Raw genomic sequence first — 230686 nt, 5'->3', positions numbered from 1 at the left:
AGGTAGAATTAAGTGACAAGAAAAACAAAGAGATAAAAAATGGATGGGAAATTATAAATGATAAGTGGTATTATCATGAAAGTGATGGAAGTTTAGCTACTGGGTTTAAAAAAATAAATGATGAATGGTATCGTTTTGATAATAATGGAGAAATGCAAGTTGGCTGGCAATATATAAATGATATATGGTACCATTTTAGAGATAATGGACCTATGGATACTGGTTGGAGAAAGATTAATAATGATTGGTATTATTTTAATAATGATGGAGAAATGCAAACAGGATGGCAGTCTATAGGAAATAAAAGATATCATTTCAGAGATAATGGAGTAATGGACACTGGTTGGAGATCATTAGGAAGTGATTGGTATCTATTAAACTCAGATGGAGAAATGCAGACAGGTTGGCAACATATAAATAATATATGGTATCATCTTGAAGATGACGGTAAAATGAATACTGGATGGCAAGATATAAATGGAGACAAATATTATTTTAATAATAGCGGCGAAATGCAAACAGGTTGGCAATATATAAATGATATATGGTACCATTTAAGAGAAAATGGACCTGCAGATACTGGTTGGAGAAAAATAAATAATGACTGGTATTACTTTGATAATATAGGTAAAATGCAGACAAGCTGGCAAGATATTGATAACTCAACATATTATTTCAATGATAATGGAGTTATGAGTATTGGATGGAGAACTATAGAAAGTGAATGGTATTATTTTAATAATAGTGGAGAAAAAGAAAGCAACAAAGTTATAGATGATTGGTATTTAGATAAAAATGGAGTAGGAAATAAGATTGTAACTGAAGGTGTATATGGAAAGAGTGGAAAGGGTAGAGATTTAGAATATTATAGAATAGGACATGGTAAAAAGGTATTATTCTCAGTGTTTGGAGTACATGGATATGAAGATGCTTGGAGTGGTGATTCACAAGAACTTAAAATAATAGCTGAAAAGTCAGTAAATAGATTAAGAAGTGAATATAATACTAAAGGAATAGATTTAAGTGAATGGAGTGTATATATTATACCTTCAGCTAATCCAGATGGAAGAATTGATGGATGGACAAACAATGGACCAGGTAGAACTACAGTAACAACTAAGAATGATATAAATAGATCATTCCCTACAGGATTTTCTCCTTTTTATAGTGCTAGAAACTATACAGGACCAACAGCATTAGGTTCTCCAGAGGCAAAGGCTTTATATAGTTTCATAAATAAAACTATGGAAGGAGCAACTGAAAAAGTTCTTTTAGATGTACATGGATGGGAAAACAAAACAATAGGTAATCCTAGCATTGCTAGATATTTTGATAATGAATTTGGCTTTAGAAATATAAATAAATATCCAGGTGGATTTGTAATAACTTATGGAAATGCTATAGGAGCTAAATCAGTTTTAGTAGAATTTCCAGTTCCTTATTCACATCAAGATATATTAAGAAGAGATTTTTCAGGTAAATTTGCTAATGGATTAGTAAATATTCTTTTAAATAACTAAAAATAAGTATAACTAAACTATATGATAGAATTTTAAAAATAATTTTATCATATAGTTTTTTTATGTTGTTTAAATTTTAATTTATACATAATTTAGATAAATGGTTATAAGAATAATTAACAAAGCATTTATTTTATGTTAAAATTATGAATATATAATTAATTTTTCATGTTTTAATAATTATTGTAAGGGGAGTCTATAATGAAATTTACAAAAAGAAAAATAAAATTATTTAGTTTAACTTGTGCAATTACTACTTTATGTAGTGGATTTGTATTAGGAGAAAATGTACAAGCAGCTAATAATAAGGAATGGAAATTTGAAAATAATAAGTGGAGCTATGTTGATTCTAATAATCTTAGAAGTAAGGATTGGGAGAATATAAAGGGGGATTGGTTTTACTTTAATTCAAAGGGAGAAATGGAAATAGGATGGAAGTATATAAATAAAACTTGGTATCATTTGAGAGAGAATGGCGTAATGGATACTGGTTGGAGAAAAATAAATGGAGATTGGTATTATTTTAATAATAGTGGATCTATGATGACTGGTTGGCAAAATATTAATGGAAGTTGGTACCATTTAAGAGATAATGGTGTAGTGGATATTGGATGGAGAGAACTAGGGGGAGCATGGTACCATTTAAATGAAAGTGGTGCTATGGAAAATGGATGGAAATATATAAATAATGAATGGTATCACTTAAATGAAAATGGACCTATGGATATAGGTTGGAAAAAAATAAATAACGACTGGTATTATTTTAATAATAATGGAGAGATGAAAATTGGGTGGCAAAATATAAATGATACATGGTATCATCTTAAAGAAAATGGAGTTATGGATACAAAATGGAACAAAATAAATGATTATTGGTATTACTTTAATGATGATGGGAAAATGATAAATAACCAATATATTGATGGATGGAGAATAGATAATAATGGGGTAGCTCATTATGAAAAAGCCTTTAGAAATCCAAAGTTAGAAAATAGTAATCAAATAATAGTTGTAACGACAAATAATATGAGTACAAGTTATTGTAATATAGAAATTTATGAAAAGAATGATTCTGGTGAATGGAATAATATTGATAGTACAACTGGAAGAGTAGGAGCTAATGGACTTGCTTATATTGAAAATAGAGTTCAATCAACTAATACTACTCCAGCTGGTGTTATGAGCATAACAGGAGCTTTTGGAGTTAAGAATAATCCTGGAACAAAATTAGATTATATAAAGGTTAATAATAATATGTATTGGGATTTAAATAGCGAAAATTCTACATATAATAGATTGATTAATTATAATCCTGGTGGAGATTATGAGCATTTAATTTCTTATCCTAGACAATATGAATATTCTTTAATAACTGATTATAATCACAATCAGGTTCCAAATAAAGGAGGAGCAATTTTTGTACATTGTTTAGGAAGAGGGGCTACTGGAGGATGTGTTTCAATGCCTAGAGAAAAAATGATTGAAATATTAAAGTGGATAGATCCTAAGAAAAATCCTAAAATTTTAGTTATTCCTAAAGATGATTTAGATGATTATTGGTATTAATACTTAATATAAAATAATCTTAAATAAGAAGTATATATCTAGCAATAATATCAAATTTAAATAGTAATTTTAAAATTAATATTATTAAATAGTTTTAAGAAGTATTAACTTATCTAGGATAAGTTAATACTTTTTTTATTGTAATAAGGAAAATTTTGTGATATTATATTAATGTTCAAAAAATGAACGAAGGGAGAGTTGAGGATGTTATCATATGATATTGAAGTTTTAAAAATTATAAATGATGAAGACAATATAAGTCAAAGAAAATTAGCAGAAATGCTAAACATTTCTTTAGGTAAAATAAATTCTTTACTTAAGGAACTATTGACTAAAGAATACATAGTTAAAATTGATATAGATAAGAGAAATGTTAAATATGAATTAACTGAGGCAGGAATTGCATTACTAGAAAATTCATTAGATAAAGTTAAAAGCACAAAGTTATCAATACATAAGCATAAATTTCATAAAGTTAAACAAGCTGTTATTTTAGGAGCTGGTGGTAAAGGTGATTTTGGAAAGCCAGCTGGTTTTTTAGAGCTTGAAGAATTCAGAATAATTGATAGAATAATTGATATTTTGAAATCAAATGGTATAGAGAAGATTGTTATAGTAAATGGATATAAGAAAGAATACTATGAAGAATTAGCTGAAAAAGATTCAACAATTTTTTGTGTAACTAATTCAAATTATAAATGGACAGGAACTATGAGTTCTTTAGCTTTAGCTAAGGAATATATAGATGATGATTTTATATTGGTAGAAAATGATCTTGTTTTTGAAAGTAGAGCTGTAGAACAAATTATTAAAAATGATAATAGAGATTGTGTTTTAATTACTAATGAAAGTGGATCAGGGGATGAGGCCTTCGTTGAAATAAGAGATGGCTATCTTTTTAAAATGTCAAAAGATGTACACCAATTTAATAAGATTGATGGAGAAATGATTGGTATAAGCAAAATATCTTATAAATTATTTAAAATGATGTTAGAAGAATTTAAACATAATATAAATCCATATATGAATTATGAGTACACTATGTTAGATGTTGCTAGAAATTATAAGGTTGGTTATGAAAAGATAAATGACCTTGTTTGGGGAGAAATTGACAATAAAGATCAATATGAAAAAGTAAAGAAACACATTATACCTATGATAAGAAGAAAAGAAATGCAATATAAAATAGATCAAGTAAAAAGTGCTATAGTTAATGGATTAAAGGTTTCAGAAGAGGAAGTTAAAGAAATAGTACCTGTAGGAGGTATGACTAATAAAAACTATAAGGCTTTTGTAAATGACAAAGCCTATATAGTAAGAATACCAGGATTAGGTACAAGCTCTATGATTAATAGAAGAGATGAAATGATAAACTCTAAACTAGCAGCAGATGAAGGAATAGATGCTAAAATACTTTTCTTTGATGAAGAGTCTGGAGTAAAGATTGCAGAACTTATAGAGGGAGCAGAAACTCTTAATCCTGCAACGGCTAAAAAGAAAGAAAATATGGAATTAGTGGTAGGGGCATTAAGAACTTTACATAATTCAGAGATAAAAATGGAAAATAGATTTAATGTTTTTGAGAAAATTGAGGATTATGAGAGTCTTGTTAAAAAGGTTAGTGGTACTCTTTTTGAAGATTATTATGAAATAAAAACAAGAGTATTAAAGTTAGAAAAAGTTTTAGAAGATAATGGAATGGAAATAAAACCATGTCATAATGATACCGTTCCAGAAAACTTTGTTAAAGATATTAATGAAAGAATGTATCTAATAGATTGGGAGTACAGTGGATTAAATGATCCTATGTGGGATTTAGCGGCTCACTCAATTGAATGTGATTTTTCAGAGGATGATGAAGAATTATTCTTAAATCTATATTTTAACAATTTAATTGAAGATAAGCATAAGATAAGAATTCTTGTTTATAAAATATGTCAGGACTTTTTATGGAGCATATGGACTATTTTAAAAGAGGCTCAAGGCGATGATTTTGGAACTTATGGTATAGATAGATATAATAGAGGAAAGAAAAACTTAGAGTTATTAGATAAAATTTTAATGGGGCAATAAAGTATGAATTTAAAGGAGAGGCAGTATGTTTAAAAGTAATTATAAGGGATATGGTAGTGGAATTATATCTGCTATGGCTTGGGGGCTAGATACTGTTTTAGTTGGAGTTATATTATCCATGGCTCCATTTATAAATACAGAGGCAGCTATAATGTTAGCTCCTTTTGTAAGTACATTTTTACATGATTTTTTTTCAACTTTATGGATGTTTATTTATATGATTTTTACAAGACAAGTTGGAAAACTTTTTAAGTCATTAAAAACTCCAAGTACAAAATATGTTATTTTAGCATCTATATTTGGTGGGCCTATGGGTATGACTGGATATTTACTTTCTGTTAACTATATAGGACCATCATATGCAGCTACTATATCATCAATATATCCTGCAGTTGGAGCAATTTTAGCAGCAATATTCTTAAAAGAAAAAATTAGTAGAAAAGGATATATTGGATTAACAATAAGTATATTAGGAATAGCTCTTTTAGGATTTGGAAATGATGGGGGAAAAGCTAGTTTAATAGGATTTTTATTTGCTGGGTTAAGTGTTTTAGGATGGGGTTCAGAATCTGTAATATGCTCTTATGGTATGAAAGATGAAGATATAAGTCCTAAGCAAGCTTTACAAATTAGACAGTTTATATCTGCTCTTTTTTCAGGGGTAATAATTCTTCCTTTATTAAAAGCTTATCCATTAGTATTTGAAGTTTTAAAAGGAAATGTTATTTTGGTTATAATAGGCACAGCTTTAATGGGAACAATCTCTTACGTTTGTTATTATACGGCTATTCATAAATTAGGACCAACAAGAGCAATGGGACTTAATATAACTTATGTTGTATGGGCAATGATTTTTGATAAAGTACTATTAGGTCATGATATAACTATTAAAATGGTAATATGTGCTTTAATGGTTATGATAGGCTCATTTGTAGTGGCAACTCAACCAGCACATGAAGAAGAATTAACTAATGTTACTAATACAGCAGTTTAGTTCTTAATAGATATGAAATATATAATAAAAGAAATTAATTATATTTTACTAATTAAGATGGGATTGTAAATGCCTTAATATTAGATTATTTTAAAGAAAAAGAAATATAAAGTAAGTTTTGAGAGAATAATAAAGGAGATTAATAAATGAGAGCAATATTACTAGCAGCAGGAATGGGAACTAGATTAAGACCCCTAACTTTAGATACACCTAAGTCACTTATAGAAGTTAATGGAAGACCTCTTTTAGAAAGACAGATAGAATTTTTAAGAGAAAGAGGAGTAGAAGAAATAATTGTAGTTACAGGTTATCTTGCAGAGAAATTTGATTATTTAAAGGATAAATACGGAGTAAAACTAGTTAATAATGATAAATATGATATATATAACAATATATATACTATGTATTTAGTTAGAGAATATTTAGAGAATACCTATGTAGTTGATGCTGATGTTTACATATCAGAAAATTTCTTATTAGAAAAACCAGAAACATCAATGTATTTTTCTGCCAATAAACAAGGTTTTAAAGGAGAATGGAAACTTAGCTTTGATGAGGATTTAAAGGTAAATGATATAGAAGTTGGAGATGATGAAGGTTATATATTATGTGGAGTATCTTATTGGGATAAGAAAGATACAGATATAATAGTTAAGGAACTTGAAGACATGGTTGAAAATGGCGATTTTAGTGAGTTATATTGGGATGATATTGTAAAGAATAATATTTCTAAGTTAGATATTCGCATTGAAAAGATTTCAGAAAATAGTATTTATGAAATTGATAATTTAGAAGAATTAGACTATGTTAAATCAGTAGTAGAGAAATAATAAAGACAAGCTATTAGCTTAAGTTTTAGCTAATAGCTTGTCTCTTTTTTATATAAATTAAAATAGACTTTAATAATTACTAATAATTTTATAAATTAAAAATAAATTTTTATACATATTATTCTGGTAAATAGAAGAAATGAGTTGCTCTTATAGTACCGTTAACAGGGTCATCTACTGAGACTAGTCTTCTATGAAGAACAGAATCAAAATATTTTTTTTGATTATCAACTATATAAGCATAATCATCATCATACCAATTCATAAATGTAAATGAATGTTTATATCCTGAAAATACTACATCTCCAGGTCTAAGATCACTTGTGTTAGTTGATCTTATCCATCCTCTAGAAAGTAATTCTCTTTCTAATTGATATGTGTTAGCTACATATAGAGGGATTTTAACTCCAGCTCTTCTTAAGGCTTCAGAAGTGAAATAAACACAGTTATTAGTTGTTTCTCCACCGTGAAGGTCTATAGCAGCATAATGAACAGATTCTCTATTGTCTTCATTACTCATATAATTAAATAACTTGTATTGAGTATATGAATGAGATCTAGATGGAGAACCGTGTAATACAATTCCATCTTTATTTATATAAGTAGACTCAAACCATTTATCAGTTATCATTACCCCATCTGAATCAAATTTATATATGTTTCCATTAATTGTTTTTTCAGAATCTTGAGCCATTGCACCATTATCATCAAGATAATACCATTTATCATCTGAATTTTTCCAACCTATAGTCATAGGTCCATTTTCACTTAAGTGGTACCAATTGTTATCTAAGAATCTCCAGCCAGTAGCCATAGGCCCATTAGAATTTAAATAGTACCAATTGTTATCTATCTTTTGCCAACCAGTAGCCATAGGTCCATTAGGTTTTAAGTAATACCAATCATCATTTATCTTTTGCCATGAAGTAGCCATAGGCCCATTAGACTTTAGATAATACCAGTCATTATTTATAAATTGCCAACCAGTAACCATAGGTCCATTAGGTTTTAAATAGTACCAATCATCATTTATAGATTGCCAACCAGTAGCCATAGGACCGTTAGGTTTTAAATAGTACCAATCATCATTTATAAATTGCCAACCAGTAGCCATAGGACCATTAGATTTTAAATAATACCAATCACCATTTATAAATTGCCAACCAGTTTCCATGATTCCTTCACTATTGAAATGATACCAATTATCATCAATCTCTTTCCAACCGGTTATTTTTTCATTGTTTAATATATAATACCAATTATTATTTTCATGAACCCAGCCATTATTTATATCAGTCTTTTCTGAAGAAATGTTAGATACTTCTTTATTTGGCTGAGCAAAAACTGATATGCTTTGCAAGGATAAAGTAAGCGTTAGTATAAGGGTTGTAATAATTCTCCTTCTTTTCATAATAACCTCCAATTTTTATATCAATATTATAGAATTAAAAAAAGTATATTTTAATTTAAATCAATAGTATTAAGCAAAAATAATACTTCTATAAATATATAGAAGTATATAAAAAATTTTATTTTTTATCTTCAAAAATATAATCATGAATTTGCTTAACTGTAACATCTTTATCAAATGCTAAATAATAAACACCATTTATCATTTCACCTTTAGAATATTCATCCATAGGATATCTTTCTTGTTCTAAACCAGAACCACCCATGGAAGCAACTATTTTTGCAAGATTTAGAATTTCACCAGATGAAAGACTAGTAGTTACCATAGGCATAAGTTCGTTTAAGATTGTTGGGTATTTAGTTGGAGAAACTTGATTAAATTTTTCAAATAATTTGCTTAAAACTATTCTTTGTCTTTCAGTTCTCTCACCATCTCCACCAGCAGTGTATCTTATTCTACAGTAAGCTAGGGCTTGTGTACCATTTACATGTTGAACACCAGGTGAAGTTATTAAAGGACAATCAGTTTTATTAATTGCATTTAAATTTTTTATATGATCGTTTATACCAGGACTTGCATCAATTTCATCTTGTCTTATATTTAGATCCATTCCACCAACAGAATCAATTATTTTAGGTAATGATGAGAAGTTAACTGTAGCAAAATCTTTAAGATTTAAGTCAAAGTTTTCATTTAAAGTTTTTAAAGCTAATTCATGTCCACCAAAAGCATAGGCATGGTTTATTTTATCTTTTCCATGTCCTTGAATATCCACATAAGAGTCTCTCATTATTGAAGTTAATTTAAGTTTATTATGTATCTTATCAACTGTAGCTATCATTATAGCATCTGATCTACCATCAGTACCTTCAGGAGCATCAATTCCAAATAAAGCTATGTTAGCTATTCCATCGTATTTAGAAAGCTTTTCATCTACCGCTTTATCAATTCCTAAATTGTCTTCATTTAAATCAACTTTGTTCACTTTTCCAAGCATAGTTAGTCCATAAGTAGCTACCCCTCCTACTAAACCAACTATTAAAAGCCCTATAATTGAAAGTGCAATTATTAATTTACGATTTTTAGCAGGCTTTTTTGAACTCCTTTTTTTATTAGTTTTTCTTGCCAATGTAAGCATCCTCCCTTTTTAAAATTACAAAACAATTGTAGCATTCTATTGCATAAGTTGTAAAGTTATGGATAAGATTGTTAAAATTTAAAAATAATATTAATGTTATTTTTAAAATATTAAAATTAAAGAAAGGTTATTTTTGCTTAAGATAAAGCGCATAAAATTATAGCTAAAAAATAATATTTTTTTATAAAGTTTAAAGTGAAAAAAAGATTTATAAATAAAAAAGAATATTTATCAAATATAAATTTTGATAAATATTCTTATATTATAAGATATTATATTTTAAGCTGTAGCAGTTTCTCTTGTAGGAATAATGCTTGGTATTATAAATCCTACTAAAGCAGGTACTACCCAACCAAATCCCTTAGAGTATAGAGGAAGAAGAGAAACTAAGTTTTCTACTCCAGGTATAAAGTTACCTAGTGTTATTAATATACTAACTACTAAAGTAACATATACAGTAACCTTATGAGTAAGTGGGTTAGTTATTCTCTTATGGAATAGATTTAATAATATAAGAACTATTGTTACTGGGTAGATTACACCAAGTAAAGTAGCTGATAATGATATTATCTTATCTAATCCCATACTAGCAACTAATATACTAGTTACTGTCATTAATAAAACGTTAAATTTATATGGCAATTTACCATTAGAAACTCTTTCAAAGAAGCTTCCACCAGCAGAAAGTAATCCTATTGAAGTTGTTAAACAAGCTAATGCCATTGATACACCTATTAATATTGCACCTGCATGTCCTAGAATACTTTCAGCAACAAAAAGTAATAATTGAGAATTTGATAAATCTAAAGCTAAATCCCCAGTATGAGCCCCAAGGAAGATTAATCCACCATAAATTATTGCTAGTCCTCCGATTGCAATAACTGCTGCTTTAATAAGTAATTTAAAGCTAGCTTTACCAGTATATCCTTTAGCTTTTATTGAACCTAATATTATTGAAGAGAATATAACAGCTGCAATTGCATCCATTGTTTGATATCCTTCAAGTAATGATGTAGAAAGGGCATCAGGAGTATATGATTTTGTTAAAGCGTCTATTGGACTAAGAACTCCCTTAGCTATTAAGAAAAATAATATAGCTAATAATATAGGAGTTAAAAATTTACCTAAAACATCTATAACTTTTGATGGCTTTAATACAAAGATTAAATTAACTAAAAAGTAAACAACTATTACTGCAAAGTAATTTATATTTGCAAAGTTAGGAGCAAATGCTAATTCAAATGTAGTAGCTGCTGTTCTAGGAATAGCTAATAATGGTCCAATAAGTATAAATAATGCTATTGAATATATTAATGAGAATTTTTTACCTACTTTATCTCCGAATAATTCAAACTTACCGTTAACTCTCATTGAAGATAATATACCAAGTAGTGGTACTCCAACTCCAGTTATTATAAATCCTATAATCCCTAAATAGTAATCTGCACCTAAATTTCTTCCTAATAAAGGTGGGAAAATAAGGTTACCAGCCCCCAAAAACATTGAGAATAGTGCAAAGCCGATTACTAAAAAATCTGATCTTTTGTTATTCATAATATACACCCCGTCTTTCTTAAACAATCAAATTAATATTTACATTTAAAATTATTATTTAAGATATAAGAGATAAATAATTTTAAAATATATTGATTTATAATTTGATTTAAAAAATTTTTATATAGTATTTTGCTAATATTCTTTTATTAAATTTTTATTTTATTTTTAAAAGTTATAATACTATATTATCATAATGTTAAGAAAAATCAACAAAAATATTTTATATATAAAATTGTGGAAATGTAAACTTGATAATTTGATAAAAAAATAGCTGTAATATTAAATTAATGTTAAAATGGATATTAACGGGATAATTATAGAATTCATCTTAATAATAAGTAAAAGAAATAAATAATCTTGACTAAAGAGTAAAAAATGATAAAATAACATTAAAGTTTAATATAAAATATCAATGACAAGAATTAGTAAACTTAAAAACAAACTTTAAGAGAGTCATATGTTTGCTGGGAGTATGATAGTTATGCTTAAGTTGAATGGATCTTCGAGATGTTTAGAGGAATTTTAGTATTCTAAATCGTAATTCTTACGTTACAAGAAAGAGATACAAAGAATTTTCTTTGTAACATTAGGTGGTACCGCGATATATTCGTCCTATAAGTCTTATGGCTTATAGGGCTTTTTTATTTTAAAAGAAAATAGCTATTTAAGAAATAAAAAGGTTAATTAAATTTTTATAAAGGAGGTGTATCTGATACTTCATTTGATTTTTAGAAGCATCAGAAAAACTAATGGAAGATAAGAAAAAAATTATTTTTAGTGGAATAAAGCCATCAGGTGATTTAACATTAGGAAATTACTTAGGCGCTATAAAAAACTGGACTAAATTACAAGAAGAATATGATTGTTATTTCTGCGTTGTTGATTTACATGCCATAACAGTAAAACAATTACCAGCAGATTTAAGAAGAAGAACTTTAGAAGTTTTAGCTATATATATAGCATCAGGAATAAATCCAGAGAAAAATACATTATTTATACAATCACATGTACCAGCTCATTCAGAAGCTTCATGGCTTTTAACATGTAATTCATATATGGGTGAATTAAGCAGAATGACTCAGTATAAAGATAAATCAAAGAAAATGGGCGATTCAATAGGAGCAGGATTATTTAATTATCCAGTTCTTATGGCAGCTGACATACTTTTATATAATGCAGATCTTGTTCCAGTGGGAAAAGACCAAATGCAACATTTAGAGCTTGCTAGAGATATTGGTACTAGATTTAACAATTCTTATAGCAAAACATTCACTATACCAGAGGGATATGTTCCAAAAGAGGGCGCAAAAATAATGGATTTACAAGATCCAAGCAAAAAGATGTCTAAATCAGATGCTAATCCAAATGGTTTCATATTAATAATGGATGAGCCTAATGTTATAAGAAAGAAAATTTCAAGAGCTGTAACAGATAGTATTGGTGTAGTAAATTATACTGATGAACAGCCAGGCGTTAAGAATTTAATAAATATTCTTTGTGCAATAAAAGGATATACTCCTGAGGAAGTTGTAAAAATGTATGATGGCAAAGGATATGCTGAATTTAAAAATGATGTAGCTGAAGCTATAGTTGAAGAGTTAGCTCCAGTTCAAGAAAAGGTTAAAGCTTTATTAGGAGATAAAAAAGCTTTAGAGGAAATATACAAAAAGGGTGCAGAAAAAGCAAATTATGCTGCAATGAAAACTCTTAGAAAAATGCAAAAGAAAATAGGATTAATCCCAAGATAGGAATTAAGAACTCTATTAAGTAAAGTTCACTAGATATAGCTTAGTAATTATTGAATTTCGTGAAGAATTTCTATTAATTCTTCCATAAATATAATTAAGGCTTCGAAACTCCCGTTGGTCAAACAGTCTCAGCCTTTTAACATTATATTTATTACAGAATAAATGAAATTCTAATCACTTATTCAAATATTACTTCGCTTATATCTAGTGAACTTTTTTATAGAGCTTTTTATTACTTAGTAAGAAAATAAATATTAAGATTATCTAAAAGAGAAAAACTCATTTCATTTCAAACAGTTTCAGATTTTTAAGGATAAATTCATTCCAAAAACAATTAAATTCTAATCATTCATTCAAATACATTTCGCTTATATATGATGAATTTTTTTTATAGGGTTTATAGGGAAAATAATAGATTCTAATCACTTATTCAAATATTACTTCGCTTATATCTAGTGAACTTTTTTATACAATAAAGTTGTTATTTCCTTTAATTTGTAAAAATGATACAATAAAGAAAATTAATAATTTGTTAAGTGATTTTTATGAAGAATTTGCTTTTAGCAGAGGGAACAAAGGAGGAGTTATGGTTATTAGATTGATTGTATGTATTTTGATATTAGGTGGTTTAATTATTTATAGGAATAATAAATTAAAAACTATTAAGTTAGAAAAGAAAAAAACAGATTCAAAAGTTATTAGTTTATTATATGATAAGCTATCAAACGTATTATTAATATTTTCCGCTTTTGATATGGTAATTGGAGTTATGGCAAGAGAAGCTAATAATATTACATCAACTATATGGAGAGTATTAACTATTATTTTTTGTTTTGGAATGTTTATATATGCTACAAAGGAAAGTATTAAAAGTACTTTTATTATAAGAAAAAATGATTTTATTCTTTTTATAAATGGAGAGGAAAATATTAATTTTCATGATGTTAAAGAAATTAATATAATTAATACAGCTAATAAATATGTTTACTTAATTACTATATTCTTAAAAGATGGTAGAGAATATAGTATTAAAGGAAGAGATCAATATGAAATGAATAAGGTAGTAAGATTAATTAATGAAAAGATTGGTTATAAAGCTTTGAAAGAAGAGTTAGCAAAAGTTTAATACTATTAAGGATAGTTATTATATATTAATAAATTTTATTAGAAGTGATAAATATTTTTTATTATAATTGTGAAAAGTAAGAGGGGGAATTGGGATGCCACCATTAAGTTTGCTTATTAAGCCAGCTTCTAGTGGATGTAATTTAAAATGCACTTATTGTTTTTATCATTCTTTAAGTGACAATAGGAATGTTAAGAGCTATGGTATTATGAAAGATGAAGTTTTAGAAAGCATGGTCAAAGGGGTTTTGAATGAAGCTGATGGCCATTGTAGTTTTGCTTTTCAGGGAGGAGAACCTACCTTAGCAGGATTAGAATTTTTTGAAAAGTTAATTGAGATTCAGAGAAAACATAATTATAAAAATTTAAAAATATGTAATAGTTTGCAAACCAATGGGACTTTAATAGATGAAAGTTGGGCAAAGTTTTTAAGTGAAAATAAATTTCTTGTGGGACTATCTATGGATGGACCTAAGGAAATACACAATTTAAATAGAAAAGATTGTTATGGTTTAGATACCTTTAGTAAGGTAGAAAGGGCAACGGATTTATTTAAAAAGTATAATGTTGAATTTAATATATTATGCGTTGTGACCTCTAATACAGTTAGGCATGTAAATAAAATATATAGATATTTTAAGGAAAAAGATTTTAAATTTCTTCAATTTATAAATTGTCTTGACCCATTGTACGAGGAAAAGGGTAAATATAATTATTCTTTAAAGCCAAAGGATTATACTAAGTTTTTAAAGAATTTATTCGATTTTTGGTATGAAGATTTTCTAAATGGAAATAGAGTAAGCATTAGATATTTTGATGGTTTATTAGAAACAATTTTATTAGGAAAGTCATCATCTTGTGGAATGAATGGGACATGTACCTGTCAGTTTGTTGTGGAAAGTGATGGGAGTGTTTATCCTTGTGATTTTTATGTTTTAGATAAATGGAGACTAGGCAACATACAGGATATGACAATGAAAGAATTATTTGAAACAAATAAAAATCATGAGTTTATAAAATCATCCTTTAAAGTTCATGAAGAATGCCAAAGGTGTAAGTGGTTTAGACTTTGTAAAGGTGGATGTAGAAGGTGCAGAGATTCAAAGGAAGACTCAGACTTAGAGTTAAACTACTATTGTCAAAGCTACAAGGAATTCTTTGAATATGCCTTTCCAAGGCTAATAAATGTTGTCAAGACTATTAAATAATAATTAAGGTAGTGTTTTACCACTTAATTCATAACTTTTATTATAAGTGTTAATGATTATAAAAGGACTTGTATAAAAATAACTTTTTATAAAGTCTTTTTATTTTTTTTATTAACATGGACTTAACCTTAGCATAATTTCCTTTTAACATTGAGAAGATAATATAAGAGTGTACTCAATATTAACTGAGATTTTGGAGGGAATTTAAATATGTTTAAAAAGAGATTAATAGCAATTATAGGTACTATATTTATAGGTGCAACAGCCATGGTTGGATGTAATTCTGGAGGAAGCGAAGCAAAATCTACAAATTCAGTTAGTATATCTGGATCAACTTCTGTAGGGCCAGTTATGGAAGCAGAGGCGGAGGCTTTTAAGACTAAGAAACCAGATGTATCTATAGAAATAAATCAAATAGGATCATCAGCAGGTATTAAAAATGCTATGGAGGGAGTTTCAGAAATAGGAATGGCTTCTCGTGACCTTAAGGGAGAAGAAAAACAAGCAGGACTTAAAGAAGTAGAAATAGCTTATGATGGAATAGCTTTAATAACACATAAAAATAATCCAGTGAAGGATTTAACATTAGCTCAAATAAAAGACATATATACAGGAAAAATAACAAATTGGAAAGAACTTGGAGGGAATGATGCTCCAATAGTGGTTGTTTCTAGAGAGGATGGATCTGGAACAAGAGATGCTTTCCAAGAAATAGTGGGATTTAAGGCTGAAGAGTTAACTGTTAATTCTCAGATATCAGATGGATCAGGAAATATCAAGTCCTTAGTTCAAGGTAATGAAAATGCAATAGGATATATATCTTTTAGTTATGTTGATGATAGTGTAAGTGCAGTAAAGGTTGATGGAGTTGAAGCAACACCAGAAAATGTTTTAAATAAATCTTATAAAGTTTCAAGACCTTTCTTAGCAGTCTATAAGGAAGAGAATTTAACAGAATCAGGTAAGAGTTTTATAGATTTCATATTAAGTGAGGAAGGGCAAGACATAGTAGCTAAAGAACACTTAATAAAAGTAAAATAGTTCGCTTATATATTTAATATACATTTAATCCTAAGAATAGATTATTTATATTCTTAGGATTTTTTTATTAGATTTTTTTACATAGATTTAACATAGAAATAATATTAACTTAACCTAAGAGAAATAAGATTAATCTTGTAAGCGAAACAAAAATATAAAATTAAATAAAAATAAATTATTAGATTTTAAAATGTATATTAAATTTATATAAGCGGAGGAAAAAATGAATAGGAGAAGAGTAGTAATTGCATTAAGCAGTATTTTAGCAATGGGCTTTTTATTAACAGGATGTGGTGGAGGATCAAGAGCTAATATAATAAAAATTTCAGGCTCAAGTTCAGTAGGACCATTAGTAGAGGCTGAAGCAGAAGTTTTTAAAAAGGAGATGCCAGATATTACTGTTGAGGTAAATCAATTAGGATCATCAGCAGGAATAAAAGATGCTATAAATGGAACTGTAGAGATAGGAATTTCTTCAAGAGATTTAAAGGAAAAGGAATTAGAATCTGGAATTAAAGAAAAACCTATTGCCTATGATGGTATGTCAGTAATAATTAACAATGAAAATCCAGTGCAAAATCTTACAATGGAGCAGATTAGGGATATATATACAGGTAAAATAACAAACTGGAAAGAGGTTGGTGGAGAAGATACTCCAATAGTATTAGTTTCAAGGGAAGATGGATCAGGAACAAGAGATGCCTTCCAAGAAATTGTTGGATTCAATTCAGAAGAAATAAGTCCACAGGCTCAGATTTCAGATGGTTCTGGAAGTATTAAAACAATGGTAGCAGGAAATAAGAATGCAATAGGATATATATCCTTTAGTTATGTAGATGATTCAGTGCACGCTGTTAGTATTGATGGAGTAAAGCCTACAGCTGAAAATGTACAAAATAAAAAGTACAAGCTATCAAGACCATTTTTATTAGTATATAAAGAGGAAAATTTAAATGAAAATTCAAAGAAATTTATAGATTTCATAATGAGTAAAGAAGGACAAGAAATAGTTGAAGAAGATGGATTAATAAGTGTAACTTAATACTTATTTATTAAAGAGAATTAATTTAAGAAAAATGTCAAAGATATATTTATTGGAGATTAATTTAAGGTGGAGGTAAATATGGAAGCTAAAAGTCAGAATAATAAGAGTAAATATTTCATAGAAAGCTTAACTGAAAAGATATTTTTAATTAGTGCCTCAGTAGCTGTAATAAGTTTACTTTTAATAATAGGATTTGTTTTTTATAAGGGATTAAGACCCTTCATAATAGAAGGATATTCTTTCTGGGATTTCATATTTGGTACACAATGGATACCAAGTGCAAATAAATATGGAATATTACCTATGATTGTGGCTTCTTTAGGTGCTACAATAGGAGCTTTATTAATAGGTGTTCCTGTGGGAATATTAACATCAATATTCATAGCAGAGATAGCACCAAAGAAAATAGCAAAAATTATGTCAGGAGCAGTAGAACTTTTAGCTGGAATCCCTTCTGTTTTATATGGAGTATTTGGATTAGCAATAATAGTTCCTACAATACAAGAGGTATTTAATTTACCTAAAGGACAAAGTTTGCTAGCTGTAATAATAGTATTAGCAATAATGATGTTACCGACGGTAATAACAGTATCAGAGACTGCTATAAGAGCTGTACCTAATGCATATAAAGAAGGATCATTAGCCTTAGGAGCATCAAAAACTGAAACAATATTTAAAGTTATTGTACCAGCGGCTAAATCAGGAATAATGACAGGGGTAGTATTAGGAATAGGTAGAGCAATTGGAGAAACAATGGCAGTTATATTAGTAGCGGGAAATACACCTGTTATTCCAAGTTCTATAATGGATAGTGTAAGACCTCTTACAACTAATATAGCCTTAGAAATGGGGTATGCATTTGGAACTCACCAAGAAATGCTATTTGCAACAGGGGTAGTATTATTTACATTCATATTAATACTAAACTTAGTACTTAGTAAACTTTCTAACAAGGGCGGTAAATAAATATGAGAAAAGTTAAAGATAATATATTAAATGGGTTAGTTTGGTTATCAGCCATCTTTACAATAGGAATTCTTGTAATTATTTTAGGATTCATATTTATAAAGGGCATAGGAAAAATAAATTTAACATTCTTAACAAGTAATTATTCAGCTGGTGGCGGTGGTGGAATATTGCCAATGATAGTAACAACCTTATGGACTGTTTTACTTTCCTTAGCAGTGGCTACTCCCATAGGAGTTTTGGGAGCTGTATATTTACAAGAATATGCTAAACAAGGAAAGATGGTTAAGTTTATAAGATTTGCTACTGAAAGTTTAGCAGGTATTCCTTCAATTGTTTATGGATTATTTGGAGGTATATTCTTTGTAGTAGCTTTAAAAATGGGGTATTCAATTTTAGCAGGTTCATTAACAGTATCAATAATAATTTTACCTGTAATAATTAGAACTACAGAAGAAGCTTTAAAAACTGTGCCGGAATCATATAGAGAAGCATCCTTAGGATTAGGTGCTACAAAGTTTCAAACTTTATATAAAGTAATATTACCAAGTGCAATGCCTGGAATACTTTCAGGAGTAATATTATCAATAGGACGTATAATAGGGGAATCAGCAGCTATATTACTTACTGCTGGAACTGTTGCACAAATGCCAAAAGGAATTTTTTCAAGTGCAAGAACACTTACAGTTCAAGCTTACCTTGTAACAAAGGAAAAAGGAGATATAGAAACAGCAGCGGCAGTTGGAATAGTTCTTATAGTTATAATACTAGCATTAAATATTTCAGCTAAGTTAATAGCTAAAAAATTTAATAAGGCAAACTATTAATTTAAGGTGGTATTAAGATGAGTGATAAGAAAACAAAAATTCAAGTAAGAGATTTAGATTTATTTTATGCAAGTAATCATGCGTTAAAGAAAATTAATATAGATATAAAAGAAAATGAAGTTACAGCACTAATTGGTCCTTCAGGATGTGGTAAATCAACTTTCCTTCGTACTTTAAATAGAATGAATGATTTGATTCCTATAGTTAGAATTGAAGGAGAAATACAGGTCGATGGAAAAGATATATACAAAGACGATGATGTTATAGCACTTCGTACTAAAGTAGGGATGGTATTTCAAAAGCCTAATCTTTTCCCAATGAGTATATATGACAATGTTGCTTATGGACCAAGAGTACATGGAATAAAAGATAAAAAGGTTTTAGATAAGATTGTAGAAGAGAGTTTAAGAGATGCTGCTATTTGGGATGAGGTTAAGAATAGATTAAAATCTTCTGCCTTAGGTCTTTCAGGAGGGCAGCAACAAAGAATATGTATTGCTAGGGCTATAGCTATGAATCCAGAAATAATTCTTATGGATGAGCCAACATCAGCTTTAGACCCAATATCAACATTAAAAGTAGAAGAGCTTATAAGAAAGCTTGAGGATAAATATACTATAGTAATAGTAACACATAATATGCAGCAGGCGGCGCGTATATCAGATAAAACAGCATTCTTCTTAAATGGAGAGCTTGTAGAGTTTAGTGATACTAATACAATCTTTACAAATCCAAGAGATAAGAGAACAGAAGATTATATAACAGGAAGATTTGGCTAAAATTATAAGGGGTGATTAGAGTAAATGAGTATAGATGATTTAAGAATAAGTATAAAAGAATTAAAATCTGAAACTAAAGAAATGATGGAATTATGTGAAGTAGCCATAGAAAAATCAGTGGATTCAATAGTTAATAAGGATTTAGATCTAGCTAGAGAAGTTATAAAAATGGATGATGATATAGATAACTTAAGAAATAAAATAATTGAAAAATCTATTGAACTTACTGCTTTAAAGCAGCCTATGGCTAAAGACTTAAGAAATGTATATGCTTTATCAACTATAGCTATGGAACTTGAGAGAGTAGGAGATTATTCAGTAAATATAGCTATGGAAACAATAAAAATAGATAATGAAGAGCATATTACAGGAATGGTAGGCATACCTAAAATGAAATCAGTTTGTTTAAATATGCTAAATGCTGCAAAAAATGCATTAGATAGTAATGAAACAAAGTTAGCTTATGATGCCGCCTTAGAGGATAATATAGTTGATGATTTATATAATGATGTTTATGTAAATTTATTAGCTGCAATGCATAAAGACTCTAATAATATAAATCAAGGGGTTAAATTAATATTTGTTGCTAGATATTTAGAGAGAATAGGTGATCATATAACTAATGTTTGTGAGAATATAGTCTATGCCATAAAAGGTGATATGACTGAACTAGGATAATAACATAAAATATAAATAAGATAAAATTTAGCTTATTAGGTCTGACTTAATTAGTATAATAATTTAAAGATATATCTATAAGTGGTATATCTTTTTTTGTTTTCAATATTGTGATAAGCTATAAAATAGGGTAGTGTTTTGGGTAAAGGAGGGACAAGAATGACAAATAAAAAAGTCCTAATAGTAGATGATGAGGAACATATTAGAGAACTTATAAAATTTAATTTAAAAAAAGAGGGATATGATACAGAAGTTGCTGTTAATGGAACTGAAGCTCTAAAGCTTATAAGAGAAATTAAGTTTGATTTAATACTTTTAGATTTAATGCTTCCAGAAATAGATGGCTTAGAAGTATGTAAAGAAATTAGAAGAAATGAAGAAACTTCAGATATTCCAGTAATGATGATTACAGCAAAGGGGGAAGAGTTTGATAAAGTATTAGGCTTAGAACTTGGAGCAGATGATTATATAACAAAGCCATTTTCAATAAGAGAACTTATGGCTAGAGTAAAAGCTTTACTTAGAAGAAGTAATGTTAAAAAAGAAGAAAATATAATTAAATTTGGTGATGTAGTAGTTAATTTTAAAACAAGAGAAGTAACAAAAGGAACTCAAAATGTAGAATTAACATTAAAGGAGTTTGAATTATTAAAGCTTCTTATAAAGAATAAGGGCAATATATTAACTAGAGAACTTTTGCTTGATAAAATTTGGGGATATGAATACATAGGTGAAACAAGAACAGTAGATGTTCATATTAGACATTTACGCAAAAAGATTGAAAGTGATGATAAAAATCCTCAATATATTCAAACTATAAGAGGAGTTGGATATAAGTTTACAAGCAATGAATAATTACAATGTAAAGGATAAACTTATAATTACTTATTAAAGTAGTATATTAAAAAATAAATTGCATATATGAAGAGCAACTTATAGGTGTAGTAAATTTAGAGCAAAAATAAGAAAAAAATAAAACCACTCAGATAATGGCAGAAATCTGAGTGGTTTATTAGCAATGAGAGTCAAATAGTAAATTTATATACATTATTTGTCAAGTTATAAACTTCCTTTAAATCCTTACCAGAAAGCAAGTGATTCATTATTATTTCTTTTGAACTATCATAAAGTTCAAAGATTTCTTGGGCTTTTTTCTCTTCTTCATATACCTTCCAATATCCACAAAGGAGGCATTTGCTCTTAGTACATTCCATAAAGCATTCTACATCCTTAACCGGAATTCCTAGAAAAATACCTAATTCATGAGGACAATGGAATGAATCATATCTATTAACTAAATGAGTTAATATTTCATCAATGCTCATAGTTAATCTATAGTCTAGTTTTTCTAAAAAATCCATGGAAGATTTTTTATATACAGTATTCATTAAATTTATTTCATCATAAATTAATACTACCTTAGAATTTACAGTTTCTCTAAGCAATATGTGCTTTAAATTAAGATCTTTTAAGAAATCTTCACCATACATATCCCAAAGCTTATATAAATTATGACCTTGCTTTGAAAGAGTAATGGTGGAAGAAGGCTTAATCCCTGTTATTACAGGAGAAATTAAATATGATATAAAGGATCTCATATATTTTTCGTTGTTAAGAGTTTCTAAGAGATTAAGGAAATCATTATTCATTTCAGCTTCTTCCACCTTTCTTTCAAATAAATTTTAAAGTGCTTTACCAGCAGCTTTACAATTTTCTATGTCTTCTCCTTCTGGAGTATTATTAACTATTAATGTATTTACTACATTTGCACCGTAGCCTTCCATTCTATCTTTCCAAGTATCCATCCATTCACCAGTTCCCCAGTCATATGAACCGAATAATAAAGTTGGTTTTCCAGATACAAGTCCTGAAATTTCTTCAACAAATGGATCCATTTCGCCTTCTTCAATAGTTTCACATCCCATAGCCGGAGAACCTAAAGCTAATACATCACATCCTTCTACATCTAGAGTAGATGCATCAGAAACATTTAAAAGTTTTACTTCTAATCCGTTTTCTTTAGCTCCTTCAGCTATTAAGTTAGCCATAGCTTCTGTATTACCAGAACCTGACCAAAAAATAATATTTAATTTTTTCATATATATCACCTCGTAAATTTAATTCTTATTATTAATGAAAATCAATTTCAATTAGTTTATGTCATTATAATACAATAGTAAGATAATAATGTCAATAGTAAATGATAATAATTTTCAATAAGTGGTGAAAATTTTTTTATGAAAAAGAATAAAGAGAAATAAAGTGTATATATTTCTTTGAAAATTAAAGGTATGGGAAATTTATAATAGATTTTTGAGGGGATTAAGGAACATAGAAAATATTTAACTTAAATTAGAGAAAATAAATACAAGTAAAATTTATTAATAGATTTAAATAAGAAAAAGAGCAGTATCAAATATTAATGATAAAACTTATAAACAGTATAAATAGAATAGAGTTATAAGTTTTATTAAAAAATATTTTGACACATGCCCTTAAATATTATTTTTTATTATTTTAATTTAAATGAACTCTTTAATGAAACTATTCTGTTGAATACTAAATTATCATCACTTGTGAAATTAGGATCAACATTGAAGTATCCATGTCTAAATAATTGATATTTATCTTGAGGTTTAGCATCTTTAGCACTTGGCTCAATGAATCCCTTACATATAGTTAATGAGTTAGGATTTATTTGCTCAAGGAAGTGCTTTCCTTCATTTTCTTCACAATCATCTAAGATTAATGGTTCATATAATCTAAATTCAGCAGGAATACAGTTATTAGCATCAACCCAGTGGATTGTTCCTTTAACTTTTCTTCCAGTAAATCCAGTTCCACTCTTAGTTTCTGGGTCATAAGTACAGTGAATTTCTGTAACTTCACCATTTTCATCTTTTATTACTTCGTTACATTTTACAAAATAAGCACCTTTTAATCTTACTTCGTTTCCTGGGAATAATCTGAAATATTTCTTTGGAGGATTTTCCATGAAATCTTCTCTTTCAATATAAACTTCTCTTGAGAATGTAACAGCTCTTTTACCAGCTGATTCATCCTTTGGATTATTTTCTATTTCAAGAATTTCTGATTCTCCCTCAGGATAGTTTGTTATAACTAATTTAAGTGGATTTATAACAGCCATAGCTCTTGGAGCAGTTTCTTGAAGGTCTTCTCTTATGAAATGCTCAAGCATTTGAGAATCAACAGTAGAATCTGCCTTAGCAACTCCTATAGCTTTACAGAAGTTTCTTATTGACTTAGGAGTATAACCTCTTCTTCTAAGTCCAGCAACAGTAGGCATTCTTGGGTCATCCCAACCATCAACTATGCCTTCATCAACTAATTGCTTTAACTTTCTTTTACTCATAACAGTGTTTGTGATATTAAGTCTTGCAAACTCAATTTGTCTTGGAACACTTTCCATTTCACATTCTTTAACGAACCAATCATATAATGGTCTGTGATCAGCAAATTCTAAAGTACAAATAGAGTGAGTTATTCCTTCAATAGCATCTTCTAATGGATGAGCAAAGTCATACATAGGGTAGATACACCATTTATCACCTGTATTATGGTGACTAGCATGAGCAATTCTATAAATTATAGGATCTCTAAAGTTTATGTTAGGTGAGCTCATATCTATTTTAGCTCTTAAAACTTTTGAACCGTCCTCAAATTCACCTTTTCTCATTCTTTCAAATAGATCTAAGTTTTCTTCAATTGATCTATTTCTATATGGACTTTCCTTACCAGGCTCAGTAAGAGTACCTCTATATTCTTTTATTTCTTCTGGAGTTAAATCACAAACATAAGCTTTACCTTTTTTAATTAAAAGTAGAGCTCTTTTATACATTTCATCAAAGTAGTTTGATGCAAAATGTAATTCGCTCCAGTTATAACCTAACCAATGAACATCTTCTTTAATAGATTCAACGTATTCAGTATCCTCTTTAGTTGGATTTGTATCATCAAATCTTAGGTTAGTTCTTCCGTTAAACTCTTTTCCTAATTCAAAGTTTAAAACTATAGACTTTGCATGACCTATATGTAAATATCCATTAGGTTCAGGTGGAAAACGAGTTATTATTGTATCATGTTTTTTGCTATCTAAATCATCTATTATTATATTTCTTATAAAGTTTGATGAGTGCTCAGCATTTGACATTGTTTATCATCCCTTTTCTCTCATTTTTATATACTCATAAATATATCATAAAAAGCAAAATCTATCCATAATATATTAAAAAAATGAGTATATAGTTTTTAATAAAATTATATTTAATTATGTATAAAAATCATAAGTTAGATTGCTCTATATAATATTTCCAAATAAGATTATTTTTATGAAATAGAAATGAAAAAAGTTCTGCAAAGTGCAGAACTTTTAATTTATGAATAAACTTGCGTTAATTATCAATTATCTATTCATTTTTTGAGCTTTTCTTGCTTTTCTGCAAGCTGGGCATCTAACTGGATCGTTTTCAAATCCTTTTTCTTTGAAGAATTCTTGTTCTCCTACAGTGAATATGAATTCTTTTCCACAGTCTTTACAAACTAAATTTTTATCTTCCATTTCTTTTACCTCCTGTAAAATTTACTAGGTACGTTTGAGATCTATACTATAAAACTAATAAAATAAATTTTACAGGACAGAAATAAAGTACATATCTACTAAATTTTATTTTATATATTGATTATATCATATAGAAAAAAGAATACAATACTTTTTACTTCAAATATTTAAATTTCTGACGCTTAAAATAAGCTAGTGTATATATGATTATAGGGCATATAAACAGCACTATTAGAAGTATGTATTGATAGTATCTTAATAGTATAAAAAGGGTATAGGCATTCTTAGCAGCTAAGTAAGAAAAGGCATATACTATTACTGAAATTAATGCTATAAAATTACGTTTATATTTTACCCTATCTTTCCAAATTGTATACAATGAAAAAATAGTTATTAAATATTTTACAACCCAAGAAAGAGTAGAAGAAATCATTACAAAAACATTTCCATTCTCTACAAAACCACCAAAATAAATTCTTTGAGTTTGAACAAATTGAGGATAAAAAACATTTGCAGACCTCAAAGAACCTAGGGTTGATATTAGTATAACAACACACAAAGCACAAAATATAGATGTTAAAAGTATTGTGTTTATTGAGATTTTTTTTAAGTTTTTCTTATCATCTATTCTTGGAAGAATAGGTAAAACTATAGCTAAGCTTGATAAGGAGCCTAATTGAGTTAAAGCACAAAGAATATATTCTGAAATTCTTCTATCCTTAAATATAGGAAGAAGAAGTGTGTAATCTATATATCTAATGTTTAATAATGCTAATAATAAATTAATTGCAAGTACAATGCTTACGCAAACTATACATATTATAAGTATGCTATTAAATCTATTTTTACCTATTAAAAATACAGTTATTATGAAAAACAATAAACAATACCATATTGGACTTTGAGCAAAAATATTAACGTTTATAGAAGATGAGATTACAGAAGCTGATTCTATGCACATTAAGACTAAAGTAAGTGAAAATATTAATATATAAATATTTCCTAAGGGTTTACCAAGAACTATATAGCAAGTTTCTTTAAAGTCATAATATTCTATCTTTGAGATTACACTAAAAATAAAGGAAGTTACAAAGAAAAATATAATTCCAGAGATTATAGTGAAAATCCAAGTATCTCTTCCACCTATTTTTATAAATAAGGATGTATAGTTAACCAAAGATGTACTTATGGCAGCAATGATAAAAAATATAAAATGTCTTGCAGTTAGCTTTCCCAAAGACATCACCTCATTTCTTTTATAATTTCAAATTTTAGTATTCTCAAAAAAATGAATATTAAACATAATACTAGCGGATAATATTTTTGGGTGATAAATGAATGCAAAAACAATTAGATTTCTTAAAAGACAAATTAAAAGATAGTTTTGATGTTAAGTATAGGGAGGTGGATACAGCTTTAGGACCGGCCACAATTGTTTTTATGGATGTTTTATGTTCTACTCAGTTCATAAGTGAGTACATAGTAAAACCATTAACCTTAGTTAAGGATGGAATAAAAGATGAAAATGATATTATGACTAAGGTTATAGATATAAACATAACAAATTGGTCAAAGGATAAAAATGATACATTACTTCATGTATTATCAGGGGATGTAGTAATAATCTTTGATAAGTTTGATAAGGTAATTTATTGCGAAACAAAGGGTTATACAAGAAGAGGTGTTGGAATTCCAATAACAGAAGCAGTAATAAAGGGACCTAGAGAAGGTTTTAATGAGGCCTTTGTGGATAATGTTACATTATTAAGAAGAAGGATAAAAAATCATAATTTAAAATTTGAGCCTTTATATGTAGGGGAAGATACTCAAACTGTAGTATGCATATCTTATATAAAAAATAAAGCTCCAAAGGAATTAATTGATGAAATCAGAGAAAAAATAAAAAATTTAGATTATAAGTTTATATTAGATACTAATTATATTGAGGCTAAACTTAGAGAAGATAGAACTTTATTTGATACTATTGGATATACAGAAAAAGCAGATGAGGTAGCAGCAAAACTATTAGAAGGAAGGGTTGCAATAATAGTAGATGGAACTCCTTTTGTTCTTACAGTACCTTTCTTTTTTATAGAAAATTTTCAAACACCAGATGATTATTATTTAAATAGGTATTTTACTAGTTTTACTAGAATTTTAAGATGGATAGCATTTTTTATTGCTATGTTTTTACCAGGAATATATGTTGCATTAGTTACTCATCATTTTTCGGTTTTACCTAGTTTATTTGTCTTTAGACTAGCAGTTGCTAGGGCTGGGGTTCCATTTCCTATAGTAGCAGAGGTAATAATAATGATGTTATTATTCCAAATAATAAAAGAAGCAGGTTTAAGATTGCCTCAACCTATAGGAACATCTATGAGTTTAGTATCAGGACTTATTTTAGGAGAGGCTGCTGTGGGAGCTGGTATTGCTTCAAGAATAACTATTGTAGTAGTTGCCTTAAGTGCCGTTTGTTATTTCTTAATTCCTAAGCTTTATGGTGCAGTATCGATTTGGAGTATAGGAATAGTAATTACAGCTGCCTTTTTTGGAATTCCTGGTGTGATTTTAATAAGCGTTGTATTATTATCTCACTTAGCACATTTAAGAAGTTGTGAATATCAATACTTATTCCCACTAGGAACTTTAAATAGATATAAATTTAAAGACATTATTATGAGAGGAAGATTAGACGAAATATCAAAAGATATAGTCGGTAAGGATGGTAAAAATGAACCTAAAGAAAGTTATAGCTAGTTTACTAAGCATAATAATTATGTCAACCATGCTTATTGGTTGCTATAATTATAAGGATATAAATAGAGTTACATTTGTAACAAGCTTAATATTTGATGAAAATGAAGTGGGAAATATAGATATATATTTAGATTGTGTAAAACCTTATAGAAGTTCAAATGAAAGTTCTGATAAAGGAAGAAGAGTATTATATAAAGGTACTGGAAAAACAGTTTTAGAAGCTATTAAGGATATAAATATGTATTCTAGTAGTAAGTTAGACTTTACTCAATGCAAGGGATATATATTTACAGAGAAGGCCGCTAAAAATGGTATAAGAAAGTACATAGATATTATAAATAAAAATCAAGAATTCATGATTAGACCTTATATGTTTGTTTTATTTGGTTCTCCAGAAGAACTTTTAAATGATGTAACTGTTGATGAAGAATATTTAGGTGTTTTTATTGATGATTTAGTTCAAAGGATGAATAAAAGTCCTAGAGTTATAGCTATTGATGCTAATGATTATTTAGAGCTTAGAACTAATTATGGAAACCTACTAGTTTTAGGAGCATTAAGTATAAGAGATGATATGGAAGAAAAAAGATTAGAGTTAAGCGGAGGAGCCTTGCTAAAAAATGAGGTCTTAGTGAGAAGAATAACTGCAGAGGAAGGTATGAGCTATAATCTTTTAATGGGAGATTTAAAAAGAGGAACTCTAGAAGTTATGAACCCTCAAGACCCTAATACTTTTATAACATTAGATATATCTAATGCAAAAACAAAGACATCAATAAGTTATGATGGAGAAAATATAACTCTTTATAAGGATATAAAAGTTAAATGTTTAATTGGGGAATCACAATCAAGACTCATTGTGGATGAAAAACTTTTAAATCTTTTAGAGTTAGAAGAAGAGGCAGTAATAAAACAATACTTAGAACTTTTCTTTGAAAGCTTTAAAGAGAGTGATATAGACATTGTTAATGTTGGTAATCTTTTTTATAGAAAATATCCAGATGAGGTATTAGAAAAGGATCCTATAAGTATTACAAATTTAAAGATTAATGTTGATGTTGAAATTGATGGCACAACAATTACAGGAAATACACTTTAAATAAGTCTATATTTTAAGTATAAATTGCTTTTAATATGCAGATTAAGAGCTGATTTAATAAATAGTTTCTTAAATTATAAATACAATCAATTTAAAAAAGCCTATGGAATATAATGTTCTATGGGCTTTAATTTTATGCTATATTTTATTTAAGGTATAAGGGCAATAATATTTATTAAAGAAGAGGGTTATTATGAATGAGAATAAACTGAGAAGATTAATAAAGAAAAATGAATATGAAAAATTAGATTTTAAATTAAAGATAGAGCTTTTTACAGAAAGTGTGAAAAAAGAACTTGCAAAGGATATATGTGCTATAGCTAATTCTAGAGGGGGAAGAGGTTATATAATAATAGGAGTTGAGGATAAAACAAAGAAAATAGTTGGTGTGGATGCTGATTATATTACTGAAGAAAGAGTTCAACAAATAGTTGCCTCAAGGATTGAACCGCCTGTTCCAATAAGTTTAGAGGAATGTTTTTTAGATGGAAAAAGATTATTGGTAATAGTAATATTTAATAGCTATCAAAAGCCTTATCAAATCAGGGAAAATGGAGCCTTTTATATAAGAAGAGGGTCAACTACAGATATTATGAGAAAACAAGAGCTTTTATCAGAATTTCAAAAAGGTATAAGCTTTAATTTGGAGACATGCCCCATAGTAAATAGTAATATAGACTTTTTAAATGAGGAATTAGTAAGAAGATATTTTTATCTAAAGGGTATTAAAATATCTAAGGAAAATAGAGAGTTTTTACTTAGTAGTAGCAATATAATTCATAAAAATAATATCTCTGGGAAATCAATGTGTACACTAGGTGGATTATTAGTTTTTTCAGATGTAAATAGTATTTATATACCACATAATATGATAAAAATAAGAAATTTATTAGGTGGAGAACAAACTTTTATAATAAGAGGAAATATTTTAGACATGATGAAAAGCATGGAGAAAAAATTAAGAGAAATAGTACCTAATGAATATCCTGTAGCCTTAATAATTGATACTATAAGAAATATTTTGATATACAGAGATTACTCTCAATATAATAAGATTGTTGAGGTGGTCTTAGGAAAGAAAGAATTAACAGTATATTGTCCAGGAGAAATTGTAAAAAGATATAGAGATGGACGTATAGGATATATAAAGAGAAATATGTGGATATATGAAAAAATAATAAGCTTAGACAGTAGAGATGGGGAAATGAATTACAATTTAGGGGGAAAAGAAGTAAAGGAGAGCTTTACTAATAAGGTGAAAGTTATAACAGTTAATGAAGAAAATATAACTAAATTTATATTTAATAAATATAGAACAATAGGTTAATATTTTGAGGGTATTAGGAATATTATATATAAAGTAAGTTTTTACCTGATAAAATATTATTAAGGGGTGGTAAAGATGATTCAATTATTCTTTAACCAAAGAGGCGCTGGAAAGAGCAAAAATTTAGTTAAACTAGCTAATGAAGAAATTGAAAAGTCTAAAGGAAGTATTATTTTTATTGATAATGATAATAAAAGAATGCTTCAGTTAAATAAAAAGGTTAGACTTATACCTATGGACAATTATTGTGTAAAGAGTTATGATCAATTTTATGGATTTTTACAAGGGATAATTTCTAGAGATTATGATGTAGAAAGTATATATATTGATAGCATAGCAAATATTTTGGATGATATAAAATTAGAGGATTTAGAAAATTATTTGAAAAAAATAGAACTTATGAGCAGAGAACTTAATGTAAACGTATTTGTAACTATTCATGGAGATGTGAGAGTAATGCCTGAAAATATCAAGAAATATGTGGCTTAAGCTTTAGCTAGTTTAGAAAATAAATTGTTTTATATAGATTTATGTAGTATTTATGATATTTAATACTATGGGTATAATAAGAACTATAATTAAAAGTTATGGTTCTTATTTTTTTATATATTTTTAGTGAGCCTTGGTTTGGGCTAGTTATTTAGATTTGTATAATTAAAAAAATAGCTTTTTTTTAAAATCAATTGAGAATTAATATAATAAAGGATATACTATATACTATATGATTGCTAAATATAGCACCAGCAAGTAAGCTGGATTAGAATTTTTTTGGAGGGATAAACAAATGGCTAATGTATTAGATACGTTAATGGAACGTGGGTACATAAAACAGTTTACTCATGAAGCTGAAACAAGAGAACTTTTAGAGAAGGAAAAAGTTACTTTTTATATAGGATTTGACCCAACAGCTGATAGTTTACATGTAGGACACTTCATTGCAATGATGTTTATGGCTCATATGCAAAAGGCTGGACATAGACCAATAGCTTTAATTGGTGGAGGTACAGCTACAATTGGAGATCCAAGTGGTAAGACTGATATGAGAAAGATGATGACAAATGAGACTATAGCTCATAATGTTGCTTGTATCAAAAAGCAAATGGAGAAATTCATAGATTTTTCAGATGATAAAGCTATACTTGTTAACAATGCTGATTGGTTATTAAACCAAAACTATGTTGAATTCTTAAGAGAGGTTGGAGTTCACTTCTCAGTTAACAGAATGCTTTCAGCAGAATGTTTTAAACAAAGACTTGAAAGAGGTCTTTCATTCTTAGAATTTAACTACATGTTAATGCAAGGATATGACTTCTATGTTTTAAATAAAAAATACAACTGTAAAATGGAGCTAGGTGGAGATGACCAATGGTCAAACATGATAGCTGGTGTTGAACTTGTAAGAAAGAAATCACAAGAGAGTGCATATGCTATGACTTGTACATTATTAACTAACTCAGAAGGACAAAAAATGGGTAAAACAGTTAATGGTGCATTATGGTTAGATCCAGAGAAAACTTCTCCATACGAGTTCTACCAATACTGGAGAAATGTTAATGATGCAGATGTTGAAAAATGCTTAAAACTATTAACATTTATTCCAATGGATGAAGTTAGAAGACTTTCAAGTTTAGAAGGTTCTCAAATAAATGAAGCTAAAAAAGTTTTAGCATTTGAGGTAACTAAACTTGTACATGGTGAAGAGGAAGCTACAAAAGCTCAACAAGCTGCTGAAGCTTTATTTGGAAAAGGTGGAGACATGAGTAATGTTCCAACTTATGAAATGGGAAAAGATAAGTTAGGTGCTGAACTTTTAGATATTTTAGTTGAAGCTGAAATAGTTCCATCAAAAGCTGAAGGAAAAAGACTTGTTAAGCAAGGTGGATTATCATTAAATGGAGAAAAAGTTGCTGATTTTAAAAAGACATTAGAAGAAGCTGACTTTGAAAATGGTGAAGTTTTAATTAAAAGAGGTAAGAAAAACTACAATAAAATAGTTTTAGCATAATTCTTTTTTAGAAGAGTGTATTAGAATATATTAGCTAATTATTATTAGTGGTAATATATTCTATTTACACTCTTTTATTTATATGTGATTTTAATTAGATATTTACACTTAATTTAATCTAGTTATTTATCAAATAATAATATATAAATCCAGAGGGTTACAATTAATTAAGAAGTAAATTTAAAAACTTTGAGTATTGAAATTACAAAGTTGAATTTAATGAAAATGTGTTTTTTATAAATTGTATTTTAAAAGTATTTCTACCACTTTGAAACTTGTATATATAATTAATAAAAGTGTATAATAAATTACTGACAAAATGTAGATTAGTTTAGATGATTTATTTTATTTACTAAAGAAAATATTTTCTCTAATAATTACATGTAAGATTAAATAGATATATGAAAGGTGATGAAATATGGCGTTATATGCTATCTCTGATTTGCATTTAGCACTTAATACAGATAAACCAATGGATATCTTTGGTGAGAAGTGGCGTAATCATCATGAGAAGATAAAAGAAAATTGGAATAATAAAATTACAGAGGAAGATACTGTTTTAATAGCAGGGGATATTTCTTGGTCAATGAAATCAGATGAAAGTAAAGATGATTTAGATTGGATAGACGCACTTCCAGGTAAAAAGATAATAATTAAAGGGAATCATGATTATTGGTGGGGAAGTATTTCTAAATTGAATAAAATGTATGAAAATACAAAGTTCATACAAAATAATTTTTTTACATATAAAGATTGGGCTATATGTGGAAGCAGAGGGTGGATTTGTGAAGGTTCTGATAAATTCACACAAAAGGATAAAAAGATTTTTGATAGGGAACAGATAAGATTAAGATTATCTTTAGAAGAAGCTAAAAAGGCAGGATATGAAAAGATAATATGCATGGTACATTATCCACCTACAAATGAGAAATTTGAGGATTCAGCCTTTATCAATATATTTAAAGAGTTTGGTGTTGATAAGGTTATTTATGGTCATCTTCATGGTATGGCACTTAAGGGCAAAGTATTAAATGAAGAGAGAGATGGAATAGAGTATAAGCTTACAAGCTGTGATTTTATAAATTTTGATCCAATAAAAATCTTAGATTAAGACACTGTTTCATGTAAAATTAAGATTTTGAAATATTTAGTTTTAATACTTTTTTTGGTATAATGAGCGAGGAGAGTTAAATAAATCTCTCTAAGAGAGTTAGGAAATAGGTGGTTCTATGGCTATACAAAATTGGAAAGACTTTTTAACTCCTTATGATCAAGCAGTAAGTGAATTAAAGGTAAAGTTAAGAAGTATTAGAAAAGAATTTAGAAGAAAAAATGAATATTCTCCAATCGAGTTTGTAACTGGAAGGGTGAAAGAGGTATCTAGTATATTAGAAAAGGCAAATAAATATAGTATTCCTGTAGATAGAATCCAATATGAGATGGAGGATATTGCAGGTATAAGAATAATGTGCCAATTTGTTGATGATATAGATACTGTTGTCAATATTATAAGGAATAGAAAAGATATGCAAGTTCTTTATGAAAAGGACTATGTTAGCAATGTAAAACCAAGTGGCTATAGAAGCTATCATGTGGTTATAAGATATCCTATAAATATGGCAGATGGACAAAAAGATATACTTGCTGAATTTCAAATAAGAACTTTAGCAATGAATTTCTGGGCTACAATAGAACATTCTTTAAATTATAAGTATAAAAAGAATCTGCCAAAGGACATACAATTTAAATTAAAACGTGCAGCTGATGCAGCATTTACTTTAGATGAAGAAATGCTTGAAATAAAAGATGAAATAAAGGATGCTCAAACTTTATTTGAGGTTAAATCAGATATTATAAGTACTATAATGAATAGTATATTAAATCTTATTTCAATAGGAAAAGTGGCTGAGGCTTCTAGATATCAAATAAGTTTAAATAAACTTATTGAAGAGGGAGAAGTTTGGGAACTTAATAATTTATTAAGAGCTGTCCAAAGAGACATAGATAAGTATAATATATAATATTTAAATAAAAGTAGTTTTTAATGCCACCTTATTTAAAGGTGGTATTTTTATTTTTAAACTTTATTTTAAGTGAAAGTTGATTTTTATATAAATATTTAGAGGGAAATTAATTTGGTAAAGAATTTTTATTGTTTATTTTAAAATTTTGTTTTATGTCTTTATATTTAATAATAATTGTTATATAATAATAAATGTAATTTAGAAAGTTGATAGAATTACTCAACTTTAACGGAGCAACACATTATTTGAGTTTTAAAATGATTGAGCATTTATTGAGAGAAAAATAAAATTGAGGATGTGTAATTTATGAATGCTATGGATAATTTAGAATTAAAAAAGATTAAGGAAAATCCTTTATATATAAGAGAAATAGAAAATCCATCAGAGGAGATGCAGCTAGAGGCTATTAAGAAAAATCCATTTACAATTCAATATGTTGAAAACCAATGTGAAAAATGTAAAGAGGAAGCTGTAAGAAGAAATCCAACCACTATAGAGTATGTTAAAAATCCATCAGAGGAAATATGCATATTAGCAGTAAAATCTCTATGGAATGCCTTAAAGCTTATTAAGGAACCTTCAGAAAAGGTGGTTGAAGAGGCTGTTAAAACTAAGGGGTGGGCTATACAATTTGTGAAAAATCCTTCAGAAAAGTTAAAACAAATAGCTGTTTCTAAGGATTATGATGCAATAAAATATATAGAAGATCCATCACCAGAAGTTCAGCTTATAGCTGTTAAAAATCATTGGTCAGCAATTAAATTTATAAAAAATCCTACTTTAGAAGCAATGAGAACTTCAGTTAAGGAAGATGCTGAGGCAATAAACTTCTTACCAAACTATACTTATGAAGATTTAGAAACTTTTATAGGAGACAATATAAATGTTGTTAAATATCTTTATGAAAGTATAGATGTTGATATGGTTGTTGATATACTTACAAAAAAAGTTGCAGAAGAGAATGTAGATGAAAGCTATCTTTTAGATTTTATCGATTTAGAAGTCTTAGAGATGAACAAAGTAGAATTTATCAAAGAATATGGAAGTAAAAGAGCAAAGATAATATTAGTTGATAGTATGTTATCAATATAAAAATAGAGATTTAAAAATATAAAATATAGATTAGTTGAGAAAATATTTTAGATTTTTCACAAGAGAGTTTATAAGGTAAGTTTCACGGAGAGATTTATAGAAAGAAGGGACACTAAAGTGGATTTTAAAGAAGCGTTAAGTACAGTTAATTTAGTTCTTATGACAGGAGAAGTACCTCTTTTAATAGGAGAAAGTGGTATAGGAAAAACTTCTTTAGCAAAGGAACTTAGTAGAATAAATAATTATCATTTGGTTACTATAGATGGAAATCTTCTTAAGGAAGGAGAAATAGGTGGTCTTCCAATGGTAGAGAAGAAAGAAATCCTATTTAAAGGAGATTTAGTAAAAAAAAGCGTAACAAAATATGCTACACATGTAAAACTTATGGAAATTGATGATCATATTGAAAAGGGAGAAAAAGTTCTTTTATTTATTGATGAATTAAATAGATGTGAGCATGCAGTGCAACAAGAACTTATGAACCTTATATTAAATAGAGAGATAAATGGATATAAGTTAAATGAGGATGTATATATATTAGCAGCTATGAATCCATCAAATAAATATGATAACTATGAAGATAGTGATTATCAGGTTATTGAAATGGATCCAGCCCAAGAAGATAGATTTGTTTGGATAGATATTAGTTCAAATCTTAAAGAGTGGATGAGTTGGGCAATGGGAGATGGAAATATCCATGAACATATAATAGAATTTTTATCAACATTCCCTGAATATTTCCATACTCCTAATTCACTAGAAACAATAAAAGCTACTCCAAGAAGTTGGGAGAGGGTTTCTAAGGCTTATAGAGTGTATTTATCAAATAAGAAGAACTTTTCTAAGGAAATATTATATAATGCTTTAAAGGGAAATGTAGGCTCAACAATAGCACAAGAATTTATAGCATATATAAGTAATCTTAATAAACCTATTATTTCTAATGAAGAAATTTTCGAAAGTGATGTTTTAGGATTTAATATTAGAGAGAGAATAATGAGTGAAAATCATTCAAGAATGTATATAATAGCTAAGAGTGCTTTATATTATCTTGAGGGATTAAAGGATTATAATAAAGAATTAGAAGTGTTCTCAGATTTATTATCTTGTTATCCTAAGGATTTAAGACTAGGAATAATGAAGGAAATAAAAAGCGATCACTCAGAAGAATTATATAGAAATTTATTAAATGAGGATAAGTTCTTAGAAGCATTCTTTGAGATATATAGCTAGGTGGTGAAATCTTATGGATTTTGAAAGAACTAGGAGGAAACTTCTTAATATAGCAATGGAAGCTGAAGAGGAGAATAAGCCTTTAACAGATGATTTTAAGAGAGAATTTTGGAGTTTAATAGAGAAGGTAATAATCTCCCTTTATGATAAAGAAAATTCATTTTTTGGTCAGTTTTTAATTCATGTAAAGAGAGAAATAAGAACTGATATTAAATGGCCTATAGCCACTAAACCAGAAATGGGATATTTCACAATGGTATTTAACCCAAGAATAATATTAGAATGTGATTTAAAAGAGGTTCAGGCTCTTTTAAAGCATGAAGTATATCATATAATGATGTCTCATTATGCTAGAGAAAAGGCTTTAAGTAGAAAATATTCAAAACTTGCTGTTAGTATAGCTATGGATATAGCCATAAATCAGTATATAAAGAATTTACCTCCATATAGTAAAAGACTAGATTATGTGAATTTAGAATATAATCTAGAATTAAAACCAGATATGCCTATGGAAAAATATGCAGAAGAAATTCAAAAGGCAATTGAAAGAAGAAAAAAATATGGTATTACTGGTGATGATAAAAATGCTGGTGATTTAGTAAGCCAAGAAAAATCCCATGAAGTATGGGAAGAGGTTTCTATAAGCTTAGATAGTTTAGAGGGAACAACTAAGAAAACAGCCATAAATGCGTATAAGGGCAAGGCTCCTAAGGATTTAGAAAAAATAATCTTACTAATGAAAGAAAAACCAGAGATAAAGTGGAGTGAATTTTTAAAGGATATAATTCCTACAACAAGAGGAAGTTATAGAAAAACTATAACAAGAAAAGATAGACGTCTTCCAGAAAGATTAGACCTTAGAGGTAAATTGCCAAATTCTATTCCAAAAATATTAATAGCAATAGATGTTTCAGCATCCATCTCTGATAAAGAGTTTGAAAATATAATAATAGAAGTTTTAGGTATAGTAAGAAATAAAAATGCTGAAATAAAAGTTATTGAATGTGATGATGAAATAAGAAGAGTGTATGATTTAAAAGGAATAAAAGACATAAAGCCAAGAAGTAAGAAAAATGGTTCAACAAGATTTTCTCCAGTATTTAGATATATAAAAGAAAATAATATGAGAAATCATATTCTTGTATATTTTACAGATGGGGTTGGAGAAAAAGATTTAGAAGTTAAGCCTATAAATTATAGAACTCTTTGGGTTTTAACAGGCAAGGAACAATTAAGTTTAAATAAATCTTTTGGAACTGTTAAACATTTAGAAAAAGAAAAAGGGGATGGATATACCCTTATGGATGGCTTACAAGATATGAAGGATAATCTTCATGATTGGGCCAGATAAAGTAATAATATAGCACATGTTGATTTAATTGAAAATCAATATGTGCTATATTGTTTTTATATGGTTTATTAATTATAAAAAAATATAACTTAATTAAATAGTAAATCCTTAATTAAATTCATAAGGTATATTTTAAAAATCATAAAGGGGGAATTCGGTGAAGAAAAATATTAAGAACATAGCTTTAGTATTGTTAATAATTTTTGTGGTGGCTTTAATTGTTATAACATTTAAAATAATTAAATTTAGAAAAAATACAGTGACAGATATAAAAGCTTGTGGCAATAAAATAACTTTTAATTCTAATGTTAAAAGAGAAGAAATAGAGTATTTAAAAGTTGATGGAGAGAAGGATAGACCAGTAAATAAGGTTGAAGGGTTAAATTTATTTATAAATAATAGTAAAGTTAATTTAAGTGATAAAATTTATGAAAAGAATTTAAGGTATTATATTTCTTTAGAAGATTTAGAGAAAAATGGACAAGTATCAATTGATGGAAATAAGATTTTAAGTAAGATAAATAAAAATTACATAGATTTAGAGAAAAAAGAGATTTTAAAAGAAAAGGATAAATTAGATTTAAGAGGAGAAGTTTTAGATTTAGATCATAAAAAATACATTTCTATAAATGATTTTAAAGAGCTTATTGAAGCTAGGGATGATTGGTACGAAAATAAAAACTCAATTTATATGTTTCAGGGTAAAACTAATAATATAAACTGCAATTATAAAGTTAATGAAGGAAAAGCTGCTTTAATAAGAATAGAGGATGTTAGTGCTGGGGGAGTTTTTTCTGAAGATAATAATATGGAAAAAATGAAATATTTAAGTGATTATTTTAAAGCTAATAATATAGTATTTCACATAGCTTGGATACCTAGATACATAAACCCTGAAAAAAACATAGATAATGATTTGCTTAAAAATAATAATTTTGAAAATGTGCATTTTATAAATATGCTAGATCATTTAATAAATAGAGGGGCTGTAATTGGTCTTCATGGATATACTCACCAACATAATAATCAAATAAGTGGACTTGGGGTAGAGTTAAAATGGAATGTTAATAGCAATAAAAATAAAGTTTTAAAGGTTGTTGAATCCTCATTAAAGACAGCTAAGACTTTAAATATACCTATAGGTTTCTTTGAAAGTCCACATTATAAAGCAGATAGAAATCAGCAAAAAATAATAGAACAATACTTTCCAGTTATGTTTGAACCCTATGCTGGATATTGGAACTTAAATCCATTAATAAGTTTTAGTAACAAGTCTACATTATATGTACCTGCTCCTTTAGGATATGTTAAGGACAATGGAGAGACTGTAGCTAGAAGAATTAGAAATTATAGCAATGAAATTTTAACGGCATTTTTCATACATCCATATATTTTTTTAGGAAGTATAGAGAATAAAAATAATAGCCTAAATAATGAGGAAATATATGAGTTAAATGAAAATTCACCTATATTAAAGATAATATCAGCTTTAAAAGAGAGAGGATGCAAAACCATAACTGTTAATGAATTAAACAATCAAATTACGTAGTAAAAGTTTTATTATGTATTTAAGTGAAGCAGATAAATATGGATATAATGAAAATGGATCTGTATATTATCCATAACTTGGGAAAAACGCTGATTGGATACATTATCCTATGAATTAAGTAAAATTAATATATTTACATTAAATTTATAGTATAATTTATATAAATGATTGTCTTGAAAATACTGTTAATATTTTAAAACTGAATTTTTAAGACAATCTTTTAAATATTAATATTATTTACAGGAGGAGCTGTGGATATAAAGATAAAAATATTTTGGATAGTATCTATTTTAACTGGAATAATATTTATATATATGTTATCTAATATAATATTTAAGCTTAAGTTAAGAAAAAAGATAGGAAGAAAATCAATATTAAAGATTATAAGCATTATAATTGGGGGATATTTAATATTTTTGTTTTTTACAATTTTTAATGTTTATAATTATTATAATTTAAAAAATATAGTTGAACATTCAAGTATGAGTAAGTATATCAAAGATTATAAATTATCAGGTACTGATTATTGTGTAGTAACAATTAATGGAGATGAAGTGTTTGAAAAATTAGATAATAAAACTAAATTAGAAGATATGTTTGAATTAAAAATAAGGTGTAACAGTGCAATAGCAAATACACTTTTTGATGGACGTATACCATATAATATTTATCATGAAACTAAAATTATAATTAGTATTGATGATAATAATTATGTTCTTTATAACACAGAAAAAGGTGGCATAAATAAATTATTTCTTAATGATGAGTTGGTTTATGAAGAAAATTTGAAGGAAATATTTAGCGATTTAAGTTTTGATAATAAATAGCAATGAGAAAATAAAAATACAATTAATATTATAAGGAGTTTATTACTAAAAGTACAATAGCATTTGAAAATGGTGATATAGAATTATCTTATGATATTTCAAAACTTAACTTAGAAATTAAATATAGTTCATATATAAAAGGCAATTCAGAAAGTGATTTAGGAGCTAAGGTATATTTTAAAATAGGTTTTTCATTAAGTGATAATATTAAAACCAAATAATAGATGATGTAAAAAGGTATATTAATAAAGTTATAGATGATATAAAAAGATGTATTGAAAATGTTATAGAAAAAATTGATAATACATCAATTAGAGATGAGATAATATCCTTTCTCTTATAACTATGTTTGTCATGCTATATAATAAGAGCAAAAATTTTATTAATGGTAATTTAAAATTAGAAGCTCTAGTTGCTAGTTTTTTAGTCTTTATTTCATCTACAAATGTAGTAGAATTAGATAAAAAAGTAAATGAATTTTTTGGAGTTTAATTGAAAAAAGTAGACTTTGCATAATTAACAAAGTCTACTTTTTTATTTTTTAGTTAGAATATATTAAATATTCAGTACCAGTCTGCTTGTTTACTAAATAAAGGTTAAATTGCTTGATAGTATTAATATCATAATTAACATTGCAACTTAAAAATTCTGTATATTTAGATTTAGGATTGAAATTTTTATTTCTAGATAAATTTTTTAAATAATCATTTTTTAATGCAAATAATGATTTTATATCATAGTTATTTGTAAAATTAGGTGAAGTTAATTTAATTTCAAAAGTTTTATCTATATTATAAGAGTTTAAATCGTTAATATTTTCGGTATAAAAATCTAAAATACATCCATATTCAAAATAATATAAACTTACTAAGTTTATATCAATATTGTCTATTTTAATTTTTTTATTTAAAGAAACATAATTATCATTATTTAATGATAAAGGAGTATTAAGATTAAAAGTTTTAGTAGGTAAAGTATTTTGAGAAATTGAATATTGAATATTTATTGAATTCGATGGAACATTTTCAGGCAATATAAAACGATCAATAACTTCAAGTTTATTTGATGATATTTTTTTTGATAACACCGTAAAAGTTCCAAGCCCAAAACCATCATATTTATTAGGAGAAGTAGATAAGTAAACTAAGTTATTATTGTCAATAGAAATATTTTCAGGGTATTTAACATAATATTTTGTAATTAAGAAGTTAGGAAGATATTTAGTGTATTCAACATTTACATTAGCTTTATTGTAATCTGTATTAAATGGAAGATTAACTGTAACAGTATCTTGATTTGAACATGAAATTAATAACAAACTAAACATAAATGCAGTAATTATAATTTTTAAAATTTTAAATTTTTTAAACAAAAGAACCTCCAAATAAAAGTTTTGAATTAATGTTAATAATAATTTAAATTATATATAAGTAATAAAAATATATACATGATAAAAACCAAATGTAAAAATACAAGAAAGAACATATATTAATAAGCTTAGAATATAACATTGTGAGATATGAAAATTAATTTTACTAAAAATAAGTCCTATTAAAGCAGCTAATATAAAAATTGATTTATTTATTTGTTTAGAATTTCTATATTTATTTTTGAGTTTATTTTTAATTGCTATCAAAAAGAAACTCAAAAATAAAATATAGATAATAAAGAATATAATAAAAATTAATATAAATTCAAAAGTATTTAACTTTTGATAAAATATATTTAGTGATATAATTAAATTTTGTAAAGAAGATAATGAAAATAAAATTCCTAAAAATAAGTTTAATAAATTAGGAATTGCTATTAATTTTTTTGAAAATATTAAATAAATTAATGATATTAGTATAAAAATTAGATTTAATAATAATATAATAATAAAAATTGAGTGATCAATTTCTGCAATCTTATTGTATGAAAAAAATACTATTATGTTTAAACTCAGTACAACAAAAAGGATTATTAAAATTGAAAATATTAAATCTTTAAGTTCTTTATCATTAATCATAGTTTGTAGCCTCCTTTTTAATATGAATATGATGATTAAAAATTTTATTATGAATAAACTTTAATATTTATTTTTAGCTTTGAGTTTATTTACAATTATATCATGGATTTTGTTTTATCATAATTTTGCATAATTTCAATATAGAAAAGTTAATAAAAATAATAAATGAAAATATAAAAAATAGAGTAAGTTTAAGTTTGAAACTTACTCTATTTTTTTATAAAGAATTTAATAATAGTTAACAGTATTGAAAGTATGATATAATTTTCTTAGTTTTACAAAGGGGGAGTTGAATAAGTGAGAAACGCATTAAAGCTGAATAAAAAGAACTATATAGATAATATTCATAGTAGAAGGAAAGGGTGCATAACTATGAGTGTATAGATAAAAATGGATATAGTAAATAGCACTATAAATACGCTGAATTAAAAGATTTAGATATTAGTGATTGGAAAAAATATCTATATAACTTTAAATATGTTCTATAAACTTTGTAGACGGTTAGAAAATATAAAAGAGTTAAACACATTGTTTATATACTTAGATTATTATGTATCAAATTTAAATGAATCTGATAAAAATAGAAACCTTACAGAATAGATTTTTAAAATAGAATATATTATAATTAGGATAAAGACTTTCTAAACATTAAAGAAAGTCTTTATTTTTTAATTAGATTGAGGTGATTTATGAAAAAAAGAAGTGTGGTAGTTATTTTGGTAATATTATGTATATTTGGTGTAATAAAATGTTCACTTATTTTAGATGGATATATGCAAGTAAAAAAAGAAAGTGAGATAAATAGTGGAAAAGTAGAATTAAATGATAAAAATATAAATAAATCTATTAAAGAAATGTTAACTAATCTTTTTGAAATTGGAGATATTAAATTAGAACAACAAGAATTTATAGGTAAATATAGTCAAAAAATTGATGATTATTTCTTAATTGATTATAATAGTGAAAATAGAGAGTATGTATTTCGTTTGATTTTTTGTAATTTTTTTTTATAATCTAGAAGAAAATAAGAACAAAGAAAATATAAAAACAAATATAAAAATAGAAAATATTTACAAGGTAAGTGATGATAATTATGATGTAAGGTTTATTGTTGAAAAAGAATTTAATTATAAGGATAATCCCAATATAATTAAATTAGAAGAAGAGTATAATGCTTTGATTATAAATGAAAATAATAAATACTTAATAAAAGAAATATATAATATAAAGGACTTTAATAATTATATAAATAAAGAACATAAAATATCAAAATATTATACTAAAAGAAGTAAACTTTATTCAGAATATTTAATATTTAAGAAGGGACAATACTCTAACTTAAATGAAGGTTTAGATAGAGAAGAAATATTAAATGATGGTTATGTTATTTAAAATTAAATAGTAATATTTTAAATAATTAAGAGTAACTTTATAGTAATTTTTAATAAAGCAACTTGAAAACTTATACTAGAAGTTCTTAATATTATAAGATGTATTTTAAAAGAAATGAGATTTAAATGAATAATTGATGTTAATGTTCTAATATCTTTTACTGATGTTAGTAATTTAAAAGTTAACATACCTTAATAACTGTATTAAAATTAATACTTAAATTTACATTATAAAATATTTTAATTTGGGGAAATCGTTATGAAAATAAAATATAAAAATAGTATAGATGATTTAGTAAAATTGAATATGGATATATTTAAAAAAGATCCAATTATTCAAAAAAGAATAAAAATAAAACATGTTATACTTCCAATTTTTATTATACTTGATTTTTTAGTAGTTAGTTGGTTTAATAATTTTATTATGAACAAACTTTCATATTTATTTTTAGCTTTTTGTTTATTTATAATTATACCATGGATTTTGTTTTATCCTAAGTTGGCAGAATTTCAATATAGAAAAATGTTAATAAAAAGACTTAAAAATAATATAAAAAATGATTTTGATTTAATATTTACTATAGACAAAAGTGGAATTAGAGAAGAAAGTCAAAATGGAAATGTAACATATTGTTGGGATAAAGTAGAAGAAGTAAAAGATATAGGTACGCACATATTTATATATATTTCTAATTTAAATGCAATTGTTATTCCTAGTAATTCATTTAGAGATGAAAGAGAAAAAAATGAGTTAATAAAAATAATAAATGAAAATATAAAAAAAACTATATAGATAATATTCATAGTAGAAGTAAAGGGTGGATAACCAGGAGCGTTATAGATAAAAAAGGATATAGCCAATGGCACTATAAATACGCTGAATTAAAAGATTTAGATATGAGTGATGAAAATATCTATATAACTCTAAATACCTTTTATAAACCTTGTAGGCGGTTAGAAAACATAAAAGAGTTAAATACATTATTTATAGACTTAGATTATTATAAAACTTATAAAACTAAAGATCAGGTATTAATGGACTTAGAAAAGAACTATTTTAATCAAAGTATTCCTATTCCTAATTATGTAATAGATAGTGGGAGAGGAATGTATTTAATTTGGTTAATAAATGCAGTACCTAGTCAAGCATTACCATTATGGAAAGCAGTACAAGATTATTTATATAAGCAATTAAAGTGTTTTGGAGCAGATAGACAAGCATTAGATGCAACTAGGATATTAAGAGTACCAGGAAGTATAAATTCTAAATCAAAAACAGTAGTAAATATATTAGATGAGTACGAATATGTTTATGATTTAAGAGAAATACAAAATGGATTTTTACCTGAATTAAAGCCATATGAAAAGAAAAAGGGTAGACCAAGTAAAATAAATTATATTTATAGAGAAAGAAGTTTATATTATGGAAGGATACAAGACATAATAAAACTTTGTGAACTAAGAGAATATGATTTAAAAGGGCATAGGGAGCTTATATTATTTTTATATAGATATTACCTTTGTAGCTTTACAGAAGACATTGAGAAGGCGTTAAATGATGCTTTAGAACTTAATAGTATGTTTAGACAAGCTTTAAGTGAAAGAGAAGTTATAAGAGCAACTAGGAGTGCTGAAAGATGTTATTTAGATAAAAATAAGCAATATAAGTATAAGAATGAAACTCTTATAGAGCTATTAGAAATTACTGAAGAAGAGCAAAAAGATATGACAATAATAATTTCTAAAAAAGAATAGAAGAGAAGAGAAAATATTAGAGGTAAAAAAATTACCAAGAGCAATTAAAAGCTCAAGGAAAAGTAACAAAAAAAGAAATTATCAGAAATAGAAGAATTATATAGAATTGAAATGTCTCCATCAACTATTTCTTACATAACGGATAAAGTTTTCGGAACTGCTACTGAATGGCAAAACCGAATGCTTAATAATGTATATTAATTCTAGCTTAGTATTTTTGTAGAATTTTATTATGTAAGAATAATAAAATTAAGAAGTTTTTAGTATGTCAAGAAATTTCTAAATGGTTATTTTGAGTTTATTTTAGTGTACATTGTGTGTACACGGTTACATAAAAGATATATAATTAATTTATATTCAAATCTATTAAATTATAATAAGTTTGATTTTCTTACAATTTATTTAAAAATACTAAATTAATATACTTGTATGTTTTAAGGGGGATGAAAAGTATGAATAGAGTATTAGAGATACTAAAGGATAAATCATTAACATATCATCAGCAAATTAAAGATTTAGCTGCTTATGCAGAAAGCACAATTGAAGTGTTAAATATTGATGATGAAACAAAAAAACTAATAGATGAAGGGTGTATATGTACTCTTTTTGAGGGGAATGCACCATTTAGGCCTAGATACATAATTCCAGATTATTCTTTACTTATGGAAAAGGGATGTGAATTTTTAAATCTTTCAGTTCCAGAGGATATATGGGAAGCAACTAATAACCTATTAATTTTCTATAAGCATGTGCCTTCAATAACTACATTTCCAGTTTACCTTGGAAATATAGATGAGCTTTTAGAGCCATTTATAGAAGATGAAAGGGAAGCGAAAAGAGCAATTAAATTATTTTTAAAGCACATAGATAGAACATTAACTGATTCTTTTGTACATGCTAATATAGGGCCAAGAGAGACTGTAGCAGGAAGATTAATATTAGAGTCTATGGATGAACTTCAATGTGCAGTTCCAAATTTAAGTATGAAGTATGATTTAGAAAATACTCCAGAGAGTTTTATAAATTTATGTGCAAAGGTTGCTTTAAGTACAGCTAAACCTAGTTTTGCAAATCATAAAATGGATGTGAAAAGCTTTGGAACAGATAGATATGCTATAGCAAGTTGTTATAATGGATTTCATATTGGTGGGGGTGGATATACCCTTGTAAGAATAAAATTAAATGAGGTAGCTAAGAAGGCTACTTCAGTAGAGGACTTTTTAGAGAATGTATTACCTTATGTAAGCACTAAAATGATTCAGTATATTGATGAAAGAATAAGATTTTTAGTTGAGGAAACTCAGTTCTTTACTTCTAATTTCTTAGTAAAAGAAGTATTTATTCAGAAAAAATTATTTACAGGAATGTTTGGAGTAGTAGGTCTAGCAGAGGCTGTAAATACTTTATTAGGAGCAGAGAAACAAGGTGATAGATTTGGGTATTCAGAAAAAGCTAATAAACTTGGATTAAGGATAATAGAGAAATTAAATAAAATAGTATCAGAGCATGAAGCTAAACATGTAAATTGCTTTGGAGGACACTATGTTCTTCATGCACAAGTAGGAATTGATTTAGACCAAAATGTATCACCAGGATGTAGAATACCAGTTGGAGAAGAACCAGAATTATTTAACCATATAATTCAATCAGCACCATTCCATAAATATTTTTATAATGGAATAGGAGATATATTTGTATTTGAATATACATATAATGATCATCCAGAAGCCTTAGTTGATATTATAAAGGGTGCCTTTAATTCAGGAATAAGATATATGTCTGTCTATGGAAGTGGAGCAGATGTAGTAAGGGTAACTGGATATTTAGCTAAGCGTTCAGAGGTAGAAAAGCTTGAAAGGGGAGAGGCTGTTCTTAATAATACAGACCTATTTGCCATGGGAGCAAAGAATAATTGTCATGCCTTTGAAAGAAAAATTAGAAAGTAAGTGATATTATGGCTTTAATAAATAAGATAATTCCATTTTCTTGTGTTGATGGACCAGGAAATAGAATGGTTATATTTTTTCAAGGATGTAATTTTAAGTGTTTGTATTGCCACAATCCTGAAACTATAAATAAATGTATATCTTGTGGAAAATGCGTTGAAAATTGTGAAGTAGGTGCCTTATCAATTAGTGATGGAAAAGTTATTTGGGATGAGGAAGAATGTATTTCTTGTGATAAATGTATAAAGCTATGCGAGCATATGTCTTCTCCTAAACTTAAGGAATATTCAGTAGAAGAGCTTGTAAAAAAGATAGAAAAAGACAGCTTTTTTATAAGAGGAATAACTGTTAGTGGTGGAGAATGTACTTTAAACTCTGAATTTTTAATAAAGCTTTTTAGAGAAGTTAAAAAACTTGGATTGACTTGCTTTGTTGATACTAATGGTAATACTAAATTAGATGATGAGCTTATAAATCTTACAGATAAGTTTATGCTTGATGTTAAGTCAATTGATGAAAAAGAAAATATTTGGCTAACTAAATCATCAAACAAATTAGTTTTAGAAAATTTAAAAAGAATATTAGAGTTAGACAAGATGTATGAAGTTAGAACTGTTATAGCTAAAGGAATAAATAGCGAAAAAACAGTGGATGAAGTTTCTAAAATCATTGGCGATAAATGTAGATATAAACTTATAAAATATAGACCCTTTGGAGTTAGAGAAGAGGGTATAAAGGTTCATGGAACTATAAGTCCAGAAGATAGTTATATGAATGAATTGAAAGAAAGATCTATAGCTAATGGATGTATTGATACAATAATAACTTAATATTTATTAGAATTAGAGTATAATTTAGTACAAAGAAATTAAATATTAGAGAATAGAAAAGAATATGAAAGCTTTAAAAAATATATAGCTATATAAGTAAAAAGATAAAAGCAACTATGTTGCTTTTATCTTTTTTAGTTAAGCTTTATAAATTTTAATAAAAAAATATTTAAATAGTATTTTATGAGAATATTATTTTTACTCCTTTTTCTCTTAATTTTTCAAGTTCAGACTTATCATCTTCAATTTCATTTGTAATTACATAATTAACTTTAGAAATATCTCCACTAGAAAAATTATGATGTATTCCTATTTTGGAGTTATCTGCTAAGACAAAAGTTGGCCCATTACAATTTTCAAGCATCTTCATATTTACTGTGGTTTCCTGGAGAACAGATGTACTGATTCCTGTATTAGCATTTATACCACTAACTCCTATAAAACATTTAGTTGCAGTTATTTTAGAAATTATCTGAGTGGCTATATCACCAACCATAGATTGTTTTCTTCCATATACTTCACCGCCTGTAAGTATTATTTCTACATTAGGTGATAAATTCATACCTAATATTTTGCCATTGTTTGTAATTACCATAACTCTTTTATCTTCTATATATTCTAAGAGTTTTATTGCAGTTGAACTAGAGTTTATAAATATACTATCTCCATCTTCTATAAATTCAGCAGCTTTTTTAGCTATAGAATCTTTAATTTTTTCTCTCTCAATGTTGGTATGATTAAAATATGGGTCTTCACTCAAAGCTCCTTCAATAAGTTCAGCACCACCGTATTTTCTTCTTATAACTCCTTCTTTTTCTAGATTTTGAAAATCTCTTCTTATTGTTATATTAGATGTTTTTAATAAAGTAGCTAATTCTTCTGTTTTAGCAAATTTATTTTCTTTTAAATATTTCAATATTGCCTGTTGTCTTTTAAAAACAAAGCCTTTTGCGTTTTTCATTATAAATGCCTCCTAACCGATATTGTTTGGTATTATTTTCTATAAATATCTCTCCGAATATTATAAATCTAAAATTAAGTTATATATAGATAATTTGAAAAAGTTACTAAAACTTGTATATAGTAATTTTAAAAAATATGAAGTTGTATTTAACTTTAATAATTAAAAACAGAAGCTTATTATAGATAACATTAAATTTCTTATTACTATTTATAATAATTTTACATAAAAGAACAGTATAAATCAACGCAAATAGAACAAAAATAATCAAAAAGAACATAAAAACAGAAAATAATTTGATTAATAGCACAAAAAATAAAGAATAAACAAAAAACAATCAAAAAAGACTTGCGAAGAAAACAATTACAGTATATAATTTAATCATAAAATGATTGAACGAACTTAATAATGTTCAAAACAATCAAAAAGGGTGGAGGTATAATTATGAGTAAAGTAAATGAAATAACAAGAGAATCATGGATTTTAAATACATTTCCAGAATGGGGAACTTGGTTAAATGAAGAGATAGAAAATGAAGTGGTTAAACCAGGAACATTTTCTATGTGGTGGCTTGGATGTACAGGTATATGGCTTAAAACTCAAGGAAATACAAACATATGTATAGATTTTTGGTGCGGAAGCGGAAAAAGAACAAAGAAGAATCCTTACATAAATCCAGAGCATCAAATGGCAAGAATGTGTGGAGGTAAGAAACTACAACCTAATTTAAGAGTTGCACCTTTTGTATTAGATCCATTTGCAATAAAGAATGTTGATGCAATAATATCAACACATGATCATAACGATCATATAGATATAAATGTTGCAGCTGCAGTTTTAAAAAATTGTTCAGAAGATGTTCCATTTATAGGACCACAAGCATGTGTTGATAAATGGATAGGATGGGGAGTACCAAAGGAAAGATGTATAGTTGTTAAACCAGGAGATGTAATAAAAATAAAAGATATTCAATTACATGCTTTAGAATCTTTTGATAGAACAGCTTTAATAACAGCTCCTCCAGAAGGAGATTTAAGAGGAAAAATGCCAGTAGATATGGATTATAAGGCTGTTAACTATTTAATAGAAACTCCAGGAGGAAATCTTTATCATAGTGGAGATTCACATTATTCAAATTATTATGCTAAGCATGGAAATGATTATAAAATAGATGTTGCTCTTGGATCATATGGAGAAAACCCAAGAGGTATTACAGATAAAATGACATCAGTAGATATTTTAAGAATGGCTGAAGCGTTAAATACTCAAGTAGTAATACCATTCCATCATGATATATGGTCAAACTTCCAAGCTGATACAAATGAAATATTAGCATTATACGACATGAAAAAATATAGATTACAATATAAATTTACACCATTTATATGGCAAGTAGGTGGAAAGTTTACATTCCCAGAAGATAAGGATAAGAGAGAATATCATTATCCAAGAGGATTCGATGACTGTTTCTCTGTAGATATAAACTTACCATATAACTCATTCCTATAAGATTTAAGAGTGGAGGAAATTATCATGTTAAAAGAATTAATAGAAAAAGGTAGATATTCTTTTCATGATGGCTTTGATAATTGGGAGGATGCAGTTAAGGCTGCATGTGCTCCCTTAGAAAAAGAAAAAGTTATCGAAAAAGAGTATGCAGATTTAATAATAAATAGTATTAAAAAACATGGACCATATATAGTAATTGCGCCAAAGATTGCTATACCACATGCACAAGAAGGACATGGAGTTAATGAAACAGCTATATGCTTTATGAAAACGAATACTCCAGTGAGTTTTGGTGAAGGGGAAGAGTATGATGCTCAATTATTCTTTGTTTTAGCTTCAGTAGATAATGAAGTACATTTAAAGAATTTAACTAAAATGGTTGAGTTAATTTCAGATGAAGAAACTGTAGAAAAGCTTTTAGAAGCTCAATCAGTTGAGGATCTTAAAAAATTAGTATAAGAGATTTTGAAAAAATAAGTTTTAAAGTTTCTACAGTGCTTTAGATAGGTTTTAAACTAAAGTACTGTAGAAATTATAGTAAATATTTAAGTCTAATCTTATTTAGTTTTCAGTTAAGTTATAAATTAAAACAGTTTACATAATATTGGAACAAGTTAAGAAAAGGGATATGGGAGGAGAAGTATTATGGATTTTATAATCTACATTTGGGAGTTTTTCCAAAATAACATTCTGACAAAACCTGCATTTTTCATTGGATTTATAGTTCTTATTGGTTACTTGTTACTTAAGAGACCTTTTTATGATGCTTTGGCAGGATTTATAAAGGCAACAGTCGGTTATTTAATTTTAAATGTTGCAGCAGGTGGACTTGTTAGTAACTTCCGTCCAATTCTTGCAGGCCTTAAAGATAGATTTAATTTACAGGCGGCAGTTATAGATCCTTATTTTGGACAAACGGCGGCTCAAGAGGCTATAGGGAATATAGGAAAATCTTTTTCTATGATGATGGTAGTTTTACTTATAGCATTCTTATTTAACTTAGTGCTTGTATTACTTAGAAAATTTACAAAGGTTCGTACAGTATTTATTACAGGACATGTAATGGTACAACAATCAGCTACAGCTTTATGGTTAGTATTTTTCTGTTTCCCAAACTTAAGTAATATGGGAGTAGTAGTAATGTTAGGATTACTTCTTGGAACATACTGGGCAGTATTTTCTAATCTTACAGTTGAACCATGCCAAGACCTTACTGAAGGTGGTGGATTTGCAATAGGTCACCAACAAATGTTAGGAGTTTGGATAACTGATAAAATAGCTGGAAAAATAGGAAATAGTAAAAAGAGTATTGAGGATTTAGAACTTCCAGGATTCTTATCTATATTTAGTGATAACGTTGTAGCAACTGGTATATTAATGACTGTTTTCTTCGGAATAATTATGGGAATACTAGGACCAGATTTAATGCATACAATCGATAAGGGATTTGATCAAAATACAAATTTCTTATTTTACATACTAGAAAAATCACTTAACTTTGCAGTTTATTTAAGTATATTACAAATGGGTGTTAGAATGTTCGTTTCAGAACTTACTGAATCATTCCAAGGTATTTCAAATAAAATACTTCCAGGATCAGTACCAGCTGTAGACTGTGCAGCAACTTATGGATTTGGACATCCAAATGCAGTTACTATTGGATTCTTATTTGGAGCAGTAGGTCAATTTATAGCAATAATAGGACTTGTAGTTTTCCAAAGTCCAGTACTTATAATAAGTGGATTCGTACCATTATTCTTTGATAATGCTACATTTGCAGTGTTCGCTAACAGAAAAGGTGGATTGAAGGCTGCCATGATAATTCCATTCGTTTCAGGAGTTATACAAGTTTTAGGTGGAGCATTTGCCGCTTACTATTTTGGATTAGCTCAATTTGGAGGATGGCATGGAAACTTTGACTGGGATACATTATGGCCAGTAGTTGGAGTTCTTATGGACAAGTTTGCTTATGTAGGGGTTGGAATAGCAGTAGTAGGAATGCTTTTAATACCACAAATTCAATATTTTAAAAATAAAAAGGGTTACTTCAAGTTAGTTGAAGATTATGAAGGATATTTAGAAGACAAAGAAAAGGAAAGAGTACAAAATTAGATTTAAATCAATTGATAGTTAGTACCACTTTGTTAAGTACTAACTATCAAAATAAAATAGATAAAAATAATTGGTGTTAATTAGGAGGAGATATTTATGTTAAAAGTAATAGCAGCATGTGGAAATGGAATGGGATCAAGTCAAATTATAAAAATGAAAATAGAGAAGATATTTAAAAAGTTAAATATTCCTGTATCAATTCATCATACAAGTATAGGAGCAGCAAAAACAGAAGCTTCAAGTTATGATGTAGTATTCTGTTCAGATGCATTAAAAGGAAATTTCGATAAAGCAAAGGCTTCAGGAACTATCGTTATAGGACTTAAAAACCTTTTATCAGAAAAAGAAATTGAAGAAAAGATTGTAGAAAATATAGTAAACAAATAAATATAAAAGTTATGATATAGTACTTATTTCTTAGAGTGTTAAGAGATAGGTACTATGTTATAAATAAGACTTTATTTTAATTATTTATAATCTAGGAGGAATATAAGATGAAAATAGAAAAGAAGTTTTTAACTGACTTACATAGATGTTATGCAACAAGTAGTACTGTTATTGATGGAGATAGAAAAATACTTATAGCAACTGAAGGAGAAGGTCCTTGCTTCATGTATGAGGGAGATGATTTTAAACAATCAACTGTTTGGGATGGCCCAGGAGGAACAATGTCTATAATTCCTATCCCAGGAAAAAATGGAGATTTTCTAGCAGTTCAAAGATTTTTCCCTACATTTCAATCAGAAGATGCTGAGATAGTATGGGGAAGATATGAAAATGGAAAGTGGGAAATAAAAACATTATTTAAGCTACCATATTTACATCGTTTCGATATTTTAGAAGCTAATGGAAAGTTATATTTTTTAGGAGCAGTTTTATGTAATAGTAAGCAATTTAAAGATGATTGGAGCGATCCAGGTAAGATATATGTAGGAGAAATTCCAGAAGATTTAAATAAACCTATTGAGCTTAAGGTTATAAAAGAAGGATTAACTAAAAATCATGGATATTGTAGAGCATATCATAATGGAAAAATGGTTGGTTTAGTAACATCTCAAGAAGGAGTATTTAGAGTAACACCACCTCAAAGTGATGATGAGGAATGGAATGTTGAAAAAATAATGGATAGACCTACAAGTGATGTAGCTGTTGTAGATATAGATGAAGATGGTGAAGATGAATTAGTTACTATTGAAGAATTCCATGGTAAACATTTTAGAATAAATAAAAAGTATGGAGATGAATATAAAATTATTTATGAGTATCCAAAAGAAATGGATTTTGGACATGTTGTTTGGGGTGGCAAGCTAAGAGGAGTTCCAACTATAATAGGTGGTTATAGAAGATGCGATAAGGATTTATTTTATATTCAATGTACTGATAAAGAAAAATTAGAGTTTGAAACTGTAGTTATTGAGTCTGGGGTTGGACCAAGTAATGTTGCCGTTTTAAATGAAGATGATAGAGATATAATAATATCTGCAAATAGAGAGTTAGGACAAGCTGCCTTATATATTGTTACTGATTAATAGAAGATAATAAGTTTGTCTTACTTTGTTAACTAATAAGAGAGCTTTATTTTAAAGTTTATTAAGTGAATTAATATTAAATACTTAAGAATAAATTTTGTTATAAGGGTTATTAAGAGTCTAAGGAGGATCTTTTATATGTTAGAGAACTTAAAAAAAGAAGTTTACGAAGCTAATATGCTTCTTCCAAAATATAATTTAGTAACTTTTACATGGGGGAATGTTTCTGCCATAGATAGAGAAAAAGGACTTGTTGTAATTAAACCATCAGGAGTTGAGTATGACACAATGAAACCAGAAGATATGGTTGTGGTTGATTTAGAGGGAAATATTGTTGAAGGGAAATATAAACCTTCATCAGATACAGATACTCACTTGAAACTTTACAAGGAGTTTAAGAATATAGGAGGAATAGTTCATACACATTCTAGATGGGCAACAATATTTGCTCAAGCAGGAAGAGGAATAAAGCCATATGGAACAACTCAGGCAGATTATTTTGCAGATGAAATCCCTTGTACAAGAGATATGACTAGAGAAGAGATTGAAGGAAATTATGAATATAATACAGGGGTTGTAATTGTTGAAAGATTCAAAGACATGAATCCAGAGAATATTCCAGCAGTACTTGTTAAAAATCATGGTCCATTTACTTGGGGAAAGGATGCTAAAGATGCTGTTCATAATGCTGTTGTTCTAGAAGAAGTGGCAATGATGGCATATAACACAGAAATATTAGCAAATAAAAATGTAGATAGTATGTCTGATGACTTATTAAATAAACACTTTTCAAGAAAGCATGGTCCAAATGCTTACTATGGACAAACAGGAGCTTAAGAAAAGGAGCGGATTAAAATGAAGGAATATTTTATTGGATTATATGAGAAAGCTATGCCTAATACACTTACTTGGAGAGAAAAGCTTCAATGTGCAAAAGAGAATAATTTTGATTTTTTAGAGGTTAGCATAGATGAAACTGATGAAAAATTAAAAAGACTTGATATGACAAAAGAAGAAAGACAGGTTTTAGTAGACCTTATGTATGAAGTTGGTCTTCCAATAAGAACCATGTGTCTTAGTGGACATAGAAAATATCCTATAGGAAGTGCAGATGAAACAACTAGAAATCGTGGTATGAGAATAATGGAGAAGGCCATAGAGCTAGCTGATGATTTAGGAATTAGGATAATTCAATTAGCAGGGTATGATGTTTACTATGAAGAGGGTAGTGAAGAAACAAGAAAATTATTTTATGAAAATCTAAAAAAATCTGTTGAAATGGCTGCTAGATCAGGAATAATTTTAGCTTTTGAAACTATGGAGACTGAGTTTATGAACACAGTTGAAAAAGCCATGAATTATGTTAAAAAGATTGATTCACCATATTTAGGGGTTTATCCTGACTGTGGAAATATAACTAATGCCGCTACTAAATATAATAAAAATGTTATTGAAGATTTAAGAAGTGGTAAAGGTCATATAATGGCTGTTCATCTTAAGGAAACAAAACCAGGTAAGTTTAGAGAAATTCCATTTGGAACTGGACATGTTGATTTTGAAAGTATAATAAAAGAATCATATAATATGGGAGTAAGAAGATTTGTTACTGAGTTCTGGTACACAGGTACTGGTGACTACAGAGTTGAGATAAAGAATTCAAGAAAATTTATAGAGGAAAAATTTAATAAAGCCTTAGAAAAGTAAAATTAAAGGGGCTTTTATAAAAATAACTTTTTATAAAACTTACAAACAGTATTAAGGGAAATTAGTAATTCTCAGAATATGTTTGTAAGTTTTATTATTATATTTTTATATAGCCCGCTTTTACTATATGTTTAATTCTTGTATAGCAGCTCTAATTTTATCCTTATTAAGGGCTGAAAGATAAGACTCTCTTTTAGTTAAGGCTTTATCGAAAGATTCTAAAGCTCCTTTAGTGTCTCCTTCATCTCTTAGGATTAAGCCATAATAATAATATGGCTCTGGTATTCCAGGATCTTCGTCTAAAAGTTTAGTATATACTTCCTTAGCCTTTTCTATATTTCCAGTGAAGTAATAAGATTGAGCTAAGTTATCCATTATAACTTTGTTATCTTGATCATATTCATAAGCTAAAAGGTTATATTCTAAGGCTTCTTCATATCTTTTATCTAATATTAAGAAATAACCTAAAGTCTCATAAACAGTTGTGTGTTCATATTGTGTATGAAGATTTTTTAAGTTTTCAATAGCCTTTTTTAAATCACCATTTTTCCAAGTTATAAGAGAATCTGTCATTGTATAAGAAGCTCTTAATCTCTCTGGTAGTTTATCATAATCAATAGCACTTAGAAGCTTAGTGGCTTCTTCTAAATTTCCTAAGTAAAGAGTAAGGTATGCATATTGAAGTCTTATGCTATCACTAGCATTTTTATATGTACAAGCTTTTTTATAAAGTTCTAGAGCTTTTTCTCTTTCACCATTTCTAAAGGAAACATTACCTTTGTAAGCTAAAATATAAGGCTTTTTCTTATTATATTTGTATAAAGCATAGATTACTACAACAATTAGTGCAAAAACATATTGCTTCATCATTACTAATACAAATGCTAATATTAAAGCAATTATAAAGTCATAAGCTATATTCATTTTTTACGCCTCCAGTAAATATAAAATATTGCAATTATATTATAAGAATAATTTTAATGGAATTTTATTCTTAATACAACTTTACTTAATTATATTTACAAAAAAATTATTTTAATTTAACAGTAAAATAAAAGAGGGTTGTACCAAAACAAAAATCAATAAAACTTATGAAAAATATAAAGAAAATATATTTATAAGTTTTAAATATAAGTTTTGATACAACCTTTTTTCTTTAAAAAGCAAAAAACTCTATTAAGGATAGTTTTTTGCTTTAACTTTCTATATTTATTTTTGTATTTTATAAAACATTATTTATTAAAATTATCCTAAATATGCACCAATATGATTAATCATAGGTGGGTTTTTATATTTAGTAAATGAAATTTTAATTTTATCAGTTTTGATATTATTAAGTTTTGCTATATGTCTATATCCAATAGAAGTACCATTATAAAGTTCAAACCAACCATTGTTATATGCATAAACTTTAAATTCTTCTACATTTTGACCTTCAGCAATCCACTCTCTAATTTCTAAAATATTAAATTCAGTGATAGTTTTAAAATCTATCTCTATATAAGGGTTAACAGCATTTTCATTAGCTATCCAATAAGATTTTTTGTAGTCATCAATTAAATTATAGCTATCGCTAGAAGATGAATTTGTAGCTAATATAGAAGAACCCTTAATAAGGTTATTAGAAAAAGTTTCTTTTATATATTTAGAAAAATCAGAAAGTAAGCTTAATTCCTTATGATTTAATAATCCATCTGTATTAGGAGATAAAACTAATACCAAGTTTGTATTTCTTCCTAATGAATTATTATACACATGTTTTAAATTTGATAATGAATCTTTATTATGGTTTAAGCAGTCAGATAGGGAGTAAATACTTTCTCCAACAATCCAAGTGTCTCCATAAATATTTCCTTTTCTAATTTCTTCATTGTTAAAATCTTCTTTTAAAAGATTTAAATTTATAGAAGAGTAGAAATAGTTTTTAGATGACTCTATATCAGAATAATATGTCCAACGTACATCTGGTCCAATAGGGCTAGATATGATACATTTAGGATTTATTTCTTTAACTACTTTAAAGTATCTTTCAAAATCAAGGGAGTCATAATATTCATCTAAAGAGGTCATATCCATAATAACTTCACTTATTTGTGAATAATTAGTCATAAGTTCTTTTAATTGAGACGCGTAGTAATTATCATATTCTTCAGGAGTTAAGTTTAAAGTGAGATAATCTTTTAAAGTAAGATGAATACCAAATTTAAGTCCAAACTTTTTACAAGATTTACTAACTTTTTTTACTAAATCATCATAATTATTCTCTAAAGAAAAAGTATTTATATTAACTTTTGAACAATTGCTTTGCCATAAACAAACACCATTATTAAGCTTAGCAGTTAAAATAACTTTCTTAAATCCAAATTTAAATAAATTTTCTATCCATATATCTGTGTTAAATGAAGTCTCTTGTTTTAATAAAGAAGGAGCTTCATCATTATTTTCAGAATTAGCTGTAAATGTATTCAATTGAAGGTCTAAAAAAGCTATTAGTTCATCTTCTTGGTATTTTCTTTGTTCTTTAGTTGGAGTTAGGTTTGCTAGAGTTGTATTCATTATCTCTCCTCCTTAAAAATAAAGCGTTTATTAAATTATAATACTAAAATTAAACATAAACAACCATATTAGTAAAAATATTGAAATTTAATTTAGTTTAAAAATTTTTAAAGAATAAAGTGAAGAAGAGTGAATTAAATTTCCTTAGTATTTTAAGTAGTATAAATTAATTTTAAAATACTTAAATAAAATTTATATTTATATAAGTTAAATTTATTTTTTATTAGAAGGTTAATTTAAGAGAAGATAAAAAAATAGAGATGGAATAAAATCCATCTCTATATGTAAAAATTAATGACAGCTTGAGCAAGAAGAGCATCCGCCTTCGCTTTCTTTAACTGGTTTTAATGATAATCCTCTACCACCATTTTCATCTGAAGAAAGCAGAGTGAATCCTTCAAAATCTTTAACAAGTTCTTTATCAACGAAGAATGTTATATCTTCAATTTTAACAACTTCATCATTATCTGATTGTTCATCCAGAACAATATTAAATACTGGGCCGCCTCAGCCAACTCCTGCTAGATTTATTCTTATGTCAAATTTTTCTACGCCGTTTTCTTGTAGAAAAGATTTGAACTCAGTATAAGCTTCATTGCTCATTTTAACAACTGACATATCTATTTCCTCCTAAATTTTAATTTAAAGCAAAATTGCCTTATATAGTTTATTATTAATATATTTTAAAATAATATCACACTAAAATAGAAATATTATAATTAGTGACAGCTACCACAGCTACCACAGTTTCCACTACAACCGCCACCTTCATAGTCGCTCATTAATGGATCAAGAGTTAATCCTTCTCCAAAGTTTTCTTCATCAGAAAGTATTGAGAAACCTAAAAATACATCGATTAAAGAAGAATCAATAACAAAAGTTAAGTCTTTTATTACTTCAACCTCATCACCTTCATTTTTTTCTCCTGCAGTTACATAAAACATAGGGCCCATAGGTCCGTTCCCACCAAAGTTTATTCTAATAACATCACTATCTATATCATTTGATTTTAGGAACTCTTTAAATTCAATATAAGCATCATCGCTCATTGCTACCTTTTTCATTTGATCACCTACTTAATTTCAATTAATTAATAATTAATATTAATTGATTAAATTATATAATTTTAAACAAAATAAATCAAGACTATTTTAGTAGGAATTTAAAATGGAAATTTCTATTTTATATATAAATAGTAAAAAGTAGAAAATAATTATGATATTTTTGTAATAATATAAAATTTTTTATAAAAAATTTGTTGAGAAGTTTCTTACATCAAATTAAAATAAAAGAGTTAAATTTGTTTTATATTATTAATGATTTAAATCATAAAACTATATTTATATATATAAAGTGATATTGTGTTAAAATATATATTAATAAAATAAATTGTTTTCTGAGAAGGTTAGAAAGGAAAAAGTATGATACCATATAACATAGATTATTGTGAGGAAAAAATAAAAGAATATAAAGAAAAAATAAAAGAGAGCAAAAAGGGTAACTTTACTATTAAGTATAGTGAAGGAAAAGAATTTGATGGCTATTTATATGAGCATAAGCAGATATTAAAAGAAAGTCCTATAGAACTATATGAAGGAGAAAAGCTTTGGATGAGAATTTCACCACAGGAGATTCAAGGAGCTTTTGAAAGTATAAAGAGAGCAAAGGGTAAGGTAGGGGTTCTAGGCTTAGGATTAGGATACTTTGTTCAGGAAATAGTAAAAAGGGATCAAGTAAGAGAAATAGTTGTCTATGAAATGAGTGAAGAAATAATTGACTTATACTTAGAAAACTTTGGAGAAAATCCTAAGATAAGAATAGTAAAAGGAGATGGGTTTAAAGCTAAGAGAGAAAACTTTGACTTTTTCTATGTGGATATATATGAATATAAATTAACTACTAAAGTTGTTGAAGATTATGTTAAATTAACAAAACTTCATGATATTGTAGAGTATAGCTTTTTTGGAGTGGAATCATTTATATTAAGTTGTCCAACTAGTGAAATAATATGGGTTTATATATTAGAAGAGTGGATGGATATGTCAAAGGACTTATTTACAAGATTTAATCACAGTGAGTATATTGAATATTTTTCACCTATGGAGGAGAATAAGGTGTTAGAGGTACTTAAAGAATTTGGGAAAGTTCTTTAAACTTTATTACTAATTCGTAAAAATAGATATTTTAAATTTATTTTATTTATTAATTGATTTACTAATTAGGTAGAAATTTTAAATTCTTAACTTTAAACTTAGGTTATAATATGATTTATTATTAAATTATTATCTTATATTAATTGTAATAAGGATTTTAATTTATGAAACATGTTATAACCTTTTTGTATTTAAATTTTAACTTTCTCAATTATAATAGAATATATAATTTAGACTAATATAGAAATTTTAGCTTATAGTAGTTATTTTATTTAATTAAGGAAAGAATAATGCTTTGTTTTCCATGATTTGGCAAGGCGTCCTTAAAGGTATAGGGTTTTAAAAACATATAATATACATTAATAAATTATAAGATTTTAGTAGAGTTAAAAAAAATCTATGATATGTCAAAAAAATCTATAATTTATTTTTTGAAAACCTATACAAAAAATGATATAATTAGTTCATAATAGAAATATAAGAAAAATAATAAGAAGAGGTGAGTTTAGTATGGCACATAAAAAGGTGGCAAAAATAATAGCAACTGCTATAGTAGTAAATAACCTCTCCAGTAGCGTAGTTTTAGGCAAAGAAGTAAATTTAATAGAGAAAAACAAAGATAATTCAGTTATAAATCAAAGTATAAGTCATAGTAAAAGATATAATAATATTTTTAGAATAGAAAAAACAGTAGGGGATACAGAAGAATTCTTAAAAATAATAAATGATGGGAACTTAGAAGAGATAAAATTATCAAGGGACATTGACCTTAGCAATTTAATTTCTAGTGGAGTAGATATTAAGAGTTCAAATGTTGTAATAGATGGTCAAGGATATAGTATCTATGTTCCTAAATTAGCTGAAAATCTTAATAGAGATTTTTTTACACTACAGGGAGATGGAATTGTGCTAAAAAATTTAAATATAGTATGTAAGGATGATGATGAAACTTTAAATAATAAGAATAACCTTATTACTATATCAGGAGATGACATAACTTTAGAAAATGTTTTCATAGAGTCTAACTTTAATAGAGCAGTAAACATTTTAGAGGGAAATAATATTCATATTAATGATTGTAAAATAGTAAATAATCAAGAAAAGGGTAATGGATTAAAGGTTGAAAATGGAGTAGTAACCTTAAATAATCTTGATTTACAAAATAAATCTGGAGTTGGACTTGACATTTTAGGAAAAGATTCAAAGGTTTATTTAAAAGGAGATATAAAAATAAATTCTCCAATTGAAATAAGGGGGCAATTTAGAGATGGTGGAATTTTAAATTGTGATAATAATCAGTTAATCCACGAAAAAAGAGTCTTTGGATATACTTATTATAATGTTGCAAAGGAAACAGAGTTAGTTAGAAATAAAGATGAGTTTTTAGAAGCAATAGATAATAATATAGTTAAAAATATAAAATTAATGGACAATATTGATTTAAGAGGACATGAATCAGAATATTATAAAGTTTTTGAAAAAGAAATAAAGGTTGATAAAAATAATTATCATATAACAATGTAAAGTTTAAAGGTATCTAAACGGAGTCAAATCTCAGCGTTTAGATACCTTTTATAGTATAATATATAATTTGTTATTTAAAAGTGTTAATTATTAAGATTAGTATTAACTTTTAATCAATTAAAAAATTTGCAACGTTAATATTATATTACTTAACAACTATATTTACAAGTCTACCTTTTATAACTATTACTTTTACAACTGTTTTTCCTTCTGTTGAAGCTATGATTTTCTCATCAGCTAAAGCAGCGGCTTTTATTCCTTCTTCATCTAAATCAGAAGAAACCATTATTTTGTTTTTGATTTTTCCGTTAACTTGTATAGCTATTTCAACTTCGTCTTTAACTAAAGCTTTAGGGTCAAATTTTGGCCATGCTTCATTGAAGATTGAGTATGAATTTCCAAGTAAGCTCCATTGTTCTTCACTGAAGTGAGGTGCAAATGGTGCTAATAATCTTAAATAATCAGAAACTACATCTTTTAAGAAATCAAGATTCATTTCTTTCTCTTGAGTATATTTAGATAAAGCATTTATGAATTCCATCATTCTAGCTATTGCTGTATTAAATTGAAGTTTATCTGTATCATCTGTAACAGATTTTATAGTATTGTGTCTCCAATAGTTAAGCTCTTTTTCAGCCTTATCCATTGTAGTTTTATTATTTTCACCTTTTGAGATTGCTTCTCTAGCAGTATCTATAATTCTTTCAATTCTTTCAACGAATCTATTTACAGATTTGATTCCATCATCACTCCAAGCTCCACCTTCAGTGTAAGCAAAACCAAACATTAGGTACATTCTAAATACATCTGCACCATATTCTTTTATATAATCATCAGGAGATATTGTATTTCCTTTTGATTTACTCATTTTTAATCCGTCTGGTCCTAAGATTAATCCTTGGTGAGTTAATGAAGTAAATGGTTCATCAAAGTTTAGGTATCCCATATCTCTTAGGGCTTTAGTTATGAATCTTGCGTAAAGAAGATGCATACAAGCATGTTCAGGTCCACCAACGTATTTATCAACTGGTAACATTTTGTTGATTAATTCAGGATTAAATGGAGCCTCAGTATTTTTATTATCAGGATATCTTAAGTAATACCATGATGAACATACGAAAGTATCTAAAGTATCAGTTTCTCTCTTAGCTGGTTTTCCACAGTGAGGGCAAGTTGTATTAACAAATGCTTCGCTCTTAGCTAGTGGAGATTTTCCATCTGGAGCAAATTCAACATCATATGGTAATTCAACTGGTAATTGACTTTCAGGTACAGGAACTATACCACATTCTTCACAGTAAACTACAGGAATTGGAGCTCCCCAGTATCTTTGTCTTGAAACTAACCAGTCTCTTAATCTAAAGTTAACTTTCTTTTCTCCAAGACCCATTGAAGCTAGTTTTTCAACTATTTTTTCTTTAGCTTCATCTGTAGTTAATCCATCAAATTCACCTGAGTTAACTAATATACCGTGCTCGCAGAATGGAAGGTTAGTTTCACTACCATCTTTAGCTTCTATAACTCTATTTATTGGAAGGTTGAATTTTTCAGCAAAAGCAAAATCTCTTTCATCATGAGCAGGAACAGCCATAACAGCTCCAGTTCCGTAAGTTGCTAGAACGTAGTCTCCAACCCATATAGGAACTTCTTTACCTGTTAATGGATGAATAGCATATGCACCAGTGAATACACCCGTTTTTTCTCTTGAAATAGATTGTCTTTCTATATCAGATTGTTTTTTAGCTTCTTCTTTATAATTTTCAACAGCTTCTTTTTGTTCAGCTGAAACTATTTCGTCTACTAATGGATTTTCAGGAGCTAAAACAACATAGCTAACTCCGCATAAAGTATCAACTCTTGTTGTGAATACATCAAAGTTTAAATCGCTATCTTTAACTTTAAAGTTAACTTGAGAACCAGTTGATCTTCCTATCCAGTGTTTTTGCATAGAAACTGTTTTTTCTGGCCAATCTAAATCATCTAATTTATCTAATAATTCATCAGCATAATCAGTTATTTTAAAGAACCATTGAGTAAGATCTTTTTTAGTAACTTCTGTTGAACATCTTTCACAAGCTCCATCAACTACTTGCTCATTAGCAAGAACTGTTTGACATGATGGACACCAGTTTACAGGAGCTTTTTTTCTATAAGCTAATCCTTTTTCGTATAATTTTAGGAATAGCCATTGAGTCCATTTATAATATTCAGGTGAGCAAGTTACAACTTCGTTTTCCCAGTTAAACATAGCTCCCATAGCTTTTAATTGTTCTTCCATTTTAGCTATATTTTTTATTGTAGAATCTTGAGGATGTATTCCTGTTTTTATAGCAAAGTTTTCAGCAGGTAAACCGAAAGCATCAAATCCCATTGGTTGGAATACATTATATCCTTGCATTCTTTTAAATCTAGCCCATGAATCAACTGGTCCATAGTTAAACCAGTGACCTGCATGTAATTGGCTACCTGAAGGGTATGAAAACATTTCTAAAACGTAAAGTTTCTCTCCTTCTTTATTTGGATCAAATTTATAAAGGCCTGATTCAGCCCATTTTTCTTGCCATTTCTTATCTATGGCAGTACTATAGTTACCCATTAACTAATCCTCCTCTAAGTCTATATAATTAATATTATTTGCTAGAATCAAATAAAAACAAATAAAAAAACCTTCCATCTCTTAAAATTTAAGAGACGAAAGGATATTCGCGGTACCACTCTTATTAGGAAAATTTCTTTTCCTCACTCGATTTTATAACGGGTTTTTCCCGTATGTGCTTTTTTTCACACATATGCTCATAGGCAAGTTCATATTTTCATACCATTGTGTCACAGCAAACCACAACTCTCTTTAGGCTATGAGGTAATATTACTACTCCTAATCAAAGCTTTTAATGATTCAGTTTTTATATATTATATATCAAAAGTTTAAAATAAGTCAATTAAAGTTTCTAATAAATACCTAGGATGAAAAAAATATAATTACAAAAAATAAGGTTGAACAAGTTTCAATAAAAAATAGAAAGAGGTAATTATTCATGGGAAAAAAATTAAAATCAGCAACAAATAATCAATGGGTATCAACAACTGTAGATCCTAACATGGTTCCTGCAAAGGATAGACAGCCTAAAACTGCAGGAGATAATCAATGGACATCAACTTCTAAAAATCCAATGAAATAGTAAAAATATGGGCTTAGTTTAGAAAATTATTTTTTCTAAATTAAGTCCATATTTTATTAATACAATGATTAAAAATTAACTTTTAATAAGTAATTAAAATTTAAAAGGAAAAATTAAATTAGGATTTTTACAGGGGGAGGGGATGCTAAGTAGATTATTAGGAGGACTATTTGTTGCATGAATTTTGAGTTTATTTAACTTTGACAAGATGGTTATAAATTCTATATATGAAGTTTGTGATATAGAAACATCAAAAGATTTTTATTATGTTATTTTTGCTTTAATAGGATTAATAAGTTATCTTTTAAAATATTGATATTTTTACATTGGTGAGATATGGGAGGGATTAAGTGTTAGGTGGATTATTATGGGGTCTATTAATTGCTTGGATATTAAGTATATTTAATTTTAATTATATGTTTATAAATGCGGTATATGAACTTTTGAGATTAAAAATATCAACTGATGTGTATTATGTGGTATTTGCATTATTGGGATTAATATATGGTATTATAAATAAGGATACTTAAATATTACAAAACAAAGGATTAGTTAAGGAGAAACTTTAGGAATGAAAAAATATTTTAGTTTAGGAATTTTAATTCTTTATGGAATAGTTCTAGGTGGGATAGTAGGAGCTGTTAGTTGGCTCTTTTTGTATGTTGTTAGTTCAGGAATACATTTTATGTGGAATGAACTACCAGGAAAGTTTAATTTACCATACTGGACAATATTAGTATGTAGTATTGGTGGAATTTTAGTAGGATTATGTCAAAAATATTTAGGGGAATATCCAAAACTTATGCCAGAAATTATGGCAGAATTTAAAGAAACTAAGAGAGTAGATTACAAAAATGTTCCAAAGGCTTGTGTATCTGCTTTAATTACACTATTTTTTGGAGCTAGTTTAGGACCTGAAGCTGCTCTTGTTAATATTATAGGCGGACTTTCTACTTTAGTTGGAGATTTTTTAAAGTGGATTGTTAAGGATAAAGAGTTAGAAAAGTATGATAGTTTAGTAACAGAATTTAGTATGGAAGCTACGATAGGACTTATATTTCATGCACCATTAATAGGATTAACTCCATTGATAGAAGATGATGATTCAAGTGTAAGAAAGAATATTAAAACAATAGTTTATTCAATGACAACGGCTGCTGGATTTGGTGTTTTAATATTATTATCACAAATTGACAATAGACCATCTTTTATAGTTCATTTTGGAAGTTTTAATCTCGGAATGAGTGAAATAATATCAATAATTCCACTAATAATTTGTGGAATTTTAATGGCATTACTATATGGTGGGTATGGGAAAATTCTACATAAGATTTTTTTACCTTTAAAAAATTATAAAATAATAAGGGCATTAATTGGAGGCATAATTTTGGGAATAGTGGGAACATGGTTACCATATACACTATTTTCAGGAGAGCATGAAGTAAAAGTGTTAGTTAAAGAATGGAGTAGTTTATCAATAGGAATTCTTATATTAATTAGTTTGGTGAAATTATTCTTAACAGAGGTGTGCCTATCTACTGGATGGAGAGGTGGACATATATTCCCAGTAGTATTTTCAGGAGTTTCAATGGGATATGCTCTTTCAGCAATATTCTCAATTGATCCAGTTGTCACAGTTACTATAGTTACAACCGCATTTACAAGTTCAGTTTTAAGGAATGCTGTAGTTACTTTACTTTTATTAGTTTTATTTTTCCCAAGCTCCTTAATATGGATTATGTTAATAGCTGCATTTTTATCAGCTTATGTCTTAAAAAGATGGGATTCAAGAGGAAATAAAGAAGAGAGTGTTAAAAAAGTTATCTAAATTTTATAATAAATATTAAATTTAAAGGCTATGTTTTAATTAAAACATAGCTTAAATTTTTTTATTTCTTTAAAATTTACTTTGAGTTTTTAGCTTATTTATTAGCTTTTCATATATTGGAATCATATGAGGTTCACTGCAATATTTACTTATTTCATTAAAAGGAATCCACATAACACCACTATTTTCATCCTCTTTAAGCATAAGAGTTTCATCTTCTGAGCATTCTATTAAATAAGTAAGATTTAAATGAAGATGGGATGAAACATATTTTCCTCTTTTTATGTGGCCATTTACTGTTAACACATCTAATGCAAAAGCTTTATCTAAAAGAGGAGTAGGATTTTTAACTCCAGTTTCTTCTTTTAATTCTTTTATTGCAACTTTTAGTTGATCTTTTTCATTATCTGAATGACCACCAGTCCATGCCCAAGAATTATATATGTTATGATGAATCATTAAAAATTTATTTCTTTCTTTATTTACAGCAAAGGCTGAGCTAGTTAAATGAGCAATTGTATTATCTCTTGTTAAAATATCATGAAAATCATTTAAGCATCTTAAAAATAGTTCTTTATCCCTTTCTTCCTGTTCGTTAAAAGGAATATAATTTTTTATATCTTCAATATAATTCACCTTAAACACCACCTAAGTTTTTTTATTTAAATTATACATGAAAATAAAAAAATAAGCTTAAATAATAAAGAGTAAATTTCTTATTGTTAAGAAAAATTTAAATGAAAATTGGAAAATTATTTTCTTTTTTCTTTTTGTAGGATATAATCATATTACTGAGAATAAATATTTATTATTTTTAGTACTTTATCAATTAGAATCCAAAATTTTTTATATAAATAAAAAAACCACACAAACACTATAATTAATTATCTTTAAAGAACTAATGAAAGAGTTAAGGAGATGATTTAAATGGAAAAAGACATAAAAATTAATGAGGGTTTAATTTCAACTTGTAATGATGATTATTTAAATGCTGTGTCTTTAGTAAAAGAAAAATTAAATATATACTTAGAGGAACCTAAAGTGTTTTCAAATGAATATGTTTTAGGAACACCAGGGTTTAAAGACAATTTAAGAGATAATTTAAAGAGAGCATTGGCAATAATTTTTGATTTTGTTGCAGTTTATAAAAAATACGAAGTAAATGAAAACATAAAAAACATCTTAGAAAAGGCTAGAAATATTTATGCTATCTTAGAAGAAGCACAAGGAAATATTAATGAGGATGTTTTAAAATCATTAAAAGAAATTAGAGCAATAGAATTTAAATAATTTTTATGGAAAGGTTAGTAACATTAAAAGTTGCTAGCCTTTTTTTATATAGAAAATTATTTTGAGATTTATATTGTAGACTTAAATATTAAAAAAGGTTGTCAATAATAGGCATAAAAAATATAATCAAGGAGAGTATTAATTAAAGAAAAGTAATTTTAATATGAATAATAGAAATAAATTAGGGGGCTAGTTAAATGTCGGTTAAAGAGTCAGTACTTAAGATTCTAGAAGAAAATAGGGAGAGAAGTATATCAGGAGAAGAATTGGCTAAACATTTATCAGTTTCTAGGGCAGCTATATGGAAGGCTATAAAATCCTTAAGGGGAGAGGGCTACAATATTTCTGCTGTTACCAATAGAGGATATCAATTAACAAAGGATAATGACTTAATATCAGCAGAGGGAATAAAAATATTTTTAAATCCTAAATACCGTGAAAACTATATAAGGGTGTATAAAACTATAGATTCAACTAATCAAGAAGCTAAGAAGCTTTTAATGGATAATGATATACCACATGGAACCATATTAATTGCAGAGGAACAAACAGCAGGTAGGGGGAGATTTCAAAGAAAGTTCTTTTCACCTTCTAACAAAGGGATATATATGAGTGTTATTTTAAGACCTAACATAGAACTTTCAAAGGCCATACATATAACAACCTCAGCAGCCATATCTGTTTGTAGGGCAATAGAAACATTAACTAAAAAAAGACCTAAAATAAAGTGGGTTAATGATATATTTTTAGATGATAAAAAAATTTGCGGCATATTAACAGAGGCAACAGGAAACTTTGAGAGTGGAAGAGTTGAGAATGTTGTTGTTGGAATTGGGGTAAATTTTAAAACTGATTCAAAGGATTTCCCTGAAGATATAAAAAATATTGCAGGATCAATATTTGGAGGAGAAAAGCCAACTATTACTAGAAATCAGTTAGTTGCTGAGATTTTAAATGAACTTTTTGAATTATGTGAAAATCTAGAGGATAAAAGCATAATGACAGAGTATAGAATTTTATCTTTAGTATTAGGAAAAGAAGTAAGTTTTTTAAAGAACAATAAGCTGAATAAAGGATTGGCTATTGATATTACTGATGAGGGAGCTTTAGTTGTTAAGTATGAAAATGGTGAAATAGAATACTTAAATTCAGGTGAAGTATCAGTAAAAACATTAAATAAGTAATTTTTAATAATTAAGGAAGAGTGTTAGAAGCAATTATTTTTAAATGTTTCTAACACTTTTTAATTTTATGATTTTAGCTTAAAAATACAGTGTTAACAAAAAGTTACAAAATATGCTACAATATGAATGAAATGTTAATAGGAGGTAGTATATAAATGTTAAAAGAAATTATTTTCGGAATTTCTTCTATAAAGGGCCCTACATGGCTTAAAGAATTCAATGAGAATAATAAACAATTAGAAGATTTAAAAATTCTTAGTGGAAAAGTTTATAGTGAGAAAAAGAAATTAATAGATAGAGATATTATGTACTTAACTTATGGTATTGAGGGAGAAAAAAATGTTAGTTATGAAATAAAAAATTCCTATATACCAATGTTAGCTTTACATGATATTAGGATAGAGGATGGGGAATCAGTTGCCCAAATGGATTATATTCTAATAACTAAAAGTTTTATTTTAGTCTTAGAAACTAAGGCCTTAAGTGGAGATATAACTGTAAATGAGTCAGGAGAATTTATAAGATATTTTAAAAATAAAGAAGGAAAAGTTTATAGAAAAGAAGGAATATATAGTCCAGTAGCTCAAAATGAAAGACATGTTAGAGTATTAACTGATTATTTAAAGAAAAATAAAATGATAAAAAAATACCCTATATATTCTTGTGTAGTAATTGCAAACTCTAAAAGTGTAATAAATAAGTATAAAGCACCAAAGGAAATAAAATCACAAATTATAAAATATGATCAATTAACATCTTTTATAAAAGAGAAATTAAACTATCATAAGATAAAGCAAGATTTTAAGGTTTTAGATAAAGTAGAATATTCAATAGGTAAATTTTTATTAGAAAATAATAAACCTATAGAGTTTGATTATTATAAAAAATACTCCTTAAGTGAAGAGGATTTTATAAAAAAAGAGTCAGAAGTGTACAGTGAAGAAAAATCAAACAATGATAATTTTAATGATGAGGTTTTATTTAATAGAGATAATAAATCTTATGAAGGTAAAATATTAAGTAATAAAAATAAAGAAGAACTGAGGAGAAAACTTAAACAATTAAGAATAAATTTTGCAATAAAAGAAAAACTTCCTCCTTATTGCATTTTTAATGATGAGACTCTAAATGATCTTTTAGATAAAATGCCAAAGAATAAAGAAGAGCTTATGAAAGTTAAGGGATTGGCTAAGGTGAAGGTCAATAAATATGGGGAAGAAATATTAGGAGTTTTAAATTAAAATGGAATTTTTAAAGAAGCATGAGTTATGGTTATTAATAATTAATGTTATTTTGTTTCTTGCAATAACTTCAGTACAGTCTCAAATAAATAAAATAATATTTTTTATAATATTTCTTTTGAATAATATTCTTATTTATTTAGTACAAAAAAATAATTCAAATAAATAGGTTTCATGTTAATGGGTTAAAAGAAAAATTTTAGTCGTTTTTACTTAGTCTTTTATATGTTATAATTGGATAATATTCAATATAATAAGGGGGAGTAAGTATGCCTTTTACCCTAGCGCATCCAGCAGCTGTGGTTTTTTTAAAGAATAAAAAGTTTAATTTTACAGCTTTAATTTTAGGGAGTATGGCTCCAGATTTTATATATTTTCTTAATTTTAGACCTTATGGAAATTTAGGACACCAAATATTAGGCTTTTTTATATTAAATTTGCCTTTATGTATTTTATTAGCGTATATTTTTCATAACTTTATAAAATCTCCACTTATAAGTCATTTGCCGAGACCTTTAGATAACTGGTATGGTTACTTAAGAACAGAACAATTTGGCTTGCATTCATGGAAAGAAGTAATTGTTTTCATATATTCGGCTTTATTAGGAATGATTACCCATGTTTTGTGGGATGGATTTACTCATAAAACTGGATTCTTTGTGCGTCATATCACTTGGCTTAGACAAAAAATTATACTATTTGGTGGAGAAGAAATTTATATATATAAGTTAGTTCAACATACAAGTACTGTTATTGGAATAATTATAGTGTTATTTTTCTTATATAAACTTAGGGATAGTAATACTAGAATTTTGTGGGGACATAAAAGTTTTAAGGATAAGTTTATATATGATTTAATAGTTATAATAACTGCAATAATAGTTTTAGTTTTAAGTTACATAATATTTAAATACTTAAGTATTCCTTATGGGATTGGAAATTTTGTAGTTTCAAGTATAAATGGAATTTTTATTGGAATTTTAATTGCTTCCTTTAAAAAATAATTTGTAAAAAGATATATTTTTATTAGTTTATTCTTTAGGTTTAGACTAAAAATAAGGAATAGTATTATCTCCATAGATTAGGTGGATTTAAAGTCTAAATGATATATTAATTTTAATTGTAAAGTTCACTTACTATTCTTTAAAATGGTATAATATAGCTATTAAGGATGAATTGAAAGGGAAGAAACTATGGATAGAATGCTTTTATTACAAAATATATTGGAAGCATTAGTGTTTGTTATATCAACAATTCTATTTGCTGTTTTATATGGATTAATTGATAAAAAAATAAGGTTAACTGATAAAATGTTTGGAGCTTTTAAAATAGAGCCTAAGTGGGAATGGATTATCCACATAGTTATAGCTTTAATTTTAATTGTGTTAGTTCATTATTTTGGAGTTTATATATTTAAGATATGGAACTTAGCAACTGTATTTATAACAGGTGCTATTGCTGGAATTTGTATATATAACATGAATAGAAATAATTTTTAAAAATAATTTTAAATAAGTAAAAAGTAACAGGTTAGAGAGATTAAACCTGTTATTTTTTTATAGAAAATTAAGTTTTTCTATAAAAAAATTCTTAATAAAAGTAATAAGTTGTAAATGTAAGAATAAAGAAAATATATTAACAAAATGTTAATAATACAACTTTCAATTAAGAATATGGATGATTTACACATTTGTTAATAGGGGGATTTTAAAATATAATTTTTACTAAAGATGGAGGTGAATTTTATGGCGGGAGAACAAAGAGTGAGAGATGTATATATTCAATATGATAAAAATGGAGAAACACCTAAATATGAAACACCATTAGCCGCAGGAGCAGACCTTTTTGCAGCAGAGGATATGGTTATAAGACCTTTTGAAAAGGTTGCAATTCCACTAGGGTTAAAGTTTGCAATTCCTGATAATATGGAGCTTCAAATTAGGGCTAGAAGTGGACTTTCTTTAAGAACAAACTTAAAAATTTCAAACTCAATAGGAACTATTGATGCTGATTCAGTTAGTGATATATCAGTAATTTTAGAAAATAATTATAATATAGCCAATCTTCCTTATGAGATAGCTAATGATATAAGTATATTAGATGATTTAAAAAATAATTATACTGAAGTAAGATTAAGCGACTATTTAGAATCTAAAGGACATGATATAAGTTCTTATGAGGATGAAGGAAAAAAAGCTTATAAAAAGTTATTAAAAACATATATTTATTTAGATAAGAACGGAAATCCATATGGAACTATATACATAAAAAAAGGAAATAGAATTGCTCAGATGGTTTTAGCAAAATATTATAAAGCTAATTTTATAAAAACAGATGATGTTTCTAAACTTAAAAGTGTAAATAGAGGCGGTGGATTTTGTCATACAGGCTTTTAAAATTCCATTGTTTTGTAGAGAAAACTTAAATTATAATATATAAATCGGAATAGTTAGGAAAGTTTTAGAATGAGATAGGAACTTATTCTAAAGCTTTTTTAATTTCTACTTATATTTTACTTGGTTTTAATTTAGTATATTTTTTATATTTAGCTTAAATAATTATTAAGTATATTATTACTTATTTTTATAAATTTACTTGAAATTGAAAAAAATTGATAGTATAATTTAAAAAAAGTGAATATTTAATCGTAAGTGCTAGGGGTGCATTTTATATGCTGAGAGGATAATATCTATCTAACCCTTAAAACCTGATGTAGTTAGTACTACCGTAGGGAAGCATAAACTGTTGTTTATTTATATTTATACTTTAAAAAGTTATAAATGTATCTATATAAGTGTTTATTAAGCTTGCCTTATGGCAAGCTTTTATTTTTTATAAAAAAATAGGATCCTATATTAATTTAACTGCGCAGTTAAAAAATTAAAATAAGGAGAACTAATATGAATTATACAACTCAAATGGATGCTGCTAAAAAAGGAATAATAACAAAGGAAATGCAAGTAGTTTCAGAAAAAGAAGGAATTAATATTGAAACTTTAATGAATTTAATGGCTGAAGGAAAAATTGTAATACCAGCTAATAAAAATCATAAAAGTATAAGTGCAGAAGGTGTTGGACAAGGGTTAAGAACTAAAATAAATGTTAACCTAGGAATTTCAAAGGACTGTGCCAATATAGAATTAGAGTTAGAAAAAGTTAAAAAAGCAATAGATATGAATGCAGAATCTATAATGGATTTAAGTAATTATGGTAAAACTTATGATTTTAGAAAAAGACTTGTAGAAGTTTCTACGGCTATGATAGGAACTGTACCAATGTATGATGTAGTAGGTTTCTATGATAAAGAGCTTAAAGATATAACTGTTGATGAATTTTTTGAAGTTGTAGAAAAACATGCAAAGGATGGAGTTGACTTTGTTACTATACATGCTGGATTAAATAGAGAAACAATTGAAACTTTTAGAAGAAATAAAAGACTTACTAATATAGTTTCTAGAGGAGGATCTCTTCTTTTTGCATGGATGGAATTAAATAATAGAGAAAATCCTTTCTATGAATATTTTGATAGATTATTAGATATATGTGAAAAGTATGATTTAACTTTAAGTTTAGGGGATGCTTGTAGACCAGGTTCAATAGCTGATGCAACTGATGCTGTACAAATCAAAGAATTAATTACTCTTGGAGAGCTAACAAAAAGAGCTTGGGAAAGAAATGTACAAGTAATAATAGAGGGTCCAGGGCATATGGCAATGAATGAAATAGAAGCTAATGTTTTATTAGAGAAAAAATTATGCCATGGAGCACCATTTTATGTTTTAGGACCAATAGTAACTGATATTGCACCAGGATATGATCATATAACAAGTGCTATAGGAGGGGCTATGGCAGCTTCTTATGGAGCAGATTTTCTTTGTTATGTAACACCAGCAGAACATTTAAGACTTCCTAATTTAGAGGATGTAAGGGAAGGAATAGTTGCCACAAAGATAGCGGCTCATGCAGCTGACATAGCAAAAGGAATTTCTGGGGCAAGGGACATAGATAATAAAATGAGTGATGCTAGGAAAAGACTAGATTGGGACGAGATGTTTTCTTTAGCTATAGATAGTGAAAAAGCCATTAGATATAGAAAAGAATCTACTCCTGAACATAAAGATAGTTGTACAATGTGTGGAAAAATGTGCTCTATAAGAAATATGAATAAGATTCTAGAAGGAAAGGATATAAATCTTTTAAGAGAAGACTAAAAATATTAGAGATATATTAAAAAATATTATTCGAGACTTTTAATATATCTCTATTTTTATTCTTAAATACGAACTTTAATTAATAAAAACAATATAAATACGTCTAAAATCATCTAAAAAACGAATTTTTAAATAATTTTAAATATTGACAATACGTATTTAAGGTGGTAATGTTTAATTAACGAATGATTAATTTTTAATCATTAATAATGTTCGTGTTTTGAATGGGGGATTAAAATGTCTGGTATTAGAATGGTATTTGTAGAAAAAAAAGCTGGTTTTAATGTAGAAAGTCAGATATTACTTAAGGATTTTAAAGATAATTTAGGGATTGAAGCTTTGGAGGATGTAAGAGTTTTAAATAAATACATATTAGGAGATATGGAAGAAGAACAGTATGTAAGAACTGTAAATACTATTTTGTCAGAAGCTCCAGTAGATAGAGTATATGAGGAAAATTTTGAAATAGGACAAGATGAAATAGCTTTTGGTGTTGAATATTTACCAGGACAGTATGATCAAAGAGCTGATTCAGCTTCAGAGTGTATAATGCTTCTTACTGAGGAGGAAAAAGTTCCTGTTAAATCATCAAAAGTACTTATTTTAAAAGGGAATTTAAATCAGGAAGAGATAAATAAAATAAAATCTTATTACATTAATCCTGTTGATTCAAGGGAAGTTAGTCCACTTTCAAAAGTCTTAGAAGAAAACTTAGAGGAACCTAATGAGGTTGAGATTTTAAATGGCTTTTTAGGTTTAAATGAAGAGGGACTTAAAAATTTCCATAGAGAAAAATCTTTAGCTATGAGTTTAGAAGATTTAAAACTAATAAGAGATTATTTTAAATCAGAGGATAGAAATCCAACAATAACTGAGATTAAGGTTATTGATACTTATTGGTCAGATCATTGTAGACACACAACTTTTGAAACAATAATAAAAGATGTTTATATAGAAGAGGGCAAGTATTCTGAACCTATTAAAAAGGCTTATGAAGATTATAAAAATTCAAGAGCCTATGTTTATGGGGAGAACTTAAATAATAAAGAAGTTAAGTTAATGGATTTAGCCACAATAGCCATGAAGGAGCTAAGAAAAAGAGGAAAACTTGATGATTTAGATGTTTCAGAAGAAATAAATGCTTGTTCTATAAATATAGAAATAGAAACAGATAAGGGAACTGAAGAATATCTTTTAATGTTTAAAAATGAGACACACAATCACCCAACAGAAATAGAGCCTTTTGGAGGAGCAGCCACTTGTTTAGGGGGAGCTATTAGGGATCCCCTTTCAGGAAGAAGTTATGTTTATCAAGCTATGAGGGTTACAGGATCAGCAGATCCAACAGTTGAAATTTGTGAAACTTTAAAGGGCAAATTACCTCAAAGAAAAATAACTTTAGGAGCTGCTCATGGATATAGCTCATATGGAAATCAAATAGGCCTTGCAACTGGACAAGTATCAGAAATTTATCATCCAAATTATGCGGCTAAGAGAATGGAAGTAGGTGCAGTTATAGCTGCCACGCCAAAGGAAAATGTAATAAGACTTGAACCTTCAAAGGGAGATATTGTAATACTTCTTGGAGGAAGAACTGGAAGAGATGGTATTGGTGGGGCTACAGGTTCTTCAAAGGAACACACAGAAGAATCAATAAATCAATGTGGAGCAGAAGTTCAAAAAGGAAATGCTCCAACAGAGAGAAAAATTCAGAGACTTTTTAGAAATAAAGAAGTAGCTCAAATGATAAAAAGATGTAATGACTTTGGAGCTGGTGGAGTATCAGTAGCAATTGGAGAATTATGCAGAGGAATTGATATAGATTTAAATAAAGTTCCTAAAAAATATGAGGGATTAGATGGAACTGAACTTGCCATATCAGAATCTCAAGAAAGAATGGCTGTTGTTATTTCCTCTGAAAATGCAGATAGATTTATAAAACTTTCAGAAGAAGAGAATTTAGAAGCTACAATTGTGGCTGAAGTTACAGATACTGATAGGTTAAGAATGAATTGGAAGGATAAAACTATAGTTGATATAAAGAGAAGTTTCTTAGATACAAATGGGGCAAAACAAGAAATTTCTTTAAAAGTAAAATCACCAAGTGTTTATCCATATGAAGTTAAAAACTTTGACGTTAAAGAGGAATGGCTAAAATCTTTAAGAAATTTAAATGTTTGTAGTCAAAAAGGATTAATTGAGAGATTTGATTCAACTATAGGTGGAGGAACAGTTCTTATGCCTTTAGGAGGGAAGTATCAATTAACACCAGCAGAGGGTATGGCTGCTAAAATTCCTGTCTTAGGAGGAGAAAGTAAAGATGCTTCTTTAATGACATATGGATTTAATCCTTATTTAGGAGTATGGAGTCCATTCCACATGGCATTTTATTCAGTTATTGAATCAGTAACTAAAATAGCTGCTATGGGAGGAGATTATAAAAAAGTTAGATTAACTTTCCAAGAATATTTTGAAAAATTATTAAGAGATGAAGAAAAATGGGGCAAGCCTTTTGCAGCATTACTAGGAGCTTATAAGGCACAAATGGATTTAGGATTACCTGCAATAGGTGGAAAAGATTCAATGTCAGGAAGTTTTGGAGAGTTAAATGTTCCACCAACTTTAGTTTCCTTTGCAGTAGGTCTTGAAAAGGCTTCAAGAATTATTTCACCTGAGTTTAAAAATATAGGATCAACTTTAGTTCTTATGAAAGGTGAGAAATTAGAAGATGGAACTTTAGAAATGGAAGGATTTAAAAATAACTTAGAAAAACTTTATGAGTTAATAGGAGAAGAAAAGGTGGTTTCAGCATACTCTCTTAAGTTTGGTGGGGTATCAGAGGGAATTACTAAGATGTCACTAGGAAATAGAATTGGGGCAATATTAAATAATATTTCTAAAGAAGAACTTTTTGGATTTAATTATGGAAGTTTAATATTAGAGGTTAAAGAAGGGGTTAACCTTGAGGATGAGTTTAAGGGAACTAATTATAAGGTTATAGGAAGCACAATAAAAGATGGGGTTATAAAATGTGAAGAATATGATTTTGAGGTTTCTTTAGAGGAATTAGAAAAAGCTTATGAAGAAAAGCTTGAGTATGTATTTAAATCTAAAACTGAAGATAAAGAAGAGTGCGTTTCAGACTTAATAAATAATGATAAAGACGGGGCTAATATTTTAGATAATGGACAAATGCATATAGAAGAAAAACTTAAATCAAAGATAACAAGGGTAGAAAAACCAAGAGTAGTTATACCAGTATTCCCAGGAACTAACTGTGAGTATGATTGTAGAAGGGCCTTTGAAAAAGAAGGTGCTGAGGTAAGTGAAGTTATAATTAGAAATTTAAATAAGGAAGCCTTAATTGATTCAATAAATATGCTTAAAAAAGAAATTGACAAATCTCAAATAATTATGTTGCCAGGGGGGTTCTCAGCAGGAGATGAGCCAGATGGATCAGCTAAATTTATAGCAACAATATTTAGAAATCCTAAGATAAAAGATTCAGTTATGAAGCTTTTAAATGAGAGAGATGGATTAATACTTGGAATTTGTAATGGCTTCCAAGCCTTAATTAAGTTAGGACTTCTTCCATACGGAAAAATAATTGATATTGAAGAAGATATGGCAACCTTAACTTATAACAATATAAATAGACATATGTCATCCATAGTTAGAACTAAAATTACATCTAAGAAATCTCCTTGGTTTAATGAGGTTTCTCTTGGAGAGGTACACAGTATTCCAATATCACATGGAGAAGGAAGATTTGTTGCACCAGAAGCTTTAATAAAAGAGTTAGTAGAAAATGATCAAATAGCTACTCAGTATGTAGACTTAGAAGGAAATATGGCTATGAATATGCCATATAATCCTAATGGTTCATCTTTAGCAATAGAAGGAATAATAAGTAGAGATGGAAGAATCCTAGGTAAGATGGGTCATTCAGAGAGAATTGGAGACAATCTTTATAAAAACATACCAGGAGAATTTGATCAAAAACTATTTAAATCAGGTGTAGATTATTTTAGAAAATAAGTTTATAAGTTTTAAATTATTTCTTAGATAGAACTAAAGGACTAGCTTAATTAAGAGATTACGGTTTTATATTATATATTATCTCTAACTTTTTAAGAAGATTATAAATTTCTATCTTAAAAATTTCATAAAGCATATATTTCATAATACAGGTATAACCAGTTAAGAAATTAAATTTTCACTTGAGTTTTAAGCTTTATATTCATATGTGATGATATAGCTGTATAGCTTTAAAAAATTAAGTTAGGTCTTTAGGGTTATCTAGAAAATAAGTATTATTAAAACTTTAAAATATAGGGAGGAAATTTTAATGAAGGTAGCAATATTTTTTGGAAGTAAATCAGATATAGATGTTATGAAGGGAGCAGGAAATGCTCTTAAAGAGTTTGGAATTCCTTATAATGCTTATATTTTATCAGCTCATAGGGTTCCAGAAAAACTTATTGAAACTTTAGAAAAAATTGAGAAAGAAGGCTGTGAAGTAATTATAGCAGGAGCAGGATTAGCTGCTCATCTTCCTGGAGTTATAGCTTCTCATACTATACTTCCTGTAATAGGAGTTCCAGTGAGAGCAGCAGTAGAGGGAATGGATGCATTACTATCAATAGTTCAGATGCCAAAATCAATTCCTGTAGCCACTGTTGGAATAAATAATAGTTATAATGCAGGAATGTTAGCAGTCCAAATGCTTTCATTAAAATATCCAGAACTAAGAGAAAAATTAATTCAATTTAGAATCGACATGAAACATAAATTTATAGCAGAAAATGGAGAAGGAGTGGAATTATAATGGTAAATCAACTAGAAATGTTATATGAGGGAAAAGCTAAAAAAATATATGCAACAGATAAAGAGGATATGGTAATTGTTCATTATAAGGATGATGCTACAGCTTTCAATGGAGAAAAAAAAGCTCAAATAGAAAGCAAGGGAGTATTAAACAACGAAATTACTAGTCTTATTTTTGAGATGTTAAATAAAGAAGGAATAAAAACTCACTTTGTAGAGAAGTTAAATGATAGAGATCAATTATGTAAGAAAGTTGAAATAGTTCCTTTAGAAGTAATAGTTAGAAATGTGGCAGCAGGAAGTATGGCTAAGAGATTAGGTCTTGAAGAAGGATATGAATTAAAAACTACAGTTTTTGAATTATCATACAAGGATGATTCTTTAGGAGATCCGCTTATAAATGACTATCATGCTGTAGGAATTGGAGCTACAACTTTTGAAGAATTAAATAAAATTTATGAAATAACTGCTAAAGTAAATGAAATTTTAAAAGAAGCTTTCAAAAAACAAAATATCAACTTAATAGATTTTAAATTAGAGTTTGGAAGATATAATGGAGAGATATTATTAGCTGATGAAATTTCACCAGATACTTGTAGATTTTGGGATGCTACAACAGGAGAAAAAATGGACAAAGACAGATTTAGAAGAGATATGGGTAATGTAATCAATGGCTATAGAGAGGTTTTAAATAGACTAAGAAATTAGGTAGTAAGAGGAGTAGAAAATATGGTGAAGCCAAATTTTGATATTATGGATCCACAAAATGATAAATTCAAAGATGAATGCGGAGTTTTTGGAGTTTTCGCAAATAAACCAATAGATGTTGCTTCTATAAATTATTATGGACTTTATGCTCTTCAACATAGAGGACAAGAAAGTGCTGGCATTGCAGTAGCAAATGGAGAAGATATAAAAGTTCATAAGGGGTTAGGTGTTTTAACAGAAGCCTTTGAAGCTGAAGATTTAAAGAGACTTAGAGAATTTAATGGTTATATATCAATAGGACATGTTAGATATTCTACAGCAGGAGCTAAAACTGTTGAAAATGCACAACCTTTAGTTAGTAATACTAAACTTGGTCCTATATCTACTGCTCATAATGGTAATTTAGTTAATGCAGATGTAATAAGAAGTCTTTTAGAGGATGGGGGACAAGTTTTCCATACTAGTGTTGATTCTGAAGTAATTACAAGCTTAGTTGCTAGAGGAGCTAAAAAAGGGATTGAGAGGGCTGTAATTGATGCTATATCAGCAGTTAAAGGTTCTTTCGCTATGGTAATAATGACTAAGGATAAGCTAATAGGTATAAGAGATCCGCATGGAATTAGACCTTTATGCTTAGGAAAATTTGAAGAAGGATATATATTAACTTCAGAAAGTTGTGCTTTAGACACAATTGGAGCAGAGTTTGTGAGAGATATAAAACCAGGAGAAATCGTGGTTATAGATAATGATGGGATTAAAAGTTATAGATATTCAGAAAATACTGTTTGTCAAACCTGTGCCTTTGAATATATATACTTTGCAAGACCAGATTCAGTAATTGATGGTTTAGATGTTCAAACGACAAGAGTTAAGCAAGGAGAAATATTATTTAAAGAATATCCAATAGATGCTGATATTGTGGTAGCTGTACCAGATTCAGGAATACCAGCTGCTATGGGATATGCTAAGGCTTCAGGAATTCCTTATGAGGTTGGATTTGTGAAAAATAGATATATAGGAAGAACATTTATATCACCATCACAAGAAATTAGGGAGAGAGCTGTAGCTGTAAAGCTTAATCCTTTAAAAGTTAATGTAAATGGAAAGAGAGTTATTTTAATAGACGATTCTATTGTTAGAGGAACAACTTCCAAACATTTAATTGAATCTTTAAGAAGAGCTGGTGCTAAGGAAGTTCATTTTCTAGTTGCATCACCAATGGTTAAATATCCATGTTATTTTGGCATTGATACACCATACAGAAGTCAGTTAATTGGAGCAAGTAGAAGTGTAGAAGAGATTAGAGAAATGATAGGTTGTGATTCTCTAGGATATTTAAGTTTAGAAGGAATGTACGAAAGTTTTGAAGGTAGAAGAAATTTCTGCGTAGGATGCTTTAGTGGGGTTTATCCAGTTGCAGCGCCTATGGAAGCTTTAGAGGATAATCTTGAAAGGGTGGAGAATTAAATGCTAACTTACAAAGAAGCAGGAGTAAATATTGAAGAAGGATATAGATCAGTAAAATTAATAAAAGAATATGCAAAAAAAACAATGAGTGAATATGTATTAAACGGATTAGGATCTTTTGCTGGCATGGTTGAACTTCCAGAGGGATATAAAAAACCAGTTTTAGTTTCTGGAACAGATGGAGTGGGAACAAAACTTGATATTGCTTGTAAAAAAAGAAAGTTTGATACTGTTGGAATTGACTGCGTTGCAATGTGTGTTAATGATATTTTATGTCATGGTGCTAAACCATTATTCTTCTTAGATTATATAGCTTGTGGAAAACTTGAAGCTGAGGTTTCTTCTGATTTAGTAAAGGGAGTGGCTGAAGGATGTATTGAGTCTCAGTGCTCTTTAATTGGAGGAGAAACTGCTGAAATGCCAGGTATGTATAAAGAAGGAGATTATGATATTGCTGGTTTTGCAGTAGGAATAGTAGACAAGGATAAAATAATAAATGGTAAAGATATAAAGAGTGGTGACAAGCTTATAGGAATTGCTTCTTCAGGAGTTCATTCAAATGGATATTCTCTTATAAGAAAGGTGTTTAAAAACTTAGATGAAGATTTTAATGGAAAAGCTATTTGGGAAGAATTATTAACTCCTACAAAGATTTATGTTAAACCTGTATTAAGTCTTTTAGAAAAATTTAATATTAAGGGTATGGCTCATGTAACTGGGGGAGGATTTTATGAAAATCTTCCAAGAATGTTAAGTAAAGAAGGACTTAGTATAGTAATAAATAAAAATAGCTATGAGATTCCAGAAATATTTAAAAAGCTTATGGAACTTGGAGTTAAAGAAGAGGAAATGTATAATACTTTCAACATGGGTATAGGGTTTGTTTTATGTGTTGAGGAAGATGAGGTTGAGGAAGTTTTAAAAGAACTTTCAAAGCAAGGAGAAAAAGCTTTTGAGATTGGGTATATAAATGCTGGAGGTGAAGGAGTTTGTATAAAATAGCTGTATTAGCTTCTGGCAGTGGATCTAACCTTCAATCAATTTTAGATAATATAGACAATGGAAATATAAATGGAGAAGTTTCCTTAGTTATTGGAAGTAAGGAGGGTATTTTTGCCTTAGAAAGGGCTGAAAAACAGGGTATAAAAACATCAGTTGTTTCTAAAAAAGAGTTTGAAGATAAAACTTCAGATGAAATCTTAAGACTTGCTAAGGAAAATAATATTGATTTAATTGTACTAGCAGGCTATCTTTCAATATTAAAAGGAAAACTTTTAGAAGAGTATGGAAATAGGATAATTAATATCCATCCATCTCTTATTCCTTCTTTCTGTGGAAATAAAATGTATGGAATAAATGTACATAAGGCAGCTATAGAAAAGGGTGTGAAATTTTCTGGGTGTACAGTTCACTTTGTTAATGATGAGGTTGATGGAGGAGCTATTATTGCACAAGAAATAGTTGAAGTTAATTTTGAAGATACTCCAGAAAGTCTTCAAAAAAAGGTTTTAGAGAAGGAGCATATATTGCTACCTAGAATTGTTAAGTACTTATGCGAAGAAAAAATAGAAATTCATAATGGAAAAGTGAAAATATTAAACTAGGGAGGTCTTTTAATGAAAAAGAGAGCTTTAATAAGTGTTTTTGATAAAGATGGAGTTTTAGAACTTGCAAAATTTTTAAGAGATAGAGATGTAGAAATAATATCAAGTGGTGGAACTTATAAATATTTAAAAGAAAATAACATAGAGGTTAAAGAGATAAGTGAAATAACTGACTTCCCAGAAATGTTAGATGGAAGAGTAAAAACTCTACATCCTTTAGTTCATGCTGGAATATTAGCAATAAGAGATAATAAAGAGCATATGAAAACTTTAGAAGAGAGAGAAATAAATACTATAGATTATGTAGTTGTAAATTTATATCCTTTCTTTGAAAAAGTTAGAGAGAATTTAAGCTTTGAAGAAAAGGTTGAATTTATTGATATAGGTGGACCAACAATGTTAAGAGCAGCAGCTAAGAATTTTAAAGATGTGGTAGTTCTTTCAGATAAAAAAGATTATGAAAAAGTAATGAATGAAATTAAAGAAAATAATTGTGTTTCATTTAAATTAAGAAAAACTCTTGCAGGAAAAGTATTTAACTTAATGAGTGCTTATGATGCTGCAATTTCTAACTTCTTACTAGAGGGAGAAGAGGAATATCCAGAATATCTATCAGTTTCATATAAGAAAATTCAAGATCTTAGATATGGAGAAAATCCACATCAAGGAGCTGCTTATTATAGTTCAACAGAATTTGATGGAGCTATGAATAGCTTTGAAATTTTAAATGGAAAAGCTTTATCTTACAATAATATAAAGGATTTAGATATAGCATGGAAGGTTGCTTGTGAATTTGAAGAAACAGCTTGTTGTGCATTAAAACATAATACACCTTGTGGGGTAGCTGTAGGAGAAAATTCTAAAGAGGTTTATTTAAAGGCTTATGATGCTGATCCAGTTTCAATATTTGGTGGAATAGTTGCTATAAATAGAAAGATAGATAAGGCTACAGCAGAAGAAATGGTTAAAATTTTCTTAGAGGTGGTAGCAGCACCGGATTTTGATGAAGATGCTTTAGAAGTATTAAGAACTAAAAAGAATTTAAGAGTTATAAAATGTAAGAATACTCCTCAGGCTAAAAATTACATGGTAACAGTAGATGGTGGAATATTAGTTCAAGGAGAAGATAATAAACTTGCTAATGAGTATAAAGTTGTAACTGAAAAAGAGCCAACAGAAATGGAATTAAGAGATATGATCTTTGGAATGAAGGTTGTGAAATATGTAAAATCTAATGCTATAGTAGTTGTAAAAGATGGAGTTGCCACTGGTATTGGTGGAGGACAAGTTAATAGAATTTGGGCTACTAAAGAAGCTTTAGAAAGAGGAAAAGGTGGAGCAGTATTAGCATCAGATGCTTTCTTCCCATTTAGAGACTGTGTTGACGAAGCGGCTAAAAATGGAATAAAAGCAATAATTCAACCAGGTGGATCTATTAGAGATGAGGAGTCTATAGAGGCTTGTAATGAACATGGAATAAGCATGGTATTTACAGGAGTTAGACATTTTAAACATTAGAAATAAATAGATTTTAGGAGGTGAATTAGGTCATATAGTTAATTTGAATTTTAAATAGTTAATTATATAAGTTAAAACTATTTAAACTAAGTTTAATTTATATGACCTTTTATATATGAAGATACTTTTAGTTGGATCTGGTGGAAGAGAGCATGCTTTAGCATGGAAATTAGGAAAAAGTTCTAAAGTAGAAAAAATTTATGTGGCTCCAGGAAATGGAGGAACAGCTAATGAAAATAAATGTGAAAATATAGAGCTTACTAAGATTTGTGATTTATTAAAATTTGCTAAAAATAATAATATTGATTTAACTATTGTAGGACCAGAAGAGCCACTTATTAATGGTATAGTTGATGCTTTTAAAGGGGAAGGATTAAAAATATTTGGGCCTGATAAAGCTGGAGCTATGCTTGAAGGTAGTAAAAGTTTTTCTAAGGATTTTATGAAAAAGTATGGTGTTAAGACAGCTGATTACGAAGTTTTCTATGATTATGAAGAAGCTAAAATTTATTTAGAAAATTGCAAATATCCAAGGGTCATAAAGGCTGATGGATTGGCTGCTGGTAAAGGTGTTGTAATATGTGAAAATAAAAATCAAGCAATAGAAACACTAGATTTATTTATGATAGATGATGTATTTAATGGAGCAGGAAAGAAAATAGTAGTAGAAGAATTTTTGCAAGGGATTGAGGCATCAATACTTTCAGTTACAGATGGAAAAGTAATATTACCATTTTTATCTGCTAAGGATCACAAACAAATATTTGATGGAAATAAGGGTAAGAATACAGGAGGAATGGGAGTTATTTCTCCTAATAAATATGTTACTGAAGAGGTTTTAGCTGATTTTTATGAAAATATATTAGAGAAAACTTTAATAGGTATAAGAGAAGAAGGTTTTGACTTTAAAGGAGTTATTTTCTTTGGAATAATGATAACAGAAGAAGGGGCTAAACTTTTAGAATATAATGTTAGGATGGGAGATCCAGAAACACAAAGTGTTTTATCTTTAATGGAAAGTGATTTAGTAGACATAATACTAAATGCACTAGATGAAAAATTAAATGAAACAACTATTAAATGGAATGAAGGATATTGCGTTAATGTTGTTTTATCATCAAAGGGATATCCAGAGGCTTATGAAAAAGGTTATGAAATAAGTATAGATGAAAGTCTTAAGGGAGAATACTTTATAGCTGGAGCAAAAAAAGAAGGAGATACCTTAGTAACCAGTGGAGGAAGAGTACTTTCTGTAGTAGGTAAAGGAAAAACTTTAGAAGAAGCTAAAGAAAATGCATATAAAAATATAGAAAAAGTTAATTTTGAGGGAATGTATTTTAGAAAAGACATAGGTACTGCTAAATAGCCATTAGAAATTAGCAAATTTGAATATATTTATAATCATAAGTTATATATTTAGTATTTAATATTTTTAGATAGAATTTAAACAATACAGTTTAATTTATAACTATAATTACAATAAAAATTAAGTATTTAAATATAAACTATCTAAAGTTTAGATGGTTCAATATTTTTTTAATAAGTATAAAGGAGCTTTAGACAGAGTTACTTTAAAATGTGTTTAGAAGGTTTAATATTTCCTTAATAAGAAAAAGTATTTGATAGAAACTAAAAGGCTTTATTAGAAAAAAATATTAGATATAGGTAAACAATCTAACAGCAGTGAAATTAGTTTGTTTTATCTATATCTAATAAAAATACTCTAATAGAGCTTTTGTGTTTGGACTTTTTTAGTTTTGTCAAAAATAAAAAAACTCTTAAACTAAGTTTAAGAGTTTTGGTGCCGAAGACCGGAATCGAACCGGTACGGTGTGTTAGCACCGCAGGATTTTAAGTCCTGTGCGTCTGCCAGTTCCGCCACTTCGGCATGTCCTGTTGACAATAACTATTATATATACATAAAAGAAAAATGTCAACAAAAAAATTAAAAAATTTAGTATATAAATTTAAAAAGATTATAAATCATTAAAAAATATATAAAAATTAGTTGAATTCTAAAGAAAAAGATGATATTTTATTTAAAATACTTTTTGATTTTATTATATAAAATTTAAATATAAATAAAATGGAGTTTAAAATCAAAAGGGTATTTGGAGGTAGGTTAATTTTAAATAATTACTATATTAAGATGATTTTTTTATTTTATATAAAATTAGTTTGTTTAAAAAGATTAAGAAAGAATAGAACATTTTTTTTATATAATCAAAGTAAATATTATTATAAAAATTAAATATTTATTATACAAGGAGGAAAAATAGTGAGTTGTTTAGGAAATCTTATTTGGATGATATTTGGTGGATTTTTTAATGCTTTAGGATGGTTATTTTGGGGATGTATATGGTGCATAACAATAGTAGGAATACCTGTTGGATTACAATGTTTTAAATTAGCAGGGTTACAATTAGCTCCTTTTGGTAAAGAAGTAGTAACTGTTGACGATGGAGCAGGAAATCTTATTCTTAATATATTATGGATAGTTTTTGGTGGATTTACATTAGCTCTAGGAAATTTAATAAGTGCAGCTATGTTTGCTATTACAATAATAGGAATACCTTTTGCAATACAGTCACTAAAGTTGGCTAAATTATCTCTTATGCCTTTTGGTAAAGTGGTAAGATAATATGCCTTTTAACGAAATATATTATAAAATATTTCCTTAAAATGATTAATATAGTGAAGGACTTTGAAGTTGTTAATTTATTAGAAAATTTATTCTTAAGACTAATCATTATTTTGTTAAGAGAAGGGCTTATATCAAAATAAATTTTTATAAAACTTACAAACATTATGAAGCAAAATCTATTAATTTTCTAAATATGTTTGTAAGTTTTCTTATTATATTTTTATAAAAATCCCTTCTTTTTGTATGAAAAATTGAAATGATAAAATATGAATAGTTTTATTACAATAAATAATAGTTTGAACTTAAATTTTAATATAAAAAAACTGATAAAGGATTATTTTTTATTAAAAGTATAAATTATTTAAAATATGTTGATAATGGAAAATTATTATTATATAATATTAATAAAGGTTAAGAAAAAATTAACAGATTAAATCTATAGATTATAAAGAAAGAGATTTAGTAGGATAATTTTCTTAATAACCTATGGATTAAAAATATGGAGACATAATATTAGGAGGATTTTATTATGAAAAAATTTGTTTGTACAATTTGTGGATATGTTTATGAAGGAGAAAAAGCACCAGAAAAATGTCCAATCTGTGGAGCAGGTGCTGATAAATTCGTAGAACAAAGTGGAGATTTAGCTTTCGCTGATGAACATAGAATCGGAGTTGCTAAAGGTGTAGATGAAAGAATAATCGAAGGATTACAAGCTAACTTTACTGGTGAATGTACAGAAGTAGGAATGTACTTAGCTATGTCAAGACAAGCTGATAGAGAAGGATTCCCAGAAGTTGCTGAAGCTTATAAAAGAATAGCTTTTGAAGAAGCAGAACATGCTGCTAAATTTGCAGAAATGTTAGGAGAAGTTGTAGAAGCTGATACTAAAGCTAACTTAATGGCAAGAGTAAATGCTGAACACGGAGCTTGTCAAGGTAAAAAAGATTTAGCTACTTTAGCTAAACAATTAAACTTAGATGCAATCCATGACACAGTTCATGAAATGTGTAAAGATGAAGCTAGACATGGAAGAGCTTTCGAAGGATTATTAAAAAGATATTTTGAATAATTAAAATAAAAGATGATTTCTACAAATGTAGAAATCATCTTTTTTACTTTGATCTAATTAGTATTACTTGTTAAATTTATCTTATAATTTATAAAAATTAATTATTATATTTTAGTACTATTTTAAAAGATTAAGTTTTTCATTACTTTCTTGTATAAAATTATTTAAATGTTCAATTTGAATGTTTATAGATGAAATACTTGGTCCACCTATTACTTTTCTTTCTTCTATACAAGTTAAAAGATTAATAGCTTTATATATATCATTTTCAAACTTATTTGAGAAAGTTTGAAATTCAGATAGAGACAAGTTATCAATAGATTTCCCTTCATCTATACAATAAAGAATTAAATTTCCTACAATCTCATGAGCATCTCTAAAAGCTACCCCTTTTTTTACTAGATAATCAGCTACATCAGTTGCATTAGTAAATCCAGAAGAAGCTGAAGTTTTCATAAGACTCTTATTAATTTTCATTGTTTTTATCATTCCATTAAAAGTTTTTATTGAAAGTAGAGTAGTATCTAATCCATCAAATAAAGCTTCTTTATCTTCTTGCATATCCTTATTATAAGCTAAAGGAAGTCCCTTCATAACAGTTAATAGTGTCATTAAATCTCCATAAACACGTCCAGTTTTTCCTCTTACTAATTCTGCAACATCAGGATTCTTTTTTTGTGGCATAATACTGCTTCCAGTACTATAACTATCATCTAATTCAATAAATTTAAATTCATCAGTAGACCAGATGATTATTTCCTCTGAGAATCTAGAAAGATGCATCATAAGTAAAGAGAGACAAGAAAGTGTTTCAATAGCATAGTCCCTATCAGAAACAGAATCTAAACTATTTAATGTAACTTTTGAAAAGCCTAATAATTCTGCAACTTTTTCACGGTTTATAGGGTAAGTAGTTGTTGCTAAAGCCCCACTGCCTAAAGGCATTTCATCAAGTCTTTTATAACAATCTAGTAATCTAGAGATATCTCTTTTAAACATTTCGCTATATGCTAAAATATGATGAGCAAAGGTAATAGGTTGAGCCTTTTGCATATGGGTATATCCTGGCATAATAGTTTCTTTATTTTCTGAAGAAAGATTTAATAGAGTTTTTTCAAGGTTTAAAATTTCGGATATTAAAATTTTAATATATCCTTTTAAATATAATTTAGTGTCTAAGGTTACTTGATCATTTCTACTTCTACCAGTATGTAGTTTTTTTCCTTCTTCACCAATGTAATCTGTAAGAGTACTTTCTATAAAACTGTGTATATCTTCTGAAGAGTTATCTATTTTTAATACTCCTTGATTTAATTTATCTAATATTTCATATAAACCAGAAGCAATTTTTTTGCTATCTTCCTTTGGAATAATTTTTTCTTCACCAAGCATAGTAACATGAGCTATACTTCCAATTATATCTTCTTTATACATTCTTGAATCAAAAGAAATAGAGGAATTAAAAGTGTTAACTAGATCATCAACTTGGTGAGTGAATCTTCCACCCCATAATTTCATAATAAATTCACCTCATTTATATAGTATGTTAGAGCGTAAAAATATTTAGCTCTAATTTAATATTAGCTATGTATTAAGTACATAGTTATCTCTTTAATTTAACTTTTGAGCCATTTTAGCTTGTACGATAGATGGTAAGCTAAAAAGATTAATAAAGCCTTCAGCATCCTTTTGATCATATATTCCATCTTCACCAAAAGTAGCATATTCTTCGCTGTATAAAGAATATGGAGATGTCATTCCAGCATTTATTATATTTCCTTTATATAGTTTTAATTTAATTTCTCCAGTTACAGTTTCTTGAGTTTTTGATATAAAGGCAGATAAGGCTTCTCTTAATGGGGTAAACCATTGACCATTATAAACTAAATCAGCGAATTTTAAGGAAACTATTTCTTTGTAATGGGACGTTTCCTTATCTAAACATAATTCTTCTAAATCTTTATGAGCTTTATATAAAATAGATCCTCCTGGAGTTTCATATACTCCTCTTGATTTCATACCAACTAATCTATTTTCAACCATATCTATAATTCCAATACCATGTTTTCCACCAATTTCATTAAGTTTCTGCAAAAGAGTGACTCCATCTAGTTTTTCACCATTTAATGAGGTTGCAATTCCTTTTTCAAAACCTAAAGTAATATATTCAGCTTCATTAGGAGCCTTTTCTAAGGTATTACATAATTCAAGAATTTTATCATATTTAGGTTCATTTTCAGGAAACTCTAAATCTAAACCTTCATGGCTTAAATGCCATAGATTTTTATCTTTACTATAATTTGTTTCATAAGTAATATTTATAGGAACTTCATTGTCTATAGCATATTGTATTTCTTCTTCTCTAGATTTAATTTCCCAAGTTCTCCATGGAGCAATAATTTGCATTTCTGGATTAAAAGTTTTAATTGCTAATTCAAAACGAACTTGGTCATTTCCTTTTCCAGTACATCCATGACAAATAGCATCTGCATCTTCAAGTTTTGCAATTTCTACTAATCTTTTTGCTATTATAGGTCTAGCAAAAGAAGTACCTAGTAGATACTTTCCTTCATATTTTGCCCCAGCTTGTATGGTAGGAAAGATGTAATCTTCTACAAATTCTTTAGTTAGATCCTCAATATATATTTTAGACGCCCCAGTTTTTATAGCTTTTTCTTTTAATCCAACTAATTCATCAGATTGTCCAACATTTCCTACCACTGCAATAACTTCACATCCATAATTTTCTTTTAACCAAGGGATTATTATTGAAGTATCTAATCCTCCTGAATAGGCTAAAATTACTTTATTAAATTTTTTCATATACATTCCACCTTTAATATTTATTGTTTATTGCTTGTTAATAATTATATATATTAAAGTATATTTATGCAATATTTATTTAAAAAATAAATAAAAACATGTATTTTATGCAGTTTATAATGAATATTATGCAAAAAGGAGCTGGTGTATGAGAGTGGTAAATAGAATTTGTTAGTTTAAAGTGGACATTTAAAATATATTTTTAGATAAATATTAAAACATTATATAAGATATTATTTTTAAGATGTTATTTTGAAAATAGGTTTAAGAATGGGGATTTTTAATTGAAGATTAATTTAGCTTATATTAAATAGTATTTATGATTTTTACACAGAATAAAGAGTGGAAGATTAATTGTATTATTTGTATATACTTTAAATGATAAAGGTTACATAAGGGATACTCTAATCACTGAATATGATACATTAAATTTCTAAAATATTATATTATAGCATAATATATAGAAAAAATAAATTAACAAAATGTAAACTTTAAATAAAAACATTGAATAATTCTTTTTGTAATGTTAATATCTATCTGTGGAAACGATTAATAGAAAAGTATGGAATTCAAATTAATATTTTTAAAGTAATGAAAAGGAGATTATGAAATGAAAATATTTATCGATACTGCCAATGTAGAAGAAATAAGAAAAGCTAGTAAATTAGGAGTTTTAGCTGGAGTAACAACTAATCCTTCATTAATAGCAAAAGAAGGCAGAGATATTAAAGAAGTAATTGAAGAAATATGTAGCATAGTAGATGGACCAATAAGTGCTGAAGTTATGGCTTTAGAGTGCGACGAAATGGTTAGAGAAGGAAGAGAATTAGCTAAAATACATAAAAACATAGTTATAAAAATACCTATGTGTGAAGAAGGTTTAAAAGCTGTAAAAGTATTAGATAGTGAAGGAATAAGAACAAATGTTACTTTAATCTTCTCACCATTACAAGCTTTATTAGCAGCTAGAGCTGGTGCATCATTCGTAAGTCCATTCTTAGGAAGACTTGATGATATAGGAAATCCAGGAATTGAAATTGTAACTCAAATCGCTGAAATGTTTGCTTTACATGGAATAGACACTGAAATAATATCTGCAAGTGTTAGAAACCCAATGCATGTTTTAGATTCAGCTATGGCAGGATCACACATTGCAACAATTCCTTATAATGTTATACTTCAAATGGTAAAACATCCTTTAACTGATGCTGGTATGAAAAAATTCATTGAAGATTATAACAAAGCTTTCAATAAATAATATAATCTGCATTTACAATATAAATTAATACATTAAATTATATTTATAAAAGAATATATTTTACTTATAGTCAACAATTAACCCTTAAAAGAACTATCTAATTTAGATAGTTCTTTTATTTTGGTAGATTATCTAGTATCTATTATATTAAGGTTATTTTTATTATTAATTTTCATAAGTTCATAGTTTATATTATGGATTTTAAGAAGAATAGTATTATATGAAAAAGAGTTATCTAAAGAATAGATAACTCTTTTTATTTATAAAAATAATTTAATCTTAAATAAAGTATCTGTAAATAAAATACATATTAAAGTAGAAAATATACATGTTATTTATTGGTATTAAAGGATAAAATTATAAATGTAAACATTTAACATGGAATTAGGGGGGAGAAAAATGGGTAGAAAATGCATGAATAAGAAGATTGCCGCAATAATAGCAGCTGCCGTTATTGTAGGACAATTACCAATTTCAGTACTTGCTACACCTGTTAATGAAGCTGGAGATGAGATTAATAGTGAATCAGCTGAAATTTTAACTAATAGTGATGAAGAAGCTGAGGCTTATATTCAAAACTATGATAGACCAGAGGGGATTACTTGGACAAAATTAGCAGGCTCAGGAAGTGTTGAGGTAACTGATGGATTTTTATCAGTTACCAATAATGGAGATTATAGAATTATGGAAGATCAATCGCCTAATATAAAAAATGGTGAGTTAGAAAGTAAATTTACAGTTGGAGGTTCTCAAACTGGAATAATATTCAGAGCAACTGAGTCAAACTATGGAATGATCAACTATAACTCAGGTACTGGCTGGGTTATAGAAAATAAAAATAGTTGGGAGGATATTACAGGACCAAGACTAAATAATGGAGATGTTGTAACAGTTAAGGCTACTTTTGTTGAAAAGCATTTAACTGTTAATGTTTCTGTAAATGATGGAGAATTTGAAACTATATATGATAAAGAATCAGATTTAATTCCATTACAAGCTGGTAAAGTTGGATATAGAGGATGGGGTAATGCTAAAACTACCAAATTTGATTATATTAAGTATGCTCCTATGACTATAGATAAGGGATCTATAGTATCAATAAATGAAGTAAATGTAGAAACTTATCCAAGAGTTAAGCCTATTTTACCATCAAGTGTTACAGTAAATCATGAAAATGGTATGTCTAGTATTAAGGATGTTTCTTGGAATTATATACCTAAGGAAAGTTATTCAAAGCCAGGTACATTCAAAATTGAAGGTACAGTTGAAGGTACAGATGTAAAAGCAATAGCTAATGTAACTGTAAGTTCAGATTTAGCATATTATGAAACTAATTTTGAAACAGAAGAAACAAGAGGAGATTGGCAAGTTGTACAAGGAGGAGGATCTCCAAGTTATGAAGAGGGTAAAGTAAAAATACCTATGAATGGAGTATCAATAGCTGTTGATATGAATTCTCCAGAGGTTAAGAACTTTACTTATGAAACTGATTTTTCTGTTGATAATAATGGAGGAAGAATAGGTCTATTATTTAGATATGTATCAGAAACTGAGTGGGGAGCTGTTTGTTATGATAATGGTTCTTGGGTATGGAAAACTGGAGATGGCAAATATGGTAATTTCCCAGGAACATTTACACCAGATCCAGGAAAAACTTACAGAATAAAGATTAAAGTAGAAGATACAAATATTACTATGTGGGTTGATGGAGAGAAGATAGGGCAAGTTGCAGTATCTAATTTACCAGATGTAAGAGGAAAAGTTGGCTTAACTGGATGGTTTGGAAATAAAAATGTTACTTTAGATAATCTTGTTGTTGAGGAATTAGGTGGAATAATGGCACCAGAAGTAGGTCCATTACAAGAACAAAGTATAGAATCAGATTCTATGAAAGTTGTTTTAGATAATAGATTCCCAACTGTTATTAGATATGAGTGGAAAGGAACTGAAGATGTTTTATCAGGAGCATCTGTAGATGATTTAGAAGCTCAATATATGGTTGAAATTAATGGTGAAAAGAGAATTCCAAAAGTAACTAGTGAATTTGCAAATAATGAAGGTATATATACATTAAACTTTGAAGATATAGGAATGACTATTACTTTAAAGATGACTGTTAATGAAAATAAATTAAGAATGGAAGTTACTGATATTCAAGAAGGAGATGTTAAACTTCAAACATTAAATTTCCCAAATCATAGTTTAGCTTCAGTAAGCAGTTTAAATAATGGTAAAACAGCCTCTGTTCTAACAACTGGTGACTGGAATAACATAAATGAAGAGTTTACAGATGTTGCTAAGGCAAAACCAGGGGTTAAGGGTAAAACTTATGCATTTATAAATGATGATAAGTTTGCTGTTACTATAAATAATAATACTATTGAAGGTGGAAATAGGGTTGTATTAACAACAGAAAATGATACTCTTCCTGATAATACAAACTATAAGAAAGTTGGAATATCAAACGGTACTTGGACTTATAAAGAAATTCTTCAAGATACAACAGAGCAAGGAAGTAAGCTATATCAAGGTGAAAAGCCATGGTCAGAAGTAATTATAGCAAGAGATGAGAATGAAGATGGTCAAGTAGATTGGCAAGATGGTGCTATTCAATATAGAAAAAATATGAAAATTCCAGTAGGTGGAGAAGAAATAAAAAATCAAATGTCATATATTGATTTTAATATTGGATACACTCAAAATCCATTCCTAAGATCATTAGATACAATTAAAAAGCTTTCAAATTACACAGATGGATTTGGACAATTAGTTCTTCATAAAGGATATCAAGGAGAAGGACATGATGACTCTCATCCAGACTATGGTGGACATATTGGTATGAGACAAGGTGGTAAGGAAGACTTCAATACCTTAATAGAACAAGGTAAGGAATATAATGCTAAAATAGGTGTTCATATAAATGCAACTGAATATACTATGGATGCGTTTGAATATCCAACTGAATTAGTTAACGAAAATGCTCCAGGATGGGGATGGTTAGACCAAGCTTATTATGTAAATCAAAGAGGAGATATAACTAGTGGTGAATTATTCAGAAGACTTGATATGTTAATGGAAGATGCACCAGAGTTAGGATGGATTTACGTTGACGTTTATACAGGTAATGGATGGAATGCTCATCAATTAGGAGAAAAGATAAATGATTATGGAATTATGATTGCAACAGAAATGAATGGACCATTAGAGCAACATGTTCCATGGACTCACTGGGGTGGAGATCCTGCATATCCAAACAAGGGAAATGCAAGTAAAATAATGAGATTTATGAAAAATGATACTCAAGATTCATTCTTAGCAGATCCATTAGTAAAAGGTAATAAGCATTTATTATCAGGTGGATGGGGAACTAGACATGATATAGAAGGTGCTTATGGTACAGAAGTATTCTATAATCAAGTATTACCTACTAAGTATTTACAACATTTCCAAATAACTAAGATGAGCGAAAATGAAGTATTATTTGAAAATGGAGTTAAGGCTGTTAGAGAAAACTCTAATATAAATTACTATAGAAATGATAGATTAGTTGCCACTACTCCAGAAAATTCAATTGGAAATACTGGTATAGGGGATACTCAATTATTCTTACCATGGAATCCTGTTGATGAGGCAAATAGTGAAAAGATATATCACTGGAATCCATTAGGAACTACTTCAGAATGGACTTTACCAGAAGGATGGACTTCTAATGACAAAGTTTATTTATATGAATTATCAGATCTAGGAAGAACTTTAGTTAAGGAAGTACCAGTTGTAGATGGAAAGGTTAATTTAGAAGTAAAACAAGATACTCCTTATATAGTTACTAAGGAAAAGGTTGAAGAGAAGAGAATAGAGGATTGGGGATATGGCTCAGAAATAGCTGATCCAGGATTTGATTCTCAAACTTTTGATAAGTGGAATAAAGAATCTACTGCTGAAAATACAGATCATATAACTATTGAAAATGAAAGTGTTCAAAAGAGATTAGGTAATGATGTTCTTAAAATAAGTGGAAATGAAGGCGCTGATGCTAAAATTTCTCAAAGCATAAGTGGATTAGAAGAAGGAGTAACTTATTCAGTATCTGCATGGGTTAAAAATGATAATAATAGAGAAGTTACACTAGGAGTTAATGTTGGTGGAAAAGATTTCACTAATGTAATAACAAGTGGTGGTAAAGTAAGACAAGGAGAAGGTGTTAAGTATATTGACGATACTTTCGTGAGAATGGAAGTAGAATTTACTGTACCTAAAGGAGTAAATTCAGCTGATGTTTACTTAAAGGCTTCAGAAGGAGATGCTGACTCAGTTGTACTAGTTGATGACTTTAGAATATGGGATCATCCAGGACACACTAATAGAGATGGATATGTATTCTACGAAGATTTTGAAAATGTAGATGAAGGTATATCACCATTTTATTTATCTCCAGGAAGAGGACATTCAAATAGATCTCACTTAGCTGAGAAGGATATATCTATAGATGCTAATCAAAGAATGAACTGGGTACTTGATGGAAGATTCTCATTAAAATCTAACCAACAACCAAAGGAAATAGGTGAAATGTTAACTACAGATGTTTCATCATTCAAATTAGAACCAAATAAAACTTATGAATTTGGATTCTTATATTCATTAGAAAATGCTGCTCCAGGATATTCTGTAAATATTAAGAATAGAGATGGTGAAAAGATTGTAAATATTCCTTTAGAGGCTACTGGTTCAAATTATGCACAAGATATTTTCACTAAAACTAAATCTGTAACTCACGAGTTTACAACTGGAGATTTCGCTGGAGATTACTATATCACTTTAGAAAAAGGTGATGGATTTAAAGAAGTAATATTAGATAATATTTATGTTAAAGAAATAGATAAGTCAATTGAATCACCAGAATTAGCTCATGTAAACTTAAATACAGTAGAACATGACTTAGAAGTTGGACAAAGCGTTCCATTTGCTATAAATGCATTAATGAATAATGGTGCAAATGTTAACTTAGAAGAAGCTGAAGTTGAATATAAAGTTTCAAAACCAGAAGTTTTAACTATTGAAAATGGAATGATGACTGGAGCTTCTGAAGGCTTTACTGATGTCCAAGTAAATATTACTGTTAATGGAAATAAAGTTTCTTCAAATACAGTAAGAGTTAAGGTTGGAAATCCAGAAGTTGAGGAGGAAGAAGTTATAGTAAACCCAGTAAGAAACTTTAAGGTTACTGATAAGACTAAGAAAAATGTAACTGTAAGCTGGGAAGAGCCAGAAAAAACTTATGGATTAGAAGGTTATGTTCTTTATAAAGATGGTAAGAAAGTTAAAGAAATAGGTGCTGATAAAACTGAATTTACATTTAAGGGATTAAACAGACACACTATTTATAACTTTAAGATTGCTGCTAAATATTCTAATGGTGAACTTTCAACTAAGGAATCAATAACTGTTAGAACTGCTAGATAATAAGTTTTAATTATTTTAATTAGATTGAAGTAAATTTTAAGCAAGTAGTATAAGATTTTATATAGAGTCTTATACTACTTTTGTTTTAAATTTTATTGACTTTGAAATTACAAAGTGTATAATAAATTTAAAAAAGTTTAGAAATAACTGTTTAAAAATTTTTTGGAGGATGTTATGCTAAATTTATTAGTAAAGGGATTAGTAGCACAATTTTATAGCTTTTACTCTAGCTGGGGCTTTCATTTTAGCGCTGGATCTTTTATGTGCAACAAAAACTATGCTCTTTTAACTAATGGGTTTGTATAATTAGCGTGATAGATATTAATATTATAGTAATATTGTATTATAATTTATTTGATAGAACTCATTAAAGTGGGTTCTATTTTTTTGCAATAGTATAATTTAAACAGTTTAATTTTACATTTAGACTATTTTAGATAAAAAGGTTAAAATAAAAAAGGAGGGCGAATTATGATAGTTATATTAAAACCAGGAACAAAGGAAGAGGAGATTTTAAAATTGATAAAAAAGATAGAATCACTTGGAGTTGAGACTCAAAGAATTTCTGGAAGTGAAATGTGTGTAATTGGTTTAGTTGGAGATACAAGTAAAATAGATCCTGCTAAAGTAGAAGCAAACAAAAATGTAGAGAGAATAATGCCTGTTCAAGAGCCCTTTAAAAAGGCAAATAGATTATTCCATCCAGAGAACTCTATAATTGATGTCTTAGGAAATAAAATTGGTGATAAGAAAATAGCATTAATAGCTGGCCCTTGTTCCGTAGAGAGTGAGGAACAAATAACTGAAATAGCCAAAGAAGTTAAGGCATTAGGGGCAAGTTTCTTAAGAGGTGGTGCATTTAAACCAAGAACTTCACCATACAGTTTCCAAGGGTTAGAACTTGAAGGATTGGAGCTTCTAAAAAAGGCTAAGGAAAAAACAGGTCTTCCTATAGTTACGGAAATAATGTCAACTAGTATGATAGAAAAGTTTATTGAAGATGTTGATGTTATTCAAGTTGGAGCAAGAAATATGCAAAACTTTGATCTTTTAAAAGAGCTTGGAAAGACAAAAAAACCTATTCTTTTAAAAAGAGGATTGTCAGCTACAATAGAGGAACTTATAATGTCAGCAGAGTACATAATGGCCGGTGGAAATGAAAATGTAATTCTTTGTGAAAGAGGAATTAGAACCTTTGAAACTTATACAAGAAATACCTTAGACTTAAGTGCAATACCTGCTATAAAAAAACTAAGTCATTTACCAGTAATTGTTGATCCAAGCCATGCAGCAGGAAAGTCATGGATGGTAGACCCTTTATCAAAGGCAGCCATAGCTGTAGGTGCAGATGGATTAATAATAGAAGTACATAATGACCCTGCTAATGCCTTATGTGATGGTCAACAGTCAATTAAACCAGAAGAGTACGGCAAGCTTTTAGAAGATTTAAGAGCTATCGCAAAGGCTGTTGGTAGAGAGTTATAGAATATTATTTAATTTAGTGGGAGTGTTTAAACTCCCATTAAATTTATACTTAAATAGAAATAACATAATAAAATTAATATTTTTATGAAACATAAAATTAAAGGGTTTGGAGTGATAAAAATGAAAGTTTTAAGAGTAAATTTAGATGAAAAAAGTTATGATATAGTAATTCAAAAGGATTTAAAGGATTATTTTGGAGAATACATAAAAACTGTATTTGATGGGAAAAAAGTAGCTATTATAATTGATGATAATTTAAATGATATATATGGAGAGGCTATAAAGAAAAATATAGAAAGTGAAGGTTTTGAAGTTGAAGTTATTTCTGTTACACCAGGAGAAAAGAGTAAATCTTTTAGCGTATTACCAGGAATATATAATAAACTTTTAGATTTTAAACTAACTAGAAGTGATTTAATCATAGCTCTAGGTGGCGGTGTTGTTGGAGATCTTGCAGGTTTTGTTGCCTCAACTTTTTTAAGAGGAATTAGCTTTATACAAATACCTACATCATTATTAGCTCAAGTTGATTCTAGTGTTGGTGGTAAGGTAGCTGTTGACTTAGAAAGGGGTAAGAATTTAGTAGGAAGCTTTTATCATCCAGAATTAGTATTAATAGATCCAAATATGCTTGGAACACTTCCAGAAAAATATTTTAATGATGGCCTTGGAGAGGTAATAAAATATGGATGTATTAAGAGTAAAGAGTTATTTGAAAAGTTAGAGGGCTTTGAAAATAAAGAGGATCTAAAAGAGAATATTGGAGAAATTATTTATGAATGCTGCAATATAAAAAGAGAAGTGGTTGAAAATGATGAAAAAGATTTAGGAGAAAGAATGATTCTAAACTTTGGTCATACTTTAGGTCATGCCATAGAGCAAATTTATAATTATGAAACTTATTCTCATGGGGAAGCTGTTGCCATAGGAATGAATATGATAAGCAAGATTGCAGAAGAAAAGGATCTTACTAAAAAAGGAACAGCAGAAAGAATTGAAAGTTTATTAAAGAAGTATGGATTAAATACTGATGTTAATATTGAAGATAATGGATTAGCTAGAGAAGCTATAAAATTAGATAAGAAGAATTTAAATGGAAATTTAAATGTTATCCTTTTAAAAGATATTGGGGAAGGGTATATATATAATACAACTGTAGAATTTTTTGAATAAAGGCATAGGGAGTTAAGTGAATATTAATTTAAAGTTATTACTTTATAAATAACTTAACAACTTGGCTTCATAAAGGAATTTAGAGCTAATTTAATTATTTCTCTAGTTTTTAAATTTAGAATTAATATTGGTTTAAAACAGAGGATAAAATTTATAGTGTAATTTGAAAATAAGTATAGGGAGTGGGTAAAAGTGAAAAAGGTAATTATAACTCCTAGTAAGTTAAAGGGAAGTGTAAAAATACCACCTTCTAAAAGTATGGCTCATAGAGCTATTATTTGTGCTTCTTTAAGCAAAGGAGAAAGTGTTATTTCTAACATAGATTTTTCAGAAGATATTATTGCAACTATGGAAGGTATGAAATCTTTAGGAGCAAATATAAAAGTAGAAAAAGATAAACTAATTATAAATGGAGAAAATATTTTAAAGGATTCTAATTATAAAGTTATTGATTGTAATGAATCAGGTTCCACTTTAAGATTTTTAGTTCCGATTTCCTTAATAAAAGATAATAGAGTTAATTTTATCGGTAGAGGAAATTTAGGGAAAAGACCATTAAAAACTTATTATGAGATTTTTGAGGAGCAAGAAGTTAAGTATTCCTATGAGGAAGAAAATCTTGATTTGAATATAGAAGGAAGCTTAAAAGGTGGAGAATTCAAAGTTAAGGGAAATATAAGTTCTCAATTTATAAGTGGTTTATTATTTACTCTTCCTTTATTAAAAGAGGATTCTAAAATAATAATAACTACAGAACTTGAATCTAAAGGATATATAGATTTAACTTTAGACATGATAGAAAAGTTTGGAGTTACAATAAAAAATAATAATTATAGAGAATTTTTAATAAAGGGTAATCAAAGTTATAAGCCTATGAATTATAAGGTTGAAGGTGATTACTCACAGGCTGCTTTTTATTTTTCAGCAGGGGCTTTAGGCTCAGAAATAAATTGTCTTGATTTAGATTTAAGTTCTTATCAAGGAGATAAGGAATGCATTGAAATATTAGAGGGTATGGGTGCTAGGCTTATAGAAAATCAAGAAGAGTCTTTAAGTATAATTCATGGGGATTTAAATGGAACAATTATAGATGCTTCACAATGCCCAGATATAATTCCTGTTTTGACAGTGGTTGCTGCTTTAAGTAAGGGAGAGACTAGGATTATAAACGGAGAAAGACTTAGAATAAAAGAATGTGATAGATTAAATGCTATATGTACAGAGCTTAATAAACTAGGTGCAGATATAAAGGAATTAAAAGATGGCCTTATAATAAATGGAGTTAAAGAATTAATAGGAGGAGAAGTATATAGTCATAAAGATCATAGAATAGCTATGAGTTTGGCTATTGCTTCTACAAGATGCAAGGAAGAGGTTATTATAAGTGAACCAGACTGTGTTAAAAAATCTTATCCAGGATTTTGGGAAGATTTTAAGAGCTTAGGTGGAATTTTAAGAGAAGAATAATATATAGAATATTTAACGAAAGGAGGAAGCTTTTAGAGATAATATGCTTTAAAAGCAAAGAAATGGGCGGAGTTTGGGGTAATAAAATAAAATTATCTATATTTGGAGAGTCCCACGGAGAAGGAATAGGAATAGTAATAGATGGAATAGAACCTGGAATAAAAATAAATATGGATAACATAGAAAAAGATATGGAAAGAAGAGCACCAGGAAGAAATAGTTTATCAACTCAAAGAAAAGAAGGGGATAAACCAGAAATTTTAAGTGGAATATTTAATGGAATCACCACAGGGGCTCCTATTTCAATGATAATAAGAAATACAGATAAAAGATCTAGGGATTATTCAAAAATAAAAGATGTAATGAGACCAGGCCATGCAGATTTCCCAGGATACATAAGATATAATGGCTTTAATGATTATAGAGGGGGAGGACATTTCTCAGGAAGAATAACAGCTCCATTAGTTTTTGCTGGAGCCTTAGCTAAGGAAATACTTAAGGAAAAAGGTATAACTATTGCTTCTCATATTAAGCAAGTTGGAAAAGTTAAGGATTCTTCCTTTGATGCATTAAATTTAAAGAAAGAAGATTTAGAAGAACTTTTAACTAAAGAACTTCCAGTAATAGATACAAATAAAATAGAAGAAATTAAGGAAGAGATTACTTCATATAGAATGGAAGGAGATTCTATTGGAGGAATTGTTGAGTGCGCCATAGTAGGATTAGAGGCTGGTATAGGAAATCCATTCTTTGATTCTTTAGAAAGTACCATAGCTCATTTAGCTTTTTCAGTGCCTGCTGTAAAGGGAATTGAATTTGGAGCAGGTTTTGACTTTGCAAATATGAAAGGTTCAGAAGCAAATGACGAATATTTCATAGAAGATGAAAAAGTTAAGACATACTCTAATAATAATGGAGGAATAACTGGTGGAATATCAAATGGAATGCCAGTTATATTCAGAGTTGTTATAAAACCTACACCATCTATTTCTAAAGAACAAAGAACTATAAATATAAAAAATATGACAGAGGAAGTTCTAAGTGTAAATGGGAGACACGATCCTTGTATAGTTCAAAGAGTCTTAGTTGTTATAGAAGCCATTGCAGCTATTTCTATATTAGAGTTAATAAAATAAAAAGTTTAAAGTATAGTAGACTTTTATGATAATAGGATATTAATTAAAATTAATCTTTGTCTACTATATTTAAAAATATTTCAAAGTGATTCACTTTATTAAAGTTCTAGATTAAATTAATATTTACTTAAAAAAGATTAAAGAAGTTAAAAGAAAAGAGGTGAAATTTTGAGTGACAAGTTAGCTCAATGTAGGAAAGAAATTGATAGAATAGATGGGGAACTTATGAAACTTTTTGAAGAAAGAATGAATGTTGTTTTGGATGTTGCAAGATACAAAAAAGAAAATAATATGGAAATTTTTCATAAAGATAGAGAAAATCAAGTTATAGAGAAAAATCTAAGTCGAGTAAAAAATAAAGAACTTTTACCTTATGCAGAGGAGATGCTTCATGCATTAATGGATATAAGTAAAGAATATCAACAATATAAAATAGGGATGAGAGAAAATTTCATTAAGTAAAATGAAATAAAATTGTATTTTAAGTGGGAAAAAGGATTATTTAGAGAAGAGGACTTAATTAAATAATAGAGCATAATTTAATTGGAATTAGAGGGAAAATATATTTTAGAGGGGTTAAGAGATTCAATAGTCAATTATAGGATTTTAGTATGTTATAAAAAAGCGTAATTTTAAAATGTTAATAATAATGGGTGTCAAATTAACAGGACATCCATTTATTTTAATAAAGCATAAACTTTTTTTGAAATACCCTATAGAAAATGGATAAGAGAGTAGAATAATGATTGTCAACAAATAATTACTATAGAAAAAGAGGGTATCAAATTTGGAAATTAAAGCTTTGATTAAATTTTTAAAATTGGTAATGGTAATAACTCTTATATATACGTTAATTACTACTAATTTTGCCATAAGGGCATTTTTAATTGTTGTAGAAGTGATTTTTATTATTATATTTTATAAGGTAAAAAATATATAAATAATTTGCTTAGTAAATATTCTATGATTAAAAAGCTAGAGCTTTTTATAAAATACTATTTAAAATGTAAAAGACACCTAGTAGGGTAACTAAGTGTCTTACATGAACTTGTGTATTTGGTTTTGGATATTTAAACAAAAACTTAAAATTATTATTAATCTTTCAACAGGGGATGTAAAAAGATTATTATAAGTTTTGTATGGTAATTTAATCATAGAATTATGAATTAATTATGGAGTTTTATTATTAAAGTTTAAATCTTAATTATTGTATAGTGTAAGAGTTTTATCTTTATTCAATGTTTTTGTTAGAATTAAATTGTAAAGATTAAGGAGGTGGAGTTTTGAAGTTATTTGGATTAATAGGTGAGAAGTTAGGACATAGTTTATCTCCAGAGATACATAATAAAGTTTTTAAAGATAATAATATAGATGGATTATATAATCTTTTTTCTGTAAAAAAAGATTTTGAAAATAATATTGTAGAAAGTCTAAAATGCTTAGGAGTAAAGGGAGCCAATGTTACAATACCATATAAAGAGAAGGTTATGGATCAGCTAGATATTATTTCACATGAGGCCAAAGCTATAGGAGCAGTAAATACTATTTTAATAAAAGATGGAAAATCCTATGGTTATAACACTGATTATTATGGATTTGGTAAGATGCTAGAAAGAGCAAAGGTTAATATTGAAGGAAATAGCTTTTTTGTTTTAGGAGCAGGAGGGGCTGCTAGAAGTATTTTAAAATATTTAGAGGACAGCAAAGCTAAAAAAATAGTTTTGGTTTCTAGGGACAAAGATAAAGCTTTTAAAAAATTTGAAGATTTCAATATTAATTTTATGAGTTATGGTGATCTTGAAGAAATTAATGAAGAGTTTGCTTTAATCAATACAACTCCCTGTGGAATGTATCCTAATATAAATTCAGTAGCTGTTTCAGAAAAGGTAATTAAAAAGTTTAAGGTTGCTGTGGATATAGTCTATAATCCTTTGGAAACTAAGTTTTTAAAAATGGCTAAGGATAATGGTCTTAAAACAGTGGATGGATTATTTATGTTAGTTGGACAAGGGGTTAAAGCTGAAGAGATTTGGAATGGAATAAAAGTAGATAAGTCTACAGAAGAAGATATATATGAAGAATTGAAATGTAGATTTTAAAGTTAATTTTGTAATAAGAAAATGTTAATTCGAATACTAAATTTAGCCAAATATGATATAAAATAAGTATAGATTACATTTTTAAATTGTACTTAATTTTATAATTAATAGAATTAAGAGTTTCTTTTTAAAACAGTAATTATTTCTAGGTATTATTATAAATAATTACTGTTTTAAAATAGGAATAAAAACTAAAATGAATTTTAAAAGTTGTAATAATATTATTGGGTAAAATACAAAAAAGGGGATTAGGATATGAAAAAAAGAGGAGTACTTTTAATTGGAATGCCTGGAGCAGGAAAAACAACCATAGGAAGAGAGCTTTCAACGGTATTAAAGATGAATTTTTTAGACATGGATGAATTCATAGAAAGAAGTACAGGAAAAGAAATAAAAGAACTTTTTGCTCAGGGAGAAGAGGTTTTTAGAGATTTAGAAAGTAAAAGTTGTGAACTTTTATCAACCTTAAAAAATGTGGTTATATCTTCTGGTGGTGGAATAGTTACAAGAGAAGAAAATATGGGGAATTTTAAGGAGTTTATAACTGTTTTTATAAACAGGCCTTTAGATTTAATTATGGAAGATATAGACACAGAAGGAAGACCTCTTTTGTGGGATGGTAAAGAAAGACTTACTAATTTATATAGAGATAGAATTGATTTATATAAAAAGCATAGTGATATAGAAATTATAAATGATGGTACTACTAAAGAGGCTATTAGAGAAATAGTTAAAGCTATTTCTGATTTTGGTTTACAAGAGAAAGAATAGTTTTTTTATAGATAAGAATTTTTTCAGTGATTTAAGATTATAAATTGTAATCTTTCAAGAAGTTATTATTAAATAAACTTGTGAAATTTTCTATGAAAAAGTTTGTTTTTAATAGTATTATTCTATTAAAAATCCTAAATGGAAAGTAGGTGGATTTTAACCAAAGAAAAAATTAATAATTTGGTTAGAGATATTATGAAAATAATGGTTATAAATGGACCTAATTTAAATCTTTTGGGGATTAGAGAAAAAGAAATCTATGGTGCTAAAGATTTTAATCAGGTCATTGATTATATAAAAGAAGAAGGAAAAGAATTAGGGTTAGAGGTAAATTGCTTCCATAGCAATATAGAGGGAGAAATAATTAATTTTATTCATAATGCATACTTTGAAAAGTATGATGGGATAATTATAAATCCTGGAGCATACACACATTATAGCATAGCTATTTATGATGCTTTAAAAGGAGTTGAAATACCAACTGTTGAGGTGCATTTAAGCAATATTCACAAAAGAGAAGAGTTTAGACATAAATCAGTTACAGCCCCAGCTTGTATTGGGCAGATAAGTGGATTTGGTGAATATGGGTATATTATGGCAATGAATGCATTAAAAAATAAGATTAAATAAAAAGAAACTCCTTCAAAGTTTTACTTTGAAGGAGTTTCTAAGTTTCCAAAGTATTTTCTAGACCAATCTTCCAAACATTCTAAGACGGGTGCAAGCTCTTTTCCTTTTTCACTTAGATAATATTCAACTCTTGGAGGATTCTCATCGTAAACTATCTTTTTAACAAGTTCATCTTCCTCTAATTCCTTAAGTTTTTCAGTTAATACTTTATGACTTATTCCACATGTAATTCTCTGAAGTTCAAGAAACCTTTTTTTCCCTTTATTTAAGTGACACAAAATAACTGCCTTCCATTTTCCGCGTATAAGTTCCATTGCTAAATCTAATAGGCAAACATAGTTTTTATCTTTATATTTCAACAAAGTTTATCATCTCCAAAATTTGTTTCTATTTTAAAATCCATGATAACATTATATATTAATGATTTTTATAACTCAAATAATTATAAGAGGTCACTTACTAAAAAGTGCGTACTTACATAAATAATATTAATTTTATATACTATGTTCATATAATGAGAAAAAATTTATAAGCTTATAAACTATTATTCCAATAAAAGAAAAACTGAGTTTATTAATATAAAAAATAAAATTTAGTATTATTTTTAGGAGGAAAATATGAAAACATTATTTGATAAAACTAACTTAGGAACAATTAACATGAAAAATAGATTTTTAAGAGGAGCATTATGGACAGCTTTAGCTGATGAGAAAGGTCATATGACAAATGAATTATCAGACGTATATGAAGAATTGGCTAGAGGTGGAGTAGGGACAATAGTAACAGGATATGCTTTTGTAACCGAGAATGAACAGCCAAATCCAAGAATGATGGGAATATATGATGATTCTTTTATACCAGAATATAAGGAATTTACAGATAAAATTCATAGACTTGGATCTAATATAATAATGCAAATAGTATACGGTGGATTTATGACTGAATTTAATGTAGGAGAAAGAGTTATATGGGGACCTTCTACTACTAAAAATGAAGTTACAGGAACTTTATCAAGAGAAATGACTAAGGAAGATATAAAGTATTTAGTTAATGCATATGCAGAAGCAGCTTTAAGAGTTAAAAAATCAGGATTTGATGGAGTTGAGATACATGGAGGACATGGATATTTAGTAAGTCAATTCTTATCTCCTTATTATAATAAAAGAACAGATGAGTATGGAGGAAGTATAGAAAATAGGGGAAGATTTGTTTTTGAAATATTTAAAGCAATAAGAGAAAAAGTTGGAGAAAAATTCCCAATATTAATAAAATTAAATTCTTCAGACTATGTAAAAGAAGGTGGATTAACTATAGAGGATAGTCTATATGTAGCTGAAAGATTAGCTGAATTAGGAATTGATGCTATTGAGGTTACTGGAGGAAATGAATCCATAGAAGAAGTTATGAAAAATAACTTAGGACCATCAAGAACTAAAGTTGCTATTTCAAAGGATAGAGAATCTTATTTTAAAGAATATGCTATAAAGCTAGCTGAAAGAATAAACAAACCTGTAATTTTATCAGGTGGTAATAGACACTTTGATGTTATGGAAGAGTTATTAAATGATACAAATATAGAATATTTTTCACTTTCAAGACCTTTAACAGCAGAGCCAGACTTAATAAATAAATGGTATTCAGGAGATTTAAAGAAACCTAAGTGTAAGTCATGTAATCAATGCTATAAAACTTATGGAAAGAGATGTATTTTCAATATTAAATAAATTAATTAAAAAATAAAGAAGTATTACTTATTAAAAGGTACAATCCTTATTATAGGATGTACCTTTTTTTAGGTAAAAAAGTTTAGTTAGAATATGAATTTTAAGGTTAATTATAGTACTAAAAACTTAGTTATAGCTAGATTTAGAATAAGTTTACAGTAAGTTAAAATAATTAGGAGGAATATTTAAGGTGAAAGAGGTATCATTATATTATAAAGTTGTGGATTTTAATATAGCTTATATGAGAAAATTTAGGTTTTGCATGCTGTTAGGTATAAAATAACTAATTAGGTTTTACAAGTATTTATATACTCTAAGTAACTATATAAAATCCATAAATTTTATAAACTTTTATTTAAATAGCATTTTAAATAATAATATTATTATTACTTAGTTTTATGTATTAGCAAGATATATATAAGGATAACAATAGTTGGACTTTGATTGGAGGTTCATATGCTAAGGCGTCTTATTTAAATCTGAGGAATAGAAAATAGTGAGAAATATTGACTTACTTGTTATTTGTATTTATTTAAGAAGATATTATAAAATTTATAGGTATTTATAAAATGAATTTAAAAAGGGTTTAGTTAATAGTTAAAATTTAGCTGTGTATATAGTAAAGTTTGTAGGGGATAGATATAGGAAGTTGGTTAAAATAGCAAATGAGAATAGAGAAGTTAGAATAGTTTAAAGTTGAATATAAATTTTATTATAAGGATAAAAGGGGATTTTTATGAAGGAGAGAATTGAGAATTTACAGAGAATAATAAAAAATATTTTGTCATCTACAGATGATCAAATTCAGGGTGATTTAAGAGATTCCTTAAGATTAAGAATGTCTGTATCAGAAAATTTACATGGGGAAGTAAGATATTTAAAATGTTTAAGAGCTTTAGTAGAAGAAAAATTTCAAGAATTTTTTAAGAAAAAAAACTTTCCAAAAGATTATAATGATTTTGTAGGAATATGGTCAAGCTTATCAGAAGAAGCGAAGTCTTTATGTAATGATCCAAAATATGATTATGATGAAGAAAAATATAAATATGAATTTATATATTTTGAGGTTTATTGTAATGTTTATTTAAGATATTCTTTAGGACTACTTTTTAATGGTAATAATAAAGATACAATTGATGACTTAAGCCAATATAATAGTTTAGAAATAATTCAAATGTATAGATATTATCTTCATCAAATAACTCTTAAAAAGTTAGAGAAAAGTTTAAAGTCAGATAAAGTTAATAGTTAATATAAAAAGAAGTTGTATTCTTATTTGGAATACAGCTTTTTTTTATTATGTTTTTGTAAATTATACCATAGAGTATTCTATACTATAGAGTACTTTATGGTATAATTATACTTGGGAGGGATAATATTGGAACTTAATAAAGAGATTATAAAAGGACATGTGGAAAGTATAATATTATCACTTTTACAAGGAAAAGATTTATATGGGTATGAGATTTCAAAATTAATTAGAGAAAACAGTAAAGAAGCCTTTGAGGTCAAGGATGGAACCTTATATGTTGTTTTAAAAAGGTTAGAAAAATTAGGACTTGTAATATCATACTGGGGTGATTGTAAAAGTGGTGGTGGAAGAAGGAAATATTTTAAAATTACAGAGGATGGAGTTAATTATCTAAAAGAAAAAAAGAGTGAATGGGAATTTCTAAAGAGTATTATGAATATTTTTTTGGGGGGAGAATAAAATGAGAGAGATAGATAATTATATTGACTCTTTATATAAGAATATTGATGGAATTTCAAAAGAAAATAAAGAGATAAAGGAAACTATGAGAACTCATTTAATAGAATCTGTAGAAGAATTAAAATTAGAAGGATTTAGTGAAAAAGAGAGTATTAAGATTGCTTTAGAACGATTTGGAGAAATAAATGAAATTAGAGGAGAACTAAAAACTGTAGTGGAAAGAGGGGTAAAACCACTACTATATACAGTGGGAATTTCATTAATAATACTTATAGCCTTTTTTACTCATTTAATATTTATGAGATTTGATTATATAAAATTGATAGCTTTAATAATTATTGCTGTTCCAATGTATATAATAATTAGAGGTGGAGTTTTAATATATTATAAAGTAAAGGGTATAAAATATAATATAGATTGGAAAAAGGAATTATATAAATTTTTATTTGCTAATTATTTTATATTTCTAGTTGGGTGGTATATATTCCCTATAGAAGTTGGAGGAAGCTCAAATGTTAATCTTCAAGTAGACTTAATTCCTTTTAAAAGTTATATTGAATTAATGAATAGGGGAATAACTATAGGATATCTTATGAAATGGATAATTATTAGATTGATTTTATTTATACCTTTAGGATTTTATCCAGCATTTCTAAAAGGAAAATTTAATAATATAGCTGGTTGTGTACTAATAGCTTCTATAGTTTATTTTATAGTTCCTATATTAGAATTAATATTAAGTTTTGGATTAATTTCTGTACCAATAATTTATATTGGAATAGATTATTGGGTGATAAGTATAATTGGAGTTTTACTTGGTTATTTTTTATATAATTCAATAGCTAAAAAACATATTTAAATTTTTAATAGAGCGTATTTAAATAAAAAGTAAGACTAAATATGTATTAGTAATTTTAGATATAAATTAAAATAGATTAGAGAAAATTAAAAAGTTGAAAATAAAAGTATAAGTTAATACTTTATTCTTGATTTGAATAAAGTATTAACTTTTTTTATTTGGTATTTATGGGTTTTATTAGGATGCTAAAATAGAAAAAAGGAGGTTAAAAATGGTTAAAATTAATAAAAAAGTAATTTGGATATTTGTGATTATTGGAATTATATTTGTGGGAATTAGTTCTACTGATTTAGTTGAAGAAAATGAAACTATAAGTTTTCCTTATGAGTTTGAGGTTGATAATTACAACATTGAAATTGAGTATTCTAAGCTTTATGATAATTATTTGTTGACTAAATATAAGATAAGGAGAAAAGATGGGTCTTATATAGGGGAAAATGAAGCAAATTTATCTACATTCATAATTAAATATGATAGTGCGTTTAGTTTTGGACCACATATTATTTCATCAAAAGTAATTGATAATAAAATTAAAGAAGAAATAAGTATAGATTTTGTTGCTGCAATAGAAAAGCCCTTAGAAAAAGTGAAAATTAGACATGCCTTAGCTGGAAAGTATATTGATGGAACTAAGGAGATTAAAAAAGAAGGAGTTGTTAATTTAAGTAATGAAAATTATATACGTTTAAAAAAAAAATTAAAATAGATGATATAAATTTAACTGTTAGTAATTTAGGAAATTTTGAATTTGGATCTATTTTAAATTTATTTACTGAAAACTTAGAAGATGAAGAGATAGAAAATTTTCATGAAAATTATAGTGTTAAATTAAAATCAAATGATTTTAATAAAACATATGAAATAAGAAAGATTATGGGGCTTGATGGGAAGGCTGTAGAAGCTGTTATTGAATGGAATAAAATAAATAAGGATACTAAGCTTGTAGAATTTTTTGTAGTTGACTTATTATATGATGTAGATTCAATTGATTTTAATAATTTTGAGCTTTTTGTTGTTAATAAAAATACCAATGAAGAAACAAAAATTTATTAAGTAGTTAAAAAGTAATACTTTAGTCCTATATTATTTAATATGTTTAAAAATAGTGTGAAAAATGGTAATATTTTATGTAACAGTAAATTTTAACATGTTTATCAAAATGAAAAGGGGGATTTTTAGTGAGAGTTGAGGCTCAAAATATAAGCAAAACCTTTGGAGAGGTACAAGCTTTAAAAGATTTAAGCTTTGTCATTGAAAAAGGAAAGGCTTTAGGGTTATTAGGAAGAAATGGAGCAGGAAAAACCACTGCAATAAGAATATTACTTGGAATATTACCAAGTGATACGGGAAAGGTTTTAGTGGATAATAAGAAGCTAAGCTTTGATGAAAATGCTTTTGGATATTTACCAGAGGAGAGAGGATTATATCTTAAATACACAGTTAAGAGTCAACTTATGCATTTTGCTTCTCTTTATGGAATGAAGAAAAAAGAGGCATTAAATAGCATAGAGTATTGGCTTGAAAAGTTTGAAATAAGTGAGTATCTAAATAAAAAGGTTGAAACTCTATCAAAAGGTAATAAACAAAAAATACAGTTAATAGTTGCAGTAATGCATGATCCAGAAGTTATAATTTTAGATGAGCCATTTAGTGGACTAGACCCTGTAAATGTGGAATTATTTAAAACTGTAATAAGAGAACTATTAGCTAAAGGCAAAACATTAATTTTTAGTAGTCACAGAATGGCTGATGTGGAAGAATTTTGTGATGATATAATAATGCTTAAAAAAGGAGAAACCATGCTTCAAGGAAATCTTGATAAGATTAAAGAAGATTATGGAATTAAAGGTCTTGTAGTTGAAGGAGAAGAAAAAGTACAAGATTTCTTAAAAGAATTAGGTTTTGAAGCTTTAGAATTTAAAAAGGGAAGTTATAGAGTAAATCTTAAAGATTTAGAAAAAGGAAAAGAACTTTTAAGAAAAATCACTAACACAGATTTAGATATAAGGGGATTTTATTTTGAAAGACCATCCTTAAATGATATTTTCATAGAAAGGTTAGGTGATTAGTATGAAAAAGTTTTGGAGTATTTTTACTTTTACCTATAAAGAGACTATTAGAAATAAAGCTCTTATAATATCAACAATAATTACTTTAATTGTAATGCTAGGATTCTTTAATATGGATAAAATAGTAGGGCTCTTTAATAGGGAAGGCTCTAAAGATTTAATAATGGTAAGCACAGAAGCTAATAATAAATTTTTTGACTCTAATACTTTAGAAAGTTTAAATGATGATGATTTTAAAGTTGTTTTAAGCAAAGATTCAGAAGAAACTAATAAGGTTAAAAAGGAAATAGAAAATGGAAAGTCAGATTATAAAGCTTTGCTTGAAGTTTCAACAGGTAAAGAGGTGTCAGGAAAATTATATGTTAATGAACTACCTGGAGATTCTTTAATGAAGAAAGTAAATACAATTTTAAATGACACTAAATTTGTATTTTCAATGGAGAAGTTTAATATAACACCAGAAGAGTATGCTAATATAATGACTCCAGCTCAGCTTGATGTGGTTCAAACAGGAAATGCTTCACATGAAAGAATGGCTTTAGTTTATGCTCTTGTTTTTGGAATTTATATAATAACTCTTACTTTTGGTTCTATGGTTGCTAATTCAGTTATAGAAGAAAAGAGTAATAGAATAATGGAAACCTTAATAACTATGGCTAAACCAATGGAACTTTTCTTTGGTAAGGTATTAGGAATTTGTGCTGTAGGGCTTACACAGATAGCAGTAATCCTAGGCTCTGGCTTAATAATGCTTAAAACTTCAGGTACAAGTTTAGAAGTTTTAAGTTCATTAAATTTAAATGCTAGTATAATATTTGCGTTTGTTGCCTATTTCCTTTTAGGATATTTAACATTCTCAATGCTTTATGCAGCAGTGGCTTCCTTAGCTACAAGTTCTCAAGATGTCAATTCATCAATGGGAGCAATTACCTTAGTCTTTGTTGGAGTCTTCTTACTTGCAATGAACTGTATGTTTAATATTGAATCAACCTTAGCTAAAGTATTTAGTTATATACCATTTGCTTCTCCTTTAATAATGTTTGAGAGAATAGTTTTATCAAAAGTTACTTTTATGGAAATTTTAATAACTACTATTATTAATGTTGGATTCATAATTTTAGTTGGATTCTTTAGTAGTAAATTATATAAAAAAGGAACTTTACATTATGGTAAAAAGGCTTCATTAATAAAAATTATAAGAGGTAAAGAATAAAATTTTTAATAAAAAACATAAATTCTTGGAAATATAATAATTGAGTATAATGTAAATTTGAAAATAAATATAGTATTATTTACTTATATAAAATCTAATGAGGAGTGAGTTTTTATGTGTACAGGATTAGCCTTAGAAACAAAAGATGGATTGCATTTGTTTGGAAGAAATATGGATATTGAATATTCATTTAATCAATCTATTATATTTATTCCTAGGAATTTTAAATGTGTAAACAAATCAAACAAAAAAGAATTAATAACAAAATATGCTGTTCTTGGAATGGGAACTATTTTTGATGATTATCCTACCTTTGCAGATGGTATGAATGAAAAGGGATTAGGATGTGCTGGCTTAAATTTCCCTGTTTATGTTAGCTATTCTAAAGAAGATATAGAAGGTAAAACTAATATTCCAGTATATAATTTCTTATTATGGGTTTTAGCTAATTTTAGCTCAGTGGAAGAGGTAAAGGAAGCATTAAAAAATGCTAATATAGTGGATATACCTATTAGCGAAAATATTCCTAATACAACTCTTCATTGGATGATAAGCGATATAAAAGGAAAGTCTATTGTAGTTGAACAAACAAAGGAAAAATTAAATGTCTTTGATAATAATATTGGAGTATTAACTAATTCACCTACTTTTGATTGGCATGTAGCAAACTTAAATCAATATGTAGGTTTGAGATATAATCAAGTTCCAGAATTTAAGTTAGGAGATCAATCTTTAACTGCTTTAGGTCAAGGAACTGGTTTAGTAGGATTACCAGGGGACTTTACACCTGCATCTAGATTTATAAGAGTAGCATTTTTAAGAGATGCAATGATAAAAAATGATAAAGATTCAATAGACTTAATTGAATTTTTCCATATATTGAATAATGTTGCTATGGTAAGAGGATCAACTAGAACTGTAGAAGAAAAAAGTGATCTTACTCAATATACAAGTTGCATGTGCTTAGAAAAAGGAATTTATTATTATAATACCTATGAAAATAATCAAATTAATGCAATAGACATGAATAAAGAAAACTTAGATGGAAATGAAATTAAAACATATAAATACAACAAAACTTTAAGTATTAATCATGTAAATTAATTTTTTGTATGGGCGTGTATCAAAACTTAATAATAAAGCTTACAAACATATTCCGAGAATTACTAGATTTCACTAAGAATTTATAATTATTACTTCGAAGATATCACTAAAGCTTCGAAACTTGCTACGCTTCGAACAGTCTCAGCTTTTTTACGTGATATCTTCTACGTAATAATTTAAATTCTAAAGTTCATCTAGATATTCTCTTCATACTGTTTGTAAGCTTTATTAAAAGTTGTTTTGATAAAGCCCTATTTTTATATGAAAAAACAAATTTGCATTAATTTTTATAAAAAAATATTGAATTTATTAAAATTTGTGTATATAATTATAAAAAACGAAAAAATCATGAAAAACAGTGAAGAGAAAGAGTAAATTAGGTGGACTTTTCAGAGAGCTAAAGTTTGGTGAGATTTAGTAAGAAAGCTTAATTGAAGCAGTCTCGGAGTTTCTTGTTGAGAACTAAAGGTTAAATAGAGTATTTTAGTAAGTATGTTTTAAAATTAAGATGTACATAACTTTTAATTAGATTAAGACGATTTCCTCCCGTTAAAGAGGATAGAAATTGAGTAATAAGTAAGGAATAAATTTATTAAATTTCAGCCATACTATTAAAGATTTCTAACTGAGGTGAGTAAAAGTAATTTTACTTATTAGGGTGGTACCGCGAAGTAGTTCCTTCGTCCCTTTTTAGGGATGAAGGAACTTTTTTTATTAATTATGCTAAACACAATCAAACAATTTAAATAGAAAATAAGCAATAACAAAGGGGGCCAATGTGTCATGGAAGAAATTTTAGAAGTTTTAGAAAAAAACAGTAGGTATACAGATCAAGAAATTGCAGTTATGACAGGGAAAACTGTGGAAGAGGTTAGAGAAGCCATAAGAGATTATGAAGAAAGAAGCATAATCGCTGGTTACACTACTCTTATAAATTGGGAGAATACAGGAAGAGAGACAGTTACAGCCTTAATAGAAGTACAAATAACTCCTCAAAGAGGTGTTGGTTTTGATAAGGTTGCAGAGAGAATATATAAGTTTCCACAGGTTAAAGCTTGTTATTTAATGTCTTCAGGTGGATTTGATTTAACTGTTATTGTAGAAGGAAAAACAATGAAAGAAGTGGCAATGTTTGTTTCAGATAAACTTTCAATTCAAGAATATGTAACAGGAACAGCAACTCACTTTGTACTTAAAAAATACAAAGATCATGGAACAATATTTAGAGAAAAGAAAACAGATGATAGGGAGATGTTATTTATATGATACTAGAGAATATGATATTAGATAATGTTAAAAATATGCCACCTTCAGGCATTAGAAAATATTTTGATTTAATAAATGAAATGGAGGATGTTATTTCTTTAGGGGTTGGGGAGCCTGATTTTGTAACTCCATGGAATGTTAGAGAGGCTGGGATTTATTCTCTAGAGCAAGGACATACTCACTATTCATCAAATGCAGGATTTATAGAGTTAAGAGAAGAGATATCAAAGTATTTAAACAGAAGATTTTCTCTTAGATATAATCCAAAAGATGAAATACTTGTTACTGTTGGGGGAAGTGAAGGGATAGATTTAGCCCTTAGGGCTTTAGTAGGTCCTGGAGATGAGGTTATAATACCTGAGCCAAGCTTTGTAGCTTATAAGGGATGTACAGCATTTACAGGAGCAACTGCCAAGACAATAGATTTAAGAGCTTGTGATGATTTTAAATTAACTCCAGAACTTTTAGAAGAGGCTATAACTGAGAAAACAAAGGTGGTAATAATTCCATTCCCTAATAATCCTACTGGAGCAATAATGAATAGAGAAGAGCTTCAAAAGATTGTGGATGTTTTAAAGGATAGGGATGTAATAATTATTTCTGATGAAATATATGCAGAATTATCCTATGATGAGGACCATGTTTCAATAGCTAGTTTCCCCGAGGTAAAGGAAAAAACTATAGTAATAAATGGATTCTCTAAAGCTTATGCTATGACTGGATGGAGATTAGGATATGTATGTGCTCATAAAGTTTTAATAGATGCTATGAAAAAGATACATCAGTATGCAATAATGTGTTCACCAACAACGGCTCAGTATGCTGCTATTGAGGCTCTTAAAAATGGTGATGAGAGCGTTTTTGAAATGGCAAGGGAATATAATAGAAGAAGAAGAGTATTAGTTGATGGATTTAGAAGTATGGGATTAGATTGCTTTGAACCATTAGGAGCTTTATATGTATTCCCATGTATTAAGTCAACTGGTATGAGTTCAGATGAATTTTGTGAAAAACTTCTTCTTGAAGAGAAGGTACTAGCTGTTCCAGGAAATGCTTTTGGAGAGTGTGGAGAAGGTTTTATAAGAGCTTGTTACGCAGCTTCAATGGAAGATATAATGGAGGCTATAAAGAGAATAAGAAGATTTGTTGAAAGAAATAATATGCAAGGGAAATAGATAAATCTTTTTAATAGGTAGTAGAGGCTTAAATTTAGCTTTTACTGCCTTTTTTAAGGTTAAATATTTTTTATGGCTGGTGCTATAATTGTATTTAGGTGGGAGGCGACGGTCATGGATAACATGAAAAAGATATTAAAGAAAATGCCAAAGGTTATGAAAAAATCTTTTAAAAAATCTAATACCCATGATGTATTATTAGAACAAGCAAATAGAATGGTGATTAATGATAATAATTTGTATTTAAATAATAAGTGGTTTTCTAAATCCCTTAAATGGTGTATGGATATACTTGAACTTAATTACAATGTTAGTAAGAGCTTAGGATGGATTAGGCCCTCATATTCTAGAAAGCCAGATATAATGCTTAGGTCAGTAGTAACCTTATTTTCTTTTCATTTTTATCATGGTGAAGATAAGGATAATTACTTTGGAAGAATTGGAAAAGGTAAAACAGCAATGTGTAAATTTATTTTTTTCGGACGAAAAGCCTTAAAGTATAGGGATAAAGGTAAGAGAAGAAAATGCATGAAGTATTTAAGTTATTCTTGTCACTATTTAGCTGATATGAGTGAACCACATCATGTTACTCATCACATTGCTAGCCCAAATGAAAAAATAATGAATGTATTAAAAAGATTTGATATAAATAAAATAGGAAAAGGAAATTTTTCTAATCATCGTAGGTTTGAAAACTTAGCACAAGCTTGGATAAAGGGAGATGAAGATATAACTCTTTTATTAGATAAAAATAAGGATAAAGATGAAAATATTCTTTTAAAAGGAGTACCTACTAAAGGCGAAATCTTTTCTTATATTCTAAAGGATGAAGGCATTAATGTTTTCAATGAAGATGATAAGAAAAAGGTTTTAGATATATATTATAAAAATAGTAATCTTGATTTTGATGATTATTGTAGATATTTAGGTAATGAAAGTTCAGAATATGCAAAAGAATTAATTCATGATGCCTTTAAGGATGATACTAGAGAACAAGCTTTAGCAGCTATTAGGGCACTTAATATGGCAGAGATTCAGTTAGCTAGATTTTTATATTATTTCTGCAATTATAATCTTAAGGAAGAAAGATTTGTTGAGCCTAAATTAAAATTATATAATTTAAGTTTAGGAGTAAGTTAATAAGAAAGACTATCTAAACACATTAATATTTTTAGTGTGTTTAGATAGTCTTTTGTTTATAAATTTATACACAGAACCTTACCGTGAAGAGCATTTAAAAGCTTTTTCTTCTTTAGATAATCTAGCTTAAAATATAATGTATTTGCTCCCTTTATGTATATTGTTATAGTAAATTTATTTTTAACCTTTTCAATTTCTATTTTTTGTATATCTTTAAAGTTGTAGCAGTTATATCCATAGATTATAGTATCTTCAGTTATATAAAAACATGATAATTTATAGGATATAAAAATTAAAACAAATAAGTAAATAATTGATATTATTAAATTTAGCATGTTTTTATGATGTAAATAAGACATACAACCAAATAAAAGTATTAGCAATGACAATATAAACATAATTATAGAAATAAGGCTCATTATTTTTATAGTTACGGTCTTTTTGCCTTTTCTAGCTTTTTTTGTTCCATGAAGTAAAACTATATTTATTAAAATATATATTCCTAAAATAATAAATGCCAATAGAATCACCTGTATTCTTAGATTTTATTTATAAGTTTACAATAATTTTTTCAAGGAGTCAAAGACTATTATTGTCACTGTTGTATTGAATTTCATGGTATTTTGTTATTAAAAATTTACATATATCCTCTGCGGCATTTATATTAGAATTAAGTTTTTGAGATGATACGATTTTCTCATAGAAATTTTTATCAGAAATAAGTTTTTCGCAAATTTTTAAAGTTTCATGAATTGAGTTAGACTTAACACCTAAGTTGTGCTTCATAAAAAAGTTACAATTTGCGCTTTCAACTCCTGGAATAGGATTAATCATTACTATTGGAAGTGACTTATTCATAGCCTCTGTAGAGGTTAAGCCACCTGGTTTAGTTACTAATATATCTGCAGAATCCATAAGTTCATTCATCTCATGAGTAAATTGAAGTGCGTGAATTCTAGGATTTAACTTTTCTATTTCAGAGATTTCTTTAAATAATTCTTTGTTGTTTCCACATATAGTAGTTATATTACATTCTTTAAGATGCTTACTTATATAAAGTGTAGTATCTTTAACTGAGCCAGCTCCCATACTTCCACCCATTATTAAAATATGAGGTTTATTTTTTTCAATACCTAAGCTAACTTTAGCTTTTTCCTTAGGAGTCTTTACTTTAAATTTAGAATCAATAGGTAAGCCAAAAGCTATTAGTTTTGAAGAGTCTAAGCCCTTATCTTCAAATTCTTTTATTAAATCTTTATGTGGTAAGAAATAATAATCTAAATCAGTTTCTTCCCAAAATGGTGCACAAGTATAATCAGTTACTATTGATGCTGTTAAAGCTTTTATTTTGTTTTTCTGCTTTAAATAACTAATACTTTGAGTAGCAAAGATATGAGTTGAGATTATTATATCAGGTTGTTCCTCCTCTAAGACTGTTAATATATTGTCGGCATAAAAAGAATTTAATTTATAAATTATAGATTTTTTATTATGATCACTAATTTTTTCGCCGGCATTATAAAGAGCACCAAAAAGTTCAGGAACAGATTTAACTATATAAGTATAAGCAGAACATATTTCTTTAGATACAAGATGACCTGCAAATTCTAGAGAGTCTAAAGTTACTACAGGTATATTCAGTGAATTTAGACTTTCCTCTAATGATTTACAAGCAGATAAATGTCCACCACCAGTTTTTGCATAAAAAATTATAACCTTCATAATGAACCCTCCTTTTTAAGTATCTTTTGATAAATTTTAACAGAAAAATCTCCTTAGGAGATTAAGAAAATATTAAAAATGTAAATAAATTTTGAATAAATAATAAAGCAATTCAGTTAAATTTAAAGCTTAAATATTATAAAGATTTTTATGGTTATAGCTTTAAATAAATAAATTATTATCTTTGATAAGATGTGTTAATGAATTTGGCATGAATACTCAATTTGTAGCATGAAACTATTAGTTTCATAATGTTTACAATAAAGAGAAAAGGTGTATAATAAATTTTATCATAAGAGAGAAGTTCGTAAATTTATCTAAAAGTAATAAATTTACATTAAATTGGGTATTAATAGAGAGTTTTCTTAACTTTAAAAACAATTTGAAATTAAAATAAATCTAAAAGACGTATAATTTTAAAATAAGTTAAAAAACTCAATTAATATATTTTAGGGTAATTATTAATTTAGGAAGTCAGGTGAATTGTTTAATGGAGGATTTAAAAATACGAAGATTTGAAGAAAATGAAGGGGGAGAAGTTTCTAAACTTATTGAAAAAAATTTTTTAGATACAAATATAAAAGGTTATTCAAAAGAAGATATGAGAAATTTAGCTTCTAACTATACTGAAAATAAAATTTTGAATATGGCTAAAAACTCACATATGTATGTAGCTGTTTTAAAAAATAAAATAGTTGGTTGTGGAGCTATAGCTAGTTTTTTAGGGGAAGAAGATGAAAGTATATTATTACCTATATTTGTTTTACCAGAATTTCAAGGTAAGGGAATAGGCAAAAAAATTATGGAGACCCTAGAAAGGGATGAATATTATATAAGAGCAAGAAGAGTTGAAGTTAAATCATCAACTATAGCCTGTGATTTTTATAAGAAAATGGGATTTAATCATAAATATAATCTTAAAGAACTAGATAAGAATGGAAACTATAAATTAGAAAAGTTTAGATATAGACTTCAGTACGATCAAAATTACTAGAATATATAAAATAATATAAAAAATATAATATAAAGATAAAACTTATAATTCTTAGTAGATTTCATTAATTCTAAGAATATATTTATAAGTTTTATCTTTTTTTATTTAGTTAAGTTTCTTAAATTATAAAAAAATTATTTTTTTAGGGAGCATTTTTATTAATTAAACCATCTAATAAGTATAAAGCTTAGCTAAGTTATTAAAATTTAGGAGGAAAGTTGTGGAGTTATTATCATTTTTAGAGCATAGAAAAACTTCAATGGTTTCTCAAGCAAAGAAAGGAGATAAGGATGCCTTTTTAAGTCTTATAGATGAGAATAGATTAAGTATCTATAGGGTTGCTAGGGGAATTTTAAATAACAAGGAAGACATAGAAGATGCACTTCAGAATACAATAATAAAATCTTATGAGAAGATAGGAACTTTAAAAAAGGATGAATTCTTTAAAACTTGGATAATAAGGATTTTAATAAATGAGTGTAATTTGATATTAAGAAGAAATAAAAAGACCATATTTTTAGATAAGTTAGAAAATGAAAAGTCCTATAGTGATGACTATGGGAATATTGAGTTAACATCTGTAGTTAATTCATTAAGCGAGGATTTAAGAATAACTACAGTATTATATTATTTTGAAGATATGTCTACTAAAGAGATATCAGAAATGTTAAATATAGCTGAAGGAACAGTAAGATCAAGACTGGCTAGGGCAAGAGAAAAGCTTAGAGATTTTATATAACATAATTGTATTTAAAAATAGCTATTTAATAGATTAGACTAAATTTTAATCAACTTATTTTATGGAGGGTTAATTAATGAAAAATAATGATGATTTATTTGATAAAGATATTAGAAATAGATTAAAAATGGAAAATATGAAAGTACCAGAGGAAATTAATAAAAAGATAGATGACACCATAAATAATTTAGGAAAGAGAAAAAGAAATTATAAAAAAGCTTCAGGTATATGTGCAGCTTGTATAGCAGGAACTATTATTTTTGGAGTAACAATGCCCACATATGCACAAAACATCCCGATTTTAGGGAAAATATTTGAGAGATTTGACAGCAGAATATATGAAAATTATGATAAATATGCTTCGGATTTAAATATTACAAAAGAAAGTAATGGGTATAGAGTTACAATAAATAAAATTGTTTATGATACCTTAGATTTAGAGGTTTTTTATACTATTCAATCAGATAAACCTTTAGAAGATGGACTAGATTTATTAGATATTAAGTTAGGAATAAATAATAATTTTATAAGTTCAGGGTTTGGTGGTAGAGGAGAAAAGGTAGATGACTTTACCTATGTTGGTGTTAAAGATTACTCTATAGCTAGTGAAGAGTTTGCCCAAGGAGAGCTTAAGAAAAATATATTAGGAGAAGATATAAAAATTCCTAATAATTTTGATTTGAACATAAACATAAGTAGTTTAGGAAATATTAAAGAGGATGTTAAGATAGAGGGAGATTGGAATTTTAATATACCTATAAGTGATGAGTTAGTTAGAGAAAATATAAAAGAACAAAATCTTAACATAAATTTAGGAGATGAATTAAATGGTGTAGAATTAAATAAATTAATACAAACACCTATAAATACAGTTCTGCAAGTTACAGGAACAAGGGATTTACATGATTATAGCACCTTAAGTTTTTTTATTTTTGATGATAAAGGAAGATACTTATATTCAAAAAGTGGTACTGGAATTGGAGATGCTAGTAAAAATGAAAATTCTAAGCTATTCACAAGTTATAATTTTAAAGAGGTCTATGATGATAGTAAGAGTTTAACTATAATTCCATATATTCAAAGAGAGGATATGAATAAGAAAGGTGATTCTAATGAAGTTACTTTCCCTAAGGAATTTAAAGAAAAATTAAATTTAAATGGAGAAACAGAGATTAGATTAGATAATGGAGAAATTTATTCTAAAATTAAAAAAATAGAAAGTGTTGAAAAGGGAACAAGATTATATTATGAATCTAAGTATTCAATATATGGAGCACCTAGTTATATTATAAATAATGAAACTGGAGAGAAAATTGAACCTATAGGAAATAAAGAAGGGGGATATACAGATAATATTAAGTACGTAAGTGGAAATGAGTTCTATATAGATTTCAAAGAAGAATTAGTAGGAAATAATTATACCGTTGTATTTTCAGACAGAAGCAATTATGAGCCATATGGTGAGAGTATTAAAATAGATTTAAAATAATTTTATTAAATAGCCAGAGAGTTTTTTAAAATTCTCTGGCTTTTCATAATTTTATGAATTAATATAATCATTAATTTTTTAGTTTGGATGTTTGAATTTAGTAAATATTTATAAGTTTTAATTTAATAAATAAATGATATAATTTATTTTAGAGCTAATTTTTATAAAAGTTAAGTTTAAGCTCTTATTATTAAGAAGACAATTGAGGTGTTGATATAAAATGACAAAACTTTATTATGAAGATCAATATATAAAGGAGTTTAAAGGAGAAATAATTGAGGTTAAAGAAATTGATGGAAAATTCCATGTTCTTTTAGACCAAACTGCCTTTTTCCCAGGAGGGGGAGGACAGATGGGAGATTTAGGACTTATTGATGGAATTAAAGTCCTTGATGTTTATGAAGAAGAAGGAAAAGTATATCATGTTCTTGAAAAAGAACCTAAAAAATTGAAAAATCTACAATGTGAATTAGATTGGGAAAGAAGATTTGATGGAATGCAACAGCATTTAGGACAGCATTTACTTTCTGGATGTTTTTATGATTTATTTGGTGCAAATACTTGTGGTTTTCATTTAGGAAAAGAAATAAGTACAGTTGATATTGTAGGTTTTTTAGATGAAAAAACTATAAGAGAAGCTGAAAAAGAGGCAAATAGATTAATCTTTGAGAACTTAGAAGTAAAAAGTTATGCTCCAAGCAAAAAAGAATTAAAGAAAGTAAAAACTAGAAGAGCATTGCCTAAAACTGATGAAGAAATAAGAATTGTTGAAATTGTAGGATTAGATTTAAATGCTTGTTGTGGAGTTCATCCAAGAAATACTAGAGATCTTCAAGTTATAAAGATAAGAAGATGGGAAAAACATAAAAATGCTACAAGAATAGAATATGTAGCTGGAAATAGAGCAGTATCTGACTTTTTCACTAAGGATGAAATTTTAGGAGAAATATGCAAGCTTTTAAAATCAGGAGAAGGTGATACTTTAAACGCTGTTAAGAATCTTTTAGAAAATAATAAAAATCTTGTAGATGAAAACAGAAAAGTTAAAGCTGAAATAGGCGATTATAAGATAAAAGAGATGTTAAATAAATCAGAAAGAATAGGAAGTATAACTTTAGTTAATGAAATTTTTGATGGTGAGGATACAAAACATATAGGAAAGTTAGCTAATAAAATAACTGAGGAATATGAAGCAATAGTTTTATTTGCAGTGAAAAATGGAGATAGAGTAAATTTAATTTTTAATAGTTCTAAAGATATGAAAAAAGTTAATATGAGTGATATATTAAAAGATACCATAACTTTAATTGATGGAAGAGGTGGCGGAAATCAGTTTGCAGCTCAAGGTGGAGGAAAAAATAATGGAAATACAGAAGTTGCAATTGATTATGCTACTAATAAAATAAGAAATATTTTACTTTAAATTTTAAAACTATTTATAAGCTTAATTTAAAAACTATAATGGAGTTGAAGTGAGATGGCATTAATGAGTGATAAGTTTTTAAGTATAGTAATTCCTGCATATAATTCAGAAAAGTATATTGAAAAAAATCTTATGTTTTTATCAAGACAAACATCAAATAATTTTGAAGTGATAGTTGTTGATGATGGTTCAACAGATAATACCTGTGAAGTAAGTGAAGCTTGTTTAGAAAACTTTAAAATAAATCATAGAGTGATTAGATGTGAAGAAAATAGGGGACAGAGTGTTGCTAGAAATATTGGGATTAATTATTCAAGAGGAAAATATATCTTATTTTTAGATTCAGATGATTTTGCAGAGAATAATTTAGTTCAGATTTTAGAAAGAAATATGTTTAATGAACCTGATATAGTATTTTTTGATTATAAAAGAATCAAAGAGGGTGACAGTGTAAATGTGAATATAGCTCAAAACTTTGAGTTTGGAAAAATAAAATCAGGGGAAGAAGTCTTTAATGCTTATAAGGATAATAAAATAAGACTTTGGACTGGAAGTCTTGTCTATAATAAGGAGTTCTTAAATAAAAATAAGCTTAGATTTTTAGAAGGAGCTCATGGGGCAGAGGATTTAAATTTTATATTTAAAGCACTTTTAAGTTCAAAGAAGGTTAGAGGAATAGAAGACAGTTTAGTATTTTATTGTCAAAGGGGAGATTCTTTAACTAATAATCCAGACATATATAAGAATATAACTGTAGTAGAATCAATGGAGGATGTAGCTAAATTTATTGATGAAAATAAATTAGATAAAAAGCTTAAAGAAGCTATAGAAAAAGAATTTACTTGTGAGCATATTATGTATCAAATATTAGGATATTTAAATAGTGAAACAAAGAAAGATACTTTAAGTGTTCTTAAAAATAAAAATGTTAAAAAGTACTTAAAAAAAGCAACTATTAAAACAAATAGATATGGAAGAAGTATGTACACTTATATGAAGATGGCTGCATATTTTCCAAATTTATTTATAAAAACATATTTAAAAAATACAGGAAAATAGAGAAGTACATATTCTATTAAGGATAAAAGAAAATGTTATTAACAAAAAATTAACAATATGGTATATTTAAGTAGATATAAGTTATTTTCATTAATAATAAAATTATTTTTTTGAAAAGATGAAAAATATCTTAAAATAAGGAAGTGAAAATATGTTTTTTAATGATAAAAAGTTAAAAGGAGCCCTAATAGTTGTTACTTATGCTATTATTTTACACTTTGTGTTTATGAAATACTCTACAGTATTTGGGGGATTAGGTTATATTACAAGTCTTGTTAAACCATTAATTTTAGGTATAGCAATAGCCTTTGTATTAAATATACCTATGAAGTTTTTTGAGAGAAAGTTATTTAGAAATTTAGAAAATAGCAAAAAATCATGGGTTAGAAGTGCAAAAAGACCTTTAGCTATTACAGTAACAATAATAGTTTTAGTTGGAGCCATAAGTGCCATAATCTTATTTGTTGTTCCTCAACTAACTTCAAGTGTAGTTAAACTTACAGAAAGTATTCCTACTTATTTAAAATCCTTTGAAGTTAATATGAATAATTATGCTGATTCCACAGTACTTTTAAGTAAAGTTTGGGATCAGGTTATGAATACTTGGCAAGAAATATTAAAAACAGTTACTCATTTATTTGGTGGAATTGCATCTTACCTTGTTGGTTTAACAGTTGATGTAACAACAGCTATCATTGATTTTTGTTTAGCTTTTGTATTAGCTATATACATGCTTTCAAGTAAGGAAAAATTAATATGTCAAATAAAGAAAGTTATGTATGCATATCTTAGAGGAGATATAGCAGATAAAATATTAGAAGTTGGACAAACTACTAATAGAGTATTTTCAGGCTTTATTATTGGCCAATGTACTGAAGCACTGATAATAGGTACTTTATGCTTTTTAGGTATGTTAGTATTAAGAATGCCATATGCTTTCTTAATAAGTGTTCTTGTTGGTACAACAAGTTTAATTCCTATTTTAGGAGCCTTTATAGGAACAATACCTTCATTTTTCTTAATATTTATAATAAATCCTATTAAGGCATTTTGGTTTATTGTATTTATATTCTGTCTTCAAAGAGTTGAAGGAGATTTAATTTATCCAAGAGTTGTAGGAGGATCTGTAGGATTATCATCCTTATGGGTAATGCTTGCAATTATGATTGGTGGTAGTGCCTTTGGATTTATTGGAATGTTAGTAGGAGTTCCAACAGCAGCTGTTATATACTGCGTATTTGGAAGTGTTACTAATAAGAGATTAAGCAAAAAAGGTATAAAAATAGATGAAGAAGAAATAGAAGACAGTGGAAAAATTCACGTATAAATAATAAAAGAAGGAATTTTATCAAAACTTTATTATAAAGTAGATATAATTCCTTCTTTTTATTTTTTTGCATATAGTATCTTAAATAAGGTTTTATGGGAGAGAGCAATTAAATAAGTGGACAAATGCAGAGTTATAGTTTATAATTGAAAATAATTATCAATTGATTACGGAATAATTATGAAAGGAGGAGATAATATGAATAATGTACTTATGGCTTTTCTATTAACTTTGTTGGCGGGATTAGCTACAGGAATAGGCAGTTGCATAGCTTTTTTTGCAAAGAAGACTAATAAAAAGTTTTTGTGTGTAAGTTTAGGTTTTTCTGCTGGAGTTATGATTTATGTTTCAATGATAGAAATGTTTCAAACAGCTAAGGAATCCCTTGTTGGGGCTATGGGTATTAAGGAGGGAAATTGGATTACTGTTATTTCATTTTTTGCTGGTATAGCAATAATTGCTTTAATAGATAAATTTGTACCTGAAGAAGAAAATCCTCATGAGGTTAGAAGTGTTGAAGAAGTGGAAAATGAAATTGAGGAATATAATGGTGAAAATAAAGAGGGAAAAGTAGATATTAAAGATAAAACTCTTATGAGAACAGGAATAGTTACGGCTTTAGCTATAGCCATACACAATTTTCCGGAAGGATTAGCTACCTTTGTTTCTGCACTAGAAGGAGCAAGCTTAGCAATTCCAATAACTATTGCAATAGCAATTCACAACATACCAGAAGGAATATCAGTATCAATCCCTATTTTTTATGCTACTGGAGATAAAAAGAAAGCTTTTTTATATTCTTTCTTATCAGGTATGTCAGAACCAATAGGAGCAATAATAGGATATACTTTACTAAGAAATATTTTTAATGATATAACTTTAGGAATATTATTATCAGCAGTGGCTGGAATAATGGTTTTTATATCTTTAGATGAATTATTGCCAACAGCAAGAAAGTACGGGGAGCATCATTTGGCTATATATGGTCTAATTGCAGGAATGGTTGTTATGGCAGTTAGTTTATTATTATTTATATAGATTAATTTAAACCTTCGTTGATTTAAAGAGTTATTTCAACGGAGGTTTTTATTCATTATTGCTTTTTTGAAAATAAAAGAATATAATAATAAATAAGAATAAATGATAATAAAAGATATTAAATAATAAAAGATTGTTCTTATTAATAAGGGGTTACTTAAGTGTAAAGGAGTAGCGGTATACTATAATGTTTATGGAAGAAAGATTAGAAGAAATTTTAAGAATATTAAAAAAGGATGGAAAAGTTTTAGTTAAAGATTTAAGTGTTAGATTTAATGTTACTGAAGGAATGATCAGAAAAGATCTACAAAAACTTGAGCAAGAAGGATTATTAAAAAGAACTTATGGTGGAGCTATATTAGAAAGACAAACTATTCATGATGATAATATAAGGCCTAGATTAATGAAAAACTTAGGTGAAAAGGACATTATAGCAAAATTAGCATTAAATGAAATTAAAGATGGAGATTTTATATTTTTAGATGCATCAACAACAAACTATTCAATTGCTAGTATGCTTTTAAATACAAAAAAGCAGGTAACTGTAGTAACAAATATGAATAGGATAGCAATACTTTTTGATTCACATCCATCTATAGATGTAATTTGTATTGGTGGGATTTATAATAAAAACTTAGGGGGAACTATAGGAAGTAAAGCTATAGAGGATGTTAAAAGCTATAGATTTCATAAGGCATTTGTAGGGGTTGGAGGAATAAATTTAGTAGAGGACTTCATAAGTAACTTTAACTTAGAAGAAGCTAGTATGAAAAATGCTATAATTAAATCTAGTTTAAAAACTTATTTAGTTGCTGAAAATGAAAAGTTTTATACTGATGGTCTTTGTGAATTTGCTAAATGTGAGGATATTGACTTTATAATAAGTGATAAAAAGCCTAATGAAGAAATTTTAAAGCTTTTAAAAGAAAGAAATATTTCTATAATATACTAGGACTTAATACTTTACATCTAAATTTATACTTTGATTATTTTAAATAAATTATTTTAGAATTTATATTAAATATATAGAATTGAACAGGAAATTAACCTTAATTTATACTTTTACTTAGGAGGATGTATATATATGATAAAATTTATAGCAACAGATATGGATGGAACTTTATTAAATAGTAAGAAAGAGTTAAGTCCAGAATTCTATGATGTATTTGAGGAACTAAAGAAAAGAGATATACTTTTTGCAGCTGCAAGTGGAAGACAATATTATACTTTAGCTAAAGAGTTTAATGATATAAAAGATGACATGTTATTTATTGCTGAAAATGGAACTTTCGTTGTTTATAAAGGAAAAGAGCTTGTTGTTAATGGATTAGATAGGGAATTAGCTAATGAACTTATAAGAATAGGAAGAACTATAGAAAATGCAGATGTAGTTTTATGTGGAAAAAATTCAGCCTATGTTGAAAGTAGTGATGAAAGATTCTTAGGAGAAGTTAGAAAATACTATGAAAGATGCGAAATAGTAGATGATTTAGAAAAGGTAGATGATACAGTTTTAAAAGTTACTATGTGCGATTTTAATGGTTCAGAAGAAAATAGCAATAAATATTTTGATAAGTATAGAGATGAACTTCAAGTAACTGTTTCAGGGGATATATGGTTAGATATAACTGCTGGAGGAGTTAATAAAGGAGTGGCCATAAAAGAAATTCAAGATCTTTTAGGAATAGACTTTAAAGAAACTATGGTATTTGGAGATTATTTAAATGATTTAGAAATGATGGAAAGTGCTTATCATAGTTATGCAATGGAAAATGCTCATGAAGATTTAAAGAAGGTTTCAAGATTTATAACTCATAAAAATAATGATGAAGATGGAGTTATGCATCAAATAAAAGAAGTTATAGGATTATAGAATTAATTAAAGAGTTGTGTTAAAGCAACTCTTTTTTATTTTAATACCATTAATAGTATTTACTCTATAGTTGAAATTTTCTATATGTCATTTAAAATATAATACATTTTATATCTTAAAATTAAGAATAATAGTAGTGTTTACTACTATTATTTTTTTATTTATATTTAGTAAATTAAAAAGTATTATGAATGGAGATAATGTTTATGTTTAAGCCAAAAAGAATTTTATTTGAGAAAAACTCATTAAATTATGAAATGGGAAGAAATATCTATAATTATTTTAAGGAATATAAAGATATAGAGATTATTGAGCTTAAAAATAACAGAATAAAGCAAAATATACCTGGAGATGATATAAAGGAATTTTACAAAGAAGGAAAGAGTACAATTGTTGTTGGAGTTAAGAGAGTAGGAAAATTTCAGTCTTGTAAACCATCAGCACATTGGCAATTACCATTACTAAGTGGTTGTGTTGGCAATTGTCAATATTGTTATTTAAATACTAATTTAGGGGATAAACCTTATGTAAAAATAAATGTTAATGTAGAGGATATATTAAATCAGGCTCAGAAATATATTGATGAAAGAAAACCTAATATCACCATATTTGAAGGTTCAGCCACATCTGATCCTATACCAGTTGAGCCATATACAAATTCCTTAAAGAGAGCAATAGAATTTTTTGCAAATAATGATTTTGCAAGATTTAGGTTCGTAACAAAATATACAGATGTTGATTCATTATTAGGTTTAAATCATAATGGCAAAACAGAAGTAAGATTTACTATAAATACTGATTTTGTAATAAATAATTATGAGAGAAGAACAGCATCTCTTTGTGAAAGAATAAATGCCAGTGTGAAAATAGCTAAGGCTAATTATCCATTAGGATTTATAATTGCTCCAGTATTCATATATGAGGGATGGAAAGAGGATTATGAGAACTTATTAAAGGATTTAAAAGAAAAATTACCAAGTGATTTAAAACATAAATTAACCTTTGAGGTTATTTCCCATAGGTATACTACAAGAGCTAAAAATATAATAATGGATATATTTCCAGATAATAAATTGCCTATGGATGATGAAAAGAGAACTTTTAAATATGGTCAATTTGGTTATGGAAAATATGTTTATAAAAAAGAAGATATACATGAAATAAAAGAGTTTTTTATGGAAATAATAGATAAATATTTTCCCATGAGTGAAATAAAATATATTATTTAAAAAATTAGTACACTTAGAGTTTTTAAAATAAGTTTGTTTAGTATAATTTTTTAAAGTATCTAAAAATAAAAGAAATTAAAAAAACACCTTTAAGTTTTAAGAAAATTATTTTCAATAAATTTTATTTGCGAAAATAATTTTCTTTTTATTTAGAGTTAAGAAATATTTTCTTTCTGTAACTCCAAGAGTAATTGTTTGTATAGCAGTAAAGGTTAGATAATAAGTATTTTGAAATAAGGTTTATGTATCAATAATTAAAGAATAGTAAGAAAGAATAAGAAAATTTTATAGAAAAACTTACCATAAAAATCTCTTTATTATATTGAAATTTCTTTAGAAAAGGATTACAATGTTGAATATAAGAAAAATATTTTCAAATTATTCTTATTTTGAAAATACTTTTCATAAAAATGAAATATTTTAGTATTCAAATTTTAATCGTTGCATTTCAAGAAGTATATTCATAAAAGATTTAAGGAGAGCTAAGAGTAAAAAATCTTTTTTCAAATTAAGGCAAAATTCTACTAAAAGAAGCATTTAAAATATTCTATATTATAAATCCAAAGTTACAAATACAATAATAAAAATTTTACTTCGTATGTCATAGTATTTTAAATTAATACTATTTCAAAATAATAAAAAATTATTTATGGGAGGATGTAAAATGAATTACAAAGGGATAACTTTAATTTTAACAGCTGCTATGGTTATAAGTGGTGGTAATTATGTATTGGTTAAAGGAAGTACTTTAGACTCAGGGAAAAATAATAGTGGGTATGAGATTAAAGTAAATAATAGTGAAAGTTTAAGTTCACTAGGAGAATATAAGGATATAAATTTAGAAAGTTCAAATGCTTCTAATATTACTTATGATTTAGAAAAATATAAAAATTTAGATGAAGGTACTATTGTTGTAAGATTTAATTCCAAGGACTCTAAAATACAAAGCTTATTAGGAATAAGTAATAGCAAGACTAAAAATGGATATTTTAATTTTTATGTTACTAATTTAAGAGTTGGGTTTGAGCTTAGAAATCAAAAAAATGAGGGGAATACACAAAATGGAACTGAGAATCTAGTACATATGTATAAAGATGTTGCTTTAAATGAGGGGGATAATACTGTTGCCTTAAAGATTGAAAAAAATAAAGGTTATAAGCTTTTCCTTAATGGAAAAATGATTAAAGAAGTTAAAGATACAAATACAAAGTTTTTAAATAATATAGAAAATTTAGATAGTGCTTTTATTGGAAAAACTAATAGATATGGACAATCTAATGAATATAATTTTAAGGGCAATATAGGTTTTATGAATATATATAATGAACCTTTAGGCGATGATTATTTACTTAGTAAGACTGGAGAGACAAAAGCTAAAGAAGAAGTTCTTGTAGAGGGAGCTGTAAAGACAGAGCCAGTGGATTTATTTCATCCAGGATTTTTAAATTCTAGTAATTACAGAATACCAGCCTTATTTAAAACAAAAGAAGGAACTTTAATAGCTTCAATAGATGCAAGAAGACATGGTGGAGCTGATGCTCCTAATAATGATATAGATACAGCAGTTAGAAGAAGTGAAGATGGAGGGAAAACTTGGGATGAAGGACAAATAATAATGGACTATCCTGATAAATCCTCTGTTATAGATACAACTTTAATTGAAGATGATGAAACAGGAAGAATATTCTTGTTAGTAACTCATTTCCCTTCAAAATATGGTTTTTGGAATGCTGGATTAGGAAGTGGATTTAAAAATATTGATGGAAAAGAATATTTATGTCTTTACGATTCATCAGGTAAAGAATTTACTGTAAGAGAAAATGTAGTATATGACAAAGATAGTAATAAAACAGAATATACAACAAATGCTTTAGGAGATTTATTTAGAAATGGAACTAAGATAGATAATATAAATTCTAGTACAGCACCTTTAAAAGCAAAAGGGACAAGCTATATAAATCTTGTATATAGTGATGATGATGGAAAGACTTGGAGTGAGCCACAAAATATTAATTTCCAAGTTAAAAAGGATTGGATGAAGTTCTTAGGAATAGCTCCAGGTAGAGGAATACAAATAAAAAATGGAGAACATAAAGGAAGAATAGTAGTTCCTGTTTACTATACAAATGAAAAAGGTAAACAATCTAGTGCTGTAATATATAGTGATGATAGTGGTAAGAATTGGACAATAGGAGAATCTCCAAATGATAATAGAAAATTAGAAAATGGAAAAATAATAAATTCTAAAACCTTATCAGATGATGCACCTCAATTAACTGAATGTCAAGTAGTAGAAATGCCAAACGGTCAACTAAAATTATTTATGAGAAATTTAAGTGGATATTTAAATATTGCTACAAGTTTTGATGGGGGAGCTACTTGGGATGAAACAGTAGAGAAAGATACTAATGTTTTAGAGCCATATTGCCAACTAAGTGTTATAAATTATAGTCAAAAGGTAGATGGAAAGGATGCTGTTATTTTCTCAAATCCAAATGCAAGAAGTAGATCAAATGGTACTGTGAGAATTGGATTGATTAATCAAGTTGGAACATACGAAAATGGTGAACCTAAATATGAATTTGATTGGAAATATAATAAATTAGTTAAACCAGGTTATTATGCTTATTCTTGCTTAACAGAATTAAGCAATGGAAATATTGGATTATTATATGAGGGAACACCAAGTGAAGAAATGTCTTATATTGAAATGAATTTAAAATATTTAGAGAGTGGAGCTAATAAATAAGAAATTATTAAAAATATTATTTTATGGTTTGAAAGGGGTAAAAGATTATGAAAAAGATATGGAAGTATGGGGTATTACTTGCACTACCATTAGTTTTAGCGGGATGTGGAAATAAGCCTTCAGAGGGTAGTAATAAAAATAAAGAAATTACTTCGATTAAGTGGACTGTTGATGGAGCGTTAGAGGCTCAAAAAGGTCAAAGCAAAAATATAGGAACAGCAGGGTTACTTTATGGTAAAACAAAAGATTATATAGTTGTTGGAGGTGGAGCTAACTTTCCAGAGGAGCCAGTAGCAAAAGGAGGAGCTAAAAAGCTTTATCCTGATATATATGTATTAAAAAATGAAAATGGAGATTTAAAGCAAGTAGATCATACAACATTAGATTATGAAATAGGTTATGGAAGTTCCATAACTACTGAGGAAGGAATTTATTATGTAGGTGGAAGTCCTAATAAAGAAGAAGGAAATAACGTTTCTCTTATTACAACTGATGAAAAAGGTAAAATTGGTTTAAAGCATATTGGAGATTTACCTTTTACATTTAGTGATGGCTTTGCAGTTAAAAAAGATAAAGATATTTATTTAGGACTTGGAAAACAAGATGGAAAAGCTAGTAATAAGGTTTATAAATTTAATGTTGAAACAGGAAAAACAGAAGAATTAAAGGAAATACCAGGAGAACCTACTAGAAATCAAGCCGTTGCTCAATTATTAGGTGATGATATATATGTATTTAGTGGTGGAGATAAAATTGCTTACACAGATGGTTATAAATATAGCATTAAAGATAATTCATGGACTCAAGTAGCTGATGTTAAAATAGGAAATGAAGAAATTTCACTTTTAGGTGCTAATTCAGTTAAATTAAATGAAGATGAAATGCTTGTTATAGGTGGATTTAATAAAGCAGTTTATGATGATGCTGTAAAAAATTTAAATACATTAAAAGATGAAAGTTTAGCTGAATTCAAGAAAGAGTATTTTGGAAGAGACCCTCAAGATTTTGCTTGGAATACAAAAGTTCTAATTTATAACTCAAAGAATAACCAGTGGAAGTCAATTGGAGATGTACCATTTAATGCTCCATGTGGAGAAGCATTAATATTAGATGGAGATAATATCTTCTCAATAAATGGAGAAATCAAACCAGGAATTAGAACAAATAAAATTTACTCAGGTGAATTAATCTATAAAAAGTAAATAAAATGAGATTGAGAAAGTAAAAAAAATAGGCGTGTATCAAAATATAATTTGATACATGCCTTTTTAGTCGTTCAATTATAATGTTTAATATTTTAATGGATAACTTAAGAGAAAATAATATTTTGATTTAGGGAAAATTTTTATAAATAAAATTAAATTTTTTGTTGGGTATATTAAGATAGCTTTATTAAATTCATTTATTGTTTTTTAGTTTAAAGGTATAGAATTTGTTGTTATAGGAAAAATAATTTCATTATATAAAGTAAGTAATATGGTTATTAAAGGTTATTTTTAGTGAGGTTTTAAATTTATATATTTAATATTTTTAGTAGGAGGATAAAATGAATAAGAAAGTTATTTTAATTACTGGAGCTAGTTCGGGGATAGGTTATTCAACTGCTAAGTTATTATTAAAAGAGGGACATATAGTATATTGTACTGCAAGAAGAGTAGAAAACATGAGAGAGCTTCAAAGGTTAGGTGGAAAGATAATATTTTTAGATGTTAAGGATGAAAGGGCAGTACAAAAAGTTGTAAATACTATAATTAGAATGGAATCTAGAATAGATGTGGTTTTTGCTAACTCTGGATATGCCTGTGCTGGGGCATTAGAAACTGTAAATATAGATGATGCAAAGGAAGAATTTGATGTTAATTTGTTTGGAGTAGCAAGAGTGATTAAGGCTGTAATGCCTCAAATGAGGAAACAAAAATATGGATATATTATTGTTACGTCTTCTTTAGCTGGAATAGTTTCAACACCTATGATGTCATTTTATCCAGCTTCCAAACATGCTTTAGAGGGAATGATAGATGGGTTTAGAATGGAAAATAAGGAAAGAGGAATTAAAATAGTGAAAATACAACCTTCATTTATTAATACAGAATTTATTAACCCTTTTATGAATTCACTCAATAAAGCATCAAAAACTAAAAATGCTAAGGCTTATAAAAAAGAGTTTGAATTTTTTAGAAAGAGTTCTACTAAATTAATTCTTAGTTCACCACCTCCAGAAAAGGTAGCTAAAGTTGTATCAAAAATAATTTCTAAGAAAAACCCTAAAAAACAGTATTCTATAAACATTGATTGTAAGTTGTGTAAATTAATAAAAAGATTTTTAGGGAATTCAGCAATAGATAAATTAATGATTAAAACATTTTTAAGATAAGATGTTGAATAAGTTAATAAATTTTTTATAAAATGAAGATACAAAGTATAAAGAAGATATTTTTTATAAAAGACTTAATAATTTAAAGATGTTATAGGAATAGTATGGGGGAAAGAGTTTTGGAAATTAGAGAACCTAAAAATTGTGAAATAGATGATATTATGAAAATTTGGTTGGAGAGTACAGTAGAAGCTCATTATTTTATTGAAGAAGAATATTGGAAGAAAAATTATGAAGTTGTAAGAGATATTTATATTCCAATGGCTAAAACTTTTGTTTACTGTGATGAAGGAAAAATAAATGGATTTATAAGTATAATAGATAGTAACTTTATAGGTGCTTTATTTGTTCACACTAAAAGTCAAGGAAGTGGAATAGGAAAAAGCTTACTTGAATATGTTAAAAATAAATATGAAAATATAGAATTAGCTGTTTATAAAGATAATAAAAAGGCAGTTGAATTTTATAAGAAACAGGGTTTTAAAATAATAAAAGAGCAAGAAAACGAAGATTCAGGTCATTTAGAATATTTAATGTCATATTCTAAAAATAGTAGTAAGAACCAATAAAAATTATTAACACTTAAGTTTATTGTAAATGAGCTTAGGTGTTTTTTATTAGTATTTATAATGAAGAAATTAGATTTAGAAAGAGGTTAAACTTTGTAGAAATTAAAAATTTATAAATCTAATTAATTAAGGGGTTTAATTGATAACTTTTTATATGAATATAGAAATATGTAGTGTAATTGTGCAATAATTTACATATAGGAAAGATTATATATAATGCATAAAAATAAATCTTATTATTATATTTTTATAAAGCATTTATGCATAAATTAAGTAAAATACAGACTTAGGTTATGAAATGCATGATATATAAATAGGCTATGAAATACATGAGATATAAAAAGGAGAGAGAAAAATGAAAAAATGTTTATATTGTGGAAAAGATTTAGAGAAAGAACCAAAAGAAAGTTATATAGAAAATAAAGTAGGATATTTTTGTAGTGAAGATCATTTTGATAAATACATACTTTCTTTAACTCCTGAAGAGTATATAGAAGTTCAAAACTCTTTCTGCGTATGTAGTGATGATTAATAAAGATAGGTTTTATATTTAAAGGAATTTTGAGTTTAGAGGAAATTTAAATTAAAAAAACTATTTTTTTATAAGGAAGGAGAAGCTACTTATATAGATAATATATTTTTTTAGTAGCATTAGTAAAGTATGAAAAAATGGAGTAATGGTGCAAAGAATAAAAAGTTTGTAGCATCATATAGTGGGGGTAAAGATAGTACTTTAGCTTTATATAAAGCTATGCAAGAAGGAAAGGCTTTAGGGATAATTGTAATGATGGAGGAAGATGGAGAGAGATCAAGAGCACATAGTCTATTTCCATCTGTATTGAAAGCACAAGCAGAGGCTATTGGATTACCTTTGTTTACAGCAGCTACAAATTGGGAGGACTATGAAAAAAATTTTGTTAAGAAATTAAAAGAAGCAAAAGATTTAGGGGCAGAAGTGCTTGTTACAGGGGATATTGATGTTCCAGAAGAGGAATGTTGGCACGAAAGGGTTACTAGTAGTATTGGACTTGGACTAGGTATGCCACTTTGGAGAAAGAATCATAAAGAAGTAGTAGAAGAATTTATAAATTTAGGCTTTGTAACAAAAATTGTTACTGTTAACCTAAATAAAGGAATGAAAAAAGAAGACCTTGGAAGGGTTCTTACTTTTGCTTATATTAAAGAGTTAGAAGAAAGAGGAATTGATCCTTGTGGTGAAGCAGGTGAATTTCATACAACAGTTATAGGTGGTCCACTTTTTAAAAAAGAATTAAGAGTTAAACATGGAGAAATTATATCAGAGGGAAACTATATGTATTTATCTTTAGAGTTAGATGATTTTAAGTTATCAGATGAATAAGGAATCAAATAAAAGTCAAGGTAAGCTAAATTAAACTTGCCTTGACTTTTTATAATTAAATAATAAAAAATATGATTTTAAATATATCTTTTTACATAGTTTACACAATTTTATGATAAATATATTTTAATAATTAAGAATTATTCTTAATTATACTATAAGTTCTTTTAAATAATGGCGTAACTTTTTTTATTTATCTGAAAAGATGTTTTTATTTAATAGCAAAAGCATCTTTTTTTTGAGGTTAGAAAATCTACAAATTTTTGTTCATAATAATCTAATTTATAGTTTTTTCTAAGTGCAATATAGTATTGGAAAGGAAGTGTTAAATCATTTATATCGATTTTCTTTAATTCACCACTTCTCAATTCATGGTTTAAAGAAATTGCAGGTAAAAATGAATATCCTTGTCCAAAAGATACAGAAGATTTTATTGATTGAGGAGAATTAAGTGATAAAACAAAATTAAGATTATCTATATTAATTTTATTTTTCTTTAAGCTTGATTCTACTAATAATTTATTAGCTGATCCATCTTCTCTTGTTATTAAAGGAAGTTTATAAAGTTCTTCAACATTTACTGATTTAAATGAAGTATTTCTACCACCAACTAAAACTAGATTATCAGCCATCAATGGAATAAGTTCTAAGTTTTTACAATCACTAGGTTTACCTTGAATAATGCCTATATTTGTTTCATGATTAGTTAATTTTTTTAATATATCTGAGGTATTATCTATTTCCATAGAGATATCAGTCTTATAATGAATTTCTTTAAATGTATATATACTGCAAGGCATTACATGCTCACCTAAACTTTTACAACAAGAAATAATAAGTTTTGAATTAATATTTTTTAATTCATCTAATTTTTTTTGTAAGTTATCTTCTATGGATAACATTGATTCAGCAAATTCAAAGATTATTTCACCAGCACTTGTTAAACTTACTCCTGTATTACTTCTATTTAAAAGTTTAAAATTTATATCATTTTCAAGTTTTTGAATTTGCATACTAACTCCTGGCTGAGTTAAATGCAATTGTTTCGCAGCTTTAGAAATACTATTACACTTAACTGTTGTATAGAAAGATCTAAGATAAGTTAAATTCATGAGTTCACCTCCTAAATATTGTTTTACTATTTATATTAAAGGTAGTCTTTTTATTATTTCATACTTTTATATAAAAATAATGAAGTTTTTTAGATAATTTTAAAAGTTTAGTTTGTTAAAATAATTAACATTAAAAAATAAATAGTATTATATAAATCAATTTTAAAGTAAATTCTTTGTTTAAAGCAAGGTGTATAACAAAGTGTTATTAAGTATAACATACTTTTATTATGGTATAAACCTAGTTATATGATACTATCAAGTAGAGGTAATTAAATTATGCACATGTTAGATAAAAATTTAACAAAGAAAATTTGTTTAGATATTCACTAAGAAAGGTGGAAATATAATGAGTAAAAAGATAGTTATTGTTGGAGGAGTAGCAGGTGGAGCTTCAACAGCAGCAAGACTTAGAAGATTAGATGAAAACAATCAAATAATAATGTTTGAAAGAGGGCCTCACGTATCCTTTTCAAACTGTTGTCTACCATACTATTTAAGTGGAAAAGTTGAAAATCATGAAGATTTAGTTCTTATGACTCCTGAAAAATTTTATAGCCAATATAGAATTGATGCGAGAGTTTATACAGAAGTAGTATCAATTAATAGAAAAGCTAAAGAAGTAACAGTAAGAAATGTAGTAAGTGGACAAGAATATACTGAAAGCTATGATAAGCTAGTTCTTTCACCAGGAGCAAAGGCTATAGTACCACCAATAAAAGGAATTGAAGATGTTAATGTGTTTACAGTGAGAAATGTTGTGGATATAGCAAAATTAGATTCTTTTATAAAGGATAATAATAGTAAGAACATATCAGTAATAGGTGGAGGATTTATAGGAGTTGAAGTTGCAGAGAATTTACATGAAGCTGGATATAACGTAACTTTAATAGAAGCAATGGATCAAATAATGAAGCCATTTGATTATGATATGGTTCAAGTTTTACATAAAGAAATGTATGATAAGGGCGTAAATTTAATAGTTGGAGATAAAGTAAGCTCTTTTGAAAGTGGAAAAGTAGTATTAGAATCAGGAAAGAAAATAAATTCAGATGCAGTTGTTATGGCTATAGGAGTTGCACCTGAAACAGATTTAGCTAGGGAAGCTGGTTTAGAAATTGGACAAACTGGAGCAATAAAAGTTAACCAAAATTATTTAACTAATGATAAGGATATCTATGCAGTTGGAGATGCTGTGGAAGTTTATAATTCATTAACAAACTCAATATCTAGATTACCATTAGCGGGACCCGCACAAAAACAAGCGAGAGCAGTAGCAGATCATATACATGGAAGACCATCAAGAAATAGTGGATATATAGGTTCATCCTGTGTTCAAATATTTGATTATAATGGAGCTTCAACAGGCTTAACAGAAGGTCAAATAAAAGCTATGAATTTAAGCTTAAACTATGATGTTGTAAGGGTTATACCTCAAGACAAGGTAGGATTAATGCCAGGAAGTGAGCCATTACATTTTAAATTAATATTTGAAGTTCCAACAGGAAGAATTTTAGGAGCACAAGCAATTGGTAAAGGAAATGCAGATAAGAGAGTTGATATAATAGCTACCTTAATAAAAATGGGTGGAACTGTAGAAGATTTAAAAGATTTAGAGCTTTGTTATGCCCCTCCTTTCGGAACAGCTAAGGATGTAGTAAATCATGCTGCATTAGTTGCATCAAATCTTTTAGAAGGAACATTTAAACAAGTTTATGTACATGAGGTAAGGGATTTAGTTGAAAGTGGAGCATGTATAATAGACGTTAGAGAAGTAAGTGAATATGAAGCAGGACATATAAAAGGAGCCAAAAATCTTCCTTTAAGTGAAATAAGAGATAGATTAGATGAAATACCAACTGATAGACCAGTTTATTTACATTGTAGAAGTGCTCAAAGAAGTTATAATGCATGTTTAGCATTACAACATTTAGGATTTGATAACATTTATAATGTATCAGGTGGATTCATGGGAATAAGCTTCTATGAATACTATAATGATAAAGTTCAAGATAGAGAGCCTATAGTTACAGAATATAATTTTAATTAGAGTAAATACATGGTGTTTTAATTAATTTTAAAACACCATGATAAAAAATAATATTATTAAAAATAAAATAGTTTGTTAATTAACAAATTAATAGGGGGAATTAAGTTGAAGAAATATACGGAATATATTATTGGATTCATATTACTAGCAGCAATAATAATAATAGGTAAAATTAATCTTGGTAGTTCAATGCTATTTTTTAGATTACTTGCAGGTTTAGGATTAGGATATGCCCTTACAAGATCATTCTTTGGATTTGCTGGTGGAGTAAACAGAAGTTATAAGACAGGATCTACAAAATTAATGAGAATGTTAATGATATTATTCGTAGGAACAGCAATAGTAAGTGTTTGTTTCTTTATAGGACAAGACCCTACAGAGTATGACTTATGGGTTAATCCAATTAACTTAGGACTTATATTAGGTGGATTATTGTTCGGATTTGGTATGGCATTCTCTAGTTGTTGTGCATCAGGGGTTCTTACTGACGTAGTAACAGGATTACCACGTGCTTTCATAACATTAATATTCTTTGGAATGGGAGTATATTTAGGATTCCCAGTTCAAAACTCAGCATCTTGGGTAAAAGATACAATGATATCTACAGGAACATTTGAAAATGGTGTATTCTTACCAGACTTATTTAAATGGGATGGTTTAGAAGGATATTTAGGAGCAATAATAGTAACTATTATCTTAGCTTGCTTAACAATTTGGGTAGCAAAGTTATATGAAGAAAAGAGAAAAGCAAATAATACTTATACTGGAGTTGACACAGAAATTCTTCAAGAAAAGAAACATGAAGAAAAAGGTGAATTTAAATTATTTAGTGAAGCTACATATGAAAAGTTATTTGTAAGACCATGGACACTTGCTACTGGAGCTTTAGTAATAGGTGGTATATTCATACTATTAATGGGAGTAACTAAAGCCGGATGGGGAGCATCAACACCTTATGGATTCTGGTTTGGTAGAGCACTTGTAGCTGTTGGAGTTTCACCAGAGAGTGTAGCAACTTTTGCAGGAAAACCAGTAGAAATGTTTACAGCTCCATTTTTCTCAAATGGAATGAATGTACAAAACTTTGGTATAATATTAGGAACATTAGTTGCATTACTTTTAGCTGGAAGTTTCAAGAAAACTTTCAAAGCTGGTTTACAAATAAGCTTTAAAGAAGCTTTATTATACATAGTTGGTGGTTTTGCCATGGGATTTGGAACAAGATTATCAAATGGATGTAACGTAGGAGCACTTTATACACCAATAGCTAACCTTTCATTATCAGGTTGGATATTCCTTGTATTCCTAGTAGCAGGAGGAGTTTTAGGAAATATAGTTTATAAAAAGATTATGGGAAATAAGTGCTGCAAAGTAGAAGTTAATAATAAATAGAGATAAAAAATAGTTTAAAAAGCTATAATTGGTTAATATAAAATAAAACTAATTATAGCTTTATTTTCTTAAATGAATGGAGATAATGATGAAAGAAATTAAACTAAGTAGAATAGATATATTTTCTATAGTTTTGGGAGCCATAATTGGATGGGGATCATTTATGCTACCTGGAACTAAATTTTTAAAGGAGTCTGGGGTAATAAATACTTTCTTAGGTCTCTTTTTAGGGGTAATATGTATAATTATTATTGAAAAAAACTATTTAATAATGATGCAAACTCACGATGAAGAGGGAGGAGAGTTCTCTTTTACTTATAATAATTTAGGAAAAAAACATGGATTTATTGTTGGATGGTTTTTAACTTTGGCTTATTTTACAATGATTCCATTAAATGCAACTGCATTTCCACTTGTAATCAAGAAGATATTTGGTGGGATTTTAGAATTTGGTTATTTATATAATGTAGCTGGATATAATATTTATCTAGGAGAAATATTAACATCAAGTATAATAATAATTGCTTTTGCAGCATTAAATTTAAATGGAATAAAGAAAACAAGTAAAGTTCAGAACTTAATAATTTTTAGCTTAATATCAATGACTTTTATTGTTTTAGTTGGCATGATAATTAAGGGAAACAGGATAGATTTTATTAATACATATATTAATAAATATTCTTTTGATTTAAGTCAAATAATAAAAGTATTTGCCATAACACCTTTTGCTTTTATAGGCTTTGATGCTATTCCACAATTAAGTAAAGAGTTAAACTTTTCTAAGAAAAAGGCATCAAGGGTAGCAGTGATTTCCTTAGTTATGGGTGCATTAATTTATAATATATTAAATATTATAACTGCCTTAGCGTATTCACCAGAACAAGCAAGTTCTTTAGAATGGGCAGCAGGAAGTGCTGTATTGAGTACTTTAGGCAAAGGGGCCTTCTTTTTACTTATAATAGCTTTAACTGCCGCTGTATGGAGTGGAATAAATGGATTTATGATTTGTAGTTCTAAATTATTAGGGTCTATAGCAAATTATAAAATGCTTCCTTCTAAGATGGGAAAGATAAATAAAAATGGCGTCTTTAGCAATGCTATAATTTTCATAACTATAGTAAGTTTAATAGCCCCTTGGTTTGGGAGACAAGCAATAATTTGGATTGTAGATATGTCCTCTTTAGGAGCATCAGTTGCATATTTTTATGTTTCCTTTATAGTTTTAAAAGAATCTAAAAACACTAAAGATAAAATTTTAGCAGGAATAGGAGTGGTAATAAGTATAATTTTTATGCTTTTATTAATTTTACCTATTTCACCAGCAGCCTTGTCTAAAGAATCTTTAATAGCTTTAATAGTATGGTGTATAATAGGTTTTATTGCATACTATAAAATTCAAAAGGATAATATAGAAGCATAACCTTTATTTTATGATAAATAAAACATATAAAGTTATTTAATTAATATTTAAAATAGAAAATATCATCTTGAAACAAACATGAAAACAACCTAAGGTAAGTATTATAAGCCTTAGGTTATTTTTTGATATTATCAATATTACACTTTGTAAGATTTCAATTATTTCTTAATATTATTAACATCTTTCAAAAGTTTTTCAAGCTTATCAGTTGAAGTAATTCTTTCATTACATTTTTCACTGTCTAGACAAATATCAAAACCTATTGATCTATAAGTTCCTTGCTCTGGATTAGAAGTTTTGCAGAGTGCTGAAACAAATGCTACTTCAGTATCATTTCCAATATGGTTACAAAGAGTACAAATGTGATTATTGCTTGAATTATAGCTTGGTATTTTACATGCCATACCAGTAAGCTTACCATTTAAGTTATATGCTATAAATAATTTTCTACTTCCCTCATCAATCCATCCTAAGTAAACTTTTTTTGAGCTTTCAAAGTCTAAATTAGGAATTTTTAATTTTTTTTCTTTTCTAAATAATTTAGTAATTGTATTGCTTTTAATAGCAGTCATTCCATAGACATATTCATTTAAATCCTCTAAATATTTATCAATATGTAGTGGATCAGTTATTTTATTAATATCAATTAATTCTTTTTCTTCATTAGATAATTCTGAAAATCTACTTAATATTTTTTCATTTATATATGCTTTATTTGTTTCTATAATATTAGGGTCAGTACAGTTTCTTAGAGTACCATGTAAATCAGTGATGCATTTTTTTATAAAATTAAAATCTTCTTTTTTTATAAAAGGTTTCATTAAAATATACCTCCTTTTAGAAATTTGATTTTTTATATTATATATTAACTATTAAATTCATAGATAAAATTAAATAATAACTAAAATAAAAAATGATTATTATTACTCAAAGTAGAGAAATAATAATCATCTATATTTAAAATGTAATATATTCATAATCATATTATTTAATAGCTTGTTTTAAATTTAGATGTTATTACTTTAAGTACTGCTTTAATGAGATAATAACATCTTTTAAAATAAGTATTCAATCTAATAATTAATTCTGTAATGATTATGAGCATAGTTTCTTTTTATCACTTATAATTCTTCTTATACTTTTCTCAGAAAGAAAGTACTCTTTTGCAAGAGTATTTATGGAGGTTCCGTCTTTATATTTTTTGAATATTTCAGTGTTTCTAGCATTAAGGCTTTTTCTTATTCCACTGTTTTCACCCCAAGCCTTTTGATTTTCATTCTTTCTTGGAATATAAAGATATTTTCCATCCACATATTTTTGTAATATTTCAATGATTTCCTCTGGTAACACATCTTGTGCTTTTACATATTTCATTTCCTTGCTCCTTTAATTTACGTAATATTATTAAAGCAAAGAATACTAAAAGCTATGTGTCACAGAACCTAATTTATATTCAGCTAACTCAATACATTAGGCTCCAAACAAAGCATAGCTTACTTTTAGTAATCTTTGCAAGGAGCAAGATGATTTATAACTGAATGTATTATTTACCTTCAAGAAAAACACCTCCTTTATTTAATGTGTATTATATCACATTAAATTTAAGTGGTAACTAAAAAGTGCCTAATTGTTAAAAAATTATATGTTGATAGAATTAAGTTAGAGATTAAAGAGATTCTGTTTTAGAAATGAAATATGAATTTAAAAATGGAGGCATGAAAATGGTAAAACATATAAATCAAGATGAATTTGAAAAGGAAGTAATAAATGAAGAAGGAGTAGTCGTTGTTGATTTCTTTGCAACTTGGTGTGGCCCTTGTAAAATGCTAGCACCAGTTTTGGATGAAGTACAAGATGAAATGAAGAATGTAAAAATAGTTAAAATAGATATAGATGAAAATTCGGATAAGGCTTCTGAATATGGAGTTAAAAATATACCAACAATAAAAATATTTAAAAATGGAGAAGAGATTACTACAAATGTAGGATTTGTACCTAAAAATTTATTAAAAGAGATGATAGAAAAAACATTATAATTACTTATTAAGTTATATAAATATTTATTTTGGATAGTCTTTTAGGGAATTAAGATATTTTTTAATCTACTTAGTCGAAACTACTTTGAAATATATTATATAATTAAATTTAATAAAGATATTGATTTAATTAGTAAATATGGCTTTGTTTTAGGAAGAAGTTAATTTATCAAATTTAACTAATAGCTAATACAAGGCCATAAGTAATATATGGACTTATTTAAAATAAATTCATAATATTTACATATACTTTTAGTAATTTAAGGTTAAATTTTAATTATGTTTTATAAGGAATTGAGGAGGATAAAAATGTATAAAGTAGAGAATGATACTTATGAGTGTCCAGTTGAAGCCTTATCAAATATTTTAGGAAGAAAGTGGGTTGCTGAGATAATATGGGGAATTAAAGATAATAAGGTTAGGTTTGGAGAATTACAAAGATTATTAAAGGGATGTAGCAAAAAAATGCTAAGTCAACAATTAGAATTATTAATGGAAAATAACATAATAATTAATGATAAAAAAACTATAAATAATATAGTTGAATCAACTTATTATTTAAGTGAATCTGGGATGTTGTTATTACCTATTTTAGAGAAGATGATATCTTGGGGAAACATAAATTTATCCTGTGAGGGATAAGTAGAAATAAAGGGGGAAAGGTTTAGTGGAAAATATTAATTTCTTTATTGTTTTTATAGAGGGAATCTTATCAATTTTCTCGCCGTGTATATTGCCAATACTACCAATATACTTAAGTATGTTATCTAATAGTAGTGTAGAGGATATAAGGGATTCTAATTTCAAAAGTGGTGTTTTAATAAGAAACACATTATTCTTTACTTTAGGAATATCAACTACATTTTTTATATTAGGTTCATCAATAAGTGCTTTAAGCTCATTCTTTAATACTAATAAGAATATTATAATGATTTTAGGTGGAGTTATTATATTATTTATGGGCTTATTTTATTTAGGTGTAATAAACTTAAATATATTAAACAGAGAAAAAAGATTGAATTTTAAATATAAGAATATGTCACCATTATCAGCCTTTGTGTTAGGATTTACATTTAGTTTTGGATGGACACCATGTATAGGGCCTATATTAGCATCAGTGCTTGTAATGGCATCAAGTTCAAAAAATTTATTAATGTCTAACTTATTAATACTAGTTTATACAATTGGTTTTATATTACCATTTATAATAGCATCATTATTCTATGGTAAATTATTCAAAAAGTTCGATGGAATAAAGAAGCATATGGACTTAATTAAGAAGATTAGTGGAATTTTCATTATAATAGCTGGTTTAATAATGCTTGTAGGTGGAATAAGAAATATGAATAATGAGATAAAGATTAATAATAATCCTCAGATAAATAAGAGCGAAAGTGTAAATAAAGATAGTAAAAATGAAAGTAACAATAAGAAGCAAGAAGAGGAAAATAAAATTCTTCCAATAGATTTTACTTTATATGATCAATATGGAAATAAACATACTCTTAGTGAATATAAAGGAAAAACTATATTCTTAAATTTTTGGGCAACTTGGTGCCCTCCATGTAGAGGAGAAATGCCTTATATAGATGAGCTTTACAAAGAATACAATGAAAATAAAGATGATGTTGTAATCCTTGGAGTAGCTTCACCTAATTTAGGAAGAGAAGGTTCAGAGGAACATATAAAGAATTTCTTGAAAGAAGAAAATCATGTATTCCCAGTTGTACTTGATGAAAATGGATCTATGGTTTATCAATATGGAATAAATGCTTTTCCATCAACTTTCATTATAAATAAGGAAGGATATATAACTAAATATATTCCAGGTGCAATGACAAAGGAAACTATGAAAACTTTGATTGAAAGTGAAAGATAATAAGAGTATTATTAAGTTTCAAGTTTAATTTATTGAACTTAGAATCTTATTTAGATATCTCAATTAATTTATTGTTATTAAATTTTAAGATAATTATATAAAAGAGATTAAAAAATTATATAGAAATAGAGTTTATAAGATTTTAAGTAGTTTCTTATATCTTAAATAGTTATATTTAGATAGTGGGTTAAAACTATTAAGAATTTATAGTTATACAAATTTAAAATTTTCATATCAATATTTCATTTAAAAGTACTGTATCAAAACAATTTAATAAAACCTATATATTATGATAATAAAAATTTTTATAAGTATAATTTATAGGTTTTATAATTGAGTTTTGGTACAGTTTTTTATTATACTTAAATAAAGATTAGTTATAATAAATTAATCGTAAGACTTAAGTATAGTGCTAAAAAATCATCTTTAACTAAACGGGTATAATAAAATAGTTTTAAGGTGGTTAAATAATTTAAAAGGTTATTAGTTTTATTTATAAAGAGAGGATATGAGGTTAGATGGACAAAAATTTAAAGAATTTTAATGGGATTAAAGGAACAGAGGAAAACTTAACTGGAATAGCTAAAGTAAATTTTAATACTGAACAAGGAGTTAGAAACCTAGTACTTTGGGGAAAAGAAGTAGATGAAAATTCTTATTTATCTCTAAGAATTTTAAAAAGATTGCATAAATATTATGGCACTGATAATTCAGAAATAAAATTTGAAAAAGTATTATCTGATAGATTTGATGAAGAGGTTTTCAATAAGAATAATGCTAATTTAATTTTAGTTGTAAATAGTATTAATGACTTAATTAGGTTAGAGAGCAATAAATTAAAAGAAGATTATGAAATTTTAAATCTAATTATAAAAAGATTTGTAAGAGTAATAGAGATTGCTCATAAAAATAGGGCTAGAATTATATTTACAACAATACCTCCATTTAGTGGTGAAAATAAAAGTTTAGAGTATGTAAGAAATGAGATAAACTCTTGGATTAGAAATAGTACATTTTTAGATGGATATTTAGATTTAGACAAAATTGTTGAAAAGAGACTAGATGTTTCTAAAGATAAGAAAGAGATTAATTATGATAAAGAATTAGAAGAATATATGGTAGAAAATATTTTTTTAGATTATATTGTAGAAAGACTTAAACCTTTTGAGCTTGACCACATGAGCCAAAGTGATTTAATAAAAGCCATGAATGAGAATTCAAGGTTTATTAATGAAGATGGTATTGATATTTTAGTTAAGCCAATACCAGATCCAGTTGAAGAGACAAGAATAGATAGAAGAATTAAATATTTTTATGAGTACAAAAGACCTAAAAGATCAGGAAATCCTTATGTATTTGCAGGGGAAGCAGTTGGAGATATGAGAGATAATATGGGATTATTAAATTTAAATCTCTGCAAAAGTAATATATTGATGAGTAAAGAAAATATAAATGGAGTTAATTGCAGAGTTTATAAGAAAGAAGGATTAAAAGAAAATTTACCATGTATAGTTTATATACATGGAGGTGCTTTTATTGGGGGAAGCTTAGATGTTTCTGAAAATCCCTGTAAACTTATAGCTGAGGGGATTAATGGAGTTGTAATAAGTGTTGATTATTCTTTAGCACCAGAAAATCCATATCCTCTAGGATTAAATGATTGTAGAAAAGTTGTTGAATATATTGAAGAAAATAATTTTTTATATGGAATAGATAAAAATAAAATAGGAATAGTAGGGGAGAGTGCAGGGGCTAATTTAGCAACAATTGTGGCTAATGAAAATTCAAATATAAAGTTTCAAGGGCTTGTATATCCTGTAGTTACTTTTGTAGAGAAAAATCCATTTTTTAATTGGGATATAGATTTATATGAGAATCCATATAAGGAAGAAAAAATATATAATTTTATTAATTCTTTGAGAAATTGTGAGGATTTAGTGCAAAAGCTTTACATACAAAGAGAGTTAGATCCTAGAAGAGAAGACTTATCACCAATATTTAATAAAAACCTTTCAAAGGCTAAAAAAACATTAATTGTAGTTTCTGAATACGATTATTTAAGAGTACAGGGAGAAGCTTATGGTAAGCTTATTCATAAAGCAGGAGTAGAAACAAAAATAATAAGATATGAAGGGGTAAACCATGCATTTTTAGATAACCTTGGCATATATCCTCAAGCAGAAGATACAATAAATGAAATTATAAAAGAGTTTTTAGATGCTGTAGGCAATAAAAACTCTTTTAAGTTGTAATTGTGAGATTGTAGAAATTGAGGAAGTAGAAGAGGTGATTAAAAATAAATAAGAAAGCAAATAGTTAATAATAATAAAACTAAGAGGGGATTATGAAAAAACTCATAATTCCCTCTATTATTTTAAATTTATATTAGAATTATATAAATAAATATAGTATTATAAGGGAAATGAAATTAAATTAATGGAGTAAAGATTATGTCATTAGAAAAGAATTTTGAAAAAGAGCTTATTAAGAAATGTGAAATAGCAGAGAAAGAGTATGGTTGTCCTCAAAAAAGACTTTTATTAACAATAGAGAAGTTTGGTGGAGTGAGAACAGTTCAAGAAATTTTACGTAAAGGTAGAGTTTCAGATGGTTTTGATAAATTACAAAAGGCAAATCGTTTAGATCTTACTATGGAAGCTACTATTGTTGAAAGTAAATACAACGAACTTTTCACTGATGAGGAAGTAAATAGTTGCCATGAGCTTCTTTGTGAGTATGGATATTACAGATAAATAAAGAAGATATAGAAATTAGTTGAGACTATAGAAAGTTTTGTTTTATGGAAAGCTTACTATAGTCTCAATTATTTTGAATATATTTTAGCTACTCATTTGATTTATACCATTAATTATTTGGACAAGTTCCTCTGGAGATTCAGGAAGATCATTTTCTAACCAGGTTTCAATGATTGAAATACACCCTCCAACAGAATATCTCATATAGTAATTAGCAATGGTTTTATTTATTAAATTATGATTATTAAATAGCTTCATTACATCTATTTGATCTGCAATATTTAAAATACGATTTAATATACTACTATCTCTCTGATTGCAAAATAGAACTTTACACAAATCTTTATTTTCCTTAATTAATTTAAGTACCTTAAGAAGTAGTAAACTATTATATTCTTCTATGGGAATTTCTTTTATATATTTTAAAATTTGATGGAATAACTCGTCTTCCATAGATTGAAACAAGTCAAAGGCATCTTTATAGTGAGTATAAAATGTTCCCCTATTAATATCAGCTTTTTTACAAATATCAGTAACAGTAACTTGATGAATTTCTCTAGTTTTAAGAAGTTCTATTAAGCTTTCCTTAATAACTTTCTTAGTATATAAAGTTCTACGATTTCCGCTAACACCAGCCATATATACATCTCCTTTTAATATCTCATTTATATAATACCAATATATTTCCTTTAGTTTATATATTTTAAAAAGTTATTGATTTTAAAGAAATTTTTAGACTTACGTAATTTTTAAAGAAAGTGTTTACTATGTATTAAAACTTGTCTTTAAGATAAATTTGAAAATAAATTTTACCTTAAAACATAATTTAGATAATTTATTGTTAAATGTTATTAAATCAACAAATTGATTTTAAATGTGTATTTAATAACGTTAAGAAATTATGTGATTATTGTTTAGCATATTTTCTTAACTTATACTATTTATTATAAAATTAAACGAACAAAGTGTCTATTTAATAACTTTGAGTATATAGTAAATTTTTTATGATGTAATTGTTAGTTTAGGGAGGAATAAGATGGCATATATAGATGTAATAGATGTTCACAAGAGATATAAAATTGGGGAAAACATAGTTGTTGCTAATAATGGAATTAATTTTTCTATTGATAAGGGAGAATTTGTTGTTATTTTAGGACCTAGTGGAGCAGGAAAATCAACTACACTTAATATTTTAGGGGGAATGGATAGCTGTGATGAAGGTAAAATAATCATTGATGAAACTGATATATCTAAATTTAGTAATAGAGAGCTTACTAAGTATAGAAGATATGATGTTGGATTTGTATTTCAGTTTTATAATTTAGTACAAAACTTAACTGCAAAGGAAAATGTGGAACTTGCCACTCAAATTTCAAATAATGCCTTAGATGTTGAGAAAACTTTAGAGTTAGTTGGGCTTGGACATAGAAAAGATAACTTCCCAGCACAATTATCTGGTGGAGAGCAACAAAGGGTCTCTATAGCTAGAGCTATTGCAAAAAATCCAAAACTTTTACTTTGTGATGAGCCAACAGGAGCTTTAGATTATAGTACAGGTAAGCAAATTTTAAAAATACTTCAAGATACATGTAGAAAGATAGGAACTACGGTAATAATAATAACTCATAACTCAGCAATAGCACCTATGGCTGACAAGGTTATTAAGATTAATGATGCAAAAGTTAGAAGTATTGAGATTAATTCTAATCCAATCTCAGTTGAAGAAATAGAGTGGTAGGAGTGAATAGTTTTACATGAAGGCATATAAAAAGTCTATAGTAAGAGAAATTCTATCATCAAAAGCCAGATTCTTTTCTATAATGGTAATTATATTTTTAGGGGTTGCATTTTACTCTGGAATAAAATCAGCAGGCCCAGATATGAATAAAACCATAAATAAGTTTTATAATAATGAAAATCTTATGGATAGCAAGGTTATTTCAACTTTAGGATTAAGTGATAAAGATTTGGATTTACTTAAGAATGATCCTAAGATTTTAGATTATTATGGTACTCATAGTATAGATGCAAACTTAACTAATATGAGCAATGTGGTTAAGTTTATGGAGTATGATGGAAAAAATAATATAAATAATTTAGTTGTATTAGAAGGTAAGTTACCAGAAAAAAGTGGTGAAATAGCTTTAGATGAAAGAGCTTTTAAGCTTAATAAAAACTTAAAAATTGGTGATGATTTTATAATTGAGACTGATGAAAATACAATGAAGAACTTTAAAGAAAGTAAGTTTAAAATCGTTGGGATTGTAAAAAGTCCAATGTATATTGAAAAAGAGTCAAGAGGATCAACTACTGTTGGAAAAGGAACTATTGATTACTTTGGCATATTAAATAGCAATGATATAAATATGGATGCTTACACTGAAATATATGTAAGATTTAAGAATATACAAGGTCTTGATGCTTATGGAGATGAGTACAAGGAATTAATGGAAGAGAATAATAAATATCTTGAAGATTTATATTCTAATAGAGAAGTAGAAAGAGTTGAAGAGATAAAAGAGGAAGCCAAAAAAGAGTTTAATAAGGCTTATGAAGAGTTAAATGAAAATGAAAAGTTACTTTTAGATAAGGAAAAAGAATTACAAGAGGGGAAAGCACAATTAGCAGAAGGAAAAAAACAATATAGTGATAAAAAGTTAGAGTTTGAAAAGGTAATTAAAGAGGGAGAAGCCAATATTCTAAAGAGTGAAAAGGAATTAGAAGAAGGGCAGGCTGAAATTAAGAATCAAAAGTCTAATATGGAAGAGGGAGAAGCAAAGTTAAATGATGTAAAAACTACCCTTCATAATAGTAGACAAGAATTTTTAAATCAGGGAATTAATCCAGATGAAAGTACAAATGGATTAAAGGAGAAAATAGAAAATCTAAAAAGTTTATCTAAAACAATGATTTCTCTATCTAATGATATAAAAACTACAGTTACTAATCTTTCAGGAAATGAAAAAATACCAGCTGAAAAGATTCAGTACTGGAAAGGTATAGTAGCTAACTTAGGATTAAATGAGTTAAATGGAGCGATAGAGGGCTTAGAAAAAAATCCAGAAAACAAAAATATTGCTTTAGGACTTTCAGATTCTTTAGATAAAAGTGTTAAATCTATTAATGATAATACTTCAAAATTACAAGTATTGTTAGATGGAATAACTAAATATCAAGAGGGAAAAAATCAGTATGAAACTCAAGTGGCTGTATTTAATGAAGGTAAAAGTAAACTTTATGAAGCTGAAAAACAATTAGAAAAGGGTAAGGCAGAATTAGCTGAGGGAAAAAAATCTCTTGAGGAAGGAAAAGCTAAAGGAGAAAGAGAACTTCAAAAGGCAAAGAAGAAGTTAGATGAATCAGAAGAAAAGTTAAAAGAGGGCCAAAAAGCAATAGAAGAAAATAAGGAAAAACTAGCAGAAGGAAGAAAAGAAGTTGAAGAAAAAGAAAAATCAACTTTAAATGATTTGGATGAATGTAATTACTACGTATTTGATAGAACTGATAATCCAGGATATTCAGGATACAAGGATTCTATTAATAGTTTAGATAGCATTGCATCAGTATTACCTGTGTTTTTCTTTATAGTGGCAGTCTTAATTTGTTTAACAACAATGACAAGAATGGTAGAGGAGAAGAGAATAGAAATAGGTACTATGAAGGCTTTAGGATATGAAGATTTTGAAATTTCCTTAAAGTTTGTAATATATGCAGCCTTAGCAAGTATTTTAGGATGTCTACTTGGAATATTAGTTGGAAGCAACATTCTTCCTAAAATAATAAGCAATGCTTATACAAGTGTATATGCTCTTCCTAGTATAGATACTTATTACTATCCATCTTATACAATTCAAGCTTTAGTAATATCAATATTATGTACAGTGGGAGCAGCCTTATTTGTTGTAAGAGTTGAGCTTAAAAATAAGCCATCAAATCTTATGAGACCAAAGGCTCCAAAACTAGGTAAAAAGATATTATTAGAAAGAATTACACCAATTTGGAAAAGATTAAACTTCAATCAAAAGGTAACATTTAGAAATATATTTAGATATAAACAGCGTATGCTTATGACTATCTTTGGTATTGCAGGATGTATGGCACTTCTTGTTACTGGTTTTGGACTTAAGGATTCAAATACTGGAATGGTTGAAAAGCAATTTGATAAGTTATGGAAATATGAAGCTATGGTAGTCTTTGGAGATAATCCTACAGAAGCAGAGATTGAAAAATATAATGAAACTTTAAAAGAATTACCTGGATATGAAAATAATTTAAGAATGCACCAAGAATCAGTAACCTTTAGCAAAGAAGGAATGAATAAGCAAACAGTTAGTCTATATGTACCTGAAAATAAAGGTGAGCTAGATGAGTTTATACTTTTAAATGATAGAACTTCAGGAGAAAAATATGAGATTCCAGATGAGGGTGTTATTATTAATGAAAAGTTAGGAAAACTTTTAGGGGTATCCATTGGAGATACAATAACCTTTAAGGATGAAAATAATAATCCTCATGAGGTGAAAGTAGAGGAGATAGCTGAAAATTATCTTATGCATTCAATGTATATGTCACCAGAATATTATGAAAAAGTCTTTGGGAAGAAAGCTATCTACAACACAGATCTTATAAACTTTGATAAGAGTAAGATCAATGAAGATGAAATATCCTCAAAACTTATGGAATGCAAGGACGTTGTGAATGTAACAATGACATCACAAATAGAAAAGACAACTAAAGAGTCAGCGGCTAACATGAATGTAGTAATGCTAGTAATAATATTATCAGCAGGATCATTAGCTTTTATAGTTTTATACAATCTAAACAATATAAATGTCTCTGAGCGTATAAGAGAACTATCAACCATAAAAGTTCTTGGATTTTTTGATGATGAAGTTACAATGTATATATTAAGAGAAAATATAATCTTAACCTTATTAGGAATATTGGCAGGATCAGTTTTAGGAAAGATTCTACATGCCTTCATAATAAGGACATCAGAAACAGATACTATGATGATGTATCCTAAGATACATATATCAAGTTATATATTCTCAGCTTTAATAACTATACTTTTCACAGTAATAGTTATGATACTTATGCATGTTAAGTTAAGAAAAGTTAATATGATTGATGCATTGAAATCAAATGAATAAAAAAGAAAATAGGATGTATTAAGGTATAAAAATAAAACTTACAAACATATTCCGAGAATTACTAGATTTTAAGTTCAAGTTTCCAAATTTTAATTTGGAAACTTGAACTTATCCAATGGAACTTTTGTTACATTGGAGTCATTTTAATAATTATTATTCCGAAGATATTACTAAAACTTCGAAACTTAAGTGAAAGCCCAAATTTTTAATTTGGAATCTTGAACTTATGCAATAGAACTTTGTGAGATTGTATTCCTAAGAAATTAACAGTCTCAGTTTTTAACGTAATATCTTCTCCATAATAATTTAAATTCTAAAGCTCATCTAGATATTCTCTTCATACTGTTTGTAAGTTTTTTTATTAATGTTTATTTTTATACTACCTTTTGCTTTAATTGCTTATAACTAAGAAAATATATATGAATATTTTAGTTAATTGGAAACCTATAAAATTCAATAAATGTAATTAAATGTTTAAGTGGTGATATAATAAATACTGGGAGGGATTTATTATGCGATTTGAACAGGATTATATTAAACGAGTTATAGATTCTATAGGGAAAATGTGTGTTGCTATTGTGGCTGGGAAGAATGTTATTGAAAGTAATATAGAAGATAACAATTATGATATGAAAATTTCAGAAGATGATTTATTAGAGATTATGGTTAAAAAATATGTTGATCAAGGAAATATAAATGAAGCTGAAAATATAATTTTTGAAGCTATAAAAATTCACAAAACTAAAAAGAGTTATGAAATTACTTTAGATTTTTATAAGCATATAAATGACTATAGTGATGAGAAGTTACAAGAACTTAATTTTTCAAGAGAAGAAATAGTAGATGGGTTAAATGAAATTAAAAATACATTTAGATAAGTTTTGATTAATGATAAATATAAGATCTTAATCCTTAATTGGGTTAAGATTTTTTTAGTATTATGTGACTTATAAATGATGTTAATAAATAAAAAAATAATAAATAAATTATTGTTAATCAAAAAGGAAGAATGAATCTTATAAAGAATATTATGTAGAAATGGAGATTAATATAAAATAAATTTTAATGACAAATAGGAGAAGATATGAGGAATTTAATTTTAGAAGTAAATAAAAATATTGAACTAATGAATATAATTTTACTTACAAGTAGATATAGTGAGATTTTAAGTGAGAGATTTGGATTTAAGGTAGATTTTGTAGATTATTCTAATGAAAAGTATATTAGAGATATAAATGACTACTTTCAAAAATACTCTGATCATGAAATATATATAAAGTTAGAAGAAATGATTAAAGATGGGTTTTTCTTAGGTAGACCTATGGTTTTTGCTTTAGCTTTAGATAATGAAGAGGGGGCAGACTTTAAGTATGAAATTAGTGAGTTTAATATAAAATTAAGTGGAGGAATTAAGAAGCTAGAAGAATTTAGAGTTTTATTTAATTCGTTTAAGGAAGAAACAAAGTTTGATGATTTTTTCTCTAAAGTTGAAGTATATTATAAAGATGATTTAGAATACTTCAATAGAATTTTAGAAAAATATAATTTCATTAATAACTTAGAAGAATTTTCAGGCAATAAAAATACTAACTATAATTTTGTTATGAGTAATTTATCTAAATATAATTTTGGTTTTGATTTAAATAAGGATAAAGAAAAGTATATAAATATTGTATTTAATTTAAGTATTTTTTTAGGTGATGCTATTTTTATTGATAATGATTATGACATATGCAATTTAATTTTTCATGAGTTAAGTCATCCTGTGATAAATCCATTAACTGAGAGTAATTTAGCTTTAGTTAATGAATATAAAGAAATACATGAAGAACTTGAAAAATATAAATCTGAATTCTCTGGTTATGGTGATTGGGAAGAATGTGTTAATGAGCATATAGTAAGAGCCTTATCAATACATTTAAGTAAAAAATACTTTGATATTGATTTTACTAATAGAAGAATTGAATTTGATTATAACTTAGGTTATAGATATATTAAGGAGATAGTCAGTAAGTTAGAGGAATACGAGAAAAATAGAAACAGATATAAATCCATAGAGGAATTTTATCCAGAACTTATAAAAGTATTTGTAATATAATAAATACTAAAGGTAATAAGTTTGAGTAGATTATAACTTTTTAGTTAAATTATTTATTTGGGACTGTGATATTATTGGGATGAAATATGAAGAATTTAGTTTTTAAAGAAGATATTATTTTAAATGTTAAAGATATACTATATTTGTATAATGATGTTGGTTGGAGTTCATATACTAAAGATATAGATTCTTTAATTAAATCAATTAAAAATTCATTGAAAGTAATAAGTGTTTGGGACAAGGATTTATTGGTGGGTTTGATAAGAGTTGTAGGAGATGGACATTCTATAATTTATATTCAAGATATTTTAATATTACAAAAGTACCAAAACAGAGGAATAGGAAAAAGACTTATAGAAATTATTTTAGATAAATATAAAAATGTTATGCAAAAAGTACTTTTAACAGATAAAGAGGAGAAAAATATTTTATTCTATAAAAAAGTTGGATTTTCTATGGCTGAAGAATTTGGCTGTGTATCATTTGTAAAGTTTTAATATTAGTTATTGCTGAATGTTAAGATAGAATATATTTTTATTTATTTTAAATTCACTCTATAATTAATTTTATTTTTCTTTTGATAAAAGATATATATTAAAAATAGTACCTAAAATACACAGAGAGATAGATATAATGGATAGCCAATCAATTCTTTTTTTCCATATGAATAATGAAAAAAATATTATTAGGATTAATATGACTAATAATATCATAATGCTTATATTAACAATGGTATTATTTAAGGGGTTTTTATTGGTACTCATAATAATCTCCTTTATAGATTTTATTTTTAGTATGAATTAAAATTTGTAAAAATACAAGACTTCTAAAAATATGAAATTAATGTTAAAATTATACTATTAAGTGTTTTGATTTTATTAACAAATAAAAGAAAGATTGATAAATAAATATAAAAAAATAATCAGCAATTATGATAAATATGCTGATTATTTTTATAAGATCTTGATTTTATGAGTATAAAAAACTATTTCAAGGAGATTGCATTATGGATGCGATATCCTAAGGAGTTTTAGGAGGTGTTTTTATGGAAAATTCAGAGAAATTAACCAGAAAAGAAAAAAGAGAATTAGTGGAAAATAATTTATTAGCACGAGTTTATGATTTAATTCTAAATGAACAAACTTCTGAAGAAGAACGTAGTATCTTAGTTGAATTTAAAAATGCAGTTGAAAGTGGAAAAGATTTTCAATTAGAAACAATGAAATTAGCAGAAACTTTAAGACAATTAGCACTTAGTAAGTTTAAACATAAAGAAAAACTTAGTGATGAAGTTAGTAAGTTTTATATGGACATTTCTACTACAGGACTATTCGAGAAAAATTTAGCTATTGGTTTATGTGCAACTAAACTTTGGTTTCAATAAAATTGAAAATTACTCTAGTTACTTTAAAAAGAAATTTGGAGGATATCTATTATGATATTAATAGAAATAGTATGTGTTTTAATAAATTTAATAAACTTGATATTAGCTTTAAAGTTAAAAAATATAGTTGTTGAAGGAGAATATATAATAGAAAGTCAAGAAATTAGAAAGGTATTAGTAGGACCTATAGTAATTTTTATTTTTTTAATAACTTTAATTTTAGTCAAGCAAACAATGATCATACCACTTTTATTAGTTTTTGAGAATTTCTATTTAATTAGTTTAAGATGTAAACTTTACGACTTAGAGTTTTTATCAAAAGATAGAAGAAAGTACATAGATATAAATAAATTAATTTTTAAAGATATGGATAGTAACGAAAATTCTGATATTAGTATGACAAAGGAATTTATAAATATAATAAATTCCAATGATATGGTAGAAAATTTAGATGAATACAAATATAAATACAAACTAACAGATATCCAGATGAATTATTTATTAGAATCCTTAATTTGTGAACCTAATAGTATATATACTAAATATAATGCTTACATTTATGTTAATTATGATTTGAGATTACTAGAAATAAATAGTAGTTTTAAAAAAAGTAATATAAGGGAATTTGAATTTAGAAATATATTAATGGTAAATGAATATGAGATTCTTGAAAAAATTAGAAATATAAATGAAATTTCTGAAGAGAGTAAATTAGAAAGTAGTGTATATTTTTTATTAATGAATTATTTTAAATTAAAAGAATATACTACAAAATTAGATGAGAATAACTATATTGAATATAGTAATAATAATTCAAAGTTATTTGATATATATTTTAATCATTTAGATGAATGTATAAATAAATTAAGTGATCAATCTATAAAAATTTCTTTAAAGGCTATAGAAGCAGGAATACCTATAGAGACTATTAGTGATATAACAGGAGTATCATTATTAAAATTAAAGAAGTTTGTTGATGATAAAATAGATACATAATATTTTATTGAACTTATTAATATGAAAAAAAATTATTATAATTAACCTTGGAATTAAAAAATAATTTTATAGGATTCTTTTGAATAATTAAAAGAATCCTATAAAGATAGATACTTTTATTAAGCTTTATTTTAGATTAAAGTAAAGCTGAGAAGAGCTTTGAAAATGATTCTTTAATTTTAACAGAAGTTCCTCTCTTAAGATAGTCTTTCCTAGTCAATTCTTTTGAAATAAGCATGTCCTTTTCAAACTGTTTACGTTGTATTTTTGCTATTTCATCTGAGTATAGCATAGCAATTACTTCAAAGTTTAGTTCAAAGCTTCTTGTATCCATATTGGCAGTTCCTATTGAACATACTTCATCATCTATAACTAAGGTTTTAGAGTGAAGGAAAGCATTTTTGTCATAATGATATATTTTTACTCCAAAGTTTAGTAAATCTCCAGCGTATTTTAGATTTGCCCAATAAACAAAGGGGTGATCACCTTTACCAGGTATCATTATTCTTACATCAACTCCAGAAATAGATGCAAGTTTTAAACTATCAGATATGCTGTTATCTAAAATTAAGTATGGTGATTGTATATAAATATATTTTTTAGCTTTTTGAATCATTTCTAAATATGATAATTTGATTTCATAAAAGTTATCAGGGTTAGGGCCACTAGATATTATTTGCATACCACACTTTGAATAATTAGCCATTGTAGAAGGGGCTTGTTCATTTTTATAATCTATTAAGTGGCTTAAATCAATATCTTCCTTAGTAGCATATCTCCAATCAGCCCAAAATCTTAAATCTAAGTCTCTTACTGAGTCACCCATGAATTTTATATGAGTATCTCTCCAGTAACCAAACTTAGGATCTTTACCTAAATATTCATCTCCTACATTAAAGCCACCAACATAGCCTACTTTATTATCTATAACTATTATTTTACGATGGTTTCTAAAGTTCATGTTTATGTTTATTAATCTAAGTAGGGAAGGGAAGAATTCACCAACTTTTACACTAGCATCAATTGCAGACTGAAGTTTTTTTCTATTGGTAGTTCTACTTCCTACAGAGTCATATAATAATCTTACTTCAACGCCAGATTTAGCTTTTTCTTTAAGAATATCTAAGACTTTTGAACCAATATCATCATTTTTAAATATGTAAAATTCTATATTTATGCTTTTTTGTGCTTTCTTTAAGCTTTCTAAAATATCATCAAATAATTCCTTACCATCAAAAAATACTTTAGTTTCCACATCTTTTCTATAAGGTGAGTACTCCATACTTTCAATAGCTTTAATCATATCAGAATGCTTGGCTCTTTTTAAATCATCATTTGAATTATCAGCACTTTTTAATTTTTTTATATATTTATCAAAGAGAGTAAGTTCAGATTTTTTCATTATAAAAATATCTTTAGTATTAACTTTTCTTCCTAAGATTAAAAATAGAATAAAACCTATGTATGGTAATATAATTAATACTAATGTCCAAGAAATTATACTCTTAGAAGAACGATTCTCTTTAAAAATCATATAAAAAATAGTTAATAAATTTACAATATGAACTAAATTAGAGAAAAAAGTAAAAATCATAATTAAGAAGTCCTTTCTATATTTTTTGTACTTGTAAGTTAATAATATTATATACTATTTTAACAAAATATTTATTATAAATAGGTACTTTCTTTGCTATTGAAATCATTATTTTTGACTAAGCTAAAGAAAAGAAATATAATAAAAGGTAAATTCTCACTGTAGTGGAGAAATAAGAGGCTAAAGATAAATAAACTAGTATAATTTATATACTAGATATAAGGAGTAAAGAATATGAATTATTGCTTTCAGTGTGGCACTAAATTAATAAATAAACAATGTAATAATGAGGGGGAGGTTCCATATTGTAATAAGTGTGAAATGTTTCGTTTCCCAACATTTAGTTCAGCTATAAGTGCAATTGTTTTAAATCCTGATAAAAATAAAGTGTTGCTTATGCAACAGTATGGAAGAAAAGATAATATACTTGTAGCAGGATACATTAGTAAAGGTGAAAATGCAGAACAGACTTTAGTAAGAGAAATAAAAGAAGAAACAGGTCTTAATGTTAAAGATTATCAATATATGAAGAGTAGTTATTATGAAAAGACTAATACATTAATGTGTAATTTTATTTGTGTGGTAGATAGTGAAGATTTAAGTCAAATTAATGAGGAAGTTGATAAAGCAGAATGGTTTTCTTTTAAAGATGCATTAAAAAATATTAAAAGCAAAAGTTTAGCTGAGGAATTTTTAATATATGCCTTCAAAAAGATGAATTACATATAATATTTAAATACCCTTATAGAAAAAGCTAGTGGAATATAAAGAAATAAAATTAAGGATATACTTTTAAAGTATATCCTTAATTTATATGGTGACTATTTTAATAGAGTTATTTTTGTATCTATTATTTCTGGTTCTCTCTTAAATAGGAATTCTCCTCTTCTTACAGAGCAGTTAACTCCAACTCTTTCAAGGATTGCATCAAATTCATTTTTAGCATTTAAAACTATGAAGTTAGCATCTTTTCCTACTTCTATACCATATTTGTCTTGGATATGAAGAGTTTTAGCACCATTTGTTGTGATTAAATCTAAGGCATTATTAACTTCATCAACAGACATCATATGACATATGTGAATACCAGCATCTAATATATTCATTAGGTTACCATTTCCTAATGGGTACCATGGGTCTGAGATTGAATCTTGAGCAAAACAAACATTAATTCCTGCATCATTTAATTCTTTAACTCTTGTAAGACCTCTTCTCTTTGGATAAGTGTCATATCTTCCTTGTAAGTGAATATTTTCTGTTGGACATGATATGAAGTTCATTTTTGATAATTTTAAAAGTTTGAATAATTTAAATGCATAAGCATTATTATATGAACCCATAGCACAAGCATGGCTTGCAGTTGTAAGTTCTCCAATTCCATTTAAATAAGATTCTGCTGCTAATAATTCAACAAATCTTGATTGATCATCATCAGTTTCATCACAGTGAACATCTATTAATTTGTTATATTTCATTGCAAGTTCTATAGTTTTCTTAACTGATTTTTCTCCCATTTCTCTTGTGAATTCAAAATGAGGAATAGCACCAACTACATCAGCACCCATTTTTAAAGCTTCTTCTACTAATTCATCTCCACCTTTATAAGAATACATTCCTTCTTGTGGGAAAGCTATGATTTGAATATCTATAATATCTTTATATTCTTCTTTTAATTCCATAATAGCTTTTAATCCTGTAAACTTAGGATCTGTTACATCAACATGTGTTCTCATATATTGAGTACCATATAAAATCTCTTTTTTAAGAGCTATTCTTGCACGTTCTTTAATTTCATCTATTGTCATGTTTCCTTTTGTTTCAGACCATCTTTGAATTCCTTCAAAAAGAGTTCCTGTTCCATTATTTGCACCAGGCATACGAGCTGTATATACATAGTCTAAATGAATATGTGGATCAACATAAGGTGGTACAACAAGATCTCCTTTTAAATCATAAGTTTCTACATCTTTATATTTTTCAGAAAGATTTGGACCTATTTCCTTATAAACTCCATTTTCAACAAGTAAATCAACTAGTGTTTCATTTCCTTTTAATCTAGCATTTTTAAATAAAATAGCTTTCATTTAAATAATCTCCCTTCAGTTTTTGGTATTTTACTAAAAAAATTTACTTATATCATTATTAATAAATTGAAATTTCTATTATTTTTAGTAATGACTTGTCAATAAGGAAAGTTTAGCATGAAAGATTTATCTAGTCATTGTATCAAATATACAAGAAAAGTTTAAGATTACTGTGCACATAAAGAACATATTTTGGTAAATAGATTTGTATTTTTAGTACATTGTCACCAAAAAATACTCATTGTATACTGAGAGCATAGCAAAATTCACATAAAGAATTTTCAATTAAAGCTACATTTAATGAAGTTTTGATTTTTAGCTAGATCTTTAGGTGTGTTTAATTTTGCAAAGGATTACTTTTGTAGAAATTCTTCTTATAGTTCTAGCTAAAAATCAATCTTTAATAAAGATAAGCTGAATAATAAGACAAGAAAAGGGGACTTTATTATGTATGAAAATGTAAAAATGGAAAACATGACATGGAGAGAATTTGCGAAGAAAAAAGATGATGTAATTATATTACCAATAGGATCTACAGAACAACATGGACCTCATCTTCCAACTTGTGTAGATACTGTAATAGCAAATGGATTTGCTTATAGAATTGCTGAAAAAATAAATGGGGTAGTTGCTCCTGCTTTATCATATGGATACAAATCAAAACCATTAAGTGGTGGTGGCCCATTATTCCCAGGAACTATAGATTTAAATGGAGCTACATTACAAGCTTTAGTAATGGATATAATAGACGAATTTGTTCGTGATGGATTTACAAAAATATTTATATTAAGTGCTCATTTTGAAAATGAAGCATTCATAGTAGAAGCTATGGATTTATGTTCTGCAAAATATGGAGATAAAGTACAATTACTTCTTACTAACTGGTGGGATCCAATGTCACCTGACGTAATTGATAAGGTATTTGATGAAGTACCATTCCCAGGTTGGGCTTTAGAACATGCTGCAGTTACAGAAACATCATTAATGATGTATTTTGCACCAGAACTTGTTAGAGAAGATAAGATCATGGATACAGAAAATGCTAGCCCTGCAACTTATTATAGATACCCAATAGAAAAAGATATTGTTCCTGAAACTGGAATACTTGCATCAGCTAAATCTTCATCAGCTGAAAGAGGAAAAATAATAGTTGATGATGTTATTCCAAACATTATCAAGATTATTGACAAAGCTTTTAAATAATATTAAATTAGTATTTGATAAATTTAAGCAGAAAAAGTAGGGGATACTATGAAATTAAAAGGAATTATTTTAACTATGCTATCTTCAATTACCTTTGGTTTTGCCTTTACACTTGGACCAATGACCTATGGTCTTGAAGGAAGCAACCCTGTGACATTAACTTTTTTAAGAAACTTTTTAAGTTTGCCATTTTTATTAGTAATTATTTTACTTTTAAAAATAGATTTAAGAGTAACAAAGAAACAACTTAGAGATCTAATAATACTTGGTTTCGTTGGGAATGCAATAACAACTTTAATGTTAAATATGGCATTTGCTTATATAGATGTTGGAATAGTTACACCTATACATTTTACTTATCCAATATTCGTAACATTAGGCTGTGTAATATTCTTCCACGAAAAATTAAGTAAACAAAAAGTCTTTGCATTAATTATTGCTATGTCAGGGATAGGATGTTTCTTTATTACAGCATTAAATTCAGCATCTTTTGGAAAAAGTACATTGTTAGGATTAATTTTAGCCATAGCATCTGGAATGTTTTATGCATTCTATATTATATTTATGGATAAAAGTGGTTTGAAAAGTGAGCCACCTTTTAAAATAACATTCTATGTAGCAATAGCCTCAACAATAGGTATGCTTATATATGGAATGCTTACAAAGGAACTTGCATTATCTTCATTAACACCTAAAGCTTGGGGATTATCAGCAATATTTGCTTTCTTATGTACAGTGGTAGCATTATCATTATTACAAGTTGGTATAAAATATATTGGTGCTAGTGAAGCTGCGGTTATAAGTACATTTGAACCTATAACAAGTGTTATCTTTGGAGCAATACTTTTAGGGGAAGAAATAACAGTGATGAAAATAATTGCATGTTCATTAATATTTGCGGGAGTATTAATATTATCCTTTGCAAAAGAAAAGACAAAATCTAATATTAAAATAAAAGAATCAGTTACCAATTAATATAATTTGCTAATTAATTGTAATAAAATATGGACTATATAAAAATTGTTTGTAGAATTTTTATATAGTCCATTTTAATATTTTAAATATATAGTAATTAATCTTTATTTAAAGGGTAGTCCACATTATAGCTTATTTTGTAAATTAAGAAATTCAAAAATTAATATGCTATTAAAAAGTTCTAAGTCAGTCATAGCATCATCTAAATCTCTTTGCAAAAGATTTTTTATTGTTGATAATCTGTAAAGTAAAGTATTTCTATGAATAAAAAGTTCCTGGGAAGTTTTTAATAAATGTCTATTATTTTTAAAATAGCACTTTAAAGTCTCCAATAAATTCATTCCATGACTTTTATCATATTCTAAAATAGGACCTATATTTTCATAACAATATTGTTCAACGTCTTTAATTTCAGCTAATTCAATAAACAATCTTATAATACCTAGTTCGTTATATTTAATAATTTTTGAATCGTTATCATACATATCAATCATGGATAAAGCTTTAAAGGCCTCTTTATAACTTGCTTTGATATTAGAATTAGTTTCTCTTATACGGCTAAAGCTTAAGTTCATTTCAATATTTTCTGAATATCTAGAACACATAAGGTTAAAACCAGATTCAATATATTCTAAGGATTTTTTTGCTTCTTCATAATTATTAGCAAATACCAAACTCAATAAATGATTTGCATATTCCATATGTATTAAAGTATAATTTTTTTCTTTTAAACCATCATCCAAAGAATTTGCTATATGCTTACTAATATTCTCTGTATCATAAGGTGTATTTGAGGCTTTTTTCATTTTAAGTATGCAAATATAATGAAATGGTCTTAACCTTATATTATAAAATTCAGCTAAGGCATTTATGTCCTCATGTAATTGATCTTGTGAAAAAAGAAGTGATTCAAGAAAATGCTTACCATTTTTTGCTTCCTCTCTTTTTTGTTCTATTTTTAGAAAAATTTCCTGTATAATATCAATTAGTTTTATATTCCAAGGCATTATAAATAGGGGAAGAGCCTCATTATTTGCTCTATCAATCATGGTATCTGTTATTTTATCTATATGTTTATCATCAATTAAAATAACAATACCTGCAAGTTTCTTTTGAATACATTCTTCAAGTAAAAGTGAGAGATTTTCATCATTATCTTTATAAATAACAAAGAGTAACTCTCCTCCATAAAGCCAATTTGAAATAGATTCTGTTGTCCTTACATAGGGCAAAGAAATTTGGTTATTTAGTCCACTTTCTCCAGCTAACAATTTTGCTTTTGAAAAATACTTAAGTTGAAATAAATCTTTGCAACAAAAACTCATAAAGTCACTCCTTTTAATCCCATTTCATTCCATCTTATTTATTTTACCATTTTTTATAAATATATTAAATATTAATTAATATATTTACATATTTGTTTATTACATTTATATTTTAAGTATGATTTTTTAAAAAGATTGTTAATTTTAGACCTTATTAAGGTCAATAAATTAGAAAGGTTGGAATAAATATGATAAGACCAATTGTTAAGGATGTATTATTTTTAGGACAAAAATCAGAACTTGCAACTAAAGAAGATATAGGAATTATTGATGATTTAGTTGATACCCTAAGAGCAAATTTAGAGAGTTGTGTTGGTATGGCTGCTAATATGATAGGAGTTAAAAAGCGTATACTTGTATTTAGTATAGGAAATATTATAGTTCCTATGGTTAATCCAGTTATACTAAAAAAAGAAAAAAGTTATGAAACTGAAGAGAGTTGCTTATCTTTAACTGGCTTCAGAAAAACAACAAGATATGAAATAATTGAGGTGGAATATCTTGATAGAAATTTCAAGAAGCACAAAGAAACATTTTCAGGATTTACTGCTCAGATTATTCAACATGAAGTTGATCATTTTGAGGGCATAATAATCTAAGCCATGATTCAGATTAGTGAAGGAGAAAGAAAGCAATTTTATATTCATTATATAACAAATTACCTTTAGAAATGATATAAAGAGCTGTAATCATAAATAATAGATATTTTTTATACCAAGAATAAATTTTGATTTGAAAGATATACTTATTAATTTAAGTATATCTTTTATTAATATAGTATTTAATATTAAAAATTTACAGAAAGGTAAGCCCTTGTCTTCCATAGGGATAACCGTATTATAAAGAAATATTAAAATAGTCTTAGATATTGATATAACTTGTCTAAGACTATTTTTATAATTAAATAAAATCATAATTTAGTAAATTAGAATTATGCTATTTCACTAACTGATTTAATATATTTTTGTCCTTCTTCAGCATTAAATTCCTTTTCCCATTTAGATATAACAACAACAGCTAATGAGTTTCCAAGTACATTAACAAGAGTTCTCGCCATATCAACGATACGATCTATACCAGCAATAAAGGCAACTCCTGCTACTGGAATTCCTAAAGAACCAACAGTTGCTAAAAGTACTACAAAAGATGCACCAGGAACTCCAGCCATACCTTTTGAAGTAAGCATTAATACAAGCACTAAATTAATTTGAGCAGAAAGTGGTAAGTGAATTCCATATATTTGAGCAATAAAAAGTGCTGCAATAGATTGATATAAAGTAGATCCATCTAAGTTAAATGAATATCCTGTTGGAATAACAAAAGATGTAATTGCCTTAGGACAGCCAAACCTCTCCATCTTTTCCATAAGCTTTGGTAAAACGGCTTCAGAACTTGCTGTAGTATAAGCTAAAATAAGTTCATCCTTTAAAAGCTTTATAAGTGATATAATGCTTGTTCCAGATATTTTTGCAATAAAGCCAAGAACAAAAAATACAAAGAAGAACATGGCGCCATAAACAGTAATTATTAACTTTCCTAAAGGAATTAATGAAGCTAATCCAAATTTAGAAACAGTTACACCTATTAATCCAAATACGCCAAGTGGCGCAAGCTTCATAATTTGATTAGTAATCCAAAACATTGAATCAGCTATACCTTGACATATTGCAAGGACAGGTTTTCCTTTTTCTCCAATTGCAGCTACACCTAATCCAAACATAACTGAAAAGAAAATAATAGGAAGTAAATCTCCTTTTGCAAGAGATTCAAAAATATTAGTTGGAACAATATTTATAAATGTATCCATAAATCCATGGTTAGATGCAGCTTCTGCTGTACTCATATATTTATCAATATTAGTAGTTGCAAGAGTACTAATGTTTACTCCGCTTCCTGGATGAAATAAATTAGCTACAACTAAACCTATTATAATAGCGAATGTAGTTACAATCTCAAAGTAAAGTATTGTTTTTCCGCCGATTTTCCCTAATTTTTTAACATCTCCAACTCCAGCAACACCAACAACAAGTGATGAAAAGACAATAGGTATGACAATCATTTTAATTAATCTTATAAAAATATCTCCAAATGGTTGTAAATATGAAGTAACAACTGGATTACCATAAAAAACAGCTCCTACTATAATACCTAGTATAAGTCCAAGTACAATTTGAAATGCTAGTCCTAATTTTTTCATTTGTTTAATAGCCTCCTTGAGTAGTTTATAACTTGAAAATCATTTATTTGAAATTTTGATAAATTAAATATATGCAAGAAATGAATAATTGAAATTTCATTTTATAGCATATAGTATATCACAAAAAAATAAACTTAGCTTTATATTTTTTAAAAAAAATTAATTTAATATATGTATTTGTTAATTAAAATTTAAAAAAATTAAATTGATATAAAAATAATTGATGGAAATCCTTCGCTGACTTAAAAAAATGCAAGTTTTGCATTAATAAATAGAATATAATAACGAATATTATGTAAAAATATAAATATTTTATACGTTTTAACATTAAATTTTGATTGGATGTACTTATGAAGTTTTTATATAATATTTAATACGAAATTGCAGTTTTATTATATAGAAAATTGCAATTATATTAATGATTTATTTTAGGGTGAGAAGTTTATGAAAGAAGTATTACACTTAGGAGTTGATATAGGATCAACTACTATTAACCATATAATAAATGAATAAGTCTTTTACAAATATTTAAAAGGTATAGAATTAGATCTAATTCTATACCTTTTTGTTATTATTTATGAATTAATTAGTAAAGATTTTAGTTCATCAAAGCTAGAAATTTCATAAGTAGGTTTTATTGATGTTTCGTTTTTTATCTTGTTAGGGTTGTACCAACAAGTATCTATACCAAAGTTTATACCACCTTGTATATCAGAAGTTAAGCTATCTCCAACCATTAATACTTTACTCTTATCAGAAAAATTCATATGTTTTAGAGTATGCTCAAAGATTTTTGGATCAGGTTTTGAGATTAGTATTTCTTCAGAAATTACTATAGGGTCAAAATATTTTGCTATAGTAGATTGTCTTATTCTTTTATCTTGAACAGAAATAAGACCATTAGTTATTATAGAAAGTTTATAAGATTTATTAAGATTTTCTACAAGGTCAGTACTATCTTCATATAGAAAAGAAGCATCAGCTAAATGATTCATATATGATTTAGCAAAGTTAGCTGCATCAAAATTTATATTTAATTTATCTGATAATCTTTTAAATCTTTCTATTTTTAATTTCTTTTGTGTAATAAGTCCTTGCTCAAACTCTTTCCATATAGCAGTATTTATTTCTTTATATACTTTTAAATGGTAGTTTTCGTCATATGCTATATTAAAGTCAAGCATAGCATTTTTAAAGGCTTCCTTTTCAGATTTTTTAAAATCAAATAGGGTTTCATCTGCATCAAATAGTATAACTTCATATTTCATAATATATCCTCCAGCTTTTGTATTTTTATATAAATAGTTTCATTATTAATTGAATAAGAGATTGTTTATTTATCTTTTTATGATATTTTACATTAAAAGGAATGATTATTAAAGTAGTTTTTTATTTATATCTATTTACAAATTTATATAAATAAAATAATATATTTGTAAAATATAACACTTAAGCTATATTAAGTTATTTATATTTTTAGGGGGAGGAGTTACATGAAGGGGAAGAAATTAAGTGTTTCAGGAGTTATTTTAATAATAAGTTTTTTAATTTATATTGTTTATTTGGTTTCAAGCAATATTTTATTAAACTATGGTATGGAGTTTAGAGAAAGTGTTATAGAATTTATTGCGTGGGATAAGTTTGTATTTGTAATAATGTTGAATATATTAATTATTAGAATAATTATGAAGAGAAAAAAGATAGGAAAAGAAATGAAGTTGTTTTTTACTCTTATATCTTTTTTTATAAGTGCTATTATAACGTTTATTTTTGTTTTAGCACCATATATTTTAATTTCAAGAGTGGAAGCTTTAGCATATAAAGAAGGAAGATTAGTAGTAGCTGCTTCTAGTGATGGATTACATGATTCAAGGATAAGTTTTTATGAACCTATAAATTCTATTGTTATGAAGAATAGTGATATTGAGGATGTACATCATAATGCACCTAACAATTGTTATTATTATGGAAAATCCAACTTTTTAGAAAATCCTGATTTTGATATAAGGGAAGAATCTGATTTTAGGGATTTAAAACCATGGAGTGCAAAGGAAAAATTTAGCCATGAAGTATTTAATTATTTAGGCAACCAAACTTATGATTTCGGGGGTATAGTGATTAAATTTGATAAAAAAGAAACCTGGGTGAAAGAAGCTTCTATAGAAAGAAATATAGTTAAGTATGATGGTGTAAATATAATAGGTGAAAATATTGATACTATTAAAGAAAATATAAGTAAAGCGGAGAAAGATCATGATGACAGTACTATATATGAAGAATTTTTAGATGAAAAAGGTAATAGGAATGTTAGAATTGGTAGAAAATACAGATTTAATACTGAAGATGAGTATAGCATATATTATTATGACACTACTTTAATTCTTGATGATAATGGAATAGTTACTTCAGTTAAATATTTAAATAGGAATTTTGAAGATGTAGATTAAGGTTTATAATCAGTAAATAAAAACTGATTAATTTATTAAAATATAATTTATATAAAAACATAAATACAAATGAGGTTTTTTAGTAAGTTTTGATTTAATAAAATTTTTTATTTCACCTTAGTTTTAAGGAGCTTTTATAAGTCATCACTAAATTTTAAGGTGGATTTATTTGACTTTAAATTAGAGACTTAATTGATAAAACCTCATTTGTATTTTTTTATTTTTAAGAGAACTTTTAATAGGAATAGGTATATAAAAATGTTTTTAAATTTGAGTCTACAGTTTTTAAATAAACATCTACTTCATCTAAACAATTAAAACCTTGGCTCTTATAAAATCCATAATTACATCTATCATCTGTAAATAAGTAAAGAGAAGAGGATTTCATAGAGTGCATATATTTTAAAGAATAATTAAGAAGAGTTTTTCCAATTCCAAGACCTCTAGCTTCTTCAGATACAATAAATAAATTAATGCAACTATCAAAAAGATTTTCCTTTCCATTTAATAATTCTGAGTAAGCTTCTTTTATTTTAATGAATTCAGTTATTTCATTTTGATCTTTAATATTTTCTATAGGAAGAGTAGTTGGATATTTTTCTTCATTTAAAGGGGTGAAAAGATGGTTATAATTAGCCTTATCTCTATCAGCTTTACACAATATAAATCCTAAAACTTTATCACCCTTAGATGCCACTTTAATAAATGAACTTTCACAAATACTTTCCTTAAGGTAAGAGCTTGTTATTACTTTTAAAAGCTCTTTATTATGGATAAACTTATCAAAGTTAAAGGCATCCTTGATTAAGTTTTCAAACTCACATAAATCCTCTTTTTTTACATCTCTATATATTACATCTTTCATAAATATATCATCCTTTCTAAATAAATTTTATCTACAATAAGAAAGTATAAAGAGTGGAGTAACTCCAATGTCAATGCTTATTTTGAAAATATATTCATATAGATAATTTAATGAGATATAATTGAATATATAGTGAGTATAAGAGGTGGGAATATGAAGTTATCTATAGGTGAGGTAGCTAGGTTATTTAATATAAGTAAAGATACATTAAGATACTATGATAAGATAGGAATTTTGAAACCAGAGGTTAATAAAGAAAATGGTTATAGATTTTATGATATAAGACATTTAGAGCAATTAGGATTAATATTAGGAATAAAATATTTAGGAATTTCATTAAGTGAAATTAAAGAGATTACAGAAAATGGGGACATAGAGGATTATTATAATTTGATGCAAAAGCAAAAAAATATAATAAAAGAGAGGATTCTAGAACTTAAAAAATTAGAGGAATCCTTAGATAATAGTGGACAAGTAATAAATAGAATAATGAATTTTAAAAATCAGTATGATTTTTCTAAAGTCAATGTAGAAAATTTAGATTTAAAACTCTATGAAGTGAAGGTAAGAAGTGCTTTAGACTTAGAGAATGAATCTAAAGTAGAGAAAAAATTAATAGAATTAAAAGATGAAGCATATTTTTATTTCTATGAAATAAAGGATAATAAACACATTATAGAAGAAGAAAACTTACTTTTTATAAAATCTAATGAGAATATAGAAAAATTTTTAAAAAAATCAAAGAACAAAGATAAAATTACCTTTAAAAGCATACAGGGAAAGTTTGCTTTAGTAGATTTTTATGGAACTGTAGAAGAAATTCATAATTATATACTTAGCATGAATAAATATTTTAGAGTGGATAAAGATAATTATGCCTTTATAGAATATGAATTTTACTTGCCTAAAAAAAGAGAGGAAGTAAAGTACTTTGTAAGAATATACTTAAGTTTATAGGATAGTGAATTATGGGCTATTTCAAAATAACTTTTGATATATGATATTATTTAGAGTGAAAAATAATAGTTGAAGAAAAGGATAAAAATATAACTGGAAATAAAATTCCAGTTATATAACCAGGGTATTAAATTCATATTACCTTATTTTCAACTAATCTAAATTAAATCATCTAATCCATTAACTGTAGTTTGTTCATCCTCATTAATAGGAATAACTATGCATTTTTGACCATCAATTATTTGAGATTTTATTTCAGGTATTTTTTCAGGTTTTACTTGAAGTACAATATCATATTCACTATTAATATCAGTATTATCTTCAGATTCTTCTAAATTACTTTCTAAGATTTCTTCTGAGTTACTTTCTAAAGTTTCATCAGAAACTAAATCATCATTTTCTGTAACAGAATCTTCTTCCTTGTCCATGGCAGCTTCTTTTTTCACTTCTTCAAGTCTAGTTTTTAGTATTGCCACTTGCTTTTCAAGATGTTCTTCTTTTTTTCTCTGTTCATTTGCTTTTAGAGTTTTATTATCAATTAAGTTTTCAGCTAAAGGAAGATCTTCTCCAAAGCTTTCCACATAAGATTTTTCAATCTGGCTAGTAATATCTTCAGGAATTCCACTTTCTATTAATATATTTTGAACATCCTTATCTGTTAAAGCTATAGGTTCACAGTCAGGAGTATCTTCATACATAGAGTTATGTTCTTCTATCATATTATTTAAATTTTCTTGTACTTCCATAAATACTTTTTCTGCTTTTTCTTCATCTAAGAAAGAATCCTTAATAATTGATTGGAAGGTTTGCTTTTGAATAGTAGCAGTTTGTTTTGAAGTACAACCTAATACATTTTCCATTAATTCTGGATGAGTATCCTTAGCATTTTTAGTATAATACATAACAGAATTCACATCTGAGCTACGATCTATAAAAGCTGGGAATACAAATCCATTGGCAGGGGCTTCAACTACCCAATCTCTAATACGTGCTTTTATTTGATTTTCTTCTTCAAAATATCTAAGACCAGGACCAGAAAGAGAAACTGGACATACTGCACATAAAATATATTCATATACTTCTTCAGATTCATCTACCTTAAGGTTATCCTTAGTTTTAGTGATAACATCATAAGCATCATGGAAAAGAAGTATTAAAAAGTTACCTGTGTAATCATAATTATCTATTACTAATTTATAAAAATCATTAAGAAGTTCATCATCCTTTAATTGACTATTTTTTAATTGCATAAGAGAAACTTGTCTCTCATTAACAAGATAATCATTTAGTGGAAAGTTAAGTTCTAAAATATTGTTTCCAATAGTTCCAGACATTACTTTTTTAGCAATTTCTAAATACTTAAAGTATTCATCTTCATCTAAGTTAAGAAAAGTTTCCCTAAAGTTTAAAATAATATTTTTTTCTCCATTGACATAGCATCCACACATTTTAGTAAAAGTGCAATGGTCTTTTTTTAGACGTTTTTTTAATTCAAGTATATCTTTTTTTCGCATATATAAACTGCTACTCAAAATATGGTCAAGCATATCCATATTGAGAAAATTCCTTCTTCATAGAACCTCGCTTTGCCTAAGCTACTATGATTTTGTATGGTTCTCCAAAGGCTTAAATTCCGAAGTTAGCCCTCCGTACATATATAAGTGCTTTTCATTTTAAGCTATCTTATATTCTTTAGCATTTCTAAGATTAATACTTGCGTTTAAATCCCTATCTATTACAAGTCCACAAGAACACTTATAAACTCTATCTGACAGTTTTAAATCCTTCTTAATCTCACCGCATTGACTACAAGTCTTTGATGATGGATAAAATCTATCAACTATTCTAAGTTCCACATCATTTTGCTTACACTTAGACATTAGTTTAGTTTTAAATTCAAAGAACTTCTGACTTGCAATAGCTTTAGATAAATGCTTATTCTTCATCATTCCTTTAACATTTAAATCTTCAATTGTTATATAGCTTGGTTTTTGCTTTATAATCGAAGATACTATTTTATTTATATAATCAGTTCGTATATTTGTTAATCTCTGATGAAGTTTTTGTACTTTGACTATTTGTTTTTGAATATTTTGACGAGTAACATTTCCTCCTTTTTCTTTTTTATTTCTTATTTTTAAACTTTCATATTTCCTTGAAAGTTTTCTTTGCTCTCTTTTTAAATTCTTTTCTACTTTTTTAATAGTAGATGTTTTATTTATATTTTTAAATTTATTGCCATTTGAACATATTGCAAAATCTTTTATACCTAAATCAATCCCTATCCCTTCATTATTATGATTAAATATTTTTATACCTATATTACTATTAGATATTTTTATATCTGTTTCTTCAACCAATATAGATACATAATATCTATCAGCTTTTTGACTTACTGTACCACTTTTAACTATTGAATTAGTTGGTATATATCCAAATTCTTTTAGTCTAACCCATCCTAAAGTTGGTATTTTGACTCTATGTCTTTCAATAGTCCAATCAGTCTTATTATTCTTAGGAAAATAAGCTTTTACATCTTGATTTTTCTTTTTCTTAAATCTTGGAAAGCCTTTAGCTTTTTTAAAGAAATCTCTAAAAGATTTATCTCCATTCATAATAGCTTGTTTAGTAGCTTTTGAAGATACTTCTTTAATCCACTTCATTTCTTGATTATTAGGAATATATTCATTATTTAACCATTTTGAAAAATCCATTCCACTAACAAACTTTCCTTCTTTCTCGTAAATTTCTTTATTACGAGCAATATAAAAGTTATAGATAAATCTTGATACACCAATAGTTTGGTGTATTTTAGACTTTTGTTCATCAGTAGGATTAATCTCCATCTTGTAAGCCCTTTTCAACTTCTTCATCCTCTCTAACCTTTTTCTTAAAGCTTTAATAACTTCATCTAATATTATTCCTTTATCATTATAATATTATCTAAGAAATTAAATTTAATTTTTCAAATCACCTTTTGGGTCAGAAGTTGAAACTCGTATATAAATAATAATTCTGAAAACTCTTTTGGTCTATAGTGTTTACTAATATAATCCTATACTCTTGTCACTATATTGTACAATATTAGAATATATTTGATTACATTTTTAGTAACTAAAGAGCATCTCCTCAATCTAAACTAATTAATATATTGTCATTATTAAGTATAGTATTTTTTATACATTAATTAAAGATTTTATTAAATGAATTCAGTGTAGATTACATAATATTAGATAAATATAAAATGGCAAAAAACTTTTTATTAATAATTATTTTTAAAAAACAATTGCATTAAAGTAAATAGTGTGTTACTATAAGAGAGTAGCAAAGATGCTAACAAAAAAAGTTTCATTTAGGTAAATAGTTTCTCGTAAATTAGAGATTATTATATCGATTTAGAATCTTTAATTTCAGGAGGAATATTTATGACAGATAAAATAATGACATGTAGAGATTGCGGAAGTGAATTCGTATTTTCAGTAGGAGAGCAAGAATTCTACAAAGAAAAAGGATTCGATAACGAGCCAACAAGATGTATGTCTTGTAGAAGAGCTAAGAAACAACAACAAAATAGAAGATAATTTTGAAGTGTTATAGGCTGTAGTTTTAAACTACAGCCTTTTTTATATTTCCATAAGTTAAGCTTCATTAACAATACACTTATCATTATTTAATTGATTTTTAAATACATTTCTAAAAACAAATCTTACAAAAGGTTGTATTAAAAATAATTGTGTGAAAAATGCAAAGGGGAAATTAATTACAATGTTTTGTAGCCAATTCGCAATAAGTTCTGAATTAAATCCTTTAAAAAGTAAAGCTGAAACAAAGGACATCATAGGGCACATTAAGCAAATTGTTGAACATGTGATTGCTATATTTACTATATAAGGTTTGTCCTCCTTAGGATTTACAATGCTAAAAGCTAATTTAAATGCAAGTGGGCCTGCAATAAAAATATCAAGTAAAAATGCAAATAAAAATTCAATTGAGACTATATTTATAGAGTCTATAAACACTTGATTACACATACCCCCCATCTCTATAGCAAGATTATAAAATACGAATAAGTGAACAGTTATTAGCACTGTTAAAAAAGCAAAAAATAACTGTTGAAATTTTGTCTTTGGCATATAATACCTTCCTCCATTTTCTAAAAATAACTATTTTTGTATTGTTGAACGACAAAAAAACACATGTATGCCTTTGTACCGTAATCAGATTTACGTGCAAAGCACTACATGTGTCGTTTCATTAAGGATTATACTACATATTTTCTTTAAAAGTCAATTTAAAATTAAATTTTTTGATTTATCTAGCATTTAATTAGGAAATATAAATCAATATTTTAGAAACTTAATTCTATTTGATTAATAGAAAAATTTTGCAATAATATAAACGAAGATTAAGAAATCGATTTCTTTTTTGAAGGTTTAATTAAACGGGTATTTATAAGATTTTATTATTTAAATATAGAGGTGATGGTTTGGATACATTAATAAATAAAAAAGTAGAAAAAAAAGAAGATGTTTCTATAAAAACTTTAATTACTTATAGTATGGGAAGTTTAGGAAATAATATGATATACGCATTGATTAGTTCCTACCTTTTAATCTTTTTAACAGATAGTTTTAAAGTAGGGGCAGCTGCCATAGGAACCTTATTTTTGGTGGCAAGAATTATAGATGCAATAACAGACCCTATAATGGGGGTTATAGTTGATAATACTAATACTAAAATCGGAAAGAGTAGACCCTATTTATTTATCGTTCCTATTTTCATGGGAATAGCAACAATTATGTGTTTTTCAGCACCAGATTTAAGTTATAGTGGTAAAATAATATGGATATACATAGCATATATTTTCTGGGGAATATCCTTTACTGCAATGGATATACCATATTGGTCATTATCTGCCAATATTACAAGATCTTCATCAGGAAAAACTAAGATTGTTACATCAGCAAGAACAGTGGCCTATGTAGGTAATTTTATAATTTTAACTTCAACAATTCCGCTTGTATCAATAATTGGAAACTGGCAAACTGTGGCCATAATATATGTTTGCTTTGCTACTATATTTACTTGGGTTACAGCCTTTGGAATTAGAGAAATTAAGGATAATGTGGCAAAGAAAAAGGAAAAGCAAGGGTTTAAACAATTTATAAATCTATTAAAGACAAATAAGCCTTTAAGAATAGTTTTATTATCAATGTTAGTTTTAGAATTAAGTGGAGCAATAAAAAATACAATATCTATATATTATGTAAAGTATAATTTTAATGCAGAAATGATGATTCCAGTAGTTAGTTCAGTTGGTATGGGAGCTAGTATACTAGGTGGAATAATGTCACCATTTTTAACAAAAAAATTAGGAAAAAGAAATACAGCTCTTTTAGGATTATTAGCTGGTGCAGCTGGATCATTTTTAGTATTTTTATTATCCTATTCTTCATTACCTTTAATGATAGTTATAAACTTCATAAGTGGAATTTTTGATGGAGCAGGTTATATTACCTTAACATCAATGGTTGCAGATTGTGTTGAGTATGGTGAATGGAAAACTGGAAAGAGATCAGAAGGAATGATCTTCTCTTTAAATATATTTAAAAGTAAGATTGCCAGTGCTATTGGGGGATCCTTATGTGGATATATCTTAGCGTATATTGGTTATACAGCAAATGAAAGTCAATCTACTTTTACATTAAACGGAATTCATTTAATACAGACTTTAGTTCCATGTGCCATTGTAATAATAAGCTTTATGCTACTAAGAAGATATAATTTATCTGAGGCAGAATATGAAGCTATAGTTGATGATTTAAAAAATGGTGTTACAAGAATAGGTTAACATTAATATGAAAAGTATAAGAGCTAATTTAGATATTAATACTAAATTAAGTGAAATTAATATAGTAATTATATTAAAAGTCTAATTGAGATTTTAGAAAATAAATTTCATATAATTTTAATTCTTATAAAAGATTTAAAAAGTATAACAGAGGTTTTAATTTACGCCTCTGTTATACTTTTTATTTTTGAAATTTTTTTGTTTTAAAGCTGTATTTTAAATTTATATACTTGTTTTATTTACTTGATTATTTCTGTAATTTAGTGGAGACATTGAAAAATGTTTTGAAAAAGTTTTTGAAAATAATAGTGAATCACTATAGCCTACACTACTTGCAACTTCACCTATGGGAAGTTTAGTGCCTTTTAGTAAAAGAGTGGCTTTGTACATTCTAAGATTTATTAAATATCTTTGAGGAGAAATTCCAAGATTTTTTATGAACATTTTATATAAATAACTTCTGCTTAAGTTTACATAATCAGCAATTTCTTGAACGGTTATGCTATGCATATAATTAGAATTAATGAAATTAAGGGCATCTTGAATATATGTGTGTAATTCCTTATCTTTGTATTCAAAGGGTTTTGGGAATTCTTCTATAAGTGCGTACAATAATGAGTAAAGTTCCTTTAGTAATAGTATGTCATCAGATCTTGAAGGATTATAAGTTTTTGATATTTCGCACATATTTAATATTATTTGTGGAATTTTTGAGTTTTCTTCACAATTAGCAACACAAGAGTTAGTAATAGAAGTTCTATTTAAATATTCATTAGCATTTGAACCACTAAAGCCTATCCAGTAGTATTCCCAAGGATCATCAATAGAAGCCACATACTCAACTTGCATACCTTTTAGTAGTATAAAGATATCACCTTGTTTTAAGTTAAATACCTTACCATTAAATTTAAAAGTCCCATATCCCTTAGTTACGTAATGAATAACGGCATTTTTCAATACTTCATAGTTATATCCTAATCCTGGTATACCTTGTTCTATACCACATTCATCTACATTCATTTCAAAGTTTTCTTTAACATACTTTTTCCACAATATTTGCATTTCTACCTCCTAACCTATAAAATTAATTAATTTTATAGTAGTCTTATATTAAACATTTACATGAGAGCTTTGCAAAGCAGTTTATCAACATAAAAGCTTTTTATTTTAAAATAAATTCTTCTAAATATAAGAATATTTTAAAGAAATATCTTTATATATTAGTTATTAAAATTTATAAGATTATAAGAAACATTATAACATATTTTAGAACTTTTTAACTATTTTAAAAGATTAATTTACATATTAACATTTAATTATGGGTAAAAACTATTTTGAAAAATGATTTATATGGAATTATGTTTCTTAAATATATAATCATGTTTCATGAATACATAATTATTTTAAATGTATTGGGAGGGTAAAATGATATTAAAAAATGAATACCATGAAGATATTTCTAAACTGCATGTAAATATGATGCCAAGAAGAAGTTATTATGTTCCCTTTGTGGATACTGATGAAGCTTTAAATATTAAAGATAGAAGTAAGCAAGTTAACTTCTTTTCACTTAATGGTAAATGGGAATTTAATTACTTTGATAGCTTACAAAAAGTTAAAGAGTTTGATAATATAAATCAAATTAATTTTTCAGATAATATTGATGTGCCATCTCTTTGGCAATTAAAGGGATATGATTATAATCAATACACTAATGTAAAATATCCAATTCCTTTTGATCCACCTTTTGTTCCTACAAACAATCCGTGTGGAATTTATAAGAGAGATTTTGAAATTGAAATACTTCCTGAAAATTATGATTACAATATAAACTTTGAAGGCGTTGATTCCTGCTTTTATTTTTGGATAAATGATAACTTTGTTGGGTATAGCCAAATATCCCATAGCATATCTGAATTTGATATTACAGAATTTTTAGTAAAGGGTAAAAATACAATTACAGTCTTAGTTTTAAAATGGTGTGATGGAACTTACTTTGAAGATCAAGACAAGTTTAGAATGTCTGGAATTTTTAGAGATGTATATATACTAAGAAGAGCAAAGGAAAGAATAGTTGACTATAAAATAACTCAAAGTATAGATTTTTCAGCTAAAGAAGGAAAGTTAGATCTTGAAATTTTATCTAATATAGGAAATCCAAAAGGGAAATATTATTTATTAAATCCTAATAATCACATGATAGCATCTGGAGATATAGATAATAATAAAGTCCAAATCAATATTAAAAATGTAGAACTTTGGAGTGCTGAAATACCTAATTTATATACCTTATTAATTGAAACAGAGCATGAAGTTATAAAAGAAAGAATAGGTATGAGAGAAATTAAAATAGAGAATTCTATTTTAAAAATTAATAATAAAAAAGTAAAGTTAAGAGGAGTTAATCATCATGATAGTAATCCAACTAAGGGATATGTTATGACATATGATGATATGATTCTAGATTTAAAAATAATGAAAGAGTGTAATTTTAACTCTATAAGAACAGCTCATTATCCTAAATCTCCGATTTTTTATGAGTTATGCGATGAATATGGTTTTTATGTTATGAGTGAGGCTGATATTGAAATTCATGGGGTTGTTGAGCTATATGGACTAGGATATTTAGATAATTATAATATGATAGCTGATGATAAAGTTTATGAAAAGGTTATTATTGATAGAGTTGATTCATCTATAGTTCCTTTTAAAAATAAATCTTGTATTTTCATGTGGTCTCTTGGAAATGAGTCAGGATTCGGATGTAACTTTGAAAGAGGATTAGAATATGCTAGAAATTTAGATCCTACACGTCCACTTCATTATGAAGGTGCTCATTATGCTAGCAAAGAAAGAGAAAATGACTTTACAAATATTGATGTTATTAGTCGTATGTATATAAGTATAGAGGAAATCAAGGATTATTTTGAAAAAGGAATAGACAAGCCATTAATCTTATGTGAGTATGCACATGCTATGGGAAATGGACCAGGTGGATTACAAGATTATGATGAAATGATACAAAAGTATGACCAGTTTGCAGGGGCATATGTTTGGGAGTGGTGTGACCATGCAATACTTATTAATGAAAATATTAACGATAAAAAAGCATATGGATATGGTGGCGATTTTGAAGAGGAAAATCATGATGGGAACTTCTGTGTAGATGGTTTAGTTTACCCAGATAGAACTCCTCACACTGGGTTATTAGAATATAAAAATATCAATAGACCTATAAGAGCCATAGAATTTGATGAAGTTAAGAAAAGAGTTAAGCTTAAAAATATGCTTGATTTTAGGGATGTTGGTGAATTCTTAGATGTTACCTATAAAGTATTTTTAGATGGAGAAACAATTTTCGGAGGTAATATAGATTTAGAAAGTTTAAAAGCAAAAGAAGAAAAATGGTATGATTTAAGCATATCAGAATTACCAAAGGGAATTATAACTATATTATTCCAGTATAGAGTGAAAAATAATAATCACCTTTATGAAAAAGGTGAAGTTCTAGGCTTTGACAATTTTATCATAAAAAATGGAGTAGATAATATCTCATCTGTTGATAAAATCTTAAAAAGTACTATTAATGAACAAAAATTTTATGTAGAAGAAACAGTTAATAAGATTAAAGTTAAAAATAATGAGTTTATTTATAATTATAATAAAAATACAGGTTCCTTTGATTTTATTCAGGCATTAGGAGAAACATTTATAGATGATCCAATGAAATTTATTATTTGGAGAGCACCTACAGATAATGATAGAAAGATTAAAAATCTGTGGATTGAAGCTGGCTTTAATCAAATTACTACAAGAGTGTATAATAGTAAAATTAAGGAGTTTTCAAATAGGGTGGAGATAACTAGCGATTTAAGCTTGATACCACCATATAGAGAAAGAGTTCTTGATCTTAAGGTAACATGGAGTATATACTCAGAGGGATTAATTAAGTGCCATGTTAAAGGGAATAAAAATATGAAAACACCTTATTTACCAAGGTTTGGTGTAGAGCTTAAGCCTAATAAATCCTATGAAGAGGTAAGTTACTTTGGATTTGGACCATATGAAAATTACGTGGACAAAAATTCATCTTGTTATTTAGGAAGATTTAATTCTAAGGTTTCTGAAATGCATGAAGATTATATAAGACCTCAAGAAAATGGAAGTCATCATTATTGTAGAGAAGTAGCTATTAATAATGAAAAAGGAAAGGTTTGTGTTTTATCAGAAAATGATTTTGCATTCAATGTTTCACACTTTTCTTTAAATCAATTAACTAATGCAAATCATAATTTTGATTTGAATGAAGAAGAGGCAACTTATTTAATTGTAGATTATAAACAAAGTGGTATAGGATCAAATAGTTGTGGCCCTGATTTAGATGAAGAATATAGACTAAATGAAAAAGAATTTTCTTATGATTTTTACTTGAAATTTGTAAAAGATAATATAAAGTATAATTAAATATAATAATTTTTAAAAATAATTGCTGTCTTATATAGTGCTTGAAAACACTATATAAGATAGCATTTTTTATAGAATAAAAACCGTAAAAGAGTTATATCAAAATATAAAAATAATATTTAAAATTTTAGTATTAAATAGCAAATTTCATAGAAACTAATAAGACTATTAAAGCTGTTGTAAATATAGGAATAAGGACAGATGTTACAAACATATCCTTATAGGCTTCTTTATGAGTTAAACTACAAATTGCTAAAGTAGTAATAACTGCTCCATTATGAGGAAGAGTGTCTAACCCTCCAGAAGATAGAGAAGCTATTCTATGAAGTATTTCTGGTGAAATATTCATAGCCTGACTCATTTGTAAGTATGTTGGAGCAAGAGCATCTAAAGATATTCCAAGTCCTCCAGAGGCCGAGGCTGTAAGTCCACATATTAAGTTAACCGATAAAGCTTCAGAGATTATTGGGTTTGATGAAACGCCAAATATAACTGATTGTATAAGAGTGAACACAGCTAGTGATTTTATTACACTTCCATATCCAACTATGGCACTAGAATTTAATAGTGGTTTAAATGAGTTAGTAACTCCTTTATCTAATACTGATTTTAAGTTTTTTATTTTTTTAAAGTTAGTTATTATTAAAAATAAGTCTGCTAAAACTATAGCAATTATTACACTCCAAGTTCCAGAAACATTACTTAAAGTGGTATTAAATTCTTTAAGGTAACTTCCATCTATATTTTCATAATAAACTTTTGAAAAGAATAAGTTAACTATAAAAATTATTATTATAGGAATTATTGCTTTAAATATACTAGGTAAGTTTTCATAGTTTTCATTAACCATTGAATCATTATGATTTCCATATCCCTCACCCTTAGATTTAGCTGATTTTGCACGGCGTGTAAGCCATATCATACCAAGAGTTAGCATCATAATGCTTGCTAATAGTCCTATAAGTGGTGCTGCAAAAGTATCTGTACCAAAATATTTCATTGGTATAACATTTTGAATTTCTGGTGAACCTGGCATAGCAGTCATTGTAAAAGTAAATGCTCCAAGAGCAATTGTTCCAGGTATAAGTCTTTTAGGAATATCAGCTTCTCTAAATAATGTAGTGGCAATTGGATAAAGAATAAATGCTACTACAAATAAGGAAACACCACCGTAAGTAAGCAATGCTCCAGAAAGAACAACGGCTAATATTGATTTTTCTTTTCCAAGTTTTTTAGTTATAAAGTGAGCTATAGATTTAGCATAACCTACCTCTTCCATTAACTTTGCAAAAATTGCTCCTGTCATAAAAAGAGGAAAATAATTTTTTATAAAACTTGCAAAGCCAGACATATATATTTCAGTGTAACTAGCCATTAAATGTGCATCTAACCCAGTAGTAATAAGTATAGTTACTAATGCTACAATGGGAGCTGTTATTATTGTTGAGTACCCTTTATAAGCAAGATACATTATAAGTATTAAGGATAATATTAAACCTAAGATATTTGTCATTATGCTTAAATAGCTGCATCTAAAAAATAAATTATTATAAAACTAATAAATATATTAAGATAATTACTAGAATTTACTAAAGATTTAAATTCTAAAGTTAATCTAGATATTCTCTTCATACTATTTTTGAGTTTTATTTTTATATTTTGATACAGCACTATCTCCTTTCTTTAGTTAAATTCATTTATTATTTTTTCTATTTTATATTTATAAATTCATAAAATTAAATTAATAATTTTGATTTGATAAAATATTATATCATATAATAATTTATATTAAATAAAATTAAGAGGTGAATAATGGCAAATAGCTTCTTTGTTAATCGTTTACTGATGAATATCTCATTAAAAAATATATGGAATTGGAAATATTATATATTTACATAGTTTTTTATTTAATTTTTTCAATGTGACCCCAGTCATATTTAAGATAAGCACTTTGAAATTATAATAGTATCATAAGAGAGAGGCGATAAGTCAAATAAATAATAAGAAATCTTTATTTATAGGAGGAAGTAGTTAGTATAAATTTATTATGCTATTGAAATTTATATATGGAAAATAAAAAAGTAGTATTAAAAGATGGACAAGCAAAGGTTATTGATTCTGAAAGAATAAACATGTTAACTGACTTTTTAAGAAGAATAAATAAAGAAGGTATAACTAAAGAATTAAGAGAAGAAGGATTAGATATAGTAAAGTCAATTGATCCATTAGAATTATCAATTGCAGAACAAAACTTAATAGATGATGGAATGGAACCTAGTGAGTTAAGACATTTATGCGATATACATATGGAAATACTTAAGGATGAACTTGAAAAGTTAAAGAGCAATATATCAAGGGGACATGTCTTAGATACTTTAGTTGAAGAGCATACAAAAATATTAGGATTATTAGAAGAACTTGAAATAGTTACTAGTAAAATAGTAAAAATGGATAAATATAATAAAGAAAATGCAGAATTTTCAAAGGCTTTAGAAATAGTACAAGGTATTTTAGATGCAGAGCTTCATCATAAAAGAGAAGAAGATGTATTATTTCCAGAGTTAGAAAAGAGAGAGATTACTGGTCCAACAAGAATAATGAGATTAGAACATGATCAATTAAGAGAGAAAAAGAGAAGATTAAAAGAATTAATAAAAGTAGTTGAATATCTTGATTTTGAAGACTTTAAAGATAATCTTCAATCTTTATCTAAAGAAATTTGTTTTGAACTTAAGGATCATATATTTAAAGAAAATTATATTTTATATCCAACAGCTTTAGAGGCTATAAAAGATGAAAAACTTTGGGAGAGTATGAGAGAAAAATGTGATGACATAGGATATTGTCCATTTACTCCAAAAGAATGTATAAAAAAATAGTTTAAGATTATATTTCGGTTGAATGTTGATTTTAGCTGGTTCTTTAGATGAAATTTAGTTTATTAAAGTATTTTTATTACTTTATTATTAAGATTAACTTAAAGTTCTATGTAAAAATCAACACTAGCAAAAATAGTTTGTTATAAATGTGTGATTAAAAATTAGGAGGAAATCACTATGGAAAAATTAATTAGAAAAGACTATAGTTTAGGAGAAGTTGTTACTGTTTACCCAGCAGTTGTTAAGAAATTTAATGATATGGAATTAGATTATTGTTGTGGTGGAAATAAGAGCTTAGAATTAGCACTTAAAGAAAAAGGTGTTGATGTTGATAAATTTGTTGAAGATTTAAATAAAGAATTCAAAGAGTTTAAATTTGAAAATTCTCAATATGTAGATTGGAGAGAAAAATCTTCAGAAGAGTTAATAAGTCATATAGTTGAAACTCATCATGGAGAGACTTTTAGATTATTAAAAGAAATAGATCCATTGATGGTTAAGGTATTTAGAGTGCATTTTTCACATGATCCAGAACTTTTAATGAAAGTTCATAGCCTTTTTGGAAAGCTAAAATGTGAATTAGAAGAACATTTACTTAAAGAAGAAAATATTTTATTCCCACTAATGATTAAGTATGATAAAGCAAAGAATGAAAAAGAAAAGAAAGAAATAGAAGAAGATATAAGAATCATAGTTAATGAACATGAAGCTGCTGGTGACATATTAAAAGAATTAGCAGAAGTAACTGATGATTATAAAGTTCCAGAGTGGGGATGCATAAGTTTTAAACTACTATATGATTATTTACACGACTTAGAAAAAGATTTATTCATACATATTCATAAAGAAAATAATATATTATTCCCAAGATATTAATAGTTATAAACATTAGTATAATTTTATAAATTTTAAGTTTAAAAGAAGCATAGAAACTATTTTATGTTTCTTTTTTTATTAAATGTTAAGTTTTATAGTAGAATATTAAATAAAGAAAAAGGATAAATAAAATAGTAAGGAGGAAGATAGAAATGGAAAAAACATGTACATGTGGACCATGTAAAGAACCTTGTGCTAAAAATATATCTATTTTTTCAACATTATCCACTGAGGAGTTGTTGAAAATAGTTAATATGACTGAACATAAAAGTTTTAAAGAAAATGATGTTTTATGTAGAGAAGGGGAAAAATCAGATAAGCTTTTCTTAATTAGAGAAGGCAGGGTAAAGATATGCAAAATAACTAAAGAGGGAAAAGAACAGATAGTTTACGTATTATCTAAAGGTGATTTCTTTGGAGAAAATAATCTTTTTACTAGTAATAATATTAGCAACTTTTCAGCTTATGCAATAACAGATGCAAAGTTATGTATTTTAAAAAAGGAGAATTTAGAAAAAATACTCATAAAAAATCCAGAGATATCATTAAAAATAATACAAGAGATGGCAGATAGAATAAATTCTGCTGAAAATTTAGCACAAACATTAGCTACTAGAGATGTGGAAGCAAGATTAGCCACTGTATTAATAGAATTTATGAATAAGTATGGTCAAAAAAAGGAAGAAGGAATATACATAAATTTACCTCTTAATAGAGAACAAATAGCAAATTACTGTGGTATAACAAGAGAAACTGTAAGTAGAAGACTTTCAAAATTTGATAAATTAGGAATAATAAAATTACAGGGAAATAAAGGGCTTATTATTAAGGATAAAGAAGCTTTATTTAGTTTAGCTGAATAGTTAAAAGGGGATTATATATTAATAGGTTGAAAATTTTTAACAAGGCTATATTTTTAAGTCAGATTTGATTTTATACTCACTTAATGATTTAGTTATTAATAAGTGGTTTATAGATTCAATCAAATTTACTTTAAAATATAGCCTTTAAATAAATAATAATCTTTATAAAACTTTTGATTTTTAATAAAACTAATTAGATATACTGTCTTAGTTTAGGAGTGTATTATAAGGTTTTATATACACTTCTAAATTATTCAACTTTAGAAAAATGAGTTTTATCTAGTTTACAAAGTGGACATACCCAAGTATCTGGAATATCTTTAAATTTGGTACCAGGAGCCACACCATTATCAGGATCTCCTACAACTGGATCATAAATATATCCGCAAACATCACATACAAATTTTTCCATTATTAAAACCTCCTTAGAATTAATAGATATGTTATTTTATTATGTTTAATTATTAAATAAATTATGTCTAAAAATATTAATTAGTATTAGATTTATTAGAAATTATAATATATGTAATTTTAAAAATCCCAATAAGTATAGAAGAATTAGTATTTTTATATTTGGATAGTATATTATTAAAGTCAAAGACTTGTTTTGGGTAAATATAATTTTTAAATGTGATGCCAGTCATATTTCGTAGCAATTATTGTAGATATAATAAATCTATAATAGAGAAGTAAAGACTAAGATGTTAATATTAATAGCATATAAACACATATTAATAGCTTTATATATATAATATTTAAATAAACTTATAATTTTCGTTTTTATTTTTATAAAACCCTAAAGTAATATATAAAACCTATAAATTAAGAATTTCGATGTACAAATATAAATTAGTTTCTACTTACTCTATTAAATTTATATAAAAATATAAATTTAAAATTATAGGTTTAACTGTAAGTAACAATATATGAAGTTTCATTAAGTATTAATTTAAGTCATATATTGTTACTTATTTAATAATTATAAACTTATGATAAGTGTAATGAGGTGATAATATGGAAAATGTTTGGAATGGATTTAGACAATTAGAAATATTTAAAATAGAAGAAGAGGCAAAGGATATAAAATCATTTTACCTAAGAGCTACTGATGGTAAACCATTAAAAGAATATAAATGTGGTCAATTTTTACCTCTTAAAATAGAAACTGATGATGAAGTTATAAAAAAAGAAATGAGAAGATATAGTTTATCAGGTGATCCCAAAAAGAATTATTATAGATTAACAATAAAAAGGGTGCCTAATGGAAAGGTAAGTGGATATTTTCATGAATCTATTAATGTAGGTGATACAATATTAGCAATGCCTCCATTTGGGAATTTTACATTAACAGAAGATAGTAATAAGCCTTTAGTTTTACTATCAGGAGGTATAGGAATAACACCTATTTTATCAATGCTATATGGAGCTAAGGAACAAAGCAGAGATGTATACTTTGTGGAAGCTGTATTAAACTCAGATAATCTAGCTTTAAATTCAGATGTTCAAGGAATTAAAAAAGTAAAGAATTTTAAGGAAATAAAGATATTTAGTGAGCCATTAGAAAGTGATATAAAAGGTAAAGATTTTGATGAAGAGGGATTTATAACAAAAGAATGGATAAAAAATAACTTGCCTTTAAATGGAGAATTTTTCTTTTGTGGTCCAACTTTATTTATGAAAAGTATAAGAAATAGTTTAAAAGATTTAGGCGTTAAAGAAGATAATATTAATTTTGAATTCTTTGGAAAAGAAGAGTTTTAATAATTATTTTTTAGATTTTAATATAATAACACTTAGTATATTAAAAATTTGGATTTAAAATGTTATAAAAAGTAGTTAATTCTTAAGAATTAACTACTTTTGTTTTTAATAATATTATATGCTTATATTTTTAAAAACTTATGATATATTGATAGTTATTAATAGCATTTGTTAAAATTGATATGAAATACCAAAAGATAAAAGGAGCGTATAAATTTGTGATTAGATTATGTAATTGTGCATCAGATAAAGGACCATGTGCTAGGAATATAGCTATTTTCTCATCATTATCAGATGAGGAACTATTCAAAATAGTCCATATGACAGAACATAAGGAATTTGATGAAAATGATACATTATGTAGGGAAGGTGAAATATCAGACAAGCTTTTTTTAATTAGAGAGGGAGAAGTGAAAATATGTAAAATTACTAAAGAAGGAAAAGAACAAATAGTATATCTATTATCCAAAGGAGATTTCTTTGGAGAAAATAATCTTTTTGTTAATAGTAATATTAGTAATTTTTCAGCTTATGCAATAACTTCAGGTAAGATGTGTGTATTAAATAAAAAAAGTTTAGATAAAATACTTTTAGAAAATCCAGAAATATCAATAAAAATAATAGAAGAGATGGCTAATAGAATAAACTTAGCAGAGAATTTAGCACAAAATTTAGCAACTAAGGATGTAGAAGTGAGAATAGCATCAGTGTTGGTAGAATTTATGAATAGATATGGAATTGAAAAGGAAGAAGGAATATATGTAAAGTTACCACTTAATAGAGAACAAATGGCAAACTACTGTGGTGTTACTAGAGAAACTGTAAGTAGGAAACTATCTAAATTTGATAAAACAGGAATAATAAATTTACATGGAAATAAGGCAATTATAATTAAGGATATAGAAGCTTTATTAGATTTAGCAGAGTAAAGTAAAAAGCCTAATAAATCTATATGATTTATTAGGCTTTTTACTAATATAATATTATTCAGTTTCAGAGAATTGAGATTTATCTACTCCACAAAGAGGGCAAACCCAATCATCAGGTATATCCTTAAATTCAGTTCCAGGTTCCACACCATTATCAGGATCTCCTACAGCTGGATCATAAATGTATCCACAAACATCACATATAAATTTTTTCATAATTAATTCCTCCTAAAATTTAACGATTATATTATTGAACTGATATAATCAGCAGATCTTACAACTTCTTTTTCTGATTCTTCATTTAGTGAGAATCTAATTCTTACTGGGAAATGAACATCAATCATACCAGTAGATTTTATTATTGATGAAGTATTTAAAACATTACCATTTGTAGAGTTTAAGTAATCCTGAATTATTTCTATAGGTTCACCACTCCATCCAAATGAACCAAAAGCACCTAAAAGTTTATTGCTTAAATCTAATTTAGGTAATTCTTTTAATATATCTTCAATAGAACCTATTAAATCTCCATATTTAGTTGAAGTACCAAATAGTATTGAATCTGATTCTTTTATTGAAGCTAATATATCTTCTTTAGTACTTTTATCTGCATTAAATATATAAACTTCAATATCCTCATTTTCTAATTCAGATTTGAATTTTTCAGCTATTTTTTTTGTTGCATTTCTCATTGTAGTGTAAACTATAGTAGCTTTTTTCCCTTTTTTAGTTTCTTTACTATATTTATCATATATATCAATATATGATTGAATATTTTCATCTAGTATATAACCATGTGATGGAGCAATAACTTCTATATCTAAATCTTTTAATATATCAATCAGTGGTCTAATGTATTTTCTATGTGGTTCCATTATAAGTTTATAGTAAGTTAAAAAGTCCTCTGTAATATCTTCATTTGATTTACTTGAGAAATGTTCCTTGGCAGTAAGATGAGTACTAAAAATATCACAAGGAAATAATATTTTATCTTCCACATCATATGTAATCATTGTTTCCTCAGTGTGAAGATAAGGAGTCATTTTAAATAATAATGTTTTTCCTCCTATATCAAGGGTATCCCCATCATTTACTACTATAAAATCTCTATCATGTAATTTATATAATTCTTTTAGATGATATACGGCTTTTTCACTGCAAACTATTTTAGCATTAATAGCTTGTCTAGCTAGTCCACCTAATGCACCTGAATGATCTGGTTCTGTATGATTAATAACTATGTAACTTATATCTTTTAAATCAATAATCTCTTTTAAATTATTTAAAAAATCTTTTGTATATATTAAATCTACAGTATCAATAACTGTTGGCTTTCTAGTTTTTAATAAATAACTATTGTATGTAGTTCCTTTTTCTAATATTAATCTGTGAAATGGAACAGGTCTATTGTCAATTACTCCTACTGAGTAAATATCATTTCTTAGTTTAATTTCTTTATTCATAAGTACCCTCCTTATTAAATTTCTTTTGTGAAAATCTACAACCTTAGTTTAAAACATAATAAAATATCTGAATGTGATTGCACACACATGATAAAAATAATATAAAAATTTTTCTAAAAAGTATTGACTTTTTATTAAATAATAATTATTATTGATTATAAGAAATAAATGATAAATAGAATCAATTGAAAATAAATATCAAGGAGGAAGTGCAAATGTCATTAATAAACAAAAAAGTTTCAGATTTTAAAGTGCAATCATATCAAAATGGAGAATTTAAAGAAGTTACATCAGAGGATTTAAAAGGACACTGGTCAGTATTCGTATTCTATCCAGCAGACTTTACTTTTGTTTGTCCAACTGAGTTAGGAGAGTTAGCAGACAATTATGAAAGCTTTAAAGAAATAGGATGTGAAGTTTACTCAATATCAACAGATACTCACTTTGTTCATAAAGCATGGGCAGATGCTTCAGATACTATAGGAAAGATTAAATATCCAATGTTAGCAGATCCAACAGGAAAATTAGCAAGAGATTTTGAAGTTATGATAGAAGAAGAAGGATTAGCTTTAAGAGGATCTTTCGTAATTAACCCAGAAGGAGAGATAAAAGCATATGAAATCCATGATAACGGAATTGGAAGAAATGCTGAAGAATTATTAAGAAAGGTTCAAGCAGCTCAGTTTGTTGCAGAACATGGAGATCAAGTTTGTCCAGCTAAATGGAAACCAGGTGAAGAAACATTAGCACCAAGTTTAGATTTAATAGGAAAACTTTAATAAAAATAAATAAAAGAGTGGCTTAATTACCACTCTTTTATTAAATTAATATATAGTTTGTATAAAAATTATTTTATATTTAGGTGTTTTATAAAATTTATTAAAGATTAAATGCTTAGGTAATAAGAATTTATTTTATATAGTTTTTTAGTTAATTAATTGAAATTAAAACATTTTTAAGTTATTTCAAAGTAGATAGTTTAAAAATATTTTGAATAGTAAGGACTAAGGAGGAGACGTAAATTTATGAGTAAAATATATGATTTGGTTATTATTGGGGGAGGGCCTGCAGGACTTTCAGCAGGTATATATGCCGGAAGAGCTAAGATGAATACCTTGATAATAGAAAAGGGAGAATTAGGAGGACAAGTCAATAAAACCTTCGACATATCTAATTATCCTGGATCTAGAAATACAAATGGTCCTAAACTTATGAGTGAAATGAGAGCTCAGGCAGAGGATTTTAAAGTTAAGTTTATGAATGGAGAAGTCCTTGAAGTAAGTTTAGAGGGAGATATTAAGGAAATAAAAACTGACAAAGGTTTAGTTCAGGGAAGATCTGTAATAATTGCTACTGGGGCAGCACCTAGACAACTTGGATTTAAAGGGGAAGAAGAATTTACAGGAAGAGGAGTTGCATATTGTGCAACTTGTGATGGTCAGTTTTTTGAAGGATTAGAGGTATTTGTAATAGGAGCTGGTTTTGCAGCGGCTGAGGAAGCAATATTCTTAACTAGATTTGCATCAAAGGTAACTGTAATAGCTAGAGAACCAGAATTTACTTGTGCAAAATCTATAGCAGATAAGGTTCTTTCTAACCCTAAAATTGAGGTGAAATTTAATACTGAAATAATTGAAGCTAAGGGCAAAGACATGGTAAACTATGCTAAGTTCAAGAATAATGTAACAGGAGAAATTTTTGAATACAGAGCAAAAAAAGAGGATGGAGCCTTTGGAATATTTGTATTCGTTGGTTATGCCCCTAAAAGTGAATTGTTTAAAGATATTTTAGAGTTAGACAAGCAAGGATATATTATAACTAATGAAGATATGGAAACTAATATTAATGGGGTTTATGTTGCTGGAGATTTACGTCCAAAATCTTTAAGACAAATAGTTACAGCTGTATCAGATGGAGCTATTGCTGCCACTACAGCAGAGAGATACGTTAAAGAGCTAAAAGAAAAGCTTGGTATAGAAGATGAATATTTAGAAGAAGAGGAAAATATCCAAGAAGAAAAAAATAGTGATGAAAATAATGATTTGGGAAATATATCAAGAAAAAGTTCCCTATTAAATGATGGATTAAGAGCTCAGCTAAAAGGAATTTTAAGCAAAATAGAAAATGAAGTAACTTTAGTCTCTATAGTTGATAGAAATAATACAAAATCTATAGAACTTAGAGACTTAGTACTAGATATATCAGATTTAGGAGAAAAAATTAATGCTAAGATATTTAATAGAGGTGAAAATAAAGATGTTGAAGAGAAGATAAATGCTGACAAATATCCAATAGTTGCACTTTTAGACGAAAATGAAAATTATAGTGGAATTAAGTTTCATGGTGTTCCAGGAGGACATGAGTTAAATTCATTTATTTTAGCTATATATAACTTAGGTGGTCCAGGTCAAGGTATTGATAAAGAAGTGCTTGATGAAATAAAGAAATTAGATAAAAAGACTAATATTAAGGTTTGTGTATCACTATCATGTCATTTATGCCCTGATGTTGTAGCTAGTGCACAAAGAATAGCAAAAGAAAATAAAAATATAGAAGCTGAAATGATTGATTTAGCTAATTTTAAAGATATAAAAGATGAATTTAAAATAATGAGCGTACCAGCTCTAATAGTAAACAATAAAGATGTTTACTTTGGAAGCAAAAAAATAGAAGAAATTTTAGAGATAATAAAATAATTTTATTATAAAACACCACAAAATAACCTTAACAATTTAATTTTGTTAAGGTTATTTTTATAGATTTAAGTTAATAGTTCTGCTTTAAGTGAATATTTGTTTCTACAGAGTTTTCTAGATTTAACTTAATCTTTTTCTTAAGTTTTTTAATTCTTTAAGTAAATTATAATATTCATTTTCTAATAAACTTTTTTTATTGTTGTCAGGTTCTATTGAAAGGAGCGCTATTACATTAGAAAGTCTGTTTTCTAAGATAAGAAGACTATCTTTATTAGCTCTTTCTTTATGATCTAACTTAGGTTTTTTCTTAAATTTTATATATTCATCATAGGTTCCAGAAAATTCATGAATTAAATTGTTATCTATCTCTAAAATATAATCGCATACATTAGAAATAAAGTTTCTATCATGAGAAACTACAATTAATGTTTTATTACAATTAATCAATGCAGTCTCTAGAGATTCCATAGATTTTATGTCAAGATAGTTTGTAGGTTCGTCCAATATTATTAAGTTATTATCAGATAATAATATTTTACAAAGTGCTATTTTTACTTTTTCACCACCACTTAAGGAAGAGACTTTCTTAAATACATCATCTCCTTTAAAACCAAAACCATCTAGATTTATTCTCACAAAATTTTCATCATAAGAACAATCTTTAAGAATATTTTTTAGTATTGATTCATCATCTTTTAATATCTTTTGAGATTGATCAAAGTAGCCTATAACAACATTATCTAAAACTTTTATATTGTCTTCTTTTGAAATAATATTTTTTAGCAATGTACTTTTACCACAACCATTATCACCAATAAGTGCTACTTTCTTACCATTCTTTATTTTAAATTTAATATCTTTAAGTAGAAGCTTATTACCTGCAAATAATGTGAAATCTTTAGCTTCTATAAGATTTTTAGAAGATATTTTTAAATTATCTTGAACTCTAATTTTAATCTCTTTTATTGTTTTAGGCTTTTCCTTAATGTCAAGATGATCAATTCTACTTCTTAAGGCCTTTATATTATTATCTAGATTTTTCTTTGCTCTTTGAGGCTCCATTTTGTGTAATCTAGCTTCAGAATTACCCATTCTTTTAGGTGTTTTTCGAAGACTATCTTTTAAGTTTCGCTTATTAAGGATAGCATTTTCAAGATGCTTTTTTTCATTTATATAAGAATTATACTCAATTTCAGCTCTTTGCCTCTCTAAAGTTTTTAGCTCTAGATATTTAGAGAAATTTCCTTTATAAGTTTTTATTTTTCCATCTTCAATTTCAATAATAGTGTTACATAATGAATCTAGAAATCTTCTATCATGTGATACTAGAAGTAATGCACCATTATAGTTTTTTAGCATGTTTTCAAGAGTTTCAATGCTGTTTTCATCTAAATTAGCAGTAGGCTCATCAGCAATAATTAAATGTTTATTTTCACCTAGAGCTTTAGCTATTTTAAATTTAACCTTTTCTCCACCTGATAAAAACTCATGGTATTCAAAAGGAGCATTGAATACATTCTTAAAATTATTATTTAAAGTTTCTTCATTAGAATTTTCACTTTGACTTATATAAGCAAAGCTTTTAGTTAGAGATACATTTCCTTCATCAATAGGAATTTGACCTAATAAAGATTTAATAAGTGTAGTTTTACCAGCACCATTAACTCCAACTAATCCGATTCTATCTTCATCTAAAATTTCTAGTTTATCTATATCTAGAATTAATTTATCTCCATAATATTTTTTTACTTTATTTAATCTTGCTAAAGACATAAAAAAATCCCTCCTATAAATTACAGGAGAGTATATATAGTCATAAAAAGTCAAAAATATACCTATCTCACTATAATCTACTCTCCATAAAGTTAAATACAACAAAAAAAGCTTAAAATAAATCATTTTTAAAGCTAAAATTAAATACTTTTTGTTGTAATTAAAATTTGAAAAATAGATTATATTTCCATTGTTGAAACTACCTTCGCCTTTCTTAAAGTCTTAGTTTATAGATATTATTATATCACTATTTACTATAATTATCCAATGGGTAGTGAGATCTATTAATAAATCATATTCTTTTCATAAAATATATTAGATTTAAATAGGTAGTGTGGATTATTAAAAATTTTATATAATTATATTTTTATTTTAAATTTAGTGATTTGTTTATTATATTATATAAAGTTCAGAAAATATTTTTAAAATGTGAATTTTGTAAAATAATTTGTTATATTTTTAACTTTTATGTCTTAAATATATTGCAATTTATATTTATATTATGATATATTTATAGCAGAAAAAATTAGTTGTACATACAAATGAACTTAAATTTGTATGTATTTATACATTAAAACAATTAATTTTAAAAAAATTACTAGTAATTTATAAAAAAGTGGAGTTTGACATGAGAATCTATAAAAATATAAATGACAAAAAATAAACAAAGACTTTGAATAATAAATATTTTTAGAGAAATAATATTTAATGAATTTTGTATTGTTATAGATTTTAACTAACAAAAAATTTTATAATAGGAAGAAGAGAGAGATGACACAAAAGAATGTTTCAAAGAAAGATAAGTTAACACCAAAAGATTATTTAAATAAAGTTTTGGCAGGAACTGCAACAGGGATAGTTGTAGGGTTAATTCCTAATGCAATATTAGGATCAATTTTTAAAGGGCTAATAGGGGTTTCACCTATATTTTCTACTTTTTATAATGCCGTGAATATTATGCAGTTTATAGTACCTGTGCTTGTGGGAGTCTTAGTTGGATTACAGTTTGAATTAAATGCTATGCAATCAGTTATAGTTGGAGCAGCAGTATTCTTAGGTTCAGGGGCATTTAAGGTTACTGAAGCAGGAGTACAAATGGTTGGTATTGGAGACTTAATAAATATAATGTTAGTTTCTTGTATAGCTGTATTTGTTATTAGATTAATAGGAAATAAATTAGGAGCTTTAACTATATTATTACTACCTATTATAGCTGGCGCTGGAGTTGGTATAATAGGAATGTTTATGTTACCTTATGTAAGACAAATTACCATAGTAATTGGAGATATAATGAATAACTTTACTACTTTACAGCCATTATTAATGTGTATTTTAATAAGTGTTTCATTCTCAATATTAATTATTTCACCAATTTCAACTGTGGCAATAGGTATAGCTATTGGAATAACTGGCTTAGGAGCTGGGGCAGCTGCCATAGGAGTTACTGCTTGTACAGCAGTTTTAGTTGCAGGATCAAGAAGAGTAAATCAAAGTGGAGTTACTTTATCAGTATTATTAGGAGCTATGAAAATGATGATGCCAAACCTAGTAAAATACCCAATAATAGCAGTTCCAATAATAGCAAATGGAATACTAAGTGGAATAGGAGCTTATTTATTTAATATATTAGGTACACCTAATAGTGCAGGATTTGGTATAGTTGGATTAGTTGGACCTTTAGCGGCTATAAATACTCCAGGGGCTACAAATGCTATATTTGGAGTAATAATGGCATTCTTTGTAATACCTTTTGTAGGAGCATTTATTATTGAATGGTTCTGTAGAAAAGTTATACATTTATATGATGAAAATATTTTTAAATATATTTAATTTACAAAAAAGATAATAGAGGAGAGTTGATTTAAATGAAAATCGCAATTGTTGGAGCAGGAGCAATGGGCTCACGTTATGGATATATGTTACATGAAGCTGGAAATGAAGTTATGCTAATAGATGGGTGGAAGGATCATGTAGATACTATAAACAAAGAGGGATTAACTGTTGAGGAAAATGGAGAAATTAAAAAAGTAAAGATACCAGCAATGCTACCTCAAGATGCTAAAGAAATTCCAGAGTTAATAATATTATTTACTAAATCTATGGGATTAGAACCAATGTTAGAATCTATAAAAGGTATATTAGGAAAAAATACAAAGGTATTATGCCTATTAAATGGATTAGGACATAATGAAACTGTAGCAAAATATGTTGATAGCAAAAACATACTTATGGGAGTAACTTTATGGACAGCTGGGTTAAAAGGACCAGGACATGTTGTATTAACAGGAAGCGGAAGCCTAGAAGTTCAAAATATTGATCCAAGTATGGAAAAAGAAGCAAAAGAAATTTGTGATATATTAAGTAATGCTGGATTAAAAGCTCACTATAGTGAAAATGTATTATTTTCAATATGGCGTAAAGCATGTGTAAATGGAACTTTAAATAGTGGATGTACAATTTTAGATTGTAATATTAAAGAATTTGGTGAATTAAAAGAAGCTCCAGAGCTTATACGTAATATTATAAAAGAATTTGCTGATATTGCATCTAAATATGGAGTAAAGTTAGATGTTGAAGAGGTTGCAAGGGGAATAGAGGCAATATATGATCCAAGCCAAGCTGGCGCTCACTATCCATCAATGCATCAAGATTTAATACAAAATCATCGTCTTACAGAAATAGATTATATAAATGGTTATGTATCAAGAAAAGGTAAAGAGTTTAATATAAATACACCATATAATGACTTACTTACTACTCTTGTTCATGCAAAAGAGCAATTACTTATTAAATAAGAATATACAATAAATATAGTTTTTTTAAAGTTGATTTTTATGTTTTATAGAAATCAACTTTTTATATTTTATAATTTAACTTGGTATAAATACTTATTTTAATATAGAAAATAATCTTTTATATTTTATAGATACATTATTAAATATTAGGGTAGTAAAACCTTATTTATTTGAAAATAATGGAATGAACTCAGTTGCAAATTTTAAAATTTATATTTAATATAATATATAGACAAAATTTTAAGAGGTTAGGACTGATATAATGCTTGAAGAAAATTTTTGCCAGTGCTTGTTTTTTACTGTAACCAGATTAAAAAAAATAGCAGCTAAAATAGCTGAAGATGAATTAAAACCATTAGGAATGTCTCCAACATATGTATATATACTTCTTGGGGTAAAATTTAAACCAGGAATAACTCAAAAAGAATTATGTGAGGAACTTCATTTGAAACCTTCTACAATAACTAGACTTATAGATAAACTTGTTATAAATGGATTGGTGGAAAGAAGATCAGAGGGAAAATTATCTCATATATATCTAACTGAGAGTGGAGAAAAGATACAAGAGGATATTAAAAAATACAGATTAAAGTTACATAATCGTTATAAAGAGATACTTGGAGAAGAGGAATATAATTTTTTAACTAAACTAACAAATGATTCTGCAAGAATATTAGAGTCTGAATAAAAGATATGCTTAATAGTTAAATTTTAAAGGTTTAAACTTATTTGAAAACAAGTAGTAATGCACAACTTCTTACATTTTTAATTATAAGAAGCTGTGCATTATTATATATATAAGTACTTATTTTAGATTAATAATGATATAATAAACTTATTATTTTTAATAAGAGATTAGAATATTTATTTAATGATTTAAAATATTCAAAAAGGAGATATACATATATGAAAGAATTAAGAATAAAGAAATTTACTGTAGAAGAATTTAAAAATAAGTTTAACTTAGATAATATAGAAAATATTTCAGCTTATGAAGTAAGTGAATTAGGAAATCTTTTTGAGAATTCATCTGAAGAGGTTTATTTCTTAATTGAAGATAAATTATATGCTGAGCCAAAGGAAGCTATAGGGGAAGGAGAACTTTCTAGAGAGGATATTGAAACTATAGAAAAATTAAATGAAGAATTTAGAGATTCTTTAATAAGCTTAAGAGAGTTTTTATATCATGGAAATGGAAAATTAGATTCAGAAGAGGCTAGAGATATTCAAGTTTCAATGAATAATAATATAAAATCAGCTAAAGAAATTTTAAATAGACATAATATAGTTGATAAAGACCAATTAAAGAAAATGAGTAAAAAATACTTTATGCCAGACTTCTTAAATGGTGTATTTGGTAATGAAGAATATAATTTTGAAAATGAAGTAGAAATAGACTGCGGATTATAAGAGAAAGCTATATCAAATCTTTACTTGGTTTGATATAGCTTTTTTATTTAAATAATTATATTTAATGTTGACAATATCACTAATTAGTGATAAATTAAAAGCATGGATAATATAAAAGATTTAATTAAAGAAAATGAATTAGAATTATCAACATTAGTTGTCTTTACAAGAGCAGAGCATACTATTCATAAAAAAGAATTTCAGACAATCAAGGAAAGTGGATTAACCATAGCTCAATTTGGAGTTTTGGAAGTTCTATACAATAAAGGTGACTTAAGAATATGTGAAATAATTGAAAAAATCTTAACAACATCAGGAAATATAACAGTTGTTATAAAAAATCTAGAAAAGGATGGACTAGTGAAAAAAAATGCAGATCCAGAAGATAAAAGATCTTGTATAATATCATTAACAGATGAAGGTAGAAAGGTTATAGAAAATATTTTACCTAGTCATATTAATAATATTAAAAATATTTTTGAAGTTTTAACCGATGAAGAGAAAATCACATTGAAGAATATATTAAAAAAATTTAAAAATGTATAGTCATCAATAAAAAATAAAAATTTTTAGGTATTTATCACTAATTAGTGATAAAAGTTGTTTTAGATAAAAAGGGGGCAAAGCAATGAAAAAATTCAGAACTATAGAGAATATATTTAAAGGACCAGAACCACATATGGTTGGGGATGGATTTAGAGTATCTCAGTATATACCAACAGGAATAAAAAGTATGGAGCGTTTATCACCATTTTTATTATTAGATTATAATGAACCATATTATTTTAAGCCATCAGAGACTAGATTAGGCGTTGGAGCTCATCCTCATCGTGGATTTGAAACAGTAACAATTGCTTATGATGGAAAGGTTGAGCATCATGATAATAAAGGAAATCATGGGATTATAGGACCAGGGGATGTTCAGTGGATGACTGCAGCATCAGGTATTATGCATAAAGAATATCATGAAGCTGAATTTAGTAAGAATGGTGGTATCTTTCATATGGTTCAACTTTGGGTGAATCTACCTAAAGATAAAAAAATGATAGAACCTAAATATCAACCTTTATTAAAAGAAGAAATGGGAGTTTTAAAACTTGATAATGATAAAGGAGAAATAAGTATAATTGCAGGGGAAGTTAATGGGGTAAAGGGGCCAGCTAATACCTTTACTCATATAAATCTTTATAATATAAATTTAAAGAATTATGGTAATACTACATTAAGTGAACCAAAAAATTTTAATACTGCAATTCTTATATTAAAAGGTGAAGCTAAAGTAAATGAAGATAAAATATGTAAAGAAGGAGATTTTATCATATTTGATAATGTTGAGGGAGAGATTTTACTAGAGTCTTTGACTGAAGAGTCACTATTTTTAGTTCTTAGTGGAGAACCAATAAATGAGCCTGTTGTTTCACATGGACCATTTGTTATGAATACACTAGGAGAAATACTTGATGCATATGAAGATTTTAGAAACAATAAGTTTGGAACAGAGAATTTTTAATAATTTATATATAAATTAGAAGGAGTGAATACAATGAGTAAAGTATTATATGTTAAAGCAAATATAAAAAATGAGGGAGAATCAAGAACTTTTAAAGTATCTGATAGTTTTGTAGAAGAGTATAAGAAAAATAATCCAGAGGATGAAATAATAACATTAGATTTATATAAAGAGAATATAGATTTTTTAAGAGTTGATGATTTAGGAAAATTATTTGGACCTAAAGATGAAGAAAGCAAGAATAATTCAATATTAAAATATGCATATCAATTTGCTGATGCTGATAAATATATAATTGCAGCACCTATGTGGAATTTAAGCTTTCCAGCTATACTAAAAGCTTATATTGATTATGTAAGTGTTTCTGGAATTACGTTTAAATATACTGCTGAAGGACCAGTTGGTTTATTAAATAACAAAAAGGCAGTACATATAGTATCTAGAGGTGGTGGTTATGATAATTCACCATATGAAATGGGAGATAGATATTTAAGAACTATATTAGGTTTCTTTGGAATTAAGGATATAGAAACTATTGCCATAGATAATTTAGATGTTATGGGCGTAAATGTTAAGGAAAAGGTAGAAGAAGGTATAGAAAAGGCTATTTCACTTGCAAAGAAATTTTAAATTAAAATAATAGATCTTTAAGTTAATATTTTATTAAAATAAATTTTGGTAATTTAAAAAGTGATATTGAATAAAAAATAATACTGAAAATGAAAAATTTCATTTTCAGTATTATTAATATTTAGGGATAAATTTGTTTGAAATTATCTAAGATTTTATTACTGAAAGGTATAAATTATAATTTTCCTTCATTTAGCATATTAGTTAAATCGTCGAGCATTAAGTTAGCTGATTTTATTCCACCAGCAGTATTCCAAATAAAGTCATTTACTTTATAGACTTTATTATTTTGTACAGCATTTAATGAGTTAAATAGAGGGTCTTGCATCCATTCTTGCTCTCTTGCAGTAGCTTTACCATCACCAGTTTCATAAGTAAAGTAGAATAGAACATCTCCATCAGCTTCTTTTAATCTTTCTTTACCAATTTCAAGGGCAAATTCATCACTTTGTTGAGATGCTGGTCTCTTAAATCCTATTTCTTTTAATATAGTACCAGCAAAAGTATTTCCAAGATATATTCTAGTTTTTCCAGACATAAATCTAATAAGTGAAATTTCTGTATCTAGCTTATATTTATAATTATTTTGAATATAAGCAATTTTATCATCATATTCTTTTAAAGCTTTTTCAGATTCAGATTCTTTATTTAAAACTTTTGCATAAAATTTAAAGTTATCTTTCCATGCTCCTCTTATAGTATCAGAGTAAACAGTTGGAGCTATGGCACTTAGTTGAGAATAAATTTTTTCATGTCTCATTTTATTTCCTATTATTAAATCAGGTTTTAAAGCAGCAATTGCTTCTATATTAGGCTCTCTTTCCATACCGACTTGTTTTACACCTTCAAGTTCGTCTTTAGTATGATCATACCAATCACCAGTAACTCCAGTTACAGCACCTACTGGTTTAACGCCAAGAGCAAGTAGAGCTTCTGTACCTTCACTAGTAAGAATTACAACTTTTTGAGGATTAGTAGGTATTTCTGTAGTACCCATTGCATGTTCAACTGATACCATATTTGTTGGTACAGTTGTATTTTCGTTAATTTTTTTATTAGAACAACCTATAAATAGGCTTACAACTACTAAGCTTGATAAAGCTATAGATAGTAATTTTTTTTTCATACTTAAAACCTCCAAATAATTATTTTTTTGTCGAATGATGTAGAAAAACTAATGAGTTTATGATATCATAAATGATAAAGATTATCAATATTAAATAAAAGTATTTATCTTTTAAGATGGAGGAAGTATATGGAAAAAATTATAAATAACAATAAGACAAAATTTTTCTTACTTTTATTTTTAATAATATTAACAGGAATTCTATGCTATTTAAGCATTACTAAAGGATTTATAAAAACTAATTATGAAACTGTTATAGATGCTTATAAAAATTTTAATGGCTCTCAAGAGCACATAATTATAAAAACATCTAGAGTTCCTAGAACTTTAAATGCTCTTTTAGTTGGAGGAGCACTTGGTGTTTCTGGGCTTTTGATACAAGCATTAACTAAAAACAAACTTGCTTCTCCTAGTATATTAGGTATAAATTCGGGAGCAGTATTTATTTTGGTTATTGCTATAACATATATTCCACAAATTTCTAACATGGGACTTGCATGCTTATCTTTTATAGGGGCATTAGGAGCTACTATATTGGTATATATATTGTCAGGTGGACTTTCTGGTGAAGTTCGAACTATGGACTTAACATTAGGTGGAGCAGCTTTAAGTGCCTTGCTTTTCTCTTTAACTCAAGGAATATTATATAAAAATGATATTGCTTTAGAAGAAATTATATATTGGATGACTGGTTCCGTAGAAGGTAAAAAAATAGATATGATACTTAAATTTTCACCAGTAATAATAGTTACTATAATCTTAACATTCTTTATTTGGAAAAAGCTCAATGTATTTTCTTTAGGTGAAGAAATGGCAAGGTCATTAGGAATAAAAACTTTGTATTTAAAAATATTAATAATAGCTATAGTATCAGTTTTATCAGGAGTATCTGTAGCACTTGCTGGACCCATAGCATTTGTTGGATTAGTAACTCCAAGTATGGTGCATAAATTTATTGGTTCAGATTATAAATGGCTTATTCCTTTCTCTGTGTTTACTGGGTCCTCTATATTATTATCAGCGGATATATTATCAAGATTTATAATTTATCCTAAAGAAGTACCAGTAGGAGCATTAACTGCTCTTATAGGAGGACCATTCTTTATATATATTGCTAAAAGGAGGGGGAAGTAATGATAAATATAAGTAAAAAGACTATAAAAATAAGTATATTATTGTTATTAATTACTCTTTTAATATTTGGGATAAGTTTAAGTTTAGGAGAGGTTATGATAAGTCCCATAGATGTATTAAAAAGTATATTTGGAATAGATACAGGTTTCTCTTCTATATTAGTAATGAATATAAGACTACCAAGAGTTATTATTGCTTTTTTAATTGGAGGATCTTTAGGATTAGCGGGGGCTATACTTCAGGGAGTTGTAAAAAACCCATTAGCATCTCCTGAGATATTAGGTATATCAAATGGTGGAGCTGTTGGAGCATTAGTATTTTTAACAATTTTCACTAATCCTAATAATAATTCTTTAACAACATCAATATTATATATGCCTATATTCACCTTTATATTTTCTTTTTTAGCTGTAGTTATTATTTTCTTTATTTGTGGAAAATCTACATCAACAAAAAAGTTAATTATAATAGGTGTTGGTGTTTCTGCAATATTTAAAGCATTAACTAATATTTTAATAATAAATGGACCAATAGTTTTCATGAAAGAAGCTACAACATGGTTAACAGGTAGTATTTATGGTGCGAATTGGACTCATGCAGCTATAATAGCAGTAATATTTTTTGTTTTTACAATAATAACAGTAATATTTATAAAAGATTTAAATCTTCATCAATTAGATGATGAGATTATAACCGTTCTTGGTAATAAGGTTTATAAAAGTAGAATAATATTATTAAGTATATCAGCAGCCTTAACAGCGGGAGCTGTAACTATTGGAGGAGGAATACCTTTTGTTGGATTGATAGCTCCTCACATTTCAAGAAAACTTGTGAATTCGAAATTTGAGAATCTTATTCCATTATCAATACTTATAGGAGGAATAATCACATTATTAGCTGATTTTGTTTCTAAGTGGTTATTTTATCCACAAGAGTTGCCAATAGGGATATTTACAGCATCTATAGGAGCTCCGTATTTTATATATCTTTTAATAAAAAATAGAAAGTCTACAAATAGGTGATGAAAATGATAAAAACAAATAATTTAAAATTGTGTTATGATGAAAAGATAATATTAGATGATATAAATATAGAAATAGAAAAAGGGAAAATTACAGCATTAATTGGACCTAATGGTTGTGGTAAATCTACTTTAATAAAGTCTATATCTAAGATACTTACTCCTAAAAGTGGTGAAGTCTTAATGGGGGATAAAAATCTTCTTAAAATGCCACCAAAAGAATTAGCAAAGGAATTAGCTATGTTACCACAAAGCAGCAGTGCTCCAGAGGATTTAACTATTTATGATTTAGTTAAGCAGGGGAGATATCCTTATCATAACTTATTATCATTTTGGAGCAAAAAAGATGAGGAAATAGTAATGGAATCTATTAGAAAAATGGGACTAATAGAAGAAAAAGATAGGACTTTAGAAAATCTTTCTGGTGGACAAAGACAAAGAGCATGGATTGCCTTATCTTTATGTCAAGATACAGAAGTTATACTTTTAGATGAACCTACAAATCATTTAGATATAAAGTATCAGCTAGAGATTTTAAATATTTTGAAAGAGCTTAATAGAAAAGAAAATAGAACTATAGTAATGGTAATTCATGATATAAATCATGCTTTGAGATATGCTGATAATATAATAGCTTTAAAGGATGGAAATATATTTGCTCAAGGTAGCAAAGATAAAATTATAAATGAAGATCTTATTAAAAATGTTTTTGATATTAAATGTAGAATTATAGATTCACCAATTGATAATAGTAAGATGTGCGTAACTTATATATAAAATATAGCTTTAATTGCATTAAGATTTAAATAATAAGATTTTTAACTAGAAATATACTATGCTTTTATATTTTGTTCAATAATATTATGTTTAGTAGGGTATATTATAAATAGGTTAAAGAATATTATATTAGTAAAGGTAATACATTAAAAATAGCTTCTTAATAATTATATAATTTATTTTTGTATATTATTGGCTTTTAGATTATTCAAAATGGATTTACATATAAAGTATTTAGATGTAAAATAAAATTATAATATTAAAATGCAGATGATTATTAGGGGAGTTTAGGGAATAAACTCCCTTCTTTTTTGTATTTATGGATATATTAATTTCATTAAAGGGGTGAAGATATGTATTTTAATAAAGTTCTAGGGATGAAAGAGTTTGGAAAAGATGAAAAGGTGTTTTATAGAGTTGCCATAAGGGCAATTATTTTACAGGGTGATAAAATACTTATGGTAAAATCTAATACAGGAGATTATAAGTTCCCAGGTGGCGGAGTTGAAAAAGGGGAGACTCCAGAGGAAACCTTAAGAAGAGAAGTTCAAGAAGAAACAGGATACATATTAAATGAAGTTAAAGAAAAATTTGGAGTTTTAATTGAAAGAGATAGAAGAAGGAGAATGGGTTGTACAATTTTTGAAATGACCTCTCATTATTATCTTTGCAGTGTTATTGAAGAAAGAGGAGAACAACATTTAGATAAGTATGAGGAAGAGCTAGGTTTTACTCCTATATGGATTTCTTTAGATGAGGTAATTAGAGAGAATGAAAATATACTTAATCAAAGAGAAAAAATTAATCCATGGGTGAAAAGAGAAACTTTTGTACTTAAAAAGATTAAAGAATATTTAAATAAAAATTAGTTTTAAATATAAAAATACTTTATCAAAAATTTAATATATTTTTGATAAAGTATTTTTCTTTGTATAGATTTTTAACTTAAAGATTATATATTATAGAAATTAAAATTCACTTAAAAATTAGCTTTTTATTTAAATTTTAGAGCTTTAGATTATTTAACTAATTTATTTAAAATTGGTATATGTTTTTCAATTGAAAAATAAATTTTTTGAACACTTTTGCTTAAGAATTTTATGTAAAGTACGTTTAGTATAATTACAATTAAGAATGAAGCAACAACGTGTTGAGGATAATGGTGTCCAACATATACTCTAGAAATTCCCATTAATATAGATAAAATTACGCAAATTGTTCCAAGCGCTTTATTATATCTATTTAATCCTAAAGCTATACTCATGCTACCAACTGAATGACCACTTGGAAAAGATGAATCTGGCTTGTGTGGATATAATAGCTTTGCATTAGGATCATTTACAAAAGGTCTTGGAGCATAAAAAAAGTGACCTACAATAACGGCTAGAATTAAATTAATTCCAGTAAACACAATGGTGTCTACAGCTATTCCTCTAGCTTTTTTATTTTTACTTATAATTCCTATTAAATAAACAACAATTACTGTAGCAAAAAGAATATAGGGAAGTCTTTTTGAACTAAAAAGCATAATTGAATCTAATAAGTGATTTTTTCCTGCTAACCCATTAATAGAGTTAAAAATGTCATTCCAAAAATTCATATATGGTTCTCCTTAATAATTTCTTCTTAAGTTATATTTATAAAATTTTATGATGCTTGTACATAAAATTTAAAATTAATTATACATAGTTTATTTTAAAAAGAAACTACACAAAAGTTACAAAAAATGAATTTTTATATAAAAATAAACAATAATATATGTTGAATTAAGATTATATTATGACTATATTTATTTTATAAGAATATTATTTGGAGATGTTAATATGAAAAAGACTTTATATGATTATGAAGAAGCAATTAAAAAACTACCTTTAAAAGATAAATATACAAAAGAAGAACTTTTAACAGATGATTTTCTTGTTGATAAAGAGGGGAATATTGAAATTTATTATGCTCCACATAATGAATATATAAATCCTAAGGCTAAAGTGTTTATAATTGGTATAACTCCAGGTTTTAATCAAATGAGTACAGCTATAGCTACAGCAAGAAAAGAATTAGAACTTGGTAATAATATTAAAGATATTCAATATAAATGCAAGGTGGCAGGACGTTTTAGTGGAACCTTAAGAAAAAATATAATTAGTATGTTAAATGAGATAGAGCTTAATAAGGCTTTAAAAATAAATGATTGTGGAGAGCTTTTTGGAGAAAAGGATTATTTATTACATACGGTATCTTTAATTCCTTACTCTGTTTTTCTTAAGAAAGCAAATTATACAGGACATACTCCTAAACTTATAAAGAGTGATTTTTTAATGAAGTATGTTTATGAGAACTTTATTGAGGAAATTAAGAGTTTAGATGATTTTGAAAATATATTATTAATACCTTTAGGAAAAGCAGTTGAGGAAGTACTATTTAAGCTTAAGGAAGAGGGCTTTATAAGTGAGAGACAAATACTTAAGGGATTTCCACATCCATCAGGTGCAAATGTAAATAGAATACCTCAATTAAAGGAAAATAAAGAAAGTATGATTAAAAAAATTAAAGAATTTTATTAACTTACACTAATTAAATTCCTATAGAAATTTCACTTTTATATTTGATTTTGAAAATTTACTTATAATAGTCTTTAATATAAAAAGCTTTAATTTAAATTTTCAATGGGATAATATGGTGTGATAAAATAATTAAGTGAATTAAATTATTTTATCTAAGAGGGAAGTATATAATGAAGAATATTAAAATGAGATATCCAATATATCTTAAAGAGTTTAAGTGTATTGGGGGAGAATGTGAAGATAGCTGTTGCATAGGCTGGGATGTTGATATTGATAAGTTTACTTTTCAGCAATATGAAAGTGTAAGTGATAGTGATATGAAGAATATACTTAAAAGCAATCTTATTAAAAATAAGAGGTGTCAATGTGATGAAATTGATTTTGCTAAAGTGAAGCTAGGGGAAAATAAAAGATGTCCATTTTTAAAGTGTGATAACTACTGTGTTATCCATTCTAATCTTGGAGAAGAGTATCTTTCAAATGTTTGTACATCATTTCCTAGGGTAACTAATAAGATTGATGGAATTTATGAAATGTCTCTTGCTGTAGCATGTCCAGAGGCAGCTAGAATACTTTTACTTAAGAAGGATGGTATTGAGTTTTCAGAAAGTGATGAAGACTTAGGGAAACATATAGTATCAAGTGAGGTTAATACTAAACTAAGTGAAGAGGCCTATCTTCCAGTAGAGTTTCTTAAGGAAATTAGAGAGACTAGTATAAAGATAATGAAAAATAGAAAGTTTTCATTAGATAAAAGGCTTTACATATTAGGTGAATTTATAAATGCTTTAGAGGATGAGTATGAATATAATTGTCATAATACTTTAAGTTTTATAAAAGAATATGATATAGATACTGTTAAAGATTCATACGAAGAAAATTCTATGAATTACGTTATTCAGGTTGATTTTTTTAAGAAATTACTTACTATGCTTAGGGTAGAAAAAGATATAGATAGTGATAGATTTAAGGAATACTCAAAGGAAGTTAGAATAGGGCTTAATTTAGATGAAGAAAATTATTTAGCTAAAAATGCTCAAATGTATATAAAGGCTTTTGAAGAATATGAAAAAGAATTTATAGAAGAAAATAGTTATATATTTGAAAATTACATAGTTAATTTTATTTATAGCAATTTATTCCCATTCTGTGAGAGAGAATCAATATTTGATAGCTATATTATGTTGCTTATAAGATATACATTTATAAGATTTTATTTAGTTGGTATGTATATATATCATAAGAAAAATAAAGAGGCCTTAAATAAAGCTCTTTCAAAAGAAGAAGTAGTAAGATTTATTCAGTGTTTCTCAAAGGTTGTAGAACATCATAAAACTTATTTAATTGACTTATTAAATTATATAAAAGAGCATGATTTTAATAATTTAGAATTTGTGAAAACTTTACTACCTGCATTAAAAAATTAAAGAGATAGGTAGAAATGAGGAATTTTAACTTCGTCCTATGTATATTTAGGATGGAGTTTTTTATTACATTGGGATTAAAAATATAGGTAAAGCTTAAAGCAATATTTTATTTCCTATTTTAATAATTTATAATACAAACTAATATGCAAAGATATGGGTATCTTGTCTATCTTTTAAGTAGGCTTTTAAATTTAAGTATGTTTCAGCTGAAACTTTTGATTTTATGGTTACATTTTGAGTAAAGTTTACTTCTATAATTAAATCATTACTACTTTCAATTAAGCTTTTTATTGCTTCATATGAACTATAAGATGTTTCTATGAAGATAGAAAGTTTTTCTTCTTCATCTTCTGAAATACTTTCATCTCTATAGTTTGCTCTACAAGTACTTTGATCTTTTGTTTCTAAAACATATATCCTAAGTTTATTGCTTCTAGGAAATTCAATTTTTTCTATGGTTCTTAAAAGCTTTTTTAATTCTTCTTTTGAAATATTAAGGAATTCTCTTTTTTCATATCCATCTTCATATACATTAAAAGTATTTTCAAGTTTTTCTATAATCACTTTTCTATTTTTCTTATAGGATCTTATATCTAAACAGTTATATAATTTTAATTCATCTAATTTTTTTATAGAATCAAAAGCGAAATTATTAATTGTAAACATAAATATTCACCTCACTTTAAGAATCTTTCCTAAAGTATATCATTTTTTAGTTTAGACTAAAATAAATTCACTTATTTGATTTATTTATAGTTATTATAGGTTTTTATAATTTTATAAAGTTTAATATTAATATGATTTTATTTATATAAATTTATTTTTATATCATGATACAGTTAATAGGATTATGCAATAACAAAGAATCACTGAGCAAAATACTAATAAATCCATAGTAATAGTCACTTCCTTAAATAATTTGAAAAATTTTAAAATGGGAGTTTTAAAAAGGTTTGTTATGATTAAGTTAATAGTATATTGTAAAATAAGAGAGTTATATTATTAACTTTAAATTGCATATTATTTTATTTTATGAAAGAAAGTTTTAATTTAGAACTTTATGATTTAGTTAAAAAGGATAAATTAAAGTATATATAGCTAACAGTTTAAAACTTATTTACAAAGAAACTTTAAATTGATAATATTTATATAGGATTTAAAAGATTTGGAGGGGAGCATGAAGAGTTACGAGAGAAAACTAAAGATTGAGATTATTACTATTTTGGTGATGATTGATTATATACTTATGATAAGAAGGGCAAGTAGTGAGATAGAAGAATCAGTACTTGCAGGAATTGCTCTTTTATGGACAATTTTTGCTTTAGGATACCATATATGGGATTTAAAAAAGCGTGGATTAACTTTAACAGATGGTATTAAAAGTTTTACTGATAGAATTAAAGGACTTAAGTATTTTAGTAGAATCTACACAAAAATGTTTAAATACGGTACAAGTATAATAATTATATTAGGTATGGTATTAGTTGCTTTAAATGTAATTAATACAGAGGTTTTAAATACTTCATTTATAAAGTATATTATAAACATAGGAATGTCTTTAGCTTTTTCATTAGGAATGACAGAAGCTATAGTATTTTGTATGGCTGGTATAGTAAGAATTATGGAAGAGAATAAAGAAATATAAAAAAATGCTTCACAATTTTGTGAAGCATTTTTTATTTATATGATTTTTTATACAGAAATAAAATTAAAATAGCATTATTTGGTATAATTAATTTTGTTAAAATGTGAAAAATTACAGAGAGGTTTTTATGATATTAAAATTTCAATATGAAAATAAAATTATAGATTTTGAATTAATATTAAGTAAAAGAAAAACTATGAGCATAGAGATTTCCGCTGAGGGAGAAGTAAAAGTAAGAGCCCCTATGGGAATTTCAGAGGATGTAATTATTAGTCAGGTTAGGAAAAAAGGAAAGTGGATTCTTAAAAAAAGAGAAGAAGCTTACAAGCGTAATTCTAAAAAGGTTGAAAAAAACTATAAAGATGGAGATTTATTTATGTATTTAGGAAATGAATATTCATTAAAAATAAAGTTTAGTCCATTTTTAAAGAGGATTTCTGTTAGGATAATAGGAAAAGAATTAGTGGTTTGTATGAGAGAATATAATAAGGAAAGATTAAGAAAAGCAATTGAATTATGGTACAGGGAGGAAGGGTTAAGAATAATTAAAGAAAGAGTTGAGCATTATTTGAAGTTTTATCCTGTAAAGCCTAGAAGCATAAAGGTTAAAGAGCAAAAAAGAAGATGGGGTAGCTGTACATATTATAATGATTTACTTTTTAATTGGAGATGCATCATGGCACCTTTAAAAGTAGTTGATTATATAGTTGTTCATGAAATGACACATATGGTTCATAAGGATCATTCAAAAAATTATTGGAATTTTGTTTCAAAAATTATTCCAAATTATAAAGAACAAAAAATGTGGTTAAAAGAAAATGGAATTATAATGGATATATGATAGGAATAAATAGTATTAAAATTAATATAAAGGATAATTTTAGTATTTTTATAATTAATAAGATAGAAATTATTTAATTAATATTATATACTGTATATGTATAAAATGTTAATTTTTTATCGAAACATTAAAATTTATTTAATATTATTGTTAAATAACATACTTCACAAGTGAGGGTAAGATATGAAAAACTACTATTTAGAAGAGGTTGTGGATGAAATTTACTATAAAGAAGGCAAAGAAAATAGAGAATTAAAAATGGATATCTTAAGTATTAAGATAGAAAATGAATTGAAGATTATAGAAAATTTATGTGGCAATTGTAAAAGAAAAAATACCCTATATGAGGCTATAAAGAATATAAAAAGCTTATTAAAACAATATTATATAGTTTTTAATGGAACTCAAGATGCATTATTTTTAGTTGAAATGCTTAAAGATGGAAATTTTAAATATGTAAGAAATAACAATGCATATCTTCAGGAATTTGGACTTAAAGGAGAAGAGATTATAAATAAAACTCCAAAGGATGTGTTTGGGGAAGAGCTTGGGAAAAGATTCTGTAATTATTATAAAAATTGTATAGAAGGTAAAAGAGTAGTTGTATTTGAAGATGATTTGTTTTTAAATGGGAAGAAAAGAGTGTTCTTAACGAAACTACTTCCTATTGTTGATGAGGATGATGGAGTTTTCATAGTAGGTTCAAGAGAAGATATTACAAAGAGAAAAGAAATGGAAATAGAGTTAGACAGAATGGCTAATTATGATGAATTAACTAATATTCCTAATATGAGATTATTTTTTAAATCTTTCAGAAATACTATAAATGAAAGCAAAAAGATGGACAAGAAGTTTGCAGTTCTTTTTATAGATTTAGATTGGTTTAAGGAAATAAATGATAATTATGGACATGATGTAGGGGATGAAGTTCTAGTTTGTGCAGTTAAAAGAATATACAAATGTTTAAGAAAGGGCGATATTCTAGGAAGAATAGGTGGAGATGAATTTGCAGCTATATTAAAGGATATAAGTGATAGAGAAGAAATTGAAAAAATAGTTAAAGATATTCAAAACTCCTTAAGAAAAAGAATAAAAATAGGAGATGTTACATGTAATATTGACTCATCCATAGGTATAACAATATTTCCAGAGGATGGAGAAAAAATAGAAGTACTTATGAGAAATTCTGATAAGGCTATGTATAAAGTAAAAAATAGAGAAAAGGGAGGATATAGATTTTTTAATAATATGATTAGAGAATATAACTTTAAAAATAAAGATGGTCATGTCCATACAAAATATTGCCCTCATGGTAGTGATGATAATATTGAAGATTATATTGAAGAAGCTATAAAATATAAGTTAGATGAAATAAGTTTTACTGAGCACCTTCCTCTTCCTGAAAATTTTATTGATCCTTCGCCTTTGAAAGATAGTGCTATGAAATTAGAAGAAATGGAATCCTATTTAAAAGAGGGACATGAGTTACAGGAAAAATATAAGGATAAGATAAAAGTAAATATTGGAGTAGAAGTAGACTATATAGAAGGTTACGAGATTGAAACAGAATTGCTTTTAAATAAATATGGCAAATACTTAAATGATGGGATTTTATCCGTTCATATGATAAAAGGAAATAAAAGATATTATTGTATAGATTTTAGCGAAAAGGAATTTAAAAAAATCATAAATGATTTAGGTTCTTTAGAGGAATTATATAATAAATATTACGATACATTAATTATGGCTTTAAAAAGTGATTTAGGACCATACAAACCAAAAAGAATAGGACACTTAAATCTAGTAAGAAGGTTTAATAAGGAATTTCCATATAACTACGAAAAACATATTTCAAAGATAGAGGAAATACTAGATCTTATAAAAGAAAAAGGATATGAACTTGATTTTAACATTGCAGGTTTAAGAAAAAAAGAGTGTAATGAATTCTATATAGAAGGAAAAGTTCTAGAAATGGCAATTGAGAAAGGCATACCTATGGTTTTAGGAAGTGATTCTCATTCTGCTAAATATATAAAATGTATAAAAGAATTCTTATAAATAAGATATGATTTAAAGTAGTGTTTGGTTTAGATAGTAATTATATATCTAAACTAAACACTTACCTAAAACAAAATCTTATAGTAATTTTTAATTTCATTTAAATATAAAATTTAAACCTTTCTAGGAAATTATATAATAAAAATGTTAAAAAATATTGAACGTTTTCATAAAGGGGATTATAATTACATACAGAGAAGATACACATATTAATATTTTTTTGATTTGTTTTGGTACCGTTACCAAAATTGTTTGTAATAATTTATGATTATAATATTATGGAGGGTTAAATTTATGGGTAAAATTACAAGAGAGGCAATACATCATATAGCTCAAAGCAATTATTCTTATGGATATGATAATGAAACTTTGCATTTAAGAGTTAAGACTAAAAAAGGTGAAGTTAATAAAGTGGAAATAAGAATTGGAGATCCTTACATATGGGATGAAGGTGGTTGTGATGGAGGAAATATGAATGCCACTGGAGGACGATGGACAGGTGGAAAAAGTTATCCTATGAGAAAGGAATGCGAAACAAAATACTTTGATCACTGGATAGTAGGGTATAAACCATTAACCAAACGTTCAAGATATGGATTTATATTATATGGAGATGAGGAAACTCTTTTATGCACAGAAAAAAGAATAGAGGAGTTAGATGGAAAGTATGATGAAGAAAAATTAAGTGCTATAGGAAATTTTTATTGTTTTCCATATTTAAATGCCATAGATGTTGCTAAAACACCACAATGGGTAAAGGATACTGTTTGGTATCAAATATTCCCAGATAGATTTTGCAATGGAGATAAATCAATAGATCCAGAAAATGTTGAGCCATGGGGGACAGAGCCTACTAGGGATAATTTTATGGGAGGAGATTTACAGGGAGTTTTAGATAAATTAGATTACTTATGCGATCTTGGAATTAATGGACTATATTTTTGTCCAGTATTTGAAGCTACTGAGAATCATAGGTATGAAACTATAGATTATTTTAAAGTAGATCCAGCACTTGGTGGGAATGAAGTCTTTAAAAAACTTGTAAGTGAAGCTCACAAAAGAGGCATGAAAATAATGTTAGATGCAGTATTTAATCATATAGGTTATTTTTCACCAAAATGGCAAGATGTATTAAAGAATAATGAAAAATCAAGATATAAGGATTGGTTTTGTATAAAGAAGTTCCCAGTGCTTGAAAATGGCTTAGAAAATGTTGATGGAAATAATTTGAATTATGAAACCTTTGGAAGAATAGCCACAATGCCTAAACTAAATACTGAAAACCCAGAGGTTGTAGAATATTTATTAAAAGTCGCTAAGTTCTGGGTTGAAGAAATGGATATAGATGGTTGGAGACTTGATGTATGTAATGAAGTAGACCATGTATTTTGGAGAAAATTTAGGGAAGTAGTAAAGGGAACTAATAAAGAAGTTTATATATTAGGAGAAGTTTGGCATGATGGACTTCCATGGCTTATGGGAGATCAGTTTGATTCAGTTATGAATTACCCTGTTACAGATGCAGTAAAAGAATATTTTTGTTTAAATCAATCTAATCCAGAAGATTTTAAATATATGATAGAAGCTAATAAGGTTAGCTATTTAAGACAAATAGGAGAAACAATATTTAACTTGTTAGATAGTCATGATACTCCAAGAATATTAACTGTAGCTGGAGGAAATAAGGATAAGATGAAACTAGCTTATCTGTTTATGTTTACTCAAGCTGGCTCTCCATGTATATATTATGGAGATGAAGTTGGTATGGAAGGAAATCAAGGAATGGGTATGGAATTCCATAGAAGATGTATGATTTGGGATGAAAATAAACAAGACAAAGATATGCTTAAGTTTATGAAACAAATAATAAAAATAAGAAAAGAAAATAAGGAATTAAATTTATTAGATAATAATTGGATAAGAGCTAATAAGGATGAAAATATACTTATTTATTCAAAGGAAAATATATTTATAATTATGAACAATTCAGAGAATGAAGAAAAGATATATTTACCTAAGGAGCTTAAAAATAATAAGATTAATGATTTATTTGAAGAAAAAATTGAACTCTTAAAAGAAGATATAGACTTAAAGCCCTTTGCATTTAAAGTTTATAAAAAGCTTTAATATTTAATAAATTAAAAAAAGAGTAAGAATTTTAGAATGTATTATATTTTATAATTTTTACTCTTTTTATTTATACTTAGAAAGGATAAAATCACTATAGTTTTAAGGTGTTTTGTGAGTAATAATTAAAAATATAATTAAAACATTATAATAAATAAAATTTAAAAGTTTTTCTTGTAAATGATTACACGAGGTGGGATATGGTGTTATAATAAAAATATAAAGGAATTTATAAGAAGGTGAGAAGATGAGAGAGTTATATTTAAGAACATTAAAAAAGGAAGTAGTACCATCAGAAGGCTGTACAGAGCCAATAGCAATAGCTTATGCAGCATCTATAGCAGCAGAACATTTAAAGGGAGAAATAAAAGAAGTAAATATTTATTTAAGTAAAAACGTAATAAAAAATGCCTTAGGAGTTGGAATACCTGGGACTGGTGGAGTTGGAATAGAAATAGCAGCAGCTTTAGGAATCTCAATTCAAAAATCCTATAAAAAGTTAACCATATTATCTAATTTCACAGAGGATGAACTTAAAAAAGCTAAGGAAATTGTAGATAAAAATATAATAAATATAAAGCAAAAAAATACCAATAAAGCTCTTTATATAGAGGTAGAACTTTTATCTGAAACTTCAAAATCTAAAGTTATTATAGAGGATACTCATACTAATGTAACTTTAATTGAATGTGATGATGAAATAATAATGGACAACAATAGTGAGGTAAGTGAAGATTTAGAGGAAGACTATAAATTATTTAAGATAGCAGATATATATAACTTTGCTAAAGAGGCAGATTTTGATGACATAAAATTTATTTTAGAAAGTGCAAAAATGAATGAAAAGGTATCAGAAGAAGGGTTAAAAGGAGATTATGGACTTCAAGTTGGAAGTAAAATAATTGAAAAGGGTAATTTTAATTTATTTTCTAATGATGCATCTAATAAGATAATTGCAGCTTCAGCAGCAGCCTCAGATGCAAGAATGGATGGGTGTGCAATGCCTATAATGACCACTGCAGGAAGTGGAAATCAGGGAATAGCTTGTTCAATACCAGTAGCTCAAACTGCTAGACTTTTAGATAAGTCTGAAGAGGAATTAGCAAGAGCTTTAGTTTTAAGTAATTTAGTTACAATAAGAATAAAAAAACACATGGGAAGACTTTCGCCTCTATGTGGTGCAGGAATAGCAGGGGCCACAGGGGCCTCCTGTGGAATAACTTATCTTCTTGGAGGAGATTTAGAAAATATAAATTATTGTATAAATAATATGATTTCAGATCTTTCAGGTATGATATGTGATGGAGCAAAGGAAACCTGTGCTTTAAAGATTGCCACAGGAACTAATGCTGCAATACAATGTGCAAACTTGGCTATAAATGGCATATCAGCAACAGCCAATGATGGAATAGTGGCAAAGGATGTAGAAGAAACAATTGAAAGTATAGAAACATTAATACAAAATGGCTTTAAAAATGTTGATGATACTATACTTAACATAATGCTTGAAAAGAAAAAGAATAATAAGTAATAAAGATAAAAGGTTAATATTAATAATTAAAAAGTGCTTAAGAGCCTAGCTAAAGTTAATATATTACTTAGAATCTGTAAAAAGAAAGAATAAATAAAAATATAAATGAAAAAAGATTGTATTAATTTACTCTATAAAACTTTTAAATATATTTTTATAAATTATAAGTTTTATTATTCAAAGTTTTTAATGCAATCTTTTTATATACTTTAATAAAATAATAACTATATATTTTTTTAGATAAGTTTAGATACTTAAAATAAGTTTTAAAAATTTTTATCTAGAACCTTATAAATTTTTAAATAAGTTTTTCTTAGAAGCTATTTTTACTAATAAAGTTGTTATTAATAAGGAGAGTACTAATATGACTAAGGGACTTAGTCCTGTTACTTCTATTAATTCATCTAGTTCAGTATGTAATCCAAGATCAGTAAATAATGATACCAATGGATAGAAAATTAAGCATACTGAAATACTTAATACTGAGCACATAAAAAATATAAGGGTAAATTTATGATATAAGCCATTTCTTAATGAATTATTAAATATAAGTACTAGTGCAAATAAAAATAATACTGGTATTGATATTCCTAGTATAAGATTAAGGGCATAAGAAAAATTGCCATAATTAGCATTTACTATTGTTATGCCATGATTAAATTCTATTTTTCCTCCACATAATAATCCAACCACAGCTTTTGAAATATCATGCAATAAGTAGATTATTAAAAATGATAAAGCAATCATAATTAATGTTGAGATATTATTTCTAAGTTTGTTTGTTGTATTCAATTTTTTCAACTCCTTAATATAAGTAAATAGTGAATGTGAAATAGCTTATCATTAAATTTAAATTACTACAAAAATGAACAAAATGTTAACTAACTCTATATTAATATAAACTTTTTGTAAACATAAGTAAAGGATTAAATAGAAATTTTTATATTTAATTTTATATAAGAATAAAAAAGCAACTTTAGTGAATTTAAAATAATATCAAATATTAGTTGGGTATATAAATATTTCTTTATATACAAACGTTTTCATAGATGTTATAATGAAGATGAATAAAATGTAAATGTATTTTGTAGCTTTAAAGGTGGAGATTTGCATGAAAAAATTTATTACAATTTTATCAGTTATTATATGTCTAGGATTAGGAGGCTTATTAATAGCTAATCATTATACAAGTTTAAAAGAAGAAAGGTTTAATAATATTATAGAAAATGCTAATAAAGCTATTGAAAATAAAGAATATAAGACAGCAGAGGTATTATTAGAAAAAGCTAAACTTATGAACAATAAGACCAATGTAATATGTAAAAAGATACAGAATTTAGAGTTTCATAAAGAACAGCAGGAACTTTATGATCAAGGATTAAGATTGGAAAAGATGAAAAGGTATTCAGAAGCTATAAATGTTTTTAGTGAAATTCAGGATGATTCAAATGATTTAAAAATAAATAGTCATAAAGAAATAGAAGTTTGTAAAAAATGTATAATAGATGATTTTTCAAATAAAGCAGATAAGGCTATAAAAAGAGGAGATATAGAAAGAGCAAAGTATATTATAGCTAAAATTGAAAAAGTAGATAGTGAAAGTACAGAAATAAATATATTAAATATGAAAATAGAGAATTTTAAATCAGCCAAATAAATATCAAGAGTACTCTTGATATTTATTTGGCTGATTTTTTTAAACAATATCTTTTGTATCTAGAAAAGCTTCTTGCATAAGTAATTTAATCATAGCAGGAAACTCTCTAATCATATATTGAACTCTTAAAGATATAGGAGTTTTTGAAGGAAGTCCTTCATTTTTAATATTAAGGTAATCTGCGATTTCCTTAGCTCTAAATAAATGAAAATCACTTGTTACTATTAACACTTCATCTTTATCAGCATGTCTTTCTTCAAGAATTTTTTTACTGAATTCTAAATTTTGAAAGGTTGATTTAGATTTATCTTCTTCTATAATTCTATTAGGATTAATTCCTTTATTAACAAGAAAATTTTTCATAGCCTCAGATTCTGGTATTGGCTCGTTACTTCCTTGTCCACCTGAAACTATTACTTTAGTATTAGGGTGTAATTCTAAGTATTTCAAGCCTTCCTCTAATCTTTCTTGTAAAATTGGGCTTGGCTTGTCTCCATATAATCCTGCACCTAAAATTATTTCATATTCTACATCCTTAAGTTGCTTTATATCTTTAAAATTCATCATTTTATATGTCAAAAAAACTTCAAAAATAAGGAAGACTAGGATAAGTAGCCCTATTAAAATAGATATTCCAACTAAAATTTTCTTCTTTAGCAAATAATCACTTCCTATGTTTATTCTTTGAATTAATATAAATTTTATCCTTAAGCTTATTATCTCATATATAACTTACATAATTATGATTTAAATGTTAAGGAACTATTACAATAATATGTAGGTAAAAATTGGAGTTGTGAAATTTTTGATAATTATATTGACTAGGCAGAATCTGATGATATAATAAATCGTGTTCATATGAAAATGATTATCATTGATGGGGAGACGAGGGTAATCTAATAAGGAAATTAGGAGGACTAAAGATGAAAGGACTTAAAAAATTAGCGATTTTAGGGATCGCAACACTTACGGTTGGAATGTTTGTAGGATGTTCTAGTAGTAAAACTAGTGAAGAGGGCAACACTAGTAATGAAAAAAGGATTGTTCAATCTGTAAAAGGAGAAGTTGAGATACCAGCTAATCCTAAAAAGATAGTAGACATTTCAGGAAGTTCAGAAGAGTTAGTTTTATTAGGACATACTCCTGTAGCTACGGCAAATGTAGACTCATATAAAACTGATCAAGTACCAGAATATATGGCTGAGACGTTAAAAGATACAAAAATAGTTGGTCATTCTATGATGGATACTGCTGATATAGAAGGGATATTATCAGTAGAGCCAGACTTAATAATAATGTCACCTAGACAAGAGAAAATATATGATCAATTAGCAGAAATAGCTCCAACAGTTATAATTAATGATAATGCAAATGATTGGGAAGCTAAGTTTAAAGAGGTAGCAAAATTATTTGATCAAGAAGAGGAAGCACAAAATTGGTTAGATAATTATTATAAAAAAGCAAAAGAAGTTGGAGAGGAAATAAAGAAAGCAAATGGTGATGGAACTTATTTATCTGTTTTAGCTTCTTCAGGTCAATTCATGGTATTTACTGAAGGTGGAATAGGAACAGTTTTAAAGAGTGATATGGGATTACCTCAACCAAGTAAAATGCCAGAACAAGATAGCATAACATTACCTACAGTTACACTTGAAGGACTTACTGAAATAGATGCAGATCATATTATAGTTTTAGGAACAGAATCAGATAAGGCTGATTTAGAGTCAAATAGTGTTTGGAATGAAATGAGAGCTGTTAAGAATGGAAATGTAACAATACTTGATGTAAGTCCATATTTTAGCCAAGCTTATAACCCAATGGGAAGAGAACTTTTATTAGAGTCAATAAAAAATGAACTTGTAAAATAATTAAAATTTTTAGTAGGGGCTGTATCAAAATATAAAGATACAGCCCCACTATTTAAGTTAAAATAGAAATTTTGGTGATACTTTAAGGAGGACAACTTATGAAAATAGGAAGGAAAAGGACCTTGGCTTATGGATTAATGTTTATAGGTTTATTACTTTTGCTTAGTGGAATCATTCTATCTATATCTATAGGGGCAAAAGAAATTGATTTTTCTATGATAATAAATGCTATTTTTACAAATGATGCAGATATAAATACTAATATAATTAGGGATGTAAGAATACCTAGAGCACTTGCAGCAGCTTTAGTAGGAGGATTTTTAGCCGTAGCTGGTGCCATCATGCAAGGAATAACTAGAAATCCAATTGCAGAACCTTCTGTAATGGGTATAACTCAAGGAGCTACATTTATGATAGCTGTAGCATTTGTTTTACAAAGAATATATCCTAATTTAGTCATAAATAGCTTTGCTCTTATGATTTTTGCATTTTTAGGAGCAAGTATAAGTGGTCTTTTAGTATATTTTATAAGCTCTAGAGCATCTAGAAAAGTTGATCCTGTTAAGTTAGCCCTTGCAGGGACAGCCTTAGGAACTTTACTTATATCCTTAGCAATGGGAATATCAATGTATTTTAATTTATCTCAACAGTTAAGTTTCTGGGTATCAGGTGGATTAGTAAGTGCTAAATGGGAAGGTGTAATTTTATTATCTTTAATTGGAGGAATAGCATTTATTGGGGCCATGATTATGTCACCTAGAATAACAATTTTGAGTTTAGGAGAAGAAGTAGCCATAGGACTTGGAGAAAAAACCAATCTTGTAAGATTTATATCCATAATGATAGTTATATGTCTAACAGGTGCTTCTGTTTCGGTAGCTGGTAATATTGTCTTTGTAGGATTAATAATTCCTCAAATATGCAAAGGAATAGTAGGATCTGATTATAGATATATAATACCTAGTTCAATGATATTAGGTGCTGTTTTATTAGTGTATAGTGATATATTAGCAAGGATTATAAACCCTCCTTATGAAACACCAATAGGATCTTTAACTGCCTTATTAGGAGTTCCAGTGTTTATATACTTAGTTAGAAAGGGAGGTAAGTAATTTATGAATATAAAAAAGAACCATAAATTTATATGGGTAACGGGAATTTTAATAGGTTTAATTTTTATTACCTTCTTAATAAGTTTAAATATGGGTTCACTTTCAATTGAGCCAGGAGAAGTTATTAAAACTTTAATTGGACAAGGTACAAAAAGTAATGAAATAGCTATATTTAAGCTTAGACTTCCTAGAATAGTCATAGGAATATTAGTAGGAACAGCTTTAGCAACTGCAGGTACAATCCTGCAAGGGGTTACTAAAAATGATTTAGCTGATTCAGGAATACTTGGAATAAATTCAGGAGCTGCCTTATTTGTTGTAGTTTATATATATATAATGAATGGAAATGTATATGATGGTGTAAGTAATTTAACTATTTTTACTATGCCTATAGTAGCTTTAAGTGGAGCTATATTTGGAGCATTTTTAATATACATATTAGCATGGAAGAATGGAATAAATTCATCAAGACTATTATTAATAGGTATAGGTATAAATATAGCTTTTACATCCTTATTAACAATATTTCAGTTAAGATTTACTACTCAAGAATTTAATAGAGTTATGGCTTTGATATCAGGAAGCATATGGGGAGCAAGTTGGAAATATGTATTAGCAATATTACCATTTATAATTATATTTATGGCTTTAACTATATATAAATCAAGATATTTAGATGGATTAAATTTAGGAGACGAAGTTGCCACAGGTATAGGGATTGAAGTAGAAAAAGAAAGAAGAAAACTAATTATATATGCAGTTATATTAGCAGGGGTAGCTACATCAGTTGCAGGTAGCATAGGTTTCCTAGGTTTAGTATCTCCTCATATAGCAAGAAAATTAATAGGGCCAAAGCATAAGAAATTAATTCCTGTAGCAGCCCTTATTGGAAGTTTAATATTATTAGTGTCAGATACTATAGCAAGAAATTTAATTGCACCAATGGAAATGCCAGTAGGTATAATCGTATCTATAATAGGAGTTCCATATTTTATTTATTTAATGTTATCAAAATAGATATTTATATACCTAGACATAAATTAATATTTATAAATAAAAGGCAATTAAATTTCATCTTAGATAAATTGATTTTAAATAAGATATAAGAATTAAAGTAACAAGTATTTTAAAATCTTATAATTAAAAGTTTTCACGAAAGTAGAAGGAGATAATTATGAATTGTATAACTACTGATAATTTAAATATTTCATATGGAAGTTTAGATATAGTTAAAAATTTAAACTTAAATATACCAAAGGGGAAAATAACTACAATAATAGGTGCAAATGGATGTGGAAAATCTACAGTGCTAAAAACAATAGCTAGAATTTTAACTCCTAAAAGTGGGGAAATATATATAAATGAAAAAAACATAAAAGAGCAGGGAGCTAAGGAGTTAGCAAAGGTTATGGCAGTTTTACCTCAAAGTCCTCAAGCACCTAATGGGCTTACTGTTGAAGAGTTAATAGCCTATGGAAGATTCCCTCATCAAAAAGGATTCGGTAAATTAAAAAAAGAGGACAAAAATATAATTCAATGGGCTTTAGAGGTTACAGGATTAATTGAATTTAGGGAAAGAGACATAGAAGATTTATCTGGAGGGCAAAGACAAAGAGCTTGGATTGCTATGGCCTTAGCACAGCAAACAGATATATTAATACTTGATGAGCCAACAACTTATTTAGATTTAGCCCATCAATTAGAGATTTTAAATTTACTTAAGGAATTGAATGAGAAGCATGGGACAACTATAGTTATGGTTATTCATGAACTTAATAATGCTGCTAGATTTGCCGATTATATGATAGGTATGAAAGCAGGAAAAATAGCTTGTGAAGGTACAGCATATGAAGTTATGACAAAAGAAAATCTTAAAGAGTTGTTTAATATAGATGCAGAAATTATAGAGGATCCAATAAATAAAAGACCAGTCTGTGTGACTTATGATATGTTATAAAATTAAGATGATAATATCTCAAATATAAATATAATTCTAATAATATTATAGTTTAATAAAAATAAATCTTAGGGAATATTTTATTTTCTAAGATTTATTTTATTTATTCAAGCTTTTATAATTAATGAAATCTTTAATATGGTATAATAAAACTTAACTGATATAAATTGGAATTTAAATAAGGTGTAATATCTATAAATATATATTAAAAAGGATTTTTATACAAAAGTATTATTTATTAATTATTATGAAATAAAGGTATAAATATATTAAATAATTTTTAAGTTGATTTAGTATAAAAAGTAGAGAGGGTAATTTATGAGTTTAAAGATTAGAGATATTAAGATAGAAGATTATAAAGAAATTAGTAAAATTAGAAAAATGCCTGGAGTTATGGAGAATATATTGTCCAATAAAGATGAAGAAGATGAATTAATTAAGGAAAAGATTATAAATAGAGGAAATAATCAGTATTGGTATGTTGCTGAAGAAGATGGAAAAGTTTTAGGGTTAGGAATATTAATGAATCATGGAAATTTAAGAAAAAAACATGTTGGAGTAATAACATTAATGGTCAATAGTGATTATCAAAACAAAGGCATAGGAAGTTTATTAATGGATAAGTTAATAAATTTAAGCGAAAGTCTTAATATTATAAGGTTGGAATTATGTGTATTTAGGGATAATTATAAAGCAATAAACTTATATAAGAAGTTTGGATTTAAAGAAGAGGGAATAAAGATAAAGTCAGCTTTGAAAAATGGAGAATATGCTGATGAAATTATTATGGCAAGGATAAGCTTGTAGAGTTAATTTAGGGATAATATATATTTATAGTATAAATAGGTTTAGAGAATAAAGGGGGAGAGGTTATATGTATGAATATAAATTTATAAATGTGCCTGTTGATAAATCATTTAAGTGCAAAAGGGAAGACTCCTTTGAAAAATGTAAAGACATTATAAAAGAAGAAGCTAAAAATGGATGGAGGTTAAAGCAGATTGTTACTCCAATTAATGAAAAGTCAGGTGTTAATATTATTTATGCTTATGAAATAATCTTTGAAAGAAAAGTAGAAAATTATGCTTAATAAAGAACTTTTTAATAAGAGAAATTTAAGAACTATAATTTTAGCTGTAGTTCTTTTTATTATTTTTATATGGGGAACCAATTTAACTGCAATATGGTTTAGTGATATGGGAAAAGAAAAAATATCTATTATTAAGAAAATAGGAATTTCATTTTTAATATTAGGACCTTATTGGGTAGTGGCTATAAGTGGATTTTATAAAAGATTAAGAAGAATATTAAATTACAAATTATTTAATTTTATGTTCTTTATTATATATTTTTATTATTTCTTTCTTATAGATAGTATTGTAAATAATTTAAGTAAGTAGATTGTAATTAAAAATATAGATAGTTATATATTAATAAAGTTATTGGCGAAGTTTCTTAAATAAAACATTTAAAGATTGTATTACTATATTCTTTGTAGGTAATTACATTATAGAAACGTATTTGATATTAATATAAATTATATGAAATCTAGATTGATAACAAAAATAGTTGCTAAATAAAAGCAACTATTTTTGCTTATTTAAATATTACTTAACTGATTTTTTTATTGATTTCAAACATTTCTGATACATAGTATATAAAGCAACCTACAAGAGGTATTAATAAATAAGCATCTTCAAATTTAAAAACAAAAAATACACACTCTGTTAAAACTAAAATGGTACCAATAATTATAAATGTTATACCTATTAAGTCTGCAATATGATCTTTATTTTTTATTTGGTTCACATCATAGTAGTTTTCAATTCTTTTGAAGTAGAAAAGATAATATCCAAGTTTAAATTTCTTATTTTTAAATACATAAAGACCTACAAATAAAAATATTAATCCAACTATAAGAATAAGAATTAAAACCATAATATTTTCTCCTTTCACACTTACTTTTTATTACTAAACTTTTATTATAGAAAACTTTAGCAATAAAAAATAAGCGTATATGAAATATTATTTTTTAGTTAATAAAGATTAAATATAACAATATTGCTTTGTTATAAATCTACATATTAAATAAAAACTTAAATTTAATTTTAGGAATATTAAATAACAAGTAATATTTAAACAATAATATATTTATAATTATATTACTATTTTGAACCAATTTAAACATATTAGAACAATATTTTCCAATAAAGAGGGAATGAATTTGAAAAAATAAAATTTTTCTAAAAAAAGTTTTATTTTTTTGTCATATTATATGATTTTACCGAATATAAATATAAAGTCATAAAATTAACACTAGATTTTAGGGGGAAAAGGGAAATGAGAAAAAGAGGCATTATGAGTAAACGTTTGCTAGCAGTTTTGTGCATGGCATCAGTAATAACAT

General features: G+C 27.0%; 205 protein-coding genes, 1 tRNA gene, 1 pseudogene, 1 riboswitch and 3 other annotated features (2 of these 211 only partly in view). Of the genes and pseudogenes, 160 read left to right on the top strand and 47 right to left on the bottom strand.

Going from position 1 to position 230686, the window contains the following annotated elements:
- The 5 genes from I6G60_RS13345 to I6G60_RS13325 all read left to right on the top strand — a co-directional run.
- Window positions 1-1520, top strand: partial view of a cell wall-binding protein gene (locus I6G60_RS13345; RefSeq protein WP_003460499.1) — the 3' portion only. The gene continues 133 nt to the left of window position 1, outside the view; the window shows 1520 of its 1653 coding nt (coding positions 134-1653); its start codon lies off the left edge, out of view; the stop codon is at window positions 1518-1520.
- Window positions 1521-1721: 201 nt separating this feature from the next.
- Window positions 1722-3086 carry a L,D-transpeptidase family protein gene (locus I6G60_RS13340; protein WP_049039483.1) on the top strand — a complete coding sequence of 455 codons (1365 nt, stop codon included), beginning with the start codon at window positions 1722-1724 and terminating at the stop codon, window positions 3084-3086.
- 204 nt (window positions 3087-3290) lie between these two features.
- A complete protein-coding gene (locus tag I6G60_RS13335) occupies window positions 3291-5159 on the top strand; it encodes a phosphocholine cytidylyltransferase/choline kinase family protein (protein ID WP_057230824.1) in 1869 nt (622 codons plus the stop codon).
- 25 nt (window positions 5160-5184) lie between these two features.
- Window positions 5185-6153 (top strand): DMT family transporter, encoded by a 969-nt coding sequence (locus tag I6G60_RS13330; protein WP_011009939.1) that lies wholly within the window; start codon window positions 5185-5187, stop codon window positions 6151-6153.
- 146 nt (window positions 6154-6299) lie between these two features.
- Window positions 6300-6983 carry an NTP transferase domain-containing protein gene (locus I6G60_RS13325; protein WP_011009940.1) on the top strand — a complete coding sequence of 228 codons (684 nt, stop codon included), beginning with the start codon at window positions 6300-6302 and terminating at the stop codon, window positions 6981-6983.
- A gap of 118 nt (window positions 6984-7101) precedes the next feature.
- Here I6G60_RS13325 and I6G60_RS13320 read toward each other — a convergent pair whose 3' ends face one another.
- From I6G60_RS13320 to brnQ, 3 genes are all read right to left on the bottom strand, one after another.
- Window positions 7102-8394: an N-acetylmuramoyl-L-alanine amidase family protein gene (locus I6G60_RS13320; protein WP_003460565.1), complete on the bottom strand. Its 1293-nt coding sequence runs from the start codon at window positions 8392-8394 to the stop codon at window positions 7102-7104.
- 118 nt (window positions 8395-8512) lie between these two features.
- The gene (locus tag I6G60_RS13315) at window positions 8513-9523 is read right to left on the bottom strand and encodes an LCP family protein (RefSeq protein ID WP_003460577.1); all 1011 of its coding nucleotides are present in this window, start codon (window positions 9521-9523) and stop codon (window positions 8513-8515) included.
- 288 nt (window positions 9524-9811) lie between these two features.
- Window positions 9812-11086, bottom strand: coding sequence for a branched-chain amino acid transport system II carrier protein (brnQ, locus tag I6G60_RS13310; protein ID WP_003453506.1), 1275 nt, complete (start codon window positions 11084-11086; stop codon window positions 9812-9814).
- Window positions 11087-11492: 406 nt separating this feature from the next.
- Window positions 11493-11707, top strand: a binding site (T-box leader).
- Between the two features lie 131 nt (window positions 11708-11838).
- On the opposite strand from brnQ, the gene trpS reads away from it, so the two are divergent.
- The 10 genes from trpS to I6G60_RS13260 all read left to right on the top strand — a co-directional run bounded on the left by trpS (window position 11839) and on the right by I6G60_RS13260 (window position 21361).
- Complete coding sequence (trpS, locus tag I6G60_RS13305) at window positions 11839-12837, top strand: tryptophan--tRNA ligase (RefSeq protein ID WP_003464429.1); 999 nt, start codon at window positions 11839-11841, stop codon at window positions 12835-12837.
- A 586-nt stretch (window positions 12838-13423) separates the two neighbouring features.
- Window positions 13424-13963: a hypothetical protein gene (locus I6G60_RS13300; protein WP_003476923.1), complete on the top strand. Its 540-nt coding sequence runs from the start codon at window positions 13424-13426 to the stop codon at window positions 13961-13963.
- Between the two features lie 94 nt (window positions 13964-14057).
- Window positions 14058-15170 carry an anaerobic sulfatase maturase gene (locus tag I6G60_RS13295; protein ID WP_111744057.1) on the top strand — a complete coding sequence of 371 codons (1113 nt, stop codon included), beginning with the start codon at window positions 14058-14060 and terminating at the stop codon, window positions 15168-15170.
- Window positions 15171-15380: 210 nt separating this feature from the next.
- Window positions 15381-16211, top strand: a complete 831-nt coding sequence (locus I6G60_RS13290; protein WP_003460571.1) for a phosphate ABC transporter substrate-binding protein — start codon at window positions 15381-15383, stop codon at window positions 16209-16211.
- Window positions 16212-16434: 223 nt separating this feature from the next.
- Complete coding sequence (locus tag I6G60_RS13285; RefSeq protein ID WP_011590282.1) at window positions 16435-17253, top strand: phosphate ABC transporter substrate-binding protein; 819 nt, start codon at window positions 16435-16437, stop codon at window positions 17251-17253.
- An 81-nt stretch (window positions 17254-17334) separates the two neighbouring features.
- The gene (pstC, locus tag I6G60_RS13280) at window positions 17335-18222 is read left to right on the top strand and encodes a phosphate ABC transporter permease subunit PstC (protein ID WP_003453504.1); all 888 of its coding nucleotides are present in this window, start codon (window positions 17335-17337) and stop codon (window positions 18220-18222) included.
- Window positions 18223-18224: 2 nt separating this feature from the next.
- Window positions 18225-19049: a phosphate ABC transporter permease PstA gene (pstA, locus tag I6G60_RS13275; protein ID WP_003460575.1), complete on the top strand. Its 825-nt coding sequence runs from the start codon at window positions 18225-18227 to the stop codon at window positions 19047-19049.
- Window positions 19050-19066: 17 nt separating this feature from the next.
- On the top strand, window positions 19067-19828 hold the full coding sequence (pstB, locus tag I6G60_RS13270; protein WP_003453508.1) for a phosphate ABC transporter ATP-binding protein PstB: 762 nt from the start codon (window positions 19067-19069) through the stop codon (window positions 19826-19828).
- Window positions 19829-19852: 24 nt separating this feature from the next.
- Entirely contained in the window at window positions 19853-20506 is a 654-nt protein-coding gene (gene phoU, locus I6G60_RS13265) for a phosphate signaling complex protein PhoU (protein ID WP_078233388.1), read from the top strand.
- A gap of 159 nt (window positions 20507-20665) precedes the next feature.
- Window positions 20666-21361, top strand: a complete 696-nt coding sequence (locus I6G60_RS13260; RefSeq protein WP_011590283.1) for a response regulator transcription factor — start codon at window positions 20666-20668, stop codon at window positions 21359-21361.
- A 170-nt stretch (window positions 21362-21531) separates the two neighbouring features.
- On the opposite strand, the gene I6G60_RS13255 is transcribed toward I6G60_RS13260, so the two are convergent.
- From I6G60_RS13255 to I6G60_RS13235, 5 genes are all read right to left on the bottom strand, one after another.
- A complete protein-coding gene (locus tag I6G60_RS13255) occupies window positions 21532-22155 on the bottom strand; it encodes a DUF3793 family protein (RefSeq protein WP_003464415.1) in 624 nt (207 codons plus the stop codon).
- 33 nt (window positions 22156-22188) lie between these two features.
- A complete protein-coding gene (locus I6G60_RS13250) occupies window positions 22189-22605 on the bottom strand; it encodes a flavodoxin (RefSeq protein ID WP_003480361.1) in 417 nt (138 codons plus the stop codon).
- A gap of 413 nt (window positions 22606-23018) precedes the next feature.
- Window positions 23019-24677, bottom strand: a complete 1659-nt coding sequence (locus tag I6G60_RS13245; RefSeq protein WP_003476932.1) for a glutamine--tRNA ligase/YqeY domain fusion protein — start codon at window positions 24675-24677, stop codon at window positions 23019-23021.
- 252 nt (window positions 24678-24929) lie between these two features.
- Complete coding sequence (locus I6G60_RS13240; RefSeq protein ID WP_111744058.1) at window positions 24930-25085, bottom strand: zinc-ribbon domain-containing protein; 156 nt, start codon at window positions 25083-25085, stop codon at window positions 24930-24932.
- Between the two features lie 154 nt (window positions 25086-25239).
- Window positions 25240-26328: a GerAB/ArcD/ProY family transporter gene (locus I6G60_RS13235; RefSeq protein WP_223932425.1), complete on the bottom strand. Its 1089-nt coding sequence runs from the start codon at window positions 26326-26328 to the stop codon at window positions 25240-25242.
- Window positions 26329-26423: 95 nt separating this feature from the next.
- Here I6G60_RS13235 and I6G60_RS13230 point away from each other — a divergent pair, with 95 nt between their 5' ends.
- The 12 genes from I6G60_RS13230 (at window position 26424) to I6G60_RS13175 (ending at window position 40352) form a co-directional block, all read left to right on the top strand.
- Entirely contained in the window at window positions 26424-27845 is a 1422-nt protein-coding gene (locus tag I6G60_RS13230) for a spore germination protein (protein ID WP_078233390.1), read from the top strand.
- Complete coding sequence (locus I6G60_RS13225; protein WP_003460753.1) at window positions 27820-28944, top strand: Ger(x)C family spore germination protein; 1125 nt, start codon at window positions 27820-27822, stop codon at window positions 28942-28944. The genes I6G60_RS13230 and I6G60_RS13225 overlap by 26 nt, the downstream gene beginning before the upstream one ends.
- A 193-nt stretch (window positions 28945-29137) precedes the next feature.
- Entirely contained in the window at window positions 29138-30271 is a 1134-nt protein-coding gene (locus I6G60_RS13220; RefSeq protein ID WP_011009948.1) for an AlbA family DNA-binding domain-containing protein, read from the top strand.
- Between the two features lie 75 nt (window positions 30272-30346).
- The gene (locus I6G60_RS13215) at window positions 30347-30760 is read left to right on the top strand and encodes an ATP-binding protein (protein ID WP_003468443.1); all 414 of its coding nucleotides are present in this window, start codon (window positions 30347-30349) and stop codon (window positions 30758-30760) included.
- Window positions 30761-31055: 295 nt separating this feature from the next.
- Complete coding sequence (gene tyrS, locus I6G60_RS13210) at window positions 31056-32276, top strand: tyrosine--tRNA ligase (RefSeq protein ID WP_003460750.1); 1221 nt, start codon at window positions 31056-31058, stop codon at window positions 32274-32276.
- A 418-nt stretch (window positions 32277-32694) separates the two neighbouring features.
- Window positions 32695-33387, top strand: coding sequence for a metallophosphoesterase (locus I6G60_RS13205; protein ID WP_003452988.1), 693 nt, complete (start codon window positions 32695-32697; stop codon window positions 33385-33387).
- 118 nt (window positions 33388-33505) lie between these two features.
- Window positions 33506-34297 (top strand): GTP pyrophosphokinase, encoded by a 792-nt coding sequence (locus tag I6G60_RS13200; RefSeq protein ID WP_003460748.1) that lies wholly within the window; start codon window positions 33506-33508, stop codon window positions 34295-34297.
- Window positions 34298-34606: 309 nt separating this feature from the next.
- Window positions 34607-35392, top strand: a complete 786-nt coding sequence (locus I6G60_RS13195) for a hypothetical protein (RefSeq protein ID WP_003461483.1) — start codon at window positions 34607-34609, stop codon at window positions 35390-35392.
- Window positions 35393-35509: 117 nt separating this feature from the next.
- Entirely contained in the window at window positions 35510-36625 is a 1116-nt protein-coding gene (locus tag I6G60_RS13190; protein WP_003457055.1) for an AAA family ATPase, read from the top strand.
- Between the two features lie 13 nt (window positions 36626-36638).
- Window positions 36639-37976, top strand: a complete 1338-nt coding sequence (locus I6G60_RS13185; protein WP_060669738.1) for a vWA domain-containing protein — start codon at window positions 36639-36641, stop codon at window positions 37974-37976.
- Window positions 37977-38133: 157 nt separating this feature from the next.
- Window positions 38134-39525: a polysaccharide deacetylase family protein gene (locus I6G60_RS13180; protein ID WP_110071042.1), complete on the top strand. Its 1392-nt coding sequence runs from the start codon at window positions 38134-38136 to the stop codon at window positions 39523-39525.
- Between the two features lie 251 nt (window positions 39526-39776).
- A complete protein-coding gene (locus I6G60_RS13175; RefSeq protein WP_110071043.1) occupies window positions 39777-40352 on the top strand; it encodes a hypothetical protein in 576 nt (191 codons plus the stop codon).
- 541 nt (window positions 40353-40893) lie between these two features.
- On the opposite strand, the gene I6G60_RS13170 is transcribed toward I6G60_RS13175, so the two are convergent.
- Window positions 40894-41724 (bottom strand): hypothetical protein, encoded by an 831-nt coding sequence (locus I6G60_RS13170; RefSeq protein ID WP_110016326.1) that lies wholly within the window; start codon window positions 41722-41724, stop codon window positions 40894-40896.
- 1325 nt (window positions 41725-43049) lie between these two features.
- Here I6G60_RS13170 and I6G60_RS15350 point away from each other — a divergent pair.
- The 7 genes and pseudogenes from I6G60_RS15350 (at window position 43050) to I6G60_RS13140 (ending at window position 48282) form a co-directional block, all read left to right on the top strand.
- Entirely contained in the window at window positions 43050-43373 is a 324-nt protein-coding gene (locus tag I6G60_RS15350) for a hypothetical protein (RefSeq protein WP_223932426.1), read from the top strand.
- A 163-nt stretch (window positions 43374-43536) separates the two neighbouring features.
- A complete protein-coding gene (locus I6G60_RS15345; RefSeq protein WP_223932427.1) occupies window positions 43537-43752 on the top strand; it encodes a hypothetical protein in 216 nt (71 codons plus the stop codon).
- 258 nt (window positions 43753-44010) lie between these two features.
- Window positions 44011-44544 carry a YcxB family protein gene (locus I6G60_RS13160; protein WP_138329550.1) on the top strand — a complete coding sequence of 178 codons (534 nt, stop codon included), beginning with the start codon at window positions 44011-44013 and terminating at the stop codon, window positions 44542-44544.
- Window positions 44545-44648: 104 nt separating this feature from the next.
- Window positions 44649-45506 carry a DNA-binding response regulator gene (locus I6G60_RS13155; protein ID WP_223932428.1) on the top strand — a complete coding sequence of 286 codons (858 nt, stop codon included), beginning with the start codon at window positions 44649-44651 and terminating at the stop codon, window positions 45504-45506.
- 81 nt (window positions 45507-45587) lie between these two features.
- A pseudogene (locus I6G60_RS13150) lies at window positions 45588-45704 on the top strand (transposase); the annotation flags it as partial.
- A 254-nt stretch (window positions 45705-45958) separates the two neighbouring features.
- A complete protein-coding gene (locus I6G60_RS13145; protein WP_138329552.1) occupies window positions 45959-47452 on the top strand; it encodes a YjjI family glycine radical enzyme in 1494 nt (497 codons plus the stop codon).
- An 8-nt stretch (window positions 47453-47460) separates the two neighbouring features.
- Window positions 47461-48282, top strand: a complete 822-nt coding sequence (locus I6G60_RS13140) for a YjjW family glycine radical enzyme activase (RefSeq protein ID WP_111744062.1) — start codon at window positions 47461-47463, stop codon at window positions 48280-48282.
- 181 nt (window positions 48283-48463) lie between these two features.
- Here I6G60_RS13140 and I6G60_RS13135 read toward each other — a convergent pair whose 3' ends face one another.
- A complete protein-coding gene (locus tag I6G60_RS13135; RefSeq protein WP_003471910.1) occupies window positions 48464-49243 on the bottom strand; it encodes a DeoR/GlpR family DNA-binding transcription regulator in 780 nt (259 codons plus the stop codon).
- A 444-nt stretch (window positions 49244-49687) separates the two neighbouring features.
- Between I6G60_RS13135 and ulaG the strand changes: the two genes are divergently transcribed.
- The 7 genes from ulaG to I6G60_RS13100 all read left to right on the top strand — a co-directional run bounded on the left by ulaG (window position 49688) and on the right by I6G60_RS13100 (window position 56097).
- A complete protein-coding gene (gene ulaG / locus I6G60_RS13130) occupies window positions 49688-50752 on the top strand; it encodes an L-ascorbate 6-phosphate lactonase (protein WP_003457064.1) in 1065 nt (354 codons plus the stop codon).
- Window positions 50753-50776: 24 nt separating this feature from the next.
- The gene (locus tag I6G60_RS13125) at window positions 50777-51211 is read left to right on the top strand and encodes a PTS sugar transporter subunit IIA (protein WP_003457079.1); all 435 of its coding nucleotides are present in this window, start codon (window positions 50777-50779) and stop codon (window positions 51209-51211) included.
- Window positions 51212-51397: 186 nt separating this feature from the next.
- Complete coding sequence (locus I6G60_RS13120) at window positions 51398-52864, top strand: PTS ascorbate transporter subunit IIC (RefSeq protein WP_003456976.1); 1467 nt, start codon at window positions 51398-51400, stop codon at window positions 52862-52864.
- Between the two features lie 96 nt (window positions 52865-52960).
- Window positions 52961-53251, top strand: a complete 291-nt coding sequence (locus I6G60_RS13115; protein ID WP_003457096.1) for a PTS sugar transporter subunit IIB — start codon at window positions 52961-52963, stop codon at window positions 53249-53251.
- Between the two features lie 107 nt (window positions 53252-53358).
- On the top strand, window positions 53359-54393 hold the full coding sequence (locus I6G60_RS13110; protein WP_003457100.1) for a hypothetical protein: 1035 nt from the start codon (window positions 53359-53361) through the stop codon (window positions 54391-54393).
- 138 nt (window positions 54394-54531) lie between these two features.
- On the top strand, window positions 54532-55230 hold the full coding sequence (araD, locus tag I6G60_RS13105; protein ID WP_003456978.1) for an L-ribulose-5-phosphate 4-epimerase: 699 nt from the start codon (window positions 54532-54534) through the stop codon (window positions 55228-55230).
- An 18-nt stretch (window positions 55231-55248) separates the two neighbouring features.
- Window positions 55249-56097, top strand: a complete 849-nt coding sequence (locus I6G60_RS13100) for an L-ribulose-5-phosphate 3-epimerase (protein ID WP_003456954.1) — start codon at window positions 55249-55251, stop codon at window positions 56095-56097.
- Between the two features lie 123 nt (window positions 56098-56220).
- Here the strand turns inward: I6G60_RS13100 and I6G60_RS13095 are convergent, their stop codons facing one another.
- The 4 genes from I6G60_RS13095 to I6G60_RS13080 form a co-directional block, all read right to left on the bottom strand.
- Complete coding sequence (locus I6G60_RS13095) at window positions 56221-57021, bottom strand: tetratricopeptide repeat protein (protein ID WP_003457085.1); 801 nt, start codon at window positions 57019-57021, stop codon at window positions 56221-56223.
- 321 nt (window positions 57022-57342) lie between these two features.
- Window positions 57343-58653 (bottom strand): alpha-L-fucosidase, encoded by a 1311-nt coding sequence (locus I6G60_RS13090; protein WP_096071634.1) that lies wholly within the window; start codon window positions 58651-58653, stop codon window positions 57343-57345.
- A gap of 291 nt (window positions 58654-58944) precedes the next feature.
- A complete protein-coding gene (locus tag I6G60_RS13085) occupies window positions 58945-59271 on the bottom strand; it encodes a HesB-like protein (protein WP_011590297.1) in 327 nt (108 codons plus the stop codon).
- 101 nt (window positions 59272-59372) lie between these two features.
- The gene (locus I6G60_RS13080) at window positions 59373-59717 is read right to left on the bottom strand and encodes a HesB-like protein (protein ID WP_003453095.1); all 345 of its coding nucleotides are present in this window, start codon (window positions 59715-59717) and stop codon (window positions 59373-59375) included.
- Window positions 59718-60074: 357 nt separating this feature from the next.
- Between I6G60_RS13080 and I6G60_RS13075 the strand changes: the two genes are divergently transcribed.
- Window positions 60075-60806 (top strand): hypothetical protein, encoded by a 732-nt coding sequence (locus I6G60_RS13075; RefSeq protein WP_078233402.1) that lies wholly within the window; start codon window positions 60075-60077, stop codon window positions 60804-60806.
- A 510-nt stretch (window positions 60807-61316) separates the two neighbouring features.
- On the top strand, window positions 61317-62330 hold the full coding sequence (locus I6G60_RS13070; RefSeq protein ID WP_003457081.1) for a pectate lyase-like adhesive domain-containing protein: 1014 nt from the start codon (window positions 61317-61319) through the stop codon (window positions 62328-62330).
- 145 nt (window positions 62331-62475) lie between these two features.
- Here the strand turns inward: I6G60_RS13070 and leuS are convergent, their stop codons facing one another.
- Window positions 62476-64926 carry a leucine--tRNA ligase gene (gene leuS / locus I6G60_RS13065; RefSeq protein WP_003457020.1) on the bottom strand — a complete coding sequence of 817 codons (2451 nt, stop codon included), beginning with the start codon at window positions 64924-64926 and terminating at the stop codon, window positions 62476-62478.
- Between the two features lie 88 nt (window positions 64927-65014).
- Window positions 65015-65222, bottom strand: a binding site (T-box leader).
- Between the two features lie 143 nt (window positions 65223-65365).
- On the opposite strand from leuS, the gene I6G60_RS13060 reads away from it, so the two are divergent.
- The 3 genes from I6G60_RS13060 to I6G60_RS13050 all read left to right on the top strand — a co-directional run bounded on the left by I6G60_RS13060 (window position 65366) and on the right by I6G60_RS13050 (window position 67337).
- Window positions 65366-65509, top strand: a complete 144-nt coding sequence (locus tag I6G60_RS13060) for a hypothetical protein (RefSeq protein ID WP_003453032.1) — start codon at window positions 65366-65368, stop codon at window positions 65507-65509.
- A gap of 350 nt (window positions 65510-65859) precedes the next feature.
- On the top strand, window positions 65860-66039 hold the full coding sequence (locus tag I6G60_RS13055) for a hypothetical protein (protein WP_003480376.1): 180 nt from the start codon (window positions 65860-65862) through the stop codon (window positions 66037-66039).
- 41 nt (window positions 66040-66080) lie between these two features.
- Window positions 66081-67337, top strand: a complete 1257-nt coding sequence (locus I6G60_RS13050; protein WP_111744064.1) for a chloride channel protein — start codon at window positions 66081-66083, stop codon at window positions 67335-67337.
- A gap of 69 nt (window positions 67338-67406) precedes the next feature.
- Here I6G60_RS13050 and I6G60_RS13045 read toward each other — a convergent pair whose 3' ends face one another.
- Window positions 67407-67973, bottom strand: a complete 567-nt coding sequence (locus tag I6G60_RS13045; RefSeq protein ID WP_003456967.1) for an NUDIX hydrolase — start codon at window positions 67971-67973, stop codon at window positions 67407-67409.
- A gap of 291 nt (window positions 67974-68264) precedes the next feature.
- Between I6G60_RS13045 and I6G60_RS13040 the strand changes: the two genes are divergently transcribed.
- The 15 genes from I6G60_RS13040 (at window position 68265) to purD (ending at window position 86753) form a co-directional block, all read left to right on the top strand.
- Complete coding sequence (locus I6G60_RS13040; RefSeq protein ID WP_003456924.1) at window positions 68265-68627, top strand: hypothetical protein; 363 nt, start codon at window positions 68265-68267, stop codon at window positions 68625-68627.
- Between the two features lie 197 nt (window positions 68628-68824).
- Complete coding sequence (locus tag I6G60_RS13035; RefSeq protein WP_003468427.1) at window positions 68825-69811, top strand: biotin--[acetyl-CoA-carboxylase] ligase; 987 nt, start codon at window positions 68825-68827, stop codon at window positions 69809-69811.
- A gap of 155 nt (window positions 69812-69966) precedes the next feature.
- Window positions 69967-71052 carry an NERD domain-containing protein gene (locus I6G60_RS13030; RefSeq protein ID WP_078233405.1) on the top strand — a complete coding sequence of 362 codons (1086 nt, stop codon included), beginning with the start codon at window positions 69967-69969 and terminating at the stop codon, window positions 71050-71052.
- A 269-nt stretch (window positions 71053-71321) separates the two neighbouring features.
- Entirely contained in the window at window positions 71322-72056 is a 735-nt protein-coding gene (locus tag I6G60_RS13025; protein ID WP_003456936.1) for a DUF4184 family protein, read from the top strand.
- Between the two features lie 189 nt (window positions 72057-72245).
- On the top strand, window positions 72246-72551 hold the full coding sequence (locus I6G60_RS13020; RefSeq protein WP_003457108.1) for a hypothetical protein: 306 nt from the start codon (window positions 72246-72248) through the stop codon (window positions 72549-72551).
- 246 nt (window positions 72552-72797) lie between these two features.
- Window positions 72798-73448: a dUTP diphosphatase gene (locus tag I6G60_RS13015; protein ID WP_197925418.1), complete on the top strand. Its 651-nt coding sequence runs from the start codon at window positions 72798-72800 to the stop codon at window positions 73446-73448.
- A 250-nt stretch (window positions 73449-73698) separates the two neighbouring features.
- Window positions 73699-73803, top strand: a riboswitch (TPP riboswitch).
- A gap of 149 nt (window positions 73804-73952) precedes the next feature.
- Window positions 73953-75263, top strand: coding sequence for a phosphomethylpyrimidine synthase ThiC (thiC, locus tag I6G60_RS13010; RefSeq protein ID WP_003456962.1), 1311 nt, complete (start codon window positions 73953-73955; stop codon window positions 75261-75263).
- A 237-nt stretch (window positions 75264-75500) separates the two neighbouring features.
- Window positions 75501-79301, top strand: a complete 3801-nt coding sequence (locus tag I6G60_RS13005) for a phosphoribosylformylglycinamidine synthase (RefSeq protein WP_003457110.1) — start codon at window positions 75501-75503, stop codon at window positions 79299-79301.
- Between the two features lie 310 nt (window positions 79302-79611).
- Window positions 79612-80091: a 5-(carboxyamino)imidazole ribonucleotide mutase gene (gene purE, locus I6G60_RS13000; protein WP_003453078.1), complete on the top strand. Its 480-nt coding sequence runs from the start codon at window positions 79612-79614 to the stop codon at window positions 80089-80091.
- Window positions 80091-80798 carry a phosphoribosylaminoimidazolesuccinocarboxamide synthase gene (gene purC, locus I6G60_RS12995; RefSeq protein WP_003456948.1) on the top strand — a complete coding sequence of 236 codons (708 nt, stop codon included), beginning with the start codon at window positions 80091-80093 and terminating at the stop codon, window positions 80796-80798. The genes purE and purC overlap by 1 nt, the downstream gene beginning before the upstream one ends.
- A gap of 21 nt (window positions 80799-80819) precedes the next feature.
- Window positions 80820-82265: an amidophosphoribosyltransferase gene (gene purF, locus I6G60_RS12990; protein WP_011009969.1), complete on the top strand. Its 1446-nt coding sequence runs from the start codon at window positions 80820-80822 to the stop codon at window positions 82263-82265.
- On the top strand, window positions 82266-83267 hold the full coding sequence (purM, locus tag I6G60_RS12985; protein WP_003468449.1) for a phosphoribosylformylglycinamidine cyclo-ligase: 1002 nt from the start codon (window positions 82266-82268) through the stop codon (window positions 83265-83267).
- Entirely contained in the window at window positions 83255-83869 is a 615-nt protein-coding gene (gene purN, locus I6G60_RS12980) for a phosphoribosylglycinamide formyltransferase (protein WP_003468450.1), read from the top strand. Before purM ends, purN begins: the two co-directional genes overlap by 13 nt.
- A 12-nt stretch (window positions 83870-83881) precedes the next feature.
- Complete coding sequence (gene purH, locus I6G60_RS12975) at window positions 83882-85387, top strand: bifunctional phosphoribosylaminoimidazolecarboxamide formyltransferase/IMP cyclohydrolase (RefSeq protein ID WP_011590302.1); 1506 nt, start codon at window positions 83882-83884, stop codon at window positions 85385-85387.
- 115 nt (window positions 85388-85502) lie between these two features.
- The gene (gene purD, locus I6G60_RS12970) at window positions 85503-86753 is read left to right on the top strand and encodes a phosphoribosylamine--glycine ligase (RefSeq protein WP_011590303.1); all 1251 of its coding nucleotides are present in this window, start codon (window positions 85503-85505) and stop codon (window positions 86751-86753) included.
- A gap of 433 nt (window positions 86754-87186) precedes the next feature.
- Here the strand turns inward: purD and I6G60_RS12965 are convergent.
- A tRNA-Leu gene (locus I6G60_RS12965) sits at window positions 87187-87275 on the bottom strand.
- Window positions 87276-87665: 390 nt separating this feature from the next.
- Here I6G60_RS12965 and I6G60_RS12960 point away from each other — a divergent pair.
- Together I6G60_RS12960 and I6G60_RS12955 are read left to right on the top strand one after the other, a co-directional pair.
- Window positions 87666-88028 carry a YccF domain-containing protein gene (locus I6G60_RS12960; protein WP_003476972.1) on the top strand — a complete coding sequence of 121 codons (363 nt, stop codon included), beginning with the start codon at window positions 87666-87668 and terminating at the stop codon, window positions 88026-88028.
- 532 nt (window positions 88029-88560) lie between these two features.
- Entirely contained in the window at window positions 88561-89103 is a 543-nt protein-coding gene (locus tag I6G60_RS12955; RefSeq protein ID WP_003453016.1) for an NADH peroxidase, read from the top strand.
- A 117-nt stretch (window positions 89104-89220) separates the two neighbouring features.
- Here I6G60_RS12955 and argH read toward each other — a convergent pair whose 3' ends face one another.
- On the bottom strand, window positions 89221-90621 hold the full coding sequence (gene argH / locus I6G60_RS12950) for an argininosuccinate lyase (RefSeq protein WP_003468455.1): 1401 nt from the start codon (window positions 90619-90621) through the stop codon (window positions 89221-89223).
- 93 nt (window positions 90622-90714) lie between these two features.
- The gene (locus I6G60_RS12945; RefSeq protein ID WP_003468433.1) at window positions 90715-91926 is read right to left on the bottom strand and encodes an argininosuccinate synthase; all 1212 of its coding nucleotides are present in this window, start codon (window positions 91924-91926) and stop codon (window positions 90715-90717) included.
- Between the two features lie 610 nt (window positions 91927-92536).
- Here I6G60_RS12945 and fsa point away from each other — a divergent pair.
- The 11 genes from fsa to aroQ all read left to right on the top strand — a co-directional run bounded on the left by fsa (window position 92537) and on the right by aroQ (window position 107405).
- The gene (gene fsa / locus I6G60_RS12940; RefSeq protein WP_003468475.1) at window positions 92537-93184 is read left to right on the top strand and encodes a fructose-6-phosphate aldolase; all 648 of its coding nucleotides are present in this window, start codon (window positions 92537-92539) and stop codon (window positions 93182-93184) included.
- Between the two features lie 399 nt (window positions 93185-93583).
- Window positions 93584-98644 (top strand): endo-alpha-N-acetylgalactosaminidase family protein, encoded by a 5061-nt coding sequence (locus I6G60_RS12935; RefSeq protein WP_138329554.1) that lies wholly within the window; start codon window positions 93584-93586, stop codon window positions 98642-98644.
- 174 nt (window positions 98645-98818) lie between these two features.
- Window positions 98819-98950, top strand: a complete 132-nt coding sequence (locus tag I6G60_RS15415; protein ID WP_003452864.1) for a hypothetical protein — start codon at window positions 98819-98821, stop codon at window positions 98948-98950.
- Between the two features lie 165 nt (window positions 98951-99115).
- Complete coding sequence (aroF, locus tag I6G60_RS12930) at window positions 99116-100129, top strand: 3-deoxy-7-phosphoheptulonate synthase (protein WP_003461558.1); 1014 nt, start codon at window positions 99116-99118, stop codon at window positions 100127-100129.
- Between the two features lie 120 nt (window positions 100130-100249).
- The gene (gene aroB, locus I6G60_RS12925; protein WP_057230857.1) at window positions 100250-101302 is read left to right on the top strand and encodes a 3-dehydroquinate synthase; all 1053 of its coding nucleotides are present in this window, start codon (window positions 100250-100252) and stop codon (window positions 101300-101302) included.
- A 192-nt stretch (window positions 101303-101494) separates the two neighbouring features.
- Window positions 101495-102769 carry a 3-phosphoshikimate 1-carboxyvinyltransferase gene (gene aroA / locus I6G60_RS12920; protein WP_197925416.1) on the top strand — a complete coding sequence of 425 codons (1275 nt, stop codon included), beginning with the start codon at window positions 101495-101497 and terminating at the stop codon, window positions 102767-102769.
- A 62-nt stretch (window positions 102770-102831) separates the two neighbouring features.
- Window positions 102832-103905, top strand: a complete 1074-nt coding sequence (gene aroC / locus I6G60_RS12915; protein WP_049039998.1) for a chorismate synthase — start codon at window positions 102832-102834, stop codon at window positions 103903-103905.
- A gap of 168 nt (window positions 103906-104073) precedes the next feature.
- Window positions 104074-104367 (top strand): chorismate mutase, encoded by a 294-nt coding sequence (locus tag I6G60_RS12910; protein ID WP_003457089.1) that lies wholly within the window; start codon window positions 104074-104076, stop codon window positions 104365-104367.
- 821 nt (window positions 104368-105188) lie between these two features.
- Window positions 105189-106004, top strand: coding sequence for a shikimate dehydrogenase (gene aroE / locus I6G60_RS12905; RefSeq protein WP_078233409.1), 816 nt, complete (start codon window positions 105189-105191; stop codon window positions 106002-106004).
- A gap of 255 nt (window positions 106005-106259) precedes the next feature.
- The gene (locus I6G60_RS12900) at window positions 106260-106775 is read left to right on the top strand and encodes a shikimate kinase (RefSeq protein WP_078233410.1); all 516 of its coding nucleotides are present in this window, start codon (window positions 106260-106262) and stop codon (window positions 106773-106775) included.
- Between the two features lie 195 nt (window positions 106776-106970).
- Window positions 106971-107405, top strand: coding sequence for a type II 3-dehydroquinate dehydratase (gene aroQ / locus I6G60_RS12895; protein ID WP_003457042.1), 435 nt, complete (start codon window positions 106971-106973; stop codon window positions 107403-107405).
- A 20-nt stretch (window positions 107406-107425) separates the two neighbouring features.
- Here aroQ and I6G60_RS12890 read toward each other — a convergent pair whose 3' ends face one another.
- Window positions 107426-107767 (bottom strand): winged helix-turn-helix transcriptional regulator, encoded by a 342-nt coding sequence (locus I6G60_RS12890; protein WP_003457038.1) that lies wholly within the window; start codon window positions 107765-107767, stop codon window positions 107426-107428.
- A gap of 255 nt (window positions 107768-108022) precedes the next feature.
- On the opposite strand from I6G60_RS12890, the gene I6G60_RS12885 reads away from it, so the two are divergent.
- From I6G60_RS12885 to I6G60_RS12830, 12 genes are all read left to right on the top strand, one after another.
- Complete coding sequence (locus tag I6G60_RS12885; RefSeq protein ID WP_004459980.1) at window positions 108023-109129, top strand: NADH:flavin oxidoreductase; 1107 nt, start codon at window positions 108023-108025, stop codon at window positions 109127-109129.
- A gap of 736 nt (window positions 109130-109865) precedes the next feature.
- Window positions 109866-110381, top strand: coding sequence for a hypothetical protein (locus I6G60_RS12880; RefSeq protein WP_011590315.1), 516 nt, complete (start codon window positions 109866-109868; stop codon window positions 110379-110381).
- A gap of 126 nt (window positions 110382-110507) precedes the next feature.
- Window positions 110508-110840 carry a PadR family transcriptional regulator gene (locus I6G60_RS12875; protein ID WP_011590316.1) on the top strand — a complete coding sequence of 111 codons (333 nt, stop codon included), beginning with the start codon at window positions 110508-110510 and terminating at the stop codon, window positions 110838-110840.
- Window position 110841: 1 nt separating this feature from the next.
- Window positions 110842-111699 carry a permease prefix domain 1-containing protein gene (locus I6G60_RS12870; protein ID WP_011590317.1) on the top strand — a complete coding sequence of 286 codons (858 nt, stop codon included), beginning with the start codon at window positions 110842-110844 and terminating at the stop codon, window positions 111697-111699.
- Between the two features lie 211 nt (window positions 111700-111910).
- Window positions 111911-112405 (top strand): hypothetical protein, encoded by a 495-nt coding sequence (locus I6G60_RS12865; protein ID WP_011590318.1) that lies wholly within the window; start codon window positions 111911-111913, stop codon window positions 112403-112405.
- Between the two features lie 167 nt (window positions 112406-112572).
- Window positions 112573-112752: a hypothetical protein gene (locus tag I6G60_RS12860; RefSeq protein ID WP_011590319.1), complete on the top strand. Its 180-nt coding sequence runs from the start codon at window positions 112573-112575 to the stop codon at window positions 112750-112752.
- Window positions 112753-112877: 125 nt separating this feature from the next.
- On the top strand, window positions 112878-113768 hold the full coding sequence (locus tag I6G60_RS12855) for an ABC transporter ATP-binding protein (protein ID WP_011590320.1): 891 nt from the start codon (window positions 112878-112880) through the stop codon (window positions 113766-113768).
- A gap of 1 nt (window position 113769) precedes the next feature.
- Window positions 113770-114981 (top strand): ABC transporter permease, encoded by a 1212-nt coding sequence (locus I6G60_RS12850; RefSeq protein ID WP_011590321.1) that lies wholly within the window; start codon window positions 113770-113772, stop codon window positions 114979-114981.
- A 114-nt stretch (window positions 114982-115095) separates the two neighbouring features.
- A complete protein-coding gene (gene bsh / locus I6G60_RS12845; protein WP_025648958.1) occupies window positions 115096-116085 on the top strand; it encodes a choloylglycine hydrolase in 990 nt (329 codons plus the stop codon).
- Window positions 116086-116434: 349 nt separating this feature from the next.
- Window positions 116435-116776 (top strand) — a binding site (T-box leader).
- Between the two features lie 92 nt (window positions 116777-116868).
- On the top strand, window positions 116869-117351 hold the full coding sequence (locus tag I6G60_RS12840) for an Lrp/AsnC family transcriptional regulator (protein ID WP_003453052.1): 483 nt from the start codon (window positions 116869-116871) through the stop codon (window positions 117349-117351).
- A complete protein-coding gene (locus I6G60_RS12835) occupies window positions 117348-118526 on the top strand; it encodes an aminotransferase class I/II-fold pyridoxal phosphate-dependent enzyme (RefSeq protein WP_003471875.1) in 1179 nt (392 codons plus the stop codon). The genes I6G60_RS12840 and I6G60_RS12835 overlap by 4 nt, the downstream gene beginning before the upstream one ends.
- A 114-nt stretch (window positions 118527-118640) precedes the next feature.
- Window positions 118641-119666 carry a phospholipase C gene (locus I6G60_RS12830; RefSeq protein WP_003453025.1) on the top strand — a complete coding sequence of 342 codons (1026 nt, stop codon included), beginning with the start codon at window positions 118641-118643 and terminating at the stop codon, window positions 119664-119666.
- 56 nt (window positions 119667-119722) lie between these two features.
- Here I6G60_RS12830 and I6G60_RS12825 read toward each other — a convergent pair whose 3' ends face one another.
- On the bottom strand, window positions 119723-120196 hold the full coding sequence (locus tag I6G60_RS12825; protein WP_223932429.1) for a hypothetical protein: 474 nt from the start codon (window positions 120194-120196) through the stop codon (window positions 119723-119725).
- Between the two features lie 49 nt (window positions 120197-120245).
- On the bottom strand, window positions 120246-121388 hold the full coding sequence (locus I6G60_RS12820) for an MGDG synthase family glycosyltransferase (protein ID WP_197925414.1): 1143 nt from the start codon (window positions 121386-121388) through the stop codon (window positions 120246-120248).
- 490 nt (window positions 121389-121878) lie between these two features.
- Here I6G60_RS12820 and I6G60_RS12815 point away from each other — a divergent pair, with 490 nt between their 5' ends.
- The 16 genes from I6G60_RS12815 (at window position 121879) to I6G60_RS12740 (ending at window position 139611) form a co-directional block, all read left to right on the top strand.
- Window positions 121879-122382, top strand: coding sequence for a GNAT family N-acetyltransferase (locus I6G60_RS12815; protein WP_003461707.1), 504 nt, complete (start codon window positions 121879-121881; stop codon window positions 122380-122382).
- A gap of 220 nt (window positions 122383-122602) precedes the next feature.
- Window positions 122603-123121: an RNA polymerase sigma factor gene (locus I6G60_RS12810; RefSeq protein ID WP_003452919.1), complete on the top strand. Its 519-nt coding sequence runs from the start codon at window positions 122603-122605 to the stop codon at window positions 123119-123121.
- Window positions 123122-123197: 76 nt separating this feature from the next.
- Window positions 123198-124610, top strand: a complete 1413-nt coding sequence (locus tag I6G60_RS12805; RefSeq protein WP_057230868.1) for a DUF4179 domain-containing protein — start codon at window positions 123198-123200, stop codon at window positions 124608-124610.
- Window positions 124611-124830: 220 nt separating this feature from the next.
- Entirely contained in the window at window positions 124831-126033 is a 1203-nt protein-coding gene (locus tag I6G60_RS12800) for an alanyl-tRNA editing protein (protein WP_004458224.1), read from the top strand.
- 54 nt (window positions 126034-126087) lie between these two features.
- Window positions 126088-127092 (top strand): glycosyltransferase family 2 protein, encoded by a 1005-nt coding sequence (locus I6G60_RS12795; protein ID WP_011009990.1) that lies wholly within the window; start codon window positions 126088-126090, stop codon window positions 127090-127092.
- A 151-nt stretch (window positions 127093-127243) separates the two neighbouring features.
- Window positions 127244-128419 (top strand): AI-2E family transporter, encoded by a 1176-nt coding sequence (locus I6G60_RS12790; RefSeq protein WP_003457125.1) that lies wholly within the window; start codon window positions 127244-127246, stop codon window positions 128417-128419.
- A gap of 198 nt (window positions 128420-128617) precedes the next feature.
- On the top strand, window positions 128618-129457 hold the full coding sequence (zupT, locus tag I6G60_RS12785; protein WP_061415073.1) for a zinc transporter ZupT: 840 nt from the start codon (window positions 128618-128620) through the stop codon (window positions 129455-129457).
- Window positions 129458-129644: 187 nt separating this feature from the next.
- Entirely contained in the window at window positions 129645-130409 is a 765-nt protein-coding gene (locus I6G60_RS12780; protein ID WP_004458207.1) for a DeoR/GlpR family DNA-binding transcription regulator, read from the top strand.
- A 132-nt stretch (window positions 130410-130541) separates the two neighbouring features.
- A complete protein-coding gene (locus tag I6G60_RS12775) occupies window positions 130542-131330 on the top strand; it encodes a Cof-type HAD-IIB family hydrolase (protein ID WP_025648066.1) in 789 nt (262 codons plus the stop codon).
- 206 nt (window positions 131331-131536) lie between these two features.
- Entirely contained in the window at window positions 131537-132559 is a 1023-nt protein-coding gene (gene splB / locus I6G60_RS12770) for a spore photoproduct lyase (protein ID WP_138329557.1), read from the top strand.
- Between the two features lie 664 nt (window positions 132560-133223).
- Entirely contained in the window at window positions 133224-135308 is a 2085-nt protein-coding gene (gene nanI, locus I6G60_RS12765; RefSeq protein ID WP_197925413.1) for an exo-alpha-sialidase NanI, read from the top strand.
- 47 nt (window positions 135309-135355) lie between these two features.
- Window positions 135356-136510: a cyclically-permuted mutarotase family protein gene (locus I6G60_RS12760; protein WP_025648070.1), complete on the top strand. Its 1155-nt coding sequence runs from the start codon at window positions 135356-135358 to the stop codon at window positions 136508-136510.
- A 344-nt stretch (window positions 136511-136854) separates the two neighbouring features.
- On the top strand, window positions 136855-137682 hold the full coding sequence (locus I6G60_RS12755; protein WP_060669783.1) for an SDR family oxidoreductase: 828 nt from the start codon (window positions 136855-136857) through the stop codon (window positions 137680-137682).
- A gap of 104 nt (window positions 137683-137786) precedes the next feature.
- The gene (locus I6G60_RS12750; RefSeq protein WP_110016318.1) at window positions 137787-138251 is read left to right on the top strand and encodes an N-acetyltransferase; all 465 of its coding nucleotides are present in this window, start codon (window positions 137787-137789) and stop codon (window positions 138249-138251) included.
- Between the two features lie 355 nt (window positions 138252-138606).
- Window positions 138607-138783 (top strand): hypothetical protein, encoded by a 177-nt coding sequence (locus I6G60_RS12745; protein WP_003472183.1) that lies wholly within the window; start codon window positions 138607-138609, stop codon window positions 138781-138783.
- A gap of 129 nt (window positions 138784-138912) precedes the next feature.
- Window positions 138913-139611: a Dph6-related ATP pyrophosphatase gene (locus I6G60_RS12740; RefSeq protein ID WP_003461624.1), complete on the top strand. Its 699-nt coding sequence runs from the start codon at window positions 138913-138915 to the stop codon at window positions 139609-139611.
- Window positions 139612-139826: 215 nt separating this feature from the next.
- Here I6G60_RS12740 and I6G60_RS12735 read toward each other — a convergent pair whose 3' ends face one another.
- On the bottom strand, window positions 139827-140723 hold the full coding sequence (locus tag I6G60_RS12735) for a LysR family transcriptional regulator (RefSeq protein WP_110016317.1): 897 nt from the start codon (window positions 140721-140723) through the stop codon (window positions 139827-139829).
- A 349-nt stretch (window positions 140724-141072) separates the two neighbouring features.
- Here I6G60_RS12735 and I6G60_RS12730 point away from each other — a divergent pair, with 349 nt between their 5' ends.
- From I6G60_RS12730 to I6G60_RS12720, 3 genes are all read left to right on the top strand, one after another.
- Window positions 141073-142773 carry an FAD-dependent oxidoreductase gene (locus I6G60_RS12730; RefSeq protein ID WP_003472186.1) on the top strand — a complete coding sequence of 567 codons (1701 nt, stop codon included), beginning with the start codon at window positions 141073-141075 and terminating at the stop codon, window positions 142771-142773.
- Window positions 142774-142878: 105 nt separating this feature from the next.
- Entirely contained in the window at window positions 142879-144165 is a 1287-nt protein-coding gene (locus I6G60_RS12725; RefSeq protein WP_003453134.1) for a YeeE/YedE family protein, read from the top strand.
- A gap of 88 nt (window positions 144166-144253) precedes the next feature.
- Window positions 144254-145585 carry an APC family permease gene (locus I6G60_RS12720; RefSeq protein ID WP_003468932.1) on the top strand — a complete coding sequence of 444 codons (1332 nt, stop codon included), beginning with the start codon at window positions 144254-144256 and terminating at the stop codon, window positions 145583-145585.
- Window positions 145586-145743: 158 nt separating this feature from the next.
- On the opposite strand, the gene I6G60_RS12715 is transcribed toward I6G60_RS12720, so the two are convergent.
- The gene (locus tag I6G60_RS12715; RefSeq protein ID WP_057230875.1) at window positions 145744-146406 is read right to left on the bottom strand and encodes a FusB/FusC family EF-G-binding protein; all 663 of its coding nucleotides are present in this window, start codon (window positions 146404-146406) and stop codon (window positions 145744-145746) included.
- Window positions 146407-146680: 274 nt separating this feature from the next.
- Window positions 146681-146959: a CD3324 family protein gene (locus I6G60_RS12710; RefSeq protein ID WP_003461479.1), complete on the bottom strand. Its 279-nt coding sequence runs from the start codon at window positions 146957-146959 to the stop codon at window positions 146681-146683.
- Between the two features lie 347 nt (window positions 146960-147306).
- Between I6G60_RS12710 and trxA the strand changes: the two genes are divergently transcribed.
- The 5 genes from trxA to I6G60_RS12685 all read left to right on the top strand — a co-directional run bounded on the left by trxA (window position 147307) and on the right by I6G60_RS12685 (window position 152253).
- Complete coding sequence (gene trxA / locus I6G60_RS12705) at window positions 147307-147621, top strand: thioredoxin (protein WP_111744069.1); 315 nt, start codon at window positions 147307-147309, stop codon at window positions 147619-147621.
- A gap of 309 nt (window positions 147622-147930) precedes the next feature.
- The gene (locus tag I6G60_RS12700; protein ID WP_003457093.1) at window positions 147931-148263 is read left to right on the top strand and encodes a winged helix-turn-helix transcriptional regulator; all 333 of its coding nucleotides are present in this window, start codon (window positions 147931-147933) and stop codon (window positions 148261-148263) included.
- A gap of 25 nt (window positions 148264-148288) precedes the next feature.
- On the top strand, window positions 148289-149500 hold the full coding sequence (locus I6G60_RS12695; protein ID WP_057230878.1) for a cytochrome c biogenesis protein/redoxin: 1212 nt from the start codon (window positions 148289-148291) through the stop codon (window positions 149498-149500).
- Between the two features lie 518 nt (window positions 149501-150018).
- Window positions 150019-151752, top strand: a complete 1734-nt coding sequence (locus I6G60_RS12690; RefSeq protein WP_111744070.1) for an alpha/beta hydrolase fold domain-containing protein — start codon at window positions 150019-150021, stop codon at window positions 151750-151752.
- Between the two features lie 198 nt (window positions 151753-151950).
- Window positions 151951-152253 carry a hypothetical protein gene (locus I6G60_RS12685; protein ID WP_003477055.1) on the top strand — a complete coding sequence of 101 codons (303 nt, stop codon included), beginning with the start codon at window positions 151951-151953 and terminating at the stop codon, window positions 152251-152253.
- Between the two features lie 87 nt (window positions 152254-152340).
- Here the strand turns inward: I6G60_RS12685 and I6G60_RS12680 are convergent, their stop codons facing one another.
- Window positions 152341-152895, bottom strand: coding sequence for a TetR/AcrR family transcriptional regulator (locus tag I6G60_RS12680; RefSeq protein WP_111744071.1), 555 nt, complete (start codon window positions 152893-152895; stop codon window positions 152341-152343).
- A 397-nt stretch (window positions 152896-153292) separates the two neighbouring features.
- Between I6G60_RS12680 and I6G60_RS12675 the strand changes: the two genes are divergently transcribed.
- The 7 genes from I6G60_RS12675 to I6G60_RS12645 all read left to right on the top strand — a co-directional run bounded on the left by I6G60_RS12675 (window position 153293) and on the right by I6G60_RS12645 (window position 161887).
- Window positions 153293-153994: an ABC transporter ATP-binding protein gene (locus I6G60_RS12675; RefSeq protein ID WP_003457044.1), complete on the top strand. Its 702-nt coding sequence runs from the start codon at window positions 153293-153295 to the stop codon at window positions 153992-153994.
- Between the two features lie 16 nt (window positions 153995-154010).
- Window positions 154011-157409 (top strand): FtsX-like permease family protein, encoded by a 3399-nt coding sequence (locus tag I6G60_RS12670; protein ID WP_004458222.1) that lies wholly within the window; start codon window positions 154011-154013, stop codon window positions 157407-157409.
- A 512-nt stretch (window positions 157410-157921) separates the two neighbouring features.
- On the top strand, window positions 157922-158287 hold the full coding sequence (locus I6G60_RS12665) for a DUF6483 family protein (RefSeq protein ID WP_110016315.1): 366 nt from the start codon (window positions 157922-157924) through the stop codon (window positions 158285-158287).
- 206 nt (window positions 158288-158493) lie between these two features.
- Entirely contained in the window at window positions 158494-159507 is a 1014-nt protein-coding gene (locus I6G60_RS12660; protein WP_004458203.1) for a DUF4932 domain-containing protein, read from the top strand.
- A gap of 86 nt (window positions 159508-159593) precedes the next feature.
- Complete coding sequence (locus I6G60_RS12655; RefSeq protein ID WP_003468952.1) at window positions 159594-160004, top strand: GNAT family N-acetyltransferase; 411 nt, start codon at window positions 159594-159596, stop codon at window positions 160002-160004.
- Between the two features lie 548 nt (window positions 160005-160552).
- Complete coding sequence (locus I6G60_RS12650; RefSeq protein ID WP_004458219.1) at window positions 160553-160891, top strand: bacteriocin immunity protein; 339 nt, start codon at window positions 160553-160555, stop codon at window positions 160889-160891.
- Window positions 160892-160942: 51 nt separating this feature from the next.
- Entirely contained in the window at window positions 160943-161887 is a 945-nt protein-coding gene (locus I6G60_RS12645) for a hypothetical protein (RefSeq protein ID WP_111744072.1), read from the top strand.
- Between the two features lie 136 nt (window positions 161888-162023).
- Here I6G60_RS12645 and cls read toward each other — a convergent pair whose 3' ends face one another.
- On the bottom strand, window positions 162024-163481 hold the full coding sequence (gene cls / locus I6G60_RS12640) for a cardiolipin synthase (RefSeq protein ID WP_003468949.1): 1458 nt from the start codon (window positions 163479-163481) through the stop codon (window positions 162024-162026).
- A 234-nt stretch (window positions 163482-163715) separates the two neighbouring features.
- Between cls and I6G60_RS12635 the strand changes: the two genes are divergently transcribed.
- Window positions 163716-164210 carry an NAD(+) diphosphatase gene (locus I6G60_RS12635; protein ID WP_011010013.1) on the top strand — a complete coding sequence of 165 codons (495 nt, stop codon included), beginning with the start codon at window positions 163716-163718 and terminating at the stop codon, window positions 164208-164210.
- Window positions 164211-164302: 92 nt separating this feature from the next.
- Here I6G60_RS12635 and codA read toward each other — a convergent pair whose 3' ends face one another.
- Window positions 164303-165565 (bottom strand): cytosine deaminase, encoded by a 1263-nt coding sequence (gene codA / locus I6G60_RS12630; RefSeq protein ID WP_011010014.1) that lies wholly within the window; start codon window positions 165563-165565, stop codon window positions 164303-164305.
- 447 nt (window positions 165566-166012) lie between these two features.
- On the opposite strand from codA, the gene I6G60_RS12625 reads away from it, so the two are divergent.
- Both I6G60_RS12625 and I6G60_RS12620 read left to right on the top strand, forming a co-directional pair.
- The gene (locus I6G60_RS12625; RefSeq protein WP_003457004.1) at window positions 166013-166768 is read left to right on the top strand and encodes a creatininase; all 756 of its coding nucleotides are present in this window, start codon (window positions 166013-166015) and stop codon (window positions 166766-166768) included.
- A gap of 48 nt (window positions 166769-166816) precedes the next feature.
- Window positions 166817-167743: a DMT family transporter gene (locus I6G60_RS12620; protein WP_011010015.1), complete on the top strand. Its 927-nt coding sequence runs from the start codon at window positions 166817-166819 to the stop codon at window positions 167741-167743.
- Window positions 167744-167868: 125 nt separating this feature from the next.
- On the opposite strand, the gene I6G60_RS12615 is transcribed toward I6G60_RS12620, so the two are convergent.
- The gene (locus I6G60_RS12615; protein ID WP_110016311.1) at window positions 167869-169068 is read right to left on the bottom strand and encodes a PucR family transcriptional regulator; all 1200 of its coding nucleotides are present in this window, start codon (window positions 169066-169068) and stop codon (window positions 167869-167871) included.
- 188 nt (window positions 169069-169256) lie between these two features.
- On the opposite strand from I6G60_RS12615, the gene I6G60_RS12610 reads away from it, so the two are divergent.
- On the top strand, window positions 169257-169667 hold the full coding sequence (locus I6G60_RS12610; RefSeq protein ID WP_003452893.1) for a peptide deformylase: 411 nt from the start codon (window positions 169257-169259) through the stop codon (window positions 169665-169667).
- 332 nt (window positions 169668-169999) lie between these two features.
- Here the strand turns inward: I6G60_RS12610 and I6G60_RS12605 are convergent, their stop codons facing one another.
- The gene (locus I6G60_RS12605; RefSeq protein ID WP_003461701.1) at window positions 170000-171265 is read right to left on the bottom strand and encodes a cation:dicarboxylate symporter family transporter; all 1266 of its coding nucleotides are present in this window, start codon (window positions 171263-171265) and stop codon (window positions 170000-170002) included.
- A 575-nt stretch (window positions 171266-171840) separates the two neighbouring features.
- Window positions 171841-172533 carry a YjjG family noncanonical pyrimidine nucleotidase gene (locus I6G60_RS12600; protein ID WP_003456922.1) on the bottom strand — a complete coding sequence of 231 codons (693 nt, stop codon included), beginning with the start codon at window positions 172531-172533 and terminating at the stop codon, window positions 171841-171843.
- A 225-nt stretch (window positions 172534-172758) separates the two neighbouring features.
- Between I6G60_RS12600 and I6G60_RS12595 the strand changes: the two genes are divergently transcribed.
- A complete protein-coding gene (locus I6G60_RS12595) occupies window positions 172759-173712 on the top strand; it encodes a cation-translocating P-type ATPase (RefSeq protein WP_025648892.1) in 954 nt (317 codons plus the stop codon).
- Window positions 173713-173947: 235 nt separating this feature from the next.
- On the opposite strand, the gene I6G60_RS12590 is transcribed toward I6G60_RS12595, so the two are convergent.
- Window positions 173948-174577, bottom strand: coding sequence for a GNAT family N-acetyltransferase (locus tag I6G60_RS12590; RefSeq protein ID WP_025648891.1), 630 nt, complete (start codon window positions 174575-174577; stop codon window positions 173948-173950).
- Between the two features lie 153 nt (window positions 174578-174730).
- Between I6G60_RS12590 and I6G60_RS12585 the strand changes: the two genes are divergently transcribed.
- Complete coding sequence (locus I6G60_RS12585) at window positions 174731-175534, top strand: MerR family transcriptional regulator (RefSeq protein WP_110016310.1); 804 nt, start codon at window positions 174731-174733, stop codon at window positions 175532-175534.
- A 158-nt stretch (window positions 175535-175692) separates the two neighbouring features.
- Here the strand turns inward: I6G60_RS12585 and I6G60_RS12580 are convergent, their stop codons facing one another.
- The gene (locus I6G60_RS12580; RefSeq protein ID WP_110016312.1) at window positions 175693-177048 is read right to left on the bottom strand and encodes a DUF4317 domain-containing protein; all 1356 of its coding nucleotides are present in this window, start codon (window positions 177046-177048) and stop codon (window positions 175693-175695) included.
- Window positions 177049-177207: 159 nt separating this feature from the next.
- Window positions 177208-178398 (bottom strand): RNA-guided endonuclease InsQ/TnpB family protein, encoded by a 1191-nt coding sequence (locus tag I6G60_RS12575; RefSeq protein WP_337250396.1) that lies wholly within the window; start codon window positions 178396-178398, stop codon window positions 177208-177210.
- 561 nt (window positions 178399-178959) lie between these two features.
- Between I6G60_RS12575 and I6G60_RS12570 the strand changes: the two genes are divergently transcribed.
- Window positions 178960-179115 (top strand): zinc-ribbon domain-containing protein, encoded by a 156-nt coding sequence (locus tag I6G60_RS12570; protein ID WP_003452954.1) that lies wholly within the window; start codon window positions 178960-178962, stop codon window positions 179113-179115.
- Between the two features lie 57 nt (window positions 179116-179172).
- Here the strand turns inward: I6G60_RS12570 and I6G60_RS12565 are convergent, their stop codons facing one another.
- On the bottom strand, window positions 179173-179667 hold the full coding sequence (locus I6G60_RS12565) for a DUF2798 domain-containing protein (RefSeq protein ID WP_110016309.1): 495 nt from the start codon (window positions 179665-179667) through the stop codon (window positions 179173-179175).
- A 353-nt stretch (window positions 179668-180020) separates the two neighbouring features.
- On the opposite strand from I6G60_RS12565, the gene I6G60_RS12560 reads away from it, so the two are divergent.
- The gene (locus I6G60_RS12560; RefSeq protein ID WP_025648888.1) at window positions 180021-181385 is read left to right on the top strand and encodes an MFS transporter; all 1365 of its coding nucleotides are present in this window, start codon (window positions 180021-180023) and stop codon (window positions 181383-181385) included.
- 222 nt (window positions 181386-181607) lie between these two features.
- On the opposite strand, the gene I6G60_RS12555 is transcribed toward I6G60_RS12560, so the two are convergent.
- Window positions 181608-182447, bottom strand: a complete 840-nt coding sequence (locus tag I6G60_RS12555) for an AraC family transcriptional regulator (RefSeq protein ID WP_003468880.1) — start codon at window positions 182445-182447, stop codon at window positions 181608-181610.
- 363 nt (window positions 182448-182810) lie between these two features.
- On the opposite strand from I6G60_RS12555, the gene I6G60_RS12550 reads away from it, so the two are divergent.
- Window positions 182811-185849 carry a glycoside hydrolase family 2 TIM barrel-domain containing protein gene (locus I6G60_RS12550; RefSeq protein ID WP_110016308.1) on the top strand — a complete coding sequence of 1013 codons (3039 nt, stop codon included), beginning with the start codon at window positions 182811-182813 and terminating at the stop codon, window positions 185847-185849.
- Between the two features lie 133 nt (window positions 185850-185982).
- On the opposite strand, the gene I6G60_RS12545 is transcribed toward I6G60_RS12550, so the two are convergent.
- A complete protein-coding gene (locus tag I6G60_RS12545) occupies window positions 185983-187362 on the bottom strand; it encodes a GntP family permease (RefSeq protein WP_111744073.1) in 1380 nt (459 codons plus the stop codon).
- A gap of 553 nt (window positions 187363-187915) precedes the next feature.
- Here I6G60_RS12545 and I6G60_RS12540 point away from each other — a divergent pair.
- From I6G60_RS12540 to I6G60_RS12530, 3 genes are all read left to right on the top strand, one after another.
- Window positions 187916-188728 (top strand): DUF438 domain-containing protein, encoded by an 813-nt coding sequence (locus I6G60_RS12540; protein ID WP_025649146.1) that lies wholly within the window; start codon window positions 187916-187918, stop codon window positions 188726-188728.
- A gap of 177 nt (window positions 188729-188905) precedes the next feature.
- Window positions 188906-189604: an iron-sulfur cluster repair di-iron protein gene (ric, locus tag I6G60_RS12535; RefSeq protein ID WP_025649147.1), complete on the top strand. Its 699-nt coding sequence runs from the start codon at window positions 188906-188908 to the stop codon at window positions 189602-189604.
- A 152-nt stretch (window positions 189605-189756) separates the two neighbouring features.
- Window positions 189757-190467 carry a Crp/Fnr family transcriptional regulator gene (locus I6G60_RS12530; RefSeq protein WP_110016307.1) on the top strand — a complete coding sequence of 237 codons (711 nt, stop codon included), beginning with the start codon at window positions 189757-189759 and terminating at the stop codon, window positions 190465-190467.
- Window positions 190468-190717: 250 nt separating this feature from the next.
- On the opposite strand, the gene rd (I6G60_RS12525) is transcribed toward I6G60_RS12530, so the two are convergent.
- Complete coding sequence (gene rd / locus I6G60_RS12525; protein ID WP_003455740.1) at window positions 190718-190879, bottom strand: rubredoxin; 162 nt, start codon at window positions 190877-190879, stop codon at window positions 190718-190720.
- Window positions 190880-191481: 602 nt separating this feature from the next.
- On the opposite strand from rd (I6G60_RS12525), the gene I6G60_RS12520 reads away from it, so the two are divergent.
- Both I6G60_RS12520 and I6G60_RS12515 read left to right on the top strand, forming a co-directional pair.
- On the top strand, window positions 191482-192228 hold the full coding sequence (locus tag I6G60_RS12520; RefSeq protein WP_003455848.1) for an FAD-binding oxidoreductase: 747 nt from the start codon (window positions 191482-191484) through the stop codon (window positions 192226-192228).
- 218 nt (window positions 192229-192446) lie between these two features.
- Complete coding sequence (locus I6G60_RS12515) at window positions 192447-193157, top strand: Crp/Fnr family transcriptional regulator (RefSeq protein ID WP_003477106.1); 711 nt, start codon at window positions 192447-192449, stop codon at window positions 193155-193157.
- Between the two features lie 54 nt (window positions 193158-193211).
- Here I6G60_RS12515 and rd (I6G60_RS12510) read toward each other — a convergent pair whose 3' ends face one another.
- The gene (rd, locus tag I6G60_RS12510) at window positions 193212-193373 is read right to left on the bottom strand and encodes a rubredoxin (RefSeq protein WP_003452884.1); all 162 of its coding nucleotides are present in this window, start codon (window positions 193371-193373) and stop codon (window positions 193212-193214) included.
- Window positions 193374-193399: 26 nt separating this feature from the next.
- Window positions 193400-194620: an FprA family A-type flavoprotein gene (locus I6G60_RS12505; RefSeq protein WP_003477108.1), complete on the bottom strand. Its 1221-nt coding sequence runs from the start codon at window positions 194618-194620 to the stop codon at window positions 193400-193402.
- A 215-nt stretch (window positions 194621-194835) separates the two neighbouring features.
- Between I6G60_RS12505 and ahpC the strand changes: the two genes are divergently transcribed.
- Both ahpC and I6G60_RS12495 read left to right on the top strand, forming a co-directional pair.
- A complete protein-coding gene (gene ahpC / locus I6G60_RS12500; protein ID WP_003477110.1) occupies window positions 194836-195399 on the top strand; it encodes an alkyl hydroperoxide reductase subunit C in 564 nt (187 codons plus the stop codon).
- 246 nt (window positions 195400-195645) lie between these two features.
- Window positions 195646-197316, top strand: a complete 1671-nt coding sequence (locus I6G60_RS12495) for an FAD-dependent oxidoreductase (protein ID WP_110016305.1) — start codon at window positions 195646-195648, stop codon at window positions 197314-197316.
- Between the two features lie 120 nt (window positions 197317-197436).
- Here I6G60_RS12495 and cplR read toward each other — a convergent pair whose 3' ends face one another.
- Window positions 197437-199089: an ABC-F type ribosomal protection protein CplR gene (gene cplR, locus I6G60_RS12490; RefSeq protein WP_197925411.1), complete on the bottom strand. Its 1653-nt coding sequence runs from the start codon at window positions 199087-199089 to the stop codon at window positions 197437-197439.
- A gap of 771 nt (window positions 199090-199860) precedes the next feature.
- Between cplR and I6G60_RS12485 the strand changes: the two genes are divergently transcribed.
- The 7 genes from I6G60_RS12485 to I6G60_RS12455 all read left to right on the top strand — a co-directional run bounded on the left by I6G60_RS12485 (window position 199861) and on the right by I6G60_RS12455 (window position 205434).
- Entirely contained in the window at window positions 199861-200919 is a 1059-nt protein-coding gene (locus I6G60_RS12485) for a PTS transporter subunit IIC (protein ID WP_110035019.1), read from the top strand.
- 35 nt (window positions 200920-200954) lie between these two features.
- Window positions 200955-201884 carry a 2-dehydropantoate 2-reductase gene (locus tag I6G60_RS12480; RefSeq protein WP_110035020.1) on the top strand — a complete coding sequence of 310 codons (930 nt, stop codon included), beginning with the start codon at window positions 200955-200957 and terminating at the stop codon, window positions 201882-201884.
- Window positions 201885-202146: 262 nt separating this feature from the next.
- Window positions 202147-202572, top strand: a complete 426-nt coding sequence (locus tag I6G60_RS12475) for a MarR family winged helix-turn-helix transcriptional regulator (RefSeq protein WP_003461590.1) — start codon at window positions 202147-202149, stop codon at window positions 202570-202572.
- Window positions 202573-202790: 218 nt separating this feature from the next.
- Complete coding sequence (locus I6G60_RS12470; protein ID WP_003468836.1) at window positions 202791-203294, top strand: hypothetical protein; 504 nt, start codon at window positions 202791-202793, stop codon at window positions 203292-203294.
- 102 nt (window positions 203295-203396) lie between these two features.
- Window positions 203397-203840 (top strand): MarR family winged helix-turn-helix transcriptional regulator, encoded by a 444-nt coding sequence (locus tag I6G60_RS12465; RefSeq protein WP_003468852.1) that lies wholly within the window; start codon window positions 203397-203399, stop codon window positions 203838-203840.
- Between the two features lie 82 nt (window positions 203841-203922).
- Window positions 203923-204804 carry a pirin family protein gene (locus I6G60_RS12460; protein WP_003477112.1) on the top strand — a complete coding sequence of 294 codons (882 nt, stop codon included), beginning with the start codon at window positions 203923-203925 and terminating at the stop codon, window positions 204802-204804.
- 33 nt (window positions 204805-204837) lie between these two features.
- Window positions 204838-205434 carry an NAD(P)H-dependent oxidoreductase gene (locus tag I6G60_RS12455; RefSeq protein ID WP_003477115.1) on the top strand — a complete coding sequence of 199 codons (597 nt, stop codon included), beginning with the start codon at window positions 204838-204840 and terminating at the stop codon, window positions 205432-205434.
- A 175-nt stretch (window positions 205435-205609) separates the two neighbouring features.
- Here I6G60_RS12455 and I6G60_RS12450 read toward each other — a convergent pair whose 3' ends face one another.
- Window positions 205610-206560, bottom strand: coding sequence for an ABC transporter substrate-binding protein (locus I6G60_RS12450; RefSeq protein ID WP_197925409.1), 951 nt, complete (start codon window positions 206558-206560; stop codon window positions 205610-205612).
- A gap of 129 nt (window positions 206561-206689) precedes the next feature.
- Here I6G60_RS12450 and I6G60_RS12445 point away from each other — a divergent pair, with 129 nt between their 5' ends.
- From I6G60_RS12445 to I6G60_RS12430, 4 genes are all read left to right on the top strand, one after another.
- Complete coding sequence (locus I6G60_RS12445; RefSeq protein ID WP_003449302.1) at window positions 206690-207694, top strand: FecCD family ABC transporter permease; 1005 nt, start codon at window positions 206690-206692, stop codon at window positions 207692-207694.
- On the top strand, window positions 207694-208716 hold the full coding sequence (locus I6G60_RS12440) for a FecCD family ABC transporter permease (RefSeq protein ID WP_003477120.1): 1023 nt from the start codon (window positions 207694-207696) through the stop codon (window positions 208714-208716). The genes I6G60_RS12445 and I6G60_RS12440 overlap by 1 nt, the downstream gene beginning before the upstream one ends.
- Window positions 208717-208721: 5 nt before the next feature.
- Window positions 208722-209492 (top strand): ABC transporter ATP-binding protein, encoded by a 771-nt coding sequence (locus I6G60_RS12435; protein WP_003455847.1) that lies wholly within the window; start codon window positions 208722-208724, stop codon window positions 209490-209492.
- Between the two features lie 353 nt (window positions 209493-209845).
- Window positions 209846-210361, top strand: a complete 516-nt coding sequence (locus tag I6G60_RS12430; protein ID WP_003477122.1) for an NUDIX hydrolase — start codon at window positions 209846-209848, stop codon at window positions 210359-210361.
- 149 nt (window positions 210362-210510) lie between these two features.
- On the opposite strand, the gene I6G60_RS12425 is transcribed toward I6G60_RS12430, so the two are convergent.
- Complete coding sequence (locus tag I6G60_RS12425) at window positions 210511-211092, bottom strand: phosphatase PAP2 family protein (protein ID WP_003477124.1); 582 nt, start codon at window positions 211090-211092, stop codon at window positions 210511-210513.
- A 223-nt stretch (window positions 211093-211315) separates the two neighbouring features.
- Here I6G60_RS12425 and I6G60_RS12420 point away from each other — a divergent pair, with 223 nt between their 5' ends.
- Together I6G60_RS12420 and fliB are read left to right on the top strand one after the other, a co-directional pair.
- Window positions 211316-212056, top strand: a complete 741-nt coding sequence (locus I6G60_RS12420) for a hypothetical protein (RefSeq protein ID WP_057230942.1) — start codon at window positions 211316-211318, stop codon at window positions 212054-212056.
- A 170-nt stretch (window positions 212057-212226) separates the two neighbouring features.
- Complete coding sequence (gene fliB, locus I6G60_RS12415) at window positions 212227-213483, top strand: flagellin lysine-N-methylase (protein WP_110035022.1); 1257 nt, start codon at window positions 212227-212229, stop codon at window positions 213481-213483.
- A 138-nt stretch (window positions 213484-213621) separates the two neighbouring features.
- Here the strand turns inward: fliB and I6G60_RS12410 are convergent, their stop codons facing one another.
- Complete coding sequence (locus I6G60_RS12410) at window positions 213622-214149, bottom strand: hypothetical protein (protein WP_003468850.1); 528 nt, start codon at window positions 214147-214149, stop codon at window positions 213622-213624.
- Window positions 214150-214660: 511 nt separating this feature from the next.
- Between I6G60_RS12410 and I6G60_RS12405 the strand changes: the two genes are divergently transcribed.
- From I6G60_RS12405 to I6G60_RS12385, 5 genes are all read left to right on the top strand, one after another.
- Window positions 214661-215128, top strand: coding sequence for a hypothetical protein (locus I6G60_RS12405; protein WP_003455849.1), 468 nt, complete (start codon window positions 214661-214663; stop codon window positions 215126-215128).
- 127 nt (window positions 215129-215255) lie between these two features.
- Window positions 215256-215969, top strand: coding sequence for a M48 family metallopeptidase (locus I6G60_RS12400; protein ID WP_060669850.1), 714 nt, complete (start codon window positions 215256-215258; stop codon window positions 215967-215969).
- Between the two features lie 183 nt (window positions 215970-216152).
- Window positions 216153-218027 (top strand): histidinol-phosphatase HisJ, encoded by a 1875-nt coding sequence (gene hisJ / locus I6G60_RS12395; protein WP_060669852.1) that lies wholly within the window; start codon window positions 216153-216155, stop codon window positions 218025-218027.
- A gap of 294 nt (window positions 218028-218321) precedes the next feature.
- The gene (locus tag I6G60_RS12390; protein ID WP_003468878.1) at window positions 218322-220154 is read left to right on the top strand and encodes a glycoside hydrolase family 13 protein; all 1833 of its coding nucleotides are present in this window, start codon (window positions 218322-218324) and stop codon (window positions 220152-220154) included.
- 247 nt (window positions 220155-220401) lie between these two features.
- Complete coding sequence (locus tag I6G60_RS12385) at window positions 220402-221685, top strand: L-cysteine desulfidase family protein (protein WP_025649111.1); 1284 nt, start codon at window positions 220402-220404, stop codon at window positions 221683-221685.
- Window positions 221686-221973: 288 nt separating this feature from the next.
- Here the strand turns inward: I6G60_RS12385 and I6G60_RS12380 are convergent, their stop codons facing one another.
- A complete protein-coding gene (locus tag I6G60_RS12380) occupies window positions 221974-222477 on the bottom strand; it encodes a hypothetical protein (protein WP_003449220.1) in 504 nt (167 codons plus the stop codon).
- Window positions 222478-222796: 319 nt separating this feature from the next.
- Here I6G60_RS12380 and I6G60_RS12375 point away from each other — a divergent pair, with 319 nt between their 5' ends.
- Window positions 222797-223342 (top strand): hypothetical protein, encoded by a 546-nt coding sequence (locus I6G60_RS12375; RefSeq protein WP_011590379.1) that lies wholly within the window; start codon window positions 222797-222799, stop codon window positions 223340-223342.
- 39 nt (window positions 223343-223381) lie between these two features.
- Here I6G60_RS12375 and I6G60_RS12370 read toward each other — a convergent pair whose 3' ends face one another.
- Window positions 223382-224002 carry a YdcF family protein gene (locus I6G60_RS12370; RefSeq protein ID WP_011590380.1) on the bottom strand — a complete coding sequence of 207 codons (621 nt, stop codon included), beginning with the start codon at window positions 224000-224002 and terminating at the stop codon, window positions 223382-223384.
- Between the two features lie 263 nt (window positions 224003-224265).
- Here I6G60_RS12370 and I6G60_RS12365 point away from each other — a divergent pair, with 263 nt between their 5' ends.
- From I6G60_RS12365 to I6G60_RS12335, 7 genes are all read left to right on the top strand, one after another.
- Window positions 224266-225210: an iron-hydroxamate ABC transporter substrate-binding protein gene (locus tag I6G60_RS12365; RefSeq protein WP_003477145.1), complete on the top strand. Its 945-nt coding sequence runs from the start codon at window positions 224266-224268 to the stop codon at window positions 225208-225210.
- A gap of 98 nt (window positions 225211-225308) precedes the next feature.
- Window positions 225309-226322 (top strand): FecCD family ABC transporter permease, encoded by a 1014-nt coding sequence (locus I6G60_RS12360; protein WP_003455759.1) that lies wholly within the window; start codon window positions 225309-225311, stop codon window positions 226320-226322.
- Window positions 226323-226325: 3 nt separating this feature from the next.
- The gene (locus tag I6G60_RS12355; protein ID WP_197925407.1) at window positions 226326-227339 is read left to right on the top strand and encodes a FecCD family ABC transporter permease; all 1014 of its coding nucleotides are present in this window, start codon (window positions 226326-226328) and stop codon (window positions 227337-227339) included.
- A 157-nt stretch (window positions 227340-227496) separates the two neighbouring features.
- On the top strand, window positions 227497-228279 hold the full coding sequence (locus I6G60_RS12350) for an ABC transporter ATP-binding protein (RefSeq protein ID WP_011590381.1): 783 nt from the start codon (window positions 227497-227499) through the stop codon (window positions 228277-228279).
- A 318-nt stretch (window positions 228280-228597) separates the two neighbouring features.
- Window positions 228598-229086, top strand: a complete 489-nt coding sequence (locus tag I6G60_RS12345; protein WP_011590382.1) for a GNAT family N-acetyltransferase — start codon at window positions 228598-228600, stop codon at window positions 229084-229086.
- A 67-nt stretch (window positions 229087-229153) separates the two neighbouring features.
- Window positions 229154-229369, top strand: a complete 216-nt coding sequence (locus I6G60_RS12340; protein WP_011590383.1) for a DUF4177 domain-containing protein — start codon at window positions 229154-229156, stop codon at window positions 229367-229369.
- Window positions 229362-229679 (top strand): hypothetical protein, encoded by a 318-nt coding sequence (locus I6G60_RS12335; RefSeq protein WP_011590384.1) that lies wholly within the window; start codon window positions 229362-229364, stop codon window positions 229677-229679. Before I6G60_RS12340 ends, I6G60_RS12335 begins: the two co-directional genes overlap by 8 nt.
- A gap of 211 nt (window positions 229680-229890) precedes the next feature.
- Here I6G60_RS12335 and I6G60_RS12330 read toward each other — a convergent pair whose 3' ends face one another.
- A complete protein-coding gene (locus I6G60_RS12330; RefSeq protein ID WP_003449181.1) occupies window positions 229891-230217 on the bottom strand; it encodes a hypothetical protein in 327 nt (108 codons plus the stop codon).
- A 402-nt stretch (window positions 230218-230619) separates the two neighbouring features.
- Between I6G60_RS12330 and I6G60_RS12325 the strand changes: the two genes are divergently transcribed.
- A protein-coding gene (locus I6G60_RS12325; protein WP_138329565.1) for an endo-beta-N-acetylglucosaminidase crosses the window boundary here: on the top strand, window positions 230620-230686 show its beginning. It continues 3317 nt past the right edge of the window; the window shows 67 of its 3384 coding nt (coding positions 1-67); it begins with the start codon at window positions 230620-230622; its stop codon lies beyond the right edge, outside the window.

The sequence above is a fragment of the Clostridium perfringens genome (genome assembly GCF_016027375.1).
GTDB classification, from domain to species: domain Bacteria; phylum Bacillota; class Clostridia; order Clostridiales; family Clostridiaceae; genus Sarcina; species Sarcina perfringens.
This window is presented reverse-complemented; position numbering and strand designations above follow the sequence as displayed.

What these genes read in the sequence shown, in the direction of transcription:
- I6G60_RS12830 (WP_003453025.1), top strand. Translation starts at nt 118,641, where the DNA reads ATGGATAACATGAAAAAGATATTAAAGAAAATGCCAAAGGTTATGAAA.
- leuS (WP_003457020.1), bottom strand. Translation starts at nt 64,926, where the DNA reads ATGGGTAACTATAGTACTGCCATAGATAAGAAATGGCAAGAAAAATGG.
- I6G60_RS13120 (WP_003456976.1), top strand. Translation starts at nt 51,398, where the DNA reads ATGGATTTTATAATCTACATTTGGGAGTTTTTCCAAAATAACATTCTG.
- purE (WP_003453078.1), top strand. Translation starts at nt 79,612, where the DNA reads ATGAAGGTAGCAATATTTTTTGGAAGTAAATCAGATATAGATGTTATG.
- I6G60_RS15350 (WP_223932426.1), top strand. Translation starts at nt 43,050, where the DNA reads ATGAAAAAAAGAAGTGTGGTAGTTATTTTGGTAATATTATGTATATTT.
- I6G60_RS13220 (WP_011009948.1), top strand. Translation starts at nt 29,138, where the DNA reads ATGAATGAGAATAAACTGAGAAGATTAATAAAGAAAAATGAATATGAA.
- argH (WP_003468455.1), bottom strand. Translation starts at nt 90,621, where the DNA reads ATGAAATTATGGGGTGGAAGATTCACTCACCAAGTTGATGATCTAGTT.
- I6G60_RS12545 (WP_111744073.1), bottom strand. Translation starts at nt 187,362, where the DNA reads ATGACAAATATCTTAGGTTTAATATTATCCTTAATACTTATAATGTAT.
- nanI (WP_197925413.1), top strand. Translation starts at nt 133,224, where the DNA reads ATGAATTACAAAGGGATAACTTTAATTTTAACAGCTGCTATGGTTATA.
- I6G60_RS13075 (WP_078233402.1), top strand. Translation starts at nt 60,075, where the DNA reads ATGATACCATATAACATAGATTATTGTGAGGAAAAAATAAAAGAATAT.
- I6G60_RS12710 (WP_003461479.1), bottom strand. Translation starts at nt 146,959, where the DNA reads ATGAAATATGTAAAAGCACAAGATGTGTTACCAGAGGAAATCATTGAA.
- ric (WP_025649147.1), top strand. Translation starts at nt 188,906, where the DNA reads ATGGAAAAATTAATTAGAAAAGACTATAGTTTAGGAGAAGTTGTTACT.
- I6G60_RS12555 (WP_003468880.1), bottom strand. Translation starts at nt 182,447, where the DNA reads ATGCAAATATTGTGGAAAAAGTATGTTAAAGAAAACTTTGAAATGAAT.
- zupT (WP_061415073.1), top strand. Translation starts at nt 128,618, where the DNA reads ATGAATAATGTACTTATGGCTTTTCTATTAACTTTGTTGGCGGGATTA.
- I6G60_RS13095 (WP_003457085.1), bottom strand. Translation starts at nt 57,021, where the DNA reads ATGAATATAGCTTATGACTTTATAATTGCTTTAATATTAGCATTTGTA.
- I6G60_RS13040 (WP_003456924.1), top strand. Translation starts at nt 68,265, where the DNA reads ATGGAAAAAGACATAAAAATTAATGAGGGTTTAATTTCAACTTGTAAT.
- I6G60_RS12835 (WP_003471875.1), top strand. Translation starts at nt 117,348, where the DNA reads ATGATACTAGAGAATATGATATTAGATAATGTTAAAAATATGCCACCT.
- I6G60_RS13110 (WP_003457100.1), top strand. Translation starts at nt 53,359, where the DNA reads ATGAAAATAGAAAAGAAGTTTTTAACTGACTTACATAGATGTTATGCA.
- I6G60_RS13245 (WP_003476932.1), bottom strand. Translation starts at nt 24,677, where the DNA reads ATGTCAAATGCTGAGCACTCATCAAACTTTATAAGAAATATAATAATA.
- I6G60_RS13250 (WP_003480361.1), bottom strand. Translation starts at nt 22,605, where the DNA reads ATGAAAAAATTAAATATTATTTTTTGGTCAGGTTCTGGTAATACAGAA.
- I6G60_RS13255 (WP_003464415.1), bottom strand. Translation starts at nt 22,155, where the DNA reads ATGAATAATGATTTCCTTAATCTCTTAGAAACTCTTAACAACGAAAAA.
- I6G60_RS12585 (WP_110016310.1), top strand. Translation starts at nt 174,731, where the DNA reads ATGAAGTTATCTATAGGTGAGGTAGCTAGGTTATTTAATATAAGTAAA.
- tyrS (WP_003460750.1), top strand. Translation starts at nt 31,056, where the DNA reads ATGGCTAATGTATTAGATACGTTAATGGAACGTGGGTACATAAAACAG.
- I6G60_RS12615 (WP_110016311.1), bottom strand. Translation starts at nt 169,068, where the DNA reads ATGAGTTTTTGTTGCAAAGATTTATTTCAACTTAAGTATTTTTCAAAA.
- I6G60_RS12345 (WP_011590382.1), top strand. Translation starts at nt 228,598, where the DNA reads ATGAGTTTAAAGATTAGAGATATTAAGATAGAAGATTATAAAGAAATT.
- ahpC (WP_003477110.1), top strand. Translation starts at nt 194,836, where the DNA reads ATGTCATTAATAAACAAAAAAGTTTCAGATTTTAAAGTGCAATCATAT.
- I6G60_RS13050 (WP_111744064.1), top strand. Translation starts at nt 66,081, where the DNA reads ATGAAAAAATATTTTAGTTTAGGAATTTTAATTCTTTATGGAATAGTT.
- I6G60_RS12750 (WP_110016318.1), top strand. Translation starts at nt 137,787, where the DNA reads ATGGGGGAAAGAGTTTTGGAAATTAGAGAACCTAAAAATTGTGAAATA.
- I6G60_RS13335 (WP_057230824.1), top strand. Translation starts at nt 3,291, where the DNA reads ATGTTATCATATGATATTGAAGTTTTAAAAATTATAAATGATGAAGAC.
- I6G60_RS13125 (WP_003457079.1), top strand. Translation starts at nt 50,777, where the DNA reads ATGTTAAAAGAATTAATAGAAAAAGGTAGATATTCTTTTCATGATGGC.
- araD (WP_003456978.1), top strand. Translation starts at nt 54,532, where the DNA reads ATGTTAGAGAACTTAAAAAAAGAAGTTTACGAAGCTAATATGCTTCTT.
- cplR (WP_197925411.1), bottom strand. Translation starts at nt 199,089, where the DNA reads ATGTCTTTAGCAAGATTAAATAAAGTAAAAAAATATTATGGAGATAAA.
- I6G60_RS12420 (WP_057230942.1), top strand. Translation starts at nt 211,316, where the DNA reads ATGAAAAAGACTTTATATGATTATGAAGAAGCAATTAAAAAACTACCT.
- I6G60_RS12565 (WP_110016309.1), bottom strand. Translation starts at nt 179,667, where the DNA reads ATGCCAAAGACAAAATTTCAACAGTTATTTTTTGCTTTTTTAACAGTG.
- I6G60_RS12655 (WP_003468952.1), top strand. Translation starts at nt 159,594, where the DNA reads ATGAAGAATTTAGTTTTTAAAGAAGATATTATTTTAAATGTTAAAGAT.
- bsh (WP_025648958.1), top strand. Translation starts at nt 115,096, where the DNA reads ATGTGTACAGGATTAGCCTTAGAAACAAAAGATGGATTGCATTTGTTT.
- I6G60_RS12815 (WP_003461707.1), top strand. Translation starts at nt 121,879, where the DNA reads ATGGAGGATTTAAAAATACGAAGATTTGAAGAAAATGAAGGGGGAGAA.
- I6G60_RS12870 (WP_011590317.1), top strand. Translation starts at nt 110,842, where the DNA reads ATGAGAGAGATAGATAATTATATTGACTCTTTATATAAGAATATTGAT.
- I6G60_RS13295 (WP_111744057.1), top strand. Translation starts at nt 14,058, where the DNA reads ATGCCACCATTAAGTTTGCTTATTAAGCCAGCTTCTAGTGGATGTAAT.
- I6G60_RS13080 (WP_003453095.1), bottom strand. Translation starts at nt 59,717, where the DNA reads ATGAAAAAGGTAGCAATGAGCGATGATGCTTATATTGAATTTAAAGAG.
- phoU (WP_078233388.1), top strand. Translation starts at nt 19,853, where the DNA reads ATGAGTATAGATGATTTAAGAATAAGTATAAAAGAATTAAAATCTGAA.
- I6G60_RS12780 (WP_004458207.1), top strand. Translation starts at nt 129,645, where the DNA reads ATGTTTATGGAAGAAAGATTAGAAGAAATTTTAAGAATATTAAAAAAG.
- I6G60_RS12865 (WP_011590318.1), top strand. Translation starts at nt 111,911, where the DNA reads ATGGTTAAAATTAATAAAAAAGTAATTTGGATATTTGTGATTATTGGA.
- I6G60_RS13320 (WP_003460565.1), bottom strand. Translation starts at nt 8,394, where the DNA reads ATGAAAAGAAGGAGAATTATTACAACCCTTATACTAACGCTTACTTTA.
- I6G60_RS12530 (WP_110016307.1), top strand. Translation starts at nt 189,757, where the DNA reads ATGGAAAAAACATGTACATGTGGACCATGTAAAGAACCTTGTGCTAAA.
- aroQ (WP_003457042.1), top strand. Translation starts at nt 106,971, where the DNA reads ATGAAAATAATGGTTATAAATGGACCTAATTTAAATCTTTTGGGGATT.
- I6G60_RS13240 (WP_111744058.1), bottom strand. Translation starts at nt 25,085, where the DNA reads ATGGAAGATAAAAATTTAGTTTGTAAAGACTGTGGAAAAGAATTCATA.
- I6G60_RS12795 (WP_011009990.1), top strand. Translation starts at nt 126,088, where the DNA reads ATGGCATTAATGAGTGATAAGTTTTTAAGTATAGTAATTCCTGCATAT.
- aroB (WP_057230857.1), top strand. Translation starts at nt 100,250, where the DNA reads ATGAAAGTTTTAAGAGTAAATTTAGATGAAAAAAGTTATGATATAGTA.
- I6G60_RS13100 (WP_003456954.1), top strand. Translation starts at nt 55,249, where the DNA reads ATGAAGGAATATTTTATTGGATTATATGAGAAAGCTATGCCTAATACA.
- I6G60_RS12670 (WP_004458222.1), top strand. Translation starts at nt 154,011, where the DNA reads ATGAAGGCATATAAAAAGTCTATAGTAAGAGAAATTCTATCATCAAAA.
- I6G60_RS12745 (WP_003472183.1), top strand. Translation starts at nt 138,607, where the DNA reads ATGAAAAAATGTTTATATTGTGGAAAAGATTTAGAGAAAGAACCAAAA.
- I6G60_RS13185 (WP_060669738.1), top strand. Translation starts at nt 36,639, where the DNA reads ATGGATTTTGAAAGAACTAGGAGGAAACTTCTTAATATAGCAATGGAA.
- I6G60_RS13200 (WP_003460748.1), top strand. Translation starts at nt 33,506, where the DNA reads ATGGCTATACAAAATTGGAAAGACTTTTTAACTCCTTATGATCAAGCA.
- I6G60_RS12570 (WP_003452954.1), top strand. Translation starts at nt 178,960, where the DNA reads ATGACAGATAAAATAATGACATGTAGAGATTGCGGAAGTGAATTCGTA.
- I6G60_RS12740 (WP_003461624.1), top strand. Translation starts at nt 138,913, where the DNA reads ATGAAAAAATGGAGTAATGGTGCAAAGAATAAAAAGTTTGTAGCATCA.
- I6G60_RS12730 (WP_003472186.1), top strand. Translation starts at nt 141,073, where the DNA reads ATGAGTAAAAAGATAGTTATTGTTGGAGGAGTAGCAGGTGGAGCTTCA.
- rd (WP_003455740.1), bottom strand. Translation starts at nt 190,879, where the DNA reads ATGGAAAAATTTGTATGTGATGTTTGCGGATATATTTATGATCCAGTT.
- trxA (WP_111744069.1), top strand. Translation starts at nt 147,307, where the DNA reads ATGGTAAAACATATAAATCAAGATGAATTTGAAAAGGAAGTAATAAAT.
- I6G60_RS13235 (WP_223932425.1), bottom strand. Translation starts at nt 26,328, where the DNA reads ATGTCTTTGGGAAAGCTAACTGCAAGACATTTTATATTTTTTATCATT.
- I6G60_RS12775 (WP_025648066.1), top strand. Translation starts at nt 130,542, where the DNA reads ATGATAAAATTTATAGCAACAGATATGGATGGAACTTTATTAAATAGT.
- I6G60_RS13230 (WP_078233390.1), top strand. Translation starts at nt 26,424, where the DNA reads ATGCAAAAACAATTAGATTTCTTAAAAGACAAATTAAAAGATAGTTTT.
- I6G60_RS13070 (WP_003457081.1), top strand. Translation starts at nt 61,317, where the DNA reads ATGGCACATAAAAAGGTGGCAAAAATAATAGCAACTGCTATAGTAGTA.
- I6G60_RS12850 (WP_011590321.1), top strand. Translation starts at nt 113,770, where the DNA reads ATGAAAAAGTTTTGGAGTATTTTTACTTTTACCTATAAAGAGACTATT.
- I6G60_RS12485 (WP_110035019.1), top strand. Translation starts at nt 199,861, where the DNA reads ATGACACAAAAGAATGTTTCAAAGAAAGATAAGTTAACACCAAAAGAT.
- I6G60_RS12505 (WP_003477108.1), bottom strand. Translation starts at nt 194,620, where the DNA reads ATGAATAAAGAAATTAAACTAAGAAATGATATTTACTCAGTAGGAGTA.
- ulaG (WP_003457064.1), top strand. Translation starts at nt 49,688, where the DNA reads ATGAGTAAAGTAAATGAAATAACAAGAGAATCATGGATTTTAAATACA.
- I6G60_RS13005 (WP_003457110.1), top strand. Translation starts at nt 75,501, where the DNA reads ATGTCTGGTATTAGAATGGTATTTGTAGAAAAAAAAGCTGGTTTTAAT.
- I6G60_RS13330 (WP_011009939.1), top strand. Translation starts at nt 5,185, where the DNA reads ATGTTTAAAAGTAATTATAAGGGATATGGTAGTGGAATTATATCTGCT.
- I6G60_RS12520 (WP_003455848.1), top strand. Translation starts at nt 191,482, where the DNA reads ATGGAAAATGTTTGGAATGGATTTAGACAATTAGAAATATTTAAAATA.
- I6G60_RS12720 (WP_003468932.1), top strand. Translation starts at nt 144,254, where the DNA reads ATGAAAGAAATTAAACTAAGTAGAATAGATATATTTTCTATAGTTTTG.
- I6G60_RS12620 (WP_011010015.1), top strand. Translation starts at nt 166,817, where the DNA reads ATGAAATTAAAAGGAATTATTTTAACTATGCTATCTTCAATTACCTTT.
- I6G60_RS12800 (WP_004458224.1), top strand. Translation starts at nt 124,831, where the DNA reads ATGACAAAACTTTATTATGAAGATCAATATATAAAGGAGTTTAAAGGA.
- purH (WP_011590302.1), top strand. Translation starts at nt 83,882, where the DNA reads ATGAAAAAGAGAGCTTTAATAAGTGTTTTTGATAAAGATGGAGTTTTA.
- I6G60_RS12445 (WP_003449302.1), top strand. Translation starts at nt 206,690, where the DNA reads ATGGAAAAAATTATAAATAACAATAAGACAAAATTTTTCTTACTTTTA.
- I6G60_RS12880 (WP_011590315.1), top strand. Translation starts at nt 109,866, where the DNA reads ATGAAGGAGAGAATTGAGAATTTACAGAGAATAATAAAAAATATTTTG.
- I6G60_RS13135 (WP_003471910.1), bottom strand. Translation starts at nt 49,243, where the DNA reads ATGAAAAACGCAAAAGGCTTTGTTTTTAAAAGACAACAGGCAATATTG.
- I6G60_RS12540 (WP_025649146.1), top strand. Translation starts at nt 187,916, where the DNA reads ATGGAAAATAAAAAAGTAGTATTAAAAGATGGACAAGCAAAGGTTATT.
- hisJ (WP_060669852.1), top strand. Translation starts at nt 216,153, where the DNA reads ATGAAAAACTACTATTTAGAAGAGGTTGTGGATGAAATTTACTATAAA.
- I6G60_RS12425 (WP_003477124.1), bottom strand. Translation starts at nt 211,092, where the DNA reads ATGAATTTTTGGAATGACATTTTTAACTCTATTAATGGGTTAGCAGGA.
- I6G60_RS13115 (WP_003457096.1), top strand. Translation starts at nt 52,961, where the DNA reads ATGTTAAAAGTAATAGCAGCATGTGGAAATGGAATGGGATCAAGTCAA.
- aroC (WP_049039998.1), top strand. Translation starts at nt 102,832, where the DNA reads ATGGGCGGAGTTTGGGGTAATAAAATAAAATTATCTATATTTGGAGAG.
- I6G60_RS12820 (WP_197925414.1), bottom strand. Translation starts at nt 121,388, where the DNA reads ATGAAGGTTATAATTTTTTATGCAAAAACTGGTGGTGGACATTTATCT.
- I6G60_RS13195 (WP_003461483.1), top strand. Translation starts at nt 34,607, where the DNA reads ATGAATGCTATGGATAATTTAGAATTAAAAAAGATTAAGGAAAATCCT.
- I6G60_RS13145 (WP_138329552.1), top strand. Translation starts at nt 45,959, where the DNA reads ATGAATAGAGTATTAGAGATACTAAAGGATAAATCATTAACATATCAT.
- I6G60_RS13030 (WP_078233405.1), top strand. Translation starts at nt 69,967, where the DNA reads ATGTTAAAAGAAATTATTTTCGGAATTTCTTCTATAAAGGGCCCTACA.
- I6G60_RS12680 (WP_111744071.1), bottom strand. Translation starts at nt 152,895, where the DNA reads ATGGCTGGTGTTAGCGGAAATCGTAGAACTTTATATACTAAGAAAGTT.
- I6G60_RS12495 (WP_110016305.1), top strand. Translation starts at nt 195,646, where the DNA reads ATGAGTAAAATATATGATTTGGTTATTATTGGGGGAGGGCCTGCAGGA.
- I6G60_RS12580 (WP_110016312.1), bottom strand. Translation starts at nt 177,048, where the DNA reads ATGCGAAAAAAAGATATACTTGAATTAAAAAAACGTCTAAAAAAAGAC.
- I6G60_RS12435 (WP_003455847.1), top strand. Translation starts at nt 208,722, where the DNA reads ATGATAAAAACAAATAATTTAAAATTGTGTTATGATGAAAAGATAATA.
- trpS (WP_003464429.1), top strand. Translation starts at nt 11,839, where the DNA reads ATGGAAGATAAGAAAAAAATTATTTTTAGTGGAATAAAGCCATCAGGT.
- I6G60_RS12625 (WP_003457004.1), top strand. Translation starts at nt 166,013, where the DNA reads ATGTATGAAAATGTAAAAATGGAAAACATGACATGGAGAGAATTTGCG.
- I6G60_RS12665 (WP_110016315.1), top strand. Translation starts at nt 157,922, where the DNA reads ATGCGATTTGAACAGGATTATATTAAACGAGTTATAGATTCTATAGGG.
- I6G60_RS12355 (WP_197925407.1), top strand. Translation starts at nt 226,326, where the DNA reads ATGAATATAAAAAAGAACCATAAATTTATATGGGTAACGGGAATTTTA.
- aroF (WP_003461558.1), top strand. Translation starts at nt 99,116, where the DNA reads ATGATAGTTATATTAAAACCAGGAACAAAGGAAGAGGAGATTTTAAAA.
- I6G60_RS12935 (WP_138329554.1), top strand. Translation starts at nt 93,584, where the DNA reads ATGGGTAGAAAATGCATGAATAAGAAGATTGCCGCAATAATAGCAGCT.
- pstC (WP_003453504.1), top strand. Translation starts at nt 17,335, where the DNA reads ATGGAAGCTAAAAGTCAGAATAATAAGAGTAAATATTTCATAGAAAGC.
- I6G60_RS12460 (WP_003477112.1), top strand. Translation starts at nt 203,923, where the DNA reads ATGAAAAAATTCAGAACTATAGAGAATATATTTAAAGGACCAGAACCA.
- I6G60_RS12955 (WP_003453016.1), top strand. Translation starts at nt 88,561, where the DNA reads ATGAAAAAATTTGTTTGTACAATTTGTGGATATGTTTATGAAGGAGAA.
- I6G60_RS12360 (WP_003455759.1), top strand. Translation starts at nt 225,309, where the DNA reads ATGAAAATAGGAAGGAAAAGGACCTTGGCTTATGGATTAATGTTTATA.
- I6G60_RS12645 (WP_111744072.1), top strand. Translation starts at nt 160,943, where the DNA reads ATGATATTAATAGAAATAGTATGTGTTTTAATAAATTTAATAAACTTG.
- I6G60_RS12790 (WP_003457125.1), top strand. Translation starts at nt 127,244, where the DNA reads ATGTTTTTTAATGATAAAAAGTTAAAAGGAGCCCTAATAGTTGTTACT.
- brnQ (WP_003453506.1), bottom strand. Translation starts at nt 11,086, where the DNA reads ATGAATAACAAAAGATCAGATTTTTTAGTAATCGGCTTTGCACTATTC.
- I6G60_RS12335 (WP_011590384.1), top strand. Translation starts at nt 229,362, where the DNA reads ATGCTTAATAAAGAACTTTTTAATAAGAGAAATTTAAGAACTATAATT.
- I6G60_RS12480 (WP_110035020.1), top strand. Translation starts at nt 200,955, where the DNA reads ATGAAAATCGCAATTGTTGGAGCAGGAGCAATGGGCTCACGTTATGGA.
- I6G60_RS12440 (WP_003477120.1), top strand. Translation starts at nt 207,694, where the DNA reads ATGATAAATATAAGTAAAAAGACTATAAAAATAAGTATATTATTGTTA.
- I6G60_RS12735 (WP_110016317.1), bottom strand. Translation starts at nt 140,723, where the DNA reads ATGAATTTAACTTATCTTAGATCTTTCTATACAACAGTTAAGTGTAAT.
- purD (WP_011590303.1), top strand. Translation starts at nt 85,503, where the DNA reads ATGAAGATACTTTTAGTTGGATCTGGTGGAAGAGAGCATGCTTTAGCA.
- I6G60_RS12385 (WP_025649111.1), top strand. Translation starts at nt 220,402, where the DNA reads ATGAGAGAGTTATATTTAAGAACATTAAAAAAGGAAGTAGTACCATCA.
- I6G60_RS12550 (WP_110016308.1), top strand. Translation starts at nt 182,811, where the DNA reads ATGATATTAAAAAATGAATACCATGAAGATATTTCTAAACTGCATGTA.
- I6G60_RS12330 (WP_003449181.1), bottom strand. Translation starts at nt 230,217, where the DNA reads ATGGTTTTAATTCTTATTCTTATAGTTGGATTAATATTTTTATTTGTA.
- I6G60_RS12375 (WP_011590379.1), top strand. Translation starts at nt 222,797, where the DNA reads ATGAAAAAATTTATTACAATTTTATCAGTTATTATATGTCTAGGATTA.
- I6G60_RS12600 (WP_003456922.1), bottom strand. Translation starts at nt 172,533, where the DNA reads ATGAAATATGAAGTTATACTATTTGATGCAGATGAAACCCTATTTGAT.
- I6G60_RS13140 (WP_111744062.1), top strand. Translation starts at nt 47,461, where the DNA reads ATGGCTTTAATAAATAAGATAATTCCATTTTCTTGTGTTGATGGACCA.
- I6G60_RS13020 (WP_003457108.1), top strand. Translation starts at nt 72,246, where the DNA reads ATGGATAGAATGCTTTTATTACAAAATATATTGGAAGCATTAGTGTTT.
- I6G60_RS13155 (WP_223932428.1), top strand. Translation starts at nt 44,649, where the DNA reads ATGAGTGATGAAAATATCTATATAACTCTAAATACCTTTTATAAACCT.
- thiC (WP_003456962.1), top strand. Translation starts at nt 73,953, where the DNA reads ATGAATTATACAACTCAAATGGATGCTGCTAAAAAAGGAATAATAACA.
- I6G60_RS12700 (WP_003457093.1), top strand. Translation starts at nt 147,931, where the DNA reads ATGTATAAAGTAGAGAATGATACTTATGAGTGTCCAGTTGAAGCCTTA.
- I6G60_RS12450 (WP_197925409.1), bottom strand. Translation starts at nt 206,560, where the DNA reads ATGAAAAAAAAATTACTATCTATAGCTTTATCAAGCTTAGTAGTTGTA.
- I6G60_RS13035 (WP_003468427.1), top strand. Translation starts at nt 68,825, where the DNA reads ATGTCGGTTAAAGAGTCAGTACTTAAGATTCTAGAAGAAAATAGGGAG.
- I6G60_RS12365 (WP_003477145.1), top strand. Translation starts at nt 224,266, where the DNA reads ATGAAAGGACTTAAAAAATTAGCGATTTTAGGGATCGCAACACTTACG.
- I6G60_RS12470 (WP_003468836.1), top strand. Translation starts at nt 202,791, where the DNA reads ATGAAAGAATTAAGAATAAAGAAATTTACTGTAGAAGAATTTAAAAAT.
- I6G60_RS12465 (WP_003468852.1), top strand. Translation starts at nt 203,397, where the DNA reads ATGGATAATATAAAAGATTTAATTAAAGAAAATGAATTAGAATTATCA.
- I6G60_RS12945 (WP_003468433.1), bottom strand. Translation starts at nt 91,926, where the DNA reads ATGAAAAAATTTAATAAAGTAATTTTAGCCTATTCAGGAGGATTAGAT.
- I6G60_RS12595 (WP_025648892.1), top strand. Translation starts at nt 172,759, where the DNA reads ATGAAGGGGAAGAAATTAAGTGTTTCAGGAGTTATTTTAATAATAAGT.
- codA (WP_011010014.1), bottom strand. Translation starts at nt 165,565, where the DNA reads ATGAAAGCTATTTTATTTAAAAATGCTAGATTAAAAGGAAATGAAACA.
- I6G60_RS12635 (WP_011010013.1), top strand. Translation starts at nt 163,716, where the DNA reads ATGAATTATTGCTTTCAGTGTGGCACTAAATTAATAAATAAACAATGT.
- I6G60_RS13285 (WP_011590282.1), top strand. Translation starts at nt 16,435, where the DNA reads ATGAATAGGAGAAGAGTAGTAATTGCATTAAGCAGTATTTTAGCAATG.
- cls (WP_003468949.1), bottom strand. Translation starts at nt 163,481, where the DNA reads ATGATTTTTACTTTTTTCTCTAATTTAGTTCATATTGTAAATTTATTA.
- I6G60_RS12675 (WP_003457044.1), top strand. Translation starts at nt 153,293, where the DNA reads ATGGCATATATAGATGTAATAGATGTTCACAAGAGATATAAAATTGGG.
- I6G60_RS12390 (WP_003468878.1), top strand. Translation starts at nt 218,322, where the DNA reads ATGGGTAAAATTACAAGAGAGGCAATACATCATATAGCTCAAAGCAAT.
- splB (WP_138329557.1), top strand. Translation starts at nt 131,537, where the DNA reads ATGTTTAAGCCAAAAAGAATTTTATTTGAGAAAAACTCATTAAATTAT.
- I6G60_RS12475 (WP_003461590.1), top strand. Translation starts at nt 202,147, where the DNA reads ATGCTTGAAGAAAATTTTTGCCAGTGCTTGTTTTTTACTGTAACCAGA.
- I6G60_RS12430 (WP_003477122.1), top strand. Translation starts at nt 209,846, where the DNA reads ATGTATTTTAATAAAGTTCTAGGGATGAAAGAGTTTGGAAAAGATGAA.
- I6G60_RS12410 (WP_003468850.1), bottom strand. Translation starts at nt 214,149, where the DNA reads ATGTTTACAATTAATAATTTCGCTTTTGATTCTATAAAAAAATTAGAT.
- fliB (WP_110035022.1), top strand. Translation starts at nt 212,227, where the DNA reads ATGAAGAATATTAAAATGAGATATCCAATATATCTTAAAGAGTTTAAG.
- I6G60_RS12610 (WP_003452893.1), top strand. Translation starts at nt 169,257, where the DNA reads ATGATAAGACCAATTGTTAAGGATGTATTATTTTTAGGACAAAAATCA.
- I6G60_RS12350 (WP_011590381.1), top strand. Translation starts at nt 227,497, where the DNA reads ATGAATTGTATAACTACTGATAATTTAAATATTTCATATGGAAGTTTA.
- I6G60_RS12715 (WP_057230875.1), bottom strand. Translation starts at nt 146,406, where the DNA reads ATGAAACCTTTTATAAAAAAAGAAGATTTTAATTTTATAAAAAAATGC.
- I6G60_RS13225 (WP_003460753.1), top strand. Translation starts at nt 27,820, where the DNA reads ATGAACCTAAAGAAAGTTATAGCTAGTTTACTAAGCATAATAATTATG.
- pstA (WP_003460575.1), top strand. Translation starts at nt 18,225, where the DNA reads ATGAGAAAAGTTAAAGATAATATATTAAATGGGTTAGTTTGGTTATCA.
- I6G60_RS13340 (WP_049039483.1), top strand. Translation starts at nt 1,722, where the DNA reads ATGAAATTTACAAAAAGAAAAATAAAATTATTTAGTTTAACTTGTGCA.
- I6G60_RS12755 (WP_060669783.1), top strand. Translation starts at nt 136,855, where the DNA reads ATGAATAAGAAAGTTATTTTAATTACTGGAGCTAGTTCGGGGATAGGT.
- I6G60_RS13025 (WP_003456936.1), top strand. Translation starts at nt 71,322, where the DNA reads ATGCCTTTTACCCTAGCGCATCCAGCAGCTGTGGTTTTTTTAAAGAAT.
- I6G60_RS12605 (WP_003461701.1), bottom strand. Translation starts at nt 171,265, where the DNA reads ATGAAAAAATTAGGACTAGCATTTCAAATTGTACTTGGACTTATACTA.
- I6G60_RS12590 (WP_025648891.1), bottom strand. Translation starts at nt 174,577, where the DNA reads ATGAAAGATGTAATATATAGAGATGTAAAAAAAGAGGATTTATGTGAG.
- I6G60_RS12340 (WP_011590383.1), top strand. Translation starts at nt 229,154, where the DNA reads ATGTATGAATATAAATTTATAAATGTGCCTGTTGATAAATCATTTAAG.
- purM (WP_003468449.1), top strand. Translation starts at nt 82,266, where the DNA reads ATGCTAACTTACAAAGAAGCAGGAGTAAATATTGAAGAAGGATATAGA.
- I6G60_RS13015 (WP_197925418.1), top strand. Translation starts at nt 72,798, where the DNA reads ATGGCGGGAGAACAAAGAGTGAGAGATGTATATATTCAATATGATAAA.
- I6G60_RS12900 (WP_078233410.1), top strand. Translation starts at nt 106,260, where the DNA reads ATGAAAAAAAGAGGAGTACTTTTAATTGGAATGCCTGGAGCAGGAAAA.
- I6G60_RS12650 (WP_004458219.1), top strand. Translation starts at nt 160,553, where the DNA reads ATGGAAAATTCAGAGAAATTAACCAGAAAAGAAAAAAGAGAATTAGTG.
- pstB (WP_003453508.1), top strand. Translation starts at nt 19,067, where the DNA reads ATGAGTGATAAGAAAACAAAAATTCAAGTAAGAGATTTAGATTTATTT.
- I6G60_RS13090 (WP_096071634.1), bottom strand. Translation starts at nt 58,653, where the DNA reads ATGAATACAACTCTAGCAAACCTAACTCCAACTAAAGAACAAAGAAAA.
- I6G60_RS15415 (WP_003452864.1), top strand. Translation starts at nt 98,819, where the DNA reads ATGCTAAATTTATTAGTAAAGGGATTAGTAGCACAATTTTATAGCTTT.
- I6G60_RS12455 (WP_003477115.1), top strand. Translation starts at nt 204,838, where the DNA reads ATGAGTAAAGTATTATATGTTAAAGCAAATATAAAAAATGAGGGAGAA.
- I6G60_RS12660 (WP_004458203.1), top strand. Translation starts at nt 158,494, where the DNA reads ATGAGGAATTTAATTTTAGAAGTAAATAAAAATATTGAACTAATGAAT.
- I6G60_RS13060 (WP_003453032.1), top strand. Translation starts at nt 65,366, where the DNA reads ATGGGAAAAAAATTAAAATCAGCAACAAATAATCAATGGGTATCAACA.
- I6G60_RS13300 (WP_003476923.1), top strand. Translation starts at nt 13,424, where the DNA reads ATGGTTATTAGATTGATTGTATGTATTTTGATATTAGGTGGTTTAATT.
- I6G60_RS13290 (WP_003460571.1), top strand. Translation starts at nt 15,381, where the DNA reads ATGTTTAAAAAGAGATTAATAGCAATTATAGGTACTATATTTATAGGT.
- I6G60_RS12400 (WP_060669850.1), top strand. Translation starts at nt 215,256, where the DNA reads ATGATATTAAAATTTCAATATGAAAATAAAATTATAGATTTTGAATTA.
- I6G60_RS12840 (WP_003453052.1), top strand. Translation starts at nt 116,869, where the DNA reads ATGGAAGAAATTTTAGAAGTTTTAGAAAAAAACAGTAGGTATACAGAT.
- I6G60_RS12860 (WP_011590319.1), top strand. Translation starts at nt 112,573, where the DNA reads ATGGGGCTTGATGGGAAGGCTGTAGAAGCTGTTATTGAATGGAATAAA.
- fsa (WP_003468475.1), top strand. Translation starts at nt 92,537, where the DNA reads ATGAAAATATTTATCGATACTGCCAATGTAGAAGAAATAAGAAAAGCT.
- I6G60_RS13325 (WP_011009940.1), top strand. Translation starts at nt 6,300, where the DNA reads ATGAGAGCAATATTACTAGCAGCAGGAATGGGAACTAGATTAAGACCC.
- I6G60_RS12885 (WP_004459980.1), top strand. Translation starts at nt 108,023, where the DNA reads ATGAAAACATTATTTGATAAAACTAACTTAGGAACAATTAACATGAAA.
- I6G60_RS12405 (WP_003455849.1), top strand. Translation starts at nt 214,661, where the DNA reads ATGAAGAGTTACGAGAGAAAACTAAAGATTGAGATTATTACTATTTTG.
- purF (WP_011009969.1), top strand. Translation starts at nt 80,820, where the DNA reads ATGGTGAAGCCAAATTTTGATATTATGGATCCACAAAATGATAAATTC.
- I6G60_RS12690 (WP_111744070.1), top strand. Translation starts at nt 150,019, where the DNA reads ATGGACAAAAATTTAAAGAATTTTAATGGGATTAAAGGAACAGAGGAA.
- I6G60_RS12685 (WP_003477055.1), top strand. Translation starts at nt 151,951, where the DNA reads ATGTCATTAGAAAAGAATTTTGAAAAAGAGCTTATTAAGAAATGTGAA.
- I6G60_RS12760 (WP_025648070.1), top strand. Translation starts at nt 135,356, where the DNA reads ATGAAAAAGATATGGAAGTATGGGGTATTACTTGCACTACCATTAGTT.
- I6G60_RS13160 (WP_138329550.1), top strand. Translation starts at nt 44,011, where the DNA reads ATGAAAATAAAATATAAAAATAGTATAGATGATTTAGTAAAATTGAAT.
- I6G60_RS13205 (WP_003452988.1), top strand. Translation starts at nt 32,695, where the DNA reads ATGGCGTTATATGCTATCTCTGATTTGCATTTAGCACTTAATACAGAT.
- I6G60_RS12805 (WP_057230868.1), top strand. Translation starts at nt 123,198, where the DNA reads ATGAAAAATAATGATGATTTATTTGATAAAGATATTAGAAATAGATTA.
- I6G60_RS13215 (WP_003468443.1), top strand. Translation starts at nt 30,347, where the DNA reads ATGATTCAATTATTCTTTAACCAAAGAGGCGCTGGAAAGAGCAAAAAT.
- rd (WP_003452884.1), bottom strand. Translation starts at nt 193,373, where the DNA reads ATGAAAAAATTTATATGTGATGTTTGTGGATACATTTATGATCCAGCT.
- purC (WP_003456948.1), top strand. Translation starts at nt 80,091, where the DNA reads ATGGTAAATCAACTAGAAATGTTATATGAGGGAAAAGCTAAAAAAATA.
- I6G60_RS13260 (WP_011590283.1), top strand. Translation starts at nt 20,666, where the DNA reads ATGACAAATAAAAAAGTCCTAATAGTAGATGATGAGGAACATATTAGA.